This window comes from Rugamonas aquatica (assembly GCF_009380215.1).
GTDB lineage: Bacteria > Pseudomonadota > Gammaproteobacteria > Burkholderiales > Burkholderiaceae_D > Rugamonas > Rugamonas aquatica_B.
Genome location: NZ_WHUG01000002.1, coordinates 569,860 through 800,545, shown reverse-complemented (window position 1 = coordinate 800,545; position 230,686 = coordinate 569,860). Strand labels below are relative to the sequence as shown.

At 64.0% G+C, this 230,686-nt stretch carries 197 protein-coding genes, 1 tRNA gene, 1 pseudogene and 1 riboswitch (2 of these 200 running past the window's edge); of the genes and pseudogenes, 55 read left to right on the top strand and 144 right to left on the bottom strand.

Annotation, left to right across the window (positions count from 1 at the left end):
- The 4 genes from GEV02_RS07830 to clpS form a co-directional block, all read right to left on the bottom strand.
- Positions 1-310, bottom strand: partial view of a S41 family peptidase gene (locus GEV02_RS07830; RefSeq protein ID WP_152837474.1) — the 5' end (the start) only. 2,999 nt of this gene lie to the left of the window's left edge; 310 of the gene's 3,309 nt are visible here — the first part of the coding sequence; it begins with the start codon at positions 308-310; the stop codon falls past the left edge of the window.
- A 109-nt stretch (positions 311-419) separates the two neighbouring features.
- Positions 420-3,764, bottom strand: a complete 3,345-nt coding sequence (locus tag GEV02_RS07825) for a S41 family peptidase (RefSeq protein WP_152837473.1) — start codon at positions 3,762-3,764, stop codon at positions 420-422.
- 113 nt (positions 3,765-3,877) lie between these two features.
- Positions 3,878-6,184 (bottom strand): ATP-dependent Clp protease ATP-binding subunit ClpA, encoded by a 2,307-nt coding sequence (clpA, locus tag GEV02_RS07820; RefSeq protein WP_152837472.1) that lies wholly within the window; start codon positions 6,182-6,184, stop codon positions 3,878-3,880.
- Positions 6,181-6,483, bottom strand: a complete 303-nt coding sequence (gene clpS, locus GEV02_RS07815) for an ATP-dependent Clp protease adapter ClpS (protein ID WP_008446470.1) — start codon at positions 6,481-6,483, stop codon at positions 6,181-6,183. The genes clpA and clpS overlap by 4 nt, the downstream gene beginning before the upstream one ends.
- 324 nt (positions 6,484-6,807) lie before the next feature.
- On the opposite strand from clpS, the gene cspE reads away from it, so the two are divergent.
- The 3 genes from cspE to GEV02_RS07800 all read left to right on the top strand — a co-directional run bounded on the left by cspE (position 6,808) and on the right by GEV02_RS07800 (position 7,888).
- Complete coding sequence (cspE, locus tag GEV02_RS07810; RefSeq protein WP_008446468.1) at positions 6,808-7,011, top strand: transcription antiterminator/RNA stability regulator CspE; 204 nt, start codon at positions 6,808-6,810, stop codon at positions 7,009-7,011.
- Positions 7,012-7,223: 212 nt separating this feature from the next.
- Positions 7,224-7,622 carry a glutaredoxin family protein gene (locus GEV02_RS07805; protein WP_152837471.1) on the top strand — a complete coding sequence of 133 codons (399 nt, stop codon included), beginning with the start codon at positions 7,224-7,226 and terminating at the stop codon, positions 7,620-7,622.
- A gap of 83 nt (positions 7,623-7,705) precedes the next feature.
- Positions 7,706-7,888, top strand: coding sequence for a hypothetical protein (locus GEV02_RS07800; RefSeq protein WP_152837470.1), 183 nt, complete (start codon positions 7,706-7,708; stop codon positions 7,886-7,888).
- A 46-nt stretch (positions 7,889-7,934) separates the two neighbouring features.
- Here the strand turns inward: GEV02_RS07800 and chrA are convergent, their stop codons facing one another.
- Positions 7,935-9,272 carry a chromate efflux transporter gene (gene chrA / locus GEV02_RS07795; RefSeq protein ID WP_152837469.1) on the bottom strand — a complete coding sequence of 446 codons (1,338 nt, stop codon included), beginning with the start codon at positions 9,270-9,272 and terminating at the stop codon, positions 7,935-7,937.
- 79 nt (positions 9,273-9,351) lie between these two features.
- Positions 9,352-10,605 (bottom strand): NADP-dependent isocitrate dehydrogenase, encoded by a 1,254-nt coding sequence (icd, locus tag GEV02_RS07790; protein ID WP_152804151.1) that lies wholly within the window; start codon positions 10,603-10,605, stop codon positions 9,352-9,354.
- A 198-nt stretch (positions 10,606-10,803) separates the two neighbouring features.
- On the opposite strand from icd, the gene GEV02_RS07785 reads away from it, so the two are divergent.
- On the top strand, positions 10,804-11,367 hold the full coding sequence (locus GEV02_RS07785; protein WP_152837468.1) for a pseudouridine synthase: 564 nt from the start codon (positions 10,804-10,806) through the stop codon (positions 11,365-11,367).
- A 102-nt stretch (positions 11,368-11,469) separates the two neighbouring features.
- Here the strand turns inward: GEV02_RS07785 and GEV02_RS32790 are convergent, their stop codons facing one another.
- Positions 11,470-11,721: a hypothetical protein gene (locus tag GEV02_RS32790; protein WP_174999012.1), complete on the bottom strand. Its 252-nt coding sequence runs from the start codon at positions 11,719-11,721 to the stop codon at positions 11,470-11,472.
- Between the two features lie 119 nt (positions 11,722-11,840).
- Positions 11,841-12,107: a 30S ribosomal protein S20 gene (rpsT, locus tag GEV02_RS07775; protein ID WP_008446456.1), complete on the bottom strand. Its 267-nt coding sequence runs from the start codon at positions 12,105-12,107 to the stop codon at positions 11,841-11,843.
- A gap of 191 nt (positions 12,108-12,298) precedes the next feature.
- Between rpsT and murJ the strand changes: the two genes are divergently transcribed.
- A complete protein-coding gene (murJ, locus tag GEV02_RS07770; protein WP_152837467.1) occupies positions 12,299-13,849 on the top strand; it encodes a murein biosynthesis integral membrane protein MurJ in 1,551 nt (516 codons plus the stop codon).
- A 61-nt stretch (positions 13,850-13,910) separates the two neighbouring features.
- On the opposite strand, the gene GEV02_RS07765 is transcribed toward murJ, so the two are convergent.
- From GEV02_RS07765 to GEV02_RS07690, 16 genes are all read right to left on the bottom strand, one after another.
- Positions 13,911-14,402 carry an FxDxF family PEP-CTERM protein gene (locus tag GEV02_RS07765; RefSeq protein WP_152837466.1) on the bottom strand — a complete coding sequence of 164 codons (492 nt, stop codon included), beginning with the start codon at positions 14,400-14,402 and terminating at the stop codon, positions 13,911-13,913.
- A gap of 241 nt (positions 14,403-14,643) precedes the next feature.
- The gene (locus GEV02_RS07760) at positions 14,644-15,318 is read right to left on the bottom strand and encodes a type II secretion system protein (RefSeq protein WP_152837465.1); all 675 of its coding nucleotides are present in this window, start codon (positions 15,316-15,318) and stop codon (positions 14,644-14,646) included.
- Positions 15,318-15,698, bottom strand: a complete 381-nt coding sequence (locus tag GEV02_RS07755; protein WP_152837464.1) for a type II secretion system protein — start codon at positions 15,696-15,698, stop codon at positions 15,318-15,320. Before GEV02_RS07755 ends, GEV02_RS07760 begins: the two co-directional genes overlap by 1 nt.
- A complete protein-coding gene (locus tag GEV02_RS07750) occupies positions 15,692-16,168 on the bottom strand; it encodes a type II secretion system protein (protein ID WP_152837463.1) in 477 nt (158 codons plus the stop codon). Before GEV02_RS07750 ends, GEV02_RS07755 begins: the two co-directional genes overlap by 7 nt.
- A 4-nt stretch (positions 16,169-16,172) precedes the next feature.
- Positions 16,173-18,158, bottom strand: a complete 1,986-nt coding sequence (locus tag GEV02_RS07745) for a secretin N-terminal domain-containing protein (protein ID WP_152837462.1) — start codon at positions 18,156-18,158, stop codon at positions 16,173-16,175.
- Positions 18,158-18,724 (bottom strand): hypothetical protein, encoded by a 567-nt coding sequence (locus GEV02_RS07740; RefSeq protein WP_152837461.1) that lies wholly within the window; start codon positions 18,722-18,724, stop codon positions 18,158-18,160. Before GEV02_RS07740 ends, GEV02_RS07745 begins: the two co-directional genes overlap by 1 nt.
- Positions 18,721-19,296: a hypothetical protein gene (locus GEV02_RS07735; protein WP_152837460.1), complete on the bottom strand. Its 576-nt coding sequence runs from the start codon at positions 19,294-19,296 to the stop codon at positions 18,721-18,723. The genes GEV02_RS07740 and GEV02_RS07735 overlap by 4 nt, the downstream gene beginning before the upstream one ends.
- Positions 19,281-19,826, bottom strand: a complete 546-nt coding sequence (locus GEV02_RS07730) for a PilN domain-containing protein (protein ID WP_152837459.1) — start codon at positions 19,824-19,826, stop codon at positions 19,281-19,283. Before GEV02_RS07730 ends, GEV02_RS07735 begins: the two co-directional genes overlap by 16 nt.
- A complete protein-coding gene (locus GEV02_RS07725) occupies positions 19,823-20,677 on the bottom strand; it encodes a hypothetical protein (protein WP_152837458.1) in 855 nt (284 codons plus the stop codon). The genes GEV02_RS07730 and GEV02_RS07725 overlap by 4 nt, the downstream gene beginning before the upstream one ends.
- Positions 20,670-22,385 (bottom strand): GspE/PulE family protein, encoded by a 1,716-nt coding sequence (locus tag GEV02_RS07720; protein ID WP_152837457.1) that lies wholly within the window; start codon positions 22,383-22,385, stop codon positions 20,670-20,672. The genes GEV02_RS07725 and GEV02_RS07720 overlap by 8 nt, the downstream gene beginning before the upstream one ends.
- The gene (locus GEV02_RS07715) at positions 22,382-23,578 is read right to left on the bottom strand and encodes a type II secretion system F family protein (RefSeq protein WP_152837456.1); all 1,197 of its coding nucleotides are present in this window, start codon (positions 23,576-23,578) and stop codon (positions 22,382-22,384) included. The genes GEV02_RS07720 and GEV02_RS07715 overlap by 4 nt, the downstream gene beginning before the upstream one ends.
- Before the next feature lie 25 nt (positions 23,579-23,603).
- Entirely contained in the window at positions 23,604-24,047 is a 444-nt protein-coding gene (gene gspG / locus GEV02_RS07710) for a type II secretion system major pseudopilin GspG (protein WP_152837455.1), read from the bottom strand.
- A gap of 118 nt (positions 24,048-24,165) precedes the next feature.
- Entirely contained in the window at positions 24,166-24,966 is an 801-nt protein-coding gene (epsA, locus tag GEV02_RS07705) for an XrtB/PEP-CTERM-associated transcriptional regulator EpsA (RefSeq protein ID WP_152837454.1), read from the bottom strand.
- A 2-nt stretch (positions 24,967-24,968) separates the two neighbouring features.
- Entirely contained in the window at positions 24,969-25,706 is a 738-nt protein-coding gene (locus GEV02_RS07700; protein ID WP_152837453.1) for a winged helix-turn-helix domain-containing protein, read from the bottom strand.
- A gap of 199 nt (positions 25,707-25,905) precedes the next feature.
- Positions 25,906-26,532, bottom strand: coding sequence for an NF038129 family PEP-CTERM protein (locus GEV02_RS07695; protein WP_152837452.1), 627 nt, complete (start codon positions 26,530-26,532; stop codon positions 25,906-25,908).
- Between the two features lie 10 nt (positions 26,533-26,542).
- A complete protein-coding gene (locus tag GEV02_RS07690; protein WP_152837451.1) occupies positions 26,543-29,569 on the bottom strand; it encodes an ExeM/NucH family extracellular endonuclease in 3,027 nt (1,008 codons plus the stop codon).
- A 286-nt stretch (positions 29,570-29,855) separates the two neighbouring features.
- On the opposite strand from GEV02_RS07690, the gene GEV02_RS07685 reads away from it, so the two are divergent.
- Positions 29,856-30,449 carry a PEP-CTERM sorting domain-containing protein gene (locus tag GEV02_RS07685; RefSeq protein ID WP_152837450.1) on the top strand — a complete coding sequence of 198 codons (594 nt, stop codon included), beginning with the start codon at positions 29,856-29,858 and terminating at the stop codon, positions 30,447-30,449.
- Here GEV02_RS07685 and GEV02_RS07680 read toward each other — a convergent pair.
- The 9 genes from GEV02_RS07680 to GEV02_RS07640 form a co-directional block, all read right to left on the bottom strand.
- Complete coding sequence (locus tag GEV02_RS07680; protein ID WP_235922692.1) at positions 30,437-31,456, bottom strand: TIGR03790 family protein; 1,020 nt, start codon at positions 31,454-31,456, stop codon at positions 30,437-30,439. The two genes, GEV02_RS07685 and GEV02_RS07680, sit on opposite strands and share 13 nt — an antisense overlap.
- A gap of 66 nt (positions 31,457-31,522) precedes the next feature.
- A complete protein-coding gene (locus tag GEV02_RS07675) occupies positions 31,523-32,062 on the bottom strand; it encodes an FxDxF family PEP-CTERM protein (protein ID WP_152837449.1) in 540 nt (179 codons plus the stop codon).
- A 261-nt stretch (positions 32,063-32,323) separates the two neighbouring features.
- Positions 32,324-33,739, bottom strand: coding sequence for a mannose-1-phosphate guanylyltransferase/mannose-6-phosphate isomerase (locus tag GEV02_RS07670; protein WP_152837448.1), 1,416 nt, complete (start codon positions 33,737-33,739; stop codon positions 32,324-32,326).
- Entirely contained in the window at positions 33,736-34,905 is a 1,170-nt protein-coding gene (locus GEV02_RS07665; RefSeq protein WP_152837447.1) for a sugar phosphate nucleotidyltransferase, read from the bottom strand. The genes GEV02_RS07670 and GEV02_RS07665 overlap by 4 nt, the downstream gene beginning before the upstream one ends.
- A gap of 9 nt (positions 34,906-34,914) precedes the next feature.
- Positions 34,915-35,919, bottom strand: a complete 1,005-nt coding sequence (gene galE / locus GEV02_RS07660; protein WP_152837446.1) for a UDP-glucose 4-epimerase GalE — start codon at positions 35,917-35,919, stop codon at positions 34,915-34,917.
- A 32-nt stretch (positions 35,920-35,951) separates the two neighbouring features.
- On the bottom strand, positions 35,952-37,232 hold the full coding sequence (locus GEV02_RS07655) for a nucleotide sugar dehydrogenase (RefSeq protein ID WP_152837445.1): 1,281 nt from the start codon (positions 37,230-37,232) through the stop codon (positions 35,952-35,954).
- 35 nt (positions 37,233-37,267) lie between these two features.
- Positions 37,268-38,005, bottom strand: a complete 738-nt coding sequence (locus GEV02_RS07650) for a WecB/TagA/CpsF family glycosyltransferase (RefSeq protein WP_152837444.1) — start codon at positions 38,003-38,005, stop codon at positions 37,268-37,270.
- Complete coding sequence (gene wecB / locus GEV02_RS07645) at positions 38,002-39,111, bottom strand: non-hydrolyzing UDP-N-acetylglucosamine 2-epimerase (protein ID WP_152837443.1); 1,110 nt, start codon at positions 39,109-39,111, stop codon at positions 38,002-38,004. Before wecB ends, GEV02_RS07650 begins: the two co-directional genes overlap by 4 nt.
- Positions 39,112-39,200: 89 nt before the next feature.
- On the bottom strand, positions 39,201-41,186 hold the full coding sequence (locus tag GEV02_RS07640) for a heparinase II/III family protein (protein WP_152837442.1): 1,986 nt from the start codon (positions 41,184-41,186) through the stop codon (positions 39,201-39,203).
- A 262-nt stretch (positions 41,187-41,448) separates the two neighbouring features.
- On the opposite strand from GEV02_RS07640, the gene GEV02_RS32785 reads away from it, so the two are divergent.
- From GEV02_RS32785 to GEV02_RS07630, 3 genes are read left to right on the top strand one after another with little or no spacing between them, the layout of a single operon-like run.
- A complete protein-coding gene (locus GEV02_RS32785) occupies positions 41,449-42,795 on the top strand; it encodes a phenylacetate--CoA ligase family protein (protein WP_174999011.1) in 1,347 nt (448 codons plus the stop codon).
- Positions 42,792-43,871 (top strand): glycosyltransferase family 4 protein, encoded by a 1,080-nt coding sequence (locus tag GEV02_RS07635; protein WP_174999009.1) that lies wholly within the window; start codon positions 42,792-42,794, stop codon positions 43,869-43,871. The genes GEV02_RS32785 and GEV02_RS07635 overlap by 4 nt, the downstream gene beginning before the upstream one ends.
- On the top strand, positions 43,868-44,944 hold the full coding sequence (locus GEV02_RS07630; protein ID WP_152837440.1) for a CapA family protein: 1,077 nt from the start codon (positions 43,868-43,870) through the stop codon (positions 44,942-44,944). The genes GEV02_RS07635 and GEV02_RS07630 overlap by 4 nt, the downstream gene beginning before the upstream one ends.
- A gap of 74 nt (positions 44,945-45,018) precedes the next feature.
- Here GEV02_RS07630 and GEV02_RS07625 read toward each other — a convergent pair whose 3' ends face one another.
- The 43 genes from GEV02_RS07625 to GEV02_RS07415 form a co-directional block, all read right to left on the bottom strand.
- The gene (locus tag GEV02_RS07625) at positions 45,019-47,250 is read right to left on the bottom strand and encodes a heparinase II/III domain-containing protein (RefSeq protein ID WP_235922691.1); all 2,232 of its coding nucleotides are present in this window, start codon (positions 47,248-47,250) and stop codon (positions 45,019-45,021) included.
- A 323-nt stretch (positions 47,251-47,573) separates the two neighbouring features.
- Entirely contained in the window at positions 47,574-48,563 is a 990-nt protein-coding gene (locus tag GEV02_RS07620) for a glycosyltransferase family 2 protein (protein ID WP_328595750.1), read from the bottom strand.
- A 68-nt stretch (positions 48,564-48,631) separates the two neighbouring features.
- Positions 48,632-49,663, bottom strand: a complete 1,032-nt coding sequence (locus GEV02_RS07615) for a glycosyltransferase family 2 protein (protein ID WP_152837438.1) — start codon at positions 49,661-49,663, stop codon at positions 48,632-48,634.
- Positions 49,660-51,210, bottom strand: coding sequence for an O-antigen ligase family protein (locus GEV02_RS07610; RefSeq protein WP_235922690.1), 1,551 nt, complete (start codon positions 51,208-51,210; stop codon positions 49,660-49,662). Before GEV02_RS07610 ends, GEV02_RS07615 begins: the two co-directional genes overlap by 4 nt.
- Positions 51,207-52,481: a lipopolysaccharide biosynthesis protein gene (locus GEV02_RS07605; RefSeq protein ID WP_152837437.1), complete on the bottom strand. Its 1,275-nt coding sequence runs from the start codon at positions 52,479-52,481 to the stop codon at positions 51,207-51,209. The genes GEV02_RS07610 and GEV02_RS07605 overlap by 4 nt, the downstream gene beginning before the upstream one ends.
- Positions 52,478-53,548: an acyltransferase family protein gene (locus GEV02_RS07600; RefSeq protein WP_152837436.1), complete on the bottom strand. Its 1,071-nt coding sequence runs from the start codon at positions 53,546-53,548 to the stop codon at positions 52,478-52,480. Before GEV02_RS07600 ends, GEV02_RS07605 begins: the two co-directional genes overlap by 4 nt.
- A complete protein-coding gene (locus GEV02_RS07595; RefSeq protein ID WP_152837435.1) occupies positions 53,545-54,132 on the bottom strand; it encodes an acyltransferase in 588 nt (195 codons plus the stop codon). Before GEV02_RS07595 ends, GEV02_RS07600 begins: the two co-directional genes overlap by 4 nt.
- Before the next feature lie 10 nt (positions 54,133-54,142).
- Complete coding sequence (locus tag GEV02_RS07590; protein ID WP_152837434.1) at positions 54,143-55,258, bottom strand: DegT/DnrJ/EryC1/StrS family aminotransferase; 1,116 nt, start codon at positions 55,256-55,258, stop codon at positions 54,143-54,145.
- 30 nt (positions 55,259-55,288) lie between these two features.
- The gene (locus GEV02_RS07585) at positions 55,289-56,059 is read right to left on the bottom strand and encodes a glycosyltransferase family 2 protein (protein ID WP_152837433.1); all 771 of its coding nucleotides are present in this window, start codon (positions 56,057-56,059) and stop codon (positions 55,289-55,291) included.
- Positions 56,060-56,149: 90 nt separating this feature from the next.
- Complete coding sequence (gene epsI / locus GEV02_RS07580) at positions 56,150-56,836, bottom strand: exosortase-associated protein EpsI, B-type (RefSeq protein ID WP_152837432.1); 687 nt, start codon at positions 56,834-56,836, stop codon at positions 56,150-56,152.
- Complete coding sequence (gene xrtB / locus GEV02_RS07575) at positions 56,829-57,740, bottom strand: exosortase B (protein ID WP_152837431.1); 912 nt, start codon at positions 57,738-57,740, stop codon at positions 56,829-56,831. The genes epsI and xrtB overlap by 8 nt, the downstream gene beginning before the upstream one ends.
- Positions 57,740-58,615 (bottom strand): chain length determinant protein tyrosine kinase EpsG, encoded by an 876-nt coding sequence (gene epsG / locus GEV02_RS07570; protein ID WP_152837430.1) that lies wholly within the window; start codon positions 58,613-58,615, stop codon positions 57,740-57,742. Before epsG ends, xrtB begins: the two co-directional genes overlap by 1 nt.
- A 15-nt stretch (positions 58,616-58,630) precedes the next feature.
- Positions 58,631-60,049: a chain length determinant protein EpsF gene (epsF, locus tag GEV02_RS07565; RefSeq protein ID WP_152837429.1), complete on the bottom strand. Its 1,419-nt coding sequence runs from the start codon at positions 60,047-60,049 to the stop codon at positions 58,631-58,633.
- Positions 60,050-60,114: 65 nt separating this feature from the next.
- Positions 60,115-60,903 carry a polysaccharide export protein EpsE gene (gene epsE / locus GEV02_RS07560; protein ID WP_174999007.1) on the bottom strand — a complete coding sequence of 263 codons (789 nt, stop codon included), beginning with the start codon at positions 60,901-60,903 and terminating at the stop codon, positions 60,115-60,117.
- Positions 60,904-60,955: 52 nt separating this feature from the next.
- A complete protein-coding gene (locus GEV02_RS07555) occupies positions 60,956-61,939 on the bottom strand; it encodes an EpsD family peptidyl-prolyl cis-trans isomerase (RefSeq protein WP_235922689.1) in 984 nt (327 codons plus the stop codon).
- Positions 61,940-62,262: 323 nt separating this feature from the next.
- The gene (locus tag GEV02_RS07550; RefSeq protein WP_152837428.1) at positions 62,263-63,645 is read right to left on the bottom strand and encodes an undecaprenyl-phosphate glucose phosphotransferase; all 1,383 of its coding nucleotides are present in this window, start codon (positions 63,643-63,645) and stop codon (positions 62,263-62,265) included.
- Positions 63,646-63,653: 8 nt separating this feature from the next.
- A complete protein-coding gene (gene epsL, locus GEV02_RS07545) occupies positions 63,654-64,913 on the bottom strand; it encodes an XrtB/PEP-CTERM-associated polysaccharide biosynthesis outer membrane protein EpsL (protein ID WP_235922688.1) in 1,260 nt (419 codons plus the stop codon).
- 43 nt (positions 64,914-64,956) lie between these two features.
- On the bottom strand, positions 64,957-65,619 hold the full coding sequence (locus GEV02_RS07540) for a CAAX prenyl protease-related protein (RefSeq protein ID WP_328595749.1): 663 nt from the start codon (positions 65,617-65,619) through the stop codon (positions 64,957-64,959).
- A 189-nt stretch (positions 65,620-65,808) separates the two neighbouring features.
- The gene (locus tag GEV02_RS07535) at positions 65,809-67,716 is read right to left on the bottom strand and encodes an ATP-binding cassette domain-containing protein (RefSeq protein ID WP_152837427.1); all 1,908 of its coding nucleotides are present in this window, start codon (positions 67,714-67,716) and stop codon (positions 65,809-65,811) included.
- Between the two features lie 117 nt (positions 67,717-67,833).
- Positions 67,834-67,908, bottom strand: a tRNA-Arg gene (locus GEV02_RS07530).
- A gap of 74 nt (positions 67,909-67,982) precedes the next feature.
- On the bottom strand, positions 67,983-68,693 hold the full coding sequence (locus tag GEV02_RS07525) for a PEP_CTERM-anchored TLD domain-containing protein (RefSeq protein WP_152837426.1): 711 nt from the start codon (positions 68,691-68,693) through the stop codon (positions 67,983-67,985).
- Positions 68,694-68,813: 120 nt separating this feature from the next.
- Positions 68,814-69,203 (bottom strand): RidA family protein, encoded by a 390-nt coding sequence (locus GEV02_RS07520; RefSeq protein WP_152837425.1) that lies wholly within the window; start codon positions 69,201-69,203, stop codon positions 68,814-68,816.
- Entirely contained in the window at positions 69,203-70,381 is a 1,179-nt protein-coding gene (locus GEV02_RS07515; RefSeq protein WP_152837424.1) for an acyl-CoA dehydrogenase family protein, read from the bottom strand. The genes GEV02_RS07520 and GEV02_RS07515 overlap by 1 nt, the downstream gene beginning before the upstream one ends.
- Complete coding sequence (locus GEV02_RS07510) at positions 70,381-71,235, bottom strand: enoyl-CoA hydratase family protein (RefSeq protein WP_152837423.1); 855 nt, start codon at positions 71,233-71,235, stop codon at positions 70,381-70,383. The genes GEV02_RS07515 and GEV02_RS07510 overlap by 1 nt, the downstream gene beginning before the upstream one ends.
- Before the next feature lie 11 nt (positions 71,236-71,246).
- Positions 71,247-71,786, bottom strand: coding sequence for a MarR family winged helix-turn-helix transcriptional regulator (locus GEV02_RS07505; protein ID WP_152837422.1), 540 nt, complete (start codon positions 71,784-71,786; stop codon positions 71,247-71,249).
- A gap of 14 nt (positions 71,787-71,800) precedes the next feature.
- Entirely contained in the window at positions 71,801-72,604 is an 804-nt protein-coding gene (locus GEV02_RS07500) for an SDR family NAD(P)-dependent oxidoreductase (protein WP_152837421.1), read from the bottom strand.
- Positions 72,605-72,608: 4 nt separating this feature from the next.
- A complete protein-coding gene (locus GEV02_RS07495; protein WP_152837420.1) occupies positions 72,609-74,993 on the bottom strand; it encodes a bifunctional salicylyl-CoA 5-hydroxylase/oxidoreductase in 2,385 nt (794 codons plus the stop codon).
- A gap of 10 nt (positions 74,994-75,003) precedes the next feature.
- Positions 75,004-76,659, bottom strand: coding sequence for an AMP-binding protein (locus GEV02_RS07490; protein WP_152837419.1), 1,656 nt, complete (start codon positions 76,657-76,659; stop codon positions 75,004-75,006).
- Positions 76,660-76,749: 90 nt separating this feature from the next.
- The gene (locus GEV02_RS07485; protein WP_152837418.1) at positions 76,750-77,466 is read right to left on the bottom strand and encodes a response regulator; all 717 of its coding nucleotides are present in this window, start codon (positions 77,464-77,466) and stop codon (positions 76,750-76,752) included.
- A 125-nt stretch (positions 77,467-77,591) separates the two neighbouring features.
- Positions 77,592-82,517 carry a two-component regulator propeller domain-containing protein gene (locus tag GEV02_RS07480; protein ID WP_235922708.1) on the bottom strand — a complete coding sequence of 1,642 codons (4,926 nt, stop codon included), beginning with the start codon at positions 82,515-82,517 and terminating at the stop codon, positions 77,592-77,594.
- Positions 82,518-82,591: 74 nt separating this feature from the next.
- Positions 82,592-83,767, bottom strand: a complete 1,176-nt coding sequence (locus GEV02_RS07475) for a patatin-like phospholipase family protein (protein ID WP_152837417.1) — start codon at positions 83,765-83,767, stop codon at positions 82,592-82,594.
- Positions 83,768-83,826: 59 nt separating this feature from the next.
- A complete protein-coding gene (gene ggt, locus GEV02_RS07470) occupies positions 83,827-85,617 on the bottom strand; it encodes a gamma-glutamyltransferase (protein WP_152837416.1) in 1,791 nt (596 codons plus the stop codon).
- Positions 85,618-85,709: 92 nt separating this feature from the next.
- A complete protein-coding gene (locus GEV02_RS07465) occupies positions 85,710-86,468 on the bottom strand; it encodes an SDR family NAD(P)-dependent oxidoreductase (RefSeq protein WP_152837415.1) in 759 nt (252 codons plus the stop codon).
- Between the two features lie 41 nt (positions 86,469-86,509).
- Positions 86,510-87,724: a glycosyltransferase family 39 protein gene (locus GEV02_RS07460; protein WP_152837414.1), complete on the bottom strand. Its 1,215-nt coding sequence runs from the start codon at positions 87,722-87,724 to the stop codon at positions 86,510-86,512.
- Positions 87,721-89,175: a UbiA family prenyltransferase gene (locus tag GEV02_RS07455; RefSeq protein WP_328595754.1), complete on the bottom strand. Its 1,455-nt coding sequence runs from the start codon at positions 89,173-89,175 to the stop codon at positions 87,721-87,723. Before GEV02_RS07455 ends, GEV02_RS07460 begins: the two co-directional genes overlap by 4 nt.
- A 134-nt stretch (positions 89,176-89,309) precedes the next feature.
- Positions 89,310-89,792: a hypothetical protein gene (locus GEV02_RS07450; RefSeq protein ID WP_235922686.1), complete on the bottom strand. Its 483-nt coding sequence runs from the start codon at positions 89,790-89,792 to the stop codon at positions 89,310-89,312.
- Between the two features lie 82 nt (positions 89,793-89,874).
- Entirely contained in the window at positions 89,875-92,148 is a 2,274-nt protein-coding gene (locus GEV02_RS07445) for a sodium-translocating pyrophosphatase (protein ID WP_152837412.1), read from the bottom strand.
- Positions 92,149-92,328: 180 nt separating this feature from the next.
- Complete coding sequence (gene adk / locus GEV02_RS07440) at positions 92,329-92,985, bottom strand: adenylate kinase (protein ID WP_152837411.1); 657 nt, start codon at positions 92,983-92,985, stop codon at positions 92,329-92,331.
- Positions 92,986-93,201: 216 nt separating this feature from the next.
- Positions 93,202-93,948 (bottom strand): 3-deoxy-manno-octulosonate cytidylyltransferase, encoded by a 747-nt coding sequence (gene kdsB / locus GEV02_RS07435; protein WP_328595748.1) that lies wholly within the window; start codon positions 93,946-93,948, stop codon positions 93,202-93,204.
- Positions 93,949-93,951: 3 nt separating this feature from the next.
- The gene (locus GEV02_RS07430) at positions 93,952-94,128 is read right to left on the bottom strand and encodes a Trm112 family protein (protein WP_008446346.1); all 177 of its coding nucleotides are present in this window, start codon (positions 94,126-94,128) and stop codon (positions 93,952-93,954) included.
- Positions 94,109-95,164, bottom strand: a complete 1,056-nt coding sequence (gene lpxK, locus GEV02_RS07425) for a tetraacyldisaccharide 4'-kinase (protein WP_152837410.1) — start codon at positions 95,162-95,164, stop codon at positions 94,109-94,111. Before lpxK ends, GEV02_RS07430 begins: the two co-directional genes overlap by 20 nt.
- Before the next feature lie 114 nt (positions 95,165-95,278).
- Positions 95,279-95,713 carry an ExbD/TolR family protein gene (locus tag GEV02_RS07420; RefSeq protein ID WP_152837409.1) on the bottom strand — a complete coding sequence of 145 codons (435 nt, stop codon included), beginning with the start codon at positions 95,711-95,713 and terminating at the stop codon, positions 95,279-95,281.
- Positions 95,714-95,722: 9 nt separating this feature from the next.
- Positions 95,723-96,328: a MotA/TolQ/ExbB proton channel family protein gene (locus GEV02_RS07415; RefSeq protein ID WP_008446341.1), complete on the bottom strand. Its 606-nt coding sequence runs from the start codon at positions 96,326-96,328 to the stop codon at positions 95,723-95,725.
- 1,360 nt (positions 96,329-97,688) lie between these two features.
- Between GEV02_RS07415 and xseA the strand changes: the two genes are divergently transcribed.
- From xseA to GEV02_RS07395, 4 genes are all read left to right on the top strand, one after another.
- Positions 97,689-99,038 (top strand): exodeoxyribonuclease VII large subunit, encoded by a 1,350-nt coding sequence (xseA, locus tag GEV02_RS07410; RefSeq protein ID WP_152837408.1) that lies wholly within the window; start codon positions 97,689-97,691, stop codon positions 99,036-99,038.
- A gap of 67 nt (positions 99,039-99,105) precedes the next feature.
- Entirely contained in the window at positions 99,106-100,743 is a 1,638-nt protein-coding gene (locus GEV02_RS07405) for a hypothetical protein (RefSeq protein ID WP_152837407.1), read from the top strand.
- Entirely contained in the window at positions 100,740-101,309 is a 570-nt protein-coding gene (locus GEV02_RS07400) for a CPBP family intramembrane glutamic endopeptidase (RefSeq protein ID WP_152837406.1), read from the top strand. Before GEV02_RS07405 ends, GEV02_RS07400 begins: the two co-directional genes overlap by 4 nt.
- The gene (locus tag GEV02_RS07395; protein WP_152837405.1) at positions 101,291-102,007 is read left to right on the top strand and encodes a hypothetical protein; all 717 of its coding nucleotides are present in this window, start codon (positions 101,291-101,293) and stop codon (positions 102,005-102,007) included. Before GEV02_RS07400 ends, GEV02_RS07395 begins: the two co-directional genes overlap by 19 nt.
- On the opposite strand, the gene GEV02_RS07390 is transcribed toward GEV02_RS07395, so the two are convergent.
- From GEV02_RS07390 to GEV02_RS07380, 3 genes are all read right to left on the bottom strand, one after another.
- Positions 102,004-104,262, bottom strand: coding sequence for a beta-glucosidase family protein (locus GEV02_RS07390; RefSeq protein ID WP_152837404.1), 2,259 nt, complete (start codon positions 104,260-104,262; stop codon positions 102,004-102,006). The two genes, GEV02_RS07395 and GEV02_RS07390, sit on opposite strands and share 4 nt — an antisense overlap.
- A gap of 61 nt (positions 104,263-104,323) precedes the next feature.
- Positions 104,324-106,975: a TonB-dependent receptor gene (locus tag GEV02_RS07385; protein ID WP_152837403.1), complete on the bottom strand. Its 2,652-nt coding sequence runs from the start codon at positions 106,973-106,975 to the stop codon at positions 104,324-104,326.
- A gap of 115 nt (positions 106,976-107,090) precedes the next feature.
- On the bottom strand, positions 107,091-108,317 hold the full coding sequence (locus tag GEV02_RS07380) for an RICIN domain-containing protein (protein WP_152837402.1): 1,227 nt from the start codon (positions 108,315-108,317) through the stop codon (positions 107,091-107,093).
- A 291-nt stretch (positions 108,318-108,608) separates the two neighbouring features.
- Here GEV02_RS07380 and GEV02_RS07375 point away from each other — a divergent pair, with 291 nt between their 5' ends.
- Positions 108,609-109,475 carry an AraC family transcriptional regulator gene (locus GEV02_RS07375; protein WP_152837401.1) on the top strand — a complete coding sequence of 289 codons (867 nt, stop codon included), beginning with the start codon at positions 108,609-108,611 and terminating at the stop codon, positions 109,473-109,475.
- On the opposite strand, the gene GEV02_RS07370 is transcribed toward GEV02_RS07375, so the two are convergent.
- Positions 109,476-110,468 carry a glucokinase gene (locus GEV02_RS07370; protein WP_235922685.1) on the bottom strand — a complete coding sequence of 331 codons (993 nt, stop codon included), beginning with the start codon at positions 110,466-110,468 and terminating at the stop codon, positions 109,476-109,478. It lies immediately after the preceding gene.
- Between the two features lie 233 nt (positions 110,469-110,701).
- Here GEV02_RS07370 and GEV02_RS07365 point away from each other — a divergent pair, with 233 nt between their 5' ends.
- The 3 genes from GEV02_RS07365 to GEV02_RS07355 all read left to right on the top strand — a co-directional run bounded on the left by GEV02_RS07365 (position 110,702) and on the right by GEV02_RS07355 (position 115,515).
- Positions 110,702-111,682: a LacI family DNA-binding transcriptional regulator gene (locus GEV02_RS07365; protein WP_152837547.1), complete on the top strand. Its 981-nt coding sequence runs from the start codon at positions 110,702-110,704 to the stop codon at positions 111,680-111,682.
- 127 nt (positions 111,683-111,809) lie between these two features.
- Positions 111,810-112,388, top strand: coding sequence for a superoxide dismutase [Fe] (sodB, locus tag GEV02_RS07360; RefSeq protein WP_008446326.1), 579 nt, complete (start codon positions 111,810-111,812; stop codon positions 112,386-112,388).
- 160 nt (positions 112,389-112,548) lie between these two features.
- On the top strand, positions 112,549-115,515 hold the full coding sequence (locus GEV02_RS07355; protein ID WP_152837399.1) for a polysaccharide lyase family 8 super-sandwich domain-containing protein: 2,967 nt from the start codon (positions 112,549-112,551) through the stop codon (positions 115,513-115,515).
- On the opposite strand, the gene GEV02_RS07350 is transcribed toward GEV02_RS07355, so the two are convergent.
- The 15 genes from GEV02_RS07350 to GEV02_RS07280 all read right to left on the bottom strand — a co-directional run bounded on the left by GEV02_RS07350 (position 115,512) and on the right by GEV02_RS07280 (position 135,842).
- Positions 115,512-116,609, bottom strand: a complete 1,098-nt coding sequence (locus GEV02_RS07350; protein ID WP_152837398.1) for an ABC transporter ATP-binding protein — start codon at positions 116,607-116,609, stop codon at positions 115,512-115,514. The genes GEV02_RS07355 and GEV02_RS07350 overlap by 4 nt on opposite strands.
- 21 nt (positions 116,610-116,630) lie before the next feature.
- Positions 116,631-118,694, bottom strand: a complete 2,064-nt coding sequence (locus GEV02_RS07345) for a phosphocholine-specific phospholipase C (RefSeq protein ID WP_152837397.1) — start codon at positions 118,692-118,694, stop codon at positions 116,631-116,633.
- A 15-nt stretch (positions 118,695-118,709) separates the two neighbouring features.
- Positions 118,710-120,470, bottom strand: a complete 1,761-nt coding sequence (locus GEV02_RS07340) for a glycoside hydrolase family 35 protein (protein WP_152837396.1) — start codon at positions 120,468-120,470, stop codon at positions 118,710-118,712.
- An 18-nt stretch (positions 120,471-120,488) separates the two neighbouring features.
- Entirely contained in the window at positions 120,489-123,332 is a 2,844-nt protein-coding gene (locus GEV02_RS07335; protein WP_152837395.1) for a TonB-dependent receptor, read from the bottom strand.
- 148 nt (positions 123,333-123,480) lie between these two features.
- Entirely contained in the window at positions 123,481-124,668 is a 1,188-nt protein-coding gene (locus GEV02_RS07330; RefSeq protein WP_152837394.1) for a glycoside hydrolase family 88 protein, read from the bottom strand.
- A gap of 11 nt (positions 124,669-124,679) precedes the next feature.
- Positions 124,680-125,594: a sugar kinase gene (locus GEV02_RS07325; RefSeq protein ID WP_152837393.1), complete on the bottom strand. Its 915-nt coding sequence runs from the start codon at positions 125,592-125,594 to the stop codon at positions 124,680-124,682.
- Positions 125,591-126,352, bottom strand: coding sequence for a 2-dehydro-3-deoxy-D-gluconate 5-dehydrogenase KduD (gene kduD / locus GEV02_RS07320; RefSeq protein WP_152837392.1), 762 nt, complete (start codon positions 126,350-126,352; stop codon positions 125,591-125,593). The genes GEV02_RS07325 and kduD overlap by 4 nt, the downstream gene beginning before the upstream one ends.
- 2 nt (positions 126,353-126,354) lie before the next feature.
- The gene (locus GEV02_RS07315) at positions 126,355-127,158 is read right to left on the bottom strand and encodes a 5-deoxy-glucuronate isomerase (protein ID WP_152837391.1); all 804 of its coding nucleotides are present in this window, start codon (positions 127,156-127,158) and stop codon (positions 126,355-126,357) included.
- A 31-nt stretch (positions 127,159-127,189) separates the two neighbouring features.
- Positions 127,190-128,767: a type 2 periplasmic-binding domain-containing protein gene (locus GEV02_RS07310; protein WP_174999005.1), complete on the bottom strand. Its 1,578-nt coding sequence runs from the start codon at positions 128,765-128,767 to the stop codon at positions 127,190-127,192.
- A 29-nt stretch (positions 128,768-128,796) separates the two neighbouring features.
- Complete coding sequence (locus tag GEV02_RS07305) at positions 128,797-129,741, bottom strand: carbohydrate ABC transporter permease (RefSeq protein ID WP_152837389.1); 945 nt, start codon at positions 129,739-129,741, stop codon at positions 128,797-128,799.
- A gap of 13 nt (positions 129,742-129,754) precedes the next feature.
- Positions 129,755-130,687 carry an ABC transporter permease gene (locus tag GEV02_RS07300; RefSeq protein WP_235922684.1) on the bottom strand — a complete coding sequence of 311 codons (933 nt, stop codon included), beginning with the start codon at positions 130,685-130,687 and terminating at the stop codon, positions 129,755-129,757.
- A 13-nt stretch (positions 130,688-130,700) separates the two neighbouring features.
- On the bottom strand, positions 130,701-131,783 hold the full coding sequence (locus tag GEV02_RS07295) for a LacI family DNA-binding transcriptional regulator (RefSeq protein ID WP_152837388.1): 1,083 nt from the start codon (positions 131,781-131,783) through the stop codon (positions 130,701-130,703).
- 97 nt (positions 131,784-131,880) lie between these two features.
- Positions 131,881-132,636, bottom strand: coding sequence for a hypothetical protein (locus GEV02_RS07290; protein ID WP_152837387.1), 756 nt, complete (start codon positions 132,634-132,636; stop codon positions 131,881-131,883).
- On the bottom strand, positions 132,637-133,350 hold the full coding sequence (locus tag GEV02_RS07285; RefSeq protein ID WP_152837386.1) for an ABC transporter ATP-binding protein: 714 nt from the start codon (positions 133,348-133,350) through the stop codon (positions 132,637-132,639).
- Between the two features lie 8 nt (positions 133,351-133,358).
- The gene (locus GEV02_RS07280) at positions 133,359-135,842 is read right to left on the bottom strand and encodes an ABC transporter permease (protein WP_152837385.1); all 2,484 of its coding nucleotides are present in this window, start codon (positions 135,840-135,842) and stop codon (positions 133,359-133,361) included.
- Positions 135,843-136,024: 182 nt separating this feature from the next.
- On the opposite strand from GEV02_RS07280, the gene mgrA reads away from it, so the two are divergent.
- Complete coding sequence (mgrA, locus tag GEV02_RS07275) at positions 136,025-137,062, top strand: L-glyceraldehyde 3-phosphate reductase (protein ID WP_152837384.1); 1,038 nt, start codon at positions 136,025-136,027, stop codon at positions 137,060-137,062.
- A gap of 3 nt (positions 137,063-137,065) precedes the next feature.
- Here mgrA and GEV02_RS07270 read toward each other — a convergent pair whose 3' ends face one another.
- Positions 137,066-137,464 (bottom strand): hypothetical protein, encoded by a 399-nt coding sequence (locus GEV02_RS07270; RefSeq protein ID WP_152837383.1) that lies wholly within the window; start codon positions 137,462-137,464, stop codon positions 137,066-137,068.
- The gene (locus tag GEV02_RS07265; RefSeq protein WP_152837382.1) at positions 137,461-138,258 is read right to left on the bottom strand and encodes a hypothetical protein; all 798 of its coding nucleotides are present in this window, start codon (positions 138,256-138,258) and stop codon (positions 137,461-137,463) included. The genes GEV02_RS07270 and GEV02_RS07265 overlap by 4 nt, the downstream gene beginning before the upstream one ends.
- A gap of 89 nt (positions 138,259-138,347) precedes the next feature.
- Between GEV02_RS07265 and GEV02_RS07260 the strand changes: the two genes are divergently transcribed.
- Entirely contained in the window at positions 138,348-139,724 is a 1,377-nt protein-coding gene (locus GEV02_RS07260; RefSeq protein ID WP_152837381.1) for a sensor histidine kinase, read from the top strand.
- A gap of 67 nt (positions 139,725-139,791) precedes the next feature.
- A complete protein-coding gene (locus GEV02_RS07255; RefSeq protein ID WP_152837380.1) occupies positions 139,792-140,688 on the top strand; it encodes a LysR family transcriptional regulator in 897 nt (298 codons plus the stop codon).
- On the opposite strand, the gene GEV02_RS07250 is transcribed toward GEV02_RS07255, so the two are convergent.
- Positions 140,660-141,022 (bottom strand): hypothetical protein, encoded by a 363-nt coding sequence (locus GEV02_RS07250; RefSeq protein ID WP_152837379.1) that lies wholly within the window; start codon positions 141,020-141,022, stop codon positions 140,660-140,662. The two genes, GEV02_RS07255 and GEV02_RS07250, sit on opposite strands and share 29 nt — an antisense overlap.
- Before the next feature lie 164 nt (positions 141,023-141,186).
- Between GEV02_RS07250 and GEV02_RS07245 the strand changes: the two genes are divergently transcribed.
- The 7 genes from GEV02_RS07245 to GEV02_RS07215 are packed head-to-tail and all read left to right on the top strand — an operon-like array spanning position 141,187 to position 147,688.
- On the top strand, positions 141,187-141,504 hold the full coding sequence (locus tag GEV02_RS07245; protein WP_152837378.1) for a DUF4148 domain-containing protein: 318 nt from the start codon (positions 141,187-141,189) through the stop codon (positions 141,502-141,504).
- A gap of 15 nt (positions 141,505-141,519) precedes the next feature.
- Positions 141,520-142,962 carry an efflux transporter outer membrane subunit gene (locus tag GEV02_RS07240; protein WP_152837377.1) on the top strand — a complete coding sequence of 481 codons (1,443 nt, stop codon included), beginning with the start codon at positions 141,520-141,522 and terminating at the stop codon, positions 142,960-142,962.
- 50 nt (positions 142,963-143,012) lie between these two features.
- Positions 143,013-143,510: a MarR family winged helix-turn-helix transcriptional regulator gene (locus tag GEV02_RS07235; protein ID WP_008446279.1), complete on the top strand. Its 498-nt coding sequence runs from the start codon at positions 143,013-143,015 to the stop codon at positions 143,508-143,510.
- Positions 143,511-143,524: 14 nt separating this feature from the next.
- Entirely contained in the window at positions 143,525-145,687 is a 2,163-nt protein-coding gene (locus GEV02_RS07230) for an FUSC family protein (RefSeq protein ID WP_152837376.1), read from the top strand.
- Positions 145,677-145,877 carry a DUF1656 domain-containing protein gene (locus GEV02_RS07225; protein ID WP_008446277.1) on the top strand — a complete coding sequence of 67 codons (201 nt, stop codon included), beginning with the start codon at positions 145,677-145,679 and terminating at the stop codon, positions 145,875-145,877. Before GEV02_RS07230 ends, GEV02_RS07225 begins: the two co-directional genes overlap by 11 nt.
- A gap of 43 nt (positions 145,878-145,920) precedes the next feature.
- Positions 145,921-146,781, top strand: coding sequence for an efflux RND transporter periplasmic adaptor subunit (locus GEV02_RS07220; RefSeq protein WP_328595747.1), 861 nt, complete (start codon positions 145,921-145,923; stop codon positions 146,779-146,781).
- On the top strand, positions 146,774-147,688 hold the full coding sequence (locus GEV02_RS07215) for a LysR family transcriptional regulator (RefSeq protein ID WP_152837375.1): 915 nt from the start codon (positions 146,774-146,776) through the stop codon (positions 147,686-147,688). Before GEV02_RS07220 ends, GEV02_RS07215 begins: the two co-directional genes overlap by 8 nt.
- Here the strand turns inward: GEV02_RS07215 and GEV02_RS07210 are convergent.
- The 6 genes from GEV02_RS07210 to GEV02_RS07185 all read right to left on the bottom strand — a co-directional run bounded on the left by GEV02_RS07210 (position 147,648) and on the right by GEV02_RS07185 (position 153,077).
- Positions 147,648-148,145, bottom strand: a complete 498-nt coding sequence (locus tag GEV02_RS07210) for an ester cyclase (RefSeq protein ID WP_152837374.1) — start codon at positions 148,143-148,145, stop codon at positions 147,648-147,650. The two genes, GEV02_RS07215 and GEV02_RS07210, sit on opposite strands and share 41 nt — an antisense overlap.
- Positions 148,146-148,280: 135 nt before the next feature.
- Positions 148,281-149,027, bottom strand: a complete 747-nt coding sequence (locus GEV02_RS07205) for an SDR family oxidoreductase (RefSeq protein WP_152837373.1) — start codon at positions 149,025-149,027, stop codon at positions 148,281-148,283.
- A gap of 49 nt (positions 149,028-149,076) precedes the next feature.
- Positions 149,077-149,409, bottom strand: coding sequence for a hypothetical protein (locus GEV02_RS07200; protein WP_152837372.1), 333 nt, complete (start codon positions 149,407-149,409; stop codon positions 149,077-149,079).
- Positions 149,410-149,419: 10 nt separating this feature from the next.
- Entirely contained in the window at positions 149,420-150,085 is a 666-nt protein-coding gene (locus GEV02_RS07195; protein ID WP_152837371.1) for a thiol:disulfide interchange protein DsbA/DsbL, read from the bottom strand.
- An 86-nt stretch (positions 150,086-150,171) separates the two neighbouring features.
- Complete coding sequence (locus tag GEV02_RS07190; protein WP_152837370.1) at positions 150,172-151,074, bottom strand: cobalamin-binding protein; 903 nt, start codon at positions 151,072-151,074, stop codon at positions 150,172-150,174.
- Complete coding sequence (locus tag GEV02_RS07185) at positions 151,074-153,077, bottom strand: TonB-dependent receptor (protein ID WP_152837369.1); 2,004 nt, start codon at positions 153,075-153,077, stop codon at positions 151,074-151,076. The genes GEV02_RS07190 and GEV02_RS07185 overlap by 1 nt, the downstream gene beginning before the upstream one ends.
- A gap of 81 nt (positions 153,078-153,158) precedes the next feature.
- A riboswitch (cobalamin riboswitch) is annotated at positions 153,159-153,333 on the bottom strand.
- A gap of 111 nt (positions 153,334-153,444) precedes the next feature.
- Here GEV02_RS07185 and GEV02_RS07180 point away from each other — a divergent pair.
- Positions 153,445-154,242: a DODA-type extradiol aromatic ring-opening family dioxygenase gene (locus GEV02_RS07180; protein WP_152837368.1), complete on the top strand. Its 798-nt coding sequence runs from the start codon at positions 153,445-153,447 to the stop codon at positions 154,240-154,242.
- A 128-nt stretch (positions 154,243-154,370) separates the two neighbouring features.
- On the opposite strand, the gene GEV02_RS07175 is transcribed toward GEV02_RS07180, so the two are convergent.
- Positions 154,371-154,802: a hypothetical protein gene (locus tag GEV02_RS07175; protein ID WP_152837367.1), complete on the bottom strand. Its 432-nt coding sequence runs from the start codon at positions 154,800-154,802 to the stop codon at positions 154,371-154,373.
- Positions 154,803-154,808: 6 nt separating this feature from the next.
- Positions 154,809-155,933 carry a hypothetical protein gene (locus tag GEV02_RS07170; protein ID WP_152837366.1) on the bottom strand — a complete coding sequence of 375 codons (1,125 nt, stop codon included), beginning with the start codon at positions 155,931-155,933 and terminating at the stop codon, positions 154,809-154,811.
- Between the two features lie 278 nt (positions 155,934-156,211).
- Between GEV02_RS07170 and GEV02_RS07165 the strand changes: the two are divergent.
- Positions 156,212-156,562, top strand: a pseudogene (locus GEV02_RS07165) (DODA-type extradiol aromatic ring-opening family dioxygenase); the annotation flags it as partial.
- 93 nt (positions 156,563-156,655) lie between these two features.
- Here the strand turns inward: GEV02_RS07165 and ylqF are convergent.
- The gene (ylqF, locus tag GEV02_RS07155; protein ID WP_152837365.1) at positions 156,656-157,606 is read right to left on the bottom strand and encodes a ribosome biogenesis GTPase YlqF; all 951 of its coding nucleotides are present in this window, start codon (positions 157,604-157,606) and stop codon (positions 156,656-156,658) included.
- 133 nt (positions 157,607-157,739) lie between these two features.
- Here ylqF and GEV02_RS07150 point away from each other — a divergent pair, with 133 nt between their 5' ends.
- From GEV02_RS07150 to GEV02_RS07140, 3 genes are all read left to right on the top strand, one after another.
- Complete coding sequence (locus tag GEV02_RS07150) at positions 157,740-159,737, top strand: OPT family oligopeptide transporter (protein WP_152837364.1); 1,998 nt, start codon at positions 157,740-157,742, stop codon at positions 159,735-159,737.
- A gap of 56 nt (positions 159,738-159,793) precedes the next feature.
- Positions 159,794-161,788, top strand: a complete 1,995-nt coding sequence (locus GEV02_RS07145) for an alpha/beta hydrolase family protein (RefSeq protein ID WP_152837363.1) — start codon at positions 159,794-159,796, stop codon at positions 161,786-161,788.
- A 103-nt stretch (positions 161,789-161,891) separates the two neighbouring features.
- The gene (locus GEV02_RS07140; protein ID WP_152837362.1) at positions 161,892-163,943 is read left to right on the top strand and encodes a right-handed parallel beta-helix repeat-containing protein; all 2,052 of its coding nucleotides are present in this window, start codon (positions 161,892-161,894) and stop codon (positions 163,941-163,943) included.
- A 303-nt stretch (positions 163,944-164,246) separates the two neighbouring features.
- On the opposite strand, the gene GEV02_RS07135 is transcribed toward GEV02_RS07140, so the two are convergent.
- A complete protein-coding gene (locus GEV02_RS07135) occupies positions 164,247-165,173 on the bottom strand; it encodes a histone deacetylase family protein (RefSeq protein WP_152837361.1) in 927 nt (308 codons plus the stop codon).
- Between the two features lie 133 nt (positions 165,174-165,306).
- Between GEV02_RS07135 and GEV02_RS07130 the strand changes: the two genes are divergently transcribed.
- The 6 genes from GEV02_RS07130 (at position 165,307) to GEV02_RS07105 (ending at position 173,337) form a co-directional block, all read left to right on the top strand.
- Positions 165,307-167,322 carry an alpha/beta hydrolase family protein gene (locus GEV02_RS07130; protein ID WP_152837360.1) on the top strand — a complete coding sequence of 672 codons (2,016 nt, stop codon included), beginning with the start codon at positions 165,307-165,309 and terminating at the stop codon, positions 167,320-167,322.
- Positions 167,323-167,398: 76 nt separating this feature from the next.
- Positions 167,399-168,319: an AAA family ATPase gene (locus tag GEV02_RS07125; protein WP_152837359.1), complete on the top strand. Its 921-nt coding sequence runs from the start codon at positions 167,399-167,401 to the stop codon at positions 168,317-168,319.
- A 6-nt stretch (positions 168,320-168,325) separates the two neighbouring features.
- The gene (locus tag GEV02_RS07120; protein WP_152837358.1) at positions 168,326-169,357 is read left to right on the top strand and encodes a DUF58 domain-containing protein; all 1,032 of its coding nucleotides are present in this window, start codon (positions 168,326-168,328) and stop codon (positions 169,355-169,357) included.
- On the top strand, positions 169,354-171,450 hold the full coding sequence (locus tag GEV02_RS07115) for a transglutaminase TgpA family protein (RefSeq protein ID WP_152837357.1): 2,097 nt from the start codon (positions 169,354-169,356) through the stop codon (positions 171,448-171,450). The genes GEV02_RS07120 and GEV02_RS07115 overlap by 4 nt, the downstream gene beginning before the upstream one ends.
- Positions 171,441-172,571, top strand: a complete 1,131-nt coding sequence (mltB, locus tag GEV02_RS07110; RefSeq protein ID WP_152837356.1) for a lytic murein transglycosylase B — start codon at positions 171,441-171,443, stop codon at positions 172,569-172,571. The genes GEV02_RS07115 and mltB overlap by 10 nt, the downstream gene beginning before the upstream one ends.
- A 430-nt stretch (positions 172,572-173,001) precedes the next feature.
- Positions 173,002-173,337 carry a hypothetical protein gene (locus GEV02_RS07105; RefSeq protein ID WP_008446241.1) on the top strand — a complete coding sequence of 112 codons (336 nt, stop codon included), beginning with the start codon at positions 173,002-173,004 and terminating at the stop codon, positions 173,335-173,337.
- A gap of 62 nt (positions 173,338-173,399) precedes the next feature.
- Here the strand turns inward: GEV02_RS07105 and cysM are convergent, their stop codons facing one another.
- Positions 173,400-174,302, bottom strand: a complete 903-nt coding sequence (gene cysM, locus GEV02_RS07100; RefSeq protein WP_152837355.1) for a cysteine synthase CysM — start codon at positions 174,300-174,302, stop codon at positions 173,400-173,402.
- A gap of 155 nt (positions 174,303-174,457) precedes the next feature.
- Between cysM and GEV02_RS07095 the strand changes: the two genes are divergently transcribed.
- The gene (locus GEV02_RS07095) at positions 174,458-176,227 is read left to right on the top strand and encodes an FAD-dependent oxidoreductase (protein ID WP_152837354.1); all 1,770 of its coding nucleotides are present in this window, start codon (positions 174,458-174,460) and stop codon (positions 176,225-176,227) included.
- On the opposite strand, the gene GEV02_RS07090 is transcribed toward GEV02_RS07095, so the two are convergent.
- The 19 genes from GEV02_RS07090 to gyrA all read right to left on the bottom strand — a co-directional run bounded on the left by GEV02_RS07090 (position 176,220) and on the right by gyrA (position 198,154).
- A complete protein-coding gene (locus tag GEV02_RS07090) occupies positions 176,220-177,953 on the bottom strand; it encodes a methyl-accepting chemotaxis protein (RefSeq protein ID WP_152837353.1) in 1,734 nt (577 codons plus the stop codon). The two genes, GEV02_RS07095 and GEV02_RS07090, sit on opposite strands and share 8 nt — an antisense overlap.
- A gap of 119 nt (positions 177,954-178,072) precedes the next feature.
- Complete coding sequence (locus GEV02_RS07085; protein ID WP_152837352.1) at positions 178,073-179,020, bottom strand: polysaccharide deacetylase family protein; 948 nt, start codon at positions 179,018-179,020, stop codon at positions 178,073-178,075.
- Complete coding sequence (locus GEV02_RS07080) at positions 179,017-180,339, bottom strand: MBL fold metallo-hydrolase (RefSeq protein ID WP_152837351.1); 1,323 nt, start codon at positions 180,337-180,339, stop codon at positions 179,017-179,019. The genes GEV02_RS07085 and GEV02_RS07080 overlap by 4 nt, the downstream gene beginning before the upstream one ends.
- Before the next feature lie 128 nt (positions 180,340-180,467).
- Positions 180,468-181,811, bottom strand: coding sequence for a M28 family peptidase (locus GEV02_RS07075; RefSeq protein WP_235922683.1), 1,344 nt, complete (start codon positions 181,809-181,811; stop codon positions 180,468-180,470).
- A 145-nt stretch (positions 181,812-181,956) separates the two neighbouring features.
- Positions 181,957-182,379 carry a ComEA family DNA-binding protein gene (locus GEV02_RS07070; protein WP_152837349.1) on the bottom strand — a complete coding sequence of 141 codons (423 nt, stop codon included), beginning with the start codon at positions 182,377-182,379 and terminating at the stop codon, positions 181,957-181,959.
- Positions 182,380-182,506: 127 nt separating this feature from the next.
- On the bottom strand, positions 182,507-183,454 hold the full coding sequence (gene rfaE1 / locus GEV02_RS07065; protein ID WP_008446224.1) for a D-glycero-beta-D-manno-heptose-7-phosphate kinase: 948 nt from the start codon (positions 183,452-183,454) through the stop codon (positions 182,507-182,509).
- 9 nt (positions 183,455-183,463) lie between these two features.
- Entirely contained in the window at positions 183,464-184,831 is a 1,368-nt protein-coding gene (locus GEV02_RS07060; protein ID WP_152837348.1) for a UDP-glucose dehydrogenase family protein, read from the bottom strand.
- A gap of 12 nt (positions 184,832-184,843) precedes the next feature.
- Complete coding sequence (lapB, locus tag GEV02_RS07055) at positions 184,844-186,019, bottom strand: lipopolysaccharide assembly protein LapB (RefSeq protein WP_152804376.1); 1,176 nt, start codon at positions 186,017-186,019, stop codon at positions 184,844-184,846.
- A gap of 12 nt (positions 186,020-186,031) precedes the next feature.
- Complete coding sequence (locus GEV02_RS07050; protein ID WP_008446217.1) at positions 186,032-186,334, bottom strand: LapA family protein; 303 nt, start codon at positions 186,332-186,334, stop codon at positions 186,032-186,034.
- Between the two features lie 79 nt (positions 186,335-186,413).
- Positions 186,414-186,719 (bottom strand): integration host factor subunit beta, encoded by a 306-nt coding sequence (locus GEV02_RS07045; RefSeq protein WP_008446215.1) that lies wholly within the window; start codon positions 186,717-186,719, stop codon positions 186,414-186,416.
- Between the two features lie 10 nt (positions 186,720-186,729).
- Positions 186,730-188,409 carry a 30S ribosomal protein S1 gene (rpsA, locus tag GEV02_RS07040; RefSeq protein WP_043479897.1) on the bottom strand — a complete coding sequence of 560 codons (1,680 nt, stop codon included), beginning with the start codon at positions 188,407-188,409 and terminating at the stop codon, positions 186,730-186,732.
- A 105-nt stretch (positions 188,410-188,514) separates the two neighbouring features.
- Positions 188,515-189,183, bottom strand: a complete 669-nt coding sequence (gene cmk / locus GEV02_RS07035; RefSeq protein WP_152837347.1) for a (d)CMP kinase — start codon at positions 189,181-189,183, stop codon at positions 188,515-188,517.
- A gap of 14 nt (positions 189,184-189,197) precedes the next feature.
- Positions 189,198-190,511, bottom strand: a complete 1,314-nt coding sequence (aroA, locus tag GEV02_RS07030; protein ID WP_152837346.1) for a 3-phosphoshikimate 1-carboxyvinyltransferase — start codon at positions 190,509-190,511, stop codon at positions 189,198-189,200.
- A gap of 118 nt (positions 190,512-190,629) precedes the next feature.
- Positions 190,630-191,532 carry a prephenate dehydrogenase gene (locus GEV02_RS07025; RefSeq protein ID WP_174999003.1) on the bottom strand — a complete coding sequence of 301 codons (903 nt, stop codon included), beginning with the start codon at positions 191,530-191,532 and terminating at the stop codon, positions 190,630-190,632.
- On the bottom strand, positions 191,532-192,641 hold the full coding sequence (hisC, locus tag GEV02_RS07020) for a histidinol-phosphate transaminase (RefSeq protein WP_152837345.1): 1,110 nt from the start codon (positions 192,639-192,641) through the stop codon (positions 191,532-191,534). Before hisC ends, GEV02_RS07025 begins: the two co-directional genes overlap by 1 nt.
- 25 nt (positions 192,642-192,666) lie before the next feature.
- A complete protein-coding gene (gene pheA / locus GEV02_RS07015; RefSeq protein WP_070358605.1) occupies positions 192,667-193,740 on the bottom strand; it encodes a prephenate dehydratase in 1,074 nt (357 codons plus the stop codon).
- A 7-nt stretch (positions 193,741-193,747) separates the two neighbouring features.
- Positions 193,748-194,848 carry a 3-phosphoserine/phosphohydroxythreonine transaminase gene (serC, locus tag GEV02_RS07010; protein ID WP_328595746.1) on the bottom strand — a complete coding sequence of 367 codons (1,101 nt, stop codon included), beginning with the start codon at positions 194,846-194,848 and terminating at the stop codon, positions 193,748-193,750.
- A 10-nt stretch (positions 194,849-194,858) separates the two neighbouring features.
- Entirely contained in the window at positions 194,859-195,398 is a 540-nt protein-coding gene (locus tag GEV02_RS07005; RefSeq protein WP_152837344.1) for a DUF2059 domain-containing protein, read from the bottom strand.
- 110 nt (positions 195,399-195,508) lie between these two features.
- Positions 195,509-198,154, bottom strand: coding sequence for a DNA gyrase subunit A (gene gyrA, locus GEV02_RS07000; protein WP_152837343.1), 2,646 nt, complete (start codon positions 198,152-198,154; stop codon positions 195,509-195,511).
- A gap of 441 nt (positions 198,155-198,595) precedes the next feature.
- Between gyrA and ompA the strand changes: the two genes are divergently transcribed.
- From ompA to GEV02_RS06975, 5 genes are all read left to right on the top strand, one after another.
- Complete coding sequence (gene ompA / locus GEV02_RS06995; RefSeq protein WP_152837342.1) at positions 198,596-199,309, top strand: outer membrane protein OmpA; 714 nt, start codon at positions 198,596-198,598, stop codon at positions 199,307-199,309.
- Between the two features lie 120 nt (positions 199,310-199,429).
- Positions 199,430-200,125, top strand: coding sequence for a bifunctional 2-polyprenyl-6-hydroxyphenol methylase/3-demethylubiquinol 3-O-methyltransferase UbiG (gene ubiG, locus GEV02_RS06990; RefSeq protein WP_152804390.1), 696 nt, complete (start codon positions 199,430-199,432; stop codon positions 200,123-200,125).
- 11 nt (positions 200,126-200,136) lie between these two features.
- Complete coding sequence (locus GEV02_RS06985; RefSeq protein WP_152837341.1) at positions 200,137-200,829, top strand: HAD family hydrolase; 693 nt, start codon at positions 200,137-200,139, stop codon at positions 200,827-200,829.
- A 216-nt stretch (positions 200,830-201,045) separates the two neighbouring features.
- Complete coding sequence (locus tag GEV02_RS06980) at positions 201,046-202,077, top strand: hypothetical protein (protein WP_152837340.1); 1,032 nt, start codon at positions 201,046-201,048, stop codon at positions 202,075-202,077.
- 127 nt (positions 202,078-202,204) lie between these two features.
- A complete protein-coding gene (locus tag GEV02_RS06975; RefSeq protein WP_152837339.1) occupies positions 202,205-203,314 on the top strand; it encodes a hypothetical protein in 1,110 nt (369 codons plus the stop codon).
- 94 nt (positions 203,315-203,408) lie between these two features.
- Here the strand turns inward: GEV02_RS06975 and GEV02_RS06970 are convergent, their stop codons facing one another.
- The 8 genes from GEV02_RS06970 to GEV02_RS06935 all read right to left on the bottom strand — a co-directional run bounded on the left by GEV02_RS06970 (position 203,409) and on the right by GEV02_RS06935 (position 212,270).
- The gene (locus GEV02_RS06970) at positions 203,409-204,680 is read right to left on the bottom strand and encodes a bifunctional O-acetylhomoserine aminocarboxypropyltransferase/cysteine synthase (RefSeq protein ID WP_152837338.1); all 1,272 of its coding nucleotides are present in this window, start codon (positions 204,678-204,680) and stop codon (positions 203,409-203,411) included.
- 72 nt (positions 204,681-204,752) lie between these two features.
- Positions 204,753-207,917 carry an efflux RND transporter permease subunit gene (locus tag GEV02_RS06965; protein ID WP_152837337.1) on the bottom strand — a complete coding sequence of 1,055 codons (3,165 nt, stop codon included), beginning with the start codon at positions 207,915-207,917 and terminating at the stop codon, positions 204,753-204,755.
- A complete protein-coding gene (locus GEV02_RS06960) occupies positions 207,914-209,134 on the bottom strand; it encodes an efflux RND transporter periplasmic adaptor subunit (RefSeq protein WP_152837336.1) in 1,221 nt (406 codons plus the stop codon). Before GEV02_RS06960 ends, GEV02_RS06965 begins: the two co-directional genes overlap by 4 nt.
- Complete coding sequence (locus GEV02_RS06955; RefSeq protein WP_152837335.1) at positions 209,131-209,541, bottom strand: ExbD/TolR family protein; 411 nt, start codon at positions 209,539-209,541, stop codon at positions 209,131-209,133. The genes GEV02_RS06960 and GEV02_RS06955 overlap by 4 nt, the downstream gene beginning before the upstream one ends.
- Positions 209,541-210,266, bottom strand: a complete 726-nt coding sequence (locus GEV02_RS06950; protein WP_152837334.1) for a MotA/TolQ/ExbB proton channel family protein — start codon at positions 210,264-210,266, stop codon at positions 209,541-209,543. The genes GEV02_RS06955 and GEV02_RS06950 overlap by 1 nt, the downstream gene beginning before the upstream one ends.
- 26 nt (positions 210,267-210,292) lie before the next feature.
- Complete coding sequence (locus GEV02_RS33100; RefSeq protein WP_217433113.1) at positions 210,293-211,066, bottom strand: energy transducer TonB; 774 nt, start codon at positions 211,064-211,066, stop codon at positions 210,293-210,295.
- A gap of 46 nt (positions 211,067-211,112) precedes the next feature.
- A complete protein-coding gene (locus GEV02_RS06940) occupies positions 211,113-211,814 on the bottom strand; it encodes a cytochrome b/b6 domain-containing protein (RefSeq protein WP_152837333.1) in 702 nt (233 codons plus the stop codon).
- Positions 211,815-211,826: 12 nt separating this feature from the next.
- Positions 211,827-212,270: a rhodanese-like domain-containing protein gene (locus GEV02_RS06935; protein ID WP_152837332.1), complete on the bottom strand. Its 444-nt coding sequence runs from the start codon at positions 212,268-212,270 to the stop codon at positions 211,827-211,829.
- 358 nt (positions 212,271-212,628) lie between these two features.
- On the opposite strand from GEV02_RS06935, the gene GEV02_RS06930 reads away from it, so the two are divergent.
- The 11 genes from GEV02_RS06930 (at position 212,629) to groL (ending at position 225,374) form a co-directional block, all read left to right on the top strand.
- Complete coding sequence (locus tag GEV02_RS06930; protein WP_152837331.1) at positions 212,629-215,412, top strand: TonB-dependent receptor domain-containing protein; 2,784 nt, start codon at positions 212,629-212,631, stop codon at positions 215,410-215,412.
- Positions 215,413-215,605: 193 nt separating this feature from the next.
- Positions 215,606-217,915, top strand: a complete 2,310-nt coding sequence (locus GEV02_RS06925; protein ID WP_328595745.1) for a DUF1549 and DUF1553 domain-containing protein — start codon at positions 215,606-215,608, stop codon at positions 217,913-217,915.
- 22 nt (positions 217,916-217,937) lie between these two features.
- Positions 217,938-219,383, top strand: coding sequence for a DUF1501 domain-containing protein (locus GEV02_RS06920; protein ID WP_008446170.1), 1,446 nt, complete (start codon positions 217,938-217,940; stop codon positions 219,381-219,383).
- Positions 219,384-219,397: 14 nt separating this feature from the next.
- Positions 219,398-219,805, top strand: a complete 408-nt coding sequence (locus GEV02_RS06915) for a CHRD domain-containing protein (RefSeq protein ID WP_152837329.1) — start codon at positions 219,398-219,400, stop codon at positions 219,803-219,805.
- 12 nt (positions 219,806-219,817) lie between these two features.
- Positions 219,818-220,195 (top strand): hypothetical protein, encoded by a 378-nt coding sequence (locus tag GEV02_RS06910; RefSeq protein WP_152837328.1) that lies wholly within the window; start codon positions 219,818-219,820, stop codon positions 220,193-220,195.
- A 39-nt stretch (positions 220,196-220,234) separates the two neighbouring features.
- Positions 220,235-220,855, top strand: coding sequence for a c-type cytochrome (locus tag GEV02_RS06905; RefSeq protein WP_152837327.1), 621 nt, complete (start codon positions 220,235-220,237; stop codon positions 220,853-220,855).
- Between the two features lie 25 nt (positions 220,856-220,880).
- Positions 220,881-221,471: a peroxiredoxin gene (locus GEV02_RS06900; RefSeq protein ID WP_152837326.1), complete on the top strand. Its 591-nt coding sequence runs from the start codon at positions 220,881-220,883 to the stop codon at positions 221,469-221,471.
- Between the two features lie 11 nt (positions 221,472-221,482).
- The gene (locus tag GEV02_RS06895; RefSeq protein WP_152837325.1) at positions 221,483-222,493 is read left to right on the top strand and encodes an SMP-30/gluconolactonase/LRE family protein; all 1,011 of its coding nucleotides are present in this window, start codon (positions 221,483-221,485) and stop codon (positions 222,491-222,493) included.
- A gap of 30 nt (positions 222,494-222,523) precedes the next feature.
- Entirely contained in the window at positions 222,524-223,003 is a 480-nt protein-coding gene (locus GEV02_RS06890) for a c-type cytochrome (protein ID WP_070269905.1), read from the top strand.
- A gap of 2 nt (positions 223,004-223,005) precedes the next feature.
- Positions 223,006-223,749 carry a lectin gene (locus GEV02_RS06885; protein WP_152837324.1) on the top strand — a complete coding sequence of 248 codons (744 nt, stop codon included), beginning with the start codon at positions 223,006-223,008 and terminating at the stop codon, positions 223,747-223,749.
- Complete coding sequence (gene groL, locus GEV02_RS06880; RefSeq protein ID WP_152837323.1) at positions 223,749-225,374, top strand: chaperonin GroEL; 1,626 nt, start codon at positions 223,749-223,751, stop codon at positions 225,372-225,374. Before GEV02_RS06885 ends, groL begins: the two co-directional genes overlap by 1 nt.
- A 23-nt stretch (positions 225,375-225,397) precedes the next feature.
- Here the strand turns inward: groL and GEV02_RS06875 are convergent, their stop codons facing one another.
- The 8 genes in view from GEV02_RS06875 to ccmB are tightly spaced (at most 19 nt apart) and all read right to left on the bottom strand, a layout consistent with a single transcriptional unit that may run on beyond the window.
- Positions 225,398-226,114, bottom strand: a complete 717-nt coding sequence (locus tag GEV02_RS06875) for a tetratricopeptide repeat protein (protein WP_152837322.1) — start codon at positions 226,112-226,114, stop codon at positions 225,398-225,400.
- Complete coding sequence (locus tag GEV02_RS06870; RefSeq protein WP_152837321.1) at positions 226,111-226,542, bottom strand: cytochrome c-type biogenesis protein; 432 nt, start codon at positions 226,540-226,542, stop codon at positions 226,111-226,113. The genes GEV02_RS06875 and GEV02_RS06870 overlap by 4 nt, the downstream gene beginning before the upstream one ends.
- A complete protein-coding gene (locus GEV02_RS06865; RefSeq protein ID WP_152837320.1) occupies positions 226,535-227,062 on the bottom strand; it encodes a DsbE family thiol:disulfide interchange protein in 528 nt (175 codons plus the stop codon). Before GEV02_RS06865 ends, GEV02_RS06870 begins: the two co-directional genes overlap by 8 nt.
- 12 nt (positions 227,063-227,074) lie before the next feature.
- The gene (locus tag GEV02_RS06860; RefSeq protein WP_152837319.1) at positions 227,075-229,048 is read right to left on the bottom strand and encodes a heme lyase CcmF/NrfE family subunit; all 1,974 of its coding nucleotides are present in this window, start codon (positions 229,046-229,048) and stop codon (positions 227,075-227,077) included.
- The gene (gene ccmE / locus GEV02_RS06855; RefSeq protein WP_152837318.1) at positions 229,045-229,488 is read right to left on the bottom strand and encodes a cytochrome c maturation protein CcmE; all 444 of its coding nucleotides are present in this window, start codon (positions 229,486-229,488) and stop codon (positions 229,045-229,047) included. The genes GEV02_RS06860 and ccmE overlap by 4 nt, the downstream gene beginning before the upstream one ends.
- Complete coding sequence (gene ccmD / locus GEV02_RS06850) at positions 229,485-229,661, bottom strand: heme exporter protein CcmD (protein WP_152837317.1); 177 nt, start codon at positions 229,659-229,661, stop codon at positions 229,485-229,487. Before ccmD ends, ccmE begins: the two co-directional genes overlap by 4 nt.
- Entirely contained in the window at positions 229,658-230,443 is a 786-nt protein-coding gene (gene ccmC, locus GEV02_RS06845; RefSeq protein ID WP_328595744.1) for a heme ABC transporter permease CcmC, read from the bottom strand. The genes ccmD and ccmC overlap by 4 nt, the downstream gene beginning before the upstream one ends.
- A gap of 19 nt (positions 230,444-230,462) precedes the next feature.
- Positions 230,463-230,686, bottom strand: partial view of a heme exporter protein CcmB gene (gene ccmB, locus GEV02_RS06840; protein WP_152837316.1) — the 3' end only. It continues 445 nt past the right edge of the window; the window shows 224 of its 669 coding nt (coding positions 446-669); its start codon lies beyond the right edge, outside the window — the gene reads right to left on this strand; it ends in the stop codon at positions 230,463-230,465.

Below are 230,686 nucleotides of genomic sequence, written 5' to 3'. Positions count from 1 at the left end.
GTATGCCGCCTTCGATGGGCAGCAGGTAGACGTCGGTATTGCCGTCCACCTGTGCGCTGTAGGCGATCGATTTGCCGTCGGGTGAAAACACCGGGTTCGATTTATCGCCAAGGTCGGAGGTCAGGCGGCGCGGCGACGAACCGTCACGATTCGCCAGCCACAGATCGCCAGCGTAGATGAAGGCCAGGTGCTGCGCCGACAGCGCAGGCTCGGTCAGCATGCGCGTGTCGCTGGTGTTGGGCAGCGCCAGCGCGCCGTGGCTCATCGACAGCAACGCAGCGGCAACGGCTGCGGATAACAGATGCTTCATAGTCTCTCCTTAGGTGCTCGGTCATTCCCGCGCAGGCGGGAATCCATAGGCCGCGTGCGTATTGGCTCAGCATGGATTCCCGCTTTCGCGGGAATGACGCGCAGGGGGGTTATTTAAGCGCGGGGATGGCTTGCGGCTGATAGGCCTTGATCGGCTGCGCCTTCAGCTTCTTGTCCAGCAGGTCCAGCGCCACTTCCAGCTGGCGGTCCTGGCCTTGATACGTTGCGTGCGGCAGGTTGTCCACTTCCACGTCCGGCGATACGCCCACGCCTTCGATCAGCCACTGGCCGTCGGCGGTGTTGAACTGGCCGTTCTCCGCCACGCGCGCCATGCCGTTGTCGCTCAAGCGGTTGTTATCGCTGAGCCAGACGCCGGCGCCCGCCGTGCGCTTGCCGACCAGCGGCGCCAGGCCCAAGGCCTTGATGCCGGCGGCGAAGGTCTCGCCGTCCGAGTAGGTGTATTCGTCGATCAGCACCACCAGATGGCCACGGAAGGTCTTCTGCATGTTCGGCGCAGGCAGCGCGCCCGGCGACGACCAGAAGGCCCAGGCCTTGCGCAGCAGCTTCTCGATCACCCAGCTGTCGATGTTGCCGCCGTTGTTGCGGCGTACGTCGATAATCAGGCCGTCGCGGTTGACGTTGGCGTAGAAGTCGCGTGCGAACGAGGCGATGTCGCGCGGGCCCATGGCGCGCAGGTGCAGGTAGCCGATGCGGCCCTTGGACGCGGCGTCCACTTGTCGCGCGCGGCTTTGCTCCCAGTCGCCGTAGCGCAGGCCGGCCTGCTTGGCCATGTTGACCGGCGTGACGATCACGGAACGGATGCCGCCCTCCTTGCGCTTCACTTGCAGCAGCATCTGCTTGTCCGCCTGGTTCAGCAGCAGGTCGGCGATGTCACGTGCATCCAGCACCGGCTTGCCGTTGACGGCGGTGATGACGTCGCCCTCCTTCACGTCCACGTCCGGTTGCAGCAGCGGGCCGCGTTCGGACGGCAGCTCCGGTTCGCTGCGGTAGATGTGGTCCACGCGGTAGCCGTCGGCGCTGCGCGTCAGCAGCGCACCCAGACCGGCCGGGGCGCCTTCCGGCGTCGAGCGGCGCAGTTCGCCCGGCGCGATCTGCGAGTGCAGCGCGCCCACTTCGCTGACCATCATGCCCAGCACGTCGTTCAGCTCCGCGCGGTCGGTCACGCGTTCCACCAGCGGCGCGTACTTGGCGCGCACGCCGGTCCAGTTCACGCCGCGCATCTTGGCGTCGTACAGGAAGTCGCGGTGCATGCGCCAGGCGTCGTTGAACATCTGCGTCCATTCCAGGCGCGGGTTGGAAGTGAAGCTCCAGTCGTCCACCTTGACCTTGGCCTTGGAGACATCCGACGGCGCCTTGGCGCCCGCCTCCACCACCAGCATGTCGCCCGGCCCGTTGGCGGCGTGGATGCGGTAGTACAGGTGCTTCTTGTCGGTGGCCAGGTCGTATTCGCGCACGCCGCTGACGAAGACTTCCGGCTGCGGGCCATTGGCGGCGATCGCCAGCGTTTTCAGATTGGCCTTGCCCTCGTTGCCGTCGGCATCGAGGAAGTACAGGCGCTTGTCGTCGATTTGCAGGTTGCGGTAGTTGCCGGCTGCGAGCGGCACTTCGTACAGGCGATCCGCCAGACCGGCGTAGACGATGGCCGGCAGCGACTTGCCGGCTTTCTTCTCCGGCGTGGTCTTGGCGACGGCTTTTTCGACGGCCTTCTCGGCTGCCTGCTCGGCGGCTTTTTCGGCCGCGCCTTCGGCCGGCTTGTCGCCCGGCTTGTTCAGCTCATCGTCCGGCTTGAACGGGAAGCGGTTGCCCGGCTGGAGCGCCAGCGCGTAGACGCCGGTGCGCTTGTCGAACACCGGTCCCATGTTGCGGTCACCCCACGGCGAGCCGTTAGCCAGCTGGAAGTTGCGGGCCGAGAGGAAGTACAGCCATTTGCCATCCGGCGAAAACGCCGGCGAGCGCGAGTTGTAGCGGTCGCCGGTGACGAAGGCCAGCTGTTTCGATTCGAGGTTGTACAGGCCGATCTGCTCGCGCTGCTCGGTGCTGGCGGCGCGCACCAGCGCCAGGTTCTTGCTGTCGCCGGACCACAGGATTTCATCGTGCCGGTCCGAGCCCACCTTGCTGCCGTCGTCGATGACGGTATTGGCCTTGGTAGCCTGGTCCAGCAACCACAGGCGGCCTTTCTTGTCGGTGTGGGCCAGCCAGCGGCCGTCCGGCGACGGGTACAGCTGCCAGCGGTGGTGGTTGCCATCCTTGGTCAGTTGTTCGCCCTTGCCGGAACCGTCGGCGGCGAATTTCCAGATTTCGTTTTCGCCGGTGCTGTCGACGATGGCGTAGACCCAGCGGTCGTCGTGGCTGAACACCGCCTCGCGGGCGCGGGCGCCTTCCGGCACGGCGATCTCCACGCGACGCTGCGAGCCGGTGCCGGCCACGCTGACGCGGCCGCGCGCGGTCAGCACCAGGCGCTCGTCCTTGCCGGAGAGTTGGACGTTGGTCAGGTTGTCCAGCGGCGAACGGATCTGGCGCGCGCGCTGCTGGTCGAAGTCGGAGACCAGGCTGATGGCCAGCTGTTCATCCTTGGCGGCGGCCAGGTCCAGCACGTGCAGGTCGGCGCCCAGCTGGTAGACGATGCGGCCGTCGCCCAGTGCGGCGTTGCGCACGTCCCAGTCGGCGTGGTTGGTCAGCTGGCGCGGATCGCTGCCGTCGGCCGCCATCGACCACAGATTATCTGAGCCGCCACGGTCGCTGATGAAGTAGACGCGACCCTGCCACCACATCGGCCGCTTGTTGTTGCCGGCGTCGGCGGGCAGCAGTGGCGCGGCTTCGGCGCTGCCGGCCAGGTCGTAGCGCCACAGCTGCGCATGGGCGCCGCCGCGATAGCGTTTGACGTTGTCGTTGGTCAGCGCCAGACCGTTGCGGGTGAAGTACAGCGTCTTGCCGGCGTCGTCGAGCACGGCATCGTTGGCTTCAGCCACGGGGAACACGCGGCGCTGCAGGTCGCCCGGCTTGACGGCCGCGATGACGTTGTTGCGCGACGGTCCCTTGCTGTCCAGCGTCGTCACCAGCACTTCACCTTGCGCGGTCCAGCCCAGCACGGAGACGGCGCCGTTCTCGAAGGTGATGCGCTTCGGCAGGCCGCCGGCCAGCGGCATCACGTAGGCTTCCTGGCCGCCCTCGTAGGAGGCCGAGAAGGCGATCCATTTGCCGTCGTGCGAGATGGCGGCGTTGGTTTCGGCGGCCGGGTGTGTGGTCAGGCGTTGTGCCGGGCCGCCGTGGACGCCGGTCTTCCACAGGTCGCCCTCGGCGGTGAAGACCACGGCGTCAGCACGGATGGCGGGGAAACGGTAATAGGCGTCGGCGGCGGAGGCGGTGCCGGACAGCAGGCCGGCGGACAGGAACATCAGGACGAGAGGACGGAGGCGCAGAGAAGTCAGGGTCATGGGACAGTTTCAATGTTTGTCAAATGGAACGACAATTCTGGCACAGCTTTAGGTCTAAAAGAAAAAAACCCGCTCCACTTTCGTGGGCGGGCTCCTTATGAGGCCTGAACGGCTTATTCGACTTCGACGGTTTCCGGTGGAATCGTCGGCGCGGCGTCCGGCGGTTCCGGGAACTCCAGCTTGACCTGGTCTTTCTCGTCCAGGTCGACCGTCACGCGGCCGCCGGTGACCAGACGGCCGAACAGCAGTTCGTCGGCCAGCGCCTTACGGATCATGTCCTGGATCAGACGCGCCATCGGACGCGCGCCCATCAGTGGATCGAAACCTTTCTTCGCCAGGAACTTGCGCAGTTTCTCGCTGAAGATCGCTTCGACTTTCTTCTCGTGCAGCTGCTCTTCCAGCTGCATCAGGAACTTGTCGACCACGCGCAGGATGATTTCCTCGTCCAGCGCGCGGAAGCTGATGGTGGCGTCGATACGGTTGCGGAACTCCGGCGTGAACATGCGCTTGATGTCGGCCATCTCGTCGCCCGCCTGCTTGGAATTCGTGAAGCCGATCGTGGCCTTCTGCAAGCTCTCGGCGCCCGCGTTGGTGGTCATGATGATGATCACGTTGCGGAAGTCGGCCTTGCGTCCGTTGTTGTCGGTCAGCGTGCCGTGGTCCATCACCTGCAGCAGGATGTTGAAAATGTCCGGATGGGCTTTTTCAATCTCGTCCAGCAGCAGCACCGCATGCGGTTTCTTGGTGATGGCTTCGGTCAGCAGGCCGCCCTGGTCGAAACCAACGTAGCCCGGCGGCGCGCCGATCAGGCGCGACACGGCGTGACGCTCCATGTACTCCGACATGTCGAAGCGGATCAGTTCGATGCCCAGGATGAAGGCCAGCTGCTTGGCCACCTCGGTCTTGCCGACGCCGGTAGGACCGGAGAACAGGAAGGAGCCGATCGGCTTGTCGGTCTTGCCCAGGCCGGCGCGCGCCATCTTGATCGCCGAAGCCAGCGCTTCGATCGCAGGATCCTGGCCGAACACCACGTTGCGCAGGTCGCGGTCGATGGTTTGCAGCTTGCTGCGGTCGTCCTGGTTGACGGTCTGCGGCGGGATGCGCGCGATCTTGGCGATGATGTCCTCGATCTCGGTCTTGCCGATGGTTTTCTTCTGCTTCGATTTCGGCAGGATGCGCTGCGCCGCACCGGCTTCGTCGATGACGTCGATGGCCTTGTCCGGCAGGTGGCGGTCGTTGATGAAGCGGGCCGCCAGCTCGGCCGCCGTCGACAGCGCCGACGACGAGTACTTGACGCCATGGTGCTCTTCGAAGCGCGACTTCAGGCCGCGCAGGATCTGCACGGTCTGCTCAACGGTAGGTTCGTTGACGTCGACCTTCTGGAAGCGGCGGCTCAGCGCGTGGTCTTTTTCAAACACGCCGCGGAATTCCGTGTACGTGGTCGCGCCGACGCACTTCAGCTGGCCGTTTGCCAGGGCCGGTTTCAGCAGGTTGGACGCGTCCAGCGTGCCGCCCGAGGCCGAGCCGGCGCCGATGATGGTGTGGATCTCGTCGATGAACAGGATGCCGTTCGGGTTGTCCTTCAACTGCTTGAGGACGGCCTTGAGGCGCTGCTCAAAGTCGCCGCGATACTTGGTGCCGGCCAGCAGCGCGCCCATGTCCAGCGAATACACGACGGCATTCGACAGGATTTCCGGCACGTCGTTCTGGGTGATGCGGTAGGCCAGGCCTTCGGCGATGGCGGTCTTGCCCACGCCTGCCTCGCCCACCAGCAGCGGATTGTTCTTGCGGCGGCGGCACAGGATCTGGATCACGCGGTCGACTTCGTCCTCGCGGCCGATCAGCGGATCGATCTTGCCTTCGGCGGCGGCCTTGTTCAGGTTTTGCGTGAACTGGTCGAGCGGCGATTCCTTGGTCTGGCCTTCGCCGCCCGGTGCGCCCTCTTCCACGCCTTCCGACGCCTTGGCGGCATCGGCCTGCTGGTCCTTGCGCACGCCGTGCGAGATGAAGTTGACCACGTCCAGGCGGGTCACGCCCTGCTGGTGCAGGTAGTAGACCGCGTGCGAGTCCTTCTCGCCGAAGATCGCCACCAGCACGTTGGCGCCGGTGACTTCCTTCTTGCCGTTGGAGGCCGACTGCACGTGCATGATCGCGCGCTGGATCACGCGCTGGAAGCCGAGCGTAGGCTGGGTGTCCACTTCGCCCGTGCCAGGCACGGTCGGCGTGTTGTCGCCGATGAAGTTGGTCAGCGTCTTGCGCAAGTCTTCAATGTTGACGGCGCAAGCACGCAACACTTCGGCAGCCGAAGGATTGTCAAGCAAGGCCAGCAGCAAGTGCTCCACCGTGATGAATTCGTGCCGTGCCTGCCGAGCTTCGACAAACGCCATGTGCAAACTTACTTCTAATTCCTGCGCAATCATACTTCCTCCATCACGCACTGCAGGGGATGCCCCGCCTTGCGCGCATGCGTTAAAACGAACTCCACTTTGGTACAGGCGATGTCTTTTGAAAACACGCCGCACACTCCCTTGCCGTAGCGGTGAACACTGAGCATTATCTGCGTGGCGGTTTCACGGTCTTTGTTGAAATACTCCTGAATGATGGCGACCACGAATTCCATCGGGGTATAGTCATCATTGAGCAACGCCACCTGGTACAGAGGTGGCGGCTTCAGCGTTTGCCGCTCCAAGAGGGTTTCGGTATCATGCTTGGTTGCCATACGCTTATATTCTAATGCTTTCGGGGTTGATGCAATGTGCATTTCACTATGCACATCCAATTGTTTTCCATCTTACGCGTTTTCTGAACTTGACGCAGATGGCGACCCATCCGCCAAAATCAAGAGTTGCTTTTTCGCCAATTGAGTTAAAAGTAGCAAAATGCATACAAATCTGCTTGACTTTGGAATTTGATCCGCTAACAATGCGTTATCGGCTGCGTGCAGAAATGTACATGTTGATAAGAAGTGAGGCGTGAGGAGGGGGCAAGAAGCTTCTTGCTTTTATGGCTCGTGTGATCCGTTTTAATTTTGAAAGTTCTTTTTATGGCAACAGGTACAGTTAAGTGGTTCAATGATTCCAAAGGTTTTGGCTTCATCACTCCAGATGACGGCGGCGAGGATTTGTTCGCTCACTTCTCCGCAATCAACATGAACGGTTTCAAGACCCTCAAAGAAGGTCAAAAAGTTCAATTCGAAGTCACGCAAGGCCCTAAAGGCAAGCAAGCTTCCAACATCCAATCCGCTTAATTTTTTAAGCAGCAGATGTGAAAAACCTCGCACCGCGAGGTTTTTTTTCGTCCCTACCCTGCCGGCAAGTGTTGTAGAACTCCGACAACCACGTATCGCCGTGACAATTCAATAGAATCGCAAAAATTGAAAAATGCATAATTTTATGCATTAAATCAATGATGACTACAAGGCATCATCGGAGCCGCCGTTCGTCTCTTACCAGGAGCCATATGAATAGCACGCACATCAAGAACATCCTGATCTACGCCGCGATACTGGGATTGGGCCTGGGCGTCGGCCGGATCGCCACCAAAGTGCCGCAGTGGCTGACGCCGGCCTACGTCGAAGGCAACTTCCAATCCTACTATCCCGACGCTTCCACCAAGGTGGTGCTGTACGGCACCAAGACCTGCCCTTACTGCCAGCAGACCCGCGACTACCTGAGCGAGCGCAACATCCCGTACGCCGATGTCGACATCAGCCACGCCGGCAAGGGCCTGCAGGACTACCGCAGCTTCGGCGAGACCGCCGTGCCGGTGATCCTGATCGGCAACCGCCGCATCACCGGGTTCAAGCAGTCCGTCATCGAGGCCGCGCTCGAACAGCTACCGCGTCCGCCTGCCCGCTGAATCCGTTCCAAATGGAGGCCGTGTATCGGGGCGGCATGGCTTCTTGCAGCGTTCGATGCCCCTTATCCATTGGAGGAGTTCGCATGAATAAGAAACTGAAATTGTTCTTGTTTGCAATCGGCATCGGCGCGGCATCCGCGCCAACTCTGGCCACCACCTGCTACCATTCTTGCATCATAGAATACAGAGCTTGCATGAAGTCCGGCCAGCCAGCCGAAAGCTGCCAGGAGGCGCTGATCTCCTGCCAAGACAGCTGCGGCAACTAGGCATGGCAGACATTGACGGGCAAACGCCGGAGGCGCTGCCCGTCAATCAGGGCGCCAATTGCCTGAGCACCAGGCCAACCACGGCGCAGGCCGCGATCACATGCGGCACCTTCTGCCGATAGCGCAGCAAGGCCACCGCTGCCGCCAGCGCGATCGCCGCCGCCGCCCAGTCGGGTGCGCCATCGAAGCCGGTTGGCCAGATCACGTGCCAGGCGAAGAACAGCGCCAGGTTGAGGATGACGCCCACCACGGCCGCCGTGATGCCGGTCAGCGGCGCGGTGAAGTTGAGATCGTCGCGCGTGGCTTCGACCAGCGGACCGCCGGCCAGGATGAATACGAACGATGGCAGGAAGGTGAACCACGTCACCAGCGTGGCCGCCACGGCGCCCGACAGCGGCGCCGCCAGCGCATCCGACGGCGCCAGCCCGTAGCCGCCGACAAAGCCCACAAACGCCACCACCATGATTAGCGGGCCGGGCGTGGTTTCGCCCAGCGCCAGGCCATCCATCATCTGAAGCGGCGTCAGCCAGCCGTAGTGCGCCACCGCGCCCTGGTACACATAGGGCAGCACCGCATAGGCGCCGCCGAAGGTCAGCAAGGCGGCCTTGGTGAAGAACCAGGCCATCTGCGTGTAGGTGTGCTGCCAGCCCACCGCCCACATCAGCAGCGCCATCGGCGCCAGCCACAGCAGTGCGCCGCAGGCAGACACCAGCACCAGACCGCGCCAACGGAAGCGCGCATGCGGTGGCGGCGGCGTCTCATCGTCGATCACGGCGGCGCCGTACGAGGCCTTGGCGGCGCCATGGCCGCCGCCGATCTTGAAGGCGTGCGGCAGGTATCGGCCGCCGAGGTAGCCGGCCAGCGCGGCGCCTGCGACGATCAGCGGGAACGGCAGCTGCAAGGCGAACACCGCCACGAAAGCGGCGCCGGCAATGGCCCACAGCCAGCCGTTGCGCAAGGCGCGCGTGCCGATGCGGTGCGCGGCCTGCAGGACGATGGCCGTGACGGCCGGCTTGATGCCGTAGAACAGCCCGGCCAGCAGCGGCTGCTGGCCATAGGCGATGTACAGCCACGACAGCAGCACCAGCAACAACAGAGACGGCAGCACGAACAGCGCGCCGGCGATGATGCCGCCGCGCGTGCGATGCAGCAGCCAGCCGATGTAGGTGGCCAGCTGCTGCGCCTCGGGGCCGGGCAGCAGCATGCAGTAGTTCAGCGCGTGCAGGAAACGGCGCTCGGAAATCCAGCGCCGGCGCTCGACCAGCTCCTGGTGCATGATGGCGATCTGCCCCGCCGGTCCGCCAAAGCTGATGCAACCCAGCTTGAGCCAGAAGCGGAAGGCTTGCCACAGCGTAGGTGCCGCCGGCGCCGAAGAAGACGTCATCATCGCTCCATCAAAAAAAAGCCCCGCTCCATCGCGGGAGCGGGGCTGGTGTGCGCTGGCGACGGCCGGCGCGCATGGCTTACATCTGTTCGATCATCACGTCGCCGAAGCCGGAGCACGACACCTGGGTCGCGCCTTCCATCAGGCGGGCGAAGTCGTAGGTCACGCGCTTCGAATCGATGGCCTTCTCCATCGCCTTGATGATCAGGTCGGCCGCTTCGATCCAGCCCATGTGGCGCAGCATCATTTCAGCGGACAGGATCAACGAGCCCGGGTTGACGTAATCCTTGCCGGCGTACTTGGGCGCGGTGCCGTGTGTGGCTTCGAACATCGCGACCGAGTCCGACAGGTTGGCGCCCGGCGCGATGCCGATGCCGCCCACCTGGGCCGCCAGCGCGTCCGAGATGTAGTCGCCGTTCAGGTTCAGGGTGGCGATCACGCTGTACTCGGCCGGACGCAGCAGGATCTGTTGCAGGAAGGCGTCAGCGATCGAATCCTTGATCGTGATGTCGCGGCCGGTCTTGGGATTCTTGAACTTGCACCATGGTCCGCCGTCGATCAGCTGCGCGCCGAATTCCTTCTGCGCCAGTTCGTAGGCCCAGTCGCGGAAACCGCCTTCGGTGTACTTCATGATATTGCCCTTGTGGACAATGGTCACGGATGGCTTGTCATTGTCGATCGCGTACTGGATCGCCTTGCGCACCAGGCGCTGCGTGCCTTCGATCGACACCGGCTTGATGCCCAGGCCCGAGGTTTCCGGGAAGCGGATCTTGGTGACGCCCATTTCCTTGACCAGGAAGTCGATCAGTTTCTTCGCGCCTTCCGAACCCTGCTGGTATTCGATGCCGGCGTAGATGTCTTCCGAGTTCTCGCGGAAGATCACCATGTCGGTCTTCTCCGGCTCTTTGACCGGCGATGGCACGCCGGTGAAGTAGCGCACCGGGCGCAGGCAGACGTACAGGTCCAGCTGCTGGCGCAGCGCCACGTTCAGCGAGCGGATGCCGCCGCCGACCGGCGTGGTCAGCGGGCCCTTGATCGACACCACGTAATCCTTCAGCACGGTCAGGGTTTCTTCCGGCAGCCACACGTCCGGGCCGTACACGGTGGTCGATTTTTCGCCGGCGAAGATTTCCATCCAGCGGATCGCGCGCTTGCCGGCGTAGGCCTTGGCAACCGCCGCGTCGATCACCTTGATCATGACCGGGCTGATATCGACACCGGTGCCATCGCCCTCGATGTAGGGAACGATAGGGTTATCTGGTACATTCAGGGAAAAATCGGCGTTGACGGTGATTTTTTGGCCGTCGGCAGGTACTTTGATATGCTGATACATCGTGTTCTCCGAAGTGGGCGCTCGGCAAGCAGCTGGCTGCTCACGGAGCATGAATTTGTTGCCAGTTTAACACATGAATCTTAGGTCTTCTATAAGACATAAGACAGGCGTTTCCCATTATGCACCAGTATTTTAGTAGGCGCCACGGTTTTCCATGGCAGGCTGACAAGCCTACACCAAAATCAACTTAAGTGAAGTATGTCCCTCATTCTATTTAATAAACCTTTCCAGGTGCTGTGCCAGTTCTCCCCGCAGGACGGCCGCGCCACGCTGGCCGACCATCTGAAGATCCCGAACATCTACCCTGCCGGCCGCCTCGACGCCGACAGCGAAGGCTTGATGCTGCTGACCGACGACGGCAAGTTGCAGCACACCATCGCCCACCCCGACCACAAGGAAGCCAAGGTCTACCTGGTGCAGGTGGACGGCGTGCCGGACGCCGACAGTCTGGCCCGGCTGCAGGCGCCGCTGGACCTGGGCGACTTCGTCACCAAGCCGTGCAAGGCGGTACGGATCGCCGAACCGGAATGGCTGTGGCCGCGCAATCCGCCCATCCGCAGCCGCGCCGAGCAGCCGACCAGCTGGCTGGCGATCACACTTCAGGAAGGCAAGAACCGCCAGGTGCGGCGCATGACGGCGGCCGTCGGCCTGCCGACGCTGCGGCTGGTGCGCAGCGCCATCGGCGCGATCTCGCTGGCCACGCATCCGCTGATGCCGGGGGAATGGATGGAAGTGTCGGCCAAGGATGTGGCCGGCCAATGATGCGTTGCAGCAAATAAAATTCCGGAAAATTGCGCGTTTTGTGTCAACTGGAAATTTTCGGGCGGCGTTAATGAGCTAGATTCATATGAATCTTCGTTTTTTTTAGCTGGTTAAATCTCTGCCAAAGGAAATCATCATGTCCAAGATCATCGCTGCCCTGGTTGCTTCCCTGTTTGCCGCCTCCGCTTTCGCCGCAGCACCATCGGCCTCGGCCTCCGCTTCGGCCATGGCTTCTGCCCCGATGGCATCGGCGTCCGCTTCGGCCGACGCTTCCGCTCCTAAAGCCAAGAAAGCCAAAAAAGCCAAGAAAGCCGCCTCGGCTGAAGCTTCGGCCTCGGCTTCGATGCCAGCCAAGTAATCGCCGCACTCCAGGCAAGCCGGCCATGCGCCGGCTTTTTTTACGTCTACGCATGCGAAAAAACCCGCGCTGACCAGAGGCCAGGCGGGTTCTTGCTTTAAATCCCGGAAGGGAATTAAGCGGACAGTGCTTTCAGAGCAGCTGCCAGACGGCTCTTATGGCGAGCTGCCTTGTTTTTGTGAATGATCTTCTTGTCGGCGATGCTGTCGATGGTCGACACGGACGATTGGAAGATTGCGGTCGCAGCAGCTTTGTCGCCGCCCTGGATCGCTTTGCGAACTGCTTTGATAGCGGTGCGCAGGGTCGAACGCTGGGACGAGTTGTGAGCGTTTTGCTTAACTGCTTGACGAGCGCGCTTACGCGCTTGTGCGGTATTTGCCATGGAATTTCCTAAAACAGGGTAAAGGTGCGTTTGCAAACATTATTGTTTGCCAAACAGGTGCGTTCAGTGCGTCTGCCGAACCATGTGAGTCAAACTACTGCCTGCCAAACATTAGTGTCTGCGTAACAGAATTCTGTACAGCCTGCGATTATAGCGATGTTTTCTGTCAGGAGCAACTATAATCATGCCCCATGAACTTGCTTAAAACTCTAGCCGCCATCTCCAGCATGACCATGCTGTCCCGCGTTACCGGATTATTGCGTGAAACCTTGTTTGCCCGGGCCTTCGGCGCCGGCGCCTACACGGACGCTTTCATCGTCGCGTTCCGCATCCCCAACCTGCTGCGCCGCCTGTTCGCCGAAGGCGCATTTTCCCAGGCCTTCGTGCCGATATTGTCGGAATATAAAAACCAGCACGGCCAGGAGGCCAGCAAGACGCTGACCGACCATGTCGCCAACACGCTGGTATGGTCCACGCTGTTCGTCAGCGCGCTCGGCATCATCGGCGCACCGTTGTTTGTTTACCTCATCGCCACCGGCCTGGACAAACAGCCCGGCGCCTTCGACGCCGCCGTCTGGATGACCCGGCTGATGTTCCCTTATATTAGCTTCATGGCCTTCGTCGCGCTGGCCGGCGGCGTGCTCAACACCTGGCGCCAGTTCAAGATCCCGGCCTTCACGCCGGTGCTGCTGAACCTGTCCTTCATCGCCGCCTCGGTGTTCCTGCAAGCGCACATGGCGCAGCCCATCTACGCCATGGCGATCGCCGTGTTCGTCGGCGGCATCCTGCAGGTGGCGATACAGATCCCGGCGCTGATCAAGATCGGCATGCTGCCGACGCTGTCGTGGAACCCGGCGGCCGGCCTCGGCGATCCGGGCGTGCGCCGCGTGCTGAAGAAGATGGGCCCGGCCGTGTTTGCCGTGTCGGCCGCGCAAATCAGCCTGATGATCAACACCAGCATCGCCTCGCGCCTGGCCGAGGGCAGCATTTCCTGGCTATCCTACGCCGACCGTCTGATGGAATTCCCGACCGCGCTGCTGGGCGTGGCGCTGGGCACGATCTTGCTGCCCAGCCTGTCAAAGGCCCAGGCCGACGGCGACCCGCAGGAATATTCCGACTTGCTGGACTGGGGCCTGCGCCTGACCTTCCTGCTGGCGCTGCCGGCGGCGGTGGGCATGGCCGCGCTGGCCGAGCCCCTGATCGCCACCCTCTTCCACTACGGTAAATTCACCGACGAGGCGGCCACCCAGTCCGCCCGTCCGCTGATCGCTTACAGCGCCGGCCTGCTGGGCATTATCCTGGTCAAGACGCTGGCCCCGGCGTTCTACGCGCGCCAGGACATCCGCACCCCGGTCAAGATCGCCATCGGCGTGCTGGTGGCCACGCAATTGATGAACTGGATTTTCGTGCCTTACATCCAGGTGGCCGGCCTGGCGCTGTCGATCGGCATGGGCGCCTGCATCAACGCAGCCTTCCTGTACACCGGCCTGCGCAAGCGCGGCATTTACCAGCCCAAGCCGGGCTGGCCGCTGTTCTGCGTCAAGCTGGTGGTGGCGTGCGTGCTGATGGGCGGCGCCGCCTGGTACGGCGCGCAGCAGGTGGACTGGCTGGGCCTGCAACACCACACGCTGCTGCGGGTGGGTGCGCTGATGCTGTTGATCGGCGTCTGCGGCGCGGTCTACTTCGCCGCGCTGTTCGCCATGGGCTTCCGCCTGCGCGACATCAAGCGCACGGCGCGCTGAGCCAAAACATCAGACGTAAAAAAACCCGCCAAGGCGGGTTTTTTTACGTCACAGCTAAAACTTAGGCTGCTTTTTTTGCTTTGCGACGAGCAACAACACCCAGCAGTGCCAGGCCGCCCAGCAGCATGCCGTAGGTTTCTGGTTCTGGTACGGCGGTCACGGTGATCGAACCGTTGTAGAACGCCGACGAAGCGCTGGTTGGCGTGCCACCCAGGGTCAGGGTGAATGGCGAGTTAGCGCTGACTTGGAACGAACCCAGGCTGGCGAAAGGGCTGCCCCAGATGAACACTGGTGCTTGGCCATTCAGGCTAGCGGTTTGGATGTTCACGTTGGTTGCGCTGTAGTTCAGCTGAACGTTGTACAGGCCAGCAGCCAGACCGGTGAACGACAGAACATCCGAACCGCCGGACAGCAGGCCATCGCCTGGCAGCGACAGACCCGAGAAGCCCGTAGCAACGCCCAGGGTCACCGGAATGTTCAGCTGATCAGCTGCAAATGCGCTAACCGAAGCGGCGGCCAGCAGAGCGCCAGCAACGAAAGATTTCAATTTCATGTGATTTTCCTTAATCAAACGAATTGTGGCTGCGCTTTCGCCAACCACCGTGTAGTTAATAGGAGTACTTCGGGAAGAATAATAACATAAGAATATCAATCCGCATTGTAATTTTTCCACTTTTCATTTCTATTATGCAATCTTTTTCACCCTGTGAAAATAACGGGGAAATTGCCGCGCTTTTGAACAAAAAAAGTGACAATTTGAGAGAAAGAAATTCAAAAGTGTGGCTTCCAAGCCGCTATTCTTGCGGGATTGGGGGCGGTTCGGAGTGTGCGGGCTCATCAGGAGTCGGCGGCGCCTCCGGCTCCTGCGGCGGACTCACCGGAGCCTCCACCGGCGGGTTAGGCGCTGCCGGAGATGGCGGTGGTGGGGGTTGCTGTACTCCAGGTACAGGCGCGGTGACACGCGGAGCCGGTCCGGTCATTTCAGACGGCGCCGCCCCCGCCAGAGTCATCGAAAACTTCCAGTCTGAAATATGATTCTTGCCTTCAAATCCCGTAAAGCGGGAGGGAAAGTTTCCTACTTTCACCGGCTTGGCGTCGGACAGGCTGTACACCGCCAGCACCCCGACCTTCTCGCTCAGATACTGGATGCCCCACTCCGCCTTGCCGGTCATCGGATCGACAAAAATCTTGCGCAGGTGGCGGCGGGTGCCGGGAAAGCGCGGATCTTTCAGCAATTCCTTCAACGACGGCGGTTGCGGCGGCTGGCCGGCCGGCGTGGCGTCGGCATAGCTCTTCAAGGCGTCGCTGAAGGCGGCGCCGATATCGAGCAATTCCATCTCCGCCCGGCTGCGCTGCACCACCGAGCCCAGCTTCAATGCCGAGGCCGTCACCAGCCCGACGATCGCCAGCAGGATAATCAGGCTCAGATAGGTAAAGCCGCCGCTGCGGCCAGGGCGCGAAGCACGCATCACCAGTCGGAATAAGGTTTGCCGCTGCGGTCGGTGCCGGGAGCGCCGCTCTTGATGTTGTAGACCCCGCCCTTGGCGACATCCTCCGGCGGCACGATGATCCACGTGCTATCGCTCTCGGTGATCGGATCGACCGGCATCGCGCGCAGATACTTCTTATCCACCAGCTGCTCCAGCGTGTCCGGATAGCGGCCGGTATCGCCATAGTATTGATCCAGCACCTGCCGCACATTGCGCAGATTATCGGCCAGCACGATCTCCTTGGACTTGTCGACGCTGGGAAAATAGCGCGGCACGGCCAGCGTCAACAGCAAGGCGATGATGCCCAGCACCACCAGCAGCTCGATCAGCGTGAATCCCTTGGTTTTCATCTTCACCATTTTCTATACGGCACACCGTTCAGGCCGGTCTTGTCGCTCAGGCTGTAGACATCGTAGACATCCTCGCCCTCCCTGGGCTGGTCGGCATCGCTGGCGTAGCTGCGCTTGCCCCAGGTCTGCGATTCGCCCAGCGACGCATCCGGGTTGAACGGATCGCGCGGCACCCGGCGCAGGAAGTACATCTTGATGTGCTTGGGATTCTGCAAATCCGGCACGCCCTCCACCAGCAGATCCAGCGTCTTCGGGTAGCCGGTGGACGCCAGCGACTTGGCGATGCGGCCCTGGTCGTAGGCCAGCTTGTACGCGTCCAGCGCGTGGCGGATCTGATGCAACCCCTCGCGCAGCTCCTGCTCCTGGCGGCGCTGCACCACCACATGGGCGGTCGGCACCACGAGCGCGCTGAGCAGGCCGAGGATGGCCAGCGTCACCAGCAGCTCGATCAGCGTGAACCCGCGGACGCGCTTCATCATGTGCTTACTGCTGCACCGGCGGGATCGTCGCAGGCTCAATTTCCGGCGGCGGCAGCAGCACCGGCTGCGGCTGTTGTCCCTGCGACGGCGGCAACGGCGCCGGCTGGCCCTGCGACAGCGGCATCGCCTGCACCGGCGACTGGTGCACCGGCGCCGTCTGCACGCCCGCAGGCGGCGGCAAGGCGCCCGGCGGCGGCGGCATCGCCACGGCAGGACGCGCAGTCATGTCGGGACGGCGGCGGAAGCTGGCCTCGGTACCGGCCGAGAACTCCGACGCCGACGCTTCCGGACGCTGCACATTGCGGATCAGGTGCGGCGTGATCGACAGCACGATCTCGGTCTTCTGGTTGTCGTCACGCTTGCTGCCGAACAGGCGGCCGACGATGGGCAGGTCGCCCGCGCCCGGCACGTGGTTGGCGGTGCCGCGTTCCTCGTTGTTGATCAGGCCGGCCAGCACCTGGTTCTCGCCATCCTTCAGCTGCAGCATGGTGGTGGCCTGGCGCGTGCCGATCTGGTAAGCCGTGCCGCCGCTCTTGGTGGTGATGGTGCCGGTCAGGTTGCTGACCTCCAGCTGCACGCGGATCGCCACCTCGTCGTTCAGGTAGACGGTGGGCTCGACGTTCAGCGTCAGGCCGACATCGACGTAGGTGACGTTGTCGCTGGCGAAGCCGCCTATGCCCGAAGACACGGTGGTGGTAATCACCGGCAGCTTGTCGCCGATGACGATCTTGGCCTTTTCCTTGTTGCGCACGCGGATGCGCGGATTGGCCAGCAGGTTGGAATCCGTATCGTTCTTGTTGGCGTTGACGCCGAGCGCAATGCCGGTCACGCCGATGGTGCGCTGGTTCAGGTTGTTCAAGTCGCGGATGGTGATGCCGGTGCCGCCCGAGGTCGACAGCGGCGTCAGGCCGACACCGGTCGGCCACACGACACCCAGGTCCATCACGCTGCCCTTCTTGACCTCCAGGATCTCCACCTCCAGCATCACTTCCGCTTCCGGCGCGTCCTGCAGCGCCACCAGCTTCTCGGCCAGGCGGATCGCTTCCGGGCTGTCGCGCACGATCAGCAGGTTGAGCTTTTCATCGACCACCACATCGCGCGACTTCAGGATGGTCTTGAGCGTATTGGCCACCAGCTTGGCCTCGGCGTTCGCCAGGAAGAAGGTCTTGACCGTCATCTCCTGGTATTCCTTCAGCTTGGCCGCCACGTTCGGGTAGATCAGGATGGTGTTCGCATCCATCACCTGCTGCTCCAGCTGATTGGTCAGCAGCAGATAGTAGATCGCCGATTCGACAGTGCTGTTCTTCAGCAGCACGGTGGTGCGCTGGTCGGTCTTGACGTCCTTGTCGAACACGAAGTTCAGGCCGGAGCGGCGCGAGATCACTTCGAACACCTGCTTCAGCGGCGCGTCGCGGAACTCGATCGAGATCGGCTGCTTGTAGGTTTTCGCCAGGCCGGGTTCCGCCGCCGCAGGCGCCAGCTTCTCCGTCACTTCGCGCAGCATCTGGCGCGCCTTGTCGTTGGTCGGGTTCTCGATCAGCATCGCATTCAGCTTCTGCTTGGCCAGCTCGTACTCGCCCTTGTTGGCGTGTGCGCCGGCGGCCGCCAGCAGCTTGGCCTGGCGGTCGTCGCGCTCCAGCGCGCGCATGCCGGCGCGGGCGCGTTCGTTGAGCGGGTCCAGCGCCAGCACGCGGCGGAACAGCTGCGCCGCCTGATCCTGCTTGCCCTCGTCCTGCAGGCGCTCGGCCTGGTCGAGGAAGCGCAGCGCGGCGCGGTCGCGCTCCAGCAGGAAGGCCGAGCGGTACTGGGCGTTGCCCGGTTCCGCCTTCACGGCCTCCTGGTATTTGAGCAGGCCAGCTTCGATCTGGTCCTTGGCGATCAGGTCGCGGCCATCGCGATAGGCCATTTGTCCGGCACAGCCGCCCAGGGCGACGGCCAACAAGGCAGGCAGCGCGGCGCGGCGGCCCAAATTCTTCAGATGACTAGCCATCAGTCGAGGACTCCAATATTGATCTGTTGTACCTGATTCAAAGGCAGATAAGTTACGGACATCAGCGGCGGCGCGATCTTCTCGACGCGGTAGGTGCCGTCAATGACGGTTTGATTGCGCACCACATAAGTCTTGTCGCCACGCGCAAGATAGACTTCCCAGGCGCCGTCGGCGACGCCCTTGCCCAGCACTGTGAACGGCATCGGCGGCGCCACCGGTGCGGGCGGCGGTTCCTTCGATGGTGGTGGTGGTGGCGGCGGTGGCGGGTTCCAGTTCTGTCCCAGGAAGACGCCCTCGCCCGATTCGAACGTGGCGTCACCGGATTCGCCCACCAGCATGGCGCGCGGCGTCAGGCGCAGGATCGCCACATCGGCTTGCGGCTTGCCGTCCTTGCCGGCGCGCGGCGCGGGCGCTGCTGCCGCAGGCGCAGTTGATGCGGCGGTCGATGCGGAGGCGCTGCGCGCCACCGGCTCGGCGATATCGCCCGACGGCGAGTTATCGCCGAACAGCGCCAGCCAGGCCGTCGCAGCCAGCGCCACGCCCATCACGATTTGGTAGGGCTTCATGGCTCGCCATCCTTCAGGTACAGGGTAAAGCGCAGGCGCGCTTCCACCGTGGATTCGGCGATGGTCTCGCGGCGGAAGCCGATTTCGTCCAGCGACGCAAACGGCATCTCGCGCAGACCCTGCATGGCGAACTGCCAGATCGACTGGTACGGCCCCTTCACCGGCAGGATGATCTGGTAGGTGCTGACGCGACTGGCCTTGTCGTAGCCGGCCTTGTACTCGCCCAGGCTGAGCGTCAGATTGTTCTTGGCCGCCAGGTCGAACAGCACCTTGACCTGCTGCTCGGCGTAGCGGTTCTCGCCCAGCACCTCGTAGAAGCCGGCCAGGTTCTGGTTGGCCGATGGTGGCGGCGGCGCCGTCACCAGCGACGTCGGCGTAGGCAAAGGCTGCGCCATCAAGCGCTCCTGCGCCGCGCGTTGCGGCAGCAGCCAGCCCCACGCTGCGGCTGCGGCAAAGCACAACGCCAGCGCGATGCACGCCGGCGCGCCCAGACGCACCAGCGCCAGCCGCGCGCGCAGCACGAACGTGGCGACGTTCACCTTGATGTCCGCAGTGCTCATCGGCTTACCCATGCGGCCTCCAACTGGAAGCGCAAGGGCCGGTTGGGATCCTGCTCGTTGATTTCATGACGGGTCAGCGTCACGCCACTGAACAGCTCCTGCTGCTTCAGCTCCGCCACATAGGCCACCATGTCGTCGCTGGTTTTGGTTTCGGCGGTAATCTTCAGCACCTGCTTGCGCGAGTCCGGCTCCATCGCCACCAGCGCCACGCTGCGCGGCGTGGCCGCGGCCACCGCATCCTGCAGATCGCGCCACGGCAGGTTCAGTTGCAGGATGGCGCCGTTGACGAAGGCCGCCTGCCCTTCCGGTATCGCCACCCGCGCCACCTCCACCGGCCGCGCCGAGATGGCCGCAGCGCGTTCCTGGATGTGACGCAGCTGGTGCTCGCGCAAACGCTGCTGCTCGACCAGCTTCCAGCCGCCGAAACCTGCGGCCGCGCACAGCAGCAATCCCGCGCCGCCCAGCGCCAGCAACGCAGGATGGGTGTGGAACAAGCTGCGGCGCAGGCCGCGCGGTGCGAAGTCGATATTCATCTGTCTCATGCCCTGCTCCCGCCACGCGCCAGCAGCGCCATCGTCGACAGCCCGCCGCCGGACGCCTGCTGCGCCAGGTCCAGCACCGCGCAAGGGATGTGCGCGGGATGCTCGGTCGCCTTGCTCCATGCGGCCGGCGCCGAACCGCATACCTGCAGCAGCTCCGGCGCGTCCATGTCAAGCAGCAGCGCTTCACGTTTCAATGTCTGGCCCAGCCAGTACTGGTCTGCGCCCTGCCCGGTCGGCATGGGCAGCGCGCGGATGGCGCGTATGCCTTTGCCGTCCGCTTCGATGGCGGCCAGCGTCAGCAGGTTGTCATGCACCAGGCCGAACCACGCGCCCGGCTTCACGCCGCGCCGCCAGCGGTTGTAGGCCGTGATGAAGTGCGGCTCGATGCCGACGACGTGCAGCTTGAATTCCTGCGCCACCAGCTGCAGCACGGCCAGCAAGGCGCGCGGCACGGCGGCGGCGAAGAACGGCTGCGCGGCATCCCAGTCGCCCGCGATCTGCCAGGCCGCAGGCGCTTCGCCATACAGCGCCTGGAAACGGAAGCCGGCCGCCGCTTCGATGTCAGCCAGCCGCGCCGCGCCAGGCGGCGGCACGACGCGCCACATCCGCGTCAGGTCGTCGGCCAGCACGATGCTGACCGGCCAGCCGGCCACGCTTTTGTCGCCGAGCTGTTCGCCCAGCAGCGCGCGCAGCGCATTGGCGATGGCGTCGAACGGATGCTCGCCCGACGGTGCGAACGCATGCTCGGCCAGCACCGTGACCGGCTCGCCGCGCCAGCGGCTGATGCGCAGCAGGCTGACCGCATGGGCGGAGACGCCGATGCGCAGTGATTGTCCAATAGCTCTACGCATGCAAGGTAACTCGTTTGATTTCGGACAGCGTGGTGCCGCCCCGTTTGACCAGCTCCAGCGCGGCCTGCCGCAGGCTGCGCGTGCCGTTCTCGTAAGCCGCCTGCTTGATCTGGCGGATCGGCCGCTTGTCGACGATCAGTTCGCGGATCTCGTCGTTCAGCGTCAGGATCTCGGCGATCGAGCGGCGGCCCTTGTAGCCGGTGCCGCGGCAATCGCCGCAGCCTTTGCCCTGCATGAAGCGGTAGTCGTAGACATCGGCGCGCGCCAGGCCGACGCTGGCCAGTTCGTGGTCGTCCGGCGTGTACTGCGCCGCGCAGTGCGGGCAGTTGATACGCACCAGGCGCTGCGCCCAGATGCCGTTCAAGGCCGACACAAACGCATACGGATCGATGCCCATGTGCGTGAAGCGGCCGAACACGTCGAACACGTTGTTGGCGTGGACCGTGGTCAGCACCAGGTGGCCCGTCAGCGCGGACTGCACGGCGATTTCCGCCGTCTCGCGGTCGCGGATCTCGCCGACCATGATCTTGTCCGGGTCGTGGCGCAGGATGGAGCGCAGGCCCTTGGCGAAGGTCAGGCCCTTCTTCTCGTTGACCGGGATTTGCAGAATGCCCGGCAGCTGGTACTCGACCGGGTCTTCGATGGTGATGATCTTCTCGCGGCCGTTGTGGATCTCGGTCAGCGCCGCGTACAGCGTGGTGGTCTTGCCGGAACCGGTAGGCCCGGTCACCAGCAGCATGCCGTAGGCTTCCTGCGCCAGCACGCGCAGCGTGGCCAGCGACGGCGCATCGAAGCCCAGCGCTTCCAAGGTCAGCGAGCCGTAGGCTTCGATCATGGCGCGCTTGTCGAGAATACGGATCACCGCGTCCTCGCCGTGTATGCTCGGCATGATGGAGACGCGCAGGTCGATCTCGCGCGAGTTGGCTTCGACGCGGAAGCTGCCGTCCTGTGGCACGCGGCGTTCGGCGATGTCCAGCTCCGCCAGCACCTTCAGGCGCGAGATGATCTGCTCGGCGACGTCGATGCCGTTGACGGAAGTGGCGTGATCGAGCACGCCGTCGACGCGGTACTTGACCGCCAGGCCGCCGGCCGTGCTTTCCAGGTGGATGTCGGAGGCGCCGGCTTTCAGCGCATCGTACAGCGTCGAGTTGACCAGGCGAACGGCGGGGCTGGCCGCTTCCGACACCGATGCGAACGACAGCACGGCGGCGGTCTTGCCATCGCGCCGGCCTTCGCTGGCGCCGGGCAGCAGCGAGTCGGTGGCGCGCGCGGATTCTTCCTGCTTCGACAGGTAGGCCTGGATATCGGCTTGCAACGCCAGCCGCGTTTGCAGCGGCGCGTGCGGCGTGGCGCGCGCCTGCGTGCCCAGCCAGGTTTGCAGATCGAGGTCAAAGGGATCGGCGATCACGCCGACCACCGTACCGTCATGCGCGCGCAGCAGCACGCAGTGGCGCGCCAAGGCTTGCGACAGCGGCAGCAGATCGAAGGCCGGCGTGTAGGCCAGCATGTCGATGGTCTCCAGCACCGCCATGCCGAACGGCTGCGCCAGCGCCTGCACCACCAGGCGCGCTTCCATGCCGCTCAGCGCGACCAGTTCTTCGACCAGCGTGCGTTTCGATTGCTGGCGCAGGTGGCGCGCGCGCGCAACCAGCGCAGTATCCAACGCCGGCAATGCGGCAACGAGGTGCGGGGTGGCCTGGGCCGTCATGACATGTCTCCGGCCAGATCGAAAATCGGCATATACAGCAGCACCACGATGGCGCCGACCACCAGGCCGATCGCGGCCATCAGCAGCGGTTCAAAGGTTCGTGTGAAGCGTTCTATCCAGCGGCTGATTTCGCCGTCGTAGAAGGCGGCGGACTGGGTCAGCATCGGCCCCATGTCGCCGGTGCGCTCGCCCACGCGCAGCATGCGCAGCGAGATCGGCGTGGTCAGCTGGCTGGCCTCGAAAGCGGTCGACAGCGGCAGGCCCGATTCGATATCGGCGCGCGCCGTCTGCAGGTTCTGGCGGATGCCGGCCGACACCATGCCCTGCACGGTCTCGATCGCGTGCACGATGGTGATGCCGCCTTCGCTGAGCATGCCCAGCGTCAGGTACAGCCGCGACAATTCGTAGATGCGTACCCGCTCGCCGATGCCGGGCAAGCGCCCCAGCAGGCGGGCGAAGCCGCCGCTGCCCATCAAATGGCGCACGCCCAGCGCCAGCGCGGCCAGCACGGCGGCGATGCCGCCCAGCAGCAGCGTGGTGTGGGCGCCGGCGAACTGGCCCCAGTTCAGCATCTGCTGCGACAGCCACGGCAGGTTGCGGCCGGCGCCCTGGTAGACCTCGGCAAAGCGCGGCACGACGTAGCCGATCAGGAACAGGCTGACGCCGCCGCCGACCAGCAGCAAAATACAGGGATAGATCGCGGCCGACACCAGCTTGCCGCGCACCAGGTCGATGCGCTGCTGGTAGTCGATGAAGCGGGACAGGGAGCGCGGCAGGTCCGACGTGCCCTCGGCCGCCTTGACGATGCCGATGTACAGCGGCGGGAACAGTTCGGGTTGCTCGGCCAGCACGGCGGAAAAGCGCTGGCCTTCGCGCAGGCCGGCCAGCAGGCGCTCCAGCACGCTGCGCGTGACGGGGCTGGTTTCCTTTTCCAGCAGCGCCTCCAGGCCTTCGACGATGCCGAGGCCGGCGGTCAGCAGCGCCAGCAGTTCCTGGCTGAACAGCACCAGCGACAGGCCCTTGCCGCGCGCCTTGCCGCCGCGCAGGCCGAGGCTGCCGCGCACAGGCGCGATGGCGCTGACGTACAGGCCGCGCGCCTCCACCTGCCGGCGCGCATCGGCCTCGTCCCGGCCGTCGATCACCAGATGCGAGATGGCCATATCGGCCGACAGGGTGCGGACATCGAACTGCATGGACTGCTTTCCTGGACGGCGAGACTTATTGTGAAGTGATGTCGGCGTCTTCGCCGGTACCGCCGGGCTTGCCGTCACGGCCCAGCGAAGTAATGTCGAACTCAGCCTTGGCGCCCGGCGCCTTGTACACATACGGGTGGCCCCACGGGTCCGGCGGCACGCCCTTCTTCAGGTAGGGGCCGTTCCACTTGGCGCCCGCCGTGGCCGGCGCGACCAGCAATGCGCCCAGGCCTTCGTCGGTGGTCGGGTAGCGGCCCACATCCAGGCGGTAGGTGTCCAGCGATTTTTCAAACGCCTCGATCTGCGCCTTGGCGATGGTCACTTCCGACTTGCCCAGCTGGGCGAAGTACTTGGGACCGACATACGCCGCCAGCAAACCGATGATCACGATAACGACCAGCAATTCCAGCAGGGTAAAGCCGCCAGCCTTGTGAGCTGCGGTCTGACGGTGATTCTTTGCAACTTCCATCCGAACGACTCCTTAATGCGCAACACGCCTACTGGCAAGAAGTCAGAGGCTACCATGCGGTTTGCATAGCAGACAACCTTTTCTTGCAAGCGTGCCGGGAGAGTGCGACGGTTTCAATTCAAGCGGCCCTGGCCAGCGGCGTCCACGGCTGGTCGAACAGGTGCAGCGCCATGCCGCGCGCGATGGCGTGGGCACGGTTGGACACGCCCAGCAGGCGGTACAGCCGCTGCAGATGGTTTTTCACCGTCAGGCCGCTGATGCCGAGGATCAGGCCGATTTCCTCGTTGCTCTTGCCCTCGCGCACCCAGTGCAGGATTTCCAGTTCGCGCGCGCTGACCGGCCGCGCCAGCGCGCCGGCGCGGGCCTGGCGCTGCTGCTGGCCGACGCGTTGCAGCGTCAGGTGCAGATACGGCAGCAGCAGTTCGAGGAAGTAGGCGTGGCGCGGACGCGGGCGATGCGGCAGGCCGAACAGCACGAAGAAGGTTGCGCCGCCCGGCAGGCGCTCGGTGCCGTGGATCAGCAGATTGTCCAGGCCCAGCTCGCGCAGCTCGTCGAGGAAAGGCGCCAGTGGCTGGCGCGCGCCGCCGTCCTGTCCGGCGCCGGTGGCGTCCAGCATGGCCGGCAGGCGCTGGCCATCGCGGCAGTGGCGGGCCAGCCGCAGCGCCAGGCCGTCGGACTTGTCGCCCAGGCGGGACAGCAGGCCGGCGTCGAGCACCGTGCTGTGCATGCATTCGACGTGCTGCACCTCGTCCTGCGCGCCGAACTGCAGGCACACCATGATGCGATGTGGCAGCAGCGCCTGGAACTGGCCCTGGGTCCACAGGCAGAACTGGCGGGCCTGGCGCAGCGGCAGCACCGCTTCGATCGCGTGCAGCAGGTATTCCTGCTCCGTCTTGCTGAGGATGATCAATGGCTCCATCGTCAGGCCCGCGCCGCCTCATGGACCGCCCGACCGCCCTGCTCCCAGGCGACGAAGCGGTAGCCGCTGCCGCGCACGGTTTCGATGTGCTCCTGGTGGCCGCTGGGCTGCAGCGCGCTGCGCAGGCGGCCGACGTGGGCGTCCACGGTGCGCTCGTCGAGGTAGACGGCGTTGCCCCACACCTGGTCGAGCAGATGGGCGCGGCTGTGGACCCGCTCCGGATGGTTCATCAGGAAGTTGAGCAGCTTGAATTCGACCCGGCCCATGGCCAGCTCGCGCGCGCCGGCGGTCACGCGCAGCGTGTGCGGATCGAGCCGCAGGCCGGCCATCTGCACGGCGTCGGCCGCTTGCGGCGCGGCCGGGGCTTGCAGGCGGCGCAGCAGCGCGTGCACGCGGGCCACCATCTCGCGCGGGCTGAAGGGCTTGGTCATGTAGTCGTCGGCGCCGCTTTCCAGCGCCATGATCTTGTCCGGCTCGCCGCAGCGGGCCGTCACCATGATGATGGGCAGGTCGCGCGTGCTGAGGTGTCCGCGCAGGCGGCGGATCAGCGACAGGCCGGACTGGCCGGGCAGGTTCCAGTCGGTCATCAGCATCGTCGGCAGGCTGTCTTCCAGCATCAGCAGCGCGCTTTCGGCGTCGCGCGCGCGGCTGACGGTGTGCCCCGCCATGCTCAGGTTCAGGGCAATGAGTTCCTGGATCGCAGGCTCGTTTTCAATGACAAGGATATGGGCGGGTCGCATGGCAAATCCGTGTAAAGGAAGCACTATGCAACAAGCAATCTGGCATTACTAATATGATTTCCATCGCGGATTTATAGTTTCGCGATATATATCCCGTGCCCGCCTGCGTTAGCGGCGATTTAGAAGCGGCGGTCTAAACGCAAAAAACGACACCCGCAGGTGTCGTTTTTTTGCAGCCATTAATTGGCAGCGATTAAGCTCAGGCGGCGAGCTTGCGGCGGCGGGCCACGCCGACCAGCACCAGGCCGGCGCCCAGCATGGCCCAGCTCGACGGCTCCGGTACTGCGCTGATGCTGGCGATCGTGCTGTCGGTGATGTCCGACGTCACGACGCCGGCGCCGGCGGTCGGCACCCAGCTGAACGACATCAGGCTGCCGTCCAGCTGGTTGTAGTTGCCCAGCGCCGTGGTGCGGTCCGCGCCGTACAGCGACACGGCGAACTTGCTCTCGATGCCCGACGCCGCCGGGTCGGGCAAGCCGCCGAAGGTGACGTCGAAGCTGACCTTGCCGCCGAAGGAGATGGCCTGGAACAAGTCGTTGTAGCTCGTGGTATTGCCGAATACAAAGCCACCGCCCTGCTTCTGCACGTCACCCTGCAGCTCCACACCGCTCAGGTCGCCGAAGCCGTTCAGATGGCTGATGGCGGCGCTGGCGAACACAACCGGCGAGTTGCCCGCATTGAATTGCAGGTCGATGAAGCCGGTGTTGAGCAGCGACGCGGTGTTGAGTTCCACGTGCAGCGTCTGGGCCGACGCCAGGCCGCAGGCGCTCAGCGCCAGCACCAGGGCCGCGTTGCGCAGGGTCAGGGAGAAGTTTGGTTTGAACATGGTCATATCCTTAGAAATTGCCGCTGAAGACTTTGGTGGTGTAGCTGATGTTGGCCGTGCCCGTCTTGCTGAAGCTCAGCGCGAAGGAGACGGTGGCGCCCGGCGCCAGCGTGGCGGCGTTGACCGTGATGTAAGGCGCGCCGGCATGGCTGCCGCTGGCGTTGCTCAGCGTGACGCCGGCAGGCAGGCCATCGAACTCGACCTGAAGCGGACCGGTCAGCGCGGCGGCGCCGGTGTTGGTGATCGAGAACGTCGAGCTGTACTTGCCGGTGCCGCGGTTGAACACCAGGCCGGTGGCGGCCGACTTGATGCTGGCGCTGACATCGCTGTACGGCGCGGCCAGGTTCAGGCTGATGACCACCGGATCGTGGTCGGAAGCGCGGTACGGTGCGGCGGTGTACTTGTCTTCCGGCTTGCCGTCGGTGTTGTAGTCGATCACGGTCGGCTCGTCGGCGTTGTTATGCCATTCGGCGGCGTCGGCCACCGAGGCAGTCAGTGCCGGGCTGGCCAGCGCGTGGTCCAGATAACCCGCTTCGCCGTTGAAGACGAAGGAGTAAGGCATGGCGCCGCTGCCGCGCACGAAGCGCTCCAGCTGGTTGACATAACCCTTGTCGGTGATGACCTTGATCGGGTCTTCCATGCCGTAGGAGTTGAAGTCGCCGATCATCAGCACGCGGGCGTCGCCGGCGGCGGCAGCCACTTGCGGCGCGAAGGTGTTGACCAGGCGGTTGGCCTGCAGGATGCGGGTAGCGTTCCAGCAGCTCTGGCCGTCGCCCTTGTCGGCATCGGCGCCGGAACCGCCGGGGCAGCTGCCCTTCGACTTCAGGTGGTTGACGATCAGCGAGAACTTGGCGCCGTTGGCGGCGACGAAGGTCTGCGCCATCGGCGGACGGTTGTTGACGCTGTCGGCGTCGGACAGCGCGCTGCCCACCATGGTCAGCTTGGCCGGCTTGTAGATCATCGCCACGCGGATGGCGTCGGTGCCGGTGGCGGCCGGCTTCGGCACGACCGCGTAGGTCTGGAAGCCGGTGCCCGGCGAGATCGCTTCATTCAGCGCCTTGACCAGGTAGCCCACCGTGTACTCGCCGCTGTTCTGGATTTCCATCAGGCCGAACACGTCGGCGTCGATGGCTTTCAGCTCGCCGACGATCTTGGCGTTCTGGCGCTTGAACTCGTTCAGGTTGTCGGCGCCACGGCAGTTGGACTTGCTGATGCTCGCGCCCAGCGAGCAACCCTGGCCGGTGCGGCCTTCGACATCTTCGCCGTTGGTGAAGGTGGTGAAGTAGTTCAGCACGTTGGCGCTGGCGACCTTGACGTTGCCGGCCGCCAGCGCTGGCGGCGCGGTGCGCGGATTGTCCTGCGAGAACACCGGCGCCACGGTCGGCTGCAGCTTGAAGCCGGCACCGCCGCCGCCCTTGGCGCCGAAGTCGACCACGCCGGTCAGGTCGGACACGGTGTCGCCGGCGCGCAGCGAGCCGTCCGCGCCCAGGTAGGGAATCGTGGTCGGGGTGACGAAGACGCCGTCGTCCAGCACGATCTGGCTCTGCGCGTTGGCGGCGGCCAGCGCCTTGGCTTCATTCGAGCCGGCGGCGTAGTGGTTGGTCGGCGCTTCCAGGCGGCCGGCGGACAGCGTCACTTCGCCGCGGTCGCCCAGGAACTCCAGCTGCGACACGGTCAGCGCATTGGTGAAGCGCACCAGCATGCCTTCGACCTGGCCCAGGTTGGCGTATGGCAGCTGGATGTTGGTCGGCGTGATGGCGATGCCGCTGCCGGTCTTGACGATGGCGGTGATGTTCTGCAGCTCGGTGTAGGCGTGGCCGCCGGCGACCGGCGCGTAGTCGGTCACGCTGCCGGTGATGCGCACCTGGTCGCCCACCTTGACGGTGCCGGTGTTGGCGGCGGTGGTGTAGACGAAGATGCCGTCCGAGGTTTGCGGATTGCCGTCGCCGAGCGCGTCCTGGATGAAGAAGCCGGAGCCGACCTTGGCCGTCACCACGCCTTCGGTGGTTTGCACGGTGCCTGCGTAAGGGCTGGTCTCGCCCGGGCCCTGGATTTGCGGAATGCTGTGGGTGACGCCGGCCGGCGCGGCCACGGTGACGCTGATGCTGCAGCTGGCTTGCTGCGACTGGTCGTTATCGAAGCGCACGGCGACCGGGTAGCTGCCCTGCGGCACGCTGGCCGCCACGTTCAGGCTGGCGGTGGCGGTGCCGCCGGCGGCAGTCGCCGCCAGGAAATTGACCAGGCTGATGCCTGGCACCGGGGTCGAGGTGATCACGGCGTTGTTGACGGTGCCGTCGGCGTCGGTGGCGCTCAGCTCGGCGCTGCCGGCGGAGCCGACCGCCATCGCCAGGGTGGCCGGGCAGCTGGCGACGATAGGCGGCGCGCTCGGCACGCTGCACAGGTGCACCGGCGTGGAGGTGTTGCGCGGGTTAGGCGCGCCGGTGGCGAAGTCGCTGCCGTTGTTGTCGGTGTCGGTGCAGCCGCCGTTGGCGCGCAGCGCGGCCGTGGTGTTGGTCAGGCCGGGGCCGTTCGTGCCTTCGAAGTAGCCGGCGTTAAAGCCCAGCAGGTCGACCAGCGTGGCGCCGCTCGGCGCGGCGCCGGCCAGCGCATTGCCATCGTTGACCAGCGCGACCTTGCCGGCCGTGCCGCTCATCGGTATGGTGCCGATGCTGTCCGGGCTCAGCGCGCTGCCGGAGCCGGTGCCGGCCGCTTCCTGCACCAGGTAGTACTGGCCCGGCTGCAGCACCGGATTGCCGGTGATCTTGGTCACTTGCCACGACGAGCCGGCGGCGCTGGCGTACTGCACGCTCCAGCCGCTCAGGCTGACCGGCGCATCGCTGCGGTTGAACAGTTCGATGAAGTCGTTCTTGATGGTGGCGCCGGAGTTGCCGCCGCCGCCGTACACCTGGCTGATCACAACCGGCGATGCGCCTAAGGCCGGCGCCGACAGGCCCGCCATCAGGGCGGCGGCGATGATGGTGCGCCGGCCCGGCGTAGCGGCAGCCTGGGCTTGAGGCGAGTGGGTAGTTTTTTTCATGAGTGGGTCCTGGGTGGAAAAAGGTCGGCGCGGCATTCTTAACAAAATGATTTCAAACATTGCATTTTGCATATTAAGCCGCCGGCTTGACGCCTTGATGACATGCCCTTAGTCCGTTCGGACTAAGGAAAGGTTCGATCGCGTGCCCAGGTTTTTCTCGCATATCCGCGCAACGCGTGCTAGGATTACTTATATGCAATTGAAATTGCATAATGGTAAGTTGATGGCCTGACCCGGCCGGTACCGCCGCCCTCCTTCCCAAGCCGTGGCGCATGGAGCGAGCATCATGAAGATCCTACGTATCGCTGTCATCATTTACGCCTTGTCGCCGCCGTGGGCGGCCCTGGCTGTCGACCTGCTGCCGTCGCCAGCGTCGCAATACGGCAGCTGCGCGCTGACGGCCCCGCCACTGCAAGACGCCAAGCCCCGCAAGAAACCCGGCCAGCCGCCCGCCGCGCCGCGCAAGCCGCGCAACAAGATCGACATCAACTGGATTTCCGATCCCTGCAATCTGGTGGACGCCGAGCGCCAGGACGAGGAAGCGCGCAACGACGGCATGTCGGCCACGCAAAGACTGGTGCTGTATGAGGATGCGATGGAATGGAATCGTCACCGGACCGGCACGGACCAGCCGGAACTGTGGTGGCCGATCGCGCCGCCCTCGGGAACGCGCTACGGCGATGGCGGCAGCATGAACTCCAGCGGCCGGTTGGCGTCCGCTGCGGCGCCAGCGCCGCCGTTCGGCCGCGGCGAAAGACAGTTATTGCTGGAACAGGGACAGTCCCTGCCCGCCGTGCCGGAGCCGTCCGCGTATGGACTATGGCTGGCGGGCCTGGCGCTGCTGGCCGTGGCCGCGCGCCGCCGGGCTCAGTGGCGGTAAGGCGTGGCCAGCGGCTCGCCGATGAACACGCCCTGGGCCGGCCAGGCCACGCTTTTCCAGTAAGCCTCGATCGCGCTATAGCCGCGCAGGTATTGCGACAGCAGCACCGTCGAGTTGGGGAATTTCTGCCAATGGTTGCACGGCTCGCTGACGGTGCCGTAGCTGGCCGTGGCGCCCGCCTCCAGCCAGCGCAGGCTGCTCATCTGCCCGCCTTCCGCCAACAGGTCGCCGCCAACCGAGGTCAGGTGGTCGGCCAGCGCGCCCGGCGCAAACTTCAGCGTCTGCAGCTTGGGCACGTGCGTCAGGCCGGTTTCATAGACGATGATGTCGTTGACGTCCTCGATGCTGTCGGCCTGCAAGGTCTTGATGGTCAGCTTCTTCGACGCCACGCCGCCGGAACGGGGGAAGAAGCGCGCGCGGCTGCTGCGCGCGGCATCGCTGGTGTTGAGGAAGTAGGCGGTGGCGGTGGGCGTGGTGAAGCCGGCCAGCACGCCACGGTCGATCAGCGCCTTCGACGCCTCCACCGAGTCGGTCGGCAGCAGCATGGAGATGCGCATCTGGTAGTCGGTGTAGGGCTTGCCCGTCGGCGCATTGAAATAAGTGCTGGGCTTGCTCGGGGCGCAGGTCTTGACGCACAGGCCGCTGTCCAGGCCCAGCGTGTAGGCCGAGGTCAGCGAATTGCACTCGACCGCATAGGGCGCGGTCCAGACCATCAGCACCGCCTGGATCTCGGGGCCCAGCTTGGCGTCGATCTGCGCCTTCAGCGCCTCGAACTGCGCGGCGTCGAGCTTGTGCGGCCGGTGCGGGATATGCACGTGCACCATGTTGGCGGCCGGGATGTTGCGCGCCTTGCGGTAGTACTCGCCGAGTTCGACGCTGTTGGACTCGTCGTCGTTGATGACCACCGCCAGCTGGGCGGCGCTGAGGCCGGCCTGACGCGCGGTTTGTGCCTGGGCGGCGCCGGAAAACACCAGCACGGCGGCCAGCAAAAGGAAGAAGTGTCGCAAGTGGTTCGATCGCAAGGATTAAAAAAAACGGAAGCGGCAGCTTCCGTTTGAATTATAGCGCCATTGTCAGGCTTTGCGACGCCGCGCCAGCCAGCCCAGTACGCCAACGCCGCCGAACAGCATGGCGACCGGCGATGGCTCCGGCACCGAACTGACCGCCACCGAGCCGACGTAATTGCCGGCGGCGTCGTTGCGCACGGTGCCGTCGACCAGCAGGTAGTAGTGGTCGGCGGCCAGGTGCGGGATGCTCAGCGCCCACACTTCAACCACCGCGTCCGGCGCCGACTGCCTGGTGCCGTCGAACGAGAAACCGGCCGAGTTAAAGACCCTGAAACTGTCGAACGCGGCGCCGCCCAGGCCCATGTCGACCATGCTCAGGCTGGCGACGAACGCCCCCAGCGACTGGCCCGCGCTGGCCGTGAAGTCGTAGCGGTCGTGGAATGTGTTGCCGGCGTTGCCGGCGCCGAACTCATGCTTGAGCACGGCGCTGCCGCTGCTCAGGTCCAGGGTTTGCACGCCCTGGCTGATGTCGGTGGCCTGCGCCCATGGCAGGCCGGCGGCGGCCGCCAGTATCAGCGCGGCCGTGACGGTTTGTGTACGTTTCATAGATCACCTCCCTTGAAAAGGCTGCTGCGGCTTGCGCTGCCGCCGGTTGCTCCACACTGCCAATCGATCCTAGCATGGCTGAAATGACAGCATTGAGCATCGGTCAATCGCGCGTGGCCGCGCCCGCCAGGCACGCGCGCAGCCACGGCGCGGGCGCCGAGAGGGAAAATCAGGGGGAGGCAGAGCGCGTAGGATGCTGCCTACGCCAAGACGGGAAAACGGCGGCCGCGCTTTGTCAGCAGGGGCCGCCGCGGTAGCGCATCAGGCGCGCTGGTAGACGTCTTCCAGGCGGACGATGTCGTCCTCGCCCAGGTAGCTGCCGGACTGGACTTCAATCAGGTGCAGCGGCAGCTTGCCCGGATTTTCCAGGCGGTGCGTGGTGCCGATCGGGATGTAGGTCGATTCATTCTCGGTCAGCAGCGTCACCTTGTCGCCGCAGGTCACGCGGGCGGTGCCGCTGACGACGATCCAGTGTTCGGCGCGGTGGTGGTGCATCTGCAGCGACAGCTTGCCGCCCGGGTTGACCGTGATGCGCTTGACCTGGAAACGTTCGCCGATGTCGATGCCCTCGTAGCAGCCCCATGGACGGTAGACCTTGGTGTGGTGCAGGTGTTCGGTGCGCTGCTTGGTCTTCAGGTGCTCGACGATGTTCTTGACGCGCTGCACCTGGTCCTTGTGGCAGACCAGCACGGCGTCGTTGGTTTCCACCACGACCACGTCCTTGACGCCGACCACGGCCACGATGCGGCTCTCGGCGCGCACCAGCGAACCGCTGACGTCGTCCAGATAGACGTCGCCGCGGGTGGCGTTGCCCTGGGCGTCCTGCTGCTGCACTTCCCACAGCGCCGACCACGAGCCGACATCGCTCCAGCCTATGTCGGCCGGCACCACGATGGCGTGGCGCGTGTGCTCCATCACCGCGTAGTCGATCGAGTCGGACGGGCAGGCGGTGAACGAGGCTTCGTCCAGGCGGCAGAAGTCGAGGTCGCGGTAATCCTTGCTGACGGCCGCCTCGGTGGCGCTGGCGATGGCCGGCGCGTATTCCTGCAATTCCTTCAGATAGCTGTCGGCGCGGAACAGGAACATGCCGCTGTTCCAGTAGTAATTGCCGGCGGCCAGGAAGCCCTCGGCCGTGGCGCGGTCCGGCTTCTCGACGAAGCGGTCGACGCTGTAGCATTGCGCGGCGGCGGCCGGCTGGCCGCTGCGGATATAGCCGTAGCCGGTTTCCGGCGCGGTCGGCACGATGCCGAAGGTGGCCAGCGCGCCGCCGTCCACCATGGCGGCGGCGTGTTCGATGGCGCCGTAGAAGGCGTCGGTGTTTTCAATCACGTGGTCGGCCGGCAGCACCAGCATGACGGCGTCGGCGTCGATGGCGCGCAGATAGTGGGCGGCGGCGGCCACCGCCGGCGCGGTGTTGCGGCCGACCGGTTCCAGCAGGATGCCCAGCGGGCTGACGCCGATCTCGCGCATCTGCTCGGCGACCAGGAAGCGGTGCTCGTTGCCGCACACGACCAGCGGCGCCATCATCTGCGGCCGGCCGTGGAGGCGCAGCACAGTGTCCTGCAGCATGGTGCGGTCCGAGACCAGCGGCAGCAGCTGCTTGGGCAGCACCGCGCGCGACAACGGCCATAAACGGGTGCCGGAACCGCCCGACAGGATCACTGGGTAAATTTTCATGCTCTGATTCGCTTATCTATCTTATCTGTTGATTCATTGCTTAGTTCGGTACGACGCTTGCTGCGGCGGTCGCGGGCATTGGCCCACGAATCGGGGTCGGATTCGGAGACGTGCTTCATCTCGCCGGCGCGGTCGACACTATAATCCTTAAACACGATCATTTCGTCCAAAGAAACATTCGGTAACACCCGAGTATATTCGAACAGTACGCTGCGCACTACCTTGGCGCCGGCGCAGATATGGCTGCCGTGGCCGATCCAGGTCGGGCCGACGATGTGCACGCCGGCTTCGACGCGGGTGCCGGAACCGATGTAGACCGGTCCCTCGATGGTCGTGCCTTCCCATTCGATGCTGGTGTTCAGGCCGACCCACAGGCCGTCGTTGATCTGGATGCCGGGCATGTGCAGGTGCGCCACTTCGCCCATCAGCACGCTCTGGCAGGTTTCCCAGTAGTCGGTCACGCTGCCGATGTCGATCCAGTTGAAGCCGCGCGTTTGCGCATAGAAGGGCATGCCCTTCTCGGCCAGCAGCGGGAACAGGTCGGAGCCGATGTCGAACGGCCGGTCCGACGGGATCAGGTCGATCACTTCCGGTTCGAAAATATAAATGCCGGTGCTGACGAAGTTGGACTTGGCTTCCTGCTGGCTGGGCTTTTCCTGGAACTCGGTGATGCGGCCATTGCTGTCGGTGACCACCACGCCATAGCTGGACACCTTCTCCCACGGCACTTCCTTGGTGATGACCGAGGCCAGCGCGCCCTTGCGGCGATGCTCGAACAGCGCCGACTTGATGTCGAGGTCGATCAGCGCGTCGCCGCACAGCACGATGGTGGTGTCGTCGAAGAAGCCGCCGAACTCCTGGATCTTTTTCATGCCGCCTGCCGAGCCCAGCGGCTGCGGCACGACTTCGCCGTCGTCGGTGGTGTAGCCCTCGAAGGAGTAGCCGATCTGGACGTCGTACTGGTGGCCCTCGCCGAAATACTCCTCGATCTTCTCATGCAGGTAGCTGACATTGACCATGATCTCGGTGACGCCGTACTTGTGCAAGTGCTCGATCAGGTAGGCCATCACCGGCTTGCCGAGGATGGGGATCATCGGCTTGGGCAAATCGTAGGTCAATGGGCGCACGCGGGTGCCCTTACCAGCGGCCAATATCATTGCTTTCATGGGATATTCCTATTCAGTTGCCGTGGTCTGCCAGCGCCACGAATCGGCGCACATCTGCTCAACGTTGCGCTGCGCCCTCCAGCCCAGTTCACGCTCGGCCAGACTGGCGTCAGCGTAACAGGCGGCGATGTCGCCGGCGCGGCGCGCCACCACCTGGTAAGGCACGGGACGACCGCTGGCCGCTTCGAACGCGCGCACCATTTCCAGCACGCTATTGCCGCGGCCGGTGCCCAGATTGTAGGTGAAGATGCCGGCATCGGTCGCCAGCTTGGACAGCGTGGCCAGATGGCCCAGCGCCAGGTCGACCACGTGGATGTAGTCGCGCAGGCCGGTGCCGTCCGGGGTCGGATAGTCGCTGCCGTAGACCGACAGGAATGCGCGCTGTCCCTCGGCGACCTGCGCCACATACGGCAGCAGGTTGTTGGGGATGCCATTGGGCTCCTCGCCGATCAGACCGCTTTCGTGTGCGCCCACCGGGTTGAAGTAGCGCAGCAAGGCGATGCGCCAGCGGGGATCGGCCTTGTGCAGGTCGCGCAGCATGTCTTCAATCATCAGCTTGCTGCGGCCGTAGGGGTTGGTGGCCGACAGCGGGAAGTGTTCGAAGATCGGCACCGAGGCCGGGTCGCCGTACACGGTAGCCGACGAACTGAACACCAGCGTCTTGACGTCGAACTTGGCCATGGTCTCGAACAGCACCAGGCTGCCGACGACGTTGTTGTCGTAGTAGCGCAGCGGCTGCTCGACCGATTCGCCGACCGCCTTCAGGCCGGCGAAGTGAATGACCGCCTCGATCCGGTGGGCGGCGAACACGGCCTCGACCGCCGAACGGTCGCGCACGTCGGCTTCAACAAAGTCGAACGTCCGGCCGGCGAGCCGCTGGACGCGAGGCTGGACCGACGTCTTGGCGTTCGATAAATTATCGATCACCACTACGTCAAAGCCGGCCACCAGCAACTCCAGCACGGTATGCGAACCGATGTAGCCCATGCCGCCTGTAACTAGAATTTTCGTCATAGGTTGACTTGTTCTGATTGCATCGTCACGGATTACAGTCGCCAGACTTTGATGCCCGCAGCCGTCAGCGCGTCCTGCGGGAAGGCGGCTTTGACATCCACGAAGCAGCCGCCCTTGATCAGTTTCTTCTGCAAGTCCTCGACAGGCAAGCTCAACAGTGCCTGATGCGAAACCGCCGCCACGATGGCATCCGCCCGCGGCAGTTCGTCCCACGCGAACAGACGGACGCCGTACTCATGCATTGCCTCTTCCGGGTCGGCGTAAGGATCGTGCACAAACACCTCGACGCCATACGTCTTCAATTCGTTGATCACGTCGCCCACCTTGGAATTACGCAAGTCGGCGCAGTCCTCCTTAAACGTCAGGCCCAGCACATTGACGCGCGCGCCTTTGATATAGCTACCGGCGGCGATCATATTCTTGATCGTCTGCTCGGCAATATATTTGCCCATGCCGTCATTGATGCGGCGGCCGGCCAGAATCACCTGCGGGTGGTAACCCAGCGTCTCGGCCTTGTGGGTCAGATAGTAGGGATCGACACCGATACAGTGTCCGCCGACCAAACCCGGGCTGAACCGCAGGAAATTCCATTTGGTCCCCGCCGCCTTCAGCACTTCCGACGTATCGATGCCGATCTTGTCGAAAATAATCGCAAGCTCGTTCATCAACGCAATGTTCAGGTCGCGCTGGGTATTCTCGATGACTTTGCACGCCTCAGCCGCTTTAATGCTGGAACAACGATGCACGCCTGGCTCGACGATCTGCTCATACATCGCCGCCACCCGTTCCAGGGTCTGCGGGGTGTCGCCCGACACCACCTTGATCACATTCGTCAACATGTGCTGGCGATCGCCGGGATTGATGCGCTCCGGCGAGTAGCCCACGTAAAAGTCCTGCTTCCATTTCATGCCCGAGGCCCGCTCCAGAACGGGAATGCAGATTTCTTCGGTCGCGCCCGGGTAAACGGTCGATTCGTAGACTACGGTCGCGCCCTTTTTCATATGCTTGCCAACGCTGTTGCTGGCGCCGATCAGCGGTGTGAAATCTGGATTATGGGCAAAATCGACCGGCGTCGGCACGGCCACGATAATGATATCGGCTTCGGCCAAAATAGCCGGATCATCCGAATATTCCGCAAATGTCGCCGCCGCCATTTGCGCGTCGCTGAGCTCCCGCGACGGATCCACGCCGCGGCGGCAACTGTCGACCTTGGCCGTCACGATGTCAAAACCAATAGTGCGCGCACGCCTCCCAAACTCCACGACCAGGGGCAAACCCACATAACCCAGACCAATCACAGCAATAATCGTCATACCACCCTCGTCAAAAAATGAATAATACCGCCGCCTTAACGACGACTGGCTTCTTTCAGCAGCAATTTGATAAATGCCATGTCTTCAATAAAATAGCGGCGAAACATGCGGCGCGGTTCCTGCAAAAAACGGTAGAACCATTCCAGACCAGATTTCTGCATCCATACGGGTGCGCGCTTGACGCGTCCCACAGCGACATCAAACGTGCCGCCCACGCCCATGGCAAACGGCACCTTCATCTGCGCCTGGTACTGACCGAGGAACTGTTCCTTTTTCGGCGAGCTGATCGCGACAAACAGCAAGTCGGCCCGGGCCTCCTGGATGTGTTGCACCACGCCGGCCTCCTCCTCCGGACGCCAATAGCCATTGCGGTATCCCGCCACCACCAGGCCGGGGTATTTGCGCTCGTAGGTTTGCTTGACCGCCGAGACCACCTCCTCGCGCGCGCCCAACAAATAGACTCGCCACCCCTTTTGCGCGGAACGCTCCATCAAGGCTTCAAACAAATCAACGCCGGCAACGCGCTCCTTGAGCGGCTTGCCCAGCAGGCGCGAGGCCCAGACCACGGGCATGCCGTCGACATTGATCAACGCGCACTCGTTAATAATACGGCGCAACTCCGGATCGCGATCCGCCTTGACCAACTTGTCCACGTTGACCACCACATGCTGATGCGGCAAGCCGGTTTGAATAAAGCCCTCGACGCGCTGCAGGGTGTCCTCCATCGTCAAATTATCAATTTGACAACCCATCATGGTAATCCGTTCGCTCATGCCATCTCCCCGGCCAGGATGGCGACGATACGCTCGGCCGCGCGGCCATCCCAAAGATGCGGTCGCCGTCCCTGCTTGCCCTCGCCGCGCAGAATTTTGCGCGCTTCGGCGATGATGGTATCGGGATCGGTACCCGTGAGGACATTGGAACCTTCATCCACGGTCACGGGCCGCTCGGTATTTTCGCGCAACGTCAGGCAGGGCACGCCCAGCGCAGTGGTTTCTTCCTGCAGGCCGCCACTGTCGGTCAGCACCAGCGCCGCGTCCTTCCACAGGTTGAGGAAGGCCATATAGCCTTGCGGCCCGACCAGGGTAATGCGCTCGCCAAGATCGATGCCGAACTTCTCCAGGTTGGCGCGGGTGCGCGGGTGCACCGGGAAAATCAGCGGCAGGTCAACGGCGATCGTCCGCAACGCCTGCGCCAGCTGCATCATCATAGGCTGGTCATCGACGTTGCTCGGGCGGTGCAGCGTGACGACACCGTAGCGCTGCCCGGCACCGCTGTGCGCGGTCTTGAAGGCATTGGTGTCGTAGCTGCCGGACTCCGCATGACGCAGCTTTTCAGCCTGGTAAAGGACGTTATCGACCATCACGTGGCCGACATAATGGATGGCGGACGCCGCTTTCCCCTCGCGCTGAAGATGGGTCACCGCGCTCGGTTCGGTAACAAAGAACCAATCGGAAATGCTGTCGGTGACCAGACGGTTGATCTCTTCCGGCATGCTCATGTCGCCGCTGCGCAAGCCAGCCTCCACGTGGGCCACCGGAATATTCAACTTCTTGGCGACAATGGAACACGCCAAGGTGGAATTGACGTCACCGACCACCAGCACCGCGTCCGGACGCTGGGCCAGGCACAATTCCTCGAACGCCAGCATGATCTTGGCGGTCTGTTGTGCGTGGCTGCCGCCGCCCGCCGCCATGAAAACATCCGGGGCGGGAATGCCGAGTTCTTCAAAAAAAACGTCATTCATGTCGCGGTCGTAATGCTGACCGGTGTGGATAATACGGAATTCAATGCTCCCATGCGCTTGCAGGGCACGCACAATAGGCGCAATTTTCATGAAATTGGGACGGGCACCTGCAACCAGATAAAGTGTCGGCATGGATCAAACCTTCGTGATATGAAATTTACATAAATACATCTATTTTACCCTGAGAGTGCCGCGCGCGACATCCCCTTCGCTTCGCCGTGCTAGCCGGGCAGCGGTTGAAACGTGATGACGGTACGTATTGTCGTCGTACCATGCACCGCAACGCTGCACGCGACTGTCGCGGTCGGGACCTTCCGGTCATAGCGGCGCGATATCCAACCGGGTCCGGGCTCGGCGCCGCCGCGCAGCACCGCCATCTCGGCCCCCTCGCAATGCAGGCGCAGGCTGGAACGCTGCCCCAACGCCTCGGCCCGCCCGTCATGCAGGGCCACCTGACAATGCTCGGAGAAATGCCAGTGCAGCCGCACCCGATGCCGAGCAGCACAACTCACGGTATCGGTCACGACGATACAATTGGCTTGTGTATCCAGCTCAACCTTTCGCCTGTGCATAACCGGATCGGCGAGGCGGGCATACCCGTCATGCTCCCCTTCCACGACCTGGAGCGCGCCCTCCGCGCTGTGCGCCAACAGTCGCGCCCGCGCTTTCTTCAGCCACATGAAATTACCGCCTATGACAGACTGGTCGCAGTCATCGATGGACAGGGTATTGTGCGCCGCCGTACTGCGGAAATAGTCGCGCCATCCCGATTCGGCGCGGTAGGTATAGGTCCCCGGGTCGATCAGGAATTCCTCGCCACCCAACGACAGCAAGATCGCCAGCGCATCGGCATGGCCGTGGGCGGCAATCGACAAATAGCCCAGCGGTGCACAGTCCATCACCAGCCGGACTTCATCCGCCCGGCCGAAGCGATGGCCCAGCAAAAAATAGCCGCCGTCAGGAAACGCCAGCCTCGGCGGCGCAGCATCGACGACCGGCAAGTCTTCCCAGAGGGCAGCCCCTGCGGCGCCGAACAGCCACGCAGTCTTCTCATCGAACCGGCCGGCTTGGCGCTTGAAATCGGCGCGTTCAAACAACAATGCGCAACTGGCCAGCAAAGAGCAAAACGGCGACCATCCAGGCTGATGCGCCAGACGCACCATCAAGGCGTCGTCGCCGTCACCGATCATCGGCATATGCCCCCCAGCGTCGAGCAACGCCGCCAGGAACTCCGCCAGCCGCTCCAGCTGCTGCGTATAGGCCGGACTGAACTTGATGCCGTTTGCGCGCCCTACGAGCAAGCACAGCAACATCATGTCCATCACTTCGTGTTGATAATAGACGGCCTGCTCACGGTTGACCCCATCCGGACAGTTTTGCAGCTGGGCCTCGCGCTCCAGCCCGCGCAGCGCCATTGCCTGCCAGCGCGCACTCTGCGGCCACTGCGGCCAGGTCACGCTGGCGACGAACAAACCCGCATACTCGCCAAACAGGTGGTTATTGGCCGACGAATGACGGGAAAAGTACCCTTGGATGAAGTCACAATGCTGGTAAATCACATCGAGCCACTGGCGCAGGAAACGCTGGCCGTCGACGCCATCGAACAAGGCCGACGACATCCCGCCCAATAAGTCCCAGGCGAACGCCCAGTTCAGCAGGCGCACCGCCAGTTCCAAAGCACTGCTCCAATGTACGCCTTGCGGATAGGGGCACTGATCGAACCAGGACTGCAACAAGGTGCGCACGCCATCGCGATAACGCTCATCGCCGCTCAGGCGCCAGGCCTGGGCGAGCGTGACCAACTCCAGATGGCGATTCGGCTCCCACAAATATTTGATGTTGCCTACTTGCTGTTCACTACGGTAATTGATCAGCTTTCCGGAGATCATAGGCGCGACGGTGCCGGTCTTCGGATCGCGGTTCCATTGCGGCGGAAAACCCAGCGGGGCGCCGCGCAGAGCAAACACGTCCCACTGTCCCGCCAGAATGCGCTCGGCTGCGGTGCACACGGTAGCACTGTCGATCATTGCCGGCGGCTGCGCAACGAAGCGGGCGCCGGAACGATCCAGATCAGGCGCCGGCGGACGTAGCGCCAACCCGAAACCCAAGCCGCCGGCCTTCATGCTGACCGCCTGCTTGACGCGCCAGGCGATCTCCGCCAAGCCCATGAGTCTCAGGCGGTTCACTTTCCAAGCCAGCGATGTCATGTCTTACGATTCCATTCCTGTATCGCGCGCGCCGTCGCGGGCACGCAGGGTTTAATTAACAAGGGTACAACTCCATGATGATACCGCATTGCAGCGTAGGAGCGAAGTCCGGTTGAAGCTGCGCTACCGTGCGCAATTGACGGATCAGCAAAGATGCGGCTATAGTTCCTGCGGGTCGATATTTCATATCCGTCAACGTTGGACAGCTGATCGCTCCATTCGCCACCCCACCTGCACACCGCCTTTTCCGAGAACACCCCGTATGCTCATTCCCGCATCGAAACACGCCTTATTTCTTTTCCGGCAACTAGTCCGGCGCAATCCTTATGCGCTGCAGCAGGCGCGTGGTCTGATTAGTCGTGAGCGCATGCCCTCAGCACAATTGCGTGCGCGCCAGGCGCGACTGCTGCGCGCCACCCTGGCAAGTGCCGCCCGGTTGCCGCGCTACGCCGCCTTGCCGCTGCCGCCAGCCGAGGCCGATGTCTTTGCCTGGGTGCGCCAGCACTATCCGGTGATCAGCAAGCCGGACTTATTGGCCGAGCGCGCCGCTTATTATCCGCATGGCGGGCAGCGCCGCCCATGGTGGCCATCGGGCAAGACCAGCGGCACCTCCGGCTCGCCGCTCGAAGTCTTCCGCAGCATCGCCTCCGTCATCTGGGAGGAAGCATTTCAAATACAATTCTGGTCCTGGGCTGGTTTTCGTCCGGGCCATCGCCAGGCCGTGCTGCGCGGCGACGAAGTCGCCGATATTCGCCAGCAGCGACCGCCGTTCTGGCGCTGGGACCGTTTCGGCCGGCAACTCTTTTTGTCCACGCGCCATTTAAACCAGCAGAACGCCCGCGCCATGCTCGATCAGATCGGCTCCTGCGACGTCGCCCTGCTACGCGCCTATCCGTCATCGGCTTACGAACTGGCGCGCGCCGCCGAACAGTTGAACCACCCGCTGCGCCTGCGTGCAGTCGTTACCGGGTCTGAACCTGTCTACGCCTCCCAGCGCGAGCAGATTGAACGCAGTTTCGGCTGCCGCGTATTCGACTTTTACGGCATGGCAGAGCGCATCGCCTTTGCCGCCCAGTGCGAACATGGCGCTTACCACGTCAATCCGGAATATTCATGGGTCGAAATCCTGGATGAACAAGACCAGCCCACCGACGATTTCGGCTTTGTTGTGGGCACAACCTTGCACAACCACGTCATGCCGCTGCTGCGTTACCGCATCGCCGATCGCGCCCGCTGGGTGCCCGGCGACTGCCCTTGTGGCCGCAGCTATCCGCGTATCGAGCTCTCGTCCGGGAAAGTCGAGGACCAGCTGTATGACCTCGACAATGTAGCCGTCAGCGCGTCCATTATTACCTTCGCGCTCAAATCCCTGAGCAATATCAAGCGCACCCAGGTCGCGCAAGTGGGGCCGGGGCAATGGGAAGTGCGCGTGGTGCCAGAGGCCGGCTTCGGCATGGCCGACGAGCAACGATTGCTGCAAAACTTCCGCGACTCCGTCAGCCCCCGGGTCGATGTGGCGGTACGTCGGATGGAGCAGATCCCCCTTCAGGCCAGCGGCAAATTCAAGTGGGTGGCGCAAGAGTGGTCCGGCGCCAAGGCTTTCCGATGAGCCCGGTCGTCTTGCTATGTGGCCCGATTGCGTTACCGGGCGTGGCAGCGGCCGGCGGCTATGAAGCCTGCAACAGCCGCACCATCGAAGCGCTGCGCCTGCGCGGCCTGACCGTCCACGAGTTGCGCTTTCCGCAGCCGCAAGGGGGCGCATGGGCCAAGCTGAGCGGCTACCTGCGCGGCTTTCTTCGCTTGTCGCGCCAACTCAACCGGACGCCGGGGGAGATTTTTCACCTGACGGGACTCTATAAACATTTCGCCCTGCCTGAGCTGCTGTTGCTGCGGCTGGCCCGCCGGCGCGGCCTGCGCACCATCTACGATATCCGCGCCGGCTCCATGCACCGCCACTATGCCCGGCTGGGACCGCTATATCGCTGGCTGTTCCGGAAAGTATTGCTCAGCGCGGACCAGGTGATGGTCGAGGGGGTCGACTACCAGCCCTTCGTACAACAGGTCACCGGCCGTCCCGCCTTCTATCTGCCCAACCACATCAAGGCGACTGGCATGCCGGCGCGTCAAGCCGACCAGGCCGACGCAACCTTGCGGATGATCTACGTAGGCCGCATCACGGTGGAGAAAGGCGTGGAGACAGCTTTGCAAACCGCGCAACTGCTGCAACAACGTGGCCTCGCCTGCCAGATCGCCATCGCCGGCAACGGTCCGGCGGCGTTGATGCAGCGCTTGCGCGCCGCCTATCCGCAAGCCGAGTGGCTGGGTTCACTCCAGTCCGACGCCGTCTTGACACAACTCGGGCGCAGCCAATGGTTCCTGTTCCCGACCCGGCACAGCGGCGAGGGGCATTCCAACGCGCTGACCGAAGCGATGGCCATGGGTTGCGTTCCCGTCGCCACTGACAATGGTTTTAACCGGTCCGTCATCGGTGACGCCGGCCTGGTGCTGCCGCTCGCTGCGGAGGCCGCGCAATATGCGGATGCCATCGAGGCCGCGTGGAACGCAGGCAGCTGGAGCACGCTGTCGCAGCGGGCGGCAGCGCGCACCAAAGAACTCTACTCTACCGAACAGGCGATTGCACGGCTGCATACGGCCTATGTCGACCTCATGAAAGCTCCCGTATGACCATATTATTTGCAGGCGACCTGGCCTGGCCGGAAACTGACAGCATCGACTATGACGCGCTCAAGGACCTGTGCGCCCGCGGGCGCCTGGTCGCCAACCTGGAAGGCGGTGTCGTGGCCGGCCCGGCCGAGCAGCAAGCCGTGCATAACCGCTATAAATTCAACCTGTATTCCCACCCGTCGGTGCTGGACACGCTCGAGCGGCTCAATGTCGTGGCTTGCGGCTTGGCCAACAACCATATCTCGGACTATGTCGGCGGGATTGACACCAGCAAGCAGATGCTCGCCGAACGCAATATCGCGCTATTTGGCACCCGTGTGCAGCCCTGGTGCCAATTCCATGCCGGATCCCGGCATTATGTAGTCTTTGGTGCCTGTTCGCCATTGCCGGAACCGCGGACCGGCGGTGCCGGCGACCAAGCGATGCTGTTCGATGCGCCGGCAGCGCTGCAGCTGCTGGCCGTTCTGCGCAAAGACTTTCCCCAGGCGACATTGATCGCATTCATGCACTGGGGTTATGAATTGGCGACGCTGCCCCAGCCAGCGGACCGTGAATGGGCACGCCAGGCGATCGACGCAGGCGTCGACCTGGTCATCGGCCATCATCCGCATGTGGTGCAGGGCGTGGAAGCCTACGGCAGCGGCGTCATCGCTTACTCGCTGGGCAATCTTTTACTGCCCCAAGTGGAATACCGGGGCCGCCGCCTGCACTACAAAACCCCGGCGGTATGCGAGCAGCTCATGCTCGAACAGCAAGGCGACAGCTTGATCGCCCATTGGCTGCAGTACGACATCGCTCAAGGAAAGGTGCGCCTGGTGCGCAGTTGCGCGGCTGCCGACGACGCCGAACTGCAGCGCCGGACCCCATTTGCCGGCTTCAGCGACAGCGCATACCGCGCATGGTTCGCCGCGCAACAAAAGCGCGCCGCGGTCAAGCGCGCCGGCCCGGTTTTCTGGAGCTACCGCGGCTGGGGCCGGATAGATTCCGGACTTAAATTCGCATTTCTTCGGGCGAAGTCGCTGTTGCGCAAAGCGGCAATGCGCAGCGGCCTGCATACGCCATACAACTGGTGACGCAAACGCCGGGCCATCGCAAAAACGGCTCCCGGAACCTGGCGGTTCGGGAGCCGTTTCACTAGCATTGCGCCTTATTTCGGCAACGTCACCGACATCGCCCCCACCGTCAATACACGCCCGGTCGGATTTACGGTCAACGTCAGTTTGGGATTCTTACATCCGACATCGAGCACGATCAAGAACTCGCCGGTCTTGGCCGACGCTCTGACATAGGCGCCGTGGTCTTCGACAGTACCAGGCTTGGGCGGTGCGCCCACCCTCGGAGCATAGGTGATGTCCGTGGTGACCGGCCGGATACACAGCGAACGATCAACGTTAGTGATTTTTACCACCTTGGTGGCGGCATCAACCGCCATCACTGCCGGCGCATGCATATTCCATTCAAACACGTGCGGCAACGGCGCTTCCAGCTTATCCAGCACGACGAAAGCGTCCTGCGCCCGCAGGTACCAGATTTGCCGCCGCGCGGTGGTCAACGCACCATCGTATGCGGCGGTGGCATCGCCTTCCGCATAATCGAGCCCGGGCGTGGAAGCAAACGACGTGATCTTGCCATTGCGCGTCAGTTGAACATTGTAAGAATCCAGCGCCTGTCCTTTACCGCCATCAAAGGTGATCGCATTGTGGGCCTTGGTTTGACGATACCAGTCATTCCACAGCGGCGACCCATACCAGTCGTACCACCCGGACTCAATCAACAGGCGGCGGCCGCCGCTGCTGATGACCAAACTGTTCTGGTCGCCATGGCTGTGGTTATAGGAACCATAGGGACTGGACTTGAAGTAAGCGGAGGTGCGGGCGCGATCTGAAATATCGCTGTGCATGGCCACCCAGCCGATACTCGGGTAAAGCGCGCCATTGGAAGGCACGGCGGTTTTCGATACCGACGCGACCGGCAACGGGTAAGGCGCCTGCAACACCGTCAGCGGATCTTCATCCCCGACCAGGTTCTTGACATACCATGCCGCCTCCGGCGTAGCAAAACGCGAGGCGTAGCCCTTCAATTCAGTCGCCACCGGCGCCGTTTCCTGCTCGTCGCCAAACGTGTGATTGACCGAACCAGGCGGCTGGAAGTGCATGAACGACTGCAGGAAGCCGGCCGACCATGGCTTATCGAACAGATTGACGCCGGTTGCCACGGCCAGCGGCTGCCACAACGTCAGCGACGCCAGCGCAGTGTGCTGGGCGTACGAGGTGCCGTTGGCGAAACCTCCTTCAGGCCCGCTCCATGGCGAGATGCTGTTGATGTAAGCGCGGAACGTAAAGTCGAACCAGGTGGACGCCGCCGGGATATCGCCCAACGCCAGGGTGGAGATCAATGCCAGATAACCCTGGGCGACCGCACCATGGGAATCGAAAGGAAACTGGTCCAAACCGCCGTCCGGCGTGTTGAAGGCTTTATACATGACGTCCATGCGCTGCTCCACCACCTTCAGCCACGCCGTCTTGGTAGCCACAGGCAAGTCATTGCCCAGGAAATCGATGCACTTCATCAACGCCAGCGGAATCAGACGCGCTTCCTGATCGTCATTCTCATAGCTGGTCGGACCATAGGGGCTGAGCGCAGCGAGCTCATTGCCACGCTTGATCGCCTCGTTCAAATAGACGCGATCCCCGGTAATGCGCCACAGCAAAGAAGATGCCTCGACCTGGCGCGTCACATCCATCATTGCCCATCGAATATTGGAAACCTGGACATTGCCAGCCGCAGTAGCAGCGCCGCTGGTAATCAGTGGCCAATCCGAATCCTTATACACGGGAACGGCCGTCATGCGGCGCTGAACCCCTCCCATCAAGTCCGTCAGGCCGGTACCCCGATCCGCCACCATGGCAGCGCTCCAGCTGTTGCGTGGCATCACGCTCGGTGGCAATGCCCGCGGGTGCCCTTTGGCCAGGATGCGCGCTTTGAGGGCGGCATTATCGGGTACGACGAACGGCTTGGAGGTGGCGTCGATGACGAAGGTGCGCGGCGTCGACCATTCCTGCGTCAAGGCAGGACGCACCCGCCACGAATAACTGCCGACCGCCAGAGTGGCGCTCGGCAAATACCAATTGCGGCCCACCGTATAGGTCTGCGGCGCCATGCCTGCTTGCGTGATCTCGATGACATAGTTCGCTGGCTTGGTCGAGTGCATGGCCCAGGTAAAGCCGGGCGGATTCTGCGCCTGGATTTGCGAATTGGTTGGCTGTGCCCGCACGACGTAGGCGGTGGTCGACGCCGCCCAGTCGGCGCGACTCGGCGCACTGACGGCGCAGGCCAGCAACAGCAAGGTACGCAGCAAAGGAACTGTTCCGAGTTTCATAAGATACCTCTAAGGATGAATTACACGGTCTCGTAAAAAAAACCAGTTCGGGAGCAGCAAGTCGAGCAACGGAAGAACGGCATGAATAGCTGCGCAATAGCGCGCGACGGGCATGTCAGCTGATGCTACACCTGTTTCAGTCGGATGGATAATTTTCTACGCGCAATCACCGTGAAAGTGTTGGCATACAATTGCAAGGAGTACCGAGAATTCTATCTGACTGGCAGAAAATGTCCAGCAGGAAATTACCGTTGTCGTTGAACGACATCAAAACATTACCGCACAGACAATTTCATCACCCGTCGGCGGCGCCAGGGCGGGAACTATTTCAATACCCGCGCGGCGATCGGTTCGCCCGGATCGCGCACCCGCCGGACAAAGCCCCTCAACGCACCGGCCGTGTACAAGTGCCAGGCCAGCAGGGAAAGCAGCGCTTCCCGCCCCTCCTTCTTACGCCACGCCAGCAGGGCCCAGGCCCCGCCCCAGGTCGCCAAGAGCGAAGCCAACAGCGTCGGCACCGGCGGCGCGCCCAGGCGCACGCCGATTCCCGTCAATAGCAAGACAGCCAGATAGATCACCGGCGCAGCAAACACAAACCAGCACGCCCGCAGCGCCTGGCGCGACCAGTCCCGCCCGAACGCCGCACGCAGCAACGTTCCGCTGGCTTCAATCCGCCCGATACGCCACAGGCGCATGAGCAACTGATAGGAATTTTCATTGTGGCCCGAGTGCGTCACAGCCGGACGCGGCAAGCGCACCAGACGCCAGCGTTTGGCCAACAGTCGCGCACCGAGCTCCGCTTCTTCGAACGCCGGCAACCAGCGATTGGCCAGATAACCGACCTGTTCAATAGCCACCCGGCGATACAAGCCGCCGCCGCCGAGGACCGCAACATCTTGCTCCTCCGACAGCGTGTCGTAGTAGGCCACGCGTAATTTGTCCGCCAGGTTCAGCACCTGGCTGTCCACCAGCTTGCCGCCCACCCCCGCCACGTCCGGATGTCCGTCCAGGTAATCCATGGCGGCACGGATAAAGCCGGGCACCAGCGTCATATCGCCATCGAGCACATAAATATAGTCGCCCCGCGCATACTGGTATCCAAGTTGCAGCGCCGCGCCACAGTTCCTGTCCGAGCTGGAGACAAACTGCACCACCCTGACCGGCAGGCCCCGTGCGATTTCGACGGTGCGGTCGGTCGACAGCGAGTCCACCAGTATCACTTCGGCGTCCACCCCCTGGACCTCCTGCAACGCCGATTCCAGGCAGGCGGCAATGTGCTTTTCTTCGTTGAGCGCTTTAACGATAATACTCACGGTTACGCCGTCGCGTGCGGTGGAAGGGTGACCAGAATGCATATTTCTACAATTTAGTAAGTTAAAAATCAGTTGCGCATCAGGAGATCGTCGACACTGGCGCGCCACATGGCGCGCGCATTGACACGGCGCCCTTTGACGACGGCCGCCAATATGTCGCGCCCGGTGCGCATATAACAGGCGGGCAACCAGACGGGCATGAATTTCCGGTACAACTTGAAACGGGAGCGACACATGGTATAGACCGCAAAGGCGCTATCGCTATGTTCACCGGTTGCACTGCCGGCCTTGTGGTACAGGCGGGCGTCCAGCGCCACGGCGTTGCGGAATTCGGCATGCCCGCGCAGCGCCCAGTCGATTTCCTCATAATATAGGAAATAGCGCTCCTCCATTTCCCCCACGCGCTCGATGAAGGCGCGCGACACCAGCATCGAGGCGCCACTGACCCAGTCCAGCCGTTGTTCCGCCGCGGCGCGCACATCCGGCGTCAACTGCGCCGATTGCAGACCGAAGGCGTGCAGGCTCGAGCGAACACGGTAGCGGGAAAAAGTTCCGCCGCCCAAGGCTTGAACGCGATCCGAGTCGCTGTAAAAATAGTTAATCGATCCGGTGATGCCGGCGCGCGGCGCCGTTGTGGCGCGGTCGACCATATGGCCTAAACAATCGGGTTCAACAACCGTATCGTTGTTCAGCAACCATACATAAGCGCAGTCCGGATCGGTCAGCGCCAGTCGTATGCCAACGTTATTGCCTCCCGCGAAACCAAGGTTGCCCCCCGTTGGCACGAGCTGCAGCGCGGCGCTGTCCTTACCCAGCCGAGCCTGCGCGGCGGACTCCAGCAACCTGTAAGGCAGTGGCTTGGGCAGCGACGGCGTCGTCAGCCGGGCCAACGGCCCGGTGGGCGGGCTATATGCAACGTCGCCGCGCGCCCAGTCACAAATGGCCGCCAGCGACCCGTCAGATGAATCATTGTCGCAAAGGATGACACCAAAATTGGAATAGTCTTGACGAAACACGCTCTCCAGGCACTCGATCGAGTCCCGCCAGCCATTCCAATTGACCAGAACGATCCAGACTTTAGGGCGGATTTGCGCGCTCATGGCAGCGCCGCCGCTGGCGAACCGACAGCGCTCTTGACGACGTCCGCCGGTGGCGGCGTTTCACAAAGAACGATCACGGCAGCAATCAATACATAGGCCAGGGTAAAACCGGAAGAGATCGACAGCACCGTTTTACACCCGAGCAATATCACCAGGGAGACGGCGATAAACCCGGCGGCCAACCCTGCTTGGTCGGCACGCTGCATATACAGACGCAACCCAAGCCAAGCCCCGGCGGCAAAGATGAAAATAAAGGCCAACAGGCCCGGCACACCGGAATCGAGCGCGACACCAAGTAAATAGTTGTCGATATTGAAGCGTACGCCGTCGAAGAAGCCCAGTTTGACAGCCCCCATGCCATTACCATAGCCGAAGAACGGGCTAGCCTCCAACAACGGCACGCCGCGCGTCAACATCAGCACGCGCGACATTGTGCTGCTCGCTTCGCCGGCGCTGCGCCCCGCCACCAGCGACGACACCTCGTGCAGCGCGAAATACGCGGCCACCAACAAGACCGGCAACATAAACATCGCCATCACCAAAGTCAGACTGCTGCCATTGCGCCCGCCATTTTTTCCCCGAGGCAACAGCAACAAGCCCCCCACCATCAGCAGCGCCGCCAGCAGCACCGCGATGCCCACTCGGCTGCGCGAAAAAACGATGACGCCAAAGGCCAGCGGAATGAAGCCCGCGCAAGCCCATCGCCACAGGCCGGTCTTCCTGCTGAAGAACAGTACCGCGGCCAGCGGAATCGTCATGGCCATGAACTCGGCCAGCACCATCGGGTGTTCAAACGTGCCTTGGGCCCGATAACGTCCGTCGCGAAACTTTTCCCGGAGCATGTCGATCATCGTCGCCGAGTCTTCCGAACCGACTGAAATGAATTTGTCGAACAGCGTGTGCTTGACCAGCGATTCGTAGGACGCGAGCCCCCCTTGCAGGATGGCCGTCGCCAGCAACAGGGCCAACAAACGGAACACATCCTTCTCGTCGCGCAGCGTCGCCAGGGCCACAAAGAAAATGGCGTAGCAGGTAATCATCTCGGACGCCAGCGACAACACCTGAGGCACGGGTTGCGTACCGGTCGCGGAGCTGATGACACGCCAGGCAAGCAAGAACACCACGCAGAAAATCAGCCAGGGATGGGCTTTGCAGCGGCGCGAAAGCCGGGCAATCGGCACCGTGCTGGAAAACAGATTGATCCCGGCCACCCCCAACAACAGCAGCCACATTAATTTGGTCGGACTGACCGAAGGCAGCCCGCCGAACCGATACACAATGTACGTGGGCCAAATATTGATCAGGACTATCAAGCCCGCCAACAGCAAATTCTGAAAATTATCGGGGGCGGTGGCGCGTTTCGGCATCATCCACAGCAAGATCAATCCCATGACCGCAAACGGAACGAACAGCAAGCGTACCACTGTGCCAGGTGGCATCACCGCAGCCATCAGGCCGCTGAACAGGCATAACAACAACCCCATCAAGCCTAACAGGCCGATGACCAGATAGTTCGGCCGGGTCCGTAAAACAGTCTGCGCCCTCATTCTTCCACTCCTTTACTCATCGCATTGAGGTGCGCCGCATCGGCGCGCTTGTTACACCACCACCAGAATAGCATCTGGGCCAGCGGCACCCAAACCGCATACACCGCCAGACGGACGCCGATCGCGCCATCCACGCCGTAGCGTGGAATCACCCAGGAGCTGCTCAGCACCACGACCCCACTGACAACAATAGTTAATATAGTATTCATTTTCAACATGCCACGGCTGATCCATTGCGGCGTCATCAGCAGCGCCAGGCTGATACCCAACACCGTTGGCAACAAGGCCTGGAACATCTTCGCGCTGGGGGCAAAAGCGGGGCCGGCCACCAAGCCGATCGCAAACGGCGCCAGCAGATAAGCCAGCAATGCCACGACGGCAAGCGCCGCTAACACTTTTTTCGCCACACTGCGCTGGGTAGGCCAGAACTGGTCAGGATTGCTGCCCGCCAAGCCGCCATAGATCACCATCAGAGCGCTCTGCGGGACGATCAACAACAAGCCCACCATTTGCTGAGCCAACTGGTAGTAGCCCACATCTTGCTTTCCCAGATAATTATTAATCAACAAGATACTTACCTGGTCCAACAGGAAAGCGCTCACCGTGGTCAGGTGAATCAGCGTCCCGGACCGCAATAACGGCGTCACTTCCCGCTGCGCCCAACGCACCGAGCGTCCAGCCAGCTTCCACAACGGCCAGCCCACCATCAACGCCACCAGCAATTGACCCAGCAATTGCGAGGCCAGCGCGCCGTTGACGCCGAAGCGCCAATACACGACCAGCAGGAAAAATATCAGAAACCCCGCCGTGCGCCCGCCATACTGTGCTCGATTGAGCAGTTCGGTGCGGGCTGCGGCAGCGAGGATGTTGGAAGCGAATTGTTCCCAGGTCAGCAAGGGCACGCTGGCCATCGCCAACAACAGCAGCGTGCCATCCAAGCCCTTGAACAGCGAGCCGCCGGTGTACCAGTACAGGGCAGCAGCGCTCCCGAGGGCCACCACGGACAGCAACACCGTCAGCCCACCGAGGGTTCCCAGTTGCTCCCCCAGGTCCATCTTCTTTTCCGAACTCTGCAGACGATGCTGCAACGCTTGGCCAAGGCTCAGGTTGCTGAGTGTCGCGAACAGGGCGGCCCAAGCCATCGCCGCCGCGAATTCACCCCGCCCCGTCGGCCCCAGGATACGCGCCGAAACGAACAAGGTCGCCAGCGACAGCATCACGCCATATCCCCGCGCCACGCTCATGCCCAAAATGCGCCGCACCATGCTCATGTCCGCGCCCCCGACAAGTCAGCCACGTTGACGGCGGCGCTCGCCGTGGCGGCGAAGCGCCGTTCCACCAGATGCCAACTCAGCCAGGCGACCGGCAGCACCAGCATGGTCGCCTGCGCGCACAGCCACAGCGGCTGGGCAGCGAGCCCGCTGGCCACCAGGCACTGCTGGATGGGAAACGCAAACAGGTAAATACCATATGACAGATCGCCGACGGCATCGGTATTCAGCGCCGCGATCCAGCGCGGGTGGCGCGCCAACCACAAGGTGGCGTAGCTGATGAACAGGCAGGCGAACAAGGGGAACAAGGCCGACCCCAGCCACAGGCTCAGCGCGCAAACCAGCAACAGGACAGCAACCCAGTCGCCCCGCAAAGGCAGGCGCTGACGGGCTATCCGGTACATCGCCCCCAACAGGAAGTAGGGCACCAGCAACAAAGCGGCAGCCTGATTGCCCTGCAAAGTCAGGATCCAGGCAAGGCAGCACACGACGGCCACCGAAAGCAGCGGCAACATGATCTTGTCGGCCTGGCGCATCAACCTCAGCACCAGAATGCCGCCACCGGTCGCCAAATACAAGGCAAACTCGATCGGCAGCGTCCACAAGGAACCATTCACCGCCGTGCCATAGGGATTAGCGGTGAACACCCCGGGCAAATCAAATTGCAGATGCTTGAGCGTCAGGTTGCGGATCACATAGGTATAGGTGGCATCGGATGAAAAATAAGCTATCGGGCTCAGGCTGCTGTACCACGGCCCGATGAGGAAGGCACAGATCAGCACCACCAGGATCAGGGCCGGGAAGATGCGCCGCAACCGCGCCAGCAGGAAGCCGCCAAAATGCGGGCGGGCATATGCGCTGGCCGTGATCAGATAGCCGCTGATCGTGAAGAAGACGCCGACCGCGACCGTGCCCAAGGTCATGCGGCCGCCGCTCAGCCACATCAAAGGCTCGCTTGCGCCCTGCCCCAGCAGATGGTAACTATGCGAAAACAACACCAGCCATGCCGCGACCAGACGTATGAGATTGTAGTTGTTCGGCGGCCGGCTTAACAAAACAGCGGTCATGGCGACGATGCCGCCGACGCGAGCTCATCTTGCAAATACGCTTGTTCCTTGTCGAGCAGATCGCGCGCGCGTTCCCTGACCTTGCGCGCAGGCGCCCCCACATAAATGCCAAACGCGTCGCAATCGGCGCGCAGCAGGGACAGGGCGCCGATCGCGGCCCCCTCCCCCACCGTCACCCCGGGCAGCACCACGCTGCCGCTGCCGATGATCACGTGCCGGCCCAGCACGACCGGCGCACTGGTGATGTTCGAATAGGCGGCGGGGACAGTCGGCCCCGTCAGGCAGGCGCCGCTGTAGTCGTCATTGCTGGAATACACGGCCACGCGCGAAGACAGGCCGGCGAAGTCGCCCAGGCTGATCCGCCCTTTGCCGATCAGGCTGCAGAAGACGGCGATATGGACGTTGCGGCCGATCTCGATGCCGCCCCCCCCTGCCGACAGCACGCAGAAGTCGTCGATCCGCGAGTGATCGCCGATACGGATATTGGCCGGGTTGTGCAGGGAGGCCAGCCGGGAAATTCTCACCTGCTTGCCGACGTGCCCCAGACCCAGGGCGGCCACTTCCTCATCGCTCAAAAAAGACATGGCGACCTCCTTAACGGGCTTGCGCCCACGAGCGCATGATGCCGCAGATACGGTCGACATCGTCCAGCGGCAAGTCAGGGTAGATCGGCAGGCACAGCACGCGGTCGGCGACGCGGCGCGCCACCGGCAGGTTGTCGATGCGGGCCGACGGCAGGCCGCGGTACATCGGGAAATCGCTGATGAGCGGATAGAAATACCGGCGCGTCATGATGTTCTCGGTTTGCAGCGCCGTGTAGAGCGCATCGCGGCTCATCGGATACTCCGCCTCGACAAACACCGGGAAGTAGGAATTGTTCTGCAAACTCGGGTCGGCCACCTCGGGCACCGTGATGCCGGCGATGCCGGCAAGCTGGGTCCGATAGCGGCTGGCGATCACGGCGCGCTTGGCGAGGCTGGAGTCGACATGCTTGAGCTGCAGCAGGCCGAACGCCGCCTGCACTTCATTCATCTTGCCGTTGATGCCGGGCGCGACGACGGTGACCTCATCGGCGATGCCGAAGTTTTTCAGGTGATCGATGCGCTGCTTGGTCTTGGCGTCCGGACAAATGATGGCGCCGCCCTCGAAGGTATTGAAGACCTTGGTGGCGTGGAAACTCAGCACCGACAAATCGCCGAAATTGAGCACGCTGCCGCCGTTGTGCTTGACGCCGAACGCATGGGCCGCATCATAGATCACTTTCAATCCATAGACGTCGGCGATGCGCTGAATCTCTTCGACATTGCAGGGCGTTCCATAGACGTGCACCGGGAAGATGGCCGTGGTCTGAGGCGTGATGGCCGCTTCGATCTTCTTCGGATCGAGGTTGAACGTGTGCGGGTCGATATCGACAAACACCGGCTTGATGCCGTTCCACAGCAGCGAATGGGCGGTGGCGACGAACGAATACGGCGTCGTGATGACTTCGCCGGAAATGCGCAGCGCCTGCAGCGCCGTGACCAGCGCGATGGTGGCGTTGGTGAACAGGGCCAGGTGCTTGACGCCCAGGTATTCCGCCAGCTCATGCTCCAGCTGCTGGTGAAACGGGCCGCCATTGGTCAGCCACTTGCTCTGCCAGATCTTCTCCAGATAAGGCATGAATTCGTCCAGCGGCGGCATCGCCGGCTCGGTGACAAAGATTTTTTTCATTGGTGAAAACTCCGATAAAGGCCAACCAGTTCAAGCCTTCTGGTTGCGCTCACGATAATGTTTGAGTAGGCGCTCAGGCGCGCGCACCGTGCGCGCGCCAAGAAAACGGATCTTGCGAAAACGATTCCAGTCCCCCGGTTCATCGTAACGCCAGGCATTGATATCCCAGGGCACAGTCCTGAGCCAGCGGTGATAGAAGACCGACGAGGTCGAAACGTTGTTGACGGCGAAATGCGGCGCCTCGTTGACCTGCCAGTCGTCCGGCACCCGCTCGAAATCGAATGGATGCCAGATGATGTCGGCGCGGCTGGCCTTCATCAGCGCGACGAGCTTGCTGACGCGGTCCGGCGTGTGTTCATCGTCGTCGTCGAGGTGGGTGATGAATTGACCGCGCGCCAGCGACAGCGCATGGTTGACGGCGACCGTGCCGGCGACCATCCAGCGCTTCCTCGGTTCGGTCGGGTACTGCCCGCGTTCGGTCAGATTGACGAACTCGATGCGCGGGTCAGCCAGTGCGGCCACCCGTTCTGCGGTGTCGTCGGTGCAGCAATCGCCCACGACGACGATCTGCAGATTGCGATAGTCCTGCGCCAGCAGCGACTTCAGGCAGCGACTCGTGAGCAATTCGCCGCGGTTGTAAGTGGCGACACAGACGGTCACCAGCGGTTCCGGCAACTCATACGCGGCCTGGTAATCGCTACCACGGCGCGCAGCGCGGAAATCGGCGCGCGCGCGCCAACCGAGATCCCGTAACGACCGTATCGGTTCACGACAACGCGACCATACCTTCTTAGCCAACATAAACAAAACAATCTCCCTGCTTGCGCGTACGCGTGATGAAAAAAAACTGCGGCGCGCGGCGCCTGCCCGGCCAACGCGGCGGCGATGCGCCTAGCGCACCAGTCCCGCAAGGCGCAGCCGGTCGGTCGGCGTCAGCGCGTCGAGCAGCTGGTTGGCGAACTGCTGGTGCTTCACGAACGCATGCGGCGTATCGCGATCGATGGACGAGACCCGGAACAGCAAGCCGTCGGGAATATCGCCGGCCAGGCGGTAACTCATCTCGGCCAGCTTCTTGTCGATATTACCCATGGCGATCTTGTTGCCGACCGTGGTCCAGTAGGTCACCGGTTCGAAGCGGTCGCCGGACAAACTGGTTTCCAGGCGCTTGACCTGGATCGCTCCGTGCGTCGTGTCCAGCGTACCCCGTTGCTTGGACAATAACTCGAAGCCCTGGGCCGGGTAGCAGATTTCAGGATAGTGCACCTGCAGGCCGTCGCTCTGGTTGGCACCGTAGGCCACCGACAGCATGACGCGGTAGCCTTCCTTGTTGACGTAGGTGCGCGACAGCGTCTGCGTGTAGATTTCCTTGAGCGCGCGCTCGACGCTGGGGTTGACCACCGCCGACACCATGGCCTTTTCCTCGACCCACTCGCCAAAGCTGGCCGGCACGATGACCTCCAGCTTGGATGCCGAACGGGTGTCGGCCAGGTAGTGGGTCGGCACCATCAGCTTGGCGGTACCCGCCGTGCCCACCATCATCAGGCCGAGCAGCGCGCTCGTCAGTACAGCCTTATTCATGCCCTGCTCCCTTGCTTGCGCCACTACGCTTGCGGGCGACCAGCTGCAGCAGCGTATCGACCCCGATAATCAGCACCAGCGCGCTGATGAACAACACCATGCCGGCGAAACCGTGCAGGAATCCCTGGCCGGCGGCGTCGCCGAAATAATAGGTGATCAGCGTCAGCGTGCAAACCCGGATCACATTGGCGGTAAACGAAATCGGGATGATCAGCAGCGCCAGGCTGATATTGCGGAACGCCGAGGTGTGGCGCACGACGTTCAGGTAGAACAGGCCCAGCGACTCCAGCGTGAGCAGCGTCTGCAGGCCGGCGCAGGCGTCGGCCACCAGCAGCTGATATTGGCCGATCTGCAGGATCACGCCGGTACGGGCGATCGGGAAGCCGGCCCAGAACAGCACGTGCTCGGTCACGAAGGAGACCGCAGTCTTCATCGGCAAGGTCAAGGCGCTGACCACCGTGCCCGGCAGCGGGATCATGAACAGCATGAAGAAGAAGGGGAACCACAGCAGCCGCATGCCGGCGCTGCCGCGCTTGAACAGCACCAGCGCGGCCAGCACCATGATCAGGGAGCTGATGTCGAAGGAAATGATCTGCTGGGTTCGGCCCAGCACGTACAGGATCATGGCCAGCAAGAACAGGCACCAGCCGGCCACCACCGCTCCGCCGCGCGGCCCCGGCAACGCCACCAGCTGATCCCAGCTGCGCACCACCAGCCACAGCGACAGGCCCAGGATGATCGGGCCGTGCGCCTGCTCCTCGGTGCTCCAGACGCCGAGGAACAGGTCATAGAACATCGGCAGGAACAGCGCCAGCATGCCAAGCAGCAAAGGCCAGCTTTCAGCCGACAGGGCCAGCTGATACGGCGTGCGGCGCGATGGCAAGGGCTTAACCATACCTTCCATCAAAACTCCACCATCACCGAGCCCACTACTTCGGTACCGCTCTGCTTCAACTGCTGGCTGATGGCGTGGAGGTCGGACAGCATCGTGTGGTTGCGGCGCGTCAGCAGCAGCACGCCGCCGGCGCGCGCGGCCACCGCCATCGCATCCGAACCCGAGGCCGACGCCGGCACATCGTACAGCACCACGTCGTAGTGCGCGGCCAGTTGCGCGTTGAGATCGGTGAAGGCGTTACGGCTGAGCAGTTCCTGCGGATTCGGCGGCAGCGTGCCGGCGGCCAGCACCGACAGGTCGACGAAGGCGTCGACCTTGCTGACGATGCTGGCGTCGGCGCGGCCGGCCAGCACGTCGGACAAGCCCTGGCGGGCTTTCAGGTCGAAGATCTCGTGCTGGCTGGGCTTGCGCAAATTGGCGTCCACCAGCAGCGTGTGCTCGCCCAGCTGGGAAAACACCACCGCCAGGTTGGCCGCGAACAGGCTGGCGCCGTCGCCGGCGTCCACGCCCAGCACCACCAGCGACTTGCGGCCGCGGGCGAACCAGCGCAGCATCAGCTGGCTGCGCACGGCGCGCAGCGCCTCCACTTGCGGGCTGAACGGCTGGTACGCGGCCAGCAGACGCGGCGAGTAATTGCCCTGGCCGACCTGCAAATACGGATAGTCGAACTGGCGGGCCAGCACTTGCTGGATATCGGCCTCGGTCACCAGGCCGAGGCGCTGGGCCGCCTCGCCGAAGCGTATGCCCAGTTCCTTTTGCATGCGCAGCACGCGTTCGGCGCTTTCCGGCGTGATCTTGCCCGATTCCAGCAGCAGGCCGCCGATGCTCGAATCCGCGCGTGCGGGGGTGGGAACGGCGGAATTGGCGAGCGCGGCTTGGTTCATACTAGTATCCATATCTTAATTGGCGCGTAAGCGGCGCAGGGAAAGAGTGTTCATGAAGCTGGTGCGGCGCTGCGGACCGGCGCTGGTGGCGCTCCAGTTGACCACGCCCAGCACCGGAATCTGCATCACGTCCAGCACATCGCTCTCGGAGCGCACGCGGCGGTTCAGCATCTCGGCCAGCACGCTGAAGCCCAGGCCCAGCATGGTGCCCAGCACCAGCGCCAGCGCCGTGTTCAGCAGCACCTTGGGACCGGACGGCTTGATCGGCGCCACGGCAGGATTGAGCACCGAGATGTCGGACTGGTCGGACTGACCCTCGATCTTGGTCTGGGCGAAGCGCTGCGAGGCCACATCGAAGGCGCGCTGGGCGCTTTCAACGTCCTTGCTCAGCACGTTCATCTCGTCGCGGGTGCGGTTCAGTTCCAGCACCTTGTTCTTTTGCTCCAGCAAGGCGGCACGCACCGCGCTCTCGCGCTGCTGCAGGATGTGGGCATTATTGCCGACGCTGTTGGAGGTGACGGCCATCTGCGCCTGCAAATCGCTGCGCAGCTTGTCCACTTCGGCCTTGGCGCTCTGGTATTGCGGGTGGTTAGGGCTCAGGCGCTGCGCCGCTTCGGCCAGCTTCGATTCGGCGTTACCCAGGTTGATCTTCAAGTTCTGGATCAGCGGGTTCGAGGCCACGTCCGGCGATTCCGCGCTGCTGCCGCCTTGCGCCATGCGCTGGCGCGACGCCGCTTCCATCAACTGCCCCTGGGCGCCCACCAGCTGCGCCGACAGGTCGTTGAGGCGGTTCGATTCGACGTCCAGACGGTTGTCGACGCTGACGATGCCATGCTCCTGCTGATATTTCGACAGGCGGCTTTGTGCAACCTCGACGTTGTCGCGCAGCAGCTTGGTCTGTTCATTGAAATAGGCCGAAGCCTTTTTCATCGGCTCGACCTTGAGCTGGATATTGATTTTCTGGTATTCGTCGGCGAAGGCGTTGGCCACGGCCGCCACGAAATCCGGGTCGCTGCCCTTGAAGTTGATGTCGACCACGCTGCTCTCGCGCGCCGGCACGATGTCGAGCTTGGACAACAGCAGTTCGGCCAGCCAGTCGCGCACCGTGCCTTTGCCGTCGGTCGCTTCGCGGAACTGTTCCACCACCGCCGGGCTTTCGGCCAGGCGCAGCCGGTCCACCACATGCAGCGCGACGTTCTTGCTGGTGATGATGTCGACCTGGGTCGCCATATAACCTGGCAGCAGTTGTCCCGGCATGGTCAGTCCGGTCACCGGATCGACGCCCTTATAATTGAGCAGCAGCGAACTGGTGGCCTTGTAGGTTTTGGGCAGCAGCAGGCTGACCACCAGCGTGACGCTGACCGTCAGCAGGATCGTGATGAGGAAGATCCAGCGGCGGGCGCGCAGTATTAATAGGAACTGTGAAAAACTCATGGCGGGACTCTCAGAACATTATTTGAAGAAATCACGGCGGGCGCCGGCCGGCGCCCGTCGCAACATCAGAACCAGCTTTCCTTGACGAAGACGACGTCGTCCGTCTGCAGCAAATCGTCATGCTTGGCGGTCAGCACCTGCAGCTTGCCGCTGGCGTCGCGACGCTTGATCAGCATGCTGCGCTCGGTGCCGCGCGGGGTCAGGCCGCCGCCCATCGCCAGTGCCTGCAGCACGGTCATGCCGCGTTCCAGGCGGAAGGTGCCTGGACGCTGCACTTCGCCGTAGATGTAGAAGCGCTGCGCGCGCTCGACGTAGATGACGTCGTTCGGCATCAATTCCAGATCGCGGTTCAGATCGCCATTGCGCACCATTTCGACGATATCGATGGTTTCCTTGACGGTGGTGCCGTCGCGCTTGCGGATCAGGCTGATCGTGTCGCTGCCTTCAGGCCCCATGCCGCCGGCCTGGGCCAGCAGGTCCATGACGCTGCGCTTGCCTTCCAGCGGATAGCGGCCCGGGCGGTTAACCTGGCCCAGCACCGACACCTGCTGGCTTTGCAGCGCGGTGACCAGGATGTTGACCTGGGCCTTGCGCAGGAAACCGCCGCTTTCCAGCAGTCCGCCCAGCTTGCGCTCAGCCGCCGGCACCGACAGGCCGCTGACCGGGACCGAACCCAGCAGCGGGAAGGTGATCGTGCCGGCTTCGCTGACGCGCGTCTCGACGCCCAGATCGGGGCTGCCGTAGACGGAAATCCGCAGCACGTCGCCCGGCCCCAGGTTGACATCCGCGGCAAACGGCGTTGCCATTACCAAGCCCAGCAGCGCTGCGGCCATCCATTTCGCCAGTCGTTTCATGATTTGCCCAACCCCATGTCAAAGTTACTATTCTTAAAAAAAGCGTGTGCCATTACTTCAGACCCGCGACGCCGCGCTCGTTGGCTGCGGCGGCCGCTTCGGCCGGCTTGGCGCTGGCCTCGGGTGCGGCGGCGGCCGGTGCGGCGGCCTTGGCATCCGGCGCGCCCGGCGCCACATCCTTGTTCAGGTAATCGATCTTGGCGGCGGCGCGCAGGCGCTTGAGTTCGGCGTCAGCCGCGTCCTTGTTCTTTTTATTGAACAGGAACTGCTCGATCTGTGCGCCCGCCGCGTCCAGCGCGACCGGGCTGTCCTTGATCTCGGCGATCGAGATCAGCAAGCTGCGCTCGCCTTCGCGGATGATGAACAACTGCCCCTTCGGCATGGCCAGCAGCTTGCTGCTCAGTTCAGGCGGCAGGTCGGCGCTGGTGCGTACCAGCTGGGTGCGCGCAAACTTGACCTGGTGGGTTTCCAGCCATGCGGCCACTTCTTCCAGCGACTTGGCGCCATCCATGGCGGCCTTCAACGGATCGTTCATGTCGCGGCTGGCGATGACCAGCTCGCGCATGTCGAACTGCTTGCGCTTGGCAAAGAATTCCGGATGCTGATTGTAATACTCTTCGACTTCGGGCTTGGTCGGGCGGGCCACGGTGCCGATGCGTTTCTGCAGATAGGCCTGGGCCACGATCAGCGACTTGGCGCGTTCGATCGCCTGCACCACTTTCGGGTCGCGGTCGGTTTTTTCCTTGTTAGCCTCGTTTTGCAGCAGCTGGCGGTCGATCAGCGATTCCAGCAACTGCTTGCGCGCCGCTTCCTGCTGGGCCGGCTGGACGCCGGAACGCTGCATTTCTTCATTCAGCTGCAGCACGGTGATTTCCTCGCCGTTGACGCTGGCGAGCGCCTGGCCCGGCTTCTTCGCCTTGTCGCCGCAGGCGGACAGTCCCAACGCCGCCAGCAGGACCAGACTGGAACAGACCACCCGCTGAGCGGCAATTTTCTTGTTGATTTTCATCAAGTCTGCGATATCAAATTGGTTCAAAATGGATTCCTCGAAAGTCAATCGTGGGCAGGTTAAACACGGCCTGCCTGAAGCGCCCGCTGCCATCGCCCAGCGCAAGCGATCGCCGGCATTTTTCCGCCTGGTCCGCCTTGCCGCGTATCGCGCTCGGTTCAGACTAGACTTCACCGCCAGAGTATGCAACCCCACCCCTGCAATTGTCAATATTGTAAATATTGTAAATGGGGCAATATTCATAACTCCCGATGCAAGTAAAACTTTGCAAAAAAATCCACGATCTGGATTCTAGAGCAACTTTCCAGATTCGTCACGAACTAAACGAATCGTGCGCGCCCGTGACAGCCTCAGTGCGCGTTGTCCCGCTTCAGCACCACCTTGACGGTGCGCAGAATAATCCACAGGTCCAGCCACAGCGACCAGCTGCGCAGGTAGTCCAGATCGTAGCGGATGCGCGCTTCCATCTTGTCGAGCGTCTCGGTTTCGCCACGCAAGCCATTGACCTGGGCCCAGCCGGTGATGCCGGGCTTAACCTTGTGGCGCAGCATATAACCCTTGATCAGCTTGCGGTATTGCTCATTATGCGCCACCGCGTGCGGCCGCGGCCCGACGATGCTCATGCGGCCCTGCAGCACATTGATGAACTGCGGCAGCTCATCGAGCGAGCTGCGGCGCAGGAAGGCGCCGACCCGGGTGACGCGCTGGTCGTTCTTGGTGGCTTGCACCACCGTGGCGCCGTCTTCGGCCACCGTCATCGAGCGGAATTTGTAGACGATGATTTCCTCGCCATACAGGCCATAGCGGCGCTGGCGGAAGATCACCGGTCCCGGCGACGTGAATTTCACCGCCAGCGCGATGGCCAGCATGATGGGCATCAGGCCGATCTGGATCACCAGGCCCAGCAGGATGTCGCTGGCGCGCTTGATCATGCTGTTAAATCCGGTGAACGGCGTCTCGCAGATGGCGATGACGGGCATGCCGCCGACGTTGTCGAAGCGCGCCTGCATCAGGTCGAACACATAGATATCGGGCAGGAAATACACCGAGGCGGTGGTGTCCTGCAACTCGTCGAGCAGCTTGCGGATCCGCGGCTGGGCCGAGATCGGCTGGCTGATGAAGATCATCTTGATATGGTGTTCGCGCACATGGCTGGCGATGTCGCTCATATTGCCCAGCATCGGATGCTGCATCTGGGCCGGCCAGCGGTCTTCGGTGCGGTCGTCGAAGAAGCCGTGCATGTTCATGAACAGGTTGGGATGGCGCTCGATGGCGCGGGCGAACTTGAGGCCGACGTCATTGGCGCCGACGATGATGACCGAACGCACTTCGTTGGGGTTGGCCGGATCCGAACCGAGCTTGCGTGCCGCCAGATGGCTGACCAGCAGCAGGAAAGGCGTGGCGACAAACCACGTCAGCACCACCACATGGTTGAAATGCAGCGCCAGGCCGCTGACCGAGCCGATGAACACCAGGATGCCGGCCGTCAGCGCCCAGCCCACGATGATGTCGCGCGAGTAGGCCAGCATGCGGCCGCTGCGCCAGGTGCGGTAAGGATCGACGTGCTGGTACACCGACGATGAAATGAAGAAGGCCAGCACCATCAACACCAGTGCATAGCCGCTGAATGGTTCGGCGTAGATCATCGAACACAGGTACAGAGCCCCCATGATGATCAGGGGGTCGAGTACGCGTTGAAAGAAGGAAATCAAGGGAATATCGTTAACCGTCATGTCATTTCTTAAAACTGAGCGGTCGCGGTCAGCGACATGCCATTTGCTTTATAAGTACCGCTGCCAAGGAACGGACTGCCACTGCGCTTTTCCGTGAAGACGTTAACGCCGAATTGCATCACACTCGCCGGGTTATAGGTCAGCCCCACCGACGCGCTACGGATGGTATCCGTCAGGTCGATCGGCAAGGCGATGCCGCTGGCCGCGCTGAAGTCGCGCTTGTCGCTCCGCAGTGCGCCGTTGACGGCGATCTTGGCGGTGGTGTTCCAGACCGCGTTCAGGCTGGCACCTTTGTTCAGGCTGCTGCTGACGATGGAGCTTTCCACCGCCGAGAACTCGCGCCAGGTCGCCGCCGTGAAGCGCAGCTTGCCGGTCGGATTCCAGCTGGCCGTGACGCGGCCATCCACGCCGCTGGTGTCGCGCACGGTATAGAAATTATGCTCGCGCCGGGCGCGGCCGGCCAGCAGCTGGACCTGGGTCGTGCTACCAAGGAACCAGTAGATATTGAGCTTGAGTTCCTTCTGCTTGTAGCCCTCGTCGATCGCAACGCTGCCGAAACTGCGCTGGTTCGGATAGCGTCCGCGCAGTTCGCGGCTGACCAGACCGATCCGGCTGCCGCTGCTGGCCAGATAGTCGAAGCCGACCTCGGCGAGGTCTTCGGTACGGTCGTTGAGGCGCTGCGCCAGCAAGTCGTAGGTGAACTTGTCGCGGATGAAGCCGGCGCGCACCTGCCAGCTCGGCAGGAAACGCCAGGCGCCGTCCACATATTCATGGCGCTGGACGCGCAGATTGCGTTCGCTGCTATGGAAGTCGGTGAATGGCGTCAGCGTCTGCGCATAACTGCCGCCGACGTGGCCGTCGAAGTGCTCCAACAGATGCCATTGCAGCGCCGCGCTGAAATCCTGGCCGTTATAGTTGAGCTGATCGTAATGGCTGAAAGTGACGCGCGACACCTTGGCCTGGGCGGTCAGCACCTGGCGCCCGATCGGCCGCTCCAGCTGCACGCCGGCCACCGCCTGGCGCAGATTGTCGTCGCGCTGCTGCCCGGGGCTCAACGCCGCGTCGTCCGGCAGGCGCAGCAGGTTATCCTCGTGGGTGTACGTCACCGAGGCGAACGGATGTATCGTGTCGCTCAGCGCGGCGCTGGCGGTCGCGCAAAACAGGCTGCCGATCAGCATGGCCAGGCCATGCGCCCGGCGCTGGCGCGGCGCCATGGCGGCCAGCGTCAGCCGGGAAGGGAAAAGATGTTTTCTAGAGGAACTCAACATTGTTATTTGTCTTGGAAAGATATCAAACAGCCATTAATCAATATTACCAGTAAGTCCAGCTACCAGTGGAAATAATCCAGATCCCCAACAAGCCATTGGTCACGCCGTGCGCCAGGATAGGCGACCACAAGCGGCCGCCGCGCATGTATAACAGGCTGTACACAGCGCCGGCAACCACGCCGGCCAGCCATAAATTATGCTCAACGCCAAATAATATCACTGAGACAATGAAAGCCTTGGCACTGCAGCGCGCCGGTGCATGTGTCAGGAAGTCCGGCGCATCGATCCAGCGCATCAGGAAGGAGCGCCAGAACAGTTCCTCCATCACCGGCACCACCAATGCGGCGCCGACGATACGCACCGTCACCAGCGCCCAGTCTATAGCGCCATGATTGAGGGGATTGAATCCGGCTGAACTTCCGATCTGCATCCAGTCGGCATTGAGGTTAATCCACAACACCAGCACCAGCACACCGCTGGCCACCGCGATGGCGATGCTGCGGGCGTTGGCGCCGTCCCAGGTCAGCTCGGTATAGCGGCGGCGATATGCCAGCAAGACCGCCGCGACCGCAGCGATTTTGACCGCGTAAAACCAGCGGAGTTCCTGCGCATCCCAGCCCAGGCGGCCCAGCAGGTCGGCGATGGCAATGCAGGCGATATAGAGGGCGAAGGGAGCGATGCGGGGCCACGCTGCCCCGCTAAACACGTGCACCTCGGCGGTGGCGGCGGGCCGGGAGTGAATTCAAAGCAATTGCTGTCATGCATCATCCAGTCGGTGCGAGAGGGCCAGAAATGGTAACGGCGTCCGAAACCATGCATATACTACAACAAATGGAGGCAGAGTTGTAGTCGTGCTTGCAACCTACTGCGCGACGCTCGCCGCGCCGCGCACCGCTCAGCCGGCTTTGCCGGACTCGATGATTTCCCAGCGTTCCAGCGCGGCCAGCAGTTCGTCCTCGATGGCGGCGATGCGGGCGCTGAGGCGCTTGCCTTCTGCCGCGTTTTTCTTGTACAAGTCCGGGTCGGACAATTGCAGGTTCAGCGCGGTTTGCTCGTCCTCCAGCGCGGCGATCAGTCGCGGCAGCTCCTCCAGCTCGCGCTGCTCCTTGAAGCTGAGTTTTTTCTGCCGGGAGGCAGCCGGCGCCGCTGCCGCCGCCACTGCGGCCGGTTCGGCCTTGACGGCTGCCCGCACCGGCGCCGCCGGCGTCGTGTCGCGCACCCGCTCCCAGTCGCTGTAGCCGCCGACGAACTCGCGCCATTTGCCCTCGCCCTCGGCCACCACCACCTGCGTCACCACATTGTCGAGGAAGGTACGGTCGTGGCTGACCAGGAACACGGTGCCCGTGTAATCCTCCAGCAGCTCTTCGAGCAACTCCAGGGTATCGATGTCGAGGTCGTTGGTGGGTTCGTCCAGCACCAGGCAGTTGGCCGGCTTGGCGAACAGGCGGGCCAGCAGCAGGCGGTTGCGCTCACCGCCGGACAGCGATTTGACCGGCGAACGCGCGCGTTCCGGCGCGAACAGGAAATCGTTCAGGTAGCTCATCACGTGCTTGCGGGCGCCATTGACTTCGACCCAGTCGCTGCCCGGAGCGATGGTTTCCATCAGGTTGGCTTCCTCGTTGAGCTGGGTGCGCATCTGGTCGAAGTACGCCACCTGCAGCTTGGTGCCCAGGCGGGCCACGCCGTTGTCCGGCTCCAGCTCGCCCAGGATCATTTTCAGCAGCGTGGTCTTGCCGGCGCCGTTGGCGCCGATCAGGCCGACCTTGTCGCCGCGCAGGATGGTGCCGGTGAAATTGCTGACAATGACGCGCTCGCCGAAACTCTTGCTGATGTTTTCCAGTTCCGCCACGATCTTGCCGGAACGCTCGCCCGAAGCCACTTCCAGCTTGACCTGTCCCTGCTGGTCGCGGCGCGCGGCGCGTTGCAGGCGCAGCGCTTCCAGGCGGCGCACACGGCCTTCGTCGCGCACGCGGCGGGCCTTGACGCCCTTGCGTATCCAGATTTCCTCCTGCGCCAGCACCTTGTCGAACTTGGCGTTCTCCACTTCCTCGTTCTCCAGCAGCTCGGCCTTGCGGGCCTGGTAGGTGGTGAAATTGCCGGGGAAGGACAGCAGGCGGCCACGGTCAAGCTCGATGATGCGGGTGGCGACGTTGTCGAGGAAGGAGCGATCGTGGGTGATGAACAGCACGCTGCCCTTGAAATCGCGCAACAAGCCTTCCAGCCACATGATGGACGTGAAGTCCAGGTGATTGGTCGGCTCATCGAGCAGCAGCACGTCGGGCGCCGACACCAGCGCGCGCGCCAGCGCCACGCGCTTCTGCATCCCGCCCGACAGCGTCTTCATCAGCATGTCGCCGGTCAGGTTCAGGCGGTTGAGCACGGTTTCCACCTTGTTCGGCAGGCTCCAGGCGTCGGCCGCGTCCAGCAGCACCTGGACATCGTGCATGCGCTCCATGACGGCGTCGTCGTTGCCCTGGCCGAACTGGCCGGTCAGCGCATCGTATTCCTTCAGCAGCGCCGGCAGCTCGCCCATGCCGGAGGCGACGGCGTCGAACACCGTCATCTCGGGATCGAACACCGGTTCCTGCTCGACGTAAGCGATCTTGAGGCCCTGCTGCATGACCAGCAAGCCGTCGTCCAGCTTGAAGCGGCCGGAGATAATCTTGAGCAAGGACGATTTGCCGGTGCCGTTACGGCCGATCAGGCCGACGCGCTCCCCCATTTCCAGCGAAAATTCCGCGTGATCGAGAAGCGCGACGTGACCAAACGCCAGTTGGGCCGAGGAAAGAGAGATGACTGCCATAGTGAGTATGCTGAGCCGGTGTTTCAGGCGGAGTGCCGAAAGACAGCCGAAGGATGAATGAAGCCGGTATTGTACCGGCTGTTGCGACTGGCGGAGCAATTTCCGCGACAGCGGCGCTGGTGTCGCCAACAGGAATCGAACCTGTATCTGATTCTTAGGAGGAACCTGTTCTATCCGTTGAACTATGGCGACACGCTAACAGCAGCGCAATTGTACAGGCAGGCCGCCCTCCCGAACAGGGGGGCGGCAGTGGAGGACAGGCCGGCTTAAGCGCGCCGGCGACGCGCTACAGCCAGCATGCCCAGACCGGCCAGCAGCATGGCGGCCGTTGCAGGCTCCGGCACGGCAGAGATACTGAACACTTGAATCGCGCCATAGGTCACATTAGGACCGACATAAGGTGCGCCGTCGAGCAGACTGGTGTAGATATTGGTGCCGCTCTCATCGATATACGAATACATCAGCGACAGACCATGCGTCAGATCCTTACCGACAAACAAATCGTTACCAACGCCGAAAGTAGGGCCGTAATCGATGTGGTTGAAGGTTTGGTAGGAGCCCAGCGTATCCAGGGCGTAGGTCTTCGGCGTTTGCAGATGCTTGGAGCCTTTGGTCAGGTTAAACAGGAACGCGGTACGGTCAGCCTGGTCCGTCGTAATATTGAAGCCGCCCTTGGTGGACCAGCTCTGCGGATCGTAGCCGCCCACCAGCCAGGTCTGGCCCGCGCCATTGGTAGCTTCCATCACCGCGAAGGTACGGCCCTTACCGTCGACCGCAGCATGGAAATCCGCCGACGTGTCACCGGCGGACTTGGTATAAATGTTGGCCAGCTTGATCGGACCTTCCCCCAGCCATGCCGCCAGCTGGGATTGATCTGCGGCACTGAGCAAGGAGGTCGCGGCGCTGGCCGACGTACCATACCCAAACGATACCAGCGCCAACAGGGCGAGGACACTGCGATTGACGTATTTACCCATGATTTCCTCGACAGGTGTATAAAAAAATCATCCAACGAGATGATTGTTAAATATAGCACAAAACACCTGAGCGCCTGATTTTCGGTGCCATTTAATTTATATTGTGCATTTTTTAATACACTATGGCACCACCGCCGTCACTTCGATCTCCACCCGCGCCCGGTCCTCGACGAGGCCGGCCACCTGCACCGCCGTCATCGCCGGGAAGTGCTTGCCGATGATGTCGCGATAGGCCGCGCCGACTTCCTTGTAGGCGCCCACGTACTCCTTCTTGTCCAGTACATACCAGGTCATGCGTACGATGTGCTCGGGCCGCGCGCCCGCCTCGGCCAGCACCTCGACCGCATTCTGCAGCGCCTGGCGCACCTGGCCGGCGAAGTCGTCGGTGTGGAACACGCCCTGCCCGTCCCACCCTATCATGCCGCTGACGCACACCGTGCGTCCGCTGGCGGCCACGCCGTTCGAATAGCCACGCGGCCGGACCCAGCCCGGCGGTTGAAGAAATTCCATCATTGTTCCTTAGTGTTGTTGGCCGCGCGCAGCAGTTCGCGCGCGATGATCAATTGCTGTACTTCGGTGGCGCCCTCGTAGATGCGCAAGGCGCGGATCTCGCGGTACAACCGCTCGACCGGCTGCTCGCTGACCACGCCCAGGCCGCCGAACATCTGCAGCGCGGCGTCGATCACCTGCTGCGCCGTTTCGGTGGCCGTCATCTTGGCCATCGCGGCCTCCTTGGTGACGTTGCGTCCCTGGTCGCGCTGCCAGGCGGCGCGATAGGTCAGCAGCGCGGCGGCGTCGATGCCGGTCGCCATCTGCGCCAGCTTCGCCTGCGTCATCTGGAAGTCCGACAGCGCCTGGCCGAACATCTTGCGCTGCGTGGCATGCGCCAGCGCCTCGTCCAGCGCGCGCCGGGCGAAGCCCAGCGCCGCCGCCGCCACCGAGGTGCGGAACACGTCCAGCGTGGACATCGCCACCTTGAAGCCCTGCCCCGCCTCGCCGATGCGCTGCGTGGCCGGGATACGGCAATCGTTGAACGTCAGGCGCGCCAGCGGATGCGGCGCGATCACTTGTATGCGTTCGGCGATGTCAAAGCCCGGCGTGCCGGCATCGACGATGAAGGCGCTGATGCCACGCGCGCCGGGCTGTTCGCCGGTGCGGGCGAACACCACGTAAAAGTCGGCGATGCCGCCGTTGGAGATCCAGGTCTTCTCGCCGTTGAGCACATAGTGCTCGCCATCGCGGACCGCCGCGCACTGCATGGCGGCGACGTCGGAACCGGCCTGCGGCTCGGACAGCGCGAAGGCCGCGATGGCGTCGCCACGCGCCACGCGCGGCAGGTATGCCTCGCGCTGGGCGGGAGTGCCGTGCAAGCTGATAGCGCCGGAGCCCAGTCCCTGCATGGCGAAGGCGAAATCGGCCAGGCCGTTGTGCCGCGCCAGCGTCTCGCGGATCAGGCAGATGGCGCGGGTATCGATGCCCTCGCCCGCCGCGCCATACGCGGCGCCGGCGATGGCGTGTTTAAGCCAGCCGCCGTCGCCCAACTGGCGTACCAGGTGGCGGCAGGCCGCATCGACGTCGGCCTCATGCTGCTGCGCGATGTGCTGCGTGGCCCAGGCATCGAGCTCGCGCTCCAGCACCGCGTGGCGCGGGTCGAAGAACGGCCATTCCAGATAAGTCTTGTCGCCCATTAGTCGCCTTCGAATTCAGGTTTTTGCTTGGCCACGAAGGCGTGGTAGGCACGATGGAAGTCGTTGGTCGCCATGCAGATCGCCTGCGCCTGCGCTTCCGCCTCGATGGCTTCGTCGACGCCCATGTTCCACTCCTGCTGCAGCATCTTCTTGGTCATGCCGTGGGCGAAGGTCGGGCCGTCGGCAAGGCCGCGGGCGAAGGCGTACGCCGCGTCCAGCAGCGCTTCCGGTTCCTGCAGGCTGTTGAAGAAGCCCCAGCGCTCGGCCTCCGCACCGGACATCGAACGGCCGGTGTACAGCAGCTCGGCGGCGCGGCCCTGGCCGATCACGCGCGGCAGCAAGGCGCAGGCGCCCATGTCGCAGCCGGCCAGGCCCACCCGCGTGAACAGGAAGGCGGTCTTGCTGCGGGCCGTGCCGAGGCGGATGTCCGAGGCCAGCGCCAGGATCGCGCCGGCGCCGGCGCAGATGCCGTCGACCGCCGCCACGACAGGCTGCGGGCAGGCGCGGATGGCTTTCACCAGATCGCCCGTCATGCGCGTGAACGCCAGCAGGCCTGGCATATCCAGCTTGGTCAGCGGGCCGATGATGTCGTGCACGTCGCCGCCGGAGCAGAAGTTCTCGCCGGCGCCGGTGATGACGACGGCCTTAACGTCGTCCGCATAGGCCAGTGCGCGGAACAGGTCGCGCAGCTCGGCGTAGGAATCGAAGGTCAGCGGATTTTTGCGTTCGGGGCGGTTGAGCGTCAGCGTGGCGACGCCGGCGCTGACTGCAAACAGAAAGTGGCTGGCCTGGTAATCGGCCAGCGCGGCGCGGTTGCCGGGCAGTTGCTGCGCTTCGCCGGGAAGATATCGCATGGTGTGGTTCCTTATTTTTCGTCCGAGGCGTTCAGGTGCAGCTTCATCTGCGACAGCAGGTCGATCAGCTGGCTCTTGTCGGCGCCGGACATGTCCTGCAGCAGTTCGGCGATCCAGCCTTCGTGCACGGCGGCCATGGTGGCAAAGGCCTTGCGGCCGGCCGCCGTCAGCTTGACGCTGTAGGCGCGGCCGTCCTTGGGATCGGGCACGCGCACCACCAGCTTCTCCTGCTCCAGCTGGTCGGTGATGCCGGTGATATTCCCGCCGGTGACCATCATCCGCTTCGACAGCTCGCCCATGCGCAGGCCTTGCGGGTAGCGCTCCAGCTGCGCCATCAGATCGAAGCGCGGCAGCGTGATGCCGAAGCTGGTGCGCAGCCGGCTGCGGATTTCGTTCTCGATCCTGACCGTGCAGGACAGCATGCGCAGCCACAGCTTGAGCGATTGATGATGGTCCTGCGTCAGGCGGCTGGCCAGGTCGAGCACCGGCGCGCCCTCGTCCTCATCCCCGATGGGATTCGGTTGATTCTCGTTGTCTGAAAATGGTGGCATAGCTTCCTCGTGCTTCACATTACTTCGCCGCCGGCGACGGCGACGGATTGTCCATTCATGGCGCCCGCTTCGGGCAGGCAAAGCCAGGCCACGGCGCTGGCGACTTCCTCACTCTGCACCAGCCGCTTCTGCGGATTGGCGGCGGCCAGTTCGGCGCGCGCTTCGTCCTCGCTGCGGCCGGTCTTGGCGACGATGTTGGCGACCGCCTCGCGCACGATATCGGTTTCGGTGTAGCCGGGGCAGACGGCGTTGACCGTCACGCCCTTGGCCGCGACCTCCAGCGCCAAGGCGCGCGTCAGGCCGATCACGCCGTGCTTGGCGGCGACGTAGGCCGACACGTAACGATAACCGATCAGCCCCGCCGTGGAAGCAACGTTGACGATGCGACCCCACTTCGCGTCCAGCATGCCAGGCAGCGCGGCCTGGGTGCAGTGGAAGGTGCCGGTCAGGTTCACATCCAGCATGCGCCGCCACAGCGCGGCGTCGGTCTTGCCGAACGGCGCGGGGGCGGCCTGGCCGGCGTTGTTGACCAGGATGTCGATGCGGCCGAAGCGTTCGACGGCGCCGGCAAAGCCGCTGCGCACCGACGCTTCATCGGTCACGTCCAGCACCTGCATGGCCACCGCGCCGCCCAGGGGCGCGGCGATGGCGCTCATCGCTTCGACAGCGGCCAGCAGCGCCTGCGCATCGCGGCCCGCCAGCGTAACGCGTGCACCTCGCAGCAGCAAGGCCTGCGCGCAGGCGGCGCCGATGCCGCGCGCGCCGCCCGTCACCAGCGCGTGCTTGCCGGCCAGCGGCAGTTGGACTGTCTCGCTCATGCCCTCATCCCTCCAGCAGCTTGGCCGCGACCTGCTGCGGCGTGAGGCCGGTATTGGCCGCCGCCAGTTGGCGCTCGCGCTCCAGGTTGCGTTCCAGCTGCTGCTTGGCCGGCAGGTACTGCTTCGGCCAGGCGACGGCGGAATAACCTATCCTTGCAGCTTCCGCCAGCGTCCACGCCGGATTGGCCAGATGCGGACGGCCGACCGCGCACAGGTCCGCGCGGCCGGCGGCGATGATGCCGTTGGCGTGATCGGCCTCGAAGATCGAACCGACCGCAATCGCGCCGATGTCCGCCTCGTTGCGGATGCGGTCCGCGAACGGCGTCTGGAACATGCGGCCATAGACAGGCTTTTCCAGCTTGCTGACCTGCCCCGACGAACAATCGATCATGTCGGCGCCGGCCGCTTTGAACAGGCGCGCAATCTGCACCGCATCGTCCGGCGTGATGCCGCCCTCGACCCAGTCGTGCGCCGAGATCCGTACGCTCATCGGCTTGTGCTGCGGCCAGGCCGCGCGCATCGCCGCAAACACGCGCAGCGGATAGCGGCAGCGGTTTTCCAGGCTGCCGCCGTATTCGTCGCCGCGCTCGTTGGTCAGCGGCGAGATGAAGGACGACAGCAGGTAGCCGTGCGCGCAGTGCAGCTCCACCCAGTCGAAGCCCGCCGCGTCGGCCGCCTGTGTGGCGCGCACGAAATCGGCTTCGATGCGGTCCATGTCGGCCACGGTCATGGCGCGTGCGGTTTGCGAAACGCCGGCCAAGTACTGCTGCGGCGAGGCCGAGACCAGCGGCCAGTTGTCCTTGTCCAGCGGCTGGTCGATGCCGTCCCACATGGCGCGGGTCGAACCCTTGGCGCCGGCATGGCCCAGCTGCAGCGCGATCTTCGCATCGCTGTGCCGGTGGACGAAATCGACGATGCGCTTCCAGGCCTGCGTGTGCTCCGGCGCGTACATGCCGGGACAGGCCGGCGTGATGCGCGCATCGGCCGACACGCAAGTCATTTCGGCGAACACCATCGCCGCGCCGCCCATCGCGCGCGCGCCCAGGTGGGCCAGGTGATAGTCGCCGACCACGCCATCCACCGCGCTGTACTGCGCCATCGGCGAGACGACAATGCGGTTTTTCAGCACTACATCGCGCACCTTGAAAGGCGTGAACATCGGCGGCACCGGTGCTGCGGCCTGGCCGGACGGCTGCGCCGGCAAGCCCGCCTGCGCGAACGAACGAGCCGCGAACCAGCGTTCATAGTCCGCCACGTAGCCGGCGTCGCGCAGGCGCAGGTTCTCGTGCGACAGCCGCTGGCTGCGGGTCAGCATCGAATAGGCAAACTGCGGCGCTTCCATCGCCGTATAGCGTTCGACGTTCTCGAACCACTCCATCGAATTGCGCGCCGCGCTTTGCAGCTTGATGACCTCCACCGCGCGCACCGACTGATATGCCGCCAGCGCCGTCGCCGCATCGTCATGCTCGCCGAAACAGCGCGCCAGTTCGATTGCATCCTCCAGCGCCAGTTTGGTGCCGGAGCCGATCGAGTAATGCGCCGAATGCGCGGCGTCGCCCATCAGCACCACCGGCACTTCGCCGTTCCAGTGCACCCACTTGTCGCATACGATGCGCGGGAACTTGATCCACATGGCGGAGCCGCGCAGGTGCGCGGAATTGGACATCAGGCCATGACCGTCCAGCAGGTCGGCAAACAGCCGCTCGCAATACGTGACCGACTCTTCCTGGCTCATCTCCTCCAGCCCAGCCGCGCGCCATACCGATTCCGGCGTCTCGACGATGAAGGTCGAAGTATCGCCGTCATACTGGTAGATGTGCGCCTGGAACCAGCCGTGCTCCGTCTGTTTGAAGGAGAAGGTGAAGGCGTCGAACTTCTTGCGCGTGCCCAGCCACACAAAGCGGCACTGGCGCGCTTCGATCTGCGGCAGGTAGCTGGCGGCGTAGCGGGTGCGGATGCGGCTGTTCAAACCGTCGGAGGCGATCACCAGATCCGCGCCATAGCGGGCGGCGACTTCCTGGTCGTCCAGCACTTCGGTCTCGAACACCAGCGACACGCCCAGCTCCTCGCAGCGCTGCTGCAGGATGTTGAGCACGCGCTTGCGGCCGATGCCGCAGAAACCGTGGCCGCCGGACGTGACCTTTGCGCCCTTGAAGTAGACGTCGATATCGTCCCAGTGATTGAACGACTCCTGGATCGCGCGCGCGGTCGCCTCGTCGGCGTTCATCAGATTGCCCAGCGTCTGGTCGGAGAACACCACGCCCCAGCCGAAGGTATCGTAGGGACGGTTGCGCTCCACCACCGTGATCTGGTGGGCCGGGTTCTGCTTCTTCATCAACAGGCTGAAATACAGGCCGGCGGGGCCGCCGCCTATGCAAACAATATTCATGTGACTCTCTTTATTCGGTACGCAGCTTGAAGCGCTGTAGTTTTCCCGTTTCCGTACGCGGCAGCGCCGTCAGGAAGCGGATCGCGCGCGGATACTTGTACGGCGCGATCTGGCCCTTGACGAACTCCTGCAACTGCGCCGTCAGTTCCGGCGAGGCCTCGTGGCCCGGCTTGAGCACCACGTGGGCCTCGACGATCTGTCCGCGCTCCTCGTCCGCCCGGCCGATCACGCCGCATTCGGCCACCGCCGGATGACGCAGCAGCGCATCCTCCACCTCCGGCCCGGCGATGTTGTAGCCGGCCGAGATAATCATGTCGTCGGTGCGCGAGCGGTAGTAGAAATAACCGTCGGCGTCCATCTCGTAGGCGTCGCCGGTCAGGTTCCAGCCGTTGAGCACATAGTCGCGCTGGCGTTCGTCCGCCAGATAGCGGCAGCCGGTCGGCCCCTTCACGGCCAGCCGGCCGATCACGCCCGGCCCGACCGGATTGCCGTCGTGGTCGAGGATGCAGGCCTGGTAGCCCGGCACCGGCTTGCCGGTGGCGCCCGGCCGTATCTGGTCGCCCGACGCCGAGATGAAGATGTGCAGCAGTTCGGTCGCGCCTATGCCGTCTATCATCGACAGGCCGGTGGCCTGGCGCCAGCTTTCGCGCGTCGCCAGCGGCAGCGCTTCGCCGGCGGAGACGGTTTTTTTCAGGCTACCCAGCTCGTACCTGTCGGCCAGCGGCGCCATCTGCCGGTAGAAGGTCGGCGCAGTAAAGCACACGCTGGCCTGGTATTGTTCGATCGCCTGGAGCAGGGTTTCCGGCGTCAGCTTTTCCAGCAGCACGGCGGTCGCGCCCACCCGCAACGGGAACAGCAGCAAGCCACCAAGGCCGAAGGTAAAGGCCAGCGGCGGCGTGCCGATGAAAGTGTCGCTGCGCTGCGATTCCAGCACCGAGCGCGGGAAGCAGTCGCAGATCGCCATCACGTCGCGATGGAAATGCATCGTCCCTTTCGGAATGCCAGTGGTGCCGGATGTGAAGCTGATCAGGCAGACGTCGTCGGCCGCCGTGTCCACCGCATCGTAGCTGGACGGCTGCGCTTCCATCAACGCTTCAAGCGAGCCCTCGGCGCCGGCGCCGCCGAACCACAGCGTCCGCTCGCGCACCGCGGCCGGCAAATTCACCGCCTCCATTTCGGCGCGCAGGCCGTCGGCGCACAGCACGGCATTGATCTCGGCCTTGCCGGCGATGGCGCCAAGTTCGCGCGCGCGCAGCAGCGGCATGGTCGGCACCGCGATGCAGCCGGCCTTCAGTACCGCCAGGATGCAAGCCGCCATCATCGGATGGTTCGCGCCGCGCAGCAGCACGCGGTTGCCCGCCTCCAGCCCCATCGGGCCGCGCAGCACATGGGCGATGCGGTCGATCTGTTCCAGCAGCTGCGCGTAGGTCCAGCTCAGCTTCTCGCCGCGTATCGCGATGCGTTCGGCCGCGCCGCCGGCCAGTGCGCCGTCGAACAGCTCCGCCACGCAGTTCAGGCGCGGCGGGTAGTGAAGCTCGGGCAGGTCGAAACGCAGCTCGGGCCACAGCGCCTGCGGCGGCAAATGCTCGCGCGCGAAGTGGTCGGTGTGCGCGCTGTCGTAGCTGGTGACGGAAGTGCTGGCAGAACTGGCTGTCGGTCTAGTCATGGTCGCCCTGTAGTTGTAGGTCGTTCGGTGTCCGCTGCTCACGCAACAGATACTTTAAACCTAAACTATCGCGACATCAAGTGCTATCGCTCAGGCGGCGCCGCCCTGCCGCACCAGGCCGGATTGGTGGATCACGGCGCGCACCACGTCGGCCAGCACCGATTGCACGGTGTCGCTGGACAGCGTGCCGGGGTCGAGACTCTTCAGCACGGCGGCCGCGCCGTCCAGGCCCAGCGTGATGCAGCCGGCATGCAGGCGGTCGATGCGCGCGTGCGCTTCCTGCTGCAGGCCCTTGGCCAGCAAGGCGTCGATGTCGCCGCTGGCGGCTGTGAGTTGATTCTGGAATCCGCTGAGGTAGACCAGCAGGCGCTCGGCGTTGATGCCCAGCCGGCGCAAGGTGGTGGCCGGTTCTTCGGCGTGATGGTCGTAGCCGCTGGCCGCCTGGTCGAGGAAATTCACCAGGTGCACCCGCACCTGCTCCGCCTGGAAGGGTTTGACGATGTAGCCCGCAGCACCGGCCTGGGTAGCCTCCTGCACCGTGTCCTTGTCGTTGGCCGATGTCACCAGCACGAAAGGCATGGTGTTGATTTCGGCGTGGCCCTTCACGCGCTGCAGCAGCTCCATGCCGGACAGGCGCGGCATGCGCAGGTCGCAGAAGCAGATCGCCGGACGCAAACCGTCTTCCAGCTGCTGCCAGGCGTCGGCGCCGTCTTCCGCTTCAACGATGTCGAACTTGCCGCAGCTGTCGATCAGGTGCATCAACACCATGCGCGAGACGACATCGTCGTCGACTACCAGAACTTTCATGAGACTCCCTGTGCCCTTAACAACTAATTTTGCGTTACCTTAGTACGGCACTTTCCAACGATATTACATGAAAAACGCTGCTTATATGTCCTGGACACCCCCAGGTGATGACGAATAGCCGCAGCTTACAAAGCGCTAGCCGCTCCAGCGCGCAGCAGCAGTTCACGCAGCTGCGGCATGACCTCGACGATGCGCTGCCAGTTGCCGTGGTCCGCATCCAGTTCCAGCTCTCCGCATAGCGCCTGCAGTTCCTGCTCCTCCAGATAACCCGCACTGCCCTTCATGCCATGCAGCAGACGGCTGGCGGTGTCGGCATCGCGCTGCTCGACGGCGCGTTCCAGTTCCGCCAGCCGCAGCGGCGCGTCCTGGTTGAAGGCGCTGCGCAGCCGCAGTTTCAGATCGCTGCCACCGCTGTGCTGCGCCAGCCGGGCCGGCTCCTCGGCCGCCGGCGCAACGCCAAACAACGTATCGAGTTCCGGCGTGCCGATTGCCGGATTGTGGCGCGGCTCCATCAGCGGCAGCTTGAAGCCGCGCTGCAGCTGGCGTTCGATCGCGCGGCTCAGCTGGAAGTGCAGCTTGTCTTCGTCGATAGGCTTGGTCAGGAAGTCGTCCATGCCGGAGGCCAGGTAGCGGCTGCGGTCTTCCTCGCTGGCGTTGGCGGTCAGCGCGATAATCATCAGCTCCTGGTCGCGCACCGGCGCCGCCTCGGTGCCGCCCGACCGTATCAGGCGGGTGGCGCTGGCGCCGTCCATTTCCGGCATGCGGCCGTCCATCAGGATCAAGTCGTAGCGCGTCAGCGAGCAGGCCTTGACGGCCAGCGCGCCGTTGGCGGCGATGTCGACCTTGTGGCCCAGGTCTTCCAGCATCATGCGGATGATGATCTGGTTGGTCGGGAAGTCTTCCGCGCACAGCACCTTGAGCTGATGGCTGTGCGGCTCGCGCGGCACGTGCGGCACCATCGGCGGCGGCACGCCGTTCGCCAGCGGCAGCTCGAACGAGAAGATGCTGCCCTCACCCGGCGTACTGACGGCGTTGATGCTGCCGCCCATCAGTTCAACCAGTTGGCGGCAGATCGCCAGTCCCAGCCCGGTGCCGCCGTAGCGGCGCGTGGTGGAGGCGTCGGCCTGCTCGAACTGCTGGAACAGGCGCGGAATGGCGTCGGCCTCGATGCCGATGCCGGTGTCGCTGACGCTGAAGCGGATGCGGTTCAAGGCGCCCTTGAAGCCGGCGCGGGCGCGCTCGTCGTCCTCCTGCGGCACGCGTTCGACGCGCATCCGCACCGCGCCTTTTTCGGTGAACTTGAAGGCGTTGCCGACCAGGTTGACCAGCACCTGGCGCAGGCGCGTCGGATCGCCGACGACGAACTGCGGCAGCCCCTCGCCGAACTCCAGGCTGAAGCCCACGCTGTGCGCCGCCGCCTGCTCTTCGAACAGGCTGACCACGTTCTCCACCGCCGACGACAGCGAGAAATCGATATTCTCGATGGTCAGCTTGCCGGCTTCGATCTTCGAAAAGTCCAGCAGGTCGTTGATGATCGACAGCAGCGACTGCGCATTGGCCTGGCCGCGCAGGATCTGCTCGCGGGTGCTGACCGCCAGCCGGCTGTCGCGCAATGCGAAGCCCAGCATGCCGATCACGCCGGCCAGCGGGGTACGCATCTCGTGGCTCATATTGGCCAGGAATTCGGATTTCTGGCGGGTGGCGTCTTCCGCCTTCTGCTTGGCCAGGCGCAGGCGCTCGTCGTTCTCCTGCAAGGCGCGGTTGGCCAGCGCCAGCTCCTCGGTGTGCAGGCGCACCTGGCGCTCCTGCAGCATCAGCTGTTCCTGCGTCTGGCGCAGGGTTTGCAGCGCCTCTTCCAGCTGCTGGTAGGCGCGGGCGTTTTCCAGGCCGGCGGCGGCGTGCGAGGCCAGCGTCTGCAGCATGTCCATGTGCACCTGCTGGTAGGAGTTCTTCTCCAGGCTCTGTACGCACAGCAGGCCGACCACCTTGTCGCTGATGACCAGCGGCGCATACATCATCGAACTGGCCACGGCGGCCGGCACGCCGTCCTCTCGCACGCACGGCACCAGCGTGTCCAGGCCCGATTCGTCCATGTAGTCGCGGTACTCGGCCTCGAAGTCGTTGATGAACACCGGCTTGCGCTGCGTCAGGCACCACACGGCCAGCTGGTTGGGCTGGTCCAGGCGGCGCTGGTAGGGCAAGGTGCGCACGCCGGCCTCGATGGCGAACGGGAAGTCGATCACGCCATCCTCCTCGCGCACGAAACCGATGCCGAAGATCTGCGCGTTCATCAGGTGGTGCACGTGGCGGTACAGCGTGCGCATGGTGGTTTCCATGTCCAGCGTGGCGCTCATCTCGCGGCCCAGTTCACTGAGCACCGAGATGTTGCGGTGCGCCTGTTCGACGTTTTCCTTCTGGCGTTCGACTTCTTCCTTCTGCCGCTCGGTGTCGACGCGGCGCTGCTCGGCCTCGGCGCGCTGCGCTTCCGCCTCCAGGCGGCGCTGCTCCAGTTCCTGCTTCTGCTGTTGCAGCAGCTGGTTCTTGTGCTCCACCTCCGCCGTGCGCGCGCCGACCAGTTCCTCCAGCCGCTGCTGCTGGTGGTGCAGGCTGCGCACGCGCGCGTGGTAGGCGGCGTAGGCGGCGCCCGCCAGGGCCACGCCAAACAGCCCGCGGAACCACCAGGTCTTCCAGAACGGCGGCAGGATGGTGATGTCCAGCGTGGCGGCGTTGTCGTTCCAGATGCCGTCCTTGTTGGCGGCCTTGACGCGGAAGGTGTACTTGCCGGGATCGAGATTGGTGTAGGTGGCGAAGCGCTTGGTGGAATCCGTCACCACCCAGTCCTCGTCGAAGCCCTGCAGCTGGTAGGCGAAGCGGTTGCGCTGCGGCGCCGCGTAGTGCAGCGCCGCGAACTCCAGCGAGAAGACGGAATCGCCCTCCAGCAGCGTGAGCGCGTTGGTGTGTTCGATCGCCACCTTCAGCACGTCGGGATGCTCGCCCTGCCCCGGCTTGAGCGACTTGTTAAAGATCTGGAAATCGGTGATGGCCACGGTCGGCGCCACGCTGTTCTCGCGCACCTCCGGCGGCGCGAACGCGGTGATGCCGTTGAAGCCGCCGAAGTACAGCGTGCCGTCCGGCGTGCGCAGCGCGGCGCCGTCGAAGTAGGCGCCTTCGATGGTGCCGTCGGCGCCGCTGTAGTTGCGCACCAGGCCAGTCTCGGTGTTGAGGCGCGACAGGCCGCTGTTGGTGCTCAGCCAGAGATTGCCGGCGTCGTCGGGCAGGATCGAGGCGATGGCGTCGTCGGCGATGCCGTCCTTGCGCAGGTAGCGGCGGAAGCGGATGCCGCCGTCGGCCGCCACTTCCATCTTGTTCAGGCCCGCCGCCGTGCCGACCCAGATGATGCCGCGTCCATCCTCGTACAGGTAGTGCACCTCGTCGTGACTGAGGCTGAACGGGTCGGCCGGGTCGCGCCGGAAGTGGCGGAACTTGCCGGTCTTGCGGTCCAGCAGATCGAGGCCGTTGAAGGTGCCTACCCACAGCTGGCCCTTGCGGTCCTCCAGGATCGGCCGCACCACGTTGTCGGCCAGGCTGTTCACGTCGGACGGATCGTGGCGGAAGGTACGCACGTCCATGCTCTGCGGATCGAGCCGGTGCAAGCCGCCGCGCGAGGCGATCCACAGGATGCCGCTGCGGTCGCCGACGATGTTGCGGATGGTGTCGCTGGCCGGGTCGCCGCGCACGAAGGACAGCGCCTTGATCGCGCCGCTCTCCACGTTCAGGTGGTTGACGCCGGCGCGCCCGCCTATCCACATATTGCCGTTCTTCTCGCGCCACAGCGCCGTCACCTGGTCGTCGCTCAAGCTGTTGGCGCGCAGCGGATCGTGGCGCCACACCTTGCCCTCGCCGATGACCGGGTCGTACAGATTGAGGCCGCCGCTGCTGCCCAGCCACAGCTGGCCGCGCGCCTCGGCGACGATGGCGCGCACCTTGTTGTCGGACAGCGTGTTCGGAATATCGGCCTGGCGCACGATGCGGGCGAAACCGCCGCTGCCCAGGTCGACGCGGCTGGCGCCGTCGTTCCAGGTGCCGACCCAGAAAGTGCCGACGCGGTCGCGGAACAGCGCCGAGATCTGGTTGTCCGCGACGCTGTGGCTGTCGCTGAATTGATGCAGATACTGCACCAGGCGGTTCTCGGCCGGCAGCCAGCGCAGCAGGCCGTCGGCCTGGGTGCCGACCCAGACGTTGGTCTCGGCGTCGACGTACAGCGTGGTGACGCTCATGCCCGGCTTCATGCCCTCGCGCACGCCGAGGCGGCGGCGCTGCGGCTCCTTGCCCAGCAGGCGCCATTGTTCCAGCCCGCCCAGCGTGCCGACCCACAGCGTCTGCGCGCTGTCGACCTGCAGCGCCAGCACGGCGTTGTATTTGCTGTCGCCGCTGGCGTCTATCGTGAAGTGCTGGAAGCGCGATTCTCCCGGCGCCAGCATATCGAGGCCGGTGGCGGTGGCCACCCACAGGCGGCCGGCGGCGTCGCGCGCCAGTGCGTTGACCTGGTCGTTGGCCAGGCTGCCGGCATCGGCCGGATCGTGGTGCCAGCTGGTGAAGCGTTTGCTGACCGGGTCGAAGTGATGCAGGCCGTCGGCGCTGGCCAGCCACAGGCCGCCCAGGCCATCGTCGGCGATGGCGCGCACGTGGCGGTTGCCGTTGCCGCGCTGCGCCGATTCGTGCGGCAGGAAGTGGGTGAAGGTCTTGGTGGCGGCGTCGTAGCGATCCAGGCCGCCGTCGGTGCCCACCCACAGCTGGCCGGAGCGGTCCAGGTGCAGCACGCGCACCCAGTTGTCGGCCAGGCTGCGCGGGTCGGAGACGGCGCTCTTGTAGGTGACGGTGCGGTAGCCGTCGAAGCGGGTCAGGCCGGCCTGGGTGCCCAGCCAGATGAAGCCCTGCTTGTCCTGGGCGATGGCCAGCACCGATTCCTGCGCCAGCCCGTGTTCGACGCTGAGCTGCTCGAAGCGCAGTGTGCGCGGCGGCGCCCCCGCCCATGCGGCAGCCGTGCCCATGCCCCACAACAGCAGGACGGGCAGCAGCAGACGGCTACATAGGCGTAGACAAAACAACAAGGAAAGCCCCGTTTTCAGGATTCGAAGAAGGCCAGCACATCGTCCTTGCGCGCTTGCGTGTCGCGCTGTCCGAGGCGGATCAACTCGCAAGTATACGTTGATTCGAACAAGAGGTACGACGCGAGTGCCGCGCCGCGTGTTTCGGTGGCCCCTATCCCCGACAGCATGGTGCGTATCGGCGCCGGCAAACTGGCGATGTGGCGGCTGGCGATATCGTCGAGCCGTTCGGACGGCGCGATCACCAGCAGCTTGACCGGCTTGAGCGGCGTCTGCTCCAGCAGCTCCGGCGGCAGCATGGACAAGGTCTTGTTGACCCGCTCCAGCCGCTCGATGTCGACCGCCAGGCTGTCGAGGAAGATCGACGACATCGCGTGGCCTGCGATCTGCGCCAGGCTGGGATAACGGGCGGCGCTCTTTTCGGCGGCGCTGCGGGCCGGTTCGGTCAGGCGACCGGCCCCCACCACCAGCACCTTGCTGGCGCCGAGGTGGATGGCCGGCGAGATCGGCGCCAGCTGGCGCATCGAACCGTCGCCGCAGTATTCGCGGTGGCCGCCCATGTACAGCGGCGTCGCCGGGAAGATGAAGGGGATCGCCGACGACGCCAGCAGGTGCTCGACGCCGATCTGGTCCTGCAGCGCCACGCGCTGCATGCGTATCCACGGGGCGATGTCGGCGGCGGTCTGGTAGAAGGTCAGGTGATTGCCGGCGGTGTAGGACGAGGCGGTGACGGCCAGCGCATGCAGCAGGCCTTCGGACAGCACCGCGTCCAGGCGCGGCAGGTCGAGCATGCGGTGCAGCAGGCCGACCAGCGGGGTGTTGTCGAGCAGGGACGCGGGCGGCGCGGCGCGCCATTTGCGCAGCAGCCAGCCAAACGACAGCAACGACAGCCAGCGCGCGCCGGAGCGGATCACACCCAGCGAATCGGCGCGGTAGACCTGTTCGACCTCGATGTTCTGCCAGACGTCGAGCAGCTTCTGCACGCCCTCGCCGAAGTTATCGGCGCGGCAGGCCAGCGCGGTGGCGTTGATGGCGCCGGCCGAGGTGCCGCAAATGATGTCGAACGGGTTGCGCGCCGGCGGCCAGCCCGCCTCCCACAATATCTCCGAGATCGCCTGCAGCACGCCCACCTGGTAGGCGGCGCGGGCGCCGCCGCCCGTCAGGATCAATCCTGTTTTCTTTTGAGTTCCCATACGACAAGATTAGCAGGGTCTGCCGGATTTGGGCAGCGTTTGGCGGCAGTTTGGCGCCATTAATCGCCTAATACGACACCTTCGCGACGGGGATCGGCGCCGCCGAACCATTCAGGCTTGCCGTTGACGGTGCGCCGTTGTATGCCCTGCAGGCCGGAATTGAGCTCGAACTCGCGCACCTGGTGGCCGCGCGCCTTCAGCTGTTCGATGACGGCCGGCGTCACGCGCCCTGCTTCCAGCTCGGTCGGGCCGTTGCGGCTGCCGAAGTTGGGCAGGCTGATGGCCTGCTGCACATCGAGCTTCCAGTCCAGCGTGCCGACCAGCACCTTGGCCACGTAGTTGATGATGGTCGAACCGCCCGGCGAGCCGGTGGCCAGCACCAGCTTGTGCGTGCCCTTGTCGAACACCAGCGTCGGCGACATGGCGCTGCGCGGGCGTTTGCCGGCCTGCACGCGGTTGGCGATCGGGCCGTTTTCGTCCTGCGAATCGAAGGAGAAGTCGGTCAGTTGATTATTCAGCATGAAGCCGTCGACCATCTGGCGCGCGCCGAAGGCGTCTTCCACCGAAGTGGTCATCGACAGGCCGCCGCCGAAGGCGTCCACCGCCACCAGGTGCGAGGTGGATGGTTTGTCGATGGCGGTGTCGGCGCCCCACGCCACCTGCATCGTGGCCGGCACGCCGTAGTTGGCGCGGCCCATGGACTTCTCGCCGATCAGCGATGCGCGCTGCTTCAGGTAGCCCTTGTCCAGCAAGGCATCAACGCCCTTGCCGGGCAGCGGCACGAAATCGGTGTCGGCGGTGTAGCGGTTGCGGTCCGCGTAGGCCAGGCGGCCCGCCTCGGTGAACAGGTGGATACCTTCGGCCGTCAGCTGGCCGTTGACCGGCTTGTAGGGAGCGATGTCCTTCACTTCCAGGATGCCCAGCATCTGCGCGATGGCGATGCCGCCCGAGGATGGCGGCGGTGCGCCGCACACGGTCCATGCCTTGTAATCGCTGCAGATGGGCGTGCGCTCCTTGGCCTGGTAGCCGGCGATATCGGCGACGGTCAGCTTGCCGGGGTTGGTCGGATGCGAGGCCACCTTGGCGGCGATGTCGCGGGCGATGCGGCCTTTGTAGAAAGCGTCGGCGCCGCCGTCGGCGATCTCGCGCAGCGTGCGCGCCAGTTCGGGATTCTTCAGCAGGTAGCCGACCGGGCGCGGTTTGCCGTCCTCGCCGAAGAAGTAGGCCTTGGCGACCGGGTCGCGCGACAGATAGCGGTCGTAGTTGAGCAGCGCGTTCAGGCGCGGGCTGACATTGAAGCCGTCTTCGGCCAGCTTGATCGCTGGCGCGAACAGGGTTTTCCATGGCAGCTTGCCGTGCTCCTTGTGCGCCAGCTCCAGCATGCGCAGCACGCCGGGGGCGCCGACCGAACGGCCGCCGATCACGCCGACTTCGCGCGAGACGGCCTTGCCGTCCTTGTCCTGGAACAGATGTTCGTCCGCTGTGGCGGGCGCGGTTTCGCGGCCGTCGTAGGATTGCACGCGCTTGCCGTCGGAGTACAGCAGGAAGGAGCCGCCGCCGATGCCGGACGATTGCGGCTCCACCAGCGTCAGCACCAGTTGGGTGGCGATGGCGGCGTCGATGGCGCTGCCGCCCTGCTTGAGCATCTGGTAGCCGGCCTGGGTGGCGAGCGGATTGGCTGCCGCCACCATGAATTTTTGCGCGGACTTGCCGGCCTTCTCGGCGTAGCCGGTGGCGATTTCAGGCGCGACTTCGGCGCCGGTGCGTTGTGCGTAAGCCGGCGCGTGCAGTGCGGCCAGCAGAGGAAGGGACAGCGCGAAGCTGAGCGCCAAAGGCTTCAAACGGGACATGGACTCTCCAAAATAAGAGGCGCGCGGCCAGGGCCGCGCGCCCGATCACTCTGGCATCCTACACGAAATCGAGTAAATCGTTTTCGCGCTGCTTACTTCGGCTGCATGCGGATGGCGCCGTCCAGACGGATGGTTTCGCCGTTCATCATGGTGTTTTCGATAATGGCCTTGGCCAGGTGAGCGTACTCGTCAGGACGGCCGAGGCGCGGCGGGAACGGCACCATATTGCCCAGCGCGGTGCGTACCTCTTCCGGCATGCCCATCAGCATAGGCGTTTCGAAGATGCCTGGGGCGATGGTCATCACGCGGATGGCGCTGCGCGACAGGTCGCGTGCCATCGGCAGCGTCAGGCCGGCGACGGCGGCCTTGGAGGCGGCATAGGCGGCCTGACCGATCTGGCCGTCGAAGGCTGCGACCGAGGCGGTGTTGATGATGACGCCGCGCTCGCCGCTGTCGGTGGCGGTGGTCTTGCCCATCGCGTCAGCCGCCAGGCGGGCCATGTTGAAGGTGCCGACCAGATTGATGTTGACGGTGCGCTGGAATACGTCCAGCGGGTGCGGGCCGTCCTTGCCGACGGTCTTGATGGCTGGCGCCACGCCGGCGCAGTTGATCAGGCCGCGCAGCGTGCCCAGCGCGACGGCGGCGTCGACCACGGCCTTGCCGTCGGCTTCCGAGGTGACGTCGCATTTGACGAATACGGCTTTGAGCTCGGCGGCCAGCGCCTCGCCCGGTTCCACCTGCACGTCGGCCAGCACGACTTTGCCGCCATTGGCGGTAATCATGCGGGCGGTAGCGGCGCCCAGACCCGAGGCGCCGCCGGTTACGATGAATACATTGTCCTGAATTTGCATGTGCGTCCCTATCTCGTTTTTATTTGACGTTTACGTTAACGTCACCTCGCAATTGTAGCGAATTTTTTATCAGAGATGAGAAATTCAATCGTGATTGCGGCAAGAACCATCAGCAAGGGCATGATCGGCTCCCTGTAGCGGTAGATGACGAAGAAAATCATGTGCACTGCGGTGTAGCACAGTACGGCCAGCCACAGCAGGCGGGCACTAGAGGTTCGCAGCCGCCGATAGGCAAGGCCAGCCAGCGCCAGGCCGCAGATCAGCAGATATTCGGCGAGCCAGGCCAATCTCGTCAACGCCTCCCCTTTGGACGGTGGCCCCTCCCCCTCGTGTACCGGCGGCATCCAGAACAGCGCGGCTTTTTTAAAGGTCAGCGTGAGGAACCGCGCAGGATTTTGTCTGATCCAGGCAAGCGCTTCATCTTTCAATGTGTTGTTTGCCGCCACCTCTCCCTGCTTGCGCAACTGGTGCCAGCTGGCGCCTCTTGGCGTGTCGGCAATGGAGATGAACATGCCGTTGGCGGAGGGATTGTTCGCCAGGTAGAGATTGAAGCCCCCGTTGGTGTTTAAAACGGGGGCGCCCAGGACTTGATAGTTTCGGATCAGCCAGGGTGCAACGACCAGCATGGCGACCAATCCGGCCAGGCTCAGCCTTGCCAGCTTCCGGGGAAACGACAAAGGTGAAATCATGAGTGCGGTCACCAGAACCGGGCCAAGCGCCAGGCCGGAATTTCCTGTGATGGCGAGCAAGCCAAGCACTGCCCCAGCCAAGATCGCCATCCGCGCCGATGGATGGTATGTGCATCGCAAGGAAAGCAGGACGACCGCGAGCATCAGCGGCGTCATGAGGTTTTCCTTGGAAAGGTAGGCGGCATAAATCCATGACGGCAGATAGATCGCGTAGAGGCTCACGCTGAGCAGCCGCCCAAGCTTGCCGGCACCGGCTTCCTTCGCGATGAGGTAGACCAGCCATGCGCTGACGGTGCACAGCAATGCGTTGGCAAACAGCGCCGCCAGCAAATGGTGTCCGAAGATGGCAAAGACCGGAGCTAAAACAAACAGCGGATAACCGGCGTTCAAGTATGCCGAGTTGCCCCCTTCAAGCAAGCCCTTGCCCGCCAGCAGGTTCACGGCCATGTGTTCGTATCCGGCATAGTCGCTGACAGGCTGGAATTGAAAGGCGAACGCGGTCGCGGCCCGGACAACAAATGCGAACACCAAAATCAAGGCCAGGCACTGCTTTTCACTGAGACTCATATGTCCGCTCCGAGGATAAAAAAATGCGCAACCAGCATCACGATGCCCATGACGATGACGGTGCTGCGACTGCCACGGTCCCTAATCGCATAGATCACCGGGTCGTCGTGCATTTCTCCGCGCGAGGTCTTGATCCAAAGCCGGGCCAGCCAATAAATCAGTCCTATGGCTACCAGCCATAACAAGCCGGGCGTTGCGTAGCGGGACTGGGTATCGGGGGAATTGATGAACAGCCCGAAGACAACCACTGCGGACATGGCGGACGCCACACCCAGCGGACATAGCACGGCCAAATCCGTCACGCGGTAATCGCGGCCACGTGCGGCGGCCTTTCCGTTCTGCTCCAGCGAGATTAATTCGGCACAGCGTTTCACCAATGCCAGGCTCAGGAACATGAACACCGAAAACGCCAACAGCCACGCGCTGGTGACTACCGCGATAGCCACCGAGCCGGCAAGGATGCGCAGGGTGTAGAGCAGCGACAGCATAATCACGTCGATCAGCACGTACTCCTTGAACATCCAGCTGTAGGTGCTGGTCAGAATGACGTACAGAAGCAGCATCAGAGAGAAAGCTTGGGAGACAGCCAGCGCCAGCACGAACGCCAGCATCAGCAAGCAGCCGGCAACAGCAAGCCCGACAAGAATCGGTATCCTGCCGCTGGCGAATGGGCGGCTCTTTTTTCGGGGATGAGCACGGTCGCTGTCCAGATCCCACAAGTCGTTGACCAGATAAGTCGCCGATGCGGCAAACGAGAAGGACAGGAAGGCCAGCGCCATGGTCGCAAGCTTCCCAAGATCCATGAACGAAAAGGCTGTCAGCAAGGGCACTAGCAACAGCAGGTTCTTCAGCCACTGGTGTACCCGCAACGCCCTCGCCCAGGTGGACCAGCGGATTGCTTCTTTCGGAAACTCTCGCTCAATCGTGCTGCGTTGCCGGATGGTCTTGGCCAGGCCGGCTGAGGCCCCGACCAAAATCACCGCTTGCGCTGCGCTCCATATCGGCGTGTCTGCGCGGCTATCACCGGCGTACACGAACCCTGCTCCCACCTTTTCTTGTATGGCCTCAAGCTTGGTCTGCCCCTTGAGATTGCGGCCGGTATCGGAAGCAAGCACATCATCGAACAAGGCAAGGTGATCGGATACGCGCTGGGCGATGGATATGTGCGCCGCCGTGGCCAGGATGATCTGGCGGCCCTTGCTCTTTTCACTGCGGAGATAAGCCAGGAACGCCTCGCGGTAAGGCAAGCGGGCCGCCGAGAAGGTTGTACGGGAACAGACCGTTTCCTTGAAAGCTGCACTACCTTTCAAAAGCCAGAACGGCAGTCGCAGTAAATTGAGCGGCGCTTGCTTGATGAGCTGGATCACCGATTCAAGCAGCGTATCGGTCGGCGTCAATGTCCCATCGAGATCGACAACCATGGGCCAACCGGCCGCCGGATTGTTTTGCACATCACTCAAGTGGCTTTTCATCACATTGTTTGATCGAAAAAGACGGGGCACGACAGACAGCCCAACCACTATGGCATTCGCGGAAGGGACTGACGTCGATTCGATCAAACAAAGGCTGCAAACCCCTCAGCACCTCAGCATTGCAACAGGTTGCCGTTGCGGCTACAGACCTTGCCCGACGGGAGGACTGCGGTGCCGGGGCCGATGTTGTTGATGAGGGTGCCGTTGGCGTCGTAGCAGCCGCTGGGGCCGCAGCCGTTCAGGAACTGTGGGGCATGGGGTGGATTGAGCAAGGTTTGCAGCGACGGTGACGGCGGCGTGGCCGGCATCGCCACTTGCGGCGCCTGCTTGACGATGGGCATGCGCTGTATCGTCAACGGCACCGGGCGACGCGGCATCGGCACGCGCGCAGGTGCGGTGCGGCAAGGCTCGACAGCCAGGCGCTTGCCGTCCGCGCTAAGCGTGCAGACCGGCAACCGGGCGTAATCCCGCAGCTCGGCGGAGGTGACATCCCGGCTGATGCCCGGCGCCGCCACGGGCGACTGCGTCCAGGCATCGGGACTGGCGAGCGCCCCCAGCAGGAAGGCCAGCGTCAGCGCCGGTTTCAACATGTTCATGGCATCACCTCGCGTAGTGCTACACCTTTCATTAATAGCAGGTGTAGCACCGGAGGGAAGCGAATGAAACAATTCGTAACGCTTACTTGCCTGGCGGTGGCGTTTCAGCCGGTGTGGCCGGCGCCGCGGCAGGCGGTTGGTCCGCCGGACCCCCCTGCCCCGGCTGCGCGCCTTCGGTCAGCGGCGCAGCGGCCGCCGGTGGAGGCGGCGCGTCGGCCGGCGCCATCGGGGCCGCCGCAGGCGCCATCATCATCATCGTCGGCGCCGGTGCTGTGATCGCGCTGACCGGGGCCTGAGGCGTCACCGCCAGCCAGCCCGAGGCAGGCAGCAGCGGCACCAGCAGCAAGGCCACGATGTTGATGATCTTGATCAGCGGATTGACCGCCGGCCCGGCCGTATCCTTGTACGGATCGCCCACGGTGTCGCCGGTCACGGCCGCCTTGTGCGCGTCCGAACCCTTGCCGCCGAAGTGGCCGTCTTCGATGTATTTCTTGGCGTTGTCCCAGGCGCCGCCGCCGGTGGTCATCGAGATCGCCACGAACAGGCCGGTGACGATGGTGCCCATCAGCATGCCGCCCAGCGCGGCCGCCCCCAGCAGCATGCCGACCACAATCGGCACCACCACCGGCAGCAGCGAAGGAATGATCATTTCCTTGATCGCCGACGCGGTCAGCATGTCGACCGCCTTGTCGTACTCCGGCTTGCCGGTGCCGTCCATGATGCCCTTGATGTCGCGGAACTGGCGGCGCACCTCCACCACCACGGCGCCGGCGGCGCGGCCCACGGCCTCCATCGCCATCGCGCCGAACAGGTAGGGTATCAGGCCGCCGATAATCAGACCGACGATCACCATCGGATTCGACAGGTCGAAGGTGATGCTCTTGCCGGTCGATTCCAGCGCGTGCGTGTAGTCGGCGAACAGCACCAGCGCAGCCAGGCCGGCCGAACCGATCGCATAACCCTTGGTGACGGCCTTGGTGGTGTTGCCCACCGCATCGAGCGGATCGGTAATCGCGCGCACCGATTCCGGCATGCCCGACATTTCGGCGATGCCGCCGGCGTTGTCGGTGATCGGGCCGTAGGCGTCCAGCGCCACGACGATGCCGGCCATCGACAGCATCGCGGTCGCAGCGATCGCCACGCCGTACAACTGGCCCAGCTGGTACGACACCAGGATCGCCGCGCACACCGCCAGCACCGGATAGGCGGTGGACTTCATCGACACGCCCAGGCCGGCGATGATGTTGGTGCCGTGGCCGGTGGTCGATGCTTCGGCGATATGCTTGACCGGCGCGAAATCGGTGCCGGTGTAGTACTCGGTGATATAGACCATCAGCCCGGTCAGCACGATGCCGACCACGGTGCAGCCCATCATCTTCATGCGCATGGCTTCATCCGGCCAGATCTGCCACGTCACCACGGCGAAGCCGATCAGCGACAGGCCGGCCGCCCACCACAGGCCGGTGTATAGCGCCGACATGATCTTCTTGCCCGGCTTGGCCTTGACCATCGAGCAGCCGATGATGGAAGCGATGATGGACACCGCGCCCAGCAGCAGCGGATAAATGATGGCCGAAGTCGGCGCCGAGGTAATCAGCAAGGCGCCCAGCAGCATGGTGGCGATCAGCGTCACCACATAGGTTTCGAACAGGTCGGCCGCCATGCCGGCGCAATCGCCGACGTTGTCGCCGACGTTATCGGCGATCACCGCCGGGTTGCGCGGGTCGTCCTCGGGGATGCCCGCCTCCACCTTGCCCACCAGGTCGGCGCCCACGTCCGCGCCCTTGGTGAAGATGCCCCCGCCCAGACGGGCGAAGATCGAAATCAGCGACGCGCCGAAGGCCAGGCCGATCAGCGGCTTGATCACATCGTGCGGATTAAGCGGCGGATTCGGCGCACCCGGCGCCATCGCGACCAGGAACAGATAGAACAGCACCACGCCCAGCAGGCCCAGGCCGACCACCAGCATGCCGGTGATCGCGCCGCCCTTGAACGCGACGTCGAGCGCCTCGTTCATGCCCTTGGTGGCCGCCTGCGCGGTGCGCACATTGGCGCGCACGGAGACGTTCATGCCGATGAAGCCGCAGGCGCCGGACAGCACCGCGCCGATCAGGAAGCCGACCGCGGTGTGCATATCGAGTAAGACAGCGATGAGGATGAGCAGCACCACGCCGACGATGCCGATGGTGCGATACTGGCGCGCCAGGTAGGCGGCGGCGCCCTGCTGGATGGCCAGTGCGATTTCCTGCATGCGGGCGTTACCCGCGTCCTGTCGCAAAATCCAGCTACGAGACCATAAACCATAAATCACGGCGATCACGCCGCACGCAACTGCAAACCAAAGACTAGCTGCCATAGTGTCCCCTTATTTTTATTGATCGAGCCTACAAACCCACACTTCAGAAAACCAACGCCCGCCGGGTAGGCAAGCGCAGCCAACTAAACCTGCGAACTGCAAAACTTCATAAAACGGGATGGCATCCAGCCGATTTTGGGCGCAAAAAAAGCGGACACTCGGTCCGCTCTACTTTAACGCTTATTCCGCCAGCGCGGCAAACGCGCTGTCGCGAATTTGCTCGACGGGGCCGACGCCTTCGATGCGGCGGTATTTCGGCGCACCGGCCTGGCCCGATTGTGCCCAGGTATTGTAGTAACCCAGCAGCACTTCGGTCTGGTTGTGATAAACGTCCAGGCGCTTCTTGACGGTCGCTGCCTTGTCGTCGTCGCGCTGCACCAGGTCTTCGCCGGTGACATCGTCCTTGCCTTCGACTTTAGGCGGATTGAACTTGACGTGGTACACGCGGCCCGAACCCGGGTGGCAACGGCGGCCATCCATGCGCTCGATAATCGATTCGTCCGGCACGGCGATTTCCAGCACGTAGTCGACCTTGACGCCGCTATCCTTCATCGCGTCGGCCTGGGCCACGGTGCGCGGGAAGCCGTCGAACAGGTAGCCGTTGGCGCAATCCGGCTGGGTCAGACGATCCTTGACCAGGCCGATGATGATGTCATCCGATACCAAACCACCCTCATCCATCACTTTCTTGGCGGCCAGGCCTAATTCCGAACCCGCCTTGATCGCCGCGCGCAGCATGTCGCCGGTGGAAATTTGCGGGATGTTATATTTTTCTTTGATGAAATTAGCCTGGGTGCCCTTGCCTGCACCTGGTGCTCCTAAAAGAATAAGACGCATGAAAAATTCCTAAAACAGATATGGATGTGGGTTAGTTAGTATTGGATCGTACGAAACTTACCACAAAACTTCGTCTCAACGCCAATTTGTGACGGTTTGAACCGTTCTTAGCTGGCGAAACCGGGGTACGGCCCGATATTCCGTATGAATATCGCACCGTTGTCTTCGTTATATCAGTTGTAACTGACTGCTGGCTGACGCATCCTTTGACACAAATCAATAGAACTGCCGAACGCGGGCCAGGTCTTCCGGCGTATCCACCCCGGCCGCAGGGGCCGAGTCGGTCACGTGGACCGCGATGGGATAGCCGTGCCACAGCACGCGCAGCTGTTCCAGTGCCTCGATGGCTTCCAGCGGCGACACTTCCAGTGCCGGGTAGGCTTGCAGGAAGTCATTGCGGTAGGCGTACAGTCCGATGTGACGGAGCGGCACGTAACCGGCAGGCAGCGCGTCCTTGGACTGCGCAAAGGCGTCGCGATGCCAGGGTATGGTCGCGCGCGAAAAATAGAGGGCCCGGCCGGTCTTGTCCAGCACCACCTTGACCACATTCGGATTGAAGGCGTCGGCGGCGTCGTGCAGCGGGTGGGCGCAGGTGGACATCGGCACCTCGGCGCTGATGCGCGAGGCGGCCGCCTGCAACAGTTCGGGGTCGATCAGCGGCTCGTCGCCCTGCAGATTGACAACGACGGCGTCGGCCGGCAGGTTCAGCGCGCGCGCCACTTCGGCGATGCGGTCGGTGCCGGACGGATGGTCGGCGCGGGTCATGCACACTTCCACGCCATGCTGTTCGCAGGCGGCGCGGATGTCGTCATGGTCGGTGGCGACGATGACGCGGGCGGCGCCGGCCAGCTGCGCGCGCTCGGCCACGCGCACCACCATGGGCTTGCCCCCCAGGTCGGCCAGGGGCTTGTTCGGCAGCCGGGTCGAGGCCAGGCGGGCCGGGATGATGGCGATGAAGGACACTGCTTATTCCGCCTTGTCCTGCAGCGTGCGCGCCTCGTCGGCCCACATGATGGGGATGCCGTCGCGGATAGGATAAGCCAGGCGATCGCCCTTGCAAATCATTTCCTGGGCTTTTTTATCGTACTCCAGGGGGCCTTTGCAGACCGGGCATACCAGGATATCAAGCAAACGAGCGTCCACGACATTTCTCCACAATTTGGTCGGCCAGCGCGCCATCGATGCGCGCCGTCACCGGGACGACCCATAGTCGCGGGTCGTCTCTGAGTTCTTCAATTTGCGCACATTTTACTGCATCCTTCTCGGTCATCAAGATCAGGTCCGCATCGAGCGCGGCAAACGGGCGGTCCTGGAAGTCGTGATGATCGGGCAAAGGCAGCTCGGCGATGCCCAGGCCGGCGGCCTTGAGCATGCCAAAAAAGCGCGACGGGTTGCCGATACCGGCCGCAGCCGCCAGGCGCAGGTCGGTGCCGGCCAGGCTGGCCAGCGAGCGGCGCTGCGTGCGGTCGATCAGTTGTTCGGCGTATTGGCCTTCGAGCGTCATCTGGATAGCCCGGCCGCCGACGTTGCGCACCAGCTCCTCGGTCAGCAGCGGCGCGTTGATGACGGTGAAGTCGCGCCGGCGCGAGACCGGCTCCCGCAGCGGGCCGGCCGGCAGCAGCCAGCCATTGCCGGCGCCACGGCCGTCGAACAGGATGATTTCCACGTCGCGCTGCAAGGCGTAGTGCTGCAGGCCGTCGTCGGTCAGCAGGATGTCCACATCGGGATGCGCGGCAAGCAGTGCGCGGCCGGTGGCGGCACGGTCGCGCCCCACCATCACCGGGCAGCCGGTTCTTTGCTTGATTAGCAGCGGCTCGTCGCCGACCTGCTCCGGCGTGGAGGCGGCTATCACCTCGCGCCCGTGCACACCGTCGCTGCCGTGGCCGCGCGAGATCACGCCCGGCTTCATGCCCGCCGCTTGCAGCGCCTGCACCAGCCAGATGGTCAGCGGCGTCTTGCCGGTGCCGCCGATGTAGATATTGCCCACCACGACCACCGGCACCGGCAGCCGCGAGGACTTCAGCACGCCGGCGCGGAACAGCGCCGCCCGCACGCCGCTAAGCCCACGGAACAGCAGCGACACCGGCCACAAGGCGCAGGCCAGCGGCCCGCGCCGCAGCCAGTTACGCGTCAGCGTGGTTTCCAGCGCCGACGATTTGGAGGGAGATTGATTTGGCAATTCAGAACCTTAGCCGACCGTCGTCATTCCCGCGCAGGCGGGAATCCATAGAACGTCGACTCCGGACGTTCAGCATGGATTCCCGCTTTCGCGGGAATGACAAGCGGTCATGTATTATTTTGCGCCACTGGTCTGCGCGGCGAAGGTCAGCTTGTCGTAGCCGGCGATGCGCGCCGCTTCCATCACGTTGATCACCATCTGATGCATCGCGAACTGGTCGGCGTTGACGATCACCACCGGCGACTTGCCGGCCATGCCGCCCTTGTCGGCCGCAGCCTTCATGGCCTGCGCAAAACCGGCGACATCATGGAACGACACCGGCTCGCCATTGATCGTGTAGTTGCCCTTGGCATCCACCGTCACGTTCAGCTCGAACGGCTTGTCGGCCGCCTTCTGCGCGTCGGCGGTCGGCAGCGTGATCTGCAGCTCGGTGAACTTGCTGTAAGTGGTCGTCACCATCAGGAAGATCAGGATCACCAGCAGCACGTCGATGAACGGGATCAGGTTGATGTGCGGATCTTCGCGGCTTTGTCCCTTGCGGAAATTCATGGCCCGTCCTTACTTGCGCTTGCAGTGGACCAGGTCGACAAACTTCACCGCCTGCTGCTCCATCTCGATGACGAAGCTGTTGACCAGCGCGCGGAAGTGGCGGTAGAACACCATGGTCGGCATCGCGATGGCGATACCGAAGCCGGTGTTGTACAGCGCCACCGAAATGCCGTGCGCCAGCTGGGTAGGATTGGCGCCGGTGCCGGTCTGCGAACCGAAAATCTCGATCATGCCGACCACGGTGCCGAACAGGCCCATCAAGGTAGCCAGCTCGGCGATCGTGCCCAGCGTGGTCAGGAAGCGTTCCAGCATGTGGGCCACGCCACTGCCGGCCTCTTCGATGGATTCCTTCATCACCTCGCGCGGCGAGTCGATATTGCGCAGCGCGGCCGACAGCACCACGCCCAGCGGCGAACTCTTCTCCAGCTTGTCGATCACATCGGGCGTGATATTGCCGCTGCGGTAGACCTGCACCACTTCGTCCAGCAATTTTTTAGGCAGGATCTTGCTGCGGCGCAGATACAGCAAGCGCTCGATAATCAGCGCGGTCGCGACGATCGATGCAACCAGCAACAACCAGATAGGCCAACCAGCGGCTTGTAATATGGCGAGCAAAAGGAACTCCTGTCTAGATAAACACCCGAAGGCGCAATGTATCTTGTTGGGCCGTCCACGGCAAGTGGTGGATGGCAGCCAGAGCGCTGCCGCACAGCAGTCATCGTACGACCATGTGGAGTTCTGCACATTTTCTGTGGACAATTGTGTGTGCAATGCCCACCTACCCAACTCAAGTCTTTGATTTTAAAGAAGATAATTTCAAAGCTCAAAAATGACGCAGTTTGAACAGCCGGGCCCGCTTTTTGCCCAGCAAAAGTTGTGCCCAGTTATGCCCATATTCTGTTGATAAGATTGTGAGCAAGGCATACGATGACAACCCAAGTCATTGATTTCAATAGATATTGTTTCCCTGCGTAAAAATCTGGCATATGAGCTTATCCACGCCACAAGCCTTGTCTTTCCAATAATTTCAGCCACCAAAAGTGGCCAAGTCGCGGGCCATGTGGAGTTCTGCACAAAAAATGTGGATAAGATTGTTAGCAAGGGTATCCACTGCATACAAAGTCCTTGATTTATAAGGATATTTTTTCCATGCGTAAAAAAAACGCAGGGAAAACCGGCCAAAATCGCCCTCGCCTGGCACTGGTATGGGTGTGGACTTCTGCACACTTAATGTGGATAAGATTGTTAGCAACGCCTCCCACATAGCAAAAGATCGTTGATTTATAAGGGATTTTTTGCCGTGAGTAAAAACCGTGCAGACCGGCTCATTTGACCACTTTTCCCAGCGAAAACAGGGTTTTCCACCGACACAGCCGAGTTCGCTACCGATAAGATCCGCCTATCGTGGAAAAGCAGGCAGTTCTGCACATTTTGTGTGGATAAGATTGTTAGCAAGGCCGTCCGACGTTATCAAAGTCATTGATTTATATCGTTTTTATTGCCCTGCGCAAAAATGAAGCAAGCGGTTTTTTATCCCCAGCCCCGGCGGCCGAGGGCGAGGACGACCTCGACACCCTCATTCACCGCAAAGCGCCACCTGGGGGCAAGTCCAAAGTTTTGCACATCTTCTGTGGATAAAAGTGTGCGTAATACCCTGGATCAATACTTAAGTCATTGATTTGTCACAATATACTTTCTCTGCGTAAATTTTGAGCATGATAAAATCAACAAGAAGAAAATAGCTATCGCTCACAAAAGTTTCACACATCTTTTGTGGATAACTTTGTGCGTAACTGCCGGTGGCTAAGGCAAAGTACTTGATCCATAAGGGTTTTTCCTCGTTGCACGCAAATACGGCAGAAATGTTTACCCTTTAAAATCATATACCTACCTATAATACTTACCGCTTTAGATGCTCTGTGACCGCTGTGTTACCGAAATAACAGAGTGTGGATAGTTTCCATTTTTGAAATTTATGAACTTCGACGAACCCAACGAACCAGCCCCCGTCATCACTGTCAGCGCGCTCAACCAGGCGGTGGCGCGGCTGCTGGAGCGCAGCTTCCCGCTCACGTGGATCTCCGGCGAAATCTCCAACTTCACGCGGGCCAGCTCCGGCCACTGGTATTTCACGCTGAAGGACGACGCGGCCCAGGTGCGCGCCGTGATGTTCCGTGGCCGCGCCCAATACGCCGGCTTCGTGCCGCGCGAGGGCGACCGGGTCGAAGTGCGAGCGCTGGTGACGCTGTACGGCGCGCGCGGCGACTACCAGATCAATGTGGAGGCGATACGCCGGGCCGGCGTCGGCTCGCTGTTCGAAGCCTTCCAGCGCCTGAAAGAAAAGCTCGACGCGGCCGGCCTGTTCCACCCGGAGCGCAAGCGCGCCTTGCCGCTGTTCCCGCGCACCGTGGGCATCGTCACCAGCCCGCAGGCGGCGGCGCTGCGCGACGTGCTCACAGCGCTCAAACGCCGAGCGCCGCATGTGCACATCGTGCTGTATCCGACGCCGGTGCAGGGCCAGGGCGCGGGCGAGAAGATCGCCGCCGCCATCGATACGGCCTCGCTGCGCAACGACTGCGATGTGCTGATCGTCTGCCGGGGCGGCGGCAGCATCGAAGACCTGTGGTCGTTCAACGACGAGGACGTGGCCTATGCGGTGGCCAACTGCCGCATGCCGGTGATCTCCGGCGTCGGCCACGAGACCGACTTCACCATCTGCGACTTCGCCGCCGACCTGCGCGCCGCCACGCCGACCGCCGCCGCCGAACTGGCCGTCACGCCGCGCGCGGACTGGATGGCGTCCCTGCGCGCCGACGTGATCGACCTGCGGCGCGCGATGCGGCGCAGCGTAGGCGAAGCGTCGCAGACATTGGATAACTACACGCGCCGCCTGCTCAGCCCCGGCGCGCAGATCAAGCAGCAGCGCCTCAAGCTGCTGGCGCTGTCGACCGCGATGACGCACGCGAACCGCGCCCCGCTGTCACAGGCGCGCTTTCAATTGGACCGCTTGACCGGCCGCCTCGGCGCGCGCAAGCCGGATGTGACGGCGGCGCGTTCCAGGCTGTCGGACTTCCAGCACCGCGCGGCGATGAGCGTGTCCACGCAACTGGCGCAGCGGCGCGATGCGCTGGCGGCCCTGTCCTCGCAGCTGGAGCTGCTGAATCCACAGCGCACGCTGGAACGCGGCTATGCCATCGTCACCGACGAACAGGGCGCCATCGTCCGCTCACCGGCGCAGCTGAAGCCGCGCAGCACGCTGACCGTGCGGCTGGCGGAAGGCAGCGCAACGGTGGGTATCGAATCGGTGCAGCCGGCGTTGGACTGACACGACAACAGCTTGTGCGCCGTTTGCATTCGTGATATTTTTTGCAACCGCCACAAACCCTGTTGATATGAAAAAATCGCTACGCTGTTTGCAGCTGCTCGGTATCGCGCTGCTGCCATTCGCCGCACATGCCGCCAGCGTCAATGTCGACATCAAACTGGCCGACGCTAACAACCTCGAAATCAGCTTCGCGCTGCCCGAGCATTGCACCGCCCTCGCCTTCCTCAAGGACGGGCGCGGCGGCCAGGAGATCCGCGGCGCATGGCAGAAGCAAAACAATTGCGCCACCGCCGAAGGCGATCTGCTGAAAAGCGCCGGCGCCTGCACTGCGCGCTTCCGCGTACCGGCGACAATGCAGAAGATCAGCGGCTATCCGGGCTCCTTCCCCGCCCCCGGCGGTATGTACGTCCACAGCTCCAACTACGCGCTGGCCGACAGCTGCGGGCCGGTAAGCTACCGCTTCCAGGCAGCCGATATCGTCATGAACGGCCAGCGCTACCACGACACGGCCACGCCGCCCGCAGCCACCGGCGGCGATACGCCGGCGATGCTGATGCTGACGCCGCAGACCAGCACCACACTGAACTACTTCGATCCACGCCTGTCGGCAGCGAGCATCGCGCGGATCAACGAAGTGGCCGACGGCACCGTCTCCTTCCTGAGCAAGGAGCTGCCGCTGGCAGTCTTTACGCGCCCGGTGATTGCGGCCATCGCCGCCACCGAACCTGGAGGCCCCAATGTCGGCGGCGATGCCAGCAATATCCTGCGTCTGACTTTGTTCAACTGGCCGCAAGTGATGGGGCCCGAAGAAGAAGCCAAGTTGACAGTGTTGGTCTCGCACGAATTCAGCCACCGCTTCCAGCTGCGCGATGCGGTCGACGTCTATCCCGATTCACGCCTGATCAACGAGGGCGGCGCCGAATTTCTGCGCTGGCTGACGTCGATCCAGAAGGGATGGCTTAGCCGCCAGAAAGCGGCGGCGCAGCTGGACAAGGCCCTGGCCGAGTGCACGCTTTATGCCGAAGGGAAAAGCTGGCGCGCGCTGACGCCGCGTGAGATCGGCGGCCAACGGCTCGAATATCTGTGCGGCCTGCCGACCTATGTCTACAGCCTGGCCGCGCGCCAGGGACGCGGCACCGCCATGAGCCGCTTCGACCGCTTCTACCACCAACTGCGCCAGGGGCAGGTGCCCGACTTCGCGCAGGCGCTGGAATGCGGCGACACGAAGGCATGCAAGCCGCAGGTGCTGCCGGCGCTTCTGTCTTCCGGCCCGACGATGGAACAGCAATGGGACGAGTTGTTGCCCAAGACCGGCCTGGCGACGCTGCGCCCCCCCAGCCAGGCCTTGCGGGACCGGATGGTGCTGCGGGCCGTGGTCAAGCTGATGGTCGACGACTGCGCCGGCAGCAGCGGCACCACCGAGACGCCGGAAGGCATCATCCTCGACGGCATGAAGGTCTGTAAGTCCATCCACAAGGACAGCTACGCGACCAGTATCGAAGGCCACCCGGTCTTCGGCGACGCCGCCACCGGGCCGGCGATGAAGGCCGCCTGCCTGGCGCGGCACGAGGTGACGCTTGGTCTGAAGGATGGCGGCAAACTTGTCATCCCCTGCCAGGAACCGTACGCGATGCGCGAAGCGTTCTACTCAGTCGACATCGAGAAAACGCTGGCCCAGCTGCTGCGCGAACAAGGCACGCAATGAAGAAGATCGGCGCAGGCAGGCAGCTCGCCGTTTGTGTGGCGATGTCGTGCCTGGCGCTGATTGTCATTTTCTTCCTGCATAAGCCGCCCTACGCTGCCTCGCTGCTAACGGGCCTGCCGCTGCATTACCAGGTGGGCATAGGGCTGGGATTCGGCTGCTGTTATTGGGCCGCTTCACAGATCGGCTACCGGTTCGCGGCCAATTCGGAGTCGGCAAAAAGCACCATGGAAAGCTACAGCCGGTTGAATCTCGACGGCTGGAATCCGCTCTGGATCTCGCTGGCGGCCGGTTTCGGCGAAGAGCTGCTGTTCCGCGGCGCGCTGCAACCGTTGATCGGCATCTGGATCACCTCCGTCCTTTTTGTGGTCGCCCATACCAAGGCTTATCGCTTCAATGGGCTGAACAAACGCGTGGCCATCCAGGCGGCGGGAATCTTTGTGGTCAGCGTCGTATTCGGCTTCGTCGCCGAGTACATTGGGCTGGTCGCGGCGATGCTTATCCATGCGCTGACGGACATCGTCGGCCTGTACACCATTAGAGGAATAGCATGCAAAACCCAGTCCTGAAGGACGCCATCGCCGCCGCGCACGAAGGGCGCGATGACGATGCGCTGCGCCTGTTGCTGAGCCTTGGCAGTGCGGAGACCGTCTCCAGCGAATTCATGCCGATGTTCGTCTGGCACCAGCTGGCAGCACGCCACGAGCCATCCCGCGCAGCCTTGGTCCTCGCACGCGACGGGCATATACGCAGGCTGCTGGAAGACGGCGATGACTTCCGCGTCGACGGCACGCCACGGAGAAGATCGCGCTTCGCCATGATCGTCAGTATCAACGACACGCTCAAGGACAGCCGTTCAACCTATGAGCTGTTCGTTCAACTGGAAGCGCGACTGCCGGAGCTGGCCGAACAGCGGGCATTCCTGGCCTTGCCCGCAATCGTAGACGTCGGCGATTTCATCCTGGCCGACCGTTATCTGCAAGACCCGATGCAACGGCTGGGGGAGTTGAATCAATTGGCCAGCCATCTGCCGCTGCTGCCACCACACGACGCCCCGCCGCGCCTGGCCGGTGAACTGTCGAGCTTCACGACCGAAGTGCGGTTGCGCACATCGATACTGGTGGGGCTTGGGCAAGCGGAGGCAGCGCAGTCCCTGCGTGCCGCCGCGCTGGCGGGCTTGGACTCCGACGAGATGCGCGCGCTGGCGACGCGAGAGCTGGAAGCTCCCGGCGCCATCGCCAAAGCAATCGCCGCGCACGCGGGCTAGGGTTTTTCGCCGACGCCCAACGTCCGGGCGTCCAGCGATACGGTGATGCTTGCTGCATCGGCATCGGCCGCGCTGTGCGCCAGCATCACCTTGTAGCGGCCCTTGGCGACGCGCCAGCTGCGTGAGCGGCTGTCGTACATCGCCAGCAGGCGTGGATCGACCGTCACACTGACTTCGCGGCTTTCGCCCGGCGCCAGATCCACCTTGTCCCAGCCGGCCAGGCGCTTGGGCGCTTCCCACTTCACACCCTGCGGCGCCACGTACAACTGCGGCACGTCCTTGCCCTTGACCGCGCCGGTGTTGGTCACCTTGAAGCGCATGTGCAGCTTGCCATCCTTCTGGCTCGCGGCCAGGCCGGAGTACGCGAACTGCGTGTACGACAGGCCGTGACCGAACGGGAACAAGGGCTTCAGTCCCTTCAAGTCGAACCACTTGTAGCCGACCGCCGAGCCTTCGTGATAGTCGACGGTGAAGCGCTTGCCCTCGTTCTTAGGATCGCCATCCAGCACCGGCCGTGGCAACTGCGATTCCGACGCCGGGAAGGTCGCGGGCAAACGTCCGGACGGATTGACTTGGCCGAACAGCACGCGGGCGATGGCCTCGCCGCCGCTGCTGCCCGCGTACCAGGCCTGCAGCACGGCGGCACTCTGCCCCAGCCACGGCATCAGCACCGGGCCGGAAGTCTCCAGCACCACCACCGTGCGTGGATTGGCCTTGGCGACGGCGGCGATCAAACCATCCTGATTGTCCGGCAGCGACAGCGAGACCGCATCCAGCGCCTCGCCGACCCACTGCTGCGCAAACAGCAGCACCACATCGGCATCGGCCGCCGCACGGGCCGCAGCGGCGGCATCGCGGCCGTCGTGATAGACCACGCTGGCGCCCGGCGCGCGCGCCTGGATCGCCTTCAGCGGCGACGACGCGTGATAGACCACGGGGCCAGGCCAGGTGGTAGGCGCGATACCCGTCACGGCGCTGCCGCCGACCGGATACACCACCGACGAACCGCCACCAGCCAGCACACCCACATCCGCATGCGCGCCGATGACGACGATCTTCTTCACGCCGGATTTCAGCGGCAGCACGCCGCCCGCGTTCTTCAGCAGCACCATGCCCTCCTCGGCATCGGTGCGGCTGACCAGGCCATGCGCCGCGTAGTCGATAACGCCGCCCTCGGCCACCGGATGATCGACCACGCCTTTTTCAAACATCGTGCGCAGGATGCGGAACACCATATTGTCCAGGCGCGCCTGTGGCACGTGGCCGTTGGCTACCGCCTCCTCCAGCGCGGGGCCGAAGTACTGGCTCTTGTCGAACTCCCACGCGGACTCCTGATCCAGCCCGCTGTTGGCGGCAGCCACGGTGCTGTGCACCGCGCCCCAGTCGGACATCACGTAACCCTTGTAGCCCCAGTCCCGCTTCAGCACCTCGTTGAGCAGATAGCCGCTCTCGCAGGCATAGGCGCCGTTCACGCGGTTGTAGGAGCACATGACGGAGCCGGGATCGGCCTGCTCCAGCACCAGCTGGAAGGCCAGCAAGTCGGACATGCGATTGGCGGCATCGTCGATGCGGCTGTCGAGCACAAAGCGGCCAGTCTCCTGGTTGTTGACGGCGAAGTGCTTCATCGTCGCGATCACATGATTGGCCTGGATGCCCCGCACCTGCTGCGCCACCATGGTTCCCGCCAGCAGAGGGTCTTCACCGGCATACTCGAAATTGCGGCCGTTGCGCGGTTCGCGCAGCAGGTTCACGCCACCGGCCAGCATGACGTTGAAGCCGGAAGCGCGCGCCTCCGCGCCTATCATCGCACCGCCGCTGTAGGCCAGCGCACGATCCCACGTGGCGGCCGTGGCCAGGCCGGACGGCAGCGAAGTGCGTTCACGCGGCGTCTTGCCGGGCTGGCTGGCGACGCCCAGGCCGGCGTCGGTTTCGAACAGCGCGGGCAGCCCCAGTCGCGGCACACCGGCGATATAGCCCGCAGATAAAGGCAGCGCGGCCGGGTTGCGTTTCTTGTCGCCGAAGTCGGAGCCGAACCAGCCCATGACCCAACCCAGCTTTTCCTGCTGCGTCATGGCTTGCAGCGCGAGCCGGGCACGCTGGTCGGCGCTCAGCGAAGTATCCATCCACGGACGAGCGGCCGCCTCCTGCGCGTGGGCAGGCAAGGCGGTGACGGCGACCAGCACAGTGGCGCCGGCCAGCGCCGCAGCCACCGCCAGCGCGATCGCCAGCGGACGAAGAGTCGATGCAGAATTCAAAGTGTCTCCTTATGCAGCATGCGAACGGCGGCATCCGCAGACGCCGCCGTGCACCGCTATTTTAGTAGTTGATACCTGCCCGCATGCCGACGGTGCGCGGTTCGATATAGCCGGCCTGCATCTGGCCGCCCGTCGCCGCACCGCCCCAGGTTTTGGCCCAGGTATCGGTCACGTTGCGCACATAGCCTTCCACGTACCACTTTTCTTCAGGGCTGGTCAGTTTGAGCGAGACGTCACCCTTGGCATAGCCCTTCTGCGACAGGCCGATATGCGGATCGTCGAAGTTCAACAAGTCGAAGTAGATTTTGCTCTGATAGCGCATGCCGCCCCAGGCCACGACCTTGTAGCCGCTGTCGAGCGCGAAATCCTGCGACATGTTCAAACCGAAGGTGTACTTCGGCGCGTTCGGCAGCGTGTTGCCTTCGAGGTTGCGCGCGCGGCGGCCGCGCAGGCGCGCTTCCGGTCCGCTGTACACCTCGGGGCATTTCGACACCGAGTTGAACTCCACCCGCTCGGCACACAGATAGCTGTCGTTGTAGGAGTCGTAGTCGTGGATGGTCGGCTTGATGTAGCTGGCGAAGCCGCCCACCTTCGCGCCGCTCCACGGCTTGTAGTCCCACTCGATTTCCAGACCGGGGATGTTGACCTTGGCCACGTTGACCGTCTGCCAGCCGTGCTGGATATCGCAGGCCGGATCGGTGGTGCATGGGCTCTTAGGTATCACCTGGGCGAAGAAGTTATCGCCGGTGATCTGCATGTCCTTGTAGCGCTGGAAGAACGCCACCACCGACAGGCCCAGACGGTTCTGCAGCAGCTTGGCCTTGTAGCCCAGTTCGAAGTTGATGACGGTCTCCGGACCATACGGCGTGTACGAGATATTCGGCGACGGTCCGTTCACGCACTGCATGCCGCCGCACAGATCGTGCTTGTCGCCGAAGCCTCCGGACTTATAGCCGGTCGATACCGAGCCGTAGGCCATCTCCTGCGCGTTGATCTGCTTGTTCAAGCCCAGGCGCCAGGTGAATTTGCGCCAGCTGTCGGCGTGGTCGTTCGGAGTCGGATCGCCGAAGCCGAGCAAGGCTTGCGGGCCGTTGTTCGGTCCCATCGCCGTGGTCAGGTCGTTGCCGTTGTGCGGACGCCAGCCGGGCGAGCCTGGCTCGCCCGGCTTGTACAGCCCCAGATAGTAGGCGTTGGGGAAGCCGCCGCCCCAGCTGCCGCCGCCGTAGTTCAAGCCGCCCTGGTCGGACTTGCTGTCGCGGCTGAAGCGGCCGCCGACCGTGCCGGTCCACGTCGGCGCGAAGGTCCAATCGGCTTGCGCGAAAGCGGCCTTGGCGTCAATCTCGCGATCCGGCTGCGCGTAGTACTGCGCGATCGGCGCGCCGTAAGGACCGTAGACCAGGTTCTCCTGCGAGAAGTTGATCTGGTTTTTCTCGTGCATCCAGAACAGGCCTGCGACGTATTTGAAGGCGCCGAAGCTCTGCTTCAATTGCAGCTCGTTGACGGTGGACTTGTAGCGCGAGTCATGCGTGCGGGTGGCGCTGTCCTTGACCGGCCAGGTGCCCCAGTTGCCGCCGGAGCCCAGCGGCAGGCTTACTTCGGTCTGGAACGGCAGCGGATGGAAGCCGTTGTCGTCGTCGTGCACCTGGCTGCGCTGCTGGTCGGCCCAGGCGAAGCCGTAGTCCAGCGTGGTGTTGCTGTTGACGTTCCAGGTGGCTTGCGAACGCACGGTGTTGATTGTCATGTCGGTCTGCCCCGGCACGTTAATCAGCACATCCCACTGGCCGCGCGTGCAGGCGTAGCGGGTGCCCGCGCCCTGGTCGCAATCGCGCACGTTGACGTAGCCGGCGCCGTTGTTCTGGAATTTTTCCGCCGTCAGCAGCCATTCCACGTCGCGGCCGAACTTCATGCGCGCGGCCAGCCGGCCGGCCCATTCGTCCTGGTTGTTGTAGGCGTGCGCCGCATCGACCTTGCTGTTGTAGCGCTGGTCGACCAACGGCGTCCCTGGCGGGAACACGCTGCCGAAGCCCTTGTCGCTGTAGCCGGTGAAGTCCTGCAGCTGGTTCAGGCGGCTGTCCTTCTTGACCTTCATGAAGGTGGCGCGCAGGGCCAGCGCATCGTTGACGGCGATATTCTGGATCATGTTCAGCTGCTTCATGTGCAGGCTGCCCATCTCGTACGAGCTGCTGCCATAGGTGCTGCCGAATTCCGGCTTGGCGGGAATGATGTTGATGCTGCCTGCCGTGGAGTTACGGCCGAACAGCGTGCCTTGCGGGCCGCGCAGCACTTCCACCTGCTCCAGATCGAACATCAGCGCCTGCGCGCCCTGCGGACGCGGCGAGTACAGGCCCGCCACGTGCAGGCCGGCCGACGGGTCGCCGATCTCGGTGAAGTTGGTGGCGCTGATGCCGCGGATGGTGATCTGCACCGCCGAGTCGTTCGCCTCGGTCATCTGCACGTTGGGCAGTTCGCCGGAGATGCCCTTGAGGGTGGTGATGCCCTGGCGGGTCAGCTTGTCCTGCGTGAAGGCCGTCACGGCCAGCGGGGTTTTCAGCAGCGAGGTGGCGTAGCGGGTGGCTGTAACCTTCACTTCCGGGATGCCGTCCTTGTCGACATCGGTGCCGACCACTTTAGGTGCGGCCTCGGCGCCGTCCTCCGCCGCTGCCCAGGCGTGGGATGCCGCCAGGTTGAAGGCGCTGGCTATGGCCAGGCTCATTATGGTTTTCTTGGTCATCGCGTGCAAAATATGTCTCCTGTTTTTATGGGTGTAAAAAAACCGGCCCCTGCATCGAGGCCGGCAACTTCGCGGCGGGCGAAGCGATGAACCTGTGCTACTGCGGGATCAATTTGAAGGATTGGGCCGGCGTGCCGTTGCAGTCATAGATCTGCAGCTGCACGCCGTTGGAGGTGGAAGCGGCCGGCACGTCGAGGCACTTGCCGCTGCCGCGGCCGACGAACTTGTAGTAGCCGTCGCCCTGGTCCACCGCCTGCCATTGCTGGTTGCTGCCGCCGCCGTAGGTCCACAGCTGGACCTGCGAGCCGTTGGCGGTGCCCCAGCCCGCGACATCCCAGGCCAGCCCCGGCGCCTGCTGGGTGCTGACGCGGTAGTTGCCGCTGTCGGTAGGCGTGAACTTCCACTGCTGGTTGGCGGCGCCCCGGCTGTCGCACGCCCATTGATGGACCACGGCGCCGTTACTGGTCGAGAAATCGGCGTCGTCGACGCAGGAGCCGCTGTTCTTGTTGACGACGCTGTACCACTTGTTCGGGTCGATCCCGACCACCGGATCGGTGTGGAACTGCACGTCGAAATCGCCGCTGACGAAGCCGGCGCCGTTGCGCCAGATTTCGGTGCCCGCTTCCACATCGAGCAGGTACCAGTTGTTGTCGACCGCCTTGCGGCCGACCGAGTCGCGGAAGAACGGCACCAGGTCGAAGTTGACGGCGTTGACCGGCGAGGTGGCGACGTAGGAGACGATGTTCCAGCGCGGCCAGCCTGACGGGTTGTTCCACGCGGTCCACACATCCCAGTTCATGCCGTTGATGTTGACGTTGGCGGTCTTGGTGCCGGCCGGTTGCACCGAGCCGCTGTGGTTAATCCAGATCATGATCTCGGCGCCGTCTGGCTGGCCGCTGGGCGGCGCGACCGGGCCGGACGAGAACCAGATGTCGTAGGCGATGTCCCAGTCGCCGCCGGCGCCGGGCGTGACGCGCCAGCGCGACGGCGCGTAGGTGATGGCCTTGGCCTGCAATGGCAGGCCGCTGTCCTTGGTGCACGAGGCCCAGTGGCAGCCCTTGTAGATGGCCGGATAGGCGGCCGGCGTGCTGTCCGGCGACGACGGCGCGCTGCTCACGCTCCACTCGCCGTTGTCCTGGTTGACGTTGACGCATTGCGAACCGCTGGCCTTGTCGTTCCAGAAGTTGGTGATGACGGTGTAGGTCCCGCCCTTCACCGGGTAGGACGCGTAGCGATCACAGGTGGATGCGGCCAGGCCGGGTGCGCTGTAAGCCAGCAGGATGGCGGCGGCCAATGCCAGTTTGGGTGCTGTGGTTGTTGTCATTGCTTAGTCTCCGTATTGGTTTTGTAAGAGATCTCCCTGCGTGCAGTGCCAAACAACAACATTGCACGTAGGTAAAGCATAGTCAGATTGAAAGCCGTCCGCCCGTTCAAACTTGCGCAGCGGCCCGGCCAAAATTGCTCAGCATTCACGTCCCTTCAGTATCTTTTCAGCCACAGCAGATGTAACGGCAGTGGTCTTGCATGAAATATATGCTTTATGATGGAAACGTTTCACTTGTCTTTTTATATTAGCATCTTTTATTATTTGTTAACAAGCAGTACGGAGCACGTCATGCATATGCCATCCCCCACGTCCCGGCCGCTGGAGTACCGGCTCAATCACGTCCTGGACTACATCGATGCGCATCTGGGCCAGAACCTCAATCTCGACTGCCTGGCCGCACTCGCCCATTTATCGCGCTACCATTTCCTGCGCCGTTTCCAGCAATGGAGCGCCGAGGCGCCGCATGCCTACGTGCGCCGGCGCCGGCTGGAGACGGGCGCCTCGCAGCTGCTGTACTCGTCCGATTCCATCGCCGCCGTCGCGCAGAACTGCGGCTTCGACACCGCCGACGGCTTCGCCCGCGCCTTCCGCCAGTATTTCGGCCTGTCGCCGTCGCGCTGGCGCGACGAGCAGCGCGTCATGGCGGCCGCCAGCAGCGCGGGACCGGTGGCGGGCCAGCATGGGCCGGTGCGGGTGATCCAGCTGCCGACCGCGCGGGTGGCCTACACGCGCCACTTCGGCCCCTACGATGTGGACAGCGCCGCGCAATGGCGGCAGCTCGATATCTGGTGCTGCCAGCACGATCTGCCGCCGTCGGCGCGCTTCGGCATGGGCCTGGACGATCCCGATATCACGGCGCCGGAGAAGTGCCGCTACGACGTCTGCGTGGAACTGCCGGAGAGTTTCGTGGCGCCGGCCGGCATGCCGGTCAAGACCATCGCCGGCGGCATGCATGCGGTGCTGAGGTTTATCGGCCCGCGCGTGTTGAGCAAGGATGCGTGGCATCGGCTGCTGCGCGACGGCGTGCTGTATGGCCGCTACAAGGTGGCGGCGCGGCCCTGCTTCGAGCGCTATCCGCCGGACCAGCGCCTGGCCTGCATTGAGGCCCAGGATTGCGAGTTGTGCCTGCCGCTGGAGCCGCAGATGGCCTTGTAATCAGCCGGCCGACAACATGGCCGACATGCCGATCAGCGTGGGATATTGTTCGGTGATGACGAAGGTGGGAATGTGCGACAGGTAGTCCGAGAAGCGGCCCTTCTGCTCGAAGCGGGCGCGGAAGCCCGAGCGTTCGAAGAACTCGCTCATCTGCGGCACGATGCGGCCGCCGATGTAGATGCCGCCCTTGGCGCCCAAGGTCAGCGCGACGTTGCCGGCCACGGTGCCCAGCATGTCGCAGAAGGCGTCCAGCGTCTCTTCACACACGGGGCACAGGCGATGCAGGCCGCGCTCCATGATCTGCGACGTGCTCAGGTTCTGCGGCTCGATGCGCGCGCGTTCGGCCAGCGCGCGGTACACCAGCACGATGCCGATGCCCGACACCAGCCGCTCGCTCGACACATGCTCGTGATAGCGCCGCGCATAGCGCAGGATATCGATCTCGCGTTCGTTCATCGGCGCGAAGGTGCTGTGCCCTCCTTCGCTGTCGATGGCGATCCAGCGCTCGCCGGCCGGCACCAGGCCGGACACGCCCAGCCCCGCGTCCGCGCCCACCAGGCCGATGGTGGCGCCGCTGCGCGCCACGCCGCCGCCGATCTGGCGCTTGTGGTCCGGCGCCAGATAGGGCAAGGCGCTGGCCAGCGCGGTGAAGTCGTTCACCACCACCAGCGATTTCAAACTGAATTGCGAACACACCGCCTCGATCGAGAACGACCAGTGGTGATTGGTCATCGTCACCCAGTCGCCGTCGATGGGGTTGGCGATGGCGATGCCGGCGAAGCGCGCCTGGTAGCCGCCGGCCGCCACCGTGGACGGCTGCGACAGGTAGGCCACCAGCGCCGCGCCCAGTGTCGGATAGGCCGCGCACTCCGTCACCCAGATCGCCTCGATCTGATTGGGGGCGGTCTCCAGGCCGAAGCTGGCGCTGGTGCCGCCGATGTCGGCCAGCAGGCGCGGACCGCTTGCGAGGTGCGAAAAAGCTTCGCGTTTCATTGTCTCTTCCTTGTTATGACCAGCGGCCTGATTATATGTCACGTCGCTTATGAAAACGTTTTCAAGCACTGTTTTCATTAAATAACGTATGCCAATGAAAGTCAATGCGGGATCACGGGCTGATTTGGCGGAAAGCCGCAAAATTTATGGTAATCTTCCGGCGAAAAGGTTTTCAGATAAAAATAGGACACACCTTGGCAGACACCCCCTACTCCTCCGGCCCATCGACCCTGATGGATGTTGCACGCCAGGCGGGAGTGTCGCCCAGTACCGTCTCGCGCATCCTCAACGGCACCGCCAAGGTGTCGGAAGACAAGCGCCTGGCCGTGCTGGCCGCCATCGACAAGATGAAGTTCGCGCCCAACCAGATGGCGCAGGGCCTGAAAAAAGGCCGCTCGATGACCATCGGCATCGTGGTGCAGGACATCTCCTCCCCCTTCTTCGACGAAACGCTGCGCGGCGTCGACGACGGCTTGAAAGGCACCGGCTACGCCTCGGTGATCGTCAGCGGCCACTGGAACGCGGAAGAGGAAGCGGACCGCATCCGCCTGCTGCTGGCGCGCAAGGTCGACGGCATCATCCTGCTGTCGGGCCGCATGTCGGACCAGACCGTGCTGGGTTTTTCCAGCCAGCGCCCCATCGTCTCCACCGGCCGCGCATTGCAGACCCGCAGCGCCCTGGGCTTCAAGCTGGACAACGAATCGGGCGCCTACATGGCGGTGCACCACCTGATCGAACTGGGCCACCGCCGCATCGCCTTCATCTCCGGCCCTGCCAACAACATCGACGCCGCCGAGCGCCTGGCCGGCTACACGCGCGCGCTGAACGAGGCGCACATCGAACTGGACGCCAATCTGATCGTCGAGGGCAATTACCACGAGGCCAGCGGCATGCTGGCGATGAACCGGCTGTTCGACACGCACCAGCAATTCACCGCCGTGTTCGCGGCCAACGACCTGAGCGCCTACGGTGCGCGGCTGGCGCTGTACCGCAAGGGCATCCGCGTGCCGGACGACATCTCGCTGGTCGGCTTCGACGATTTGCCCGGTTCCTCCTATACCACGCCGCCTCTGACCACCATACGCCAGCCCTTATATGACATCGGCCGCATCGCCACCCAGGCGCTGCTGCGCATCATCAACGGCGAGGAAGCGCGGGGCGAAGTGCCGCCGCTGGAGCTGATTGTGCGCGAAACCACGCGGCGCGTGCGCTGAACATAGTAGCCACACGGAAAAGCTGCCTTTTCTGCACCGAAGCCCTATCCGCTTTACAATGGCGGACGTTTCGGCAAAAATCACCCTCGATCTTTTTCACATCGTCAAACCAACAAAAGGAAGAACAATGGAACATACTCTGCCACCACTGCCGTATGCAATCGACGCCCTGGCGCCGCACATCTCGCAAGAAACGCTGGAATACCACTACGGTAAGCACCACCAGACCTACGTTACCAACCTGAACAACCTGATCAAGGGTACCGAGTTCGAAAACCTGTCCCTGGAAGAGATCGTCAAGAAATCGTCCGGCGGCATCTTCAACAACTCCGCCCAGGTATGGAACCACACCTTCTACTGGAACGGCCTGACCCCGAACGGCAAAGGCGCACCAGACGGCGCGCTGGCCGACGCGATCAACGCCAAGTGGGGTTCGTTCGACAAATTCAAGGAAGAGTTCACCAAGTCGTGCGTGGGCAACTTCGGTTCGAGCTGGACCTGGCTGGTGAAAAAAGCCGACGGTTCCCTGGACATCGTCAACACCTCCAACGCCGCCACCCCGCTGACCACCGACGCCAAAGCGCTGCTGACCTGCGACCTGTGGGAGCACGCCTACTACATCGACTACCGCAACGTACGTCCTAAGTATGTAGAGACCTTCTTCAAGCTGGCAAACTGGGACTTCGCTGCCGCGAACTTCGCATGATGTAAACCCTGGGGGTCAAGTCTGACATTCGGACACGGCCTCTGCCGTAACAGCCGTTACGGCAGAGGCCGTGTCCGAATGTCAGACTTGACCCCCAGGGTGCTTTTTTTTCACGGTCACATGTTAACGTTAACCTATATCGTCACAGTGGAGATGGAGAATGAGAAAAGTCCTGTTTTACCGGTTCGGTGTTCTATGCGGTTCGGCCCTGTTGTTGGCCGGTTGTGGCGGTAGCGGCAGCGCGGAGGCGCAATCCGCGCCACGCACGGCGGCGCTGCGCATGGGGGCAAGCGCCCCCGCCGACGAATACGACACGCTGCGCCTGAAGTGGCTAACGCAGATCACCGGCGGCAGCGCCATCAACACCGCCGATGCCGACATGGCCGCGCAGATCGCCACGCTGACCGCCACCGCGCAATCGAACTGGAACTCGATGACGCCCGCCGCCGGCCGCACCGCACTGTGGAGCGACCTCGCTGACTGGAGCGCCTCCTCCACCATCACCGCCAGCTACGGGCGCCTGCGCGTCATGGCCACCGCCTACGCCACCAGCGGCTCCACACTGCAAGGCAATGCAAGCCTGGCCGCCGACATCGTCGCCGCACTGGACTGGATGGCCGCCAACCGCTACGGCACCGCCAACACCGCAGCCGGCAACTGGTGGGACTGGGAGATCGGCTCGCCACAAGCACTCAACGACCTGATGGTGCTGATGTACGACCAACTCAGCCCTGCGCAGATCGCCACCTACACCGCCGCCATCGACAAGTTCGTCCCCGATCCCGCCAAGCGCACCGGCAGCACGCTGGTCGAAACAGGCGCCAACCGTTTGGACAAAGCCTCCGTCGTCGCAGTGCGCGGTGCGGTCGGCAAGTCCAGCGCCAAGCTGGCGCAGGGCCGCGACGCCATCAGCCAGACCTTCCCCTACGTGACCAGCGGCGACGGCTTCTACGCCGACGGTTCCTTCATCCAGCACACCAACGTCGCCTACACCGGCAGCTACGGCCTGGTGATGATAGGCGACATGGCGCGGCTGTTCTACCTGCTCAACGGCTCCACCTGGGCCGTCACCGACGCCAACGCCGGCAACGTCTACACCTGGGCCACGCAAGCCTACAAACCCTTCGTCTACCAGGGCGCGATGATGGACTCGGTGCGCGGCCGCGCCATCTCGCGCGAGCCGACCGCGCTCTCGCCCAATAGCGACCACGATGCCGGCCGCTCGCTGACGGCCACACTGGCGCGGCTGGCGCAAGGCCTGCCGGCGGCGCAGTCGGCGTCACTGAAGAGCACCATCAAGCACTGGATGCAGCGCGACACCAGCTACGCCAACTACTATGCGGGCCTGGGCCTGTACGACATCGCCAACCTCAAGGCCATCGCCGCCGACAGCAGCGTGACGCCGGAGCCGGAGCAAATCCAGACCCACATCTTCGCCAGCATGGACCGTGCGCTGCACAGCTACGCGGGCTACAGCTTCAACCTGAGCATGTTCTCGAACCGGATCTCCTCCTTCGAATACGGCAACGGCGAAAACCTCACCGGCTGGTTCACCGGCACCGGCGCGACCTGGTTGTACAACAACGACCTGACTCAGTTCGGCGGCAACTACTGGCCCACGGTGAACACGCGCCGCCTGCCCGGCATCACCACAGACGGCTCAGGCTCCGGCACACCGGCCAACTTCGGCAGCTTCCCGAACACGCAGACCTGGGTGGGCGGCTCGGAGGTCGACAACCTGCACGCGTCGGCCGGCATGCAGTTCTCGCTGTCCAAAGTCACGGGCAGCACGCTGGCCGGTAAGAAGTCGTGGTTCATGTTCGGGAATAAGATCATCGCGCTGGGCTCGGGCATTTCGAACACCGATGGCCGCACGGTCGAAACCATCGTCGAAAACCGCAAGCTGAACGCGGCCGGCAGCAATGCGCTGACCATTAACGGCTCGGCGATGCCAACGACGATGGGCTGGTCCGCCACCACCAGCGGCGTGCAGTGGGCGCATCTGGCGGGATCGGTCAGCGGCAGCGATATCGGCTACTACTTCCCCACCGCCGCCAGCGTCAACGGCCTGCGCGAGACCCGCACCGGCAGCTGGCAGGCGATCAACACCGGCCAATCCAACGCCCAGGTCAGCAACCGCTTCCTCAGCCTCGCGCTGTCGCACGGGGCCGGGCCGACCAATGCGTCGTACGCCTACGTGCTGCTGCCCAACCTGACAGCGGCGCAGACGGCCAGCTATGCCGCCGCCGCCACCGTGACGGTGCTGGAGAATTCAACCGACGCCCACGCGGTCAAGGACAGCGCTTACGGCGTGGTCGGCGTCAACTTCTGGAATGACGCGAGCAAGACGGTGTCCGACGGTGCGGCGGCCTACATCACCAGCAACCGCAAGGCTTCCGTCACCGCGATCGAAGCGCAGAACGAGCTGCATATCGGCGTCTCCGATCCTACGCAGAAGAACACCGGCACCATCAACCTGGAGATCCAGCGCGCCGCGTGGCAGGTGATTTCGGCGGATGCCAACGTCACCGTGACGCAAATGAGCCCTACCATCAAGCTCTCCATCAACGTCAATGGCGCGGCAGGAAAAAGCTTTGCGGTCCGGTTGGCACTGGCGCAGACCCAGACGCTGACTACGGCGGCCGACGCCTACGTCATCAACGGCGCATCCGCCGGCAACAACTACGGTGCCGCCAATGTGCTGGTGACGAAGAACGACGGCGTCGGCTACTTCCGGCAATCGTATCTGCGCTTCGACCTGTCGTCGATCACGGGTGCGGTGTCGAACGCCCGCGTGATGATGACGCCGACCAGCCTTGGCGCGGTGGCCGGCATGGCGAATCAGGTCCAGCTGGTGCAGGCCAATACGTGGGGTGAGAGTACGCTCAACTGGAACAACCAGCCTGCCGCCACCACCCTGCTGGGCAGCTGGACGCTGGGCGCGGCCGGCACGCCGGTGTGGCTGGACATCACCGCGCAGGTCAACAGCGCGCTGGCCGGGGACAAGCTGCTGTCACTGCTGGTGTCGTCGCCGACCAACTACGGCGCGGATGGTTGGGTCAACTACGGATCGCGCGAAAACACCAACGCAGCCTATCGGCCCGCGCTGGTGATTACAACGCATTAGTCCAAACTGATATTGGCTTCGCTCTCCGCATCGAACAAATGGATGCGGGAGCAATCCACCACCAGCGCCAACGCCTGGCCGGCGCGGATGTCCACATTGCCGGCCAGGCGAGCGACGATGTTCTGCGCCCCCACCTGCACGGTGACGATGGTCTCGGCGCCGAGCGGCTCCACCACCTCCGCCACGCCGCGCAGCACCGCGCCGTTGTCCGCCACCGCGCCAGGCTGCAACAGGCTGAGTATCTCCGGCCGCAGCCCCAGGCTGACAGGCCGCCCTTCGTGGCCGGACACGCGCTGCGCCATATCAGTCGGCAGCGTCAAGGCATAGCCCTCACCGCCCACCACGCCGCCGAGCACATGGCCATCCAGGAAGCTCATCGCAGGCGAGCCGATAAAGCTGCCGACGAATTTATTGGCCGGCCGCTCATACAGCGCCATCGGACTGGCGACCTGCTGGATCTCTCCGCCCTTCATCACCACAATGCGGTCGCCCATCGTCATCGCCTCGACCTGGTCGTGCGTGACGTAGACAGTGGTGACGCCCAGCTTGCGGTGCAGCCGCGCGATCGACGCCCGCATCTCCACGCGCAGCTTGGCGTCGAGGTTGGACAGCGGCTCGTCCATCAGGAATGCCTGCGGCTTGCGCACGATGGCGCGGCCCAGCGCCACGCGCTGCCGCTGGCCGCCGGACAACTCCTTCGGCCGGCGCTCCAGCAACGGCTCCAGATGCAGCATCTTCGCCGCCTCGTCGACGCGCTCGTTGATCTGCGCCTTCGGCACGCCGTCCAGCTTGAGCGCGAAGCCCATGTTCTGCCGCACCGTCATGTGCGGATACAGCGCATAGCTCTGGAATACCATCGCGATGTCGCGCTCCTTGGGCTGCAAGTCGTTGACGACGCGGCCGCCGATTTGCAGGTTGCCATCGGAGATATCCTCCAGGCCCGCGATCATGCGCAGCGTGGTCGATTTTCCGCAACCCGACGGGCCAACAAACACGACGAACTCTCCATCCTCGATGTGCAGGTTGAAGTCCTTCACGGCATGGAAGCCGTTGTCATAGAATTTACGTACATGCTGCAAACTGATTGCTGCCATGATGTTTTCCTTGTGTGCTGGTCAGACGCCGCCCATGGCGGGATCGCTGACGCCATGAGCGCCTGTTTCCAGCCGTCCGGCGTAGCGCCGTACAAAATCGCCGCAGGTGGCGCTGAAGTCGTACCAATAGTGCTGGTTGGCGATCTCCTGCCGCCACAGATAGGAACCGCCGTTCGCCTGCAAGATGATGGTCTTGGGCGGCAGCATACGGTAAGCATTGAGCTCCAGCGTGACGCTGCATGGCGCAGCGCCATCGTTGCGCAACGCCAGCCACATATTGCCTTCGCGGCTATCCGCCTCCGCCGACAGGCCTGCGGTGGCCGTGGACAGGTTGCCGGACAGGCGGCGATGGAAGCCGTTCGGTCCCAGTATCCACAGGTCGTAGCGTCCCTGGTCCTTGGCGTCCGATTGCCAGACATCGTCCAGCTGCTTGCCCGCTTCGACGGTGTAGCGGCGCGGCAGGCGGTCCAGATGCAGTTGATCGTAGACGTGGAACACCGCACCGGCGCTGCCGCTGTTGACGAAGCTCAGCGCCACCACATCGCGCCCAGCCACGCCACCGGCGGCCAGCCGCACTTCGGCGCGCACATTCAGCTTGTACGGCAGTGCGCGCGACGGCCGCGTGCCGCCCGCCTGCACCGGCAGTGACTGCGCATCGGCGGCCGGCACTTCGATGCCGCGCTGGCGGCGCTGCTCGGCGCGCAGATCGTCGGCCCACTCCTTGCTACGCGGGTCCAGCACCGGCGGCCGCGCATCGGGCGAGGCGAAATCGAAACAGCTGGTCAAGTCGCCGCAGACGGCGCGGCGCCATGGGGCGATATTGGTGTCACGCACACCGAAGCGGCGCTCCAGGAACTGCAGCACGGAGGTATGGTCGAACACCTGCGAGTTGACCCAGCCACCTTTGCTCCACGGCGAAATCACCAACATCGGCACGCGTGGACCCAGGCCGTAAATGCGGCCATCGGTGTGGCATTCGTCGTTGAACGGCAGCGTGGACTTGCCGGCCCGCGTGCCGTCGCGGTTCAGCGCAGGCGCGGCCGGCGGAGGAGCGTGGTCGAAGAAGGCGTCGTTTTCGTCGTACATATGGAGGAATACGGTCTTGCTCCAGACTTCGGGATTCGAAGTCAGCGCCTCCAGCACCTGCTGCGTGTACCAGCCGCCCTGAATCGGCGTCGATGGTCCCGGATGTTCGCAGTACATGCGCGGTGCGACGATCCACGATACCTGCGGCAGACGACCCGCCTGCACGTCGTCCTTCAGGCCCTGCACGGACACGCCTTTGAGCGTGGAACTCAGCCCCTTCTCCAGCAGCACGCCACGGCCATCCGTGTACTGCTGCCGATATTGGCGAAACAGCACGAGCGGGTTGTTGTCGTAGTTGTCGGCCATGTCCTGATAGACCTTCCAGCTGACGCCCGCCTCCTCCAGCCGCTCCGCGTACGTGACCCAGGTGAAGCCATCCTCCGCCGGACCCAGGCCGTCCTTGGTGTTGTCAATGGCGGGGCCGCCGCACAGCGACGCCGGATCGTTGGTGCCGCTGAACAGGAACAGGCGGTTAGGATTGGTGCCGCCCTGAAGCGAGCAGTGATAAGCGTCGCACACCGTGAAGGCCTGCGCCAGCGCGAACTGGAACGGCAGCTCCTGCTCGCCGTAGTAAGCCATCGAAGCATCGGTCTTGGCGCGCGGCCAGAAGCGCATGCGGCCGCCGTCCCAGGCTTCCTGCGCGTCCGGCCAGGTGTGCGGCAAGTCCAGCGCGCACTGGGCGTTGCCGGCCTGCTGGTCCAGGCGGTACGGCAGCACGGTGCGGCGGCCGTTGAACTGCTGCCAGATGTTGCGGTTGCCCTGCACCGGTATCGTGAACCGGTCGCCGAAGCCGCGCACGCCGTTCATCGTGCCGAAATAGTGGTCGAAGGAGCGGTTCTCCTGCATCAGTATCACCACGTGCTGCACGTCCTCGATGCTGCCCTTGACGCTGTGCGCCGGCACAGCCAGCGCCTCGCGTATCGACAGCGGCAGGCTGGCATACACGCTGCCTGCTATCGCGGACCGCAGGAACCCGCGGCGACCAGTTTTCAGCTTCATCTATTCTCTCTCCTGTTACGGACGCTGCGCCGACAAACGGGCGATATGCGTATCGGTACCGTGCAGTTCCAGCACAATCAACTCGTTCTCGCCTTCACGCAGCAAAGGCGCCGGCACATACAGCGCCGTCTGCGGACCGCACTCCCAGTAGCGGCCCAGATTGAAACCGTTAAGCCAGGCCACACCCTTGCGCCATCCCGCCATGTCGAGGAAGGTGTCGCCCGGTGCAGCCACGTTGAAACGCGCCCGATGGAAAGCGGGACGGCCATCGGCCACCACGCCGGACCTGAACGGCAGGTCGCCGACATCCTCCAGCGGCAGCGGGTACATCTGCCAGTGATACAGCTTGTTGATGCCCAGCCTTACCCAACCCAGTATGCCCTTGCGGTCCTGCAGATCGGGGCCGTAATTGACGCGCCCCTGATTCTCGACCAACAGCTCCAGCGTAGTCAAGCCGCCGGCAGGAATATCCACTTCCAGCTGCAAGGGGCCGTTACGTTCGATGACGCCAACCGGCCGGCCGTTGATGAAGACCTGCGCACGGTCGTGCAAGCGCTCCAGCGACAGCACCGCCTTGCCCGGCGGATGAGCGGTCTCGGTGCGGTACAGGATGAAACCATAGTTTTGTCCCAGCGTCTCCATCGCGCGCGGGACAATGTCGCGATACGCCTCGCTCAGCAGCGGCAAGGCGTCCCACAGGCCGATGCTGGCGTCGAACGCCACCGCGTCGATGGCTATGCGCGGCGCGGGTGCGGGCAGCTGCATCGGCGGCAGCGCCACATGCTTCTCCAGCACGGCGCGGAAGGCGTGGAACTTGGCGGTCGGCTGGCCGGTTTCATCGAGCGGCGCGTCGTAGTCATAGCTGTTGACGGTGGGTTGATAGTCACGCGTCAGCAGGTCTGTATTAGCGCCATTCATGAAGCCGAAGTTGGTCCCGCCATGGAACATGTAGACGTTGACATGCGCGCCGCAAGCCATGATGCGGTCCAGCGCATCGGCGGCATCGGCGGCGTCGCGGGTGTGGTGCGGCTCGCCCCAGTGGTCGAACCAGCCGTTCCAGAACTCCATGCACATCAGCGGACCATCCGGCTGGTACTCGCGCAGCTTGGCGAATTCCTCCTCGGCGCGCGAGCCGAAGTTGGCGCTCTTCCAGACCTGCGCCAGCGTGCCGTGCGTGAGCATATGATCGGTTGCGCCGTCCGATGTGAACAGCAGGGTTTCTACCCCGCTGTCCAGCATCAGACGGCGTAGCCACGTCAGGTAAAGCTGATCGCTGCCGTAACTGCCGTATTCATTTTCAACCTGCATGGCCAATATCGGGCCGCCGCGCTGGATCTGGAGAGGGAGCAGGCGCGGTAAAAGGTCGTCATAAAAACGGCGTACAGCTTCCAGGTAAGGCTGGTAGCAGCAGCGCACTTCCATGTAAGGGTCGGCCAGCAGCCAGGCGGGCAAGCCGCCGAACTCCCATTCGGCACAGATGAATGGGCCGGGCCGGACGATCACATACAAACCCAACGACTCGGCCAGGCGGATGAACGCCGCCAGATCGAGTCCACCTTCGTAGCGGAACTGCCCTGCGGCGGGCTCGTGCAGATTCCAGGCTACATAGGTTTCTACCGTGTTCAAGCCCATGGCTTTGAGCTTGAGCAGGCGGTCCTCCCACAACTCGGGGAGGACGCGAAAATAATGCAAGGCGCCGGAGAGCACCCTGAACGGCTGACCGTTCAGGTGGAACTGGTCTCCGACGATATCGAAACTGCCTATCGTTTGATTCATGTTCTGCGAATGAGTGAATTAGAATTTATAACGCAGGCCAAGGTAGAACTGACGCCCGGAGCTATAGAACGCGCTGCTGTTCTCGAACGGGATCGTGGCACTGGCGGCGTTGTAGACGCGCAGCTTGGGATTGTTCAGGTTCAGGCCTTCGAAGGTCAGCGTCAGCTTGTCGTTGACGATGTAGTTGACCGATGCAGCCAGCGTGCCAGTAGCGGCGCTATAGCTCTGCGACAGTCCGAACAAGCCGTTACGCGAAGCCGAGCGGTAGGAATACACCAGGCGTGCGCTGAACTGGTCGTTCTCGAAGTAAGTGCCGGCGGTATAGGCGTTCTTCGAGGAACCCAGCATCGGCAGGCCGTTGGCCTCCTTGGCGTCGACATAGCTGTAGTTGGCCTGTATACCGAAGCTACCCCACACCGGCTGCTCGTATCCGAGCTCGATGCCTTTCGAAACACCCTTCGTCGACACCGGCGAGTTCACCACCGTAGGCACCAGCGCAGGACCGCCCAGCGATGCAGGGATGGCGGTATTCAGCAGCACCTGAGTGCTGGTGCCGGAGCCGATCAGCGATTCGAAGTCGATGTAGAACAACTGTGCCGACAGCAGCGAGCGCGGTTTGAAGTACCACTCCACGCCCGCGTTGTAGTTCTTCGCCACCACCGGCGCCAGTTTCGGATTGCCGCCGGTTGCGGTGGACGGTACAGGATTGGCCACGTTGTAGGCGAAGCCGCTGAAGGTGGCGCCAAGGGCGCTGTAGTCGGGACGGGACATGACCTTGGCCGCGCTCAGTCGCACCACCACGTCTTCGCGCACGTCCAGCGCCAGGTTCGCGCTTGGCAGCTTGTTGGTGTAGCTGCTGTCGGTGGTCATGGTGTAGAAGTTACCGAAGCGCGAGCCGGTAGTCAGCGTTGCGCCGGCCGGCACGAAGGTAGCGCAGGCGCTGGCCTGGGCCGGGCTGCCGTAGGTGATGCCGTTGGTGGCCGAAGGCACGCCGCATGGCACGCCGGTGTTGGTAGTCACGCTGACCTTGGTGCGAACCAGGCGCAGGCCGACGTCGCCGCGCCAGTGTTCACCCTCGAAGCGCGCCATCAGGTAGCCCGAATCGACCTTCTCCTTGACCTTGAACACGCCCGATACCGGCAGGTTGTACGAAGGGTTGGTCGGCAGGTTGGCATTGGACCACGACACCACCTGGTCGGACGTCAGCAGCGGCAGGCCGCCGGTACCGAGGCCGCCGAGGTTATTGCCAAAGTCGCCGGGATAGACGGTGCCGCCGTAGCCTGGCAGCGTGGTGATGGCGGTGGCGCCGTTATTGGCCGCGTTGACCGCGGGGCCGCCTTTGAGCGGACGCGTACCAGCACGCTCGTGATCAGAGTGGCGCACGCCGGCCTTGATGGCGGACAGCCAGCTGTCTTCGAAGCGGTACTCGCCATCCACGTTGCCGTAGCTTTCCTTGTCGGCGCTGTGTTGCAGCGCGTAGGAGTCGTCGGCGCCGCTGTTGCCAGGGTTGGCCGTGAGGCTGGCGGCGTTGACGCCATTCGGCAGCGACAGCTGCAACGGCGATCCGGCGCCGCTGTAGGCGTAGCCGGTCGAGGTGTTCGGCAGGAAGGCGTAGTTGGCGTACAGGTAGGCGTCGCTGTCTGCCTTGGTCTTGCCGACCTGGCCGGTGAAGCGCAGGTTTTCCGAGGCGCGGTATTTGAAGTCGCCGTTGAGGAAGTTGGTCTGCGACGCGGCGCTCGGATTCGAATAGGTTTCGATCTGCGCGCCGGTGGCGTTGCCGGTGTTGTCGAAGCGGGCGTTGGTCAGCACGCCGTTGGCGAGGGTGACATTGGTCGGAACGACGCCGCCGGCGATGCTGTTACCGGGACGGACAACGAAGTTGTTCATCAGGTACTCGGCCTTCAGCTTGGAGTGGAAGCCGTTCAGGTTCAGCGTCAAATCGTTGTTGACCTTGAACTCCGCATCGACCACGGCGCCGCTGCGGTGGCGCTCCTGCTGGAACAGCTGCTGCGTGATGCCGGACGCGTAGTAGGCGCCGGCCAGCTGGCCGCCATTGGCCTTGCCCGCAGCGCTGGTCGGGCTGATGACGCCCCAGGTCATTTGCTGGCTGTCGCGGCGGATCTGGCGCTTCTGATCGAACACCTGCAGCATCACGCCCGCGTCGCCGGTTTCGTTCTTCCAGTTGAACAGCGCATTCAATTGCGGATTGGTCTTGCCGGACAAATCGGAGTACACGCCCTGCAGGCCGATTTCGGCGGTGAACGGCTTCTTGAACTCCAGCGGACGGCGGGTGAGGATATCGATCGCGCCGGAGACGCCGCCTTCCAGCTGGTCGGCCTGCGCGCTCTTGTGCACGATCACCTGCGAGACGATCTCCGACGGCAGCAGCAGGAAGCTGACGGAACGCGAAGCGCCGCCGTTGGACAGCATGTCGGAAGGATCCCAGTCGGCGGTCGCCACCGAGTGTCCGTTGATGGTGGTCAGCGCCAGGCTAGGGCTGGTGCCGCGCATGCTGACACGGTCGTTCTCGTCGTAGCCGTTGCCGCCGCCGCTGCCGGCGGTGGTGACGACGCCGGGCAGCTTTTGCAGCGCGTCGGCCACGTTCTTGTCCGGCATTTTGCCGACATCTTCGGCGCTGATTACTTCGGTCACGCCGTCGGCGTGGCGCTTCTTCTCCAGCGATTTCTGCTTGGAGGCGCGGATACCCGTCACTTCGATCTGTTGAACCGGAGCGTCGGCCGCCGGTGTCGTTGCCAGTTCAGCCGCATGCGAGGCCGCCGTCCCCACGATGGTCAATGCCACCGCCAGCGCCATCGGATGGAAACGCAATTGCACCTTGCTGCTGTTGTAGCTGTCATTCATCTCCGACTCCCTTTTGTTAAGTACATCAATACTTTTATAATTGGTCAAGACATGCCTGACCTGGAATGTGAAAACAACACCGGTCCCTTGCGAGACGTCTCCTAATCTCTGTCCATCCTGTCCCCTTCTATTCTTCGAATTAATTGATCTACCAGTAGCCCGCCGTGCCGCGCGCGACGCGGCTCAGCGCTTCAAGGTAGAAGAAATCGCCCCACAGATTCGCCTCGTCGACGCCGTGGCCGTGCGGTTTGCTGTACACGCCGTGCAGCAGCAGCGCATTGCTGTCGCCAGGCTGCGCGGCGCACAGCCGCACCAGGCCATCGAGGATGTGCAGCGCGGCGGCGCGGTAGCGGCGGCGCTGCTCGCCCTCCTCCAGCTGGTCCGACAGCTCCAGCAGGCCGCAGGCGGCGATGGCGCTGGCCGAGCTGTCCCAAGGTTCGCCGCTGCGCTCATCGAACGCCAGATCCCAGTAGGCGATGCCGTCGGCGGGCAGGCGGCGCAGGAAGTAGTCGGCCTGGCGCATCGCCACTTGCAGCAGTCCCAGATGCGGCGCATAGCGGTGATTCAGCGCGAAACCGTAGATGCCCCAGGCCTGGCCACGCGCCCAGCACGAATCGTCAGACCAGCCTTGCGCGGTGCTGCCGCGCAACGGCGCGCCGGTCTGAGGATCGAAATGAAAGGTGTGGAAACTGGAATCGTCGCTGCGCACCAGGTAGTCGCGCGAACGCAGCGCGTGCGTCATCGCGGCCGCTTTGTAGCTCGAACGGCGCTCATTACCGCCGGCCCAATGCAGCAGCGGTAGATTCATCAGGCAGTCGATGATGATGCGGCCACGCTGTTGCGGGTCGCTCAAGTCGCCCCAGGCCTGGATGATGCCGGCCTTGGGCAGGTAGCGCTGCATCAAGTGGTCGGCGGCGTCCAGCGCCATCTTGCGCGCGCCTTCGTCGCCGGTGATGCGGTACGCGGCCACGCACGACGGCATGTAGAGGAAGCCGAGATCGTGATGATCGATGTTGATGCGCTTGGCCAGCCGCTCACCGTAGCCGGGTAGCTGCGCCAGCGCGGCGTCGCGGAATTCCGTCTTGCCGCTCAGCTCATGGGCCATCCACAGCATGCCGGTCCAGAAGCCGGTGGTCCAGCCGGTGTTGGCGCCGTCGGCGTAATGTTCGAAGCGGCGCGGCTCGTAGTGATTGGTGCGGCTGGTATCGTCCGGGAACAGCGTGGCGTAGCGCGGCAGATTGGCCGACAGCTGCGCCAGCGCGGTTTGCAGTGCGGCCTCCAGATCCATGGCCTGCGGCTTGTCGATAGTGGTCGGCGATGGAGAAGTTGCGATCATGGTTTCCTTGTTCAATTGATGGTTGCCGATGGCGATACGTATGGCGGAATCGCGCCGCGGTGGGGCAGCTTTGCGGCGGCGGCCTGGTTGGCCAGCGTGGCGGCGCGTTCGGCGTCTGCTCCGCGCATGCGGTGCAGCAGATAGGCGCCGTTCCAGGCGTCGCCGGCGCCGGTGGTGTCGACCACGGTGGCTTTCGCCGGGGCGATGCACAGCGGGCCGCTGGATAGCATCAGCAGGCTGCCTTCTGCCCCGCACTTGATCGCCAGTTCGAGGCCGGGATGGGCCGCCAGCACAGGGGCGGCGGCGAACAGTTCGAAATCGGTTGGGTGGCTGGGCAGCAGGATGTCGACCAGCGGCAGCAAGGCGTCGAAAGCCCGCTTGGCCGCATCGAGGCCGCCGCGTTCGGCCCACAGGCGCGGCCGGTAGTTCGGGTCGTACGCCACTTTGACGCCGTATGCGCGGGCGATCCGCGCGGCCGCCAGCGTGGCCTGCATTGCGCTGTCCGAAATCGCCTGGGTGATCCCGGACAGCAGGATGCAGCTTGCGGATGCGATGTACGCCGCATCCAGGTCGGCCGCTGCGATGCGCGATGCAGCGGAGTCTTTGCGGCGATAGGTGAATTCGCGCTCGCCACCTTCCAGCAGCGAGATGAAGTAGACGCCGTTGTCGCCGGCCGCCAGCGGCGCTTGTTCCGTATCGATGCCCAGCTGCCGCCACTGGCGCAGCAAGGACGGGCCAAACGGATCGTCGCCGACGCGGGTGATGAAGCCGGTACGGCCGCCCTGCCGGACCGCTGACGCCAACGCGTTCAGCACGTCGCCGCCGAAGGCACGGGTGAGCTGTGCGGCCTCGCCCAGCGGCTCACCTGCATGCAGCTCCACCATGCACTCGCCCAGCGCGACCAGATCGAAACGGCGTCCGTTCATCGCGCCATCCAGCCGCCGTCGACCACCAGCGTATGCCCGTGCACATAGTCGGCCGCCGACGATGCCAGGAACACGGCAGCGCCGCCGAGGTCCGATGGACGCCCCCAGCGGCCGGCCGGGATGCGCTCCATGATCTGCCGGCTGCGCTGCTCGTCCTGCCGCAATGCTGCGGTATTGGCCGTCTCGATATAGCCGGGCGCAATGCAGTTAACGTTAACACATTTAGACGACAATTCGTTTGCGAACGCTTTCGTCAATCCCACCACGGCGTGTTTGCTGGCGGTGTACGAAGGCACGCGGATGCCGCCCTGGAAACTCAACAGCGATGCGATGTTGATGATCTTGCCGCCGCCCCGCTGCACCATGCCGCGCGCAGCCGCCTGCGACAAGCGCCACACCGCATCCAGGTTGACGGCGAGGACATCGCTCCAATCCTGCTCTCCAAACTCAGTCAGATCGGCGCGGCGGATGGTGCCGGCGTTGTTGACCAGGATATCGACCGGCCCCAATTCTTCAGCCACCGCGTCGAGCAGCGCCTGCACGTCGGCCTGTGCCCCAAGATCGCACTGCACCTCGTGATAGCGGCGGCCCGTGGCTGCAACCAGCGTATGCGTTTCATCGGCCGCAGCGGAGTGCACGGTGATCGCGACATCTGCGCCAGCCTGCGCCAGGGCGACGGCGATCGCCTGGCCTATACCGCTTGCACCGCCTGTCACCAGCGCAGTCTTGCCGGCGAGGGAAAAGAGTTCGGCTGCCATGCTTACACCATGCCGACCAGTTTTTGCGTCCACGCCAGCGCGGGATCGGCCTTCACGCCCTGCTTGCGGCTGTCGCCCGCGAGGAACCACAGGTAGTAGCTCTGCGCGCCCGGCGCGCCGGCGTAGGTGTGATAACCGTGCGGCATGGAGATCAGGCTGTTGTCGCGCACGACGTGGGTGTCGTCGAATTCTCCCTCGCTGCCGTAGTGGCGCAGGAAGCCGAAGCCCTCCGGAGCGGAGATGCGGAAGTAGTACATCTCTTCGTGGAAGACTTCCGCGCCATCTACCTTCTCGTGCTTGTGCGGCGGGTAGGTGCTCCAGTTGCCCGATGGGGTCAGCGTTTCGCCGACGATCAGGCTGGCGGCTGGACGGCCATCCGGCGCGGTCAGGATTTCGCGGAAGTGGCGCGTGTAGTTCAGCGTGCCCCAGGTGCCGGTCTTCACTTGTGCAGGCACGATCTCGTAGGGCTCGATGTCCAGCGACGACGGCGCCGACGGCATGGCGGCATCGAACATGGTCAGCGCCTCGACCTTGTAACTGGCGCCACGCGGCAGGTAGACGCTGTGCGGATTGCCGGCGAAGACGTTGGCGCGGCCGCCCACCGATGCGAACACCTTGCCGTTGACGGTGATGCGCGCGCTGCCGCCGATGGCGACCAGCAGGCATTCGCGGTCGTCCTCGATGCTGCCGACGTAGGTATCCCCAGCGGCCAGCACCAGACGCGAAAATTCCAGCAGCTTGCAGCTGTGGCCTTGCAGCGCCGAGAGGCCCGGTTCCTGCGTCAGTTGGTGAAAATGCTTATTCATGTTTGCTCCTGTTTCAGTAAGGGTGATGCGATCAGCGTTTAGGTTGGCCGGCGTCCGGCAGCTTCTTGGCGCGGCTGCGGTCCAGCGCTTTCTGCATATAGCCGATGGCGCGCTGGATGCCGGCCTGGTCGAGTTTCTTGCGATAGTTGTCGAAGTTCTCCAGCGGCTCGCGGCCGAGGATGAAACGGGTCGTCATTTCGGCGACGTAGATTTTCAGGTCGCTCATGATGGCGTTGAACTTGCGCGCGTCGGCCGCACCCACTTCCACGGCGGGCATCAGCAGTTCGTCCGATGCGCCGGACCAGATGCGTACAGCCTCCGCCTGTTCCGGCAGAGAGTAGAACTGCTTCAGGTAGCGCACGTCCTGCACCAGCGGGCCGCTCTGCGGACGGGCGTGAGCGAAGATCGCCTCCGCCACCGACAACTTGGGATTTTTTAGTATCAGGTCGGTGTAGCGCGGCTCGCTGTCCACCATGCGATAGCTCAGGCCTTCCTTGCCGAAGCTGAGCGCCAGGCCGCCCTCGCGGCTGTAGCCGTAGTCGAGATACTTGACGGTTTCGATCACGTGGCGGTTCTGCGTGCTGATGGCCGCGCCCACGCCAGGGTAGATCTGCCCTGCTTCCGGCCAGGTCAGGTAACGCTTGCCGTCGGCGGCCGTTGGATACGCCACAGGCGTCAGATGGAAGCCGGGAAAGCGCGCCTGATTCATCGCGGTGAAGCGCGCCAGGCCACTTCCGTTGTAGCCGGCATAGGCGCCGACCTGGTTGTTGGTCATCTTGGCGTCGAACTGGCGTTCGGTCTGCGACAGATAATCGGGATCGAGCAGGCCTTCGCTATACCACTGGCACATGGTGGCCAGGAAGTCGCGGTAGGCCGGATCAGCCGCGCTGTAATGGACCTTGCCATCCTTCTGGTAGAACTCCGGCGCCAGGCCGAAGCCCCCCAGGAAGACCCACAGCGGCGGCGGCAGACCCGGTACCTGCTTCTCGCCCGGGATGGTCAGGGCGGAAAACGGAATCTCGTCGGCGCGGCCGTTGCCATTGGGGTCGCGGGTCTTGAAGGCTTTCAGCACCTGGTACCAGTCGGCGATGGTTTCCGGCTTGGCCAAGTTGAGGCGCTCCAGCCAGTCGGCGCGAATCTGCGGGCCCCAGATGCTGCGCACCTGCGGATCGATGCGCAGCATGGGGAAGGCGTAGATCACGCCGTCGTCGGTGGAGATCTGGCGGAACACTTCCGGGTTGGCGTCCAACAGCGCCTGCAGGTTGGGGGCGTGGCGGCGGATCAGGTCATTGAGCGGGATGATGACGCCATCGCTCAATGCCTTGGCCGAGCCGCCGGGATAAGAGAACCAGTCGGCCTCGATCACGTCCGGATATTTGCCGGAGACGGCCAGCAGGTTGAAGCGCTCACGCTCCGCGCCCAGCGGCGGGTGATTGAAGTCGACCACGATGCCGGTGCGCGCGGCCAGTACCTGATAGGCGCTCTGCTCCGCGTAGCTGTTGATCGAGACGGCGGCCTTGCCGTTGAAGTTGGCGAACCAGCTCAGATGCAGCGGTTGCGTGACGATAGGCAGCGTGGGTTCGGTAGCAGAAGATGTTATCGTTACCATACACAACACAAAAAACAGGCGCTTGATGCTCATTCTTTGATACCTCCAACCAGGACGCCTTTGACGAAGTAACGCTGCAGGAAAGGATAGAGCGCCAGCACCGGCAGCGTCGCCACCACCACGGTGGCGTACTTGATCGTGGTGCTCAGCGCCTCGCGGCCGGCGGCCTGGCCGGTCATCATCGAATCCGTGCTGCCGGAAACGAGGATCTCGCGCAGCACCAGCTGGATCGGGAACATGTGGCGGTCGGACAGGTAGATCATCGAATAGAAGTAGCCGTTCCAATGGCTAACCGCGTAGAACAGCCCCACCACCGCCAGCGTCGGCATGCATAGCGGGACATAGACCTGCATCAGTATCGTGAAGTCGCCGGCGCCGTCCATGCGCGCGGCTTCCTCGTAGTCCTTGGGCACGGCGTTGAAGGCGGAACGCAGCAGGATCAGGTTCCAGGCGCTGACGGCGAACGGCAAAACGATGGCCCAGCGGCTGTCCAGCAAGCCCAGGTCGCGCACCAGCAGGTACTGCGGCACCAGGCCACCGCTGAAGAACATGGTGAAGATAATCAGCAGCATAACCGGCTTTTCCAGCATCAGCCGCTTGCGCGACAGGGCGTAGGCGCCAAAGCTGGTCAGCACCAGGTTGAGCGCCGTGCCGCCGACCACGATCAGCATGGTGTTAAAGAAGCCGCTGCGCACCATGGGGTTGTCCCACACGCGGTGGAAAGCTTCCAGCGACAGACCGCGCGGCAGCAGCATCAGGCCGCGATAGGACATCAGCTCCAGCGGATCGCTGAGCGAGGCGATCACCACGTAGTAGAACGGATAGAAGGTGATGAAGCACAGCGCCAGCAACAGCGCCACGTTGAACGTGTCGAAGATGGCGCCGGCCCAGCCGTTGCGCGGCTTCAGGCGGCGCAGCATCGGCAGCGCGCCTGGTGCGGCCGCTGGTTTGATCGTCTGCATAGCGTTACTCATGTCTGCCCTTCCCTTACCAGATGCTGTTGCCGGACCAGCGGCGGCTCAGCGCATTCGCGGCCACCAGCAGCACCAGCGCGATGGCGGAATTGAACAGGCCAACGGCGGCGGCGTAGCTGTAGTTGGCATCGAGGATGCCGTGGCGGTAGACGTAGGTGGAGATCACGTCGGCCGTCTCGTAGGTGCTTGGGTTGTAGAGCAGGATGATCTTCTCGAAGCCCACGCTCATCAACTGCCCCAGGCGCAGGATCAGCAGCGTCATCGTGATCGGCAGCAGGCCAGGCAGCGTAATGTGCAGCAGTTGCTGCCAGCGGTTGGCGCCGTCGATGCGGGCCGCTTCGTACAGCGAAGGGTTGATGCCCGCCAGCGAAGCAAGGTAGATGATCGAACCCCAGCCTATGCTCTGCCAGATCTCCGAACCGACGTAGATGCGGCGGAACCAGTCCGGGTTGTTCATCACCGCATCCGGCGTGGCGCCCAACGCCACCAGCATATTGGTCAACACGCCGTCACGGGCCAGAAAGTCCAGCACCATGCCCGACACCACCACCACCGAGATGAAGTGCGGCAGATAGGTCACGGTCTGCACGAACTGCTTGAAGCGCAGGCTGGTCAACTCGTTCATCAGCAGCGCCAGCACGATGGGCGCCGGGAAGCCGAGCAGCACGTCGTACACGTTCAGCATCAGCGTGTTGAGCATCAGTCGGTTGAAATACAGGCCGTTGAAGAACTGCCTGAACCAGTCCAGGCCCACCCACTCGCTGCCGGCCATGCCGGATGCGGGGTTGAAGTCCTTGAAAGCGATCAGCGCGCCGTAGACCGGCACGTAGTGGAACACCACGAAGTAAGCCAGCACCGGCAGCAGCATGGCATAAGCCCACTTGTTGTTGACCAGGTCGCGGCGCAGGCGCTGCATATACGTTGGTGCTGCTTTGGATGCGGGCATGTCGGCGTCCCTTTCAGTGCTTGGCGGCGGCGCGTTTGCCGCGCGGCGCCTTGCCGGCTACAGGTGCGGGGCCGGTCGATTCGCGCACCACCAGCTGGCTCGGGAACTCGGCGCGCTGCTGCGCGTCGGCGCCGGTGATGCGGCGCAGCAGCTCCTGAACCGCCGCTTCGCTGATCGCGGTCAGCGGCTGGCGCAGCGTGCTCAGTTTCGGATGTACGTGGCTGGCGGCGGGAATATCATCGAAGCCGATCACCGACACGTCCTGCGGCACACGCAGGCCGTGAGCCCTCACCGCATCCATCGCGCCGAAGGCCATTTCGTCGTTGGCGGCGAAGATGGCGGTCGGCGGTTCGGCCAGCGCCAGCAGCTTGCCGGTGGCCTGAAAACCAGAGAGCTGGCCGAAATCGCCCGCAGCGACAAGCTGCTTGTCGACGGAGATGCCCGCCGCCTTGAGCGCGTCCGCGTAGCCGCGCTGGCGCTCCTGGCTTTGGCCGGTGTGGGCGGAGCCGCCGATGAAGGCGATGCGGCGGTGCCCCAGTTGCAGCAGGTGGTTGACGGCTTCGCGGCCACCCATGCGGTTATCGCCGCGTACCACCGGCAGCGTGGTCTCAGTGCGGCAGTAGTTGATGAGCACCATGGGCAGGCTGCTCTGCTCCAGCATGTCGATATAGCCGTCCTTGAGGCGCGGCAGGATGAACAGCAGTCCGTCGCAAAGGCCGCGCATGATCTGGTTGATGCCGCTGCGCGTGGACGATCCCAGCTCCTCGATGGAGTTGTAGATGATGAGGTCCATATTGTGGGCGCGAACGGCGACGCTGACGGCGCCGATGATTTCGTTAATCACCGTCGACTGCAGGTCGTTCACCAGCACGCCGATCACATTGGTGCGGCTGCCGCGCATCATCTTGGCCGAGATGTTCGGCGAGTATCCCAGTTCGCTGGCGGCGGCCAGTACCCGGGCACGGGTCTTCTCGGCGACATAGCCCTCCCCGCTCAGCGCGCGCGACACCGTCATTACCGATACCCCGGCTTGCTCCGCAACGTTCTGCAGTGTTACGGGTGCGGCGTCCGCACTCCCCAATTTAGCCTCTGGCACGCATCTCTCCTTGAATCCAATAAGATAACGTTACCACAAATTCTGATAAATTGGGAAATTTCGAGTATCGGCGTGGCCGGGAAGCCACGCCGACCGATTACAGGATTTGCAGGGTTTTGACGATCTTCTGGTCGCTCTTCTCGCCCGCGCCGGAGGCGGTGTTACGGCTCTCCTTGCGGACGGCGACCAGGCGGGTGCCAGCCAACGCATAGACGCTGGACTCTTCGTTCTTCGCTTCGAAGGTGACGACGATGAAGGCGCGGCCGTAGAAACTCTGCGTGATGCGGCTGGCGAGCGGCGTGCCGTCGGCCGCGATCCATACGTGCACCCGCCCCTCGAACTCCTTGACGTATTTGCGATCGCGGTCGCTCACCGCGTCGATACTCTGCGCGAAGGTCAACACGCGCGCGGGCTTGCCCTGATAGACGTCGGCCTTCTCGGTCAAAAGGCTGCTCTTCTCCAGCATGTGCGACAGGCTGCTCGCGGCGGAGATCATGGGCCGCAGGTCGGTTGGACTGAATTCGCGGGCGGCGTTCAGCGTCGGCGTCTTGGCGTTGGGATTGCGGGCGACGGCCGTGGCCTCGGCATCCAGCTTGGCCAGCATCTCGCGGCTGTAGCTGAGCTGCATGCCGCGCGGTCCATCCTCGATGGCGACTGCTGCCTGGCCATTGGTCTCGTCGGCGTCCTTGCCCTCGCCGTTGCGGCGCCATACGCTCGAATCCAGCGACACCTTCAACGGCGCAGGTTCCTGCAAGCGTTCCAGGGCCGCCTTCAGATCGGCCAGGCCGTCGGCGCGGGCGGCGGTGCCGGCCAGCGCCAGCGCGGGTATCAACATCAGGTGTGAAAAACGCATTCAATCCTCTTTTTCAGCTTGTTCCAGACGGCCCGCATTCATGATAACGGTTCTGCCGCAGCGCGCGGCGATGGACAGGTCGTGCGTCACCATGACCAGCGTCGAACCCCGTTCGCGATTCAGTGCGAACATCAGTTCTATCACCGCTGCGCCGGTGGCCGCGTCGAGCGCGCCGGTCGGTTCGTCGGCCAGCAGCAACGGCGGCTCGCATACGAAGGCGCGGGCCAGCGCCACCCGCTGCTGCTCGCCGCCGGACATATACTTCGGATAGTGCCGCAGACGGGCCGACAACCCCACCCGCTCCAGCATCGCCGCAGCCTTCTCCCTGGCCTCGTCGTCGCCGCGCAGTTCCAGCGGCAGCATCACGTTCTCCAGCGCGGTCAGGTGCGGCAGCAGATGGAAGGACTGGAACACAAAGCCCACGTTCTGCTGGCGGAACACGGCGCGGCCGTCTTCGCTGAGCTGGAAGATATCCGTGTTCTCCAACACGACCGTGCCGCTGGTCGGCAGGTCCAGCCCCGCCAGTATGCCCAGCAGCGTGGACTTGCCCGAGCCGGAAGCGCCGACGATGGCCAGCGTTTCCCCGCTCTGCACCGTCAGGTCGATATCGTGCAGGATGGTCAGCTCGCCGGTGGCGTCGGCCACCCGCTTGCCCAGGTTCCTGACCGCGATGGCAGGCCGCAGCAGGCTGGCGGCGAGATTCATATTCGTCATAACTACTCCTAATTTTCCCGAAGACTGAGTAATGGCGGCTGGTTCAGCACATTGCGTAAACCCGCCCATCCGCCGAACAAGGCGCACACAGCACCGGCTACCAGGCCGGCGGTCCACAACAACGGCGACCAATGCCATTCCAGATGAAAGCTGAAGCGCGCCAGCGCCCAGCTGGCGGCAGTGGCGCCACCGGCCGCCAGCAAGCCCGCCAGAGCGCCGGTCAGCAGATGCTCTATCCACTGCGCCTGCGACAGCTGCCCGCGCGTGGCGCCCAAGGCGCGCAGCAAGGCTGCCTGGCGCTTGCGCGCATCCAGCGATCCGGCCATCGCAGCGTACAGCACCAGCAACCCGGACGCCAGCGTGAACGCGAACAGGAACTCCACCGCCGCACTGACCTGCGCCAGCGTTTCCTGCATCCGCTGGAGGAAGGCGCTGATATCGAACACGCTCAGGTTCGGATAGTCGCGCGCCAGCAGGTAGGAGAAGCGCCGGTCGTCCTGGGGCACATGCACCGTGGTCGCCAGCGTCATGGGCATGCCGGCCATCAGCTTGGGCGACACCTCGAATGCGGCGCCTACCTGGTGCGCGCGCCAGTCCACCTTGCGCAGGCTGGTGACTTTGACGTTGAGCGTTTCGCCGGCCACATCGAAGGTCACACGGTCGCCCAGCTTGATGCCGAGGATTTCGGCGATGCCCTTGTCTACAGAGGTTTCCGCCGCGCTGCCGTCGTACCATCGGCCGGCCGTGATGGTATTGGGCGTCCGCAGCTGGCTGGCCTGCTCGATTTCGATTTCACGTTCGACCATCTCCTTGGCGCGCGGATCGTCCGACCTGGCGCGCTTGCCGTTGATGGCGATTAGCCTCCCCCGGCTCAGGACGTGCATCTCCGGGCGGCCGTAGCTTCTCAGACGCGCGGCCAGCTCCTGCTGCTGGTCCGGCTGGATGTTGATGATGTAGTGGTTCGGTGCTCCTTCCGGCGTGGCCTGCCGCCATGTCGCCAGCAGGTCGCCGCGCACCACCGTCAACAGCAGCAGGGCGGTGAGACCCAGCGCCAGCGCGACGATCTGCGTGACGTTGGCGGCGGGGCGACGACGCATGTCGGTGACGGCGAAGCGCCATGCGGGGTGGTCGAACAGGCCGCGCATCCGTTGCAGCGAGCCGATGCCCAGCCAGGCCACCAGGCCGAATACCGCACCGCACACCGCGAAGCCGGCGGCCGCGATCAGGCCGAGCATGACATCGCCGGTCTGCCACACCAGCAGCGCGGCGAACATGGCGGCGCCCAGCACATAGCTGGCGACCGTGCGCGCCTGCGGCGCTTCCTGTTCGCGGCGCAGCAGGCGCACCTGCGACACATTGCGCAACTGGAGCAGCGGCGGCAGCGCGAAGCCAAGCAGCAGCACCATTCCTGCCGCCAGCCCCTGCAACGCCGGTTGCCAGCCTGGCGGTGGCAGGTCGGCGGCCACCAGCTTGCCCAGCCACTCCAGCAACACGAAGTGGCTGCCAAAACCGAGCAACACGCCGCCCACGCTGCCGGCCGCGCCGAGCATCAGGAACTCCAGCAGATACATCCGCATTTGCTGCGACTGCGTCTGGCCCAGGCAGCGCATCACGGCGCAAGCGTCGAGGTGGCGCTGCATGAAGCGGCGTGCAGCCATCGCCACCGCTATCCCCGCCAGCAGCGCGGACAACAGGCTGACCAGCGACAGGAACTGGTGCACCTGCTCCTGCATGGACTGACTGTCCTTGCCCATGGAGGCGATCGAATTGATTTGGATGCCCAGCTTGGGCGCGGCCGCGACGCGGGCTTTGATCCATTGTTCAAACCCCGCGACCTGTGTCGGCTCGCCGGCCAGCAGCAGGCGGTGGGTGGCGATCGCATGCTGCTGCAACAGATTGGCGGACATCAGGTCGGCGGCGGACATCATGGCGCGTGGCGCCAGCGTGATGAAGGATGCGGCGGCATCCGGCTCCGATGCGATCACCTCCGCCACCGTCAGACTGCGATCGCCGATGCGCAAGGTGGAGCCGATGTGCAGGTTCAGCGCCGCCGTCAACGTCTGGTCCACCCACACCGTTCCAGGCTTGGGGGCGCCGGCGGCGATAACGTCCGGCTGGCCGTCGTGGCGCAGCTTCATATGGCCGCGCAAGGGATAGGCATCGCTTACGCTCTTCAGCGCGACCAGCATGGACAGCCCGTCTTCATCCTTGCCGGCGACGGCCATGTTCAGCATGGCGACCGTGTCGGCGCTGCGCAGGCCGCGCCGTTGCGCCTCGGCATACACGTCGGCCGGCAGCGGCTGATCGGAGGCCAGCACCAGATCGGCCGCCAGCACCTGGCCGGCGTTGCGCGCAATGCTGGCACCCATGCGCGCGGTGAAGAAGTTCACCGACGACAGCGCAGCCACTGACAGCATCAGCGCCGCCAGCAGGAAGCGCAGCTCGCCCGCGCGCCAGTCGCGCAGCATCATGGAAAACGATAGTCTGAACATCTGATCTGGTCCCTGCCTCAAAGATAGCAGCATGCCTAAACCCGGGCCGGCAAGCTGCGGAAATGCGACGAATCGACATCTGCCGCGATGGTTTGCAAAAATGAACGTCTGGGCCGTATGCGGCGGGATTCCGCCGACATGCCTATAATCGCGGACGCCCTCTCAATCCTGGAGCAATCGACATGACCTATCTCGCATCGCCGCGACGCTATGAAGCCATGCAGTACCGCACCTGCGGCCGCAGCGGCCTGAAACTGCCACTGATGTCCCTCGGACTGTGGCATAACTTCGGCGACACCAACACCCTCGCCTCGCAGCGCGACATGCTGCGCACCGCCTTCGACCTGGGCATCACCCACTTCGACCTAGCCAACAACTACGGGCCGCCCTACGGCGCCGCCGAAACCAACTTCGGCCATCTGTACAAGGAAGACTTCAAGCCTTACCGCGATGAGCTGATTATCTCCACCAAGGCCGGCTGGGACATGTGGCCCGGCCCCTACGGCCAGGGCGGCGGTTCGCGCAAATACGTGCTGGCCAGCCTGGATCAAAGCCTGCAACGCATGGGCCTCGACTACGTCGACATCTTCTACTCGCACCGCTTCGACCCGGACACGCCACTGGAGGAAACCATAGGCGCACTGGCGCATGCGGTCCAGCAGGGCAAGGCCCTGTACGTGGGTGTGTCGTCCTATTCCGCCGAGAAGACCGCCGAAGCGGCGCGCCTGCTGGCCGAGTGGAAGGTGCCGTGCCTGATCCATCAGCCGTCCTACAATATGCTGAACCGCTGGATCGAGGAAGACCTGCTCGACACGCTGGCCAGCCAGGGCATGGGCTGCATCACCTTTACCGCCCTGGCGCAGGGCATCCTGAGCGACAAATACCTGAACGGCGTTCCGGAAGACTCGCGCATCAACCGCCCGGGCGGCGGCTCGCTGCAAAAGGCCCACCTGAGCGACGAAAACCTCGAACGCGTGCGCGGCCTGAACGAGATCGCCAAGGCGCGCGGCCAGACGCTGGCGCAGATGGCGCTGGCCTGGGTGCTGCGCGATCCACGCATCACGTCCACGCTGATCGGCGCCAGCAGCAGCGCGCAGATCCGCGAGAACGTGGCGGCTTTGCAGAACCTGAGCTTCAGCGCCAGGGAACTGGCGGACATCGATGCGCTGGCCAAAGAAGGCGCCATCAATCTGTGGGCAGGATCGTCCAGCCACAAATAAGCTCTACTTGCCCGCCAGCTGCGCGGCCGTGGAGGCCTGCTCGCGCAGCTGGTACTTGCGAACGACGCCGTCCTTGTCGAACAGGATGGCCAGTTCGTGCACGCTGCGCGTGGCCTCCGCCACTGAGACCACGTTGCCGACCACCGGCAGCCAATGCAGCAGCTCCGGTATGGCGTGCTTGTCGTCGTAGATCCAGACTTCGTAACCGTTGTCGAAACGGGTGGCGCTGCCCTTGCCCAGGGTGCGCGCCACATCCGCCTTGGTGGTAACGCCGGGCCGCAGCTGTTCCCGCAAACCCTCGCTGGTGCTGGCGGCGGCCGGAATGTTCGGCGCCACGACGGCGCAGGCGGACAGCAGCCCGGCGACGCAAGCCAGGCAGGCCATGGTCAATCCGCGGCTCATGGATGCACCTCGCTGTTCATCGCCATCGCCGGCTCATCTTCCATAAATTCGAATTCCAGCAGCGTGTCGTCCGGCCAGCTGGCGTCGCTGATCTGCAGCCAGTAGCTGCGGTCAGTCAAGTAGGTATCGTAGAACATGCGGTACACCGCCGGTATGCGGTTCAGGTACAGCTGGTCCGAGAAGAACTGCTTGCGGCGCGCGCCGTCGATCATCGTGATGCCGAAGATGGCGCGCGGCGCCACGTCCAACCAGCCGCCGCCCAGCTGCGTGCAAACGTCGAAGGTGGCGTTGACCAGCAGGTAGGCTGGCGGCTTGGCGCCGTTGAGCAGATCGACTTCGCGGTTGACCTGGCATTCCAGCCGCAGATCACCGAGCCGGCGCTGGTTGACCGCCAGCCCCGGCGTGCGGACATCGACGCGCCAGGCCAGGCTGCCGCTCTTGCGGTTGGTGCGTACCACGGCTTTCGCCGCTGCCGCCACCTCATCGCGCGGCAGGGCAAAGCTGTAGTCGGCGTCCAGCGCCAGCGGAGCGCTGCCCTGGTCGCCGCGCAGTTGCACGGTCAAGGGTCGCGTCGGTTCCGGCGCCAGCGGGAACAGCTTGTAACGCAGCCTGCCTTGCGGCGCCAGCGCGCGATATTTTTCGAAGGCGTCCAGCCCTTTCAACAGCCGGCGATACGACACCTCGTCCGCATCGACCATGCCGCTCACTTCCACTTGCTGCACCGGCTCCGGCGCCTGCTGCGCCATGGCGCCTCCGGCGGCCATGGCCGCACATAACATCGCACTCCATCTCATCGTCTGCTCCTCGGCAGTTCGGTTGATGCTGGATTGTAGGCGAGACAACCTTTGGCTCACCTTAAGATAGCTGCGGTTATACTCCCCGCATGCAAAAATTGAAACTGAACCTGGGCCAGCCGACGCTGGTGCGGCGCGTGATGCTGTCCCTGCTGGCGGCGTTCTGCCTGGTGTGGCTGGTGCTGATGGGACGGGAGCTTTCCGTCGCCATCGACCACGAAGACTTCGACCGCCGCGTGCGCGCCCTTGGCGACAATGTGCAGGTGACGCTGAACGGCGTGCAGAGCGAAGAGGCGGCGCGCACCGCGCTGGCCGCCACCTCCAATCTGATCAACCAGAGCTATCGCGACCAAAGCGTGCCTGGCATCCTGGCGCTCCAACTGTCGCGCGCGGACGGCACGCGCATCTACCTGTCGCCCGAGACGAAAGGCACGCCGTTGCCGAATCTCGGCGTGGACATCGGCAGCACCGAGATCGCCGGCCAGCCGTTCCGCATCCACCAGCGCCGCGTGGGCGCATGGACCGTGACCGTGGCGGCGCAGAAGATCTCCAACTGGTGGATATTGCGCCGCATGGGCGCGGAACTGGGCGTCAACATGCTGATCGCGCTGCCGCTGGTGGTGCTGCCGCTGTGGTTCGCGGTGCGGCGCGGATTGAAGCCTTTGCAGGAACTGTCGGCCCACATCGTCGGCAAGGGCGGCCATGATTTGACGCCGCTGAACATCGTGCCGAAGTACCAGGAGCTCAAACCGCTGGCGACGGCGCTCGATAACCTGCTGGACCAGCTGCGCCGCCGCGTGGCGCGCGAGACCAGTTTCGTGCACGACGCCGCCCACGAACTGCGCACACCGATGGCGGTGATCTCGGTGCAGGCCCACGTGCTGCTGAAGGCGCAGGACCAGGCGCAGCGCGACGAGGCCGAGCAGCGCATGGACCACGCCATCGCCCGCGCCTCCCACCTGGTGCAGCAGCTGATGGAGATGGCGCAGCTGGAGCGCGGCAACGAACAAGGCCTGTCGTTGCAAACGCTGGATGCGGCGCAGATGGCGCGGCAAGCCATCGTCGATCTGGCGCCGGCGGCGATGGAACGCGACATCGAACTGTCGCTGGAGGCGCCGGACGCGCTGCCGCATGCGCTGGACCACCACGCCTTCCTCTCCATCCTGCACAACCTGCTGCACAACGCGGTGCGCTACATCGACGACGGCGGACAGGTGACGGTGGAACTGGCCCGCGTCGACGGCGCGCTGCGCCTGGCCGTCAGCGACAACGGCCCCGGCATCCCCGCCGCCGAACAGGCACTGGTGTTCGAGCGCTTCTACCGCTGCGCGGGCCAGAACGTCTCCGGCTCCGGACTGGGGCTGTCCATCGTGCAGCGCGCGGCCCAGGGCCTGCGTGGCGCGGCGCGCCTGGAAGCCGTGCAGCCGCGCGGCTGCCGCTTCGTGGTCGACATCCCGGCCGCGTGACCGCAGGCGAATAAAGGCGTTAATATTGCCGGTACTATGCAATATCAACCAACAATCCGGGCGCACCATGGACCGTTTTAACGCGATGCGGATTTTCACCCGCATCGTCGAGCTGAAGAGCTTCAGCAAGGCGGCGGACGACTTGCAGATTCCGGCGGCCACCGCCACCTACACCATCAAGCAGCTGGAGGCGCGGCTGGGCGTGCGCCTGCTGCAAAGGACCACGCGCCACGTCAGCGCCACGCTGGACGGCCAGGCCTACTATCATCGCTGCGTGCGTATCCTGGCCGATGTCGAGGAAACCGAAGCGGGCTTTGGCAACAGCGGCGTGGCGCCACGCGGCAAGCTGCGAGTGGACTTGCAGGGCACCCTGGCGCAGCATTACGTGCTGCCACGGCTGGCGGAATTCTTCGAACGCTATCCGGACCTGGAGCTGGAGATCGGCATGGGCGACCGCCTGGTCGACCTGGTGCGCGACGGCATAGACTGCGTGCTGCGCGTGGGCGAGCTGCGGGACTCCAACATGGTGGCCCGGCGCGTGGCTACGCTACAGCAGGTCACCTGCGCCAGCGCCGCTTATCTCGACAAATACGGCACGCCCGCCACGCTGGACGATCTGGCCGGCCACCGCGCGGTCAACTTCTACTCCGCCAGCAGCGGCAAGATGTTCCCGTTCGACTTCATGGTCGATGGCGAGGGGCGCAGCATCACGCTGCCCGGCATTGTCACGGTCAGCAATGCAGACGCCTACGCGGCCTGCTGCGCCAGCCATCTGGGCCTGGTGCAGCTGCCGCGCTATCACGTCGCCGGCCTGCTGGAGAGCGGCGCTTTGCGCGAAGTGCTGGGCGCGTGGCGGCCCAAGCCGATGCCGGTATCGGTGCTGTATCCGCACGCGCGCCAGCTGTCGCCGCGCGTGCGCGTGTTCGTCGACTGGATTACGGACGCGATGTCGGCGGCGAGCTAGTACGCGACCAGTCGCGCCGCTCTCCCCGCTCGTCCGACGCGGCATCCCCGGCCTCCGCAACCTCGCGGAATTCGCCATCCACCACCGGGATGGTTTCAATGTGATCGAAGCCGATGTCCGCATCCGACGGCAGCGTTTCGACCTCCACACCGGCGCGCTCGCCCGTGCCTTCCGCATCGGTGTCGCTATCGAGGCCCACGTCCGGCTCACCGGCGACGTCGCTGCCACTGTCGGAGTTGTCGCTGGGGCCCAGCGCGCGCGTGCCGTGGCCGCGTCCCAGTGTGCGGTCGGTACCTACCGGAATATTGTCCGGGTCCAGGGTGCTGTCAGCCATGATCTGCTCCTTCCAGTGAAAACCCGATTGAACCACCGCCGCCGCCGCCCTTCCGTGCGGATGCGCGCATAAAGGCTATCGTGCCGATAGGTATTTTTTACTTTACAAATGTAATATTCATCTCTATAGTTACTCCATACCGCAGCCAACCAAGGAGTAACGCCATGAGCACCACGACCAAAAATCTGATCCGCGCCGCAGCCACCGCAGCATTCGCCATCGCCGCCACTGCCACCACCGTCACCAGCGCCTTCGCGCAGAGCACCGCGCCGGCCGCCGCCACGGCAACCGCCGCAACCACCAGCGCCGCGCAAACCGCGGTCGCCAACGGCGCGCTGGCGTCGACCACCAAAGCCCAACCGGCCGGCCTGACCCGCGCCCAGGTGCAGGCGGAATTCCTCGAAGCGCGCAAGAACGGCACGCTGATCGAGAACGAAGCCGACATGGATGTCGCCCAGACCAAAAAGCACTACGCCAAGTAATCGGAAGCCCAGTCCATGCAAACGCCACGCGCCCTCCAGACTACCGCCCTCGCCGCATGCGTGCTGGCGGTGCTGGCCGGCTGCGCCGACATGGGCAAGGTCAAGCCGCAGGCAGTCGCGCTGAAACCGGCCGAACTCAATGCCGGCAAAGCCATCGCCGCCGCCAGCGCAAACGTCGCTTGGCCCGAGCAGCAATGGTGGGAAGCGCTGCATGACGCGCAGCTGAACAAACTGGTGGCCGCCGCGCTGGCCGACAATCCGTCGCTGCGCGTCACCCAGGCCCGCGTGCGACAGGCCGAAGCACTGGCCGGCGTCGCCAAGGCCGGCACGCTGCCGCAGGTGAACGCCTCCGCCAGCGCCGACCGCGAACTGTATTCCGCGCACAGTACCGTACCCGCTCCATTGGCCGGCAACTACGCGTGGAAGAACACCGCCACGCTGTCCGGCTCCTACGACCTGGATCTGTGGGGCCGCAACCGCGATGCGCTGGCCGCCGCGCTGGACGAGGTCCACATGGCGTCGGCGGAATCGCAGATGGCGCGGCTGACGCTGGAATCGGCCATCGTGCGCAGCTACATCCAGCTGTCGCTGGAGTACGCGCAGCAGGACAGCGTGGCGCAGAACCTGGCGCAGCGCCAGCGCATCCTGGAGATCACGCGCAAGCGCCAGGCCGCAGGGCTGGCCAGCGAGATCGAAGTCGCGAGCATAGAAACCACGCTGCCGGCGGGACGGCGCGAGCATGAGCAGATCGGAGAATCGATCGCCCTGCTGCGCAACCAGCTGGCGGCACTGATCGGCAAAGGACCGGGCGACGGCGATGCGATCGCCCGGCCGATGCTGGCCCTCGACGCCGGCCATGGCGACGCGGTGCCCGCCTCGCTGCCGGCGGAGCTGGTCGGCCACCGGCCCGACATCGCGGCGCAGCGCTGGCGCGTGGAAGCGGCTAGCGCCCGCATCGCCGGCGCCAAGGCCGATTTTTACCCGAACATCAACCTGGCGGCCTTTGTCGGCTTCCAGTCGCTGGGCTTCACGCACTTCCTGGACGCTAACTCCGCCATGCGCGGCGTGACGCCGGCCATCAGCCTGCCGATCTTCGAAGGCGGACGACTGCGCAGTCAATTGGGCAACCAGACCGCGCTCTACGACGGTGCGGTCGAACAGTACAACGCGGCCGTGGTGCAGGCGATGGCCGATGTGGCCAACGCGGTGGTCCGCATCGATTCGGTGAAGCAGCAGGACAAGCTGGCGCAGCGCGCACTGGCCTCGGCCCGGCGCCAGCAGGAGCTGGCGGAACGCGCCTACCGCGCCGGTATGACCGACGCGCTGAACGTGATCAACGCCCAGCTGGTGTTATTGAACGAAGAACAGCAGATGGCGCAAGTGGCTAGCAAACAACTAGATAACTACACATTGTTGATGACCGCGCTCGGTGGCGGCATAAAACTGGAATTGCCGTGATGCTTAGATAGTACAATCAAAGCCTTTGAAAAACGTATGAGGAGCAGGCAATGAGCAGTTTTGAAGCGACTAAAAAACGCCTGAAAAACATCCATGCCCGAATGCCGGACTTCCCCGAGGATTTGATGCGCGTGCTGCGCATGACCTACCACATCCAGAAACGGATGAAAGACCTGAGCAACGCGGCGCTGCGCAAATACGATCTGGTCGACGCCAGCTACATGGTGTTGGCCGTGCTGTACGGCTCGGACGACGAGACATCCACCGCCTCCACGCTGGGCGAGGCCTGCATGGAAAAGCCGGCCAACCTGACGCGCGTCTGCAATGACCTGGAATCCCAGGGCTTGATCACGCGCGGCAACCGCCCCGGCGACCGCCGCTGCGTGATGATCTCGCTGACGGACGCCGGCCGCGAGCTGGCCGCCAAGGTGCTGCCGGAAGTATGGTCGGCCACCACCCACGCCTACGACGGCTACAGCGCGGAAGAAGTTAAAGTACTTGAAGGACTGCTGAAAAGGCAGCTGGATAATTTAGAAGCACTCACATAGCCTGAATCGACGCCATGAACCCTCCCCAAGCCGCCACTCCCACCCCGGACACCAGCGCGGCCAGGGGAGCCATGCGCTGGCTGGCGGCGGAAGCCAAAGGCTGGTTTAACACCGAGGGCGAGCGCTGGGTCTTTGTCGCCAAGACCATGCTGGCCTCCTTCTCCGCGCTGTGGCTGGCCTTCCGCCTCGGCCTGGACGCCCCCTACACTGCCCTCGCCACCACCGTGATCCTAGCCCTGCCCAGCAGCGGCATGGTGCTGGAAAAAGCCTTCTACCGTTTTCTCGGCACGCTGGTCGGCTGCGCGGCCTCGCTGCTGCTGGTGGCGCTGTTCCCGCAATCGCCGCCGCTGCTGTTCATCGGTGTGGCGGTCTGGATCGCCCTGTGCACCGGCGGCGCCGCCATGCACCGCAACCAGCAGTCGTACAGCTTCGTCCTGGCCGGCTACACCGCCTGCATGATCGCGGTGCCCGCCATCGATTCGCCGGACCGCGTGTTCACGCTGGCCGTCACCCGCGTCACTGAGGTCGGGCTGGGCATCATCTGCGCCGCCGTGGTGCACGACGTGGTCTTCCCGCGCCGCCATTCGCGCACCGTGATGCGTACCGTGCAGGCGCGCTACGCGAGCTTCGTCACCTTCTGCACGCAGGTGCTGGAACAGCGCCTGACGCCGGCCGAGACGGAACTGAGCCACCTGAAGTTCGCCGCCGACATCGCCGCGCTGGAATCGGGCCGTGCCGCCGCCTTTTTCGAAGCCGACCATGCGCGTTCGCACACGCGCCAGCTGCACGCCTTCAACGCCGCCTTCATGACGGTGCTGACCACCTTCTACACGCTGCACCGGCTGATCCACCGCCTGCGCGGCGCCGCGCCACGGCATGCGCAGCCGGTGCTGGAGCTGGTCGAGCCGATGCACGCGCATCTGGCGCTGGCCCTGCGCGACGAGCTGACGCCGCAGCACATGGCCAGCATGCGTACCGTGCTGGCCGCCGACATCGCCGCCGCCCGCAGCCGGCTGGCCGAGGCGGAAGCCATGGAGGCCGCCACACCGGTCACGCGTGCGCAGCAGATCGACTTCGACACGGCGGTGGAGCTGCTGGAGCGCTACGCCCGCGACATGGAAGCCTTCACGGGCCTGTATCACGGCCTGGCGCAGGAGAAGCGCCAGCAGGTCAGCGATCCCGGCTCCTACACGCCGAAGACGCCGCCGGCCATCGTCGCCGCCAGCGGCTTCCGCGCCGGCGTCACGCTGCTGCTGACGGCGTCGGCCTGGTACTGGCTGGCCTGGCCCTTCGTCGGCAACGCCATTTTGATGGCCACTATTTTCTGCGCGCTGGCCTCGTCGTCGCCGCGGCCCACGGTGCTGGTGCAGCAGGTGCTGATCGGCTTCCTGCTCGCCACGCCGCTGGCCTTCGTCAGCGAATTCTTCCTGGTCGCCCGCGCCAACGACTTCCCGACGCTGGTCGTGGCGGCGCTGCCGATCTTCGTCTTCGGCAGCTACCTGATGACCAGCCCGCGCTGGGCCGGCGTGGGCATCGGCATCTGCATGTTCTGCGCCACGCTGCTGGTGCCGACCAATCTGATGCACTACGACGTGGAGAGCTTCATGAGCAGCGAGCTGTCGCTGACCATGGGCGTGGCGGTGGCCTACCTGATGTTCAAGGTGGTGCTGCCCGAGCACACCATGGGCCAGAAGGACCACGTTGCCGCCGCCCTGTGGCGCGAGGCGCAAGGCGCTTGCACCGCGTCGATGTACCGCCTGAAACGGCGCTTCGACAACCGCGTGCGCGACCTGCTCAGCCAACTGAACGCCGCCTCCGGCCCGGCGCCGGGCGAAGCCGCACGCGCCGTGGTGCGCCAGGGCCTGACCCTGCTGGAGCTGGGCCATGCCGTGATCGAACTGCGCCAGCTGATCGCCGGCTCGCAACCAGGTCCGGTGCCGACGGCGCTGAAGCTGGTGGTGCGCGAACTGGCCGTCTACCTGCGGGCGCCATCGCGTGTCAGCGGCGGCGCGGCGCTGCAATCGATACTCGACGCCGGCGCCAGCGTGCGCGCGGCCCTGCCCTCGGCCACGCCGGAACGCAGGCTGCGCCTGCAAACGGCGCTGACCGACCTGCATTCCATTTACACGTCCCTGCTGGACCAGATAGCTACAGGAGAAACCGACCATGCCGCGTGAGATAGACTTTTTCGGCGTACTGCTGCCCGGCGTGCTGCCGCTGTTCCTCGTCAGCCTGGTGCTGCAAGTGGCGCTCGACAGCGCCTTGAGCCACCTCGGCGCCTACCGCCGCAGCTGGCATCCGGCGCTGGTGCGTCTGTGCCTGTTCGCCTGCATCTTCAGCGCACTGCTGGTGACGCTCTACAAATAATCGCAAATAACATAAATAATTTATCTCAATCAGAAAGCCTGCCGTGAGTGCATCCAAAATCTTCCGTTTTTTCCTGACCATGCTGCTGTTGGCCGCCGCCCTGTGGATGGGGCGTTCGGCCTGGGACCACTACATGGAGTCCGCCTGGACCCGCGACGGCCGCGTCAAGGCCGATGTCGTCACCATCAGCGCCGATGTCGCCGGCACCGTCACCGAGGTGAAGGTGCACGATAACCAGCTGGTCAAGCAGGGCGACGTGCTGTTCGTGGTCGACGCGGCGCGCTACCAGAGCGCGCTGGCGCAGGCCAACGCCGTGCTGGCGTCGCAGCAGGTGGAGAAAGGCCGGCGCAGCAAGGAAGCCAGCCGCCGCGCGGGGCTGGACAGTTCCATCGTCTCGGCGGAGAACAAGGAGACGGCGGAATTCGCGGTCGGCACGGCGACGGCGCAGTACCAGGCCGCGCTGGCGGCGCGCAACCTGGCGCAGCTCAATCTGGAGCGCACGGTGGTGCGCGCGCCCGTCACCGGCTACGTCACCAACCTGAACGTGCATGCGGGCGACTTCGCCGCAGTCGGCGCGGCCAAGCTGGCGATGATTAACAGCGCCTCGTTCTACGTGGTCGGCTACTTCGAAGAGACCAAGCTGCCGCTGCTGAAGGTGAACGACGCCGTCGAGGTGCACCTGATGAGCGGCTCGGCGCAGCTGAAGGGCCATATCGAAAGCATCGCCCACGGCATCACCGACCGCGACGCCAACACCGGCCGCGAGCTGCTGGCCGACGTCAACCCCACCTTCAACTGGGTCCGGCTGGCGCAACGCGTGCCGGTGCGCATCCACATCGACCAGCAGCCCAAGGGCCTGGACCTGGTGGCCGGCACGACCTGCACGGTGGTGATCCATGGATAACGGCGCCGATCGCTTCAGCACCATCCGTCTGTTCCTGGACGCGGCGCAGCTGGGCAGCTTTTCCGCCGCCGGCCGCAAGCAAGGCATGTCGCCGGCGGCGGCCAGCGCCTGCATCCAGCGGCTGGAGGCTTCGCTCAAGGTCAAGCTGTTCGAGCGCACCACGCGCCAGTTGCGGCTGACCGAGGAGGGCCAAATGTACCGCCACTTCAGCGAGCAGGCGATGGCGCTGATGGCGGAGGCGGAAGCCGGCCTGCATGCGGGCGGCGACGGCGTGCGCGGAATGGTGAAGATTTCGGCGCCGTCGGACCTGGGGCGCAATGTGCTGATGCCGATGCTGGACGAGTTCCGCGCGCTGCACCCGGAGCTGCAGTACGCGCTGACCTTGAGCGACACCACCGCCAACATGGTGCAGGACGATATCGACCTGGCGATCCGCTATGGCCAACTGGCCGACAGCGAGATGGTGCGGCGCGTGCTGGCGCCAAGCCGGCGCGTGGTGTGCGCATCGCCGGCGCTGATCGCGCAGACGGGCGGCCCGGCCACGCCGGATGAACTGGCGCAGTTGCCGACGCTGGTGCTGGTGACGGCGCTGGGGCCGATGCAGGAGTGGCGCTATTGCAGCAACGACGAGGCGGACGAGAAGCGCGCGGTGCGCGTGCGCCGCACGCAGCAGAGCAACGACGGCGAGGTGATACGCAAGTGGGCCATCGCGGGCCAGGGCTATGCGTACAAGTCCATCCTCGATATCGCGGGCGATCTGCGCAGCGGCAGGCTGGCGACGGTGCTGGACGAGTACTTCACCGAGAGCGCGCCGCTCAACCTGCTGTATCACCGCAACCGCTATCAGCCGCCGCGCATTACGCTGCTTATTGAGTTTTTGCTGGAGCGCTTTGCAGACCTGGCATGACGCCCATTTGCTGCAACAGGGTCAGGTTGTCTTCAAGGTGCCAGTTCTCGGCGATGCGGCCGTCGGCCACACGATACAGGTCGAAGGCCTGGAAGTCGATCACCTGGCCCTTGCCGGCGGTCGCGCCGAACCGGCCGGTGAAGTGGCCGCTGAAGTGCAGGTACACGGCCACGCGGTCGCCGTTGACGACCATGTCGGTGATTTCTGCTTTCAGGTCCGGCACGGCGGCGCGGAAGCCTTTTGATGCTTGCAGCGGTCCGTTGACGCCCTGCTCGCGGCCTGCGGGCAAGGTGCGGTCCATGAAGTCTGGCGCCAGCGCCTGCGCGGCCAGCGCCGGGTCGCCGGTGTTCCAGAAGGCGGCGTAGCGGCGGGCTGCCTGGATGGTGAGGTCGGTGGTGTTGTCGGCGTGGGCGGCGCCGGCCAGCAGCAAGGCGGCAAGCAGGAGGGAGCGTTTCATGGGCAGTCCTTTCGTTGATTGGATGCCCAGATTGTGCGCCGCCCGCCGCCTCGCGGGAATTGGCCTGGCGCTTGAAGCAGCTGCTTGCGGCGGTTGAAAATGCCGCGCGGCGAGCGCGCAGCGGACGGCAGCCGTCTAGCGCGCCCCGGCGGCGTCGATGATGGCGCCGCTGACGTAGGACGATTGTGGGCTGAGCAGCCACAATATCGTTTCCGCGATCTCCTCCGGCTGGCCGCCGCGCAGCATCGGCACGTTGGACTCCAGCCGCGCCACGCGCCCGGGATCGCCGCCGCTGGCGTGGATATCGGTATAAATCATGCCCGGCCGGACGCAGTTCACCCGTATCCCCTCGGCCGCCACTTCCTTCGACAAACCCAGCGTCATCACATCGATTGCGCCCTTGGACGACGCATAGTCGATGTAGACATTCGGCGCCCCATGCTTCGCCGCGCCGGACGACAGGTTGACGATGCCGCCACCCTGCCCGCCGCTGGCGGTCGACATGCGCTTGACCGCCTCCTTGCTGCACAAGAAGTAGCTGATGACGTTGGTGGTGAACACCCGCTGCAGCCGCTCCACCGACATCTCCGTCAAGCGGCACTGCTGTTCCAGCACGCCGACGTTGTTGACCAGCGCCGTCAACGGCCCCAGTTCCTCGTCGACGGTGGCGAACAGGCGCTGCACGTCCGCCTCCACGCTGACGTCGGCCTGCACGGCGATGGCCTCGCCGCCCTCGGCGACGATCTGCGCGCGCAGCCTGTCGGCCGCCTGCGCGTCGTTCAGGTAGTTGATGCAGACGGCGTAACCGCGCCGGCTGGCCATCAGCGCGGTCGCCGCACCTATGCCCCGGCTGCTGCCGGTGACGAGTATCACTTGTTTCATAAGGTACCTTATCAAAGAAAAAGCCCGCTGCTGCGGGCTTGGGTCATGCTTATTTTTCCGGGCTGACGTGGGTCAGCGCGTAGCTCACATGCTCCCACCAGTGCTCGCGCGAGTGCACGGTGCGCAGGCACTTCTTGTCGATTTCGCCCTTGAAGACGGGGTCGAAGCACTGCTTGGTCATCAGCGCGTTGCGCTGGTTCTCGGCATTGCTCAACGCGATCAACAGCCAGACGATGAAGCCCAGCGCCAGCACCGCCAGGCTCCAGGCGACGTGGTTGATGTAAGCCCATTCGAACAGGGTCTCGATGACAGGCGAAGACTCCTTGTAGATCTTCATGACCTCGCCCTCGGCCGCTTTTTGTTCATCGCTGATTTCTTTCATGGGGCTATCCTTACTTCTTACCGGCGCGTTCCTGGGCCGACTTGGCTACCAGGCTGTCCGCCACTGCAAACACGGCTGCGTGCACCTCGGGGGTGGACGTCAGGCCGTGGCCCGCCACCGACGGCGATGTCGTGTAGTGACCGTCGATCACCAGCGTCGGAGCACTGTCGAGTTTATACTGGTTTGCCACCTGCGCGCCACGCTTCATCTTCGCTTGGACACCAAACGAGTTGAAAAATTCCAGGTATTTGGCCTTGTCGACGCCGTTCCTGACGACGAAGTCGAGGATGGCCTGGTCGGTATTGAGGCGGTTGTGTTCGACGTGGACGGCGTGGAACAGCTTTTCGTGCATGCCGTTGCCCAGCGCGTTCATCGCTTCCAGCGTGAAGAAGGCCTTGGCTTGCGCATCCTCGCCCAGGTGCATGCGGCGGAACACGATCTTGTCGCCCTGTTTCTTGACCCATTCCGCCAGCGGCGCTTCCAGCTGGTTGCAGTACGGGCAGTGGTACATGAACACTTCCAGCACTTCGACCTTCTTGCCTGGGTCGGGACGGTTGGGCAGGTCCAGCGTGTTGTAGTCCACGCCGTTCTTGAAATCGGCGGCTTGGGCGCCGGCGGCAGCGGCCATGAAAGCCGCGGTAACGACCAGCGGACGCAGGAAGCTCAGGAAACGCATAACAGTCCTTCATCGAGGGGAAGTGGCAAACGCCGCGAGATTACCACCTTTTCCACGATGTGCAAATTATGGCCGCATTAAACCCATCAAGGCCGGTGCTGGCGCGCCGCTTCCAGCCGCTCGCACAGCACGGCGATGCCGTCGGCGATGCGCGGCGTGGCGCGCACCAGCGTTTCGCTGTCGATCATGAACAGGTTGCCGCGCTGGACCGCCTGCATGCCCTTGTACGGCTTCCAGATATTGATGCCGGCTTCGGCGTCGTGCTTCTCGCCGCCGATGATGGCTTCCGGATTTTCCTGCAACACGGCCTCGGTGCTGACCGTGGGCGCCGCCACCTTGAGCGCGGCGAACACGTTCTGGCCGCCGCACACGCGGAGCGCGTCGCTGACGATATGCTCGCCGCTCAGCGTGAACAGCGGCTTTTCCCAGATCTGGTAGAACACCCGCACCGTGGACCGCTGCGCGTAGGTGGCCGACAGTTTGGCGATGCGCTGGCGGTAGTCCTGCGCGGCCTTTTGCGCGGCCGGTCCCGTGTCCATCAGCTGGCCCAGGCGGGTCAGGCTGGTGGCCACGGCGTCCAGCTTTTGCGGGTCGCTGTAGAAGATGGGGATGCCCAGGCTTTTCAGCTGTTCCAGCTGGCCGGCGGTGTTCCCGCTCTTCCACACCACCAGCAGGTCCGGGCGCAGCGCCAGCACGTGCTCCATGTCGATGGTGGCGTTGCTGCCCACCAGCGGGATGCGCTTGGCCGCTTCCGGATAGTCGCTGTAGTTCATGACGCCGACCACGCGTTCGCCGCCGCCGGCCGCAAACAGCAGCTCGGTGATGTGCGGCGCCATCGAGATGATGCGCCGCGCCGGCTTGGCGACGGTGACGCTGTTGCCGGCGTCGTCCTTCACCGTGACGGCGGCGTGAGCGCACAGCGGCGCGCACGCCAGCGCCAGCGCCAGCAACGGCAAGGCGCGGCGAACGTTGCTGGTCAGGGCGCGCATCAGAACTCGTAGCGGGCCGACAGTTTCAGCTGGCGGCCGTCGGCGGTGTAGATGCCGCCCTGGATGCCATCCTTGCAGCTGAACGCTTGCGAGAAGTAGCGTTTGTCGGCCAGGTTCTGGCCCGACACCGCGAACTCCCACTGGCCCAGCTTGCGGGCGTAGCGCGCGTCCAGCGTGGTGTAGGCGGGAATCTGCGCCGGGCACTTGTTGTCGAAGTCCGCGCCGTTGCGCTGGCTGTCCACCCACTGCGCCCCGACGTCGGCGGTGTGGCCGGTAGCCAGGGTCCAGCTCAGGCGCGCTGTCAGCGTGTTCTTCGGCACCAGCATCATTTCCTTGCCGTTGTAGGCGCCTTCGGTGAACTTGGCGTCGACATGCTGGTAGTGCGCGTTGACGCTCCAGTTGGCGTTGATGCGCTGTTCGGCATCGAGCTCGAAGCCTTGGCGGCGGGTCGGCGCCAGGTTGGTGTTGGCGTAGATCGTCGGATCGTAGAAGATTTCGTTGCTCAGGTTGTGGCGGAATACGCGGCCGGTGATCTTCTGCGCGGCGGCGCCATAGCTCACGCCCAGCTCCAGGTCGTGCGACTGCTGCGGCGCCAGCGGCTTGTTGGCGAAAGGCGTGTAGGCATTCTCTTCGGAGTTGGCGACGCGGTAGCTCTGGCCGGCCTTGCCGTACACCGTCAGGTTCGCAACCGGCATGTAGCTCGTCTGCAGCTCCCAGGCGTTCAGGCCTTGCGACGCTTTGTAGGCGGTGCTGCCAAAGCTGTTCTTCGGATCGCTGAAGTCTTTATTGAAAATCTCGCGGCGCACGCCGGCCGAGACACGGCCCTCATGCGCGCTGTCGAAACGCAGCTCATCGCGCACATACAGCGCCTTCGAATGCTGGCTGGCGTCGGCGGCGGAATAGTCGCCGACGGAGGTGCGGTTCCATACGGTCCAATCAACGCCCGCTACCATTTCATTGAGCAGCCCACCGATCTCGCCCAGGCGGCGCACACGCGGCGAGAACTGGGTTTGCTTGCTTTCGTTGACGCTCGGCGACGATCCGCTATACACCGATTCCACCGTCTTCTTGCGGTAGGACAGATCGGCCGCCAGCTCGTAGCCGCGGATGCGGCGCTGGGCGAAGGCCGTGAAGCGGTCGCTGTCGAGATTGGCGTAGTCATTGGGCGTCTTGGCCATGCGCGGATTGGCGTTGTACTCCGCCTGGCTCAAGGAACCCGAAAGGCGCATGTCCTGGCGTGCGCCTTCGTAGCGGAAGCCTGCGCGGCCGGCGTTGTCGAACCATTGCGCGCCACCGCTGAAGTGGGTCTGCTTGAATTCGTTGTTGTCGCGGTAGTTGTCGGTGCGCTGGGTGTCCAGCGTGGCGTCGGCGGCGAAGCCGTCCCAGGCCTGGAAGCCGGAGGCGCGCGCTTCGCCGGCGCGGAACTGGCCGCCCTCGACGAACACGCTGCCGCGGCGGCTGTTCTTGACCGGACGCTTGGTGACGATGTTGATGACGCCGCCGGTGGCGCCGTCGCCGTACAACACGCTGGCGCCGCCGCGCGTGATTTCGATGTGGTCCACGGTGTCGATCGGGATGGTCGACAGGATGGCGTTGCTCAGCTCATTTTCCGACAGGCGCACGCCGTCCAGCACGATCACCATGTTCTGGCTGCTGTTGGTGCCGAAGCCGCGCAGGTCCAGGCCGAAATCCGGGCTGCCGTCCAGGCTTTGGCGGCCGTAGACGCCGCCCACTTTGCGGATCGCGGCGTTGACGTCGTTGGCGCCGGCGCGCTGGATGTCTTCAGCACTGATGATGGTGGCGCCGATCGGGGCCAGCGCCGGGTCGGCGTCGAAGCGCGAGCCGGTGATGACGATAGGCGCCAGCACCTGGGCGACTTGCGCGCCGGCGGTGGCGCCGGCAGCGGCGGCATCTTGCGCCATGGCGGTGACGGGAACGGCGGCGGTGAAGCACAGGGAAACGGCGGCGGCCAGCAGGCGCGGTTGGAAAGCGGTGGAGTGCATGTCAGATCATTTTCAAAAGAGACATCCGCCTGCGTCCCCGCAAGCCGGAAGTGTACGGAAGTCGCGCGGATCGCATCACGCGCGCTTCCCCCATATCTGGCCGGTATCCGGGCTGGCAAGGCGCTCAAGCGGCCTTGCGTTACCGTTGCGGGGGCAGCACACCTTGGCCGTCACGCTGCGAGCGTGGGCGGCCTGTGTTTCCCGTTTAACTGCCCATGTGAGCACATGGGCAAGCACCAGAACCCCGGCATTATACGCCCGTGCTCCGTATCATTAACAATTTAGATATGACCTATCTACATTTCGCGCATTGATTACAACAGCTTCCGTCCTTATAGTGAGTTCATCCTCAAACCGGAGCTTTACCATGAATGCATTGCCTAGCTATTTCCTTTCCCACGGCGGCGGCCCCTGGCCGTTCATGATGGACCAGGTGGGCCATCTGTACGGCCAGCTGGACGCGTCGCTGCGCGACATCCCGCGCCAGCTCGGCGTGAGGCCGAAGGCGGTGCTGGTGATTACGGCGCATTGGGAGGGCCGCGATTTCACGGTGTCGTCGTCGGCGCGGCCGCCGATGATCTACGATTACGGCGGCTTCCCGCCGCACACCTATGAGGTGCAGTATCAGGCGCCCGGTGCGCCGGAGCTGGCGGCGCAGGTCAAGCAGCTGCTGGATGCGGGCGGTTTGCCGGCGCAGCTGGATCCGCAGCGCGGCTTCGACCACGGCACCTTCAGCGCGATGTATCCGGTGTATCCGGATGCGGACGTGCCCATCGTGCAGCTGTCGCTCAAGCACGGCCTCGATCCTCTGACGCATCTGGAGGCGGGCCGTCTGCTGGCGCCCTTGCGCGAGCAGGGTGTGCTGATTGTTGGCAGCGGGCTGAGTTACCACAACCTGCGCGCCTTCAACGCCCAGGGCGCGGCGGCCTCGCACGCCTTCGACGAGTGGCTGCGCGCCACCATGGCGCTGCCGCCGCAGCAGCGGGCCGCGCAGTTGATGGAGTGGGAGAAGGCGCCGGATGCGCGCATGGCGCATCCACGCGAGGAGCATCTGCTGCCGCTGATGGTGGTGCTGGGCGCGGCGGAGAACGAAGCGGCCAGCGTCCCCTATCACGAGGACGCGTTCATGGGATCGCTGGCGGTGAGCAGCTTCCGCTTTGGTTAAATACGAAAGCCGATACCAAGGTGCACTAAGTCTAAGTTAAGCTTTCTTAGCCTCCGGCGCCTGATCTCCAAAAACTAAAAATTTGCCTCGCCACCATAGTGGCAACAAGGACAAATCAATTTAGATATCTAGATTTTAGCTCGCTTATAAATTTCCAAGGCTAGTCTCACTTCACTAACAAAGTGATCAAAATCAAACCCTTTAGGGGTTTTAACCGAAGTATTCGAAAGACTACAGATCATTTCACCACACAAATCTTCTCGTAGCTCTGCTTCAGTTAAAGCTAAAACCTTCCTGGGCTCATATGGAACGGCGATACTAAAATATTCAAATTTTTCTTTAGAGAACGGATCAGTAACCTTTCCGGATTTATTGTGCCCCTTGCAAGATTTATAGTTCTCATCTTTATCATCATAAACCGAAACGATAACAAACATAAAAACTAATTCAGACGGATTTTTCGAAAAATAATTATTAAGCGAGTCTTCCAGTTTTGTATAAAATCTATTGAGTGGAATGATTGTTTCTTCGCTCGCCACTGATGAAATTTTAATTTTCATTTTTAGTTATTTAAATATTTTATTTCCAGGCGGTAATTCACCATGTTCTATGTAATATTTCATTAACTGCATTTTCTCTTGGGTAAGTACCTGATATTTTGTTCCTTCAGACTCTTTTACCATCGACAAGCCTAAGTTCTTAAGCACAGACAAAGGATAGCGCGAATCTGGATCAAGAGAGGTGCCATATTTCCATACGTCCAGCGCCTTCATTTTAACATAACCATAGCGCACGTCCGGGTAGCCACCATCTCGATCCACGACCAAGGCGTACTGATATTCAGTCTTACCTGTTGTCGCCTCAGATTTCGCGACTAAAAGTGTAAGCGCTTCCCACGCCGCCAAAATTCTGTCCGCTCTTCGATCTATCGCGTTTGCCAAGACTTCGAGGCGCTTAGCGTGAAGAAATTGAAACCCAAAACTTTGAGGGTTTTGCCCCCAATACAAACTATCAAGGCTAGGATCACCTAAAGAAATTTGATTGCTGCCAGGTCGAGCTCCTAAAGAAGTGGAGGCTGCCGGAGCTGTCGCTAAAATATCAGCAATAACCATGGTGCATGCGGGTGCGCAGGCCATCGAATTGTATAAAAAAGAATTCCAGGCGGCCGTCATAGGAATCGAGTCTGGCTCTTCCTGTCCTTTCCAGGTATTCGCATATGGAATTGGGTGGAATATCGGCAGAGCAGGAATTTCATAGGCCTCCAAGCCGCCCACATTCGAAGAAGGACGAGGAGGAAGTGGATCAGGTTTTTTCGGCGGCTGATACGCACTAGCCCCAAGTCCGCCAGTAAACGTAAATACGTATGCCCTATTGAATTCATCATCTATCCAGCCCGTTGGAACGTAGGAACTATAGGATCCTAACCGAAGAGTTTTAGTTGATCTCGGCGCATCGCTGGATAAAGTTTTTTCTGACGTGGTTTCCGAGTTTGTATAATTAACTTCGGATGGGTTTAATTCTGCTTGCTTTTCTGGCTCGTTCTTAAAAGAAACATCACTTTCAACTCCGCCCTGCGATTTAATACCTGCGGAACGGTTTTGTGCACCATCGTTAAATGAGGCATCCCCACCACCGCAGGCGGTGAGCAACGCCAACAATGCCAAACCAAGTAAATTTAATCTGATACGCATAATATCCTTTCAAAAAAGAAAAGATTATATTTTTTTCAATGCTTTCATGCAACAATATACATGTAACAACATGTAACACTACATGGTGCAACCCTCACGCCTCAGGTAGATGCTAGGCTGGATGAAAGATCCACCAATCAATGCGTTTTTGATATTGTCAATCACCAGTTGCCTAAAACATATACATTACATGCGAAGTCAAACGGTTGATGTCAGGATCGCCCAAACGCCAAAGTAGCCAGTGAGGAAAGACGAAGAATCCTTACCTGCGAAGGCAATACTTGGAAACGGGCCGTTTGCTGGCGCCCTTGCGCGAGCAGGGTGTGCTGATCGTCGGCAGCGGGCTCAGTTACCACAACCTGCGCGCCTTCAACGCCCAGGGCGCGGCGGCCTCGCACGCCTTCGACGACTGGCTGCGCGCAACCATGGCGCTGCCGCCGCAGCAGCGTGCCGCGCAGTTGATGGAATGGGAAAAGGCGCCGGCAGCGCGCATGGCGCATCCACGCGAGGAGCATCTGCTGCCGCTGATGGTGGTGTTGGGCGCGGCGGAGAACGAAGCGGCCAGCGTCCCCTATCACGAGGACGCGTTCGTGGGATCGCTGGCGGTGAGCAGCTTCCGCTTCGGCTAAACTTCGTCGTTCCCGCGAAAGCGGGAATCCATGCTGAGCATCCCAAGACGCTGTGTATGGATTCCCGCTTTCGCGGGAATGACGGCGGTTTAGTTACGTACCGCGCTTTCCGTTGGCGTAGGCTTCGGCCTTGGCGGCGGCGATGGCGGCTTTTTCGGCCTCCTTCACAGCCATCTCGGCGTCATGCACGTCCAGCCGCTCCTTGCGGTTGTTCGGCGTCTCCAGCGAGATGCGGCCCAGGATGCCGCTGCGGTAGTCGCCCAGGAAGGTGTGCGAGGCTTTTTCGAAATCGAGGTCGCCGCCCTTCTGGCGGAAGCCGCGCTTGGCCGCCACGCCCTCCACCACCGCGATGCCGTCGAAGGTTTCAATCTCCTTGAAGCCGTAGCGCGCCACCAGCAGTTGCGGATAGTACTTCAGCATCTCGTCGGCCAGGAACACCGCCACTTCCTCTTCGATCAGCGCGTTCGAGCCGATCGCATGGCTGGCGGCCAGCATCAAGCCATCGCTCGGCAGCGCGATCTTCGGCCACAACATGCCCGGAGTGTCGACCAGGATGGTGTTCTTGTCCAGGTACAGCTTCTGCTGCTGCTTGGTGACGGCCGGCTCGTCGCCGACCTTGGCCACCTTGCGCTTCAACAGCGCGTTCATCAGCGTCGACTTGCCGACGTTGGGGATGCCCATGATCATGATGCGCAGCGGCTTGGTCGGCACGCCGCGGTGCGGCGCCAGCTGCTTGGCCAGTTCCGGCACGCGCGCCACGTCGGCCGGCTTCTTGGTCGTCATCGCGAACGCGGTCACGCCTTCCTGCGCGTTGTAGTAGGCCACCCAGGCCGCCGTGGCGGCCGGATCGGCCAGGTCGACCTTGTTGAGGATCTTCAGGCACGGACGCTGGCGGAACTTGCGCAGCTCCTCCACCATCGGGTTGGTGCTGGCCTCGGGCAGGCGCGCGTCGACCACCTCGATCACCAGATCGGTGTTCTCCATCTGCTCGGCCGCCTTCTTCTTGGCGGCGTTCATGTGCCCTGGGTACCATTGTATCGACATGCTCTGACCTTCAAAATCGTTCTGACAATCCGCTATTTTACCCGCTGGCCCGACTGGACTTCGGATATCATGAGGCGCTTTTCCGTTTTTCTGACCATATAAACAATATTATTTCTCCACCGGAGTGCTGAAGATGAGCATAGCTGCACCGTCCAACCCCAAGGAAATCACCGTTCGCGGCATTATCCTGGGCATACTGATCACGCTGGTCTTCACGGCGGCTCAGGTCTACCTGGGGCTGAAAGTCGGCCTGACGTTCGCCACCTCGATCCCGGCCGCGGTGATCTCGATGGCGCTGCTCAGCGCCTTCAAGGATGCCACCATCCAGGAAAACAACATCGTCCAGACCATCGCCTCGGCCGCCGGCACGCTGGCGTCGGTGATCTTCGTGCTGCCCGGCCTGCTGATGATAGGCTGGTGGGCCAAGGTGCCGTTCTGGCCGACCTTCGGCGCCTGCGCCATCGGCGGCGTGCTGGGTGTGATGTACACGATGCCGCTGCGCCGCGCGCTGGTGTCGCAGTCCGACCTGCCCTACCCGGAAGGCGTGGCCGCCGCTGAAGTGCTCAAGGTCGGCATGGCCTCGCGCGCCGGCGCCGCCGAAGGCAAGGCCGGCCTGTGGGCCGTGATCTGGGGCAGCGTGGCTTCGGCCGTGTTCGCCGCAGGCGCCGCCGTCAAGCTGATGGCCGGCGAAGTGGCGATCTACTTCCGCACAGGGTTTGGTCCCAGCGCCGGCGCGACCGGCATCGGCGCCTCCAGCTCGCTGGCCCTGATCGGCGCCGGCCACCTGATGGGCATCACGGTCGGCATCGCCATGCTGGCCGGCCTGGTCATCGCCTGGGGCATCATGGTGCCGCTGATGACGTCGCTGAGCCCGGCCGCCGCCGGCGTCGACGCCTCCGCCCACGCGCTGGGCATCTGGTCCAAGGAAGTGCGCATGATGGGCGCCGGCGTGATCGGCATGGCCGCGATCATCACGCTGGCCGGCCTGGCCAAGCCTATCTTCGGCGGCCTGAAGTCGGCGATGGAATCGGCCCGCAAGGCCAAACTCAATGGCGGCGTGCTGGACCGCACCGAGCAGGATTTGCCGATCTTCGTGGTCGGCCTGGTCACGCTGCTGTCGATGGTGCCGGCCGGCTGGCTGCTGTCGAGCTTCCTGCAAGGCGGCCCGCTGGGCTCGCTGGCCGTCCCGCTGGTGGTGGTCGGCATCGGCTACATCCTGGTGGCCGGCATCTTCGCCGCCGCCGTCTGCGGCTACATGGCCGGCCTGATCGGCTCGTCGAATTCGCCGGTGTCCGGCATCGCCATCCTGACCATTCTCGGCGCCGCTCTGAGCGTGGGCATGGTCGGCCGCAGCATCATGGGCCCGGAAGTGGCGCAGGCGCTGATCGCCTATGCGCTGTTCGTCACCACCGTGGTGCTGGCCGTGGCCGTGATCGGCAACGACAATCTGCAAGACTTGAAAACCGGCCAGCTGGTCGACGCAACGCCGTGGAAACAGCAGGTCGGCCTGCTGATCGGCGTGGTCGCCGGTTCCTGCGTGGTGCCGCCGGTGCTGGAGCTGCTCAATCACGCCAACGGCTTCGTCGGCGCGCCCAACCTCAACTCGATCTCGGACCAGCCGCTGGCCGCGCCGCAGGCGCTGCTGATCTCGACCCTGGCCAAGGGCGTCATCGGCGGCCAGCTGCGCTGGGATCTGCTGGGCTACGGCGCGATCGTCGGCCTGGTGCTGGTGCTGATCAACTTCGCGCTGAAGAAGTCCAGCAACAATAAGTACAGCCTGCCGCCGCTGGGCGTGGGCCTGGCGATCTACCTGCCGAGCGCGGTGATCACGCCGGTGTGCATCGGCGCCGTGGCCGGCTACCTGTTCGACCGCGCCATGGAGCACAAGGTCGGCGGCGACACCGCCAAGCGCCTGGGCGTGCTGGTGATGTCGGGCTTCATCGTCGGCGAGAGCTTGTTCAACGTCGCGCTGGCCGGCCTGATCGTCGTCTCCGGCAAGGGCGAGCCGCTGGCCATCGCCAACTCGCTGAGCGAGGCGCAGACCATGGTGGTGGCGCTGATCTTCGGCATCGCCATGGTGTGGGGCTTGTACCGCTGGTCGGCCAAGAGCGGCCGCAGCGTCGCCGCCTGATAGACAAAAACGCAATAGGCCTCTATGATGCGAAAAATGCAACCATAGAGGCCCATATGCCCCCTTCCCCGCTGTCCCGTTTCCTTCCATTGCTGCTGGCCGCCCTGCTGCCCTGCACCGCCACCGCCGTCCCCGATGCGGCGGCTTTCTTCCAGACGCCCCACATAGACCATGTCGAACTGTCGCCCAAGGGCGGCTACGTCGCCGTGCTCACGGCGCTGCCCGGCGGCACTGCCGGCCTGGTGGTCTACGAGACCGCCGACCCCAGCAAGTTCAGCATCGTCATCAAGACCTCGGTCAACGAAAACATCACCTCCGTCCACTGGGTCAACGAGCAGCGCATCGGCTTCACCGTCAAGAACCTGCGCAAGGAATTCGAGGGCAACCTGGACGAGATGGCCGCGGATCGCGACGGCAGCAACCTGATCCACCTGATCTCCGGCAGCTGGCAGCACCATCAGGAAGTGACCGGCAGCTTCATCAAAAGCCGCAGGCTGTCGGCGGACTACGCCTACTACGGCGCCACCCACGACGGCTCGGACGATATCCTGGTCGAGCACTACGTCTGGAACGGCGTCGACAAGACGCCCGACCACTCGCGGCTGCAGCGGCTCAATACCCGCAACTATCAGCTGAGCAGCACCTTCGAAGGCAAGCAGCCGGATGCGGTGCGCGGCTGGCTGACCGACGCCCGCGACGTGCCGCGCGTGGCGACTTCGGTGCGGCAGGGGCGCTGCATCATCTCCTACCGCAAGGACAGCGACACCAGCTGGGCCGAGCTGTCCAACAACAACTGCCTGCAGGACGAACGCTTCGCGCCGCTGTTCCTCGATGGCGACGAAACCCTGTACGTGCAGGCCAGCCACAAGGGCTACGGCGCGCTGTTCCGCTACGACCTGAGAAAAATGAAGCTGGCCAGCCAGCCCTTCATCGCGGTGCCGGGCTTTGATTTCTCCGGCTCGCCGGAGATCGACGGGCCGAGCGGCAAGCTGCTGGGCATCCACATGCAGACCGACGCCGGCACCACCTACTGGCTCGATCCCGTGCTCAAGGCCGACCAGGCCAGGATCGACGCCGCCTTGCCGGCCACCACCAACACCATCCACTGCCCGCAAAGCTGCCTGAGCTCGCCGGTGCTGCTGGTGGTCTCGTCGTCGGACCGCCAGCCGGACCAGTACATCCTGTACACCCGCGCCAGCGGCAAGCTGGCGGGGCTGGGCAGCCAGCATCCCGACATCGATCCGCAGCAGATGGGCATGCGCGACCTGCACCGCTACAAGGCGCGCGACGGCCGCGAGATCCCCGCCTACGTCACCCTGCCGCCCGGCAAGGCCGACGGCCCGCGGCCGGCCATCGTGCTGACGCACGGCGGCCCCTATGTGCGGGGCGGCTACTGGGACTGGGACGCCGAGGCGCAATTCCTGGCCTCGCGCGGCTACGTGGTGATCCAGCCCGACTATCGCGGCAGCACCGGCTACGGCTACGACCACTTCAAGGCCGGCTGGAAGCAATGGGGCGCCAGCATGCAGGACGACCTGGCCGACGCGGCCTTGTGGGCGACCAAACAGGGCTGGGCCGATCCCAAGCGCATCGCCATCATGGGCGCCAGCTACGGCGGCTACGCCACGCTGATGGGGCTGATCAAGCATCCCGAAATCTACCGCTGCGGCGTCGAATGGGCCGGCGTGACCGACATCAATCTGATGTTCACCTCGTCGCAATCGGACGTGTCGGAGGAAAGCCTGAACTACAGCATGCGCACGCTGGTCGGCGACCCGCAGCAGGATGCGGCGCTGTTCCGCACCAACTCGCCGCTGCTGCGCGCGGCGGAACTCAAGCAGCCGCTGCTGATGGCGCACGGCCTGGAAGACCGTCGCGTACCGCTGGAGCACGCCGACCGCTTCCGCAGCGCGGTCAAGCAGCACAACGACAACGTCAGCTACATCGTCTACAACAACGAAGGCCACGGCTGGCGCCACGAGGACAATCGCATCGACTTCTGGAAAAAGACCGAGGCCTTCCTGGAGCGCAACCTGCGGCAGGCCAAGTAAGGCGGGCGCCCGGGGCCGGGCGCTGTGACAATTAGCGATAATTTAACATTGGAATTTCAATATCATGTCGGGACTGCCTTCTTCCACCGTCCCGAGGAAATCCATGAAAAAATCCGTTTTATGGTTGCACGTGCTGGCCGCGCTGGCCTGGTCGTCCCCCGCCCTAGCCCAGCAGCAGATCCCCGACTTCACGGCGAACAACGCCAACGCTTCCGACCCCGGCACCCTGGGGCCGCCCGCGCCCTCCTACGGCTACCCCGGCGCGCCCGACATCTATTCCGACGAGAGCAATATGCGCTTCCGCAAGGGCCTGCCGTCGTACCAGGCCGAGCTGACCACCGTGCCGACCTTCCAGTCGATCGGCATTTATTGGGCGCCGCCCGGCGCCGGCGTCGACCGCCGCTCCCGCGTCAAATACCGCAAGCACGGCGATGCGCTGTGGAAGAACGGCCTGCCGCTGTGGTTCGATCCGCGCAACAAGGAGTATCGCGGCAGCCTGGTGATGCTGGACGCCGGCACCAGCTACGACATCGAACTGTCGCTGGCCGACCAGCCTGACCTGACCGCCGCCACCACCCAGACCACCTGGAGCGAACAGTTCCCGGTCGGCCGCACCATCACGCTGGCGCCGGGCGTGCAGAAGCTGCCGGGCGAAAGCACCTCCCGTCCCTACCAGGTCAACGTGTCGGGCACGCCGGACGCCTACGTGCGCTATGTATCGGCGCCGTTCGACGCCGACCCCAGCCAGCGCAGCACCATCGACATGGGCGCGGCGGACGCGCATCTGACGTCCGGCAACAGCTGCGTCGTAATCAACGCTTCCTACGTCATCGTCAGCAAGCTGCAGTTGAAGAACTGCCAGCGCCAGGGCATCGCCATCATGGCCCCCTCGCACGATGTCATCATCGAGGACAACGACATCAGCGGTTTCGGCTCGGCGCCGGTCACCACCGAAAGCCCGGCGACCGCCGGCAATGTGCCGACCAACAAGATCGTTCCCGGCAACTACATGGAGGCGGGCATCTATTGCGAGAATTCGAGGAGCGATCCCGACAAGCGCGTGCAGCGCGTCGTCATCCAGCGCAACCGCATACATGATCCGCGCTACGGCTCCATCCACTGGGGCTATGACCATCCCAACTCGGCGCAGGCTGTCACGTTCAGCCATTGCGGCAGCAACCACGTGATCCGCTACAACACGGTCTCCGCCACGCCCGGCCACTACTTCGGCGACGGCATCGGCGGCGGCTCCAACTTCTCGTTCGAAGGTTTCCCGAACGCCGACTCCGACATCTACGGCAACGACATCTCCGGCGTCTACGACGACGCCATCGAATCGGAAGGCGCCAACCGCAACGTGCGCATCTGGGGCAACTACCTGCACCACGTGGTCAGCGGCGTCGGGCTGGCCACGGTGTCGCAGGGGCCGGTGTATGCCTTCCGCAATATCCTGGCCGACACGGCGGGCATGACCAATCCCAACGGCGCCATCCAGGATGACGAGGGCCACGGCGTATTCTTCAAGCTGGGCAGCCTGGAACCCATCGTCAACGGTGGACGGGCCTACTTCTTCCACAACACCAATCTGCAACCGCCGCCGCTGGCCGGCATGCTCTATGGCCTGGGCTCGAACGGATTCATCACCAAGGGCGGCGGCGACACCTGCAACATCGTCAGCCGCAACAACCTGATGACGAGCAGCAAAATCTGGCAAAGCGCCGTGAGGGTGAATGAAGTGTGCGGCAAGAACGACATCGACTACGATGCCTATCGCGGCGGCATTTCGTTCGACGGCACGACTTCCACCTCGGAGGCGCATCCGGCGCCCGGCAGCGGCAAGACCAACAGCGCCAAAGCCATCGTGTTCAACGCCGGCAGCCTGGTCTGGCCGACCATCGCCCTGGTCGAATACGGCGACTATCCCGCCGCGCAATACAAGACGGGCAAGGTCTTCCTGACCACCCAGGCGCCCGCCAACGCCGGCAACTACCAGCTGCAAGCGGGATCGCTGGGCTATGGCGACGGCGTCTACCTGCCCAACTTCAACGAGCCGGCTGCGGGCACGCGTACCGACACCGGCATCGACGCCGGCGCACACCAGCGCAACGCGCCGCCGATGGAATTCGGCGTCGACGCTTACCGCCCAAGACCGTAGAGGCCGCCGCAGTCGATTCATGCCGCCAGTATAGGCAGCGGGTGCGAAATTCGGCCCGTGCGGCATTCGTGCTCGTTTGGATGTCTCGTTCTGTCTCGTTTTGACTCGTTTTGTCTTTGTGCCATGCACAAAACCGAATGAGACAGAACGAGACAAAACGAGACAGAATGCGCAAGGCAAACGAGTACAAATGCCGCAAGGCCCGGTGCACGCCCACCCGCCGCGCACTCCGGTACGCTCACGCCGCAATACTTGCTAATCTAAGACTTGCTGCGGCACCGTCGCCGGCACCCCATGCAAGTTCTAAAGGTCGGCCAGCGCCCTCACATGCGCCACTACGCTGCGGCCCAGCGCCGACAGGTTGTAGCCGCCTTCGAGGCAGCTGACGATGCGGCCCTTGGCGTACAGCCGGGCCACCTCCATCACCTGCTGCGTCATCCACGCGTAGTCCGCCTCGACTAGTCCCATGCCGCCGACATCGTCCTCGCGGTGGGCGTCGAAGCCGGCCGAGATGAAGATCATCTCCGGCTTGAAGGCGTGCAGCGCCGGCAGCCATTGCTCCAGCACGATCTGGCGCACCGCGTCGCCGCGCGTGTGGGCCGGCACCGGCACGTTGACCATGTTGGCGCTGATCGGCTCCGGCTCGGTGTACGGATAAAACGGATGCTGGTAGAAGCTGACCATCAGCGCGCGCGGCTCGTTGAGCAGCGCCTCCTCGGTGCCGTTGCCGTGATGGACATCGAAGTCCACCACCGCCACCCGCGCCAGCCCGCGCGCATCGAGCGCGTGCTTGGCCGCCACCGCGACGTTGTTGAACAGGCAGAAGCCCATCGGCTCGATCGGCCGCGCATGGTGGCCGGGCGGACGCACCGAGCAGAAGGCGTTGTCGATCTCGCCGTCGATGACGGCGTCGGTCGCGGCCACGGCGGCGCCGGCGGCGCGCTGGGCGGCGCGCCAGCTGTAGTGGTTGAGCGAGGTGTCGCCGTCGATCGGATAGCACTCGCCCGGCTCGGGCACGTTGTCGCGCACGATGGCGATGGCGTTCTTGCTGTGGTTGCGTTCGAGATCGGCAAGCGCCACCAGCGGCGCCTCGCGGTGCTCCAGCAGGTCGCTGATGTGCGATCCGATCAGCTGGTCGGCAATCGCTTGCAGGCGCGCGGGGGATTCGGGGTGCCAGTCGCCCATGTCGTGGCGGGCGCAATCGGGGTGGCTGTATATGGCTGTAGTCATGTGACGGGTATCTGCTGCTGTAGGCGCTAATCTACCATAGATAGCGGCGCCGCCGGCTCGCCGCCCCTGCGGGGATAGACAAAAAAACAATTGCCGCATATCATTGCTGATTACTTAACAATGAAAGTCATGCATGGCAGGTTCTCCCCTCTTCCGCTCGCTCGCACTGGCCGGCGCAGCACTCCTGAGCCACGGCGCCCATGCCGCCGACGCCGCGCCACCGCCGGTCGCCAGCTTCTTCGCCGCGCCGCAGCTCAGCCAGGCGACGCTGTCGCCCAAGGGCGGCTATGTCGCCCTCACCACCATGCTGCCCGACGGCATACAGGCGCTGGTCGTGCGCGACAGCACCAACCTGTCCAAGGTGACGCTGCTGGCGCGCTCCGACGCTGACCGCGCCCTCATCACCAGCGTCCACTGGATCAATGAAAACCGCGTCGGCTTCACGGTCAAGAACCTGGACAAGGAGTTCGAGGGCAACCTCGACGAGTTCGCCATCGACCGCAACGGCGAGAACCGCGTACACCTGATCTCCGGCAACTGGAAGCACCAGCAAAAGCAGCTCGGCACCAATATGGTCAACCGCACGCTGACCGCCGCCTACAGCTTTCATGGCGTGACCCACGACGGCTCGGACGACATCCTGGTCGAGAAGAGCACCTGGAACAACATCGACCGCGCGCCCGAGCAAACCCGCCTGATGCGCCTGAACACCCGCACCCAGGCGCTGCGCAGCGCCTTCGACGGCAACCAGCCGGAAGCGGTCAAGTCCTGGCTCACCGACAGCAACGACGTGCCGCGCGTCGTCACCGCGCAGGTCAAGGGCCGCTGCATCACCTCGCACCGCTATCCCGACGACACCAGCTGGAGCGAGATCGGCAACAGCGCCTGCTACCAGGACCAGCGCTTCACCCCGCTGTTCTTCGACGGCACCGATACGCTGTACGTCTACGCCCACTACAAGGACAACGGCGCGCTGTTCCGCTACAACCTGAAGACGATGAAGATGGACGCGGAACCCTTCGTCGAAACGCCCGGCTACGACTTCATCGGCAGCGCCGAGATCGACCGCGTCAGCCGCAAGCTGCTGGGCCTGCATGTGTACACCGACGCCGGCACCACCGTCTGGCTGGACCCGGTGCTAAAGGCCGAACAGGCCAAGATCGACGCCGCGCTGCCCAACACCATCAACACCGTGCGCTGCGCGCAGGACTGCGCCGCCAGCCCGGTGCTGCTGGTCACCGCGAACTCCGACCGCCAGCCGCGGCGCTTCCTGCTGTACACCCGCGCCAGCGGCGCCATCACCGGCCTGGGCGGCGTGCACCCCGACATCCAGCCGGCGCAGATGGGCGCGCGCAGCTTCCACCGCTACACGGCGCGCGACGGCCGTTCGATTCCCGCCTACGTGACGCTGCCGCCCGGTAAGCCGAGCGGCCCGCAACCGGCCGTGGTGCTGGTGCACGGCGGCCCGATGGCGCGCGGCAGTTCGTGGGAATGGGAAGCCGAAGCGGCCTTCCTGGCCACGCGCGGCTACGTCGTGATCCAGCCGGAATTCCGCGGCGGCACCGGCTTCGGCGCGGAGCACTTCCAGGCCGGCTGGAAGCAATGGGGCGGCACCATGCAGGACGACCTGGCCGACGCCGCGCGCTGGGCCGCCAGGCAGGGCTGGGCCGATCCCAAGCGCGTCGCCATCATGGGCGCCAGCTACGGCGGCTACGCCACGCTGATGGGCCTGATCAAGGATCCGGCCGTGTTCCGCTGCGGCGTCGAATGGGCCGGCGTCACCGACATCAAGCTGCGCTTCACGTCCACCGAGTCGGACGCGTCGCGCGAGACCCTGGGCTACAGCCTGCGCCTGCTGGTCGGCGATCCCGACAACCCGGCCGACGCCGCGATGATGGACCGCAATTCGCCGCTGCTGCGCGCGGCCGAGCTCAAGCAACCGCTGCTGATGGCGCATGGCTTGAAGGACCTCCGCGTGCCGATCGAACACGCGCAGAAATTCAGCGCCGCCGTCAAGGCCGGCAACCCCAACGTGACCTCCATCATCTACGACAATGAAGGCCACGGCTGGCGCCACCCGGAAAACAGCATCGCCTTCTGGACCCAGGTCGAGACCTTCCTCGACCGCAACCTGAAACAGGCGCAGTAAGCCGCAACACCCGCATGGTATCGCCTGGGCAGTTTCTCGCATAGAATCTGTACAGCGCACAACTCCCATCGATACCATGTACACAAAATTGCATGCCGTGGCCCGGCAGGTCGGCGACATCATCGTCGGCAAGGAGCTGCAGATCCGCCAGGCGCTGACCTGCTTGCTGGCCGGCGGCCACCTGCTGGTCGAGGACGTGCCGGGCGTGGGCAAGACCACGCTGGCGCATGCGCTGGCGATCTCGCTGGGGCTGCGCTTCAACCGCATCCAGTTCACCAGCGACCTGCTGCCGGCCGACGTCAACGGCATCTCCATCTACGAGCGCGAACAGAACGGCTTCGTGTTCCACCCCGGCCCCATCTTCACGCAAGTGCTGCTGGCCGACGAGATCAACCGCGCCACGCCCAAGACCCAGTCCGGCCTGCTCGAAGCGATGGAAGAGCGCCAGGTCAGCGCCGACGGCGTCACGCGTCCGCTGCCGGAACCGTTCTTCGTCATCGCCACGCAAAACCCCACCCACCAGATCGGCACCTTCCCGCTGCCGGAATCGCAGCTGGACCGCTTCCTGATGTGCCTGTCGCTGGGCTATCCCGACGCCGCCGCCGAACGCGCGCTGCTGATGGGCGAAGACCGCCGCGTGCTGCTCAAGGCGCTGACGCCGGCCATGGTGCCGGCCGAACTGGCCGAGGCGCAGCAGGCGCTCAAGCGCATCCACGCCGCGCCGGCGCTGATCGACTACGTGCAGGCGCTGGCCGCCGCCTCGCGCCAGAACGGCCTGTTCGCCGAGGGCATGAGCCCGCGCGCCGCCATCGCGCTGCTGCAGGCCGCGCGCGCCTGGGCCGCGCTGGAGGGCCGCGACCACGTGCTGCCGGAAGACGTGCAGGCGGTGCTGGTGCCGGTGTGCGCGCACCGGCTGCGGCCGCTGAAGGCGGCGCACGGCGTCGCGCTGGCCAGCCGCGACCTGGTGCTGCAACTGCAAACATCGGTGCCCGTCTAGGCTGCCATGGCCGGCCCGCCGCCCCCGCAGCCTTCGCAGTCTCCGCCATCCCCGCTGCACGGCCTGTACCGGCGCGCCCGCGACCAGTGGCTGTTCCAGCTCGGCCCCAGCGAGGCGGGCGTGGTCACGCTGACCATGCGCCGCGTGTTCATCGTGCCGACCCGGCCCGGCCTGGCCTTCGCCGGCCTGCTGCTGTTGATGCTGATCGGCGCCCTCAACTACAACCTCGGCCTCGGCTTCGCGCTGACCTTCTTTGCCGGCGCCTGCGCCGTGGCCGATATGTACCAGACCGCCAGCAACCTGGCCCGCCTTGAATTGACGCCGGGCCGCGCCGCGCCGGTGTTCGCAGGCGAAGAGGCGCAGTTCGAACTGCATCTGCACAACCGCGGCAAGCTGGCGCGCTACGCCGTCTGGCTGGGCTTCCAGGCCGACGGCGAGCCGCGCCAGGTCACGGACGTCGCGGCCGGCGGCGTCAGCACGGTGCGGCTGTCGGCCGCCACGTCCGCGCGCGGCTGGCTGGACGCGCCGCGCATCCGCCTCGTCACGCGCTTCCCGCTCGGCCTGTTCCGCGCGTGGAGCTACTGGCGGCCCGCGCTCAAGGTGCTGGTCTATCCCGCGCCCGAACTGCCGGCGCAGCCGCTGCCGTCGAGCGGCGCCGCCAGCGAGGACGGCCACGGCACCGTGGGGCTGGACAATTTCGCCGGCATCCGCAGCTACCATCCGGGCGACCCGATGCGCCACCTGGCCTGGCGCCAGATCGCCCGCCACGATCCGGCGCTGGGCGGGCAGCTGGTGACCAAGCATTTCGACGGCGGCGCCGTGGCCGAGCTGTGCCTCGACTTCGCCGCGCTGCCGGTGCAGCTGGAGCTGGAACTGAAGCTGTCGCGCATGACGCGCTGGGTGCTGGAGGCCGAGCAGCGCGCCCTGCCCTACACCTTCCGTCTGGCGCAGCATGAATACGGCCCGGCGCTGGGCGACGCCCACCAGGCCGCCTGCCTGCGCGCGCTGGCGCTGTTCGGCGTGGAGGGCAGCGCATGAGCGCCGTGCGCCCGCCACCGCCGCCGTCCTCGCAGCTCTCCTCGCCGCCTTCGTCCGCCGGCCAGCGCGCGCGCCTGGCGCTGCGCCTGACGCGCGACAAGTCCGACACCCTGCTGCTGCTGGCCGCCGCCCTGATGGTGCTGGCGCCGCACTTCGAGCACCTGCCGCTGTGGATCAGCGCCGTGGTGTGCGGCACGCTGCTGTGGCGCGCCGCCATCACCTGGCGCGGCAAGCGCATGCCCTCGCTGTGGCTGCTGCTGCCGGTCTCGGTCGCCGCCATGGCCGGCGTCTACCGCAGCTTCCACACACTGCTGGGCCGCGACGCCGGCGTCGCCATGCTGGCGCTGCTGCTGGCCTTCAAGCTGCTGGAGATGCGCGCCAAACGCGACCTGTTCGTCGTCATCTTCCTCAGCTTCTTCGTGCTGCTGACGAATTTCTTCTACTCGCAAAGCATGCCCACCGCGCTGTGGATGGGCGCCACGCTGATCGTGCTGCTGACGGCCCAGCAATCGTTCCAGTACACCGGCGCCGTGCCGCCGCTGGCGCGCCGCCTGCGCACCGCCGCCACCACCGCGCTGCTGGCGGCGCCGCTGGCGATCCTGATGTTTGTTGGCTTCCCGCGCATCCAGGGCCCGCTGTGGGGCCTGCCCGGCGACGCCCACAGCGGCCACACCGGCATCTCCGACAGCATGGCGCCCGGCACCCTGTCGTCGCTGGCGCAGTCCGACGCCGTGGCCTTCCGCGTGCGCTTCTTCGGGCCCATGCCGGCCCAGAGCCAGCTGTACTGGCGCAGCATCGTGCTGGGCGACTACGACGGCCGCACCTGGACCCGCGTGCCGCGCCGGCGCGGCCTGCAGCGGCTGGACATCAGCGTCGCCACGCGCGGCCAGCCGCTGCGCCACGAGATCACGATGGAGCCCACCAACAGCCTCTGGCTGGCCGCGCTGGAACTGAGCGGGCCGACGCTGTCCCTGCCCGGCCACCGCGTGCGCGACTCCGACGAACTGGAGTTCTTCACCAGCGATCCCGTCACCCAGCGCGTGCGCTACGAAGCCAGCGCCTGGACCGACTTCCGCGTGCAAGCCGACGAACAGCCGCAACGCATGGCGCGCTGGACCGAGCTGCCGGCCGGCTTCAACCCGCGCACGCTGGCGCTGGCAAAAGCGCTGCACGCGCCCGCCGCCTCGCCCGCCGCATTCGCCCCGCCCGACGCGCGCGAAGCCGCCGGCCTGGCGCTGCGCCTGCTGCAACGCTTCCACGACAACGGCTACACCTACACGCTGCAACCGCCATTGCTGGGCCGCGACGCCGTCGACGACTTCCTGTTCGGCAGCAAGGCCGGCTTTTGCGAGCACTACGCCGGCGCCTTCGTCGTGCTGATGCGCGCCATGGGCGTGCCGGCGCGCGTCGTCACCGGCTACCAGGGCGGCGAACTGAACCCGGTGGACGGCTACCTGACCGTGCGCCAGTCCGACGCCCACGCCTGGGCCGAATTCTGGGCGCCCGGCGTCGGCTGGCGCCGCATCGACCCGACCGCCGCCGTCGCCCCCGAACGCATCGCCTACAGCCTGGCGCAGGCGCTGCCGCAAGCCGGCACTTTCGGCCTCGGCCCCCTGTTGAATCTGCAAAACGACCCCAATTCGTGGCTGGGCAAGCTCAGATTCAACTACGCCGCGTTGAATAATGCTTGGAATCAATGGGTCCTGGATTACAATCCAGAGAGGCAGCGGAGTTTCCTTGAAGAACTAAGCTCAGCCTTCGCCAACTGGCGCAGCGCACTCGGTGCGGCGCTGGTGTGCGGCCTGCTGTACCTGCTGTACTGGCGGCGGCAGCGGCGGCCATTGGCGCCGCTGGACGCGCTGTACCAGGCCTTCTGCCGGCAGCAGGCGCGCCGGGGTTGCGCGCGCCGCCCGGACGAAGGCCCGTCCAGCTACGCCGCCCGCCTGCGCACCGTGCAGGCCAGCCCGGACCAGCTGGCCGCGATGGAGAAATTTTTAACACTGTACGGCGCGCTGAAGTACGGCGCCGCCGGTTCCGAACCACGCTCGGCGTCGCTGACGACGCTGAAAACATTGCTACGCATATGCCGATGAAGACTTTGATGACCGCCCTGCTGCTGGGCACCGCCACCTTGAGCCAGGCCGCCCCGGTCGACCCCTACGGCTACAAGCTGCCGCCCAGCATGCAGCCGAAGAAAAAAGCCGCAACCGCAGCCAAGAAAAAAGGCCCGCCGCCGGTCGACTACGTCGGCGAGTTCGTCAACTTCGGCGACTGGAAGGAAGTGCGCAGCTTCCTCGACGAAGTCGCCACCCGCGACGGCTTCGAGCGCGCCGAACTGAACACGCTGATGAACCAGGTGCGCTACGTCGATTCGGCGGTGCAACTGGTCAAGCCCGCGCCGCCGGGCAAGCCGAAGAACTGGCAAGCCTACAGCCGCCTGATCGTCGATCCGGTACGCATCGACAACGGCGTCAAGTTCTGGAACGAGAACCGCGACGCGCTGGAACGGGCCGAGGCGCTGTATGGCATTCCGGCGGAAATCCTGGTCGGCATCATCGGCGTGGAAACCGTGTACGGCCGCAACACCGGCCGCTTCCGCGTGATCGACGCGCTGACCACGCTGGCCTTCTCCTACCCGGAAGCGCCGCAGCGCACCGAGCGCATGGCCTTCTTCCGCGGCGAGCTGGAGGCGGCGCTGCTGTTCGCGCGCCAGAACGGCATCGATCCGCTGTCGCTGCGCGGTTCCTTTGCCGGCGCCATCGGCATGCCGCAGTTCATGCCCAGCAGCGTGATGAAATACGCGGTCGACTTCGACGGCAGCGGCAAGATCGACCTGCTCAACTCCAGCGGCGACGCCATCGGCAGCGTGGCGGCCTTCCTGGCCGCGCACGGCTGGCAGCGCGACCTCGGCGGCCCGCTGGTGTACGCGGCCGCCGTCTCGCCCAACCGCGCGTGGGAAGCCATGATCAACCAGGGCCTGAGCGCCAAGTACCGCGCGCCGGAATTGACGGCGGCCGGCGTCACCACCACCGTGCCGGTGCCGGAACAGCAGAACTACGGTCTGGTGGATTTGCAGAACGGCGCCGAGCCCACCGAGTACTGGCTGGCCAATAATAATTTCTTCGCGATCACGCAATACAACCGCAGCTATTTCTATGCGATGTCGGTGGTGGAGTTGGGGCGCGCGGTGCGCCTGGCGCGCGGAGGTTTGTAAGGAAGCGTAAAGTGCCTTGCTCCACAGACTTGCCGACTGTATTGTTTAGTTGACACTTGGCAAGTATTTGTACAAACTTGCGGTATCTGTGGTGCAAACATAAACTGTTCTACAACAAAATTAACTTAAAATTAACTTTGTGTGTTCATTAAGTGTGTGCACAAGCAGCTTAGCATATCAGTGGGTGTATAATTCTCACACAATGTTGCAACCGGACAACAATACCCCGTGAGCAATGAGGTTTTTTTATTGCTTATGAGTATTACATGGCATGTTGTTGTACAATTGTGTATATATTATGAAACTTGTTATCCCGGAATCCCGTCCGTGTGTGAATTCGTTCCTTGGTAAGGATGAACATTAACGCAGCAAAGCGAGCTCCGAGTGTTGTACTTTGCAGGACAACTTTACAGAAGGAAAAGACGAAATCATGACAAACCAAGTCGGCATAGATATGAACAACGATGCGGATGGCGATGATCTGCTGCAATACAATCCCAACCGCCTGCTCGATACCCTGATCGAGAACCTGCGTCTGAAAAACGATGCAGCCCTGTCGCGCGCGTTGGAAGTCGCACCGCCGGTCATCAGCAAAATCCGCCACCACCGCTTGCCGGTTGGCGCTTCGCTGCTGATCCGCATGCACGAAGTAAGCGACCTGAGCATCCGCGACCTGCGTTACTTGATGGGCGATCGCCGCAACAAGTTCCGCATCAGCGACAAGCAGTTCAAGCCTAAAGAAGGCGAACCAGGCGGCCAAGGCTGATACTAGCCGTCGTCCTGCAGCGACTCCCTCCCCCCTTACCCAGGGGCGAGGGATGCAATACCTTACGCCGGGAATACCCCGGTCGATAAGTAGCGGTCGCCGCGATCGCAAACGATGAACACGATGGTTGCGTTCTCCACCGTTTGCGCAATGCGCAGCGCGATCTCGCAGGCGCCCGCCGCCGAAATACCACAGAAGATGCCTTCCTCGGCAGCCATGCGGCGCGCCATGCGTTCGGCCGCGGCCTGCGACACCGACTCCACCTGATCCACCCGCGCGCGCTCGTATATCTTCGGCAGATACGCTTCCGGCCATTTGCGGATGCCGGGTATCGACGAACCCTCTTCCGGCTCGGCGCCGATGATCTGCACGCCCGGATTCTGTTCCTTCAAATACCGCGACACGCCCATGATGGTGCCGGTGGTGCCCATGGCGCTGACGAAGTGCGTCACGCGGCCTTCGGTGTCGCGCCAGATCTCCGGGCCCGTGCCCTCGTAGTGCGCGCGGGCGTTGTCGAAGTTGCCGAACTGGTCGAGGATGATGCCCTTGCCATCCTTCTGCAATTGCTCGGCCATGTCGCGCGCGTATTCCATGCCGCCGGTCTTGGGCGTGAGCATGATCTGCGCGCCGTAGGCGGCCATGCTCTGGCGGCGCTCCACACTCAGGTTCTCCGGCATCAGCAACAGCATCTTGTAGCCGCGCAGCGCGGCCGCCATCGCCAGCGCGATGCCGGTGTTGCCGCTGGTGGCTTCGATCAGCGTATCGCCCGGCTTGATGTCGCCGCGTTCCTCGGCGCGCTTGAGCATGGACATGGCGGCGCGGTCCTTGACAGAACCGGCCGGATTATTGCCTTCGAGCTTGCCGAGTATGACGTTGTTACGGGCCAGCGCCTCGGCGCCGGGCAAGCGCGTCAGCTGCACCAGCGGCGTGTTGCCTATCGTATCTTCCAGAGTCTTGTAAGCCATCGTGTTCTATCTTCAGTTATTTCGCCAAAACATGCATTTTAATCCGAGTTGGGATCCCGCGTACGGGAGATGCCCGGGCGAAGTGCTTGGACTGCGCGCCGCCATGGGATAGACTTGCAACATTTCCATCCCCTCCTACATTTTCCGGAATCGTCATGGCTACAACCCCTATGGAACTGCTCCCCGAAGACACGCCGGACGAGCCGACTCCGCTGCCCAACACCAGTCTGGAGAACCGCAACCACCAGCTGTTCCCCGTGCTGAGCGAGATCGACATCAAGCACATGCGCCGCTTCGGCCACGTGCGTCATTTCCAGGACGGCGACATGATCTTCGAAGCCGGCAAGACCAGCTTCGGCCTGATGCTGGTGCTGCAGGGCGGCATAGAAGTCAGCCGCTATGACGGCCTGGGCAACACCTCCCACATCACCACCCACACGCAGGGACAATTCAGCGGCGAAGTGGCGCAGCTGTCGGGCCGTCCTTCGCTGGGCAACGGCAAGGCGGTGGGCGCGGTGGAAGTGCTGGTGGTGCCGTCCGAATCGCTGCGCGCGCTGCTGGTCGCGCACGCCGAGCTGGGCGAGCGCATCGTGCGCGCGCTGATCCTGCGCCGCGTCGGCCTGATCGAAACCAATTCCGGCGGCCCGGTGATCGTCGGCCCGCGCGGCCACGGCCGCATCCACACGCTGCAAAGCTTCCTGTCGGCCAACGGCCATCCGTACAGCGTGCTCGATCCCGAGCTGGACCAGCAAGCCGCCGACCTGATGGCGCACTACCAGCCGAAACCGGAAGAACTGCCGCTGGTGGTCTGCCCGGACGGCGTGGTGAAAAAGAATCCGACCGTGGTCGACATCGGCCGCTGCCTCGGCATGCTGCCCGAGATCGACGGCGAAAAAATCTGGGACGTGATCGTGGTCGGCGCCGGCCCCGCCGGCCTGGCGACGGCGGTGTACGCCGCGTCGGAAGGCTTGTCGGTGCTGGCGCTGGAAACGCGCGCCTACGGCGGCCAGGCCGCCGCCAGCGCGCGCATCGAGAACTACCTGGGCTTCCCCACCGGCGTCTCCGGCCGCGCGCTGGCGGGCCGCGCTTACGTGCAGGCGCAGAAGTTCGGCGTCGAAGTGGCCATTCCCGCGCCGGCCGGCCGCCTGATCTGCGACACCTATCCGCTGCAAGTGGAAATGTGCGGCAGCCTGCAGCGGCTGAAGGCGCGCACCGTCGTGCTGTCGTGCGGCGCGCGCTACCGCCGTCCATCGCTGGCCAACCTGCGCCAGTTCGAAGGCAAGGGCGTGTACTACTGGGCCTCGCCCATCGAGGCCAAACTGTGCAAGACCGAAGAGATCGTGCTGGTCGGCGGCGGCAACTCGGCCGGCCAGGCGGCGGTGTTCCTGTCGGGCCACGCGGCCAAGGTGCATATGCTGATCCGCAAGGACAGCCTGGCGTCGACCATGTCGAGCTATCTGATCGAACGCATCGAAGCCACGCCCAACATCGAACTGCACACGCAGACCGAGATCGTCGCGCTGGAAGGCGATGACGACGGCTTGAAGCAGGTGCGCATCCGCGGCATGAAGAGCGGCGAGGAATGCGACTACGACGTCTGCCGCGTATTCCTGTTCATCGGCGCCGATCCGAACACGGACTGGCTGAGCGACTGCGGCGTGGACGTCGACGCCAACGGCTTTATCCGCACCGGTTTCGACGTCACCAAGTCGCAGTGCAAGGCCAACTTCCGCGACGGCGTGTACCCGCGCGACCTGCCATCGCGCGCCGCGCTGGAGACCAGCGTGCCGGGCGTGTTCGCCATCGGCGACGTGCGCGCCAGCTCGACCAAACGGGTCGCGGCGGCGGTCGGCGAAGGCGCGGCGGTGGTGTCGCAGATCCACGCCTTCCTGGCCAACCTGCCTGCCGACAAGGTGTTCAGCTAAGCAGCTTACGCGGCGGCGCCGGCGCGAATGCCGGCCGCCGCTGCGAAGAATGCCCCGCCTCGCCCTTGAGGTGGAACACCTTGACGGACTGCGCCAGCGCCTGCGCCTGCTCCTGCAGGCTTTCCGCCGCGGCGGCGGCCTGCTCCACCAGCGCGGCGTTCTGCTGCGTGATGTCATCCATCTGCGTCACCGCGCGATTGACCTCGCCGATGCCCGTGCTTTGCTCCTGGCTGGCAACCGTGATCTGCGCCATGATGTCGGCCACCTTTTGCACCGAGGCCACCAGCAGCGTCATGGTGCGGCCGGCGTCGTCCACCAGCTTGCTGCCGGCATCGACCGTCTCCACCGAAGCGCCGATCAGCTCCTTGATTTCCTTGGCCGCCGCCGCGCTGCGCTGCGCCAGGTTGCGCACCTCCGACGCCACCACCGCAAAGCCGCGCCCCTGCTCGCCGGCGCGCGCCGCTTCCACGGCGGCGTTGAGCGCCAGGATATTGGTCTGGAAAGCGATGCCATCGATCACGCCGATGATGTCGACGATGCGGCTGGAACTGGCCTTGATCGAACCCATCGTATCGACCACCTGCGCCACCATCGCCCCGCCCTGCACCGCCACGGTCGAGGCCTCGGCCGCGAACTGATTGGCCGAGCGCGCGCTGGCGGCGTTCTGCTCGACGGTGCCGGTCAGCTGCTCCATCGAACTGGCGGTCTGCTCCAGCGAACTGGCTTGCGCCTCGGTGCGCGACGACAGGTCGGCGTTGCCGCGCGCGATCTCGTCGGTGGCCACCATCATCTCGTCGGTGCTGGAGCGGATGCGGCCTATCATGCCGGTCAGGTTGGTGTTGATGGTGTTCATCGCATCCATCAGGTGGCCGACCTCGTCGTCGCGTTCGACACGGATGTCGTGGCTCAGGTCGCCGTCGGCGATATTGCGCGCGGTATCGATCGCGTGGTCGAAGCTGAGTTTGATGTGCCGGTAAATCACGAACAGGCACACCAACGACACGCCGACCAGCAGCGCCAGCAAGGCGATCGCCGTCCAGAACGCCATGCTGGTGCTGTGCTCCGAGCGCGCCACCGCCGCGCCGGTGCGCTGGTCCAGCAGCGCCAGGAATTCGTTCACCGGCTGCATGATCCTGGCTTTGTTCTTGTGATACTGCTCGTCATGCATGATCTTGCGCGCCATCTCGGGATCGGGCGGGCCGGTCTTGGTGAACTTGCCGCTGCCATCGTCGAACAGCCCCTTGACGGCGTTCATGGCGATGACCTCGGTTTTGACCAGCGCATCCGAATTGGCCTGCGCCTCTTTCAGCTTGCCGAATTCCTCGTCGGTGAAGCCGGCTTGACGCATCAGCTCGCTTAGCGCGATCGCTTCGCCGTCGGGAGTCGGCTTGTCGACGCCGGCCGCCACGAAGTCCCAGTAGATGCGCTCGTAATGCTGCGGCCGCGACTTCTTGCCGTTGCGGATATCGAGGATGTCCAGATACTCTTTTTCGTACTTGGGGTCGCCGCTGACGACGTAGGTGCGGGCCAGCCGGGTCAGGTCGTCCGAGCTTTGCCGCAACTCGTCGGCCAGCAGATAGGAGTGGTAGCGCGCTTCATTCGCACGGTTCAGCTCGGCCTCCTTGGTCGAGATGCGGACCAGCGCCCACAAAGTCAGACTGGACAGCGCGAGGCTGACCAGAAAGAACGCGATGAAAATATTCTTGATGGAGAATTTGCTTTTCATGAAGGCCCCCAATGATCGGTTCTCGAATCATTGTAGACCCAAGCGCATCAATCCGGCGCATGGCATGGAACGGCAGGCAACACTATTGCTTCCAAGCGATATTGCTTGATTATCGAAACCTATTCCTGCTGGCGAGCGCCGGCGCCCGCGGCCAACGCATTGATCTCGAAGTCGCCGTCATCGACCAGCCGCTCCCAGCCCTCGAACTTGCCCATGCCGCGCGTGCGCGCAATCGACAGCAGCAGGCTTTGCCCTGGCGCCGGTCGCTCCGGCTGCAACTGGTAGACAGGATCGGCAAACGCCTGCGCCGGCGTGGTGATGGTCCAGCCCATGTCGACGAACTGCTGGATCGCGTCCTTGAGCCACAGCGCGTTGATCAGGTTATGGTGCATCAGCATGACCTGCGGGATATCGCGTCCCTCCAGCTTGCGCGACAGATCGCGATAGGCCGTGGCGCGCTGGCGCAAGTGCGCAAGGTAGGCCTGCTTGATCGGCGCGATGTCCGCCTTGGGATCGGCGCGCAGGACTTCGTTCAGTTTTTCATCCAGCCGCCAGTCGCTGGTATCGAGGCTGACGTAGCCGTTGCGATAGCCGCTCTGCCTGAGGAAGGCGCGCATGCCGTCGCGCTTTTCCGGCGTGTTCCCTTCACGCAGATAAGTGAAGCGGAACCATTTCTGATAACCCGGTAGGCTGGCCGTGATGCGGTCGCAGTCCTGCACCTCCTGGCGATACTGCGCGAGACTGAGCTTGGCGTCGTTCAGGTCGGGATGGGTCATCGTGTGATTGCCGAGCGCATGGCCCGCCTGGCCCCAGGCCTTGGCCAGCGCATAGCCTTCCGGCTTGTCCGCGCCGAAGCCGCAGGTGACGAACAAGGCCGCCTGCACACGATGCGCGGCCAGCGCATCGAGCAGCGCCTGGTTGCGCTGCTGCGGCGACATCAGCGGCGTCGTCTCCAGCCGCGGGCCGTCATCGAAGGTGAAGGCCACGGACTGCGCGTGCGCAGCCGGGGCGTAGGCCATCGTGGCGAGAATCACTGCGCGGCGCAGAGCCGGTCTCCATGACGTCATTGTGCGTTGCGCTCCTTGATGCGTTTCAGTTGGGCCGACTGGTAGGCGCCGAAGGCGTCGTTGAACAGGCAGCGTATCAGCGGATCGTCGACGATGTCGGCATCGGGCGGCGCGCCGTTGATGCGCATGTACATCGACGTCAGCGACTCACCCATCGCCAGCCCGGCGTACAGTTTGGCGACGGGGATTTCGGTCGTCCACGTCGGCGCCTCCTGGTCGCCGGTGAGCGCGATGTCGTCGCCGTGTATGCGGTAGCGGAACTGCTGCGCCACGCCCTCATGATCGTAGACCGACAGCTGCCAGACGCAGGGCGTTTCGAAATAGCTGTCCGGTGTCAGCTCCATGTCGCGGTATTTTTCGAGCAGGCCGTTGCGGCAGTAGTCCAGCGCCAGCAAGGTTTGCTCGGCGCTGAGCGGCGCGAGATGGCGGGCGATCTCCGATGTCGGCGGCGGCGTGATGGCGGCATCGTATGCATAGTCAACATCCTGCTCGCCGACCGGTAGCACCCACGCCAGCGGCGCCGATGGCGTCAGCGCATGCGGCGTCAGCTCCACCGACACCGACGGGTTCAGGCGCACAATGCCGGCGCCCGGCAACCACGCACTGACTTCCTGCGCGAACTGGCGATAGGTGATCGGGAACAGCGAGTGGTTGTACCAAGACCACGGCTCCTGCACGAACTGGCAGGAACTCGGTACCACATAGCGCGGCGCCAGCGCCTGCAGCTGTTCGGGCCATTCCTCCGGCAGTAGCGGAGTGCCGCCCTCCGCGCGCGACGGCGCGATGACATCGATCTCGCGCATGGTCTGGAAAGGCCACAGCACCATATCCCACGGCGCGTAGGGTTTGAGCTGCTCCAGCGTTTCCGGGTCCATCCACGAATCGACGACGTTCAGCACATTCAGTCCGGCGGCGCGGATGTGGAACATCGAATCGACGTCGGAATCGAGCGCCTTGCGCGGAATGACTTCGATGGCGCCGACCTGCACCGGCGCATCCACCTTCAGCGGCCGCACGTTGACGAAGCCCAGCGCGCGTATCATCGCGAACAGTTCATCGAACAGGCAGTAGAGGTAAATCGGCGTATCGCGATCGAGCAGATCCAGGCTCTCCATCGAGCAGTGGTCGTCATGGAAGTGCGAGATGAACACCGCATCCGGCTTCATCCCGCGTATCTGCGCGAGGTCGAAACGCACATCAGGGAAGGCGTGGCAATTCCTGCTGAACGGGTTCTCGAAAATCGGATCGAACACGATGCGCGTTCCATCGCATTCGAACACATAGCCGGCATGCAGGATGCGGGAAATTCTCAGCGTCATGTGCGCTCCCCCGTTGAAGAAGCGCAATTATAACCCGGGGTCAGGTCCCCCATTTCTACACGGTCTCGGCTGTAGCGAGGACTACAGCCGAGACCGTGTAGAAATGGGGGACCTGACCCCGGATGGGTTTAGCGCAGCGGCGTCGGGTAGCTGGCGGGGCTGGCGTTGCCTTCCGTGTCGATGGCTTGGACGCCGAAGTAGTAGTTGTCCTTCGACAGCGGCAGCGTGAACTCGGTGGCCTTGCCGACGAACTGGCTGCCCTGCCATTCGGCGGCCGAGGTGTCGCGCCAGACGATGCGGTAGCCCGCCAGGTCCGGCTCGGCATTGGCTTGCCATACCAGCTCGGTATCGTTCTGCAATTTGGCGGTACGCACCTGCACCTTGGCCGGCGCGGCCGGCGCCAGCGACAGCGACGACAAGGCCGCCGCGTTCACCCGCGCCACCTGGGCGATGTAGTTGAAATCGTCGTACTGCGGCAGGTCGCCGATCAGCACGCCATTCTCGGTGCGGATGTTCTGGTGCTGGTGGTTGAAGTCTTCGGCCGGCTCGGTGAAGCGCAAGGCCGCGTAGCCGCGCTCCAGGAACGGCATGTGGTCGCCGCCGCGCAGGTAACGGTCGCGGCGCTGGATGACGTTGACTTTGAACTTGGGCACGTAACGCTCGCCCGCCTCCTTCACCGCCCGCGCCAGCTGGCGCGACAGCGAATCGTTCTCGCCGCCGGTCTGGATCAGCGTCCGCACGGTGTCGCTGTTTTCCTTTTGCACCGGCAAGCCTTCGGCGAACAAACGCACTTGCGTGTTGTCGACCTTGCCGTGCTCGTCGCGCGAGCTGCCGATGATGTCGTTGGTGAACATGCCGGCGATGTTCAGATTCTTCTGCTTCGCCAGCTCGGCCCAGTGCGCCGCGCCCAGCAAGCCCTGCTCTTCCGCCGCCACGGTCATGAAGACCAGCGTGGCGTCGAATTTGTACTTGGCCATGACGCACGCCATTTCCATCACGGCGGCGGTGCCGGAAGCGTCGTCGTTGGCGCCGGGCGCGTCGCCCTTGGCATCCATGACGTCGGTGTTGCGCGAGTCGTAGTGGCCGCTGACCACGTACATGCGGTCCACGGACGCGGCCTGCGTGCCCGGCAGGGTGGCCACCACGTTGACGATTTCGGTCGGCCGGCTGATGCGCGCGGAGACCGGTGCGACATGGCTGTCGAACGCCACTTGCAGGCGGCCGCCCTGGGCCGCGCCGCAGCGCTCCAGCTCGCTCTTGATCCAGCGCCGGGCCGCGCCTATGCCTTCGGTTTCGGAGACCGTGTCCGACATCGTGTGGCGCGTGCGGAAGCCGACCAGCTTGTTGATGTAGCCTTCGATGCGAAGCGGAGAGATTTCCTTGACGATCTGGTCGATCTGGGCCTGGTGACGCGTGGTGTCAGGGCCGGCCGCAAGGGCTGGCGCGACGGCCAGCACGCTGAGGGCGGTCAAGATGAGTGGCTTGCAATGCATCGTCTGTCTCCGGTGAAAAGATCTCAACATCTTCGCACGGATCAGCGATCATTTTTGATTTGGAAACAAAACACAAACAAAAAACCCGCAGCGGCCGGCTGCGGGTTTGGGGAAGCGACGAAGCTTACTTGGCTGGCGCGGCAGCCGGAGTCGATGCGGCGGCGGCCTTGTCGGCTTTGGCCGCAGCCTTCGCAGCGGCTTTGTCAGCCTTGGCGGCAGCTTTGTCGGCTGCCTTGTCGGCCTTGGCGGCCGGTGCTGCCGCAGCGGCTGGCGCGCCGTCGAGCGGCTTGCCGTTCACAACCAAGCCGGCCTGCGACAGCTTGACGGCGCTTTTCTCGCCGATACCCTTCACGCGCTTCTCGAAATCAGCCCAATCCTTGAAATCGCCTTTTTTGCGCTCTTCCAGGATGGCTTTCGATTTGACCGGGCCGATGCCCTTGACCGAGTCCAGCGCGGCGGCGTCAGCCTTGTTGACGTCGACCTGCGCAAAAGCGAAGCCCATCGTTGCAATCAGGGTCGCAACAGCCAGCAAAATTTTCTTGAACATGTCTCAATCTCCATGGTGGGTGAAAGCAAGGGCGACAACCGCGCCTTGAACACCCTTAACGGCCAACCTCAGCGTCGGTTGACAGATCATTCATGAAGCTTTTATGACATGCGTCAGAAGCCGGCCATCAAGCGTCGAACAATTCCTCGCGCGTGACCGTCGCCGTACCCAGCTTGCCGACCACGATGCCGCCGGCGCGATTGGCCGTCTGCACCGCTTCGTTCCAGCCGACACCGGCGCCCAGCATGGCGGCCATGGTGGCGATCACCGTGTCGCCAGCGCCGGAAACGTCGAACACTTCACGCGCCTGTGCCGGCATGTGGAATTGCTCGCCGTCGGTGTACAGCGTCATGCCCTCTTCGGAGCGGGTCAGCAGCAGCGCGTCCAGCTTCAGCTCCGTGCGCAGCGCCTGCGCCTTGGCGGTCAGCTGCTCTTCGCTGTTCCAGCTGCCGACGATGCGCTTCATTTCCGATTTATTCGGCGTCAGCACGGTCGCACCGGCGTAGCGCGAGAAGTCATCCCCCTTAGGATCGACCATCACCACCTTGCCGGCGGCGCGCGCCGACGCGATCATGTCGGCCACGTTGACCAGCGAACCCTTGGCATAGTCCGACAGCACGATCACGTCGTAATCGGCCAGCAGCGCCTTGAATTGCAGCAGCTTGTCGCGCAGCACGGTATCGGTCGGGGCTTCCTCGAAATCGATGCGCACCATCTGCTGCTGACGGCCAATCACGCGCAGCTTGATGATGGTGGAGATGGCCTCGTCGCGCTTCAGATAGCTGTGGATGCCGCCGCTTTGCAGCATCTGCTCCACCTCATTGCCCGCCTCGTCGGCGCCGACCACGCCCAGCAGACCGGCGCGCGCGCCCAAGGCCGCAGCATTGCGCGCCACGTTGGCCGCGCCGCCCAGCCGCGCTTCGCGCTTCTCGATGCGAACGATGGGCACCGGCGCTTCCGGCGAAATGCGGCTGACGTCGCCGAACCAGTAACGGTCCAGCATCACATCGCCCACCACCAGGATACGCACTTGATCCAGTGCAGGTGCTTGATAAGTCGTGACGTTAGTACTCACAGAAACCTCTTAAACGCGGGTCAGGATGGAACGGCCGATGCCGTGGTATTCGAAGCCTGCTTCGGCCATCACCGCCGGCTCGAACAGATTGCGGCCGTCGAAGATGATGGCTTGCTTCAGCGAAGACTTGATGCGGTCGAAGTCCGGGCTGCGGAAGGCCTTCCATTCGGTGACGATCACCAGCGCCTCGGCGCCGGTCAGCGTATCCATCGGGCTGGTGGCGAAGCGGATGCGCGCCATTTCTTCGGCGTTCAGGTCCAGCTCCAGCACGCGCTTGGCTTCCGTCATCGCGACCGGATCGTACACCGCCACCGTCGCGCCGCCGTCCAGCAGCTGCTTGATCAGCACGCGGGCCGGGGCTTCGCGCATGTCGTCGGTGTTCGGCTTGAAGGCCAGGCCCCAGACCGCGAAATGCTTGCCGCTCAAGTCTTCGCCAAAGCGCTTGACCACTTTCTGGCCCAGCACCAGCTTCTGCTTGTCGTTGACCGCTTCCACGGCGCGCAGGATCAGCAAGTCCTGGTCGTACTGGCGCGCCGTGCGTTCCAGCGCCTGCACGTCTTTCGGGAAGCAGGAACCGCCGTAGCCCGCGCCGGCGTACAGGAAGCTGTGGCCGATGCGCGGATCGGAGCCGATGCCGTGACGCACGGCCTCAATGTCCGCGCCCACCTGGTCGGCCAGGTTGGCCAGCTCGTTCATGAACGAGATGCGGGTCGCCAGCATGGCATTGGCCGCGTACTTGGTGAACTCGGCCGAACGCACGTCCATCCAGAAGGTGCGCTCGTGGTTGCGGTTGAACGGCGTGTACAGCTTCTTCATCAGGCCGTGGGCCTTCTCGCCTTCCGGCGTGCTGTCGCAGCCGATGACGATACGGTCGGGACGCATGAAGTCTTCCACCGCCGCGCCCTCTTTCAGGAACTCGGGATTGGAGACCACGGAGAATTTCGACGCATCGCCGCGCGCGGCCAGCTCGGCCTGCACCGCAGCCGTGACGCGGTCGGCGGTACCGACAGGCACGGTCGACTTGTCGACGATGACCTTGAACTCGGTCATGTACTTGCCGATGTTCCTGGCGGCGGCCAGCACGTATTGCAGGTCGGCCGAACCGTCCTCGTCCGGCGGTGTGCCGACGGCGATGAATTGCAGGCAGCCGTGCGCGACCGAAGCCGCGACATCGGTGGAGAATTGCAGACGGCCGGCGGCACGGTTGCGCGCAACCACTTCTTCCAGGCCCGGCTCGTGGATCGGAATGCCGCCGTTGTTGAGCAGATCGATTTTCTTCTGGTCGACGTCGAGGCAGAAAACGTCGTTGCCCAGTTCGGCGAGGCAAGCGCCGGTGACGAGGCCTACATAGCCGGTGCCGATGATGGTGATTTTCATGTTGGTGCTCTTTTAATTCATGACGTTGAGTTCTTCGGTGCGGCGCGGCGGGTAAGTCTCCCAGCGGCTGCATCCCGGGCACTGCCAGTAGAACTGACGGGCCTTGAAACCACAATGGCTGCATTGATAGCGTGCCAGTTTCTGCGTATAACCGTGGACCAGATTCTTGACCATCGACAGTTCCGGCACCAGGTTGGCCGGCGCGTCCATCAGCCGCGCCTCCAGCAATTTGTCCAGGCCCAGCAGGGTCGGCGTGCGACGCAGCTCATTGCTGACCAGCTGCTTGGCGGCGTCCACGCCGTCCAGCTCCAGCACCGCCTTGTACACCACCTCGATCAGGTCGATCGACGAAGCCTGTTCCAGATAGGATTTCAGCAGGTTGACGCCTTCCTGCGGACGGCCGACCTTGCGGTAGGCATCCATCATGCGCTGCGCCACCAGCGCCGTATGCGGCACGCTGATCTGCTCGACGCGGCGCCAGGTCAGCAGCGCGCCTTCGACATCGCCCTGCGCCAGCTGGGCGTCGCCGCTCAGCATGGTGGCGCGCACGTTGACGCGGTCGGCGTGCAGCGACTTGTCCAGCAGCGGCAGCGCCTGCTCCGGATGCATGTGCACCAGGGCATCCTGCGCCAGCTCGCAGTAGAACTGCGCGATTTCCTTCTGGCGCGAACCGGCGCCCGATTCCTGCAGGCCGATCGCCGCCTCGATGGCGCGCGGCCACTCCTTCTCGCGCTGGAAGATCTCCAGCAGCGCGCGGCGCGCCTGCACGGCGTACTGGCCGCTGACCATGGCATTGAAGGTTTCCTCGGCGCGGTCCAGCAGGCCGGCCTTCAGGTAGTCCATGCCCAGCTCGTATTGCGCGTGTTCCTTCTGCTCCTGCGGCAGGTCGGGGCGCGACAGCAGGTTCTGGTGCACGCGGATGGCGCGCTCGGTCTCGCCCCGGCGGCGGAACAGATTGCCCAGCGCGAAGTGCATGTCGGCCGTTTCCGGGTCCATGCGGACGATCTCGATGAAGGCGTCGATGGCCTTGTCCGGCTGCTCATTGAGCAGGAAGTTCAAGCCCTTGAAGTAACCGCGCGGCAGCGTGCGCGATTCCGACACCAGTTGACGTATGTCGACGCGCGCGGCGACCCACCCCAGTCCGAAGAAGACCGGGATACCCAATAACCACCAAAGTTCGAATTCCATGCTTTGTATTTTTTATTGTGTGTTGACGCTGTCCGGCTGCGGCTGGGCGTTGGCCTGCAGCGCGGTCGATTGCAGCGTGGTGATCGTGGTTTTGTGCTGGTTCGTTTCGCGGCGGTGGCGGAACACGGTCGGCGTCAGTGCCAGTACGCCCAGGAAGGCGCCGGCGACGAAGAAGCCCAGCAGCATCAGGACCAAGGGTCCGTGCAGATCATAGTGAAGGAAGAAATGCAGATCGACTTCCTGCGTGTTCTTCAGGGCAAAGCCAAAAAACAGGACGAAAAGAACGAATCCAATAATCGTGGATATGAATTTCATTAGCCAGGTTTCCTGTTCAGTATTTCTAAAAAAAAGCGGCATCCGTAGACGCCGCTTTTATTTTAACTCATCAGACGCTTCAGTCCTCAATGATCGGTTGCCCGACCATCGCGTCAACCCGCTCGCGCAATTGCTTGCCCGGCTTGAAGTGAGGCACCCGTTTTTCGGGCACCATCACTTTGTCGCCCGACTTCGGATTACGTCCGATACGCGGCGGCCGGCTATTCAGAGCAAAGCTGCCAAAACCGCGGATCTCGATGCGCTGACCGGTCGCCAGGGCGTTGGTCATCGCATCCAGAATGGTCTTGACGGCATACTCCGCATCTTTGGCCACCAGCTGAGAATAACGCTCAGCCAGGCGGTTGATCAACTCGGACTTAGTCATCGACTAGTTCTTAGTTCTTGTTATCGAACTTAGCTTTCAACAGCGCGCCCAGGCTGGTGGTGCCCGAAGCTGCGTTGTTGTCGGTCGCTGCCATCTTCTGCATGGCTTCTGCAGTTTCAGCGCTATCTTTAGCTTTGATCGACAGTTGGATCGAACGTGCTTTGCGGTCGATGTTGATCACCAGAGCTTCGACGGAATCGCCGACTTTCAGGTGGGTGCCAGCATCTTCCACGCGGTCACGCGAGATTTCCGACGCGCGCAGGTAGCCTTCAACTTCTTCGGACAGTTGGATCACGGCGCCTTTAGGCTCAACCGATTTAACGGTGCCGGTTACCAGTGCGCCTTTGTCGTTCATGGCTGCGAAGTTGTTGAATGGGTCGCCTTCCAGTTGCTTAACGCCCAGGGAAACGCGCTCGCGCTCAACGTCGATGGCCAGAACGATGGCTTCCAGTTCGTCACCTTTCTTGAAGCGACGCACGGCTTCTTCGCCGGTTTCGGTCCAGGACAGGTCGGACAGGTGTACCAGGCCGTCGATGTTGCCGGCCAGGCCGATGAACACGCCGAAGTCGGTGATCGATTTGATCGCGCCACGGACTTTATCGCCCTTCTTGTGGGTCACGCCGAAGTCATCCCATGGATTTGCTTTGCACTGTTTCATGCCCAGCGAAATACGGCGACGCTCTTCGTCGATTTCCAGAACCATCACTTCAACTTCGTCGCCCAGCTGGACAACTTTGTTTGGAGCGACGTTTTTGTTGGTCCAGTCCATTTCGGAAACGTGAACCAGGCCTTCGATGCCTTGTTCAACTTCAACGAACGCGCCGTAGTCGGTCAGGTTCGTGACTTTACCGAACAGGCGGGTGCCTTGTGGGTAACGACGGGACAGACCGGTCCAAGGATCGTCGCCCAGTTGCTTGACGCCCAGGGACACACGGTTCTTCTCTTGATCGTACTTCAGTACTTTCGCGGTGATCTCTTGACCAACGGTCAGCACTTCCGATGGGTGACGCACACGACGCCATGCCAGGTCGGTGATGTGCAGCAGGCCGTCGATACCGCCCAGATCCACGAACGCGCCGTAGTCGGTGATGTTTTTGACGACGCCGGTCACTACCGTGCCTTCTTTCAGCGTTTCCATCAGTTTCTGACGCTCTTCGCCCATCGAAGCTTCGATGACAGCGCGGCGGGACAGAACGACGTTGTTACGCTTGCGGTCCAGTTTGATCACTTTGAATTCGAGGGTTTTGCCTTCGAATGGGGTGGTGTCTTTCACTGGACGGGTGTCAACCAGGGAGCCTGGCAGGAACGCGCGGATGCCGTTGGTCAGAACGGTCAGGCCGCCCTTGACTTTACCATTGACGGTACCGACGACGATTTCGCCCGATTCCATGGCTTTTTCCAGTGCCAGCCACGAAGCCAGACGCTTGGCTTTGTCGCGCGACAGGATGGTGTCGCCGAAACCGTTTTCCAGCGATTCGATCGCCACGGAAACGAAGTCGCCTACTTTGACTTCCAGTTCGCCGTGGTCGTTCTTGAATTCTTCAACAGGGATGAATGCTTCCGATTTCAGGCCGGCGTTGACGATCACGAAGTTGTGATCCAGACGAACGACTTCAGCCGAGATCACTTCGCCCGAACGCATGTCTTGACGCGACAGGGACTCTTCGAAGAGGGCTGCAAAACTTTCCATATTAGACATTGTAACTTCCAGGTTACCAACAAGGCTCGCGATATGCGACTTCAGTTGGGTTGAGGTTAATAAACGCCGCAGTCCTCAGAGCGACCGCGACACGTGCTATTTACCGATGGCCGCATACCACTGCAACACCTGGTCGACCGCTTCATCAGCCGTCATTTCCGAGGTATCGAGCACATGCGCCCCCTCTGCGGGGACCAGCGGCGCGATGGCCCGGTTTGTATCCCGGTCGTCACGCGCCTGCAAATCCATCAGTAGGTCTTCCATACTAGCAGAAAATCCCTTGCCAATCAATTGCTTATATCGTCGGTCCGCACGGGCCGCCACACTGGCGGTCAAAAACACCTTCAAAGCCGCATGCGGGAAGATCACCGAGCCCATGTCGCGGCCGTCGGCGACCACGCCCGGAGCCTTGCGGAAACCCAGTTGCAGCCCCACCAGCGCGTGGCGCACGGAGGGAAATGTTGCAATTTTTGAAGCGGTGTTGCCGACCTCTTCCGCGCGGATGGCGTCGGTGACGTTTTCATGCGACAGGATGACGTCGCCGCCCTGGAAGCTGCATTGGAGGTGCTCGGCCAGCTTGGCCAGCGCGTGCTCGTCGGCCAGGTCGGTGCCGCGGCGCAGGGCCGACAGCGCCGTCAAGCGGTACAGGGCGCCGGAATCCAGGTAATGGAAGCCGAGCTTATCGGCAACGCGATGTGCGACCGTGCCCTTGCCGGATGCGGTAGGGCCGTCGATGGTGATGACTGGAATTGCGGAAGTTGCCATTTGTTTTACTTTGCTTATTTTGCTATCGCTGCAAACGCAGCGAAGTACTCGGGGAAGGTCTTGCCCACGCACTTGGGATCGTTGATGCGCATGACGTTGCCCTTGCGGGCCGCGCCGTCCAGCGACACCAGCGAGAAGCACATCGCCATGCGGTGGTCGTCATAAGTGTCGATGGTAGCAGGCGTGATGACGGCCGGCGGCGTAACCTTGATGTAGTCGCTGCCCTCCTCCACGATGGCGCCGACCTTGCGCAGCTCGGTCGCCATGGCGGCGATGCGGTCGGTTTCCTTGACGCGCCAGCTGGCGATGTTGCGCAGCGTGCTGGTGCCGTCGGCATACAGCGCGGCCACGGCGATGGTCATGGCGGCGTCGGGAATGTGGTTGAAGTCGGCGTCGATGGCTTTCAGCACGCCGTTCGACTTGGCTTCGATCCAGTTGTCGCCCATGGTGATCTGCACGCCCATCTGCTCCAGCGCGGCGGCGAAACGCACGTCGCCCTGGATGCTGTCCTTGCCCACGCCTTCAACGCGCACCGGGCCGCCGGCAATCGCGCCGGCCGCCAGGAAGTAGGACGCCGACGAAGCGTCGCCTTCGACGTGGATGGTGCCCGGCGACTGGTAGACCTGGCCGGGTTCGATGGTGAAGGATTCCCAGCCGTTTTGTTCGACCGTGACGCCGAAGCGGCGGATGAGGTTCAGCGTGATTTCGATGTAGGGCTTGGAGATCAGTTCGCCGATGACGTCGATGGTGATCGCGTGCTCGCGCGCCATCAGCGGCGCCACCATCAGCAGCGCGGTCAGGAACTGGCTGGACACATCGCCGCGCACCGACAGGCGCTGCGCGTGGATCTTGCCCTGCTTGATGTGCAGCGGCGGGAAGCCCGGGTTGCCGGTGTATTCGACGTTGGTGCCGGCGGCGTTGAGCGCGTCGACCAGGTCGCCGATCGGACGTTCGTGCATGCGCGGCACGCCGTGCAGCGTGTAGTCGCCGCCGATGACGGCCAGCGCGGCGGTCAGCGGACGGATCGCGGTGCCGGCGTTGCCCATGAAGAGGTCGGCCGATTTGTTCGGCAGCACGCCGGCCACGCCCTTGACGTGGTGGATGGTGCCGGTGGCGGTTTTCTCTTCGGTCCACTGCACGCCCAGCGAGCGCAGCGCGGCCAGCATCACGGCGGTGTCGTCCGAGGCCAGCAGGTCGACGATGGCGACGTCGCCCTGCGACAGCGCGGACAGCAGCAGGATGCGGTTGGAGATGGATTTCGAGCCGGGCAGGCGCACGGCGCCCTCTACGTGGGCAACTGTCGGAAGATCGATATATTCGTGATTCATACTGTTTCCTTATGCGGCGGCCCCAAGACCGTCGCCCTCGCGAAAGCGGGGGCCCATACAACGCTTGCTCAGCATGGATTCCCGCCTTCGCGGGAATGACGGCGCTTTGGGCCTCCTGTTAATCTGCCTTGTCTTGCGACGGCGGCGCCTCGGCCGCCTCGATCGCTGTAATCCACTGGTGACGGGCGCGCTGGGCGTTGTTGTACACGCTCTCCAGCCCTGCCCCGTCGCCGGCGGCGAGACGGGCGCGCAAGCCCGTCAATTGTGCCAGATAGGAATCCAGCTCCGTCAACAATGCCGACTGGTTGGCCAGGCTGATGTCGCGCCACATTTCGGGCGACGATCCGGCGATCCTTGTGAAATCGCGGAAGCCACTGGCCGCATACTGGAACAGTAAATCTGCATGCGGTTTGTTCGCGATGTCATCCACCAGAGCATACGCCAGCAAATGCGGCAGATGGCTCACGGCGGCAAACACCTTGTCATGTTCTTGCGGCGTCAAACGATGGATGATCGCATCGCAGGCACGCCAGGCGGCGGCCACGCGTTCCACGTCGGCCTCCGCGTTTTCATCCAATGCCGTCAGCACCACCTTCTTGCCGACGTACAGATCATCGATGGCCGCCTCGGGACCATTGGTCTCGCGGCCGGCAATCGGATGGCCCGGCACGAACTGGGCAAGCTTGCCGCCCAGCGCGCGCCGCGCCGACGCCACCACGTCGGACTTGGTGCTGCCCGCATCGGTGACGACGGTGCCCGGCTGCAGGTGCGGCGCTATCGCCGCCAGGATAGCCTCGGTCTGCGCCACCGGCGCGGCCAGCAGCACCAGGTCGGCGCCGTCCAGCGCCTCGCCCATGTCGCTGCCGATCACGTCGATGATGCCCAGCTCCTGCGCGCGCTGCAGCGAGGCGGCGGAGCGCCCCATGCCGACCACGCTGCCGACGGCGCCGGCCTTCTTCAGCGACCGCGCGAACGATCCGCCGATCAGGCCCACGCCAAAGATGACGACCTTGTTCAGCATTACTCCGCCAGTGCCTTGGTCAGCGCCGCGATCAGCACCGCGTTCTCCTGCGGCAGGCCGATAGAGATGCGCAGCCACTCAGGCAGGCCGTAGTTACCGACCGGACGCACGATCACGCCCTGCTTCAACAGCGACAGGTTGACGCGCGCGCCGGCCGCCAGATCGTTGCCGACCTTGACCAGCACGAAGTTACCGTAAGACGGCACGTACTGAAGGCCCAGCTTGTCGAACGCTTCGGTGAACTGCTGGTAGCCGGCCGCGTTGTTGGTGGCGCTCTGCTTCAGGAAAGCCTTGTCGTTCAGCGCAGCGATGGCCGCAGCCTGCGCCATCGAGTTGACGTTGAACGGCTGGCGGATACGGTTCATCAGGTCCGTCAGCGCCGGCTGGGCGATGCCGAAGCCCACGCGCAGGCCGGCCAGGCCGTAAGCCTTGGAGAAGGTGCGCGAGACCAGCAGGTTCGGGTACTTCTTGACCCACTCCGCCGATTCGAACTGGTTTTCTTCAGCCAGGAATTCGTTGTAGGCCTCGTCCAGCACCACGACTACAGTAGCAGGCACTTTGTCCAGGAAGGCCTGGATGTCGGCGGCCGGGATGAAGGTGCCGGTCGGGTTGTTCGGGTTGGCGATGAAGACCAGGCGGGTATCTTCCTGGATCGCGGCCAGCATGGCCGGCAGATCATGGCCGTAGTCCTTGGCAGGCACCACGATGTGGCGCGCGCCGACGCCCTGGGTCGCCAGCGCGTACACGGCGAACGAGTACTGCGAGTACACCACCGACTGGCCGCGCTCGACGAAGGCGTGGGCGGCGATCTCCAGGATGTCGTTGCTGCCGTTGCCCAGCGTGATCCACTCGGCCGGCACGTCGTAGCGCTTGGACAGCGCGCCCTTCAGATCGAAACCATTGGCGTCCGGGTAGCGGCCCAGGTCCGCGGCGGCGGCGGTCATCGCCTGCACTGCCGACGGCGGCACGCCGAACGGGTTCTCGTTCGACGCCAGTTTGACGATAGCCTCTTCATCGAGGCCGAATTCGCGCGCGACTTCCGCAATCGGTTTGCCGGCTTGGTAAGGAGCGATAGCGCGGACGTATTCCGGGCCGTAGTTCTTGGACATGGTCTCTCTCTATTGAAGTTACGAATTAAGTCAGGCTGACCGGGTAGGAACCCAGCACCTTGAAGAAGGCTGCATTGCCTTGCAGTTCATCGAGCGCCTTGGTCACGGATTCGTCATGCACATGACCTTCGACGTCGACGTAGAAGTAGTATTCCCAGGTGCCGGTACGGGCCGGACGCGATTCGAAGCGCGTCATCGACACATTGTGGCGGGCCAGCGAACCAAGCAGGCGGTAGATGGAGCCCGCCTTGTGCGGCGCGGCCAGCGCCAGCGACGTGCGGTCCTTGCCCGACGGGCCGGCCTGCAGGTGGCCGATCACGGCGAAGCGCGTGCGGTTGTGCGGATCGTCCTGGATATTGGCCTTGACCGTGCCCAGGCTGTAGCGCACGCCCGCGCGCTCGCCGGCAATCGCGGCGATGCTGTGGTCGTCGCGCGCCATGCGGGCCGCTTCGGCGTTGGACGACACGGCGCGGCGTTCGATCTCAGGGTAGTTGTTGTTCAACCAGATCTGGCACTGCGCCAGCGCCTGCGCGTGCGCGCAGATGGCGGTGACGCCGTCCATATTGCCGGTGCCGGTCAGCAGGCTGTGACGCACGGCGATGGACACCTCGCCGCTGATGGTCAGCGGCGTATGCAGCAGCAGGTCCAGCGTGCGGCCGATGGCGCCTTCGGTCGAGTTCTCGACCGGCACCACGCCGAATTCGGCGGTGCCGGCCTCGGTGGCGCGGAACACTTCATCGATCGACGAGCAAGGCAGCACGTCGACGGCGGTGCCGAACTGCTGGTACACGGCCTGCTCGCTGTAGGTGCCGGCCGGGCCGAGGAAGGCGATGGTGACGCGCTTCTCCAGCGAACGGCAGGCGGACATGATCTCGCGCCAGATGGTTTGCAGCTCGACGTTGCCCATCGGGCCGGGATTGCGGTCGGCCACGCCGCGCAGCACCTGCGCCTCGCGTTCGGGACGGAACACCGGCGCGTTGGTCTCGGCCTTGACGTGGCCGACTTGCTGCGCCACTTTGGCGCGCTGGTTCAACAGGTCGAGGATCTGCGCATCGATGGCGTCGATCTGCTCGCGCAGGGGTGTCAGTTTGTCGTTCATGATGGGTCTATTTTCCGGCGCCTGCACTGGAGGCGAATTCGTTCAAGTAGTCTACGAGCGCTTGCACGCCCTCGATAGGCATCGCGTTGTAGATCGATGCGCGCATACCGCCGACGGACTTGTGGCCCTTCAGTTGCAGCAGGCCGCGCGCTTTGGCGCCGGCCAGGAATGCTTCGTTCTTGCTTTCATCCTTCAGGTAGAAGGGAACGTTCATGCGCGAGCGGTTGGATTTCGCTACGCGGGTTTCATAAAAATCGCTGGCGTCGAGCGCGTCGTACAGCAGCTTGGCCTTGGCGATGGCGCGGCGCTCCATCTCGGCCACGCCGCCCTGCTGCTTCAGCCACTGGAACACCAGGCCGGCGATGTAGATGCCGTAGGTGGGCGGCGTGTTGTACATCGACTCGTTGTCGGCCACCAGCTTGAAGTCGAACGCCGACGGGCAGGCCGGCAGCGCCTTGCCCAGCAGGTCTTCGCGCACGATGACGATGGTGACGCCGGCCGGACCGATGTTCTTCTGCGCCCCGGCGAAAATCAGGCCGTACTTCGACACGTCGATGCGGCGCGACAGGATGTGCGAGGACATGTCGGCCACCAGCAGCACGCCATCTTTCGATGCCGGCACGCCGGCGTCGAAATCGAACTCGATGCCGTCGATGGTCTCGTTGGTGCACATGTGCAGGTAGGCGGCGCCGGGCGTGAGCTTCCACTCCGATTGCGGCGGCACCGACGTCGCCGACGATGCGGCGACGTTCACGTTGGCGTACTTGGCGGCTTCCTTGATGGACTTGGCCGACCACGAGCCGGTATGGATGAAATCGATGGTCGCTGGCTGCGGCTTGTGGCCGACGAGGTTCAGCGGGATCAGGGCGTTCTGCGACAGTCCGCCGCCCTGCATGAACAAGATCTTGTAATTGTCCGGTACTACCAGCAGCTCGCGCAGATCGCGCTCGGCTGCCTTGTAAATCGAAATAAACTCCGGCCCGCGGTGGCTCATCTCCATGACGGACATGCCGCTGCCATGCCAGTCCAGCATTTCGGCAGCGGCTTGCGCCAGCACTTCCTTCGGCAGTACGGCAGGGCCGGCGGAGAAGTTGTAGATATGAGTCACGTTGCGGTCCTTATTTGGCGGTTTGTTTTTCCTGCAGCTTTTGCATCATCGGGCCGAGGCGGCGCATCGCCACCCGCTGGCCGATCTGCATGCCCTCGGCCATCAGGCCAGGCATCGAAGCGAGCATCTTGGTACCCACCGGCGAGCGGTAGAAGGCGGCGATCTGCTTCAGTTCATCGCCGGTGTAGGTGCGGGCGTAAAGCGGAATCGTCTCCACCATGATGTCTTCGGCCAGGCCGGGGTCGCTGAGCGCTTCCTGCATCGCGCTGATGGCCGGAGGCAGCTCCGCTTCCATTTTCTCGACGGCCTTCTGCTTTTGTTCCGGCGTCATTTTGGGGTCGGAGTTGATCGCCTCCATGGCGGCCGAGCGCATCGCCGTGCCGATGCCCTGCGACATCTGCTTCATCACGCCGGCCATCAGCGTGCGATAGTTCATCGCATCGAACAGGTCGCGCGCGGCGAATTCGGACGCGGCGTCGGCTTGTGCAAACGCGGGGGCGGCGCCGGCCAGGGCAAATGCGGCAACGATGCTGGCTACAATCTTTTTCATATTGGCCTCGAAAATAAAAAACGGGATCAGTCTTATTGTCGCATTTATCCGCGAAATAAACCTGACCCCGCTGGCCCCGGACTCGCATCCGGGGGCGTGTTTGCTAGGACTTACTCAGCTTGAGCGTCGTCTGGCTTGGCGTCGGGACCCGGTTCCAGCTCGACTTCGTCGATATCGGTCTCCACCACGCGCTGCAGGCCGGACAGCTTGGTGCCGTCTTCGACTGCAATCAGGGTCACGCCCTGGGTGGCGCGGCCCATCTCGCGGATCTCGGCCACGCGGGTGCGGATCAGCACGCCGCCGGTGGTGATCAGCATGATTTCGTCGGTCGAATCGACCAGCGTCGCCGCCACCACCTTGCCGTTACGCTCGGAGGTCTGGATCGCGATCATGCCCTTGGTGCCGCGGCCATGGCGGGTGTACTCGGTGATCGGCGTACGTTTGCCGAAGCCGTTCTCGGTTGCCGTCAGCACGGACTGCTGCTCGTTTTCCGCCACCAGCAGCGCGATCACGCGCTGGCCTTCGTCCAGGTTCATGCCGCGCACGCCGCGGGCGTTGCGGCCCATCGGACGCACGTCGTTCTCGTCGAAGCGCACGGCCTTGCCGGCGTCGGAGAACAGCATCACGTCGTGCTCGCCGTCGGTCAGCGCAGCGCCGATCAGGAAGTCGCCCTCGTCCAGGTCGACCGCGATGATGCCGGCCTTGCGTGGATTGCTGAAGTCTTTCAGCGGCGTCTTCTTCACGGTGCCCAGGCTGGTCGACATGAACACGTAGTGGTCTTCAGGGAAGGTGCGGTTATCGCCGGACAGCGGCAGGATAACGGTGATCTTCTCATTGTCCGCCAGCGGGAACATGTTGACGATAGGCTTGCCGCGCGAGTTGCGCGAACCTTGCGGCACTTCCCATACCTTGAGCCAGTACATGCGGCCGCGGTTGGAGAAGCACAGGATGTAATCGTGCGTGTTGGCGATGAACAGCTGGTCGATCCAGTCTTCCTCTTTGGTCGCCATGGCCTGCTTGCCGCGGCCGCCGCGCTTCTGCGAACGGTATTCGCTGATCGGCTGCGCCTTCATGTAGCCGGTGTGCGACAAGGTCACGACCATGTCCTGCGGCGTGATCAGGTCTTCGGTGCCCAGGTCGGTCGCGTTGTGCTCGATGTTGGAGCGGCGCGGATCCTTCTGCGGGTCGCCGAATTCGTTGACCACGTGGGTCATCTCGTCGGTGATGATGGTGGTCACGCGTTCCGGCTTGGCCAGGATGTCCAGCAGGTCGGCGATTTCCGCCATCACGTCCTTGTACTCGTTGACGATCTTGTCCTGTTCCAGGCCGGTCAGGCGTTGCAGACGCATCTGCAGAATCTCCTGCGCCTGGTCGTCGGACAGACGGTACATGCCGTCAGGCTGGATGCCGTAATGCTTAGGCAGGTGCTCCGGACGGAAAGCCTCGATGCCGCCGACGGTGCTGCCTTCGCTGGTACGGGCCAGCATCTCGCGCACCAGCGACGAATCCCAGGAACGGTCCATCAGGGCGGTTTTCGCCACCGGCGGCGTCGGCGCCGTCTTGATCAGGGCGATGAAGTCGTCGATATTGGCCAGCGCCACGGCCAGGCCTTCCAGCACGTGGCCGCGCTCGCGCGCCTTGCGCAGCTCGAACACGGTGCGGCGCGTGACCACTTCGCGGCGGTGCGACAGGAAGCATTGCAGCATTTCCTTCAGGTTCAGCAGGCGCGGCTGGCCGTCGACCAGGGCCACCATGTTCATGCCGAAGGTGTCTTGCAGCTGGGTTTGCTTGTACAGATTGTTCAGCACCACTTCCGGCACTTCGCCGCGCTTCAGCTCGATGACCACGCGCATGCCCGACTTGTCGGACTCGTCGCGGATGTCGGAAATGCCTTCGAGCTTCTTGTCGCGCACGTTTTCGGCGATGCGTTCCAGCAGCGATTTCTTGTTGACCTGGTACGGCAGCTCGTCAACGATGATGGCCGTGCGGCCGCCGTCCTTGCCGTATTCTTCGTAGTGGGTCTTGGCGCGCATCACCACGCGGCCGCGGCCGGTGCGATAACCGTCGCGCACGCCCGAGACGCCGTAGATCGTGCCGCCGGTCGGGAAGTCCGGCGCCGGGATCAGTTCGATCAGCTCGTCGATCGAGCATTGCGGATTGCGCAGCACGTGCAGCGCGCCGGCGATCACTTCATGCAGGTTGTGCGGCGGGATGTTGGTCGCCATGCCGACCGCGATACCCGACGAGCCGTTGATCAGCAGGTTGGGGATGCGGGTAGGCAGTACCGTCGGCTCTTTTTCCTTGCCGTCGTAGTTGGGCTGGAAGTCGACCGTTTCCTTGTCGATATCGGCCAGCAGCTCGGCGGAGATCTTGTCCAGGCGGCACTCGGTGTAACGCATCGCCGCGGCGCCGTCGCCGTCGACCGAACCGAAGTTACCCTGGCCGTCGACCAGCATGTAACGCAGCGAGAAATCCTGCGCCATACGGACCAGCGTGTCGTAAATCGACGCGTCGCCGTGCGGGTGGTACTTACCCATGGTCTCGCCCACCACACGGGCGCATTTGACGTAAGGGCGGTTCCACACGTTGTTCATTTCGTGCATCGCGAAGAGGACCCGGCGGTGCACAGGCTTGAGGCCGTCGCGCACGTCCGGCAAGGCGCGGCCTACGATCACGCTCATGGCGTAATCGAGGTAGCTCTTGCGCATCTCTTCTTCGAGGGAAATAGGGATTGTTTCTTTTGCGAATTGATCCATTGGCGGGTCGACTGATCTTTGACTGTGGTTTATCTTTTAAGCAATGTATGCCGCACTTACTGCATTTCTAACGTCACCCCTCACTACGGACAGGCAAGCGTGCGATTTTAGCATGCGCGCACGGCAACCAGCACAATTCCAGCGCCGGCCCCGCCACTGCGGGCTGCGCACGTTGTAACGCCATGTAATATTCATGACACATTACTCAATTATTATCGATAATCACGTTGCAACAAAACAACATTTTGGTCGGAATCAAAAAGGGCTCGTGTTGGACCCTTTTCACGCCCAAACATAGCTTGTGGCAAAATGGATTAGAAGTTAATTGCTCGTTTCGCAATCGGGAGACAGGCGTGACGCCCCTGCGTGGTAGAATTCGCCCCACGTATCACTACGTCGCGCAGTTTTTCTGCGGATATCACCCCCGAAAGGAAGAAAAATATGAAAAAACTGATTTCGATGTTGGCCGTATCGGCTGCATTCGCCGGCTCGGCCATTGCACAAACCGCGCCAACCGCCCCTCCTTACGCACCTGTCACCCAGGACATCAAGGCAGCTACCCCGAAAAGCGCCTACGTGCAAGATGCACGCGGCGTGATCGCCCGCGATCCATTCGGTCTGTGCTGGCGCACCGGCTACTGGACCCCGGCTGATGCGGTTCCAGGTTGCGATCTGCCGATCTGCAACGAGCCAGAGAAACTGGTTGACGGCAAATGCGTCGCTCCAGCTCCTGTAGCCGCTCCTGCGCCAGTCGCACCAGCACCGGCTCCAGCACCTAAGCCAGTCGCTCCAGTGCCAACCGCACAAAAAGTCAGCTTCGCAGCCGACGCGTTCTTCGACTTCGACAAAGCCGTTCTGAAACCAGAAGGCAAAGCGAAACTGGACGACGTCACCTCGAAACTGGGTTCGATCAACCTGGAAGTCATCATCGCCGTCGGCCACACCGACTCCGTTGGTAGCGATGAATACAACCAGAAGCTGTCGGTACGCCGCGCTGAAGCCGTCAAAGCCTACATCATCTCCAAAGGCGTTGAAGCTAACCGCGTGTACACCGAAGGCAAAGGCGAGAAACAGCCAGTTGCAGACAACAAAACTGCAGAAGGCCGCGCCAAGAACCGTCGCGTAGAAATCGAAGTAGTCGGCACCAGCAAGTAATTCAAGCTTAGCCGCAAAACCCCACCAGCCTGGACGCGCTCAAGATCGCGCCCAGTGCAGGTGGGGTTTTTTTTCGCCCCGCGAGTTAAAATAGCGGGCATCCCCAACACGATTGCACTCATGAACGCCGATCCATTAGAACTGCAAAAATTTTCCGACCTCGCCCATCGCTGGTGGGACCCGACTTCCGAGTTCCGTCCGCTGCACGAGATTAACCCGCTGCGCCTGGAGTGGATCAACGCGCGCGCGCCGCTGGCCGGCAAGAAGGTGATCGACATCGGTTGCGGCGGCGGCATCCTGAGCGAATCGATGGCGCGCAAGGGCGCCACCGTCACCGGCATCGACCTGTCGGAAAAAGCGCTGAAGGTGGCCGACCTGCACAGCCTGGAATCGGGCGTGGCCGTGCGCTACAAGCTGATCGCCGCCGAAGAGATGGCGGCCCAGGAGGCGGGCCAGTACGACGTCGTCACCTGCATGGAAATGCTGGAGCACGTGCCGGACCCGGGCGCCATCGTGCGCGCCGCCGCCACGCTGGTCAAGCCGGGCGGCCATGTGTTCTTCTCGACGCTGAACCGCAATCCCAAGGCTTACCTGTTCGCCATCCTCGGCGCCGAGTACCTGCTGCGCATGCTGCCCAAGGGCACCCACGACTACGACAAGTTCATCACGCCGTCCGAACTGTCGCAGTTCATCCGCAGCGCCGGCCTCGACGTGCAGGGCTTCAAGGGCATGGGCTACAACCCGCTGACCAAGATCTACTCCCTCAACGACGACACCAGCGTCAACTACCTGGTGGCCACCACCCGTCCGCTGTAAAGAAACCGTTTATGACCCAGATCAATCCTCCGCGCGCCATCCTGTTCGACCTCGACGGCACCCTGGCCGACACCGCCCCCGATTTGGCGGCCGCCGTCAACCTGCTGCGCACCGAGCGCGGCCTGGAGCCGACCGCCTACGAACTGCTGCGCCCGACCGCCTCGGCCGGCGCGCGCGGCATGATAGGCGCGGCTTTCGGCCTGAAGCCGGAGGATGAAGGCTTCCTGACGCTGCGCGACGGCTTCTTCGCCAACTACCAGGCGGCGATGGCGGTGCACAGCACGCTGTTCCCCGGCATCGTCGAGCTGCTGGCCGGCATCGAGCAGGCCGGGCTGCAGTGGGGCATCGTCACCAACAAGCCGGCGCGCTTCACCGATCCGCTGCTGCCGCAGATCGGCCTGGGTCACGCGGGCTGCGCGGTGTCGGGCGACACCACGGCGCACGCCAAGCCGCACCCCGCCCCGCTGTTCGAAGCGGCCGCCCGCCTCGGCCTGGCGCCGGAGCAATGCTGGTACGTGGGCGACGACCTGCGCGACATCCAGGCCGGCAAGGCCGCCGGCATGCCGACCATCGCCTGCGGCTGGGGCTACTGCGGCCCGGTCGAACCGCAAGGTTGGCAGGCCGACTACCTGTTCGGCCATCCATCGGAATTACTGGCTCTGATGCAAGAATCGTTGCCGGGAAGATCCGAACTTGCCGCGTAAGATTAGCGTTTTTGCATTTGATAACGCTAACCGTTGTATAGACGAGTCAATGGTATCGCTGCCATTTGAATAGGCACACTAATTGGTTGTTCAACAAGTTGAACTCCGTATAATCGGCGTCGACTGCGTAGTATCACTTACTTCCTGCAAGCCACAACCTCGCTGAATGGAAAGAGAGACAGTCACCACTATCTCAACTTTCCATCCAGGCGCATCATGACTTTTCCTGAGCTGGCTGCCCCAACCTCGCAGCCTCACTCCGAGCAATACCACGTCCTTCCCCTTCCTCCGCTAGACCCCGGCGCACCGCAAAGCTGGATGGTCAGCGTTGCCGACGCCAAATACCACTGGTACGACCTGGTGGCGGGCTTCCCTGAGACACCGGACATCCGCGACCCGATCGGCCGCTACCAGCGCCGCATGCAGTTCGAGCTGGAAGCGCTGGCGACCAAGCACCACCTGTTCTTCGCCGTGATCCGGCCACGCGTGCGCTTCGACATCAAGGGCGCGATCCAGTGGGGCTTCTTCTCGCTCAAGCTGACGCTGCCGCTGCTGCTGGGCGCCGACGAGGCCAGGGAAAGCATCACCATCGAGCTCAAGGTGCCGTTCGCGGCCACCATGAAAAAGCCGACCGTGATGCTGACGCCGAACTTCGTCACCCTGAACTGGGGCGGCCTGATCGAGGCGTTCTCGATCCACGACATCCTGCAAAACTACGCCCACGCGCTGAAGATCCCGAGCAAGGTGGTCTACGTCGGCCAGACCCGCGACGACGACGCCCGCCTGAGCAAGGGCCGTCTGCCGGCGCTGCAGAAGCTGCACGCGCAGCACAGCGAACATTTCGACACGCTGCTGCTGGTGCAGCAGCTGGACGTGCAGGTCAGCTGCGCCGACGGCGATCCGGCCGAGGCGCCGCAGTACGCCGATCCGCTGGCGGCCGACGCCCTGCAGGGCGAGCGCATGGACGTGGTGGAAGCGGCCTTGATCCATTACTTCGAAGGCGCCGCCACGCGCAACCACGAACAGCGCACGCTGCGCGCCGCCCGCCTGGGCGCGGTGCAGGCCGGGCAAAACCTGGCGCAATTCACCATCGACCTGCAATACCCGGAACTCGGCCGCTACAACTACCTGTGCTCCGGACAGGTGGACAGCGCCAGGCGCCACCTGCTGAGCTGCTACATCGCCGACGGCCAGGCCAAGGTAGCGCCCATGCCGCTGCCGCCGCAGACCAAGACAGCAAAGGGCTGACAACGAAGCGCCAGCGGTGTTACATTGCGTGAAGAATTGTCGCCGCCGTCAGATTGCCTTATGGAAATATCTTCGGGGACGTACTATACTATTGCAAACAACTACCTGAGATCCTGGAGCGCACGCCATGCCGAGCGATTACCCTGAACTAATCGCTGACGACGACTATCCCGATCCCTCACCCGAGGAGTTGGGCGTAGGGGCGCTGTTTGCCGAAGCACCGGAACCATTTCACGACCTGCTGGCCACGACGGCCGAACATATCGACGAGCTGCTGCCGCTGATGCCGCAGCGCACCGTCGCGCCGCAGACCTGGGTCGTCACCGTGGCCGACGCCAAGTTCCACTGGTACGACCTGGTGGCCGGCTTCCCTGAAATTCCCGACATCCGCGACCCGGTCGGCCGCCACCTGCGCCGCATGCAGTTCGACCTGGAGGCGACCACGGAAAAACGGCTGATCTATTTCGCCGTCAACCGTCCGCGCGTGCGCTTCGACACCACCCGCAGCACCAGCTGGGGCTTCTTCTCGCTGAAGCTGACGGTGCCCATGCTGGTCGGCCCCGAGGAAAAACGCGACAGCATCACCATCGAACTGGAAGTGCCGTTCGCCGCCACGCTGAAGAAGCCGAGCGTGGTCGTCACCGACCGCTTCATCACGCTGAACTGGGGCGGCTTGATCGAGGCGCTGTCGATTCACGATGTGCTGCAGCAGTACGAAAATTCGCTGACTTACCAGAGCAAGGTGCAGTACGTCGGCCAGACCAAGGATCCGATGGGCCGCCTGGCCCGCGCGCGCCTGGCGGCGGTGCAGAAGGTCCACCAGAACAATAGCGAGGACAACGACATGCTGCTGCTGATCCAGCGCATGAACGTGGAAGTGATCTCCGACGACGGCGACCCGGCCGAGCTGCCCGCCAACGACAACCCGGTGGCCGCCGACGTGCTGCTGAAGGACCGCATCGACATCATCGAATGCGCGTTGATACGCTACTTCGAAGGCCCGATGATGCACGGCCGCAGCGACAAGGAAGCCGAGGTCCGCAAGCAGCGCCTGCGCGAAGCCCAGGCAGCCAACAAGCTGGAGAGCTTCCGCATCGACCTGCGCCTGGAAGACCCGGGCCAGTACCACGACCTGTACTCCCAGCACGCGCCGGTGTCGCGCAACCACATCATCGACTGCACCATCGTCGATGGCGAAGTGCTCGTCACCCGCGTGCCGGAAAAAACCAAGCCCTGACCCGGTCGTTCCCGCGCAGGCGGGAACCCATGCTGAATCGGCTAATCAGGTGACGTATGGATTCCCGCTTGCGCGGGAATGACGGCGCGTCCTCTCACACGGCGGCCAGCGCCTGCGCCAGATCGGCCAGCAGGTCGTCGCTGTGCTCGATGCCTATCGACAGCCGCACCGTATCCACCGTCACGCCGGCCTTGGCCAGCTCCTCCTCGTTGAGCTGACGGTGCGTGGTCGACGCCGGATGGCAGGCCAGCGATTTCGCATCGCCGATATTGACCAGCCGCGTGAACAACTGCAGCGCATCCTGGAAGCGCGCCCCGCCCTCGACGCCGCCCTCCACGCCGAAGGTCAGCACGCCGGACGGACGGCCGCCCAGGTACTTCTTCGCCAGCGCGTGATCGCGATGGTCTTCCAGCCCCGCGTAGTTGACCCACTTGACCTTGGCGTGCGTGCTGAGGAACTGCGCCACCTTGCGCGCGTTCTCGGTGATGCGCTCCATGCGCAGCGCCAGCGTCTCGATGCCCTGCAGGATCAGGAAGGCGTTGAACGGCGAGATCGCCGCGCCGGTGTTACGCAGCGGGACCACGCGCGCGCGGCCGATGTAAGCCGCCGGCCCCAGCGCCTCGGTGTAGACCACGCCGTGGTAGGACACATCCGGCTCGTTCAGGCGCTTGAAGCGCTGCTTGTGCTCAGCCCAGGGGAACTTGCCGGAATCGACGATGGCGCCGCCGATGGAATTGCCATGGCCGCCCAGGTACTTGGTCAGCGAGTGCACCACGATGTCGGCGCCATGCTCGAAGGGACGCAGCAGGTAGGGCGTGGCGACGGTGTTATCGACGATCAGCGGCACGCCGTGCTTGTGGGCGATGGCGGCGATGGCTTCGATGTCGGTGATATTGCCGAGCGGGTTGCCGATCGATTCGATGAACACCGCCTTGGTGCGCTCATCGATCAGCGCCTCGAACGACGACGGATCGCGCGCGTCGGCAAAGCGGGTGGTGATGCCGAACTGCGGCAGCGTGTGCGCGAACAGGTTGTAGGTGCCGCCATACAGCGCCGAGGCGGAGACGATATTGTCGCCCGCTTCGGCGATGGTCTGGATCGCGTAGGTGACGGCGGCCTGGCCCGAAGCCAGCGCCAGCGCCGCCACGCCGCCTTCCAGTGCGGCCACGCGCTGCTCCAGCACGTCCTGGGTCGGGTTCATGATGCGGGTGTAGATGTTGCCGGGTACCTTGAGGTCGAACAGGTCCGCGCCATGCTGGGTGTCGTCGAAAGCATAGGCGACGGTCTGGTAGATCGGCACCGCCACGGCGCGCGTGGTGGGATCGGGCTTGTAGCCGCCGTGGACGGCAATGGTTTCGAGTTTCATACGGTCTCCGCGATGATGTTATGTAAAAACCATCTTTAAGAATAGGACAAAATCGCGGAGGGTCCAAAGAATTTAATCGCGCTTGAATATGCGGAATCCGCCCTCCCTTGCTTCCAGCGGCCGCACCAGCGTCACGCTGGCGCTGCGTTCGGCCAGCTGCTGGTCGGTCATTGGGCCGGTGCCGCTGTAGCGGTCCAGCACCAGGAAGATCACCGGCGTGATGTACAGCGTAATCACCTGCGAGAACAGCAGACCTCCAACAACAGCCAGGCCTAGCGGCTGGCGCAGCTCCGCGCCCGCGCCCCAGCCGAAGGCCAGCGGCAAGGCGCCCATCAGCGCCGCCAGCGTCGTCATCATGATCGGCCGGAAGCGTTCGATGCAGGCGGCGCGGATCGCCTCGGCCGCCGCCAGCCCTTGCGCGCGCTGGGCGTCCAGCGCGAAGTCGATCATCATGATGGCGTTCTTCTTGACGATCCCGATCAGCATCAGGATGCCGATGGTGGCGATCAGCGTCAGGTCCATGTCGAACAGCCGCAGCGTAATCAGCGCGCCCACCGCCGCCGACGGCAGCCCGGCCAGGATGGTCAGCGGATGGATATAACTTTCGTACAGCACCACCAGCAGCACGTAGATCACCAGCACGGCGATGGCGATCAGCACCAGCTGGCTCGATTGCGTGTCCTGGAACACGGCCGCCTCGCCGCCATACCTGGCGACGATGGACGACGGCAGCTGCACTTCCCTGCCGATGGCGTCGATGCGGCTGGTGGCGTCGCCCAGCGCGACGCCGGGCGCCAGGTTGAACGACAGCGTCACCGCCTGCAACTGGCCCTGGTGGTTGACGGCGGTCGGCCCGACGGTGCGCACCACATTGGCAAAGCTGGACAGCTGCACCAGCGCGCCGCCGGTGCCGCGCACGCTGATCTTGTCGAGCGAGGCGTCGAACTGGCGGTCGGCCGCGTCCATGATGACCTGGTAGCTGGCGCTGGGCGCGTAGATGGTGGAGATCTGACGGTCGCCAAAGCCGAGGTACAGCGCGCTGCGCAGATCCGCCAGCTGCACGCCCAGGCCATTGGCCTTGTCGCGGTCGATATTCAGGCTGGCCTGCAAGCCCTTGTTCTGCGTGTCGCTGGTGACATCGCGGAACAGCGGATCGGCGCGCATCGCCAGCATCACCTTGTCGGCCCAGCCCTCCAGCGCATCCGGCGCCACGCTTTGCAGCGTGTACTGGTAGCGGCTCTTGCTGGTGCGGCCGCCCAGCTGCAAGTTCTGCATGGGGCTCATGTAAACGGCGATGCCGGCCACGGTGCGCGCCGCCCGCCGCAGCGAGTCCAGCGTCTCGGCCATGCCGGCGCGTTCGCCCTTGGGCTTGAGCGTCAGGATCAGGCGCCCGCTGGAGCTGCTGGTGCCGCCGCCCGGCCCGCCCGCGCCGGTGAAGGACAGCACGCCCTGCACATTGGGGTCGGCCTGCAAGGCCGCCGCCACTTTGGCCTGCAAGGCCATCAGCGCCGGCATCGACACGTCTTCCGACGCCTCGGTGATGACGCGGATGCGGCCCAGGTCTTCCTCGGGAAAGAAGCCCTTGGGTATGGTCTGGTACAGCACCGCCGTCAGCACCAGGCTGGCCAGCGCCGTCCACAGCACCACGCCGCGATGACGCAGGCCCCAGTCCAGCGACGACTCATAGCCCCGGCTCAGACGCGCGAAGCCGGCTTCGAAGGCTTTGGTGACGGCGTTGCCATGGGCGTGAGCCGCGTCCTCGTGGGTCAGCAGGCGGCTGGCCAGCATCGGCACCAGCGTCAGCGACACCAGCGCGGACACCAGCACCGCCAGCGACACCACCACCGCGAACTCGTGGAACAGCAGGCCGATCACGCCGGGCATGAAGAAGATCGGGATGAACACCGCCACCAGCGACACCGAAATCGAGATGATGGTGAAGCCCATCTCCTTCGAGCCATTGAGCGCGGCCTGCAACGGCGGCTCGCCCTGTTCGATGTGGCGCACGATGTTCTCCAGCACCACGATGGCGTCATCCACCACCAGCCCCACCGCCAGCGTGATGCCGAGCAGCGAGACGTTGTCCAGGCTATAGCCGGCCCAGTAGAACAGCACCATCGCGCCCAGCAGCGATATCGGCAGCGTGACGGCCGGGATCAGCGTGGCCGACAACCGGCGCAGGAACAGGAAGATCACCAGCACCACCAGCACCACGGTCAGCGCCAGCGTCAGGTTGACGTCGTGGATGGCGTCGCGGATCGACAGCGAACTGTCGCCGCTGAGCGTGACGCTGATCGACGCCGGCAACTGCGCCTGCAACTGCGGCATCAGCTTGCGCACCGCGTCCACCACCTTCACGGTGTTGGCGTTGGGCTGGCGCTGCACCTGCAGCACCACCGAGCTGGCGCCGTTGTAGGTGGCGCTGGTGCGTACGGATTGATAGCTGTCCTCCAGCGTCGCCACTTCCTTCAAACGTATCGGCAGGCCGTTGCGGTTGGCGATAATCAGTTCGCCGAACTGCGCGGCCTTCATCAGGCGGGCGTCGGCCTGGATGGTCAGCGTCTGGTCCGGGCCTTCGATGATGCCCAGCGGGGAATTCGAGTTGGCGGCTTTAACGGCGCCGGCCAGTTCGTCCAGCGTGATGTTGCGGGCGTTGAGGCGTTCAAGGTTGGCGTGCACCCGCACTGCGAAGCGCTTCTGACCGTTGACGTTGACCTGCGCCACGCCGGTCAGGGTGGCCAGGCTGGGCGCGATCAGGTTCTCGGCGTAGTCGTTCAACTCCGTCAGGCCGAGCGACGGCGAGTTCAGGACGATGAACAGCGTCGGGCCATCGGCCGGATTGGTCTTGCGGTAGGACGGCAGCTCCGTTACTTCGGGCGGCAGCGCGCGCTGGGCGCGCAGCAGCGCCGCCTGCACATCCAGCGCGGCGACATTGATGTCGATGCTGGGATCGAATTCCAGCGTCAGCGTGGTGGTGCCGGGCGCGCTGCTGGAGGTGATAAGGTTCAGCCCTCCGATGGTGGAGAACTGCTTCTCCAGCGGCAGCGCCACCGACGACGCCATGGTCTCCGGACTGGCGCCCGGCAGGTCGGCGTTGACGTTGATGACGGGCGTGTTATAGCTGGGCAGCGCGGCGACCGGCAGCTGCAACCAGGCCAGCACGCCCGCAGCGATCAGCGCCAGCGACAGCACGATCACCAGCGCCGGGCGGCGTATGCATAGTTCGGAGATGTTCATTGCACGCTCCCGCCGGCGTCGGCCACCAGGCTGTCCTTGTCCTTGCTGACGCGGACCCTGGCGCCGGGTTTCAGATTCTGCTTGCCTTCGATGATGATCTGCTCACCGCCCTCCAGTCCCGACACGGCGGCCAGGTTGCCGAAGGCGTGCAGCACGCGCACCTTGCGCGGCTGCGCCAGCTGGTCCGCGTTGACCGCGAACACCAACGCGCCGTCGGGCCGCGTGACGATGGCCGCCAGCGGCACGACGATGGCGCCGTGCATGGTCTCCAGCGTGATGCGGGCGTGGACGTACTGGCCAGGCCACAGTCGCGTGTTGCCGTTGTCGAACTGCGCCTTGACCCGGATGGTGCCGGCGACCGGATCGACGGCGCTGTCGATGAAACTGAGCTTGCCCTTCAGCGTGGCATCGGCCAGTTGAGCGGTGACGGCGGCCGCGCCGGTCTTCTGGCCGTTCAGCAGGCCGGCCAGGCCGCTCTCCGGCACCGTGAAGCTGACGCCGATGGGATTGATCTGCGTGACGCTGGCCAGCGCGGCATTGGCTTGCACCAGGCTGCCCACAAACACATTCACCGCACCGACCCGGCCCGCAGACGGTGCGCGGATGCTGGTGTAGCTCAGGTCCACCTGTGCGGAGCGCAGCGCGGCCTGGTCGGCCTGCACCAGTGCGCGCTGGCTTTCAACCTGGGTTTGCAGGCTGTCCGTCGCGCTGGCGGAGATGAAGTGCTGTGCCGACAGCTCCTGGCTGCGGCGGAACTGGCGTTCCAGGTCGGCCAGCGTAGCGTGGTCGCGCAGCAGCTGTGCTTGCGCGCGTTCCAACGCGGCGCGCTCGCTGCGGTCATCCAGCGTGAACAGCAAGGCGCCGGCGGCGACGAACTGTCCCTCCTTCACATGCACCTGCGTCAGCTGCCGCGTGACGCGTGGACGGATATCGACTGTGTTCAACGGCACCACGGTGCCATTGGCTTCGAGTTCAATCGGCACGTCGCGCCGCTGGGCCGCCGCCAGGCGCACCAGCGGCGTGCCACCGCGCGCCTGGCCGGCCGGCGTCGAAGCCGGCTTGCCCGCTGCCGATGCGGATGCCGGCGTCGCCGACGCGCCGCCCACGGCGGTGTCGGCCAGCGCGAGCTGCGGCCGGCCGAGCGCCACGTAGCCTATCGCCGTCACCGACGCCAACGCGGCCAGCGCCGCCGCCATGCGTGCAGGCTTCGTCTTCAACCTCCCGGCTCCGTCAGCACCGACAGCTTGGTAACGCCGGAACGCTGGATGTTGGCGATCACCTTGGCCACGGCGCGGTATGGCACGCCCTGGTCGGCTTGCAGGCTCAGTGCCAGCTCGGGATCCTTGACCACCAGTTCCTTCAGCTCGGGCTCCAGCGCGGCCGGTTCCACTTCCCGCTTGTCGATGAAGATCTTGTTGCTGCCATCGATGCTGACCGTGACCGTCTTCGACGGATTGGCCGGCGTGGTGGTGGACGTCTTGGGCAGGTTGATACGCACCGCGTTGTTCAGCAGCGGCGCGGTCAGGATGAATGTCACCAGCAGCACCAGCATCACATCCACCAGGGGCGTGATGTTGATCTCGCTGACCACGTCGCTGCTGTCTCTACCAGTCGAGAAGGCCATTATGCGTATGCTCCCTGCTGCGGCGCGCTGGCCGGACGAGCGGTCTGCGGTGCGGCCTTGGTTGCGGGGCGCGTCACGCGGAAGCCGTTCTTCTGGGCCAGATTGACGAAGTCGGTGGCGTAGTTATCCAGCTCGGCGGCCGTCACCTTCAGGCGGCGCACATAGAAGTTGAACGCCAGGACCGCAGGCACCGCCACCGCGATGCCGACGCCGGTGGCGATCAGCGCTTCGCCGATCGGGCCGGCCACCACGTCGATGCTGGCGGAGCCGCTCTTGCCGATCGCCCCCAGCGCGTGAATGATGCCGAACACGGTGCCGAACAAGCCGACGAACGGCGCCGTGCTGCCGATCGACGCCAACACCGCGAGGCCGCTCTCCAGCGATTGATACTCCTTCTGGATTTGCTGGCGCAGGTGACGCTCCAGCAGTTCCTGTCTATCCCAGCTGTGTTCCAGATCGCTGCTGGCGTCGCCCGATTCGCTGACATGCAGCGCCGCGAAGCCGACATTCGCCAGACGCGATTTCGGACTGGCGTCGCTGGCCAATGCGCTGGCCGCATCCAGCGTGCTGGCGCTCCAGAACTGTTTGGTAAATTGTTTATCCCGTTTGCCGAGCCGGTAGTGCTGCACGCCCTTGGCCAGTATCAGCACCCAGGTAATCACGGAGAACAGCACCAGTGCGTAAAGGGCGCCTTGAACGATAAGATCTAAGTAGTAGGAAGACATGGATAGCGCTCTCAGTATAAAAAGGATTAAGAAAGTTTGAAATTCAGTGGAACCTTGACCCAGCCGTCTATCGGCGTCTGGCCCCGTTTGGCCGGATCGAAGGACCAGGCCAGCACCGCTTTGACGGCGGCATCGTCGAGGATCTTGTGGCCGCTGGACTTGTCGACGGCGACGTTATCCGGCTTGCCGGATGCGAGTACGTGCACCTTCAGCACCACGTTCCCTTGCAAGCCACGGTCCTGCGCCAGGGCCGGATAATCGGGCGCCGGGTTGCTGCGGTAGCCTGCGTAGCCGCGCGGCTCCGTCACAGGTTCCGGTGGCGGCGGCGGTGCGGGTGCGGCGGCGACTGGCGCCGGCGGTGCCGGCGTCGCCACCTGCACGGTGTTGGCGCTCGGCGGGCCATCGTCCACGGGCGCCTGCGCCACCACTGGCATTTGCGGCGGAGCTTTCGCCGGAGCCGGAACCACCTTGGCCACCTGCGGCTGCACCTTGGGCGGCTCCGGTGGCGGCGGAGGTGGCGGCGCGAACTCGATCGCCAGCGGCTCGGCCGCTTTCGGCGGCAGCGGATCGATCTGGCCGCCCTGCTGGAAGGCGACGATCACGCCGGCATGCAGCACCACCGCCAACCCAACCACGGCAGCCAGGCCACGCTTATTGCCCTTGCCGGCGATGGTGCCGGCCTGCGGGATCGCCACGCTGACCGGCAACGCAGCCTGCACCACCGGCGCGGGCCGTGTCTGCCGCCGCACGGCGGCGCGGCGCGGCGAATAGTTGATACTCTCAAAAGTCAGTGCGGTCATGGTGTAGCCCTCTCGATTGTGTAACTGATTTCATACAAAACGCTGTTCACCAGCGAACAGTCCCGCTGGCGAAAGCCACCACCACGGCGGCGAAAGCGATCGACAGCAACAGCGCCGTCCAGCTGCCCTTGGCCGCCGAGGTACCGGCGCGTACTTCCTTCCATCCTGTGACCATCGGCTTGACCAGGTTGTCCTTCTTGAGGAACAGGTAGACCAGGATCGCCACGATATGCAAGGCCAGCACCGCGAGCAGCACGTAGGCCAGCTGCTTGTGCAGACCAGTGAGGCGATTGGCCAGCCCCTCCTCCACCAGCGCGAACAACGGCCCGGTGAAAGAGATCTCGTCGTTGCCGAACAAGCCTGTCGTCGCCTGCACCGCCAGCAACCCAAGCAGCGCAAACACCGAAAGCGCGCCCAGCGGGTTGTGGCCCTGCCCCTTCCAGCGGCCACGCAGATAGGCACGCAGGCTGGCGGCCGTCGGCAGGAAGTTGAGGAAGCGCGCGTGCGTCGATCCGGCAAAACCCCACGCCAGCCGGAACGCCACCAGGCCAAGTATCACCAGCCCGGCCTTGCCGTGCACTTCCATCCAGTCGCCGCCAATCTCGCCGCTGACGATGGCGACCGTCACCGCCAGCACCAGCGACCAGTGGAACACGCGCGTAGGCAGATCCCATACCAGGATGCGGCGGCGCGTTTGCACTGCTGCCGCCGCAGGCTGCAACTCCTCATAGGTAGCGCGCTGGTTCATGATGCGGCTTGCTTAGTTAGGCGCTGCGGCGGCGACCTGCTTGGCCGGCGGAGCGATGCGGACGATCTTGCCGCCCTGCGACTCATAGTCTTCCGAGCCGGTGGCGCCGGCCACCTTGTAGCCTTTGGCGGTCAGCAGATCGCCCACGGCGCCTGCGCGATGCGCGTGGTTGGAGACGGTGACGATGACGCGGTCCTTCGGTATATAGGCCAGCTGGCTTTCAACGTCCTTGGCCTGGATGTTCAGGAACACAGGGAAGCTGCCCTTGGCGGTGACTTCGTCCGGGCGGCGCACGTCGAGCACCACCAGCTTTTCCGGCTTGGCCAGCAGCGCGTCGACTTCGACGCGTTCCAGCTGTTTGGTCTTGTAGGTCCACGGCTGCGGCGCTTGCTGCGCCCATGCGGATACGGTGGCGGTCAGCGCCAGGGCCAGTGCGGCGATACGGAATGTCTTCATGGTGTCGTTGCCTTCAAAGTGGATGAGTGGGATTCCTCACTCGTCACTCCTGCAACTATCGTGCCAAACCTGCCGATGGCGCGCTAAGCCTGTATTCATGGGCTTTGTTGGTTTTTCCGCTGTCGCGCATGTGCTGTCAGACCAGCACACGCCGGAACAGGGCTGCTGCAAAATCAACAGCCCTGTCCAGCAGCGCCCTGCTCCATCACAGCTGGACGAAAAGGCGCACACGCAGCCGGATACTCATGCTTAAACATATGCATTAATTGTATAAACGTTTTCTCCGTGATGGCACGCTACTTGCGAAATAGCGGTCAATACCACCGTCAACATCAGTCACCATCAGGAGAGCATAGTAATGAGCAAAGCGCATAACGTCTTACCCAACCACTTCCGAGCGGCGCCGCTGGCGGCCGCAGTCGTTGCCGCGCTTGGGCTGCTGTCGTCAGGAACCCTGCACGCCGCCGATACGCCAACCATCGCCGAGCTGCAAGCCGAAATCGCTAGGCTCAAGCAGGCATTGGCCGCAAAAGACGGAACCATCACTCCCTCCCCTCAGCCGGAGCCGGTCGCCGCCAGCACACCAGCCGAAGAGGAACCGCAGGCACTAGGCGCCGTCACCGTGCGCGCCAAGAGAAAAATCGAACTGCTGAAAGATGTGCCGCTGTCGGTTTCCGTCGTCAGCGGCGCGGAGCTGGACCGCGAACTGGCTCAGGATCTGAGCGCCATCACCAAACGCGGCGCAGGCATCCAGTTCAACCAGAACAATACGCGCGGCGCCTCGTTGTCGATACGCGGCCTGGGCAAGCGCTCCTTCACCGAAACGCAAGACCCCAGCGTCGGCATGGTGGTCGATGGCGTCAGCTACGGCCTTTCGCAGCTGGCCAACTTCGATTTCTACGACATCGATTCGGTCGATGTCACGCGCGGCCCGCAAGGCACGCTGGGTGGCAAAGGCGCCAGCTCCGGCGTCGTCAGCATCAACACCAAGCGGCCATCGTTCTACCCGAGCGCCGACTACCAGATCACCTACGGCCAGCGCGACACGCTGATCGCCAAAGCCAATCTGGGCGGCCCGATTATCGAAGACCTGCTGGCATGGCGCAGCTCCTTCCTGGTCGACCGCAGCCGGGGCTACTACGTCAACAACTTCGACAGCAACTACAGCCTGTATAACAAGAACCGCGTCAGCGGCCGCACGCAGTTCCTGTTCACGCCCAGCGCGGACTTCAACGCGCGCGTCAGCTTCGACCTCGAACCGCATGCACCGCAAGTACAGAACGGCCTGACCTTCTACAAGAACCAGCCGGACCGCTTTGCCGACGGCTCGCTCACCGACCCAAGCGGCACCACGACACGCGCCAAGCTGGCCGGATACACCTCCGCCACCGGCGCCTTCACGCCCGGCCGCGCATGGTTTGCCGGCCGCGATTTCAACGGCTCGCCCTACACCTACGACAAGAACTACATCGGCGACAACAACCTGAACTTCAACGAGAACCAGGGCCAGACAGTCCACAACAAGGGCGGCCAGATCGACCTGACCTGGAACCTGGCCAACCACACGCTGAGCTCCATCACCGCCACCCGCAAGTACACCTTCGACGCGCACAACGACGAAGGCACGCCGTTCGACATCAACCGCAACGGCGGCGGCGGAGTCGACTACCAGCAATTCAGCCAGGAGCTCAAGCTGAAGTCCAAGCCGGGCGGATCGTTCGACTATGTGGCTGGCCTGTTCTACCTGAAGACTGAAGACGACATCGCATCCAAAACCGGCTGGGGTTCGGACGCCGGCGCATGGTTCGCCACCACAGCGCAGTACAACACGCTGGACCGTCTGGCCGGCGCCAACCGCGGCGCGGGCCTGGCGCTGCTGAAGGATACGCTGGACGACGCGATCACCAAGGGCGACACCATCGTCAACACCAAGAGCACCGCCATCTACGGCAACGCCACCTGGCGCGCGACCGATGCCATCAGCCTTAACGGCGGCCTGCGGCTGACGCATGAGAACCGCACCACCACCGACGTGAAGCTGCTGACGGCAAACGGCGCCGGCGCCGCACTCAATCCGGTCGCCGTGCGCGGCGTAGCGCTGGGCGGCTTCAACTCCACCGCCACCGGCGCGCTCGCCGCCGGCAACAGCGCGGCGCAGGCCGCGCTGGCGGACGCGGTGGCCAACCGCTACTTCGGCGCCGCTTCGTATGCCGCGCTGACCACAGCACAGCAGGCGCAGGTGGCCGCCGCCAAGGCGCTGCGCGCGGGCCAGATCGGTCAACTCATCAGCGGCATCACCAGCCACTACGACGACAACCTGGTGACGGCCACACTGGGACCGAGCTACCGCTTCAACGACAACATCACCGGCTACACCTCGTGGCAGTACGGCGAGAAGTCCGGCTCCGCGCTCAACGTCAACGGCCTGTCCGCCAACGTGCGGCCGGAGAAAACCAGCGCGTTTGAAGTGGGCCTGAAATCCAGCCTGCTGAACAACACGCTGATACTCAACGCCGACCTGTTCCAGATGAATATCCGCGACTACCAGTCGACGGTACGGGTGGTGGACGACTTCACCACACAGACCAATATCGCCAACGGTCAGGCCAATCCGACCGCCTACGTGACGGCGCAGGGCAACGTGCCCAAGGTGCGGGCGCGCGGGTTGGAATTGGATGCGGTCTACTCCGGCATCCAGAACCTCAGCATCCGCGTGGCCGGCGCCTATACGGACGCGCGCTACATCAGCTTCCCGCTGGCGGCAAAGCCGGACGAACAGGCTTACCTGACGGCGCCCTACGTAGACCAGAGCGGCCTGACGCTTCCGGGCGTGGCCAAGTGGACCGGCAACGTCGGCGCCGAGTACCGCATCCCTGTATGGGCCAACAAGCAGTTCCACGCCAGCTTCAATACGGCCTTCACCAGCCGCTATAACAACACGGACACCCTGTCCGACTATGGCTACGTGCCGGGGAACGCCATCACCGACATCGCCATCGGCCTCACCACCAAGGCCGGTTTCGACGTCAGCCTGATCGTGAAGAACGCCACCGACAACCGCAAGCACGAACCGGCATGGACCAGCTATTCGCCGAATCCGTATCCGCGCTGGTTTGGCCTGAGCTTCAGCGGCAAGCTGTAATCGCAGCAGCGGCCTGCTGGATATTCAACAGCAGGCCGCCGCAACTGACCGCGCGGCAGCAGGCGCTCCTGCTGCCCGCAGAAGAATTCCCAGTCAAATCAAGTACATGAGCGTCAGGCGACTGCTGGTCCGATAGTTGCTATCTAAAGCAGTGATGCCTTATCTCGTCCACGCATACAGAAGGAGCAAGTCAGTGAACAAGCCCGCAATAAAGACGCTATCGATCGCCGTGCTGCTAAGCTTTTCCGCAGTGCTGTCGGCGGCGCCCGACGACGCACCCAAGGCCGCAGCGCCTGCAAACAACAAGGCCTGGGCGTACACCACGCCGCAGCAGCCGGCCGCCCCCATCGTCAAACAAAAAAACTGGGTACGCACACCGGTTGACGCTTTCGTTCTGGCCAAGCTGGAAGAGAAAGGCCTGAAGCCGTCGCCGGACGCCGATCGCGCCACCTTCATCCGCCGCGCCACGCTCGACACCTGGGGCCTGATCCCGACGCCTGAAGAAGTACGCGCCTTCGTCAACGACAAGTCGCCGGACGCCTACGAGAAGCTGGCCGACCGCCTGCTGTCGTCGCCGCACTACGGCGAGCGCCAGGCGCGCCGCTGGCTCGATCTGGCCCGCTACGCAGACAGCGCCGGCTTCCAGAACGACACCACCCGTCCGAACAACTACCGTTATCGCGACTACGTCATCACCGGCTTCAACGCCGATAAGCCGTTCGACCGCTTCATCAAGGAGCAGTTGGCCGGCGACGAGCTGTGGCCCGACAGCCAGGAAGCCAAGATCGCCACCGGTTTCCTGGCCGGCTATCCGGACAACTCGAACTCGCGCGACCTGGTGCAGCGCAAATACCAGATCGCCACCGACATGACGGACCTGGTCGGCGAAACCTTCCTGGCCGCCACCGTGGGCTGCGCGCGCTGCCACAACCACAAGGCGGACAAGGTCAGTCAGAAGGAATACTTCCAGCTGCAGGCCTTCTTCGCCAACACCAGCTTCGACGAAAAAGCTCCCGCCATCAAGGGCGAAGCCGAACTGGCATACGAGAAGCAGCAGACCGCCTACCGCGAAGCGACCAAGGATATCCGCGCGCAGCAGAAAGCCATCCTCGACACCATCCGCACGGTGGCAGTCAAGTACCACAAGGAGCGCTACCTGACCGACAGCCGCGAGGCGATCTTCAAGCCTGAAGCCGAATGGACGGCGATGGACCGCTGGGTGAACTTCCGCCTGAAAACCGTCAGCACCGACCAGGACGTGGTGGCCTACCTGAAGCTGACCGCCGAAGACAAGGACAGCGCGGACTACACCCCGGCCAACGTCGACAAATGGAAGCAGTATCAGAAGCTGACCGCCGACATGAAGAAGTTCGACAAGCTGAAGCCGGAGAAAGGCAGCCTGACGCTGACCGCCGCCACCGAGCTGGGTCACGCCGACTCGCCGCCGACCTTCGTCCGCTTTGGCGGCGTGCATGAACGTCCGACCGACGAAGTGCAACCGGCGCTGCCTGTGCTGTGGGCCGGCGCCAACGCCAAGCTGGATATCAAGCCTACCGCAACGTCGTCCGGCCGCCGCACCGCGCTGGCCAACTGGCTTGCCAGCGCCGACAACCCGCTGACGGCGCGCGTGTTCGTCAACCGCGTGTGGAGCCAGTACTTCGCCAACGGCATCGTCGCCTCCGTGGCGGACTTCGGCCGCGCAGGCCAGAAGCCTACGCACCCTGAACTGCTGGACTATCTGGCGACCGACTTCGTCAAGCAGGGTTGGAGCGTCAAGAAGCTGCACCGCCAGATCCTGCTGTCCAGCGTCTACCGCCAGTCATCCAGTCAGCGCGACGATGTGTTGAAGGTTGATCCGGACAACAAGCTGCTGGCGGTCTACCCGCGCAAACGCCTGGAAGCCGAAGAGATCCGCGATTCGCTGCTGGCCGCTTCCGGCAAGCTGGAAGACAAGATCGGCGGCCCTGCCGTGTTCCCACCTGTTCCGGCCAACTTCAACGCCGGCAACCTGTGGACGCCGTCCACCGATCCAGCGGAGCAGAACCGCCGAAGCGTCTATGTGTTCGTGCGGCGCAGCGTGCCGTATCCGCTGATGCAGAGTTTCGACCTGGCCGATCCATCGCATGCCCACCACAAGCGCGATGTCACCACCACGCCTTTGCAGGCGCTGACGCTGTTCAACAGCGATGTGGTGTTCGGCTGGTCGCAGGCGCTGGCAGGCCGAGTGATCCGCGAAGCAGGCAAGGATGAAACGGCGCAGCTGAACCGTCTGTACGAGATCCTGTTTGCCCGCGCTCCGAACAAGTCCGAGAAGGCGGCGTTGAAGGACTTCCTCGACAAGGAGGAAAAAATCATCCTGGCCAAAAACGCGGACGGCAAATTTGAAATCGCCGTGCCGCTCGGCCTGAAAGAAAACCAGCAAGTGAATCCGGTGCGGGCGGCGGCGTTCGTCGACCTGGTGCACGCGGTCTCCAACTCCAACGACTTTGCCTACCGCTTCTAACACTATCTAAAAGGACAGCACCATGAGTATCAATACACGTCGCGACTTCCTGCTTAAATCCGGCCTTGGCCTGAGCGCCGGTGCGCTCACCGGCCTGCTGCCCGGCGGCGGCCTGCTGCACGCGGCCACCGCCGCCGAGCTGGCCGATCCACTGGCGCCCAAGCAGCCGAACTTCCCGGCCAAGGTCAAATCCGTGATCTGGCTGCACATGAACGGCGCCCCGAGCACCCTGGACCTGTTCGACTACAAGCCGGACCTCATCAAGCTGGCGGGCCAGGACGTACCAGCGTCCTTCCTGAAAGGGATCAAGACCAGTACCCAGGGCGGCGTCGGCAAACTGTATGCATCCAAGCGCACATGGAAGCAGCATGGCGACAGCGGTTCGTGGTTCTCGGACCTGGTGCCCAACATCGCCACGCAATCCGACAAGATCGCCTTCATCAAATCCAGCGTGACCGTCGGCGCCACCCACGACATCTCGATCCTGAAGCTGAATACCGGCGACCTGAGTCCCGGCCGCCCTTCGCTGGGCGCGTGGGTCAGCTACGCACTGGGTTCGGCCAATCCCGACTTGCCGCCGTACGTGGTGCTCTACAACGGCAAGAGCGAGCCTAGCGCCGGTTCGGTCAACTGGAACTCCGGCTTCCTGCCGGCGGTGTACCAGGGCACGGCCTTCCGTCCCGGCCCTTCGCCCATCCTGTACCTGGAACGCCCGGAACTGCGCACCGCGTCGCAGCAACGCGCCTCCCTGGACCTGCTCAAACGCCTCAACAACGAAGGCGCGGCGCGCTACTCGGCGGACACCGAATTGAAAGCCCGCGTGCGTTCCTACGAGCTGGCCGACCGCATGCAGGTCGCCGCGCCGGAAGCCGTGGACCTGGGCAAGGAAAGCGATGCGACCAAAGAGCTGTATGGCCTGAACGACGAAACCAGCGCAAGCTACGGCACCACGCTGCTGCGCGCGCGCCGCCTGGTGGAGCGCGGCGTGCGCTTCATCCAGGTGGTATCCGGCGCGCCTGATGGCCAGACCGAGATCACCAGCTGGGACGCACACAGCGAGCTGGAAAAGAACCACAGCGTCAACGCCCGCATGATCGACAAGCCTATCGCCGGCCTGCTGGCCGACCTGGAATCGCGCGGCCTGCTGGATTCGACGCTGGTGGTGTGGACTTCGGAATTCGGCCGCACCTCCTACGGCCAAAGCGGCAACGGCCGCGATCACAACCCATGGGGCTACACGCAGTGGGTGGCGGGCGGCGGCATCAAGGCAGGCAGTACCTACGGCGCGACCGACGAAATCGGTCTGCAAGTGGCGGACAAGGACAAGGCTGTCGACACCTACGACCTGCACGCGACGGTGCTGCAACTGCTGGGCCTCGACCACCTGAAAACCACCTTCCTCAACAACGGCCGTTCGGAACGCCCGACCGTCGTATATGGAAAAGTCATTAAAGAACTGATTGCCTGATTAAGGAACCGAACATGAAAAAATACAGCATCGCCCTCCTCCTGACCATGGCCGCCGCTGCGGCCTACGCAGGCGACACCAAAGTAACCCTTACCGGCGCTGAGGAAACGCCAGCCGTTACGACCAACGCCAGCGGCGCAGGCACCATCACCGTGGGCAGCGGCGCCGAGCACGCGGTCAGCGGCAGCATCACCACCAAGGAGGTCCAGGCCACCGCCGCCCACATCCACCAGGCTGCGGCCGGCAAAAGTGGGCCACCGGTTATCACGTTGGCTAAAACCGGCGACAACACCTGGTCCGTGCCGGCCGGCTCCACGCTCAACGACGAGCAGTACGCCAGCTACCTGGCCGGCAACTTGTACATCAACGTCCACAGCGCCGACCATCGGTCGGGCGAGATTCGCGGCCAGCTGCGTCCTTAAGAACAGGCCTCCATGCGTAAAGTCATTTTGCTGTTTGCAGTCTCGATGGCGCTGTCGGCCGGAGTCCGGTCGGCGGAGGAGCTGAGTGTGGACCTGATGCAGTCCATCGAGGATACCAACAAAAGCCTGTCGTCGAATATCGCGCTGAGCAACAAGCAGGCCGCCACGGCGGATGCGAAGGAACTGACGCAGATGTTCGCGCAGGTCGAGACCTTCTTCGACCACAAGGGCGACGCAAAGAACGCGGTGGATCTGGCAAGGCAAAGCAAGGAGCTGTCGACGGAAATCGTCGGCTTCGTGGCGGTGAATAATTTTGAATCGGCCACCACGGCCGCCACCACCTTGTCGCGCACCTGCCGCACCTGCCACACTTTTTACAAGAAGGAGTAGCGTATTCGCAGAGTTTTACAGACGGCCGCGCTGGCGTGGATGCTGCTGGCGCAGCTCCCCGCCTCCGCCGCGCCAAGGGGCGATCCGGTGGCCGGCAGGGAAAAGGCGGACTCCGAGCGCTGCCTGGAATGCCACGGCGGCAGCGGCGAAGGCCAGGGTTTCAGCGTGGGCACGGACGGCAAATTCGCCAAGTTGGGCGGCCAGTACCCGGAGTACATCATCAAGCAGATACAGGATTTTCGCAGCGGTAAACGCAAGCATGAATTCATGAAGATGATGGCCACCGGGATCAGCGACGCCGACCTGGCCGACATCGCCGCCTACTTCGCCACGCTGCCGCCGATGCCGGCCGCCGCAAAATCGGCGCAGGCGCCGCAGCAGGCAGCCGCTCCGCTGTCGCATGCGCAGCAGCTGTACGCACAAGGCGATCCGGCGCGCAAGCTGCCGGCCTGCACCAGTTGCCACGGCGAGGGAGGCAAAGGCACGGCGGGCGTCGGCCCGGTCATCGGCGGCCAAGGGCAGCGCTACCTGGAGCAGCAGCTGCACGACTGGCGCAGCGGAAGCCGCAACAACAGCGCAGGCGGCGTGATGAACCAGTTTGCGGCGCCGCTCAGCGACGCCGAGATCGAAGCACTGGCCCGCTATGTATCCGAGATGTAGACCACTAATCAGAACAGGAGTACCAATGAAACGCATGTTAATCGCTACGCTGCTGGCGGCCGCAGTCGCCCTGCCCGCCACCGCCGCGCTGAAGGAAGGCGACGCCGCTCCCGCATTCAAGGTGCAGGCGTCGCAGGCCGGCAAGGCCTTCGCCTTCTCGCTCAAGGACGCGCTGAAGAAAGGACCGGTGGTGGTGTACTTCTACCCGTCCGCCTTCACCGGCGGCTGCAACATCCAGGCACATACCTTCGCCGTCAACCACGACAAGTTCAGCGCCGCCGGCGCCACGGTGGTCGGCGTTTCGCTGGACAGCATCGCACGGCTCAACGAGTTCTCGGCCGATCCTAACTACTGCGCCGGAAAATTCCCGGTCGCTGCCGATGTCAACGGCGATATCGCCAAGTCCTACGAGCTGGCGATCCGCGAAATCGCCGCCGGCAAGAAGGATACGCGTGGCGTCGAGATCGACCACGCGGCGACCGAGCGCACCACCTTCGTCATCACCCCGGATGGCAGGATCGCCGCCGCCGTGGGCGGCCTGACGCCGGAGGCCAATGTCGAGAAGGCGCTGGCGGCCGTGCAGCAACTGGCCCAGCGTCCAGCCAAGAAATCTTGAGGAGCACGACGATGATCCAACGCTATACCACCTGGCGGCCTCACCTCGCCGCGCTGGTCGCGACCGGCCTGGCGCTGGTGGCGGCCGACATCACCGCCAACGCGCAGACTGCGGCAGGCCCCACCACCACACCGGCCATTGCGGGCGTGGTGGCTGCCGGCACGCCGATCGAGCTGATACGCGATGGCTTTACCGGCACCGAAGGCCCAGTGGTGCTGCCCGACGGTAGCCTGATCTTCACCGAGACGACCGCCAACCGCATTACGCGCATCGCCGCCGACGGCAGCACGTCCACCTTCCTCGACAACAGCAACGGTTCGAATGGCCTCGGTTTCAACGCCAGCGGCGACCTGTATGCGGTGCAGGTACTGAAGCCGCGCGTAGGCATCGTCTACCCGCCGTCGCATGCGCGCACGCTGGCCGACCAGTTCGAGGGCAAACCGTTCGGCCGTCCGAACGATCTGGTGGTGGACCGCAAGGGCGGCGTCTACTTCACCGACTCCGGCGCGCCGCCACGTCCGGCGGGCACGCCCGCGCCGGCGGATCAGCCGGTGGTGGCCAAACCCGCCGTGTACCACATCACGCCATCGGGTGAGCTGCAACGCATCGCTGCCGATATCGAACGACCCAACGGCATTCAGCTAAGCCCAGACGAGAAGGTGCTGTACGTCGCCAACACCGCCGGTGAACATGTGCTGGCCTACGACATCGCCGCCGACGGCAGCATCGGCCCGCGCCGCAACTTCGCGCGCCTGGAAGGCTGGCGCAAGACGGACACCGGCAACAGCAGCGGCGCCGATGGCCTGGCCGTCGACAACAGCGGCAGGCTGTATGTGGCCTCCACCGCCGGCATCCAGATCTTCTCCAGCAAGGGCGAGGCGCTGGGTGTGGTGGCGCTGCCGAAGGCGCCGCAGAACCTGGCCTTCGCGGGGCCGGACAAGAAGACTCTCTATGTAGTCGGACGCGGCGCGGCCTACAAGATAGCCTTGCTGGCAGAGGGCTATGGCGGACGCGCCAAGTAACGCTTTTTTCAACTCTACGACGGAAAACCGATGAAACAAGGACTCAAGAAAGTACTGATCTCAACGCTGGCGATCACCCTCCTCGCCGGTTCCGCCGGCGTGCTGGCGCAGCAGGCGCCCAAGCCGGAGAACCTCATCAAGTGGCGCCAGTCGGCCTTCCAGCTGGTGGCGTGGAATACCGGCCGTATCAAGGCTTCGGTCGAAGGCCAGTACAACAAGGACGAAGTACAGCGCGCGGCCAACACCATCGCCGCCATCGCCAACTCCGGCCTGGGCGGCCTGTTCGCGGCCGGCACCGAGCAAGGCAAGGGCTGGCACGACACCAGCGCCAAGCCGGAGCTGTTCAAAGACGGCAAACACTTCGCTGAACTCAACGCCAGCTTCGGCAAGGAGGCCACCGAACTGGCAGCCGTGGCGGGCGGCGGCGATGTGGCGGCGATCAAGGCCCAATTCGGCAAACTGCAGCGCACCTGCAAATCCTGCCACGACGATTTCAAATCCAAAGACTAAACATGACCACGACCATACATAAAGCAGCCCTGATCTGCGGCGCCGTCACGGCGCTGTGCCTCTCCTATGCAGCGTCTGCGCAGACGCCGGCCGCACCAGCAGCACCAGCCGCGCCTGCGCAGCCGAACACCGCGCGCTCTACCGATCCGTCCAAGCCATTGAGCTTCTTCGTCACCAGCGAAGGCCTGGGCAAAGGCGCGGACCTCGGCGGCCTGGCCGGCGCCGATGCGCACTGCCAGAAGCTGGCCGAATCGGCCGGCGCAGGCAAGCAGACCTGGCGCGCCTACCTCAGCACCCAGGCGGCCGACGGCAAGCCTGCTGTCAATGCGCGTGACCGCATCGGCAACGGGCCTTGGTTCAACACGCGTGGCGCAGTGGTGGCCCGCGACGTGGCGCACCTGCATGGCGACACGCTGGACGCTGCTCGCCTCGGAAACAACCTGACGCGCACCACCGTCTTCACCGAGAAGAACGAACCGGTGAAGGGAGCCGGCGACAAGCCGAACGAGCATGACATCATCACCGGGTCGCAGCCGGACGGCCGCGCCTACGCCGATGCCGCCGACCATACGTGTAAAAACTACACCAGCAGCGCCGCCGACGGCTCCGCGCAGTTGGGCCACTTCGACCGCACGGGCGGCGGCAATACGTCCTGGAACGCGGCACATCCAAGCCGTGGTTGCGGCCAGGCGAACCTGGTTGCCACCGGCGGCGCCGGCCTGCTGTACTGCTTCGCCGCCAACTGATGACGGCGAAAGGTATCGTATTTGGGGATGGCGCCCGCAGGCGCCTGGCTTCCGGCGTCGATGTCCTGGCCAATGCGGTCAGGCTGACGCTGGGCCCCAAGGGCCGCAACGTGGTGCTGGAGCGCGGCCACGCCACGCCGGCACTGACCAAGGATGGCGTCACCGTGGCGCGGGAGATCGACTTTGCAGATCCATTGCAGAACATGGGCGCGCAGCTGATCAAGGAAGTCGCCGCGCGCACCGGCAGCGATGCAGGCGACGGCACCACCACCGCCACCGTTCTCGCGCAAGCCATCGTGCGCGAGGGCCTGAAGTACGTCACGGCCGGTTTCAGTCCGATAGGGCTGAAGCGCGGCATCGACAAGGCGGTGGCCGCCGTCGTGGCGGAGCTGGCCGCAGTAGCCCGTCCGGTCGCCTCCAACCAGGCGATCGCGCAGGTGGCCGCCATTTCAGCCAATGCCGATGCGGCTATCGGCGACTTGATCGCGCGCGCCTTCGAACGTGTCGGCAGGGACGGCGTGATTACGGTTGAAGACGGGCCGTCGTTGCAGGACGACTTGACCGTCGCCGAGGGCTTGCAGTTCAAGCGCGGCTACCTGTCGCCCTATTTCATCAGCGACGCGGAACGGCAGGTGGCGGAACTTGAACGGCCGCTGATACTGCTGGCCGACCAAAAAATCGCCAACGTGCGCGAGCTGCTGCCGTTGTTGGAACTGGTCGCCGCCACTGCCCGGCCGCTGCTGATCGTGGCCGAGGATGTGGAGGGCGAGGCGCTGGCCGGCCTGGTGGTCAATCATGCGCGGGGTTTGCTGAAGTCGGTGGCGGTCAAGGCGCCGGGGTTCGGCGAACGTCGCCGCGAGAGTCTGGAAGATCTGGCGGCACTGACCGGTGCGCGTGTGCTGTCCGGGGATAGTGGTTTGACGCTGCAAGCAGTTACGTTGGCCGATCTGGGCACGGCGCGGCGGGTTGAGGTGGGCAAGGAACACACCATCGTCATCGACGGCGGCGGCCCTGCGGCGGGGATATCGGCACGCTCGTCGCAGATCAAGGCGCAGATAGCCGACACTTCCGCCGGCTACGACCGCGACAAACTGCAGAAACGCCTGGCCGGCCTGTCCGGTGGCGTGGCGGTGATACGGTTGGGAGCAGCAACCGAGGCCGAACTGTCCGAGAAGAAGGCGCGGCTGGAGGATGCGCTGCACGCTACGCGCGCGGCCATCGCCGAGGGTGTGGTGCCAGGCGGTGGCGTGGCACTACTACGCGCAAGGCAAACCGCGCTGCATCTGCGCGGCGGCAGCGCGGACGAGGACGCGGGCATCGCCATCGTGCTGCGCGCGCTCGAAGAACCTTTGCGGCAGATCGTCGCCAATGCAGGCGGTCAGCCTGCCGCCGTGCTGGCGAGGGTGCTTGAGGGTAGCGGAGACTTCGGCTATGACGCGGCCAATGGCAACTACGGCGACCTGTTTGAACTGGGTGTGCTGGATCCGGCCGAGGTGACAAAGGCGGCGCTGCAAAACGCGGCGTCGATCGCGGGGCTGCTGCTGACCACCGATGCCGGCATCTACACCATCCCCTTTGCGCCCGAGGCTCACGACGACCACCATCATCTAGAGGAAGCGGCCTGACGGCCGCCTGCACAGGCGCGGCCTTATCGTTGCTGCGCCTGTGCCTCCGCTTGGGCGATATTCGCCGAGATCGATTTCCCGATATCCGAATCCGCCGGCACCAGCGCCAGTATTTTCTTCCATGGTTTGACGGCGCTTGCATAATCGCCGCGTTCCAGCGCCGCACTGCCCGACAGCGCCAGGGCCTGGACGTGATTCGGGTCGATTGCCAGCGCACGGGCGATCAGGGCTTCGGGTTCGCCGACCAGTGAGGTATTGAGCGTCATACCCAGTACGACCGCATAATCCACCAGCAGCTCCGGCGTGGCCGGTTCCAGCGTCAGCACATGGCGGTACGCATCGGCTGCCTGGTCGAAGCGGCGTAGCGTTTCGTAGGAACGCGCCAGCATGCGCCAGCCACCGGCGTCATTGGGCTCCCTGGCGAGACGCGCGGCCAGGCGGGCGACCATGGCTTCGACCTGTTCAGGACCGACGGCAGCACCGGCTGCACTAACGGCACCAGGCGATACAGCGGCCAGCGCGGGCTCCGATGGCAGCACCAGCGCTGCCGGGTTGCCCAGCACCGCATACAGCGATGCCGCCAGCAGCGGGACGAACAGTCCAACCAGTATCACCGGCCAGCGCTGGCGCGGCAGCTTCACGGGAGCGTCGCCGCCGACCTCGCGGCGCAACAACGGTGGCAGCACAAACAGCAGACTGCAGGCCAGCATGGCGCCCGCGATCAGGATAAACCTCGTCATTCCGAATCCTCCATTGCGAGCTCGCCTTCCGCGAGGCCGCGTTGCCGCAATTGATACAAGAGCGCCAGCAGGCCGGCCGCCAACAGCGCGAATGGTCCCAGCCAAAGCAGCCAGGTATTGGCCTTGAACGGCGGCCGGTACAACACGAAGTCGCCGTAGCGCTGCACCATGAAATCAATCACATCCTGCTCCGAACGGCCACGCGCCAACTGGGTACGCGCTTCCTTCTTCAGATCCAGCGCCAGCTGGGCATGCGAGTCGGCGATAGTCTGGTTCTGGCAGACCAGGCACCGCAGTTGCTCGGCCACGTGCTGAACGCGCAACTCCAGCGCTGCATCGGCCGCCACATCCGCCGCAGATGGCGCGGCCTGCGCCAGCAAAGACCATGCCGCAGCCAGGCACGCCAGACTACGTCGCAGCTCAAGCATGATTCAGCTCTCGTATGATCGGCAGCAGCTTTTCGCGTATCAGTTCGGAGGTCAACGGCCCGGTGAGCTTCAGGCGTATCTGCCCCTGCTTGTCGATGACGAAGGTCTCCGGCACGCCGTACACGCCGAACTCGATGCCGGTCTTGCCATCGCCGTCGAACGCGGACACCTGGTAAGGATTGCCGAACTCCCGCAGCCACTTCTGGCTATCGCCACGCGCATCGTTGTAGTTCAGCCCCACCACCGGCGCGGCCGCCAGCCGTGAAAACTCCAGCAGCACGGGATGCTCGGCGCGGCACGGCGCGCACCACGAGGCCCACACGTTCAGCACCCACACCTTGCCCACCATGTCCTTCGAATTGAAGGTACGCCCCGCATCCTCGACCTGCGGCAGCGAGAATTCCGGCGCGTGCTTGCCGATCAGCGGCGACGGAATCTCCTGCGGTTTGAGCCGCAAGCCTATGCCCAGGAAAACCAGCAGTACCGCAAAGCCGCCCAGCGGCACGATGTATCGTTTCATGTTCTCTCCAGATTAAATCGGAACTGCTGCGGCGGACGGGGAGACGCTTCCCTGCCGCGCCAACCGGTAGCGCTTGTCGGATGCGGCAAGCAGGCCGCCACTGGCGATAATCAGGCACCCCGCCCAGATCCAGCCGACGAATGGCTTGTTCTGCAAGCGCACCGCCCACGCGCCACCCTTGCCCGGCTCACCCAGCGACAGGTATATGTCCCGCGTGAAGCCGCGATCGATGGCCGCTTCGGTCATCGGCATCTGCTGCACGGTGTAATAGCGTTTTTCCGGCCGCAGCACCAGCACCCGGCCATCCGCTCCCTGTACTTCGAAGGTGGCCCGGGCGGCGATGTAGTTCGGGCCGTCGACTTTCTCCAGCGCGGTAAAGCTGTAGCGCCAGCCGTTGCTGACGATGCTGTCGCCGACGCGCAGGCTCGCATCCTCGGACACCTCGCCGCCCTTGACCAACGTGACGCCGACCACGAACACCGCCACGCCTGCATGGCCCGCCAACATGCCCCAGTAGCTCAACGGCTGCTTGCCGAGATGGCGGCGAAGCGACACGCCCTCCCCCGCCGTTGCCACGCGCTGGAACAGATGCAGCACCGTGCCGAGTACGATCCACACCGCCAGCATCAAGCCGCCCGCGACGGCCGGCGTCAGCTTCCAGCCCAGCCAGGCCGCCAGGCCAAACAGCAACGAGGCCTGGCCGATGCGCGACACGCGCGCCAGCACCGGCCGCAGCTCCGCCGCTTTCCATTCGACGAAGGGAGCGGCAGCCATCAACGCCAGCACCGGCAGCATCAGCGGCACAAACACCGCCTCGAAGTACGGCGCGCCCACCGATATCTTGCCGAGGTCCAGCGCATCCAGCAGCAAGGGATACAGAGTCCCCAGCAGGACCGTGGCGGCCGCCGTCAGCAGCAGCACGTTATTCAACAACAGCAGCGACTCCCGCGAGAACAGCGCGAACCGGCCGCCCAACCCTACCGACGGGGCGCGCCACGCATACAGCGCCAGTGAGCCGCCGATGACTATCGCCAGGAACACCAGGATGAACAGACCCCTGCGAGGGTCGGTGGCGAAGGCATGCACCGATGTCAGCACGCCAGAGCGCACCAGGAAGGTTCCCAACAGCGACAGCGAGAACGCGACGATCGCCAGCAGCACCGTCCAGTTCTTGAAGCTGCCGCGCTTCTCCGTGACCGCCAGCGAATGTATCAGCGCCGTGCCGACCAGCCAGGGCATGAAAGAGGCGTTTTCCACCGCGTCCCAGAACCACCAGCCGCCCCAGCCCAGTTCATAGTAGGCCCAGAAGCTGCCCATGAAGATGCCCAGCGTGAGGAAGGCCCACGCCACCAGCGTCCACGGCCGCGACCAGCGCGCCCATGCCGCATCCAGCTGGCCGCCCAGCAGCGCCGCGATGGCGAACGCGAAGGCCACCGAAAAGCCGACGTAGCCCATGTACAGCAAGGGCGGATGGATAATCATGCCGAAATCCTGTAGCAGCGGATTGAGATCGCGGCCATCGCGCGCGGCCGGCAGCAGGCGGTCGAATGGATTGGACGTGAACAGCATGAACAGCAGGAAGCCGACGCTGATCCACGCCATCACGCCCAGCACGCGCGCCGTCATCGCCGGTGGCAGGCGGCAGCTGAACACCGCCACCGCCGCCGTCCACCCGGCCAGTATCTGCACCCACAGCAGCAGCGAGCCTTCGTGGCCGCCCCATACCGCTGCCACGCGATAGTAAATCGGCAGCATGGAGTTGGAGTTGGTCGCCACGTACGCCACCGAGAAGTCGTTGTCCACAAACGCCGCCAGCAGGCAGCCGAAGGCGGCGCTGACGAAGACAAACTGCCCGGCCGCAGCGGGCCGCGCCAGCGCGATCCAGCGCTGGTTGCCGCGCCACGCGCCGAGCAGCGGCAGGCTGGCCTGCACCAGCGCCAGGGCCAATGCGAGCATCAATGCGAAGTTACCCAGTTCGGCGATCATTTGTCCACCTTGGCGGATTGACGGCCTTTCTTCAGCGCGTATGCTGCATCCGGCGGCATGTAGTTTTCATCGTGCTTGGCCAGCACCTCCTCGGCCACGAAACGGTGGTCGTTGCCCAGCTTTCCCTGTGCGACCACGCCCTTGCCTTCCTTGAACAGGTCCGGCAGGATGCCGCGATAATGCACCGGCAGGCGCTGCACCGTGTCCGTGACGATGAAGCTGACGGTGATGCCGTCGGCTTCGCGTTTCAGGCTGTTCGGCTCGACCATGCCGCCCATGCGGAAGCTCTTGTTGCGCGGCGCTTCGCCCGCCAGCACCTGGCTGGGCGTGAAGAAGAACACCAGGTTTTTCTGGAACGCGGACAGTATCAGCCAGGCCGCCACCAGCAGCGCGCTCAAGGCGGCGGCCAGCAAGGCCAGACGCTGTTGACGGCGCGTCATGCGCGCGTTCCCGATGCCGGCACCGAGCGTGCCGACGTCAAGGCGGCGCGGCGGCGCAGCGCCAATGTGGCCTGCTCCCCTGCCAGCACCAGCGCCACGACGGCGAATGAACCCCATACGTACTTCGCATATCCACCCATCGCGACCAAATCGCTCCAGCTATCCCAAATCATCGTTGCTCCGTGACGTAACGTTGTACCCATTCCGTGTGCCGCTCGCGCTCCAGTACGATGGCGCGCAGCCTTTGCAGCGTGGCGGCAATGGCGTAGGCCCACAGCGCCAGCGTCATAATCAGCATCCCTTGCAGCATCAGCGTCGCCATCGTCGGCGCGCTGCGCAGCGATATCGATGAACCCTGATGCAGCGTGTTCCACCACTGGACGGAGAAGTAAATCACCGGCACGTTGACCACGCCCACCAGGGCCAGTACCGCGCCGGCGCGGTCGGCGCGGCGCGGGTCCGATATCGCCGCCTGCAGCGCCATGAAGCCGATGTAGAGGAATAGCAGTATCAGCTCCGACGTCAACCGCGCATCCCACACCCACCACGCGCCCCACGTCGGTTTGCCCCACAGCGCGCCGGTCCACAGCGCCAGGAACGTGAATAGCGCGCCGGTGGGCGCCAGCGCGCTGGCCATCATCGACGACAGCCGCGTGTTCAGCACCAGGCCGACGGCGGCCCAGAATGCCATCGCCACGTAGATCAGCATCGACAGCCAGGCCGCAGGCACGTGGACGAAGATGATGCGGTAGGCGTCGCCCTGCTGGAAATCGGTCGGCGCGGCGAACAGGCCGATATACAGGCCAATCGCCGACAGCAGCAGCGCGGCGGCCAGCAGCCAGGGTATGGCACGGCCGGCCAGCGGGAAGAAGGCCTGCGGCGCGGCGTAGCGCAGCCAGCGGCCGGTGCGCGGCGCTCCCGCGTCGGCGGTGTAGGTGGTTCGGATACTCAGCACGATGATGTTCCTTCTTCAGTCATTCCAATGAAATACGCAATGCGGATGCGGTGGCCCATGGCGCCAGCGCGGCGGCGCCGGCCAGCAGGCCGGCCAGCAGCAGCAGGTTGGCTTCGGCCGTGCTGCTGCCCGCATCAGCGACCGCGGCGCCGGCGCCGAAGATCAGCACCGGCGCGTACAGCGGCAGCACCAGCAAGGCCACCAGCACGCCGCCGCCCCGCACATCCAGCGTGAGCGCGGCGC

Excerpts from the sequence above, each read along its gene's own strand:
- GEV02_RS06920 (WP_008446170.1), top strand. The coding sequence starts at position 217,938 with ATGAGTATCAATACACGTCGCGACTTCCTGCTTAAATCCGGCCTTGGC.
- GEV02_RS07045 (WP_008446215.1), bottom strand. The coding sequence starts at position 186,719 with ATGACTAAGTCCGAGTTGATCAACCGCCTGGCTGAGCGTTATTCTCAG.
- cspE (WP_008446468.1), top strand. The coding sequence starts at position 6,808 with ATGGCAACAGGTACAGTTAAGTGGTTCAATGATTCCAAAGGTTTTGGC.
- GEV02_RS07480 (WP_235922708.1), bottom strand. The coding sequence starts at position 82,517 with ATGGGCACGGCTGCCGCATGGGCGGGGGCGCCGCCGCGCACACTGCGC.
- GEV02_RS07380 (WP_152837402.1), bottom strand. The coding sequence starts at position 108,317 with ATGACAACAACCACAGCACCCAAACTGGCATTGGCCGCCGCCATCCTG.
- GEV02_RS07600 (WP_152837436.1), bottom strand. The coding sequence starts at position 53,548 with ATGACCGCTGTTTTGTTAAGCCGGCCGCCGAACAACTACAATCTCATA.
- GEV02_RS07325 (WP_152837393.1), bottom strand. The coding sequence starts at position 125,594 with ATGAACGGACGCCGTTTCGATCTGGTCGCGCTGGGCGAGTGCATGGTG.
- GEV02_RS07115 (WP_152837357.1), top strand. The coding sequence starts at position 169,354 with ATGAGCGCCGTGCGCCCGCCACCGCCGCCGTCCTCGCAGCTCTCCTCG.
- ccmE (WP_152837318.1), bottom strand. The coding sequence starts at position 229,488 with ATGACGCGCCGTCAACAGCGTCTGGCCTTGCTGGCCGCCGCCTTGAGC.
- GEV02_RS07150 (WP_152837364.1), top strand. The coding sequence starts at position 157,740 with ATGAGCATAGCTGCACCGTCCAACCCCAAGGAAATCACCGTTCGCGGC.
- GEV02_RS06870 (WP_152837321.1), bottom strand. The coding sequence starts at position 226,542 with ATGCTTGAGCTGCGACGTAGTCTGGCGTGCCTGGCTGCGGCATGGTCT.
- GEV02_RS07095 (WP_152837354.1), top strand. The coding sequence starts at position 174,458 with ATGGCTACAACCCCTATGGAACTGCTCCCCGAAGACACGCCGGACGAG.
- murJ (WP_152837467.1), top strand. The coding sequence starts at position 12,299 with ATGAACTTGCTTAAAACTCTAGCCGCCATCTCCAGCATGACCATGCTG.
- cmk (WP_152837347.1), bottom strand. The coding sequence starts at position 189,183 with ATGGCAACTTCCGCAATTCCAGTCATCACCATCGACGGCCCTACCGCA.
- GEV02_RS06965 (WP_152837337.1), bottom strand. The coding sequence starts at position 207,917 with ATGAACATCTCCGAACTATGCATACGCCGCCCGGCGCTGGTGATCGTG.
- GEV02_RS07205 (WP_152837373.1), bottom strand. The coding sequence starts at position 149,027 with ATGAAACAAGTGATACTCGTCACCGGCAGCAGCCGGGGCATAGGTGCG.
- GEV02_RS07730 (WP_152837459.1), bottom strand. The coding sequence starts at position 19,826 with ATGAGACAGATGAATATCGACTTCGCACCGCGCGGCCTGCGCCGCAGC.
- GEV02_RS07005 (WP_152837344.1), bottom strand. The coding sequence starts at position 195,398 with ATGAAAAAGATTGTAGCCAGCATCGTTGCCGCATTTGCCCTGGCCGGC.
- GEV02_RS07450 (WP_235922686.1), bottom strand. The coding sequence starts at position 89,792 with ATGAACATGTTGAAACCGGCGCTGACGCTGGCCTTCCTGCTGGGGGCG.
- GEV02_RS07385 (WP_152837403.1), bottom strand. The coding sequence starts at position 106,975 with ATGAGCCTGGCCATAGCCAGCGCCTTCAACCTGGCGGCATCCCACGCC.
- GEV02_RS06895 (WP_152837325.1), top strand. The coding sequence starts at position 221,483 with ATGATCCAACGCTATACCACCTGGCGGCCTCACCTCGCCGCGCTGGTC.
- clpS (WP_008446470.1), bottom strand. The coding sequence starts at position 6,483 with ATGGCAACCAAGCATGATACCGAAACCCTCTTGGAGCGGCAAACGCTG.
- GEV02_RS06955 (WP_152837335.1), bottom strand. The coding sequence starts at position 209,541 with ATGGCCTTCTCGACTGGTAGAGACAGCAGCGACGTGGTCAGCGAGATC.
- rpsA (WP_043479897.1), bottom strand. The coding sequence starts at position 188,409 with ATGGAAAGTTTTGCAGCCCTCTTCGAAGAGTCCCTGTCGCGTCAAGAC.
- GEV02_RS07685 (WP_152837450.1), top strand. The coding sequence starts at position 29,856 with ATGAAGATCCTACGTATCGCTGTCATCATTTACGCCTTGTCGCCGCCG.
- GEV02_RS07465 (WP_152837415.1), bottom strand. The coding sequence starts at position 86,468 with ATGCAAATTCAGGACAATGTATTCATCGTAACCGGCGGCGCCTCGGGT.
- GEV02_RS07215 (WP_152837375.1), top strand. The coding sequence starts at position 146,774 with ATGGATAACGGCGCCGATCGCTTCAGCACCATCCGTCTGTTCCTGGAC.
- epsI (WP_152837432.1), bottom strand. The coding sequence starts at position 56,836 with ATGAATAAGGCTGTACTGACGAGCGCGCTGCTCGGCCTGATGATGGTG.
- cysM (WP_152837355.1), bottom strand. The coding sequence starts at position 174,302 with ATGGCTTACAAGACTCTGGAAGATACGATAGGCAACACGCCGCTGGTG.
- GEV02_RS06890 (WP_070269905.1), top strand. The coding sequence starts at position 222,524 with ATGAAACAAGGACTCAAGAAAGTACTGATCTCAACGCTGGCGATCACC.
- GEV02_RS07825 (WP_152837473.1), bottom strand. The coding sequence starts at position 3,764 with ATGACCCTGACTTCTCTGCGCCTCCGTCCTCTCGTCCTGATGTTCCTG.
- GEV02_RS07650 (WP_152837444.1), bottom strand. The coding sequence starts at position 38,005 with ATGAGCGAACGGATTACCATGATGGGTTGTCAAATTGATAATTTGACG.
- GEV02_RS07080 (WP_152837351.1), bottom strand. The coding sequence starts at position 180,339 with ATGACGCTGAGAATTTCCCGCATCCTGCATGCCGGCTATGTGTTCGAA.
- GEV02_RS07200 (WP_152837372.1), bottom strand. The coding sequence starts at position 149,409 with ATGAAAGAAATCAGCGATGAACAAAAAGCGGCCGAGGGCGAGGTCATG.
- GEV02_RS06940 (WP_152837333.1), bottom strand. The coding sequence starts at position 211,814 with ATGAACCAGCGCGCTACCTATGAGGAGTTGCAGCCTGCGGCGGCAGCA.
- GEV02_RS07605 (WP_152837437.1), bottom strand. The coding sequence starts at position 52,481 with ATGAGCATGGTGCGGCGCATTTTGGGCATGAGCGTGGCGCGGGGATAT.
- GEV02_RS06875 (WP_152837322.1), bottom strand. The coding sequence starts at position 226,114 with ATGACGAGGTTTATCCTGATCGCGGGCGCCATGCTGGCCTGCAGTCTG.
- GEV02_RS07280 (WP_152837385.1), bottom strand. The coding sequence starts at position 135,842 with ATGTTCAGACTATCGTTTTCCATGATGCTGCGCGACTGGCGCGCGGGC.
- GEV02_RS07125 (WP_152837359.1), top strand. The coding sequence starts at position 167,399 with ATGTACACAAAATTGCATGCCGTGGCCCGGCAGGTCGGCGACATCATC.
- GEV02_RS07520 (WP_152837425.1), bottom strand. The coding sequence starts at position 69,203 with ATGGAATTTCTTCAACCGCCGGGCTGGGTCCGGCCGCGTGGCTATTCG.
- GEV02_RS06935 (WP_152837332.1), bottom strand. The coding sequence starts at position 212,270 with ATGAAGACATTCCGTATCGCCGCACTGGCCCTGGCGCTGACCGCCACC.
- ggt (WP_152837416.1), bottom strand. The coding sequence starts at position 85,617 with ATGTCCCGTTTGAAGCCTTTGGCGCTCAGCTTCGCGCTGTCCCTTCCT.
- galE (WP_152837446.1), bottom strand. The coding sequence starts at position 35,919 with ATGACGAAAATTCTAGTTACAGGCGGCATGGGCTACATCGGTTCGCAT.
- GEV02_RS07475 (WP_152837417.1), bottom strand. The coding sequence starts at position 83,767 with ATGGGAACTCAAAAGAAAACAGGATTGATCCTGACGGGCGGCGGCGCC.
- GEV02_RS07805 (WP_152837471.1), top strand. The coding sequence starts at position 7,224 with ATGAATAGCACGCACATCAAGAACATCCTGATCTACGCCGCGATACTG.
- kduD (WP_152837392.1), bottom strand. The coding sequence starts at position 126,352 with ATGGCAGCCGAACTCTTTTCCCTCGCCGGCAAGACTGCGCTGGTGACA.
- GEV02_RS07800 (WP_152837470.1), top strand. The coding sequence starts at position 7,706 with ATGAATAAGAAACTGAAATTGTTCTTGTTTGCAATCGGCATCGGCGCG.
- lapB (WP_152804376.1), bottom strand. The coding sequence starts at position 186,019 with ATGGAATTCGAACTTTGGTGGTTATTGGGTATCCCGGTCTTCTTCGGA.
- icd (WP_152804151.1), bottom strand. The coding sequence starts at position 10,605 with ATGTATCAGCATATCAAAGTACCTGCCGACGGCCAAAAAATCACCGTC.
- aroA (WP_152837346.1), bottom strand. The coding sequence starts at position 190,511 with ATGAATCACGAATATATCGATCTTCCGACAGTTGCCCACGTAGAGGGC.
- ccmD (WP_152837317.1), bottom strand. The coding sequence starts at position 229,661 with ATGATTTGGGATAGCTGGAGCGATTTGGTCGCGATGGGTGGATATGCG.
- GEV02_RS07190 (WP_152837370.1), bottom strand. The coding sequence starts at position 151,074 with ATGCGCGCCCTGACCAGCAACGTTCGCCGCGCCTTGCCGTTGCTGGCG.
- GEV02_RS07285 (WP_152837386.1), bottom strand. The coding sequence starts at position 133,350 with ATGACGAATATGAATCTCGCCGCCAGCCTGCTGCGGCCTGCCATCGCG.
- GEV02_RS06900 (WP_152837326.1), top strand. The coding sequence starts at position 220,881 with ATGAAACGCATGTTAATCGCTACGCTGCTGGCGGCCGCAGTCGCCCTG.
- GEV02_RS07305 (WP_152837389.1), bottom strand. The coding sequence starts at position 129,741 with ATGAGTAACGCTATGCAGACGATCAAACCAGCGGCCGCACCAGGCGCG.
- GEV02_RS07070 (WP_152837349.1), bottom strand. The coding sequence starts at position 182,379 with ATGTTCAAGAAAATTTTGCTGGCTGTTGCGACCCTGATTGCAACGATG.
- GEV02_RS07135 (WP_152837361.1), bottom strand. The coding sequence starts at position 165,173 with ATGACTACAGCCATATACAGCCACCCCGATTGCGCCCGCCACGACATG.
- GEV02_RS07720 (WP_152837457.1), bottom strand. The coding sequence starts at position 22,385 with ATGACGGCCCAGGCCACCCCGCACCTCGTTGCCGCATTGCCGGCGTTG.
- GEV02_RS07695 (WP_152837452.1), bottom strand. The coding sequence starts at position 26,532 with ATGTTCAAACCAAACTTCTCCCTGACCCTGCGCAACGCGGCCCTGGTG.
- GEV02_RS07755 (WP_152837464.1), bottom strand. The coding sequence starts at position 15,698 with ATGGTGAAGATGAAAACCAAGGGATTCACGCTGATCGAGCTGCTGGTG.
- GEV02_RS07175 (WP_152837367.1), bottom strand. The coding sequence starts at position 154,802 with ATGAAAATTAAAATTTCATCAGTGGCGAGCGAAGAAACAATCATTCCA.
- GEV02_RS06950 (WP_152837334.1), bottom strand. The coding sequence starts at position 210,266 with ATGTCTTCCTACTACTTAGATCTTATCGTTCAAGGCGCCCTTTACGCA.
- GEV02_RS07310 (WP_174999005.1), bottom strand. The coding sequence starts at position 128,767 with ATGGTAACGATAACATCTTCTGCTACCGAACCCACGCTGCCTATCGTC.
- GEV02_RS07750 (WP_152837463.1), bottom strand. The coding sequence starts at position 16,168 with ATGATGAAGCGCGTCCGCGGGTTCACGCTGATCGAGCTGCTGGTGACG.
- groL (WP_152837323.1), top strand. The coding sequence starts at position 223,749 with ATGACGGCGAAAGGTATCGTATTTGGGGATGGCGCCCGCAGGCGCCTG.
- ylqF (WP_152837365.1), bottom strand. The coding sequence starts at position 157,606 with ATGTCGATACAATGGTACCCAGGGCACATGAACGCCGCCAAGAAGAAG.
- GEV02_RS07235 (WP_008446279.1), top strand. The coding sequence starts at position 143,013 with ATGAGCAGTTTTGAAGCGACTAAAAAACGCCTGAAAAACATCCATGCC.
- GEV02_RS07615 (WP_152837438.1), bottom strand. The coding sequence starts at position 49,663 with ATGAGCGCGCAAATCCGCCCTAAAGTCTGGATCGTTCTGGTCAATTGG.
- GEV02_RS07255 (WP_152837380.1), top strand. The coding sequence starts at position 139,792 with ATGGACCGTTTTAACGCGATGCGGATTTTCACCCGCATCGTCGAGCTG.
- epsG (WP_152837430.1), bottom strand. The coding sequence starts at position 58,615 with ATGAACCAAGCCGCGCTCGCCAATTCCGCCGTTCCCACCCCCGCACGC.
- GEV02_RS06930 (WP_152837331.1), top strand. The coding sequence starts at position 212,629 with ATGAGCAAAGCGCATAACGTCTTACCCAACCACTTCCGAGCGGCGCCG.
- gyrA (WP_152837343.1), bottom strand. The coding sequence starts at position 198,154 with ATGGATCAATTCGCAAAAGAAACAATCCCTATTTCCCTCGAAGAAGAG.
- epsL (WP_235922688.1), bottom strand. The coding sequence starts at position 64,913 with ATGTTGAGTTCCTCTAGAAAACATCTTTTCCCTTCCCGGCTGACGCTG.
- GEV02_RS07315 (WP_152837391.1), bottom strand. The coding sequence starts at position 127,158 with ATGAATAAGCATTTTCACCAACTGACGCAGGAACCGGGCCTCTCGGCG.
- GEV02_RS07550 (WP_152837428.1), bottom strand. The coding sequence starts at position 63,645 with ATGACGGTTAACGATATTCCCTTGATTTCCTTCTTTCAACGCGTACTC.
- GEV02_RS07785 (WP_152837468.1), top strand. The coding sequence starts at position 10,804 with ATGTCCCTCATTCTATTTAATAAACCTTTCCAGGTGCTGTGCCAGTTC.
- GEV02_RS07490 (WP_152837419.1), bottom strand. The coding sequence starts at position 76,659 with ATGACTAGACCGACAGCCAGTTCTGCCAGCACTTCCGTCACCAGCTAC.
- clpA (WP_152837472.1), bottom strand. The coding sequence starts at position 6,184 with ATGATTGCGCAGGAATTAGAAGTAAGTTTGCACATGGCGTTTGTCGAA.
- GEV02_RS07735 (WP_152837460.1), bottom strand. The coding sequence starts at position 19,296 with ATGGGTAAGCCGATGAGCACTGCGGACATCAAGGTGAACGTCGCCACG.
- GEV02_RS07595 (WP_152837435.1), bottom strand. The coding sequence starts at position 54,132 with ATGTCTTTTTTGAGCGATGAGGAAGTGGCCGCCCTGGGTCTGGGGCAC.
- GEV02_RS06865 (WP_152837320.1), bottom strand. The coding sequence starts at position 227,062 with ATGAAACGATACATCGTGCCGCTGGGCGGCTTTGCGGTACTGCTGGTT.
- GEV02_RS07690 (WP_152837451.1), bottom strand. The coding sequence starts at position 29,569 with ATGAAAAAAACTACCCACTCGCCTCAAGCCCAGGCTGCCGCTACGCCG.
- GEV02_RS06980 (WP_152837340.1), top strand. The coding sequence starts at position 201,046 with ATGACTTTTCCTGAGCTGGCTGCCCCAACCTCGCAGCCTCACTCCGAG.
- hisC (WP_152837345.1), bottom strand. The coding sequence starts at position 192,641 with ATGTCCAAGAACTACGGCCCGGAATACGTCCGCGCTATCGCTCCTTAC.
- GEV02_RS07265 (WP_152837382.1), bottom strand. The coding sequence starts at position 138,258 with ATGAGATGGAGTGCGATGTTATGTGCGGCCATGGCCGCCGGAGGCGCC.
- GEV02_RS07610 (WP_235922690.1), bottom strand. The coding sequence starts at position 51,210 with ATGAGGGCGCAGACTGTTTTACGGACCCGGCCGAACTATCTGGTCATC.
- GEV02_RS07485 (WP_152837418.1), bottom strand. The coding sequence starts at position 77,466 with ATGAAAGTTCTGGTAGTCGACGACGATGTCGTCTCGCGCATGGTGTTG.
- GEV02_RS07350 (WP_152837398.1), bottom strand. The coding sequence starts at position 116,609 with ATGGCAGCAATCAGTTTGCAGCATGTACGTAAATTCTATGACAACGGC.
- GEV02_RS07670 (WP_152837448.1), bottom strand. The coding sequence starts at position 33,739 with ATGAAAATTTACCCAGTGATCCTGTCGGGCGGTTCCGGCACCCGTTTA.
- GEV02_RS07180 (WP_152837368.1), top strand. The coding sequence starts at position 153,445 with ATGAATGCATTGCCTAGCTATTTCCTTTCCCACGGCGGCGGCCCCTGG.
- epsF (WP_152837429.1), bottom strand. The coding sequence starts at position 60,049 with ATGAGTTTTTCACAGTTCCTATTAATACTGCGCGCCCGCCGCTGGATC.
- GEV02_RS07185 (WP_152837369.1), bottom strand. The coding sequence starts at position 153,077 with ATGCACTCCACCGCTTTCCAACCGCGCCTGCTGGCCGCCGCCGTTTCC.
- GEV02_RS07715 (WP_152837456.1), bottom strand. The coding sequence starts at position 23,578 with ATGCAGTTCGATGTCCGCACCCTGTCGGCCGATATGGCCATCTCGCAT.
- GEV02_RS07525 (WP_152837426.1), bottom strand. The coding sequence starts at position 68,693 with ATGGGTAAATACGTCAATCGCAGTGTCCTCGCCCTGTTGGCGCTGGTA.
- GEV02_RS07355 (WP_152837399.1), top strand. The coding sequence starts at position 112,549 with ATGAGAAAAGTCCTGTTTTACCGGTTCGGTGTTCTATGCGGTTCGGCC.
- GEV02_RS07365 (WP_152837547.1), top strand. The coding sequence starts at position 110,702 with ATGGATGTTGCACGCCAGGCGGGAGTGTCGCCCAGTACCGTCTCGCGC.
- GEV02_RS07370 (WP_235922685.1), bottom strand. The coding sequence starts at position 110,468 with ATGAAACGCGAAGCTTTTTCGCACCTCGCAAGCGGTCCGCGCCTGCTG.
- GEV02_RS07765 (WP_152837466.1), bottom strand. The coding sequence starts at position 14,402 with ATGAAATTGAAATCTTTCGTTGCTGGCGCTCTGCTGGCCGCCGCTTCG.
- GEV02_RS32785 (WP_174999011.1), top strand. The coding sequence starts at position 41,449 with ATGCTCATTCCCGCATCGAAACACGCCTTATTTCTTTTCCGGCAACTA.
- GEV02_RS07535 (WP_152837427.1), bottom strand. The coding sequence starts at position 67,716 with ATGGCAGTCATCTCTCTTTCCTCGGCCCAACTGGCGTTTGGTCACGTC.
- GEV02_RS07340 (WP_152837396.1), bottom strand. The coding sequence starts at position 120,470 with ATGAATCAAACGATAGGCAGTTTCGATATCGTCGGAGACCAGTTCCAC.
- GEV02_RS07445 (WP_152837412.1), bottom strand. The coding sequence starts at position 92,148 with ATGGCAGCTAGTCTTTGGTTTGCAGTTGCGTGCGGCGTGATCGCCGTG.
- GEV02_RS07085 (WP_152837352.1), bottom strand. The coding sequence starts at position 179,020 with ATGACGTCATGGAGACCGGCTCTGCGCCGCGCAGTGATTCTCGCCACG.
- GEV02_RS07245 (WP_152837378.1), top strand. The coding sequence starts at position 141,187 with ATGAGCACCACGACCAAAAATCTGATCCGCGCCGCAGCCACCGCAGCA.
- GEV02_RS07400 (WP_152837406.1), top strand. The coding sequence starts at position 100,740 with ATGAAGAAGATCGGCGCAGGCAGGCAGCTCGCCGTTTGTGTGGCGATG.
- GEV02_RS07395 (WP_152837405.1), top strand. The coding sequence starts at position 101,291 with ATGCAAAACCCAGTCCTGAAGGACGCCATCGCCGCCGCGCACGAAGGG.
- GEV02_RS06915 (WP_152837329.1), top strand. The coding sequence starts at position 219,398 with ATGAAAAAATACAGCATCGCCCTCCTCCTGACCATGGCCGCCGCTGCG.
- GEV02_RS07630 (WP_152837440.1), top strand. The coding sequence starts at position 43,868 with ATGACCATATTATTTGCAGGCGACCTGGCCTGGCCGGAAACTGACAGC.
- GEV02_RS07405 (WP_152837407.1), top strand. The coding sequence starts at position 99,106 with ATGAAAAAATCGCTACGCTGTTTGCAGCTGCTCGGTATCGCGCTGCTG.
- GEV02_RS07590 (WP_152837434.1), bottom strand. The coding sequence starts at position 55,258 with ATGAAAAAAATCTTTGTCACCGAGCCGGCGATGCCGCCGCTGGACGAA.
- xrtB (WP_152837431.1), bottom strand. The coding sequence starts at position 57,740 with ATGGAAGGTATGGTTAAGCCCTTGCCATCGCGCCGCACGCCGTATCAG.
- GEV02_RS06905 (WP_152837327.1), top strand. The coding sequence starts at position 220,235 with ATGCTGCTGGCGCAGCTCCCCGCCTCCGCCGCGCCAAGGGGCGATCCG.
- GEV02_RS06885 (WP_152837324.1), top strand. The coding sequence starts at position 223,006 with ATGACCACGACCATACATAAAGCAGCCCTGATCTGCGGCGCCGTCACG.
- GEV02_RS07500 (WP_152837421.1), bottom strand. The coding sequence starts at position 72,604 with ATGAGCGAGACAGTCCAACTGCCGCTGGCCGGCAAGCACGCGCTGGTG.
- GEV02_RS07195 (WP_152837371.1), bottom strand. The coding sequence starts at position 150,085 with ATGCGTTTCCTGAGCTTCCTGCGTCCGCTGGTCGTTACCGCGGCTTTC.
- GEV02_RS07760 (WP_152837465.1), bottom strand. The coding sequence starts at position 15,318 with ATGCGTGCTTCGCGCCCTGGCCGCAGCGGCGGCTTTACCTATCTGAGC.
- mltB (WP_152837356.1), top strand. The coding sequence starts at position 171,441 with ATGCCGATGAAGACTTTGATGACCGCCCTGCTGCTGGGCACCGCCACC.
- GEV02_RS07740 (WP_152837461.1), bottom strand. The coding sequence starts at position 18,724 with ATGAAGCCCTACCAAATCGTGATGGGCGTGGCGCTGGCTGCGACGGCC.
- GEV02_RS06910 (WP_152837328.1), top strand. The coding sequence starts at position 219,818 with ATGCGTAAAGTCATTTTGCTGTTTGCAGTCTCGATGGCGCTGTCGGCC.
- GEV02_RS07640 (WP_152837442.1), bottom strand. The coding sequence starts at position 41,186 with ATGACATCGCTGGCTTGGAAAGTGAACCGCCTGAGACTCATGGGCTTG.
- GEV02_RS07745 (WP_152837462.1), bottom strand. The coding sequence starts at position 18,158 with ATGGCTAGTCATCTGAAGAATTTGGGCCGCCGCGCCGCGCTGCCTGCC.
- GEV02_RS07270 (WP_152837383.1), bottom strand. The coding sequence starts at position 137,464 with ATGAGCCGCGGATTGACCATGGCCTGCCTGGCTTGCGTCGCCGGGCTG.
- GEV02_RS07700 (WP_152837453.1), bottom strand. The coding sequence starts at position 25,706 with ATGCGACCCGCCCATATCCTTGTCATTGAAAACGAGCCTGCGATCCAG.
- chrA (WP_152837469.1), bottom strand. The coding sequence starts at position 9,272 with ATGACGTCTTCTTCGGCGCCGGCGGCACCTACGCTGTGGCAAGCCTTC.
- GEV02_RS07120 (WP_152837358.1), top strand. The coding sequence starts at position 168,326 with ATGGCCGGCCCGCCGCCCCCGCAGCCTTCGCAGTCTCCGCCATCCCCG.
- GEV02_RS07250 (WP_152837379.1), bottom strand. The coding sequence starts at position 141,022 with ATGGCTGACAGCACCCTGGACCCGGACAATATTCCGGTAGGTACCGAC.
- GEV02_RS07330 (WP_152837394.1), bottom strand. The coding sequence starts at position 124,668 with ATGATCGCAACTTCTCCATCGCCGACCACTATCGACAAGCCGCAGGCC.
- GEV02_RS07725 (WP_152837458.1), bottom strand. The coding sequence starts at position 20,677 with ATGCGTAGAGCTATTGGACAATCACTGCGCATCGGCGTCTCCGCCCAT.
- rpsT (WP_008446456.1), bottom strand. The coding sequence starts at position 12,107 with ATGGCAAATACCGCACAAGCGCGTAAGCGCGCTCGTCAAGCAGTTAAG.
- GEV02_RS07655 (WP_152837445.1), bottom strand. The coding sequence starts at position 37,232 with ATGACGATTATTGCTGTGATTGGTCTGGGTTATGTGGGTTTGCCCCTG.
- GEV02_RS06985 (WP_152837341.1), top strand. The coding sequence starts at position 200,137 with ATGACCCAGATCAATCCTCCGCGCGCCATCCTGTTCGACCTCGACGGC.
- GEV02_RS07105 (WP_008446241.1), top strand. The coding sequence starts at position 173,002 with ATGACAAACCAAGTCGGCATAGATATGAACAACGATGCGGATGGCGAT.
- GEV02_RS07585 (WP_152837433.1), bottom strand. The coding sequence starts at position 56,059 with ATGTTGGCTAAGAAGGTATGGTCGCGTTGTCGTGAACCGATACGGTCG.
- GEV02_RS07625 (WP_235922691.1), bottom strand. The coding sequence starts at position 47,250 with ATGAAACTCGGAACAGTTCCTTTGCTGCGTACCTTGCTGTTGCTGGCC.
- GEV02_RS07635 (WP_174999009.1), top strand. The coding sequence starts at position 42,792 with ATGAGCCCGGTCGTCTTGCTATGTGGCCCGATTGCGTTACCGGGCGTG.
- GEV02_RS07130 (WP_152837360.1), top strand. The coding sequence starts at position 165,307 with ATGGCAGGTTCTCCCCTCTTCCGCTCGCTCGCACTGGCCGGCGCAGCA.
- GEV02_RS07675 (WP_152837449.1), bottom strand. The coding sequence starts at position 32,062 with ATGAAACGTACACAAACCGTCACGGCCGCGCTGATACTGGCGGCCGCC.
- pheA (WP_070358605.1), bottom strand. The coding sequence starts at position 193,740 with ATGAACGACAAACTGACACCCCTGCGCGAGCAGATCGACGCCATCGAT.
- GEV02_RS07145 (WP_152837363.1), top strand. The coding sequence starts at position 159,794 with ATGCCCCCTTCCCCGCTGTCCCGTTTCCTTCCATTGCTGCTGGCCGCC.
- GEV02_RS07240 (WP_152837377.1), top strand. The coding sequence starts at position 141,520 with ATGCAAACGCCACGCGCCCTCCAGACTACCGCCCTCGCCGCATGCGTG.
- GEV02_RS07495 (WP_152837420.1), bottom strand. The coding sequence starts at position 74,993 with ATGAATATTGTTTGCATAGGCGGCGGCCCCGCCGGCCTGTATTTCAGC.
- GEV02_RS07090 (WP_152837353.1), bottom strand. The coding sequence starts at position 177,953 with ATGAAAAGCAAATTCTCCATCAAGAATATTTTCATCGCGTTCTTTCTG.
- gspG (WP_152837455.1), bottom strand. The coding sequence starts at position 24,047 with ATGGAAGTTGCAAAGAATCACCGTCAGACCGCAGCTCACAAGGCTGGC.
- epsE (WP_174999007.1), bottom strand. The coding sequence starts at position 60,903 with ATGAAACGACTGGCGAAATGGATGGCCGCAGCGCTGCTGGGCTTGGTA.
- GEV02_RS07515 (WP_152837424.1), bottom strand. The coding sequence starts at position 70,381 with ATGGGCGACAAGACTTATCTGGAATGGCCGTTCTTCGACCCGCGCCAC.
- GEV02_RS07210 (WP_152837374.1), bottom strand. The coding sequence starts at position 148,145 with ATGAAACGCTCCCTCCTGCTTGCCGCCTTGCTGCTGGCCGGCGCCGCC.
- GEV02_RS07025 (WP_174999003.1), bottom strand. The coding sequence starts at position 191,532 with ATGCTGAACAAGGTCGTCATCTTTGGCGTGGGCCTGATCGGCGGATCG.
- xseA (WP_152837408.1), top strand. The coding sequence starts at position 97,689 with ATGAACTTCGACGAACCCAACGAACCAGCCCCCGTCATCACTGTCAGC.
- GEV02_RS07460 (WP_152837414.1), bottom strand. The coding sequence starts at position 87,724 with ATGAGTCTCAGTGAAAAGCAGTGCCTGGCCTTGATTTTGGTGTTCGCA.
- sodB (WP_008446326.1), top strand. The coding sequence starts at position 111,810 with ATGGAACATACTCTGCCACCACTGCCGTATGCAATCGACGCCCTGGCG.
- GEV02_RS07290 (WP_152837387.1), bottom strand. The coding sequence starts at position 132,636 with ATGCGTTTTTCACACCTGATGTTGATACCCGCGCTGGCGCTGGCCGGC.
- GEV02_RS07335 (WP_152837395.1), bottom strand. The coding sequence starts at position 123,332 with ATGAATGACAGCTACAACAGCAGCAAGGTGCAATTGCGTTTCCATCCG.
- GEV02_RS33100 (WP_217433113.1), bottom strand. The coding sequence starts at position 211,066 with ATGACCGCACTGACTTTTGAGAGTATCAACTATTCGCCGCGCCGCGCC.
- GEV02_RS07260 (WP_152837381.1), top strand. The coding sequence starts at position 138,348 with ATGCAAAAATTGAAACTGAACCTGGGCCAGCCGACGCTGGTGCGGCGC.
- GEV02_RS07230 (WP_152837376.1), top strand. The coding sequence starts at position 143,525 with ATGAACCCTCCCCAAGCCGCCACTCCCACCCCGGACACCAGCGCGGCC.
- GEV02_RS07050 (WP_008446217.1), bottom strand. The coding sequence starts at position 186,334 with ATGAAATTCATATCCACGATTATTGGATTCGTTCTTTTCGTCCTGTTT.
- GEV02_RS07060 (WP_152837348.1), bottom strand. The coding sequence starts at position 184,831 with ATGAAAATCACCATCATCGGCACCGGCTATGTAGGCCTCGTCACCGGC.
- GEV02_RS07665 (WP_152837447.1), bottom strand. The coding sequence starts at position 34,905 with ATGAAAGCAATGATATTGGCCGCTGGTAAGGGCACCCGCGTGCGCCCA.
- mgrA (WP_152837384.1), top strand. The coding sequence starts at position 136,025 with ATGACCTATCTCGCATCGCCGCGACGCTATGAAGCCATGCAGTACCGC.
- GEV02_RS07225 (WP_008446277.1), top strand. The coding sequence starts at position 145,677 with ATGCCGCGTGAGATAGACTTTTTCGGCGTACTGCTGCCCGGCGTGCTG.
- GEV02_RS07170 (WP_152837366.1), bottom strand. The coding sequence starts at position 155,933 with ATGCGTATCAGATTAAATTTACTTGGTTTGGCATTGTTGGCGTTGCTC.
- adk (WP_152837411.1), bottom strand. The coding sequence starts at position 92,985 with ATGCGTCTTATTCTTTTAGGAGCACCAGGTGCAGGCAAGGGCACCCAG.
- GEV02_RS07420 (WP_152837409.1), bottom strand. The coding sequence starts at position 95,713 with ATGAATTTCCGCAAGGGACAAAGCCGCGAAGATCCGCACATCAACCTG.
- epsA (WP_152837454.1), bottom strand. The coding sequence starts at position 24,966 with ATGGAGCCATTGATCATCCTCAGCAAGACGGAGCAGGAATACCTGCTG.
- GEV02_RS06970 (WP_152837338.1), bottom strand. The coding sequence starts at position 204,680 with ATGAAACTCGAAACCATTGCCGTCCACGGCGGCTACAAGCCCGATCCC.
- GEV02_RS07375 (WP_152837401.1), top strand. The coding sequence starts at position 108,609 with ATGCATATGCCATCCCCCACGTCCCGGCCGCTGGAGTACCGGCTCAAT.
- GEV02_RS07140 (WP_152837362.1), top strand. The coding sequence starts at position 161,892 with ATGAAAAAATCCGTTTTATGGTTGCACGTGCTGGCCGCGCTGGCCTGG.
- ubiG (WP_152804390.1), top strand. The coding sequence starts at position 199,430 with ATGAACGCCGATCCATTAGAACTGCAAAAATTTTCCGACCTCGCCCAT.
- GEV02_RS07300 (WP_235922684.1), bottom strand. The coding sequence starts at position 130,687 with ATGCCCGCATCCAAAGCAGCACCAACGTATATGCAGCGCCTGCGCCGC.
- wecB (WP_152837443.1), bottom strand. The coding sequence starts at position 39,111 with ATGCCGACACTTTATCTGGTTGCAGGTGCCCGTCCCAATTTCATGAAA.
- GEV02_RS06860 (WP_152837319.1), bottom strand. The coding sequence starts at position 229,048 with ATGATCGCCGAACTGGGTAACTTCGCATTGATGCTCGCATTGGCCCTG.
- ompA (WP_152837342.1), top strand. The coding sequence starts at position 198,596 with ATGAAAAAACTGATTTCGATGTTGGCCGTATCGGCTGCATTCGCCGGC.
- GEV02_RS07510 (WP_152837423.1), bottom strand. The coding sequence starts at position 71,235 with ATGCGATATCTTCCCGGCGAAGCGCAGCAACTGCCCGGCAACCGCGCC.
- GEV02_RS07345 (WP_152837397.1), bottom strand. The coding sequence starts at position 118,694 with ATGAAGCTGAAAACTGGTCGCCGCGGGTTCCTGCGGTCCGCGATAGCA.
- GEV02_RS06975 (WP_152837339.1), top strand. The coding sequence starts at position 202,205 with ATGCCGAGCGATTACCCTGAACTAATCGCTGACGACGACTATCCCGAT.
- GEV02_RS07505 (WP_152837422.1), bottom strand. The coding sequence starts at position 71,786 with ATGCCACCATTTTCAGACAACGAGAATCAACCGAATCCCATCGGGGAT.